The sequence below is a fragment of the Pseudoalteromonas phenolica genome, from assembly GCF_044788725.1.
Classification (GTDB): Bacteria; Pseudomonadota; Gammaproteobacteria; order Enterobacterales; family Alteromonadaceae; genus Pseudoalteromonas; species Pseudoalteromonas phenolica_C.
The window spans coordinates 3517244-3747929 of record NZ_CP173161.1 but is presented as its reverse complement, the minus strand read 5'-3'; the positions used below and the strand labels follow the sequence as shown (position 1 = coordinate 3747929).

205 protein-coding genes, 5 tRNA genes, 6 rRNA genes and 1 riboswitch (2 of these 217 cut by a window edge) are annotated in these 230686 nt (G+C 42.7%); of the genes, 147 read left to right on the top strand and 69 right to left on the bottom strand.

The features are described 5' to 3' along the window. The 5 genes from ACH784_RS17010 to ACH784_RS16990 all read left to right on the top strand — a co-directional run. Positions 1 to 827, top strand: partial view of an efflux RND transporter periplasmic adaptor subunit gene (locus ACH784_RS17010; protein ID WP_404392200.1) — the 3' portion only. The gene continues 334 nt to the left of window position 1, outside the view; only the last 827 of its 1161 coding nucleotides appear in the window; its start codon lies beyond the left edge, outside the window; its stop codon occupies positions 825 to 827. Between the two features lie 10 nt (positions 828 to 837). Further along, on the top strand, positions 838 to 3987 hold the full coding sequence (locus ACH784_RS17005) for an efflux RND transporter permease subunit (protein ID WP_404392198.1): 3150 nt from the start codon (positions 838 to 840) through the stop codon (positions 3985 to 3987). Between the two features lie 169 nt (positions 3988 to 4156). After that, entirely contained in the window at positions 4157 to 4693 is a 537-nt protein-coding gene (locus tag ACH784_RS17000; RefSeq protein ID WP_404392196.1) for a hypothetical protein, read from the top strand. Positions 4694 to 4756: 63 nt separating this feature from the next. Beyond that, positions 4757 to 6820: a S9 family peptidase gene (locus ACH784_RS16995; RefSeq protein ID WP_404392194.1), complete on the top strand. Its 2064-nt coding sequence runs from the start codon at positions 4757 to 4759 to the stop codon at positions 6818 to 6820. Between the two features lie 69 nt (positions 6821 to 6889). Then, positions 6890 to 7315 (top strand): hypothetical protein, encoded by a 426-nt coding sequence (locus ACH784_RS16990; RefSeq protein WP_404392192.1) that lies wholly within the window; start codon positions 6890 to 6892, stop codon positions 7313 to 7315. Here ACH784_RS16990 and ACH784_RS16985 read toward each other — a convergent pair. Continuing rightward, the gene (locus tag ACH784_RS16985; RefSeq protein ID WP_404392190.1) at positions 7283 to 7756 is read right to left on the bottom strand and encodes a Dps family protein; all 474 of its coding nucleotides are present in this window, start codon (positions 7754 to 7756) and stop codon (positions 7283 to 7285) included. The two genes, ACH784_RS16990 and ACH784_RS16985, sit on opposite strands and share 33 nt — an antisense overlap. A 297-nt stretch (positions 7757 to 8053) precedes the next feature. On the opposite strand from ACH784_RS16985, the gene ACH784_RS16980 reads away from it, so the two are divergent. Beyond that, positions 8054 to 8263 (top strand): hypothetical protein, encoded by a 210-nt coding sequence (locus tag ACH784_RS16980; RefSeq protein WP_404392188.1) that lies wholly within the window; start codon positions 8054 to 8056, stop codon positions 8261 to 8263. 9 nt (positions 8264 to 8272) lie between these two features. On the opposite strand, the gene ACH784_RS16975 is transcribed toward ACH784_RS16980, so the two are convergent. Both ACH784_RS16975 and ACH784_RS16970 read right to left on the bottom strand, forming a co-directional pair. Further along, a complete protein-coding gene (locus ACH784_RS16975; RefSeq protein ID WP_404392186.1) occupies positions 8273 to 8878 on the bottom strand; it encodes an alpha/beta fold hydrolase in 606 nt (201 codons plus the stop codon). A 117-nt stretch (positions 8879 to 8995) separates the two neighbouring features. Next, on the bottom strand, positions 8996 to 9532 hold the full coding sequence (locus ACH784_RS16970) for a YaeQ family protein (RefSeq protein ID WP_404392184.1): 537 nt from the start codon (positions 9530 to 9532) through the stop codon (positions 8996 to 8998). A 152-nt stretch (positions 9533 to 9684) separates the two neighbouring features. On the opposite strand from ACH784_RS16970, the gene ylqF reads away from it, so the two are divergent. The 5 genes from ylqF (at position 9685) to ACH784_RS16945 (ending at position 16432) form a co-directional block, all read left to right on the top strand. Further along, on the top strand, positions 9685 to 10629 hold the full coding sequence (ylqF, locus tag ACH784_RS16965) for a ribosome biogenesis GTPase YlqF (protein WP_058031349.1): 945 nt from the start codon (positions 9685 to 9687) through the stop codon (positions 10627 to 10629). 715 nt (positions 10630 to 11344) lie between these two features. Next, positions 11345 to 12646 carry a GntP family permease gene (locus ACH784_RS16960; protein WP_404392182.1) on the top strand — a complete coding sequence of 434 codons (1302 nt, stop codon included), beginning with the start codon at positions 11345 to 11347 and terminating at the stop codon, positions 12644 to 12646. 88 nt (positions 12647 to 12734) lie between these two features. After that, positions 12735 to 13523 (top strand): TIGR00266 family protein, encoded by a 789-nt coding sequence (locus ACH784_RS16955; protein WP_404392180.1) that lies wholly within the window; start codon positions 12735 to 12737, stop codon positions 13521 to 13523. Between the two features lie 193 nt (positions 13524 to 13716). Further along, entirely contained in the window at positions 13717 to 15804 is a 2088-nt protein-coding gene (fusA, locus tag ACH784_RS16950) for an elongation factor G (protein ID WP_404392178.1), read from the top strand. A 235-nt stretch (positions 15805 to 16039) separates the two neighbouring features. Then, positions 16040 to 16432, top strand: a complete 393-nt coding sequence (locus ACH784_RS16945; RefSeq protein WP_404392176.1) for a hypothetical protein — start codon at positions 16040 to 16042, stop codon at positions 16430 to 16432. Positions 16433 to 16518: 86 nt separating this feature from the next. Here ACH784_RS16945 and ACH784_RS16940 read toward each other — a convergent pair whose 3' ends face one another. The 12 genes from ACH784_RS16940 to ACH784_RS16885 all read right to left on the bottom strand — a co-directional run bounded on the left by ACH784_RS16940 (position 16519) and on the right by ACH784_RS16885 (position 28979). After that, a complete protein-coding gene (locus tag ACH784_RS16940; protein WP_404392174.1) occupies positions 16519 to 19254 on the bottom strand; it encodes an ExeM/NucH family extracellular endonuclease in 2736 nt (911 codons plus the stop codon). Positions 19255 to 19395: 141 nt separating this feature from the next. After that, positions 19396 to 20406: a porphobilinogen synthase gene (hemB, locus tag ACH784_RS16935; protein WP_404392172.1), complete on the bottom strand. Its 1011-nt coding sequence runs from the start codon at positions 20404 to 20406 to the stop codon at positions 19396 to 19398. Positions 20407 to 20415: 9 nt separating this feature from the next. Then, on the bottom strand, positions 20416 to 22251 hold the full coding sequence (locus ACH784_RS16930; RefSeq protein ID WP_404392170.1) for a diguanylate cyclase: 1836 nt from the start codon (positions 22249 to 22251) through the stop codon (positions 20416 to 20418). Between the two features lies 1 nt (position 22252). Continuing rightward, positions 22253 to 23041: a TatD family hydrolase gene (locus ACH784_RS16925; protein ID WP_404392168.1), complete on the bottom strand. Its 789-nt coding sequence runs from the start codon at positions 23039 to 23041 to the stop codon at positions 22253 to 22255. Next, positions 23041 to 23511, bottom strand: coding sequence for a hypothetical protein (locus tag ACH784_RS16920; protein WP_404392166.1), 471 nt, complete (start codon positions 23509 to 23511; stop codon positions 23041 to 23043). Before ACH784_RS16920 ends, ACH784_RS16925 begins: the two co-directional genes overlap by 1 nt. Beyond that, positions 23508 to 24254 (bottom strand): twin-arginine translocase subunit TatC, encoded by a 747-nt coding sequence (gene tatC, locus ACH784_RS16915; protein ID WP_404392164.1) that lies wholly within the window; start codon positions 24252 to 24254, stop codon positions 23508 to 23510. Before tatC ends, ACH784_RS16920 begins: the two co-directional genes overlap by 4 nt. A 12-nt stretch (positions 24255 to 24266) precedes the next feature. Beyond that, the gene (tatB, locus tag ACH784_RS16910; RefSeq protein WP_404392162.1) at positions 24267 to 24599 is read right to left on the bottom strand and encodes a Sec-independent protein translocase protein TatB; all 333 of its coding nucleotides are present in this window, start codon (positions 24597 to 24599) and stop codon (positions 24267 to 24269) included. A 5-nt stretch (positions 24600 to 24604) separates the two neighbouring features. Continuing rightward, on the bottom strand, positions 24605 to 24835 hold the full coding sequence (gene tatA / locus ACH784_RS16905; RefSeq protein WP_404392160.1) for a Sec-independent protein translocase subunit TatA: 231 nt from the start codon (positions 24833 to 24835) through the stop codon (positions 24605 to 24607). A 57-nt stretch (positions 24836 to 24892) separates the two neighbouring features. Continuing rightward, the gene (gene ubiB / locus ACH784_RS16900; protein ID WP_404392158.1) at positions 24893 to 26497 is read right to left on the bottom strand and encodes a ubiquinone biosynthesis regulatory protein kinase UbiB; all 1605 of its coding nucleotides are present in this window, start codon (positions 26495 to 26497) and stop codon (positions 24893 to 24895) included. A 10-nt stretch (positions 26498 to 26507) separates the two neighbouring features. Beyond that, the gene (locus ACH784_RS16895; RefSeq protein ID WP_404392156.1) at positions 26508 to 27110 is read right to left on the bottom strand and encodes an SCP2 domain-containing protein; all 603 of its coding nucleotides are present in this window, start codon (positions 27108 to 27110) and stop codon (positions 26508 to 26510) included. Between the two features lie 8 nt (positions 27111 to 27118). Beyond that, a complete protein-coding gene (gene ubiE, locus ACH784_RS16890) occupies positions 27119 to 27874 on the bottom strand; it encodes a bifunctional demethylmenaquinone methyltransferase/2-methoxy-6-polyprenyl-1,4-benzoquinol methylase UbiE (protein WP_404392154.1) in 756 nt (251 codons plus the stop codon). A gap of 121 nt (positions 27875 to 27995) precedes the next feature. Further along, positions 27996 to 28979, bottom strand: coding sequence for a GGDEF domain-containing protein (locus ACH784_RS16885; protein ID WP_404395303.1), 984 nt, complete (start codon positions 28977 to 28979; stop codon positions 27996 to 27998). 289 nt (positions 28980 to 29268) lie between these two features. On the opposite strand from ACH784_RS16885, the gene ACH784_RS16880 reads away from it, so the two are divergent. After that, positions 29269 to 31071 carry a DUF885 domain-containing protein gene (locus ACH784_RS16880; RefSeq protein ID WP_404392152.1) on the top strand — a complete coding sequence of 601 codons (1803 nt, stop codon included), beginning with the start codon at positions 29269 to 29271 and terminating at the stop codon, positions 31069 to 31071. A 69-nt stretch (positions 31072 to 31140) separates the two neighbouring features. On the opposite strand, the gene speE is transcribed toward ACH784_RS16880, so the two are convergent. After that, positions 31141 to 32001: a polyamine aminopropyltransferase gene (gene speE, locus ACH784_RS16875; RefSeq protein WP_404392150.1), complete on the bottom strand. Its 861-nt coding sequence runs from the start codon at positions 31999 to 32001 to the stop codon at positions 31141 to 31143. A 300-nt stretch (positions 32002 to 32301) separates the two neighbouring features. Here speE and speA point away from each other — a divergent pair, with 300 nt between their 5' ends. From speA to ACH784_RS16850, 5 genes are all read left to right on the top strand, one after another. Then, positions 32302 to 34182: a biosynthetic arginine decarboxylase gene (gene speA / locus ACH784_RS16870; RefSeq protein ID WP_404392148.1), complete on the top strand. Its 1881-nt coding sequence runs from the start codon at positions 32302 to 32304 to the stop codon at positions 34180 to 34182. 112 nt (positions 34183 to 34294) lie between these two features. Beyond that, positions 34295 to 35161: an acyltransferase gene (locus tag ACH784_RS16865; RefSeq protein ID WP_404392146.1), complete on the top strand. Its 867-nt coding sequence runs from the start codon at positions 34295 to 34297 to the stop codon at positions 35159 to 35161. Between the two features lie 15 nt (positions 35162 to 35176). After that, positions 35177 to 36091, top strand: coding sequence for an acyltransferase (locus tag ACH784_RS16860; RefSeq protein WP_404392144.1), 915 nt, complete (start codon positions 35177 to 35179; stop codon positions 36089 to 36091). Next, on the top strand, positions 36088 to 37263 hold the full coding sequence (locus ACH784_RS16855; protein WP_404392142.1) for a mechanosensitive ion channel family protein: 1176 nt from the start codon (positions 36088 to 36090) through the stop codon (positions 37261 to 37263). The genes ACH784_RS16860 and ACH784_RS16855 overlap by 4 nt, the downstream gene beginning before the upstream one ends. 268 nt (positions 37264 to 37531) lie before the next feature. After that, the gene (locus tag ACH784_RS16850) at positions 37532 to 38314 is read left to right on the top strand and encodes a substrate-binding periplasmic protein (protein ID WP_404392140.1); all 783 of its coding nucleotides are present in this window, start codon (positions 37532 to 37534) and stop codon (positions 38312 to 38314) included. 9 nt (positions 38315 to 38323) lie between these two features. Here the strand turns inward: ACH784_RS16850 and ACH784_RS16845 are convergent, their stop codons facing one another. The 6 genes from ACH784_RS16845 to ACH784_RS16820 form a co-directional block, all read right to left on the bottom strand. Next, the gene (locus ACH784_RS16845; protein WP_404392138.1) at positions 38324 to 38689 is read right to left on the bottom strand and encodes a nuclear transport factor 2 family protein; all 366 of its coding nucleotides are present in this window, start codon (positions 38687 to 38689) and stop codon (positions 38324 to 38326) included. Positions 38690 to 38721: 32 nt separating this feature from the next. After that, on the bottom strand, positions 38722 to 38886 hold the full coding sequence (locus ACH784_RS16840; protein ID WP_404392136.1) for a hypothetical protein: 165 nt from the start codon (positions 38884 to 38886) through the stop codon (positions 38722 to 38724). A 42-nt stretch (positions 38887 to 38928) separates the two neighbouring features. Further along, positions 38929 to 39249 carry a helix-turn-helix transcriptional regulator gene (locus ACH784_RS16835; RefSeq protein WP_404392134.1) on the bottom strand — a complete coding sequence of 107 codons (321 nt, stop codon included), beginning with the start codon at positions 39247 to 39249 and terminating at the stop codon, positions 38929 to 38931. 9 nt (positions 39250 to 39258) lie between these two features. Further along, positions 39259 to 39690, bottom strand: coding sequence for a hypothetical protein (locus tag ACH784_RS16830; protein ID WP_404392132.1), 432 nt, complete (start codon positions 39688 to 39690; stop codon positions 39259 to 39261). Positions 39691 to 39919: 229 nt separating this feature from the next. Then, a complete protein-coding gene (locus ACH784_RS16825; RefSeq protein ID WP_404392130.1) occupies positions 39920 to 40264 on the bottom strand; it encodes a rhodanese-like domain-containing protein in 345 nt (114 codons plus the stop codon). A 4-nt stretch (positions 40265 to 40268) separates the two neighbouring features. Continuing rightward, positions 40269 to 40457: a DUF2892 domain-containing protein gene (locus ACH784_RS16820; RefSeq protein WP_138477730.1), complete on the bottom strand. Its 189-nt coding sequence runs from the start codon at positions 40455 to 40457 to the stop codon at positions 40269 to 40271. 136 nt (positions 40458 to 40593) lie between these two features. Here ACH784_RS16820 and ACH784_RS16815 point away from each other — a divergent pair, with 136 nt between their 5' ends. The 3 genes from ACH784_RS16815 to ACH784_RS16805 are packed head-to-tail and all read left to right on the top strand — an operon-like array spanning position 40594 to position 45228. Next, positions 40594 to 40896 carry an ArsR/SmtB family transcription factor gene (locus ACH784_RS16815; protein ID WP_404392128.1) on the top strand — a complete coding sequence of 101 codons (303 nt, stop codon included), beginning with the start codon at positions 40594 to 40596 and terminating at the stop codon, positions 40894 to 40896. Then, positions 40896 to 44186, top strand: coding sequence for an efflux RND transporter permease subunit (locus ACH784_RS16810; RefSeq protein WP_404392126.1), 3291 nt, complete (start codon positions 40896 to 40898; stop codon positions 44184 to 44186). The genes ACH784_RS16815 and ACH784_RS16810 overlap by 1 nt, the downstream gene beginning before the upstream one ends. Then, a complete protein-coding gene (locus ACH784_RS16805; RefSeq protein ID WP_404392124.1) occupies positions 44170 to 45228 on the top strand; it encodes an efflux RND transporter periplasmic adaptor subunit in 1059 nt (352 codons plus the stop codon). Before ACH784_RS16810 ends, ACH784_RS16805 begins: the two co-directional genes overlap by 17 nt. Positions 45229 to 45292: 64 nt before the next feature. Here the strand turns inward: ACH784_RS16805 and ACH784_RS16800 are convergent, their stop codons facing one another. Further along, a complete protein-coding gene (locus tag ACH784_RS16800) occupies positions 45293 to 45970 on the bottom strand; it encodes a nitroreductase family protein (protein ID WP_404392122.1) in 678 nt (225 codons plus the stop codon). A 143-nt stretch (positions 45971 to 46113) separates the two neighbouring features. On the opposite strand from ACH784_RS16800, the gene ACH784_RS16795 reads away from it, so the two are divergent. The 3 genes from ACH784_RS16795 (at position 46114) to ACH784_RS16785 (ending at position 51617) form a co-directional block, all read left to right on the top strand. Continuing rightward, positions 46114 to 46995 carry an ABC transporter ATP-binding protein gene (locus ACH784_RS16795; protein ID WP_404392120.1) on the top strand — a complete coding sequence of 294 codons (882 nt, stop codon included), beginning with the start codon at positions 46114 to 46116 and terminating at the stop codon, positions 46993 to 46995. An 11-nt stretch (positions 46996 to 47006) separates the two neighbouring features. Then, positions 47007 to 50576: an ABC transporter permease/M1 family aminopeptidase gene (locus ACH784_RS16790; RefSeq protein ID WP_404392118.1), complete on the top strand. Its 3570-nt coding sequence runs from the start codon at positions 47007 to 47009 to the stop codon at positions 50574 to 50576. 381 nt (positions 50577 to 50957) lie between these two features. Then, positions 50958 to 51617, top strand: coding sequence for a fumarylacetoacetate hydrolase family protein (locus ACH784_RS16785; protein ID WP_404392116.1), 660 nt, complete (start codon positions 50958 to 50960; stop codon positions 51615 to 51617). 49 nt (positions 51618 to 51666) lie between these two features. Here the strand turns inward: ACH784_RS16785 and ACH784_RS16780 are convergent, their stop codons facing one another. Continuing rightward, positions 51667 to 52332 (bottom strand): TorF family putative porin, encoded by a 666-nt coding sequence (locus tag ACH784_RS16780; protein WP_404392114.1) that lies wholly within the window; start codon positions 52330 to 52332, stop codon positions 51667 to 51669. A 226-nt stretch (positions 52333 to 52558) separates the two neighbouring features. Then, entirely contained in the window at positions 52559 to 53725 is a 1167-nt protein-coding gene (locus ACH784_RS16775) for a hypothetical protein (protein WP_404392112.1), read from the bottom strand. 242 nt (positions 53726 to 53967) lie between these two features. Here ACH784_RS16775 and ACH784_RS16770 point away from each other — a divergent pair, with 242 nt between their 5' ends. Both ACH784_RS16770 and ACH784_RS16765 read left to right on the top strand, forming a co-directional pair. Continuing rightward, the gene (locus tag ACH784_RS16770; RefSeq protein WP_404392110.1) at positions 53968 to 55926 is read left to right on the top strand and encodes an AsmA family protein; all 1959 of its coding nucleotides are present in this window, start codon (positions 53968 to 53970) and stop codon (positions 55924 to 55926) included. Between the two features lie 723 nt (positions 55927 to 56649). Then, entirely contained in the window at positions 56650 to 57147 is a 498-nt protein-coding gene (locus tag ACH784_RS16765; protein ID WP_404392108.1) for a hypothetical protein, read from the top strand. An 8-nt stretch (positions 57148 to 57155) separates the two neighbouring features. On the opposite strand, the gene ACH784_RS16760 is transcribed toward ACH784_RS16765, so the two are convergent. Continuing rightward, positions 57156 to 59678 (bottom strand): protein kinase, encoded by a 2523-nt coding sequence (locus tag ACH784_RS16760; protein ID WP_404392106.1) that lies wholly within the window; start codon positions 59676 to 59678, stop codon positions 57156 to 57158. A 448-nt stretch (positions 59679 to 60126) separates the two neighbouring features. On the opposite strand from ACH784_RS16760, the gene rplN reads away from it, so the two are divergent. The 17 genes from rplN (at position 60127) to rplQ (ending at position 68601) form a co-directional block, all read left to right on the top strand. Then, positions 60127 to 60495 carry a 50S ribosomal protein L14 gene (gene rplN / locus ACH784_RS16755; RefSeq protein ID WP_058031680.1) on the top strand — a complete coding sequence of 123 codons (369 nt, stop codon included), beginning with the start codon at positions 60127 to 60129 and terminating at the stop codon, positions 60493 to 60495. 10 nt (positions 60496 to 60505) lie between these two features. Beyond that, positions 60506 to 60820, top strand: a complete 315-nt coding sequence (gene rplX / locus ACH784_RS16750) for a 50S ribosomal protein L24 (protein ID WP_404392104.1) — start codon at positions 60506 to 60508, stop codon at positions 60818 to 60820. A gap of 16 nt (positions 60821 to 60836) precedes the next feature. Continuing rightward, the gene (gene rplE, locus ACH784_RS16745) at positions 60837 to 61376 is read left to right on the top strand and encodes a 50S ribosomal protein L5 (protein WP_010386945.1); all 540 of its coding nucleotides are present in this window, start codon (positions 60837 to 60839) and stop codon (positions 61374 to 61376) included. 10 nt (positions 61377 to 61386) lie between these two features. Beyond that, a complete protein-coding gene (rpsN, locus tag ACH784_RS16740) occupies positions 61387 to 61692 on the top strand; it encodes a 30S ribosomal protein S14 (protein WP_058031299.1) in 306 nt (101 codons plus the stop codon). A gap of 20 nt (positions 61693 to 61712) precedes the next feature. Continuing rightward, the gene (rpsH, locus tag ACH784_RS16735; RefSeq protein WP_058031298.1) at positions 61713 to 62105 is read left to right on the top strand and encodes a 30S ribosomal protein S8; all 393 of its coding nucleotides are present in this window, start codon (positions 61713 to 61715) and stop codon (positions 62103 to 62105) included. A 13-nt stretch (positions 62106 to 62118) separates the two neighbouring features. Next, on the top strand, positions 62119 to 62649 hold the full coding sequence (gene rplF / locus ACH784_RS16730) for a 50S ribosomal protein L6 (RefSeq protein WP_404392101.1): 531 nt from the start codon (positions 62119 to 62121) through the stop codon (positions 62647 to 62649). A 9-nt stretch (positions 62650 to 62658) separates the two neighbouring features. Beyond that, positions 62659 to 63009 carry a 50S ribosomal protein L18 gene (rplR, locus tag ACH784_RS16725; protein WP_404392099.1) on the top strand — a complete coding sequence of 117 codons (351 nt, stop codon included), beginning with the start codon at positions 62659 to 62661 and terminating at the stop codon, positions 63007 to 63009. A 9-nt stretch (positions 63010 to 63018) separates the two neighbouring features. Continuing rightward, entirely contained in the window at positions 63019 to 63525 is a 507-nt protein-coding gene (rpsE, locus tag ACH784_RS16720; protein ID WP_404392097.1) for a 30S ribosomal protein S5, read from the top strand. Between the two features lie 6 nt (positions 63526 to 63531). Continuing rightward, on the top strand, positions 63532 to 63711 hold the full coding sequence (gene rpmD, locus ACH784_RS16715) for a 50S ribosomal protein L30 (protein ID WP_058031294.1): 180 nt from the start codon (positions 63532 to 63534) through the stop codon (positions 63709 to 63711). A gap of 4 nt (positions 63712 to 63715) precedes the next feature. Then, positions 63716 to 64150, top strand: a complete 435-nt coding sequence (gene rplO / locus ACH784_RS16710; RefSeq protein WP_404392094.1) for a 50S ribosomal protein L15 — start codon at positions 63716 to 63718, stop codon at positions 64148 to 64150. Positions 64151 to 64161: 11 nt separating this feature from the next. Next, the gene (gene secY / locus ACH784_RS16705; protein ID WP_404392092.1) at positions 64162 to 65490 is read left to right on the top strand and encodes a preprotein translocase subunit SecY; all 1329 of its coding nucleotides are present in this window, start codon (positions 64162 to 64164) and stop codon (positions 65488 to 65490) included. A gap of 22 nt (positions 65491 to 65512) precedes the next feature. Then, a complete protein-coding gene (gene rpmJ, locus ACH784_RS16700) occupies positions 65513 to 65626 on the top strand; it encodes a 50S ribosomal protein L36 (protein ID WP_002959476.1) in 114 nt (37 codons plus the stop codon). A 128-nt stretch (positions 65627 to 65754) separates the two neighbouring features. Then, positions 65755 to 66111: a 30S ribosomal protein S13 gene (rpsM, locus tag ACH784_RS16695; protein WP_058031679.1), complete on the top strand. Its 357-nt coding sequence runs from the start codon at positions 65755 to 65757 to the stop codon at positions 66109 to 66111. A 13-nt stretch (positions 66112 to 66124) separates the two neighbouring features. Next, a complete protein-coding gene (gene rpsK / locus ACH784_RS16690; protein WP_010562279.1) occupies positions 66125 to 66511 on the top strand; it encodes a 30S ribosomal protein S11 in 387 nt (128 codons plus the stop codon). 21 nt (positions 66512 to 66532) lie between these two features. After that, positions 66533 to 67153: a 30S ribosomal protein S4 gene (gene rpsD / locus ACH784_RS16685; RefSeq protein ID WP_404392089.1), complete on the top strand. Its 621-nt coding sequence runs from the start codon at positions 66533 to 66535 to the stop codon at positions 67151 to 67153. 24 nt (positions 67154 to 67177) lie between these two features. After that, positions 67178 to 68164: a DNA-directed RNA polymerase subunit alpha gene (locus ACH784_RS16680; RefSeq protein WP_404392087.1), complete on the top strand. Its 987-nt coding sequence runs from the start codon at positions 67178 to 67180 to the stop codon at positions 68162 to 68164. A 38-nt stretch (positions 68165 to 68202) separates the two neighbouring features. Then, positions 68203 to 68601 (top strand): 50S ribosomal protein L17, encoded by a 399-nt coding sequence (gene rplQ, locus ACH784_RS16675; protein WP_058031289.1) that lies wholly within the window; start codon positions 68203 to 68205, stop codon positions 68599 to 68601. A gap of 668 nt (positions 68602 to 69269) precedes the next feature. Here the strand turns inward: rplQ and plsB are convergent. Continuing rightward, on the bottom strand, positions 69270 to 71696 hold the full coding sequence (gene plsB / locus ACH784_RS16670; RefSeq protein WP_404392085.1) for a glycerol-3-phosphate 1-O-acyltransferase PlsB: 2427 nt from the start codon (positions 71694 to 71696) through the stop codon (positions 69270 to 69272). Between the two features lie 383 nt (positions 71697 to 72079). Here plsB and rpsJ point away from each other — a divergent pair, with 383 nt between their 5' ends. The 12 genes from rpsJ to ACH784_RS16610 all read left to right on the top strand — a co-directional run bounded on the left by rpsJ (position 72080) and on the right by ACH784_RS16610 (position 77344). Next, positions 72080 to 72391, top strand: coding sequence for a 30S ribosomal protein S10 (gene rpsJ, locus ACH784_RS16665; protein ID WP_005495349.1), 312 nt, complete (start codon positions 72080 to 72082; stop codon positions 72389 to 72391). Positions 72392 to 72418: 27 nt separating this feature from the next. After that, entirely contained in the window at positions 72419 to 73054 is a 636-nt protein-coding gene (gene rplC / locus ACH784_RS16660) for a 50S ribosomal protein L3 (RefSeq protein WP_404392083.1), read from the top strand. 17 nt (positions 73055 to 73071) lie between these two features. After that, a complete protein-coding gene (rplD, locus tag ACH784_RS16655; RefSeq protein WP_058031286.1) occupies positions 73072 to 73674 on the top strand; it encodes a 50S ribosomal protein L4 in 603 nt (200 codons plus the stop codon). Further along, a complete protein-coding gene (gene rplW, locus ACH784_RS16650; RefSeq protein ID WP_058031285.1) occupies positions 73671 to 73973 on the top strand; it encodes a 50S ribosomal protein L23 in 303 nt (100 codons plus the stop codon). Before rplD ends, rplW begins: the two co-directional genes overlap by 4 nt. A 17-nt stretch (positions 73974 to 73990) precedes the next feature. After that, positions 73991 to 74815 (top strand): 50S ribosomal protein L2, encoded by an 825-nt coding sequence (gene rplB / locus ACH784_RS16645; RefSeq protein ID WP_404392080.1) that lies wholly within the window; start codon positions 73991 to 73993, stop codon positions 74813 to 74815. Positions 74816 to 74831: 16 nt separating this feature from the next. Beyond that, on the top strand, positions 74832 to 75110 hold the full coding sequence (rpsS, locus tag ACH784_RS16640) for a 30S ribosomal protein S19 (RefSeq protein WP_010367084.1): 279 nt from the start codon (positions 74832 to 74834) through the stop codon (positions 75108 to 75110). A gap of 12 nt (positions 75111 to 75122) precedes the next feature. Next, positions 75123 to 75455: a 50S ribosomal protein L22 gene (rplV, locus tag ACH784_RS16635; RefSeq protein ID WP_010376375.1), complete on the top strand. Its 333-nt coding sequence runs from the start codon at positions 75123 to 75125 to the stop codon at positions 75453 to 75455. A gap of 12 nt (positions 75456 to 75467) precedes the next feature. Next, positions 75468 to 76169, top strand: a complete 702-nt coding sequence (gene rpsC, locus ACH784_RS16630) for a 30S ribosomal protein S3 (RefSeq protein ID WP_058031282.1) — start codon at positions 75468 to 75470, stop codon at positions 76167 to 76169. Between the two features lie 13 nt (positions 76170 to 76182). Then, complete coding sequence (rplP, locus tag ACH784_RS16625) at positions 76183 to 76596, top strand: 50S ribosomal protein L16 (RefSeq protein ID WP_058031281.1); 414 nt, start codon at positions 76183 to 76185, stop codon at positions 76594 to 76596. After that, positions 76596 to 76787 (top strand): 50S ribosomal protein L29, encoded by a 192-nt coding sequence (gene rpmC / locus ACH784_RS16620; protein WP_058031280.1) that lies wholly within the window; start codon positions 76596 to 76598, stop codon positions 76785 to 76787. The genes rplP and rpmC overlap by 1 nt, the downstream gene beginning before the upstream one ends. Continuing rightward, a complete protein-coding gene (gene rpsQ / locus ACH784_RS16615) occupies positions 76787 to 77044 on the top strand; it encodes a 30S ribosomal protein S17 (RefSeq protein ID WP_404392075.1) in 258 nt (85 codons plus the stop codon). Before rpmC ends, rpsQ begins: the two co-directional genes overlap by 1 nt. Before the next feature lie 165 nt (positions 77045 to 77209). Continuing rightward, entirely contained in the window at positions 77210 to 77344 is a 135-nt protein-coding gene (locus ACH784_RS16610; protein WP_404395302.1) for an uS17 family ribosomal protein, read from the top strand. Positions 77345 to 77431: 87 nt separating this feature from the next. Here ACH784_RS16610 and ACH784_RS16605 read toward each other — a convergent pair whose 3' ends face one another. Then, positions 77432 to 78082: a DUF2959 domain-containing protein gene (locus tag ACH784_RS16605; protein ID WP_404392073.1), complete on the bottom strand. Its 651-nt coding sequence runs from the start codon at positions 78080 to 78082 to the stop codon at positions 77432 to 77434. Between the two features lie 86 nt (positions 78083 to 78168). On the opposite strand from ACH784_RS16605, the gene ACH784_RS16600 reads away from it, so the two are divergent. The 3 genes from ACH784_RS16600 to dtd all read left to right on the top strand — a co-directional run bounded on the left by ACH784_RS16600 (position 78169) and on the right by dtd (position 80572). Beyond that, complete coding sequence (locus ACH784_RS16600) at positions 78169 to 79074, top strand: virulence factor BrkB family protein (RefSeq protein WP_404395301.1); 906 nt, start codon at positions 78169 to 78171, stop codon at positions 79072 to 79074. Positions 79075 to 79094: 20 nt separating this feature from the next. Further along, positions 79095 to 80033, top strand: coding sequence for an alpha/beta fold hydrolase (locus tag ACH784_RS16595; RefSeq protein ID WP_404392071.1), 939 nt, complete (start codon positions 79095 to 79097; stop codon positions 80031 to 80033). Between the two features lie 101 nt (positions 80034 to 80134). Then, on the top strand, positions 80135 to 80572 hold the full coding sequence (dtd, locus tag ACH784_RS16590; RefSeq protein ID WP_404392069.1) for a D-aminoacyl-tRNA deacylase: 438 nt from the start codon (positions 80135 to 80137) through the stop codon (positions 80570 to 80572). On the opposite strand, the gene ACH784_RS16585 is transcribed toward dtd, so the two are convergent. Continuing rightward, entirely contained in the window at positions 80569 to 81258 is a 690-nt protein-coding gene (locus tag ACH784_RS16585) for a spermidine synthase (protein WP_404392067.1), read from the bottom strand. The genes dtd and ACH784_RS16585 overlap by 4 nt on opposite strands. Positions 81259 to 81454: 196 nt before the next feature. On the opposite strand from ACH784_RS16585, the gene ACH784_RS16580 reads away from it, so the two are divergent. Beyond that, on the top strand, positions 81455 to 82348 hold the full coding sequence (locus ACH784_RS16580) for a YiiD C-terminal domain-containing protein (protein WP_404392065.1): 894 nt from the start codon (positions 81455 to 81457) through the stop codon (positions 82346 to 82348). 62 nt (positions 82349 to 82410) lie between these two features. Here the strand turns inward: ACH784_RS16580 and ACH784_RS16575 are convergent, their stop codons facing one another. The 7 genes from ACH784_RS16575 to ACH784_RS16545 form a co-directional block, all read right to left on the bottom strand. Beyond that, entirely contained in the window at positions 82411 to 83436 is a 1026-nt protein-coding gene (locus ACH784_RS16575) for a phospholipase A (protein WP_404392063.1), read from the bottom strand. Between the two features lie 180 nt (positions 83437 to 83616). Then, the gene (locus tag ACH784_RS16570; protein ID WP_404392061.1) at positions 83617 to 84729 is read right to left on the bottom strand and encodes a succinylglutamate desuccinylase/aspartoacylase family protein; all 1113 of its coding nucleotides are present in this window, start codon (positions 84727 to 84729) and stop codon (positions 83617 to 83619) included. Positions 84730 to 84737: 8 nt separating this feature from the next. Further along, the gene (locus ACH784_RS16565; protein WP_404392059.1) at positions 84738 to 85943 is read right to left on the bottom strand and encodes a PLP-dependent decarboxylase; all 1206 of its coding nucleotides are present in this window, start codon (positions 85941 to 85943) and stop codon (positions 84738 to 84740) included. Then, a complete protein-coding gene (locus tag ACH784_RS16560; protein WP_138477796.1) occupies positions 85943 to 86683 on the bottom strand; it encodes a 2,3,4,5-tetrahydropyridine-2,6-dicarboxylate N-succinyltransferase in 741 nt (246 codons plus the stop codon). The genes ACH784_RS16565 and ACH784_RS16560 overlap by 1 nt, the downstream gene beginning before the upstream one ends. A gap of 11 nt (positions 86684 to 86694) precedes the next feature. After that, entirely contained in the window at positions 86695 to 87579 is an 885-nt protein-coding gene (dapA, locus tag ACH784_RS16555) for a 4-hydroxy-tetrahydrodipicolinate synthase (protein WP_404392057.1), read from the bottom strand. A 115-nt stretch (positions 87580 to 87694) separates the two neighbouring features. Further along, positions 87695 to 87887, bottom strand: a riboswitch (Lysine riboswitch). 197 nt (positions 87888 to 88084) lie between these two features. Then, positions 88085 to 88705 carry a hypothetical protein gene (locus ACH784_RS16550; protein WP_404392055.1) on the bottom strand — a complete coding sequence of 207 codons (621 nt, stop codon included), beginning with the start codon at positions 88703 to 88705 and terminating at the stop codon, positions 88085 to 88087. A gap of 127 nt (positions 88706 to 88832) precedes the next feature. After that, positions 88833 to 89717 carry a TraB/GumN family protein gene (locus ACH784_RS16545; RefSeq protein ID WP_404392053.1) on the bottom strand — a complete coding sequence of 295 codons (885 nt, stop codon included), beginning with the start codon at positions 89715 to 89717 and terminating at the stop codon, positions 88833 to 88835. Between the two features lie 514 nt (positions 89718 to 90231). Between ACH784_RS16545 and ilvG the strand changes: the two genes are divergently transcribed. From ilvG to can, 8 genes are all read left to right on the top strand, one after another. Continuing rightward, on the top strand, positions 90232 to 91878 hold the full coding sequence (gene ilvG / locus ACH784_RS16540) for an acetolactate synthase 2 catalytic subunit (protein ID WP_404392051.1): 1647 nt from the start codon (positions 90232 to 90234) through the stop codon (positions 91876 to 91878). Next, positions 91878 to 92123, top strand: coding sequence for an acetolactate synthase 2 small subunit (gene ilvM / locus ACH784_RS16535; protein ID WP_058031265.1), 246 nt, complete (start codon positions 91878 to 91880; stop codon positions 92121 to 92123). Before ilvG ends, ilvM begins: the two co-directional genes overlap by 1 nt. Before the next feature lie 52 nt (positions 92124 to 92175). Beyond that, the gene (locus tag ACH784_RS16530) at positions 92176 to 93096 is read left to right on the top strand and encodes a branched-chain amino acid transaminase (protein ID WP_404392049.1); all 921 of its coding nucleotides are present in this window, start codon (positions 92176 to 92178) and stop codon (positions 93094 to 93096) included. Positions 93097 to 93216: 120 nt separating this feature from the next. Further along, a complete protein-coding gene (ilvD, locus tag ACH784_RS16525; protein ID WP_404392047.1) occupies positions 93217 to 95073 on the top strand; it encodes a dihydroxy-acid dehydratase in 1857 nt (618 codons plus the stop codon). Between the two features lie 2 nt (positions 95074 to 95075). Further along, positions 95076 to 96617, top strand: a complete 1542-nt coding sequence (ilvA, locus tag ACH784_RS16520; protein ID WP_404392045.1) for a threonine ammonia-lyase, biosynthetic — start codon at positions 95076 to 95078, stop codon at positions 96615 to 96617. 77 nt (positions 96618 to 96694) lie between these two features. Further along, positions 96695 to 97777, top strand: coding sequence for an ABC transporter substrate-binding protein (locus tag ACH784_RS16515; RefSeq protein ID WP_404392043.1), 1083 nt, complete (start codon positions 96695 to 96697; stop codon positions 97775 to 97777). 25 nt (positions 97778 to 97802) lie between these two features. Continuing rightward, positions 97803 to 98990: a methyltransferase gene (locus ACH784_RS16510; RefSeq protein WP_404392041.1), complete on the top strand. Its 1188-nt coding sequence runs from the start codon at positions 97803 to 97805 to the stop codon at positions 98988 to 98990. Between the two features lie 9 nt (positions 98991 to 98999). After that, entirely contained in the window at positions 99000 to 99656 is a 657-nt protein-coding gene (can, locus tag ACH784_RS16505; protein WP_404392039.1) for a carbonate dehydratase, read from the top strand. Between the two features lie 54 nt (positions 99657 to 99710). On the opposite strand, the gene ACH784_RS16500 is transcribed toward can, so the two are convergent. Then, the gene (locus ACH784_RS16500; RefSeq protein WP_138477818.1) at positions 99711 to 99983 is read right to left on the bottom strand and encodes an accessory factor UbiK family protein; all 273 of its coding nucleotides are present in this window, start codon (positions 99981 to 99983) and stop codon (positions 99711 to 99713) included. Positions 99984 to 100134: 151 nt separating this feature from the next. On the opposite strand from ACH784_RS16500, the gene rep reads away from it, so the two are divergent. After that, positions 100135 to 102150 (top strand): DNA helicase Rep, encoded by a 2016-nt coding sequence (gene rep / locus ACH784_RS16495; protein ID WP_404392036.1) that lies wholly within the window; start codon positions 100135 to 100137, stop codon positions 102148 to 102150. Here rep and ACH784_RS16490 read toward each other — a convergent pair. The 3 genes from ACH784_RS16490 to elbB form a co-directional block, all read right to left on the bottom strand. Next, on the bottom strand, positions 102139 to 104706 hold the full coding sequence (locus ACH784_RS16490; protein ID WP_404392034.1) for a diguanylate cyclase domain-containing protein: 2568 nt from the start codon (positions 104704 to 104706) through the stop codon (positions 102139 to 102141). The two genes, rep and ACH784_RS16490, sit on opposite strands and share 12 nt — an antisense overlap. A 155-nt stretch (positions 104707 to 104861) precedes the next feature. After that, positions 104862 to 105254 (bottom strand): c-type cytochrome, encoded by a 393-nt coding sequence (locus ACH784_RS16485; RefSeq protein ID WP_404392032.1) that lies wholly within the window; start codon positions 105252 to 105254, stop codon positions 104862 to 104864. 166 nt (positions 105255 to 105420) lie between these two features. Next, on the bottom strand, positions 105421 to 106071 hold the full coding sequence (elbB, locus tag ACH784_RS16480; protein WP_404392030.1) for an isoprenoid biosynthesis glyoxalase ElbB: 651 nt from the start codon (positions 106069 to 106071) through the stop codon (positions 105421 to 105423). 418 nt (positions 106072 to 106489) lie between these two features. Between elbB and polA the strand changes: the two genes are divergently transcribed. The 3 genes from polA to ACH784_RS16465 all read left to right on the top strand — a co-directional run bounded on the left by polA (position 106490) and on the right by ACH784_RS16465 (position 110828). Next, complete coding sequence (gene polA / locus ACH784_RS16475; protein ID WP_404392028.1) at positions 106490 to 109237, top strand: DNA polymerase I; 2748 nt, start codon at positions 106490 to 106492, stop codon at positions 109235 to 109237. A gap of 476 nt (positions 109238 to 109713) precedes the next feature. Further along, positions 109714 to 110283, top strand: coding sequence for a YceI family protein (locus ACH784_RS16470; RefSeq protein WP_404392026.1), 570 nt, complete (start codon positions 109714 to 109716; stop codon positions 110281 to 110283). A 26-nt stretch (positions 110284 to 110309) separates the two neighbouring features. After that, positions 110310 to 110828: a DUF1285 domain-containing protein gene (locus ACH784_RS16465; RefSeq protein WP_404392024.1), complete on the top strand. Its 519-nt coding sequence runs from the start codon at positions 110310 to 110312 to the stop codon at positions 110826 to 110828. 5 nt (positions 110829 to 110833) lie between these two features. On the opposite strand, the gene yihA is transcribed toward ACH784_RS16465, so the two are convergent. After that, on the bottom strand, positions 110834 to 111496 hold the full coding sequence (gene yihA, locus ACH784_RS16460; protein ID WP_404392022.1) for a ribosome biogenesis GTP-binding protein YihA/YsxC: 663 nt from the start codon (positions 111494 to 111496) through the stop codon (positions 110834 to 110836). Between the two features lie 307 nt (positions 111497 to 111803). On the opposite strand from yihA, the gene ACH784_RS16455 reads away from it, so the two are divergent. The 6 genes from ACH784_RS16455 (at position 111804) to ACH784_RS16430 (ending at position 116285) form a co-directional block, all read left to right on the top strand. After that, complete coding sequence (locus ACH784_RS16455; RefSeq protein ID WP_404392020.1) at positions 111804 to 112436, top strand: c-type cytochrome; 633 nt, start codon at positions 111804 to 111806, stop codon at positions 112434 to 112436. A gap of 654 nt (positions 112437 to 113090) precedes the next feature. Further along, complete coding sequence (locus tag ACH784_RS16450) at positions 113091 to 113732, top strand: class I SAM-dependent methyltransferase (protein ID WP_404392018.1); 642 nt, start codon at positions 113091 to 113093, stop codon at positions 113730 to 113732. A gap of 15 nt (positions 113733 to 113747) precedes the next feature. Beyond that, entirely contained in the window at positions 113748 to 114341 is a 594-nt protein-coding gene (yihI, locus tag ACH784_RS16445) for a Der GTPase-activating protein YihI (protein ID WP_404392016.1), read from the top strand. Beyond that, positions 114341 to 114856 carry a DUF2489 domain-containing protein gene (locus tag ACH784_RS16440; RefSeq protein WP_404392014.1) on the top strand — a complete coding sequence of 172 codons (516 nt, stop codon included), beginning with the start codon at positions 114341 to 114343 and terminating at the stop codon, positions 114854 to 114856. Before yihI ends, ACH784_RS16440 begins: the two co-directional genes overlap by 1 nt. A 110-nt stretch (positions 114857 to 114966) precedes the next feature. Beyond that, complete coding sequence (locus ACH784_RS16435; RefSeq protein ID WP_404392012.1) at positions 114967 to 115614, top strand: hypothetical protein; 648 nt, start codon at positions 114967 to 114969, stop codon at positions 115612 to 115614. Beyond that, positions 115611 to 116285: a hypothetical protein gene (locus ACH784_RS16430; protein WP_404392010.1), complete on the top strand. Its 675-nt coding sequence runs from the start codon at positions 115611 to 115613 to the stop codon at positions 116283 to 116285. Before ACH784_RS16435 ends, ACH784_RS16430 begins: the two co-directional genes overlap by 4 nt. Positions 116286 to 116733: 448 nt before the next feature. On the opposite strand, the gene ACH784_RS16425 is transcribed toward ACH784_RS16430, so the two are convergent. From ACH784_RS16425 to hslR, 3 genes are all read right to left on the bottom strand, one after another. After that, positions 116734 to 118272, bottom strand: coding sequence for a phosphoenolpyruvate carboxykinase (locus tag ACH784_RS16425; protein ID WP_058031243.1), 1539 nt, complete (start codon positions 118270 to 118272; stop codon positions 116734 to 116736). Positions 118273 to 118533: 261 nt separating this feature from the next. Further along, on the bottom strand, positions 118534 to 119379 hold the full coding sequence (gene hslO, locus ACH784_RS16420) for an Hsp33 family molecular chaperone HslO (protein ID WP_404392008.1): 846 nt from the start codon (positions 119377 to 119379) through the stop codon (positions 118534 to 118536). A gap of 10 nt (positions 119380 to 119389) precedes the next feature. Beyond that, a complete protein-coding gene (gene hslR, locus ACH784_RS16415) occupies positions 119390 to 119854 on the bottom strand; it encodes a ribosome-associated heat shock protein Hsp15 (RefSeq protein WP_404392006.1) in 465 nt (154 codons plus the stop codon). A gap of 158 nt (positions 119855 to 120012) precedes the next feature. On the opposite strand from hslR, the gene gspC reads away from it, so the two are divergent. From gspC to ACH784_RS16350, 13 genes are all read left to right on the top strand, one after another. Then, positions 120013 to 120906 carry a type II secretion system protein GspC gene (gene gspC / locus ACH784_RS16410; RefSeq protein ID WP_404392004.1) on the top strand — a complete coding sequence of 298 codons (894 nt, stop codon included), beginning with the start codon at positions 120013 to 120015 and terminating at the stop codon, positions 120904 to 120906. 24 nt (positions 120907 to 120930) lie between these two features. Further along, positions 120931 to 122994 (top strand): type II secretion system secretin GspD, encoded by a 2064-nt coding sequence (gene gspD / locus ACH784_RS16405; RefSeq protein WP_404392002.1) that lies wholly within the window; start codon positions 120931 to 120933, stop codon positions 122992 to 122994. 115 nt (positions 122995 to 123109) lie between these two features. Next, positions 123110 to 124537, top strand: coding sequence for a type II secretion system ATPase GspE (gene gspE / locus ACH784_RS16400; RefSeq protein WP_404395300.1), 1428 nt, complete (start codon positions 123110 to 123112; stop codon positions 124535 to 124537). Between the two features lie 2 nt (positions 124538 to 124539). Further along, the gene (gene gspF, locus ACH784_RS16395; protein WP_404392000.1) at positions 124540 to 125766 is read left to right on the top strand and encodes a type II secretion system inner membrane protein GspF; all 1227 of its coding nucleotides are present in this window, start codon (positions 124540 to 124542) and stop codon (positions 125764 to 125766) included. Positions 125767 to 125819: 53 nt separating this feature from the next. Then, entirely contained in the window at positions 125820 to 126248 is a 429-nt protein-coding gene (gene gspG, locus ACH784_RS16390) for a type II secretion system major pseudopilin GspG (protein ID WP_404391998.1), read from the top strand. Between the two features lie 5 nt (positions 126249 to 126253). Next, positions 126254 to 126850, top strand: a complete 597-nt coding sequence (locus ACH784_RS16385) for a prepilin-type N-terminal cleavage/methylation domain-containing protein (protein ID WP_404391996.1) — start codon at positions 126254 to 126256, stop codon at positions 126848 to 126850. Next, positions 126847 to 127221 carry a type II secretion system minor pseudopilin GspI gene (gspI, locus tag ACH784_RS16380; RefSeq protein ID WP_404391994.1) on the top strand — a complete coding sequence of 125 codons (375 nt, stop codon included), beginning with the start codon at positions 126847 to 126849 and terminating at the stop codon, positions 127219 to 127221. The genes ACH784_RS16385 and gspI overlap by 4 nt, the downstream gene beginning before the upstream one ends. After that, positions 127221 to 127907 (top strand): type II secretion system minor pseudopilin GspJ, encoded by a 687-nt coding sequence (gene gspJ / locus ACH784_RS16375; RefSeq protein ID WP_404391992.1) that lies wholly within the window; start codon positions 127221 to 127223, stop codon positions 127905 to 127907. Before gspI ends, gspJ begins: the two co-directional genes overlap by 1 nt. Then, the gene (gene gspK, locus ACH784_RS16370; protein WP_404391990.1) at positions 127904 to 128905 is read left to right on the top strand and encodes a type II secretion system minor pseudopilin GspK; all 1002 of its coding nucleotides are present in this window, start codon (positions 127904 to 127906) and stop codon (positions 128903 to 128905) included. The genes gspJ and gspK overlap by 4 nt, the downstream gene beginning before the upstream one ends. Beyond that, positions 128902 to 130107 (top strand): type II secretion system protein GspL, encoded by a 1206-nt coding sequence (gene gspL, locus ACH784_RS16365; RefSeq protein ID WP_404391988.1) that lies wholly within the window; start codon positions 128902 to 128904, stop codon positions 130105 to 130107. Before gspK ends, gspL begins: the two co-directional genes overlap by 4 nt. Continuing rightward, entirely contained in the window at positions 130104 to 130577 is a 474-nt protein-coding gene (gspM, locus tag ACH784_RS16360) for a type II secretion system protein GspM (protein WP_404391986.1), read from the top strand. Before gspL ends, gspM begins: the two co-directional genes overlap by 4 nt. Positions 130578 to 130585: 8 nt before the next feature. After that, complete coding sequence (locus tag ACH784_RS16355) at positions 130586 to 131344, top strand: type II secretion system protein N (protein ID WP_404391983.1); 759 nt, start codon at positions 130586 to 130588, stop codon at positions 131342 to 131344. 8 nt (positions 131345 to 131352) lie between these two features. Then, the gene (locus ACH784_RS16350) at positions 131353 to 131931 is read left to right on the top strand and encodes a UPF0149 family protein (RefSeq protein WP_404391981.1); all 579 of its coding nucleotides are present in this window, start codon (positions 131353 to 131355) and stop codon (positions 131929 to 131931) included. Between the two features lie 33 nt (positions 131932 to 131964). On the opposite strand, the gene ACH784_RS16345 is transcribed toward ACH784_RS16350, so the two are convergent. After that, positions 131965 to 132174 carry a hypothetical protein gene (locus ACH784_RS16345; RefSeq protein ID WP_404391979.1) on the bottom strand — a complete coding sequence of 70 codons (210 nt, stop codon included), beginning with the start codon at positions 132172 to 132174 and terminating at the stop codon, positions 131965 to 131967. After that, positions 132174 to 132533: a hypothetical protein gene (locus tag ACH784_RS16340; protein WP_404391977.1), complete on the bottom strand. Its 360-nt coding sequence runs from the start codon at positions 132531 to 132533 to the stop codon at positions 132174 to 132176. Before ACH784_RS16340 ends, ACH784_RS16345 begins: the two co-directional genes overlap by 1 nt. Before the next feature lie 236 nt (positions 132534 to 132769). On the opposite strand from ACH784_RS16340, the gene ccoG reads away from it, so the two are divergent. The 5 genes from ccoG (at position 132770) to ACH784_RS16315 (ending at position 137052) form a co-directional block, all read left to right on the top strand. Next, positions 132770 to 134194, top strand: coding sequence for a cytochrome c oxidase accessory protein CcoG (gene ccoG / locus ACH784_RS16335; protein WP_404391975.1), 1425 nt, complete (start codon positions 132770 to 132772; stop codon positions 134192 to 134194). A 70-nt stretch (positions 134195 to 134264) separates the two neighbouring features. Continuing rightward, positions 134265 to 135239, top strand: coding sequence for a serine/threonine protein kinase (locus tag ACH784_RS16330; protein ID WP_404391973.1), 975 nt, complete (start codon positions 134265 to 134267; stop codon positions 135237 to 135239). Between the two features lie 18 nt (positions 135240 to 135257). Continuing rightward, positions 135258 to 135887, top strand: a complete 630-nt coding sequence (locus ACH784_RS16325) for a thiol:disulfide interchange protein DsbA/DsbL (RefSeq protein WP_404391971.1) — start codon at positions 135258 to 135260, stop codon at positions 135885 to 135887. A gap of 13 nt (positions 135888 to 135900) precedes the next feature. Then, complete coding sequence (locus tag ACH784_RS16320) at positions 135901 to 136530, top strand: thiol:disulfide interchange protein DsbA/DsbL (protein WP_404391969.1); 630 nt, start codon at positions 135901 to 135903, stop codon at positions 136528 to 136530. Positions 136531 to 136587: 57 nt separating this feature from the next. After that, on the top strand, positions 136588 to 137052 hold the full coding sequence (locus ACH784_RS16315) for a DUF523 domain-containing protein (protein ID WP_404391967.1): 465 nt from the start codon (positions 136588 to 136590) through the stop codon (positions 137050 to 137052). 3 nt (positions 137053 to 137055) lie between these two features. On the opposite strand, the gene trmA is transcribed toward ACH784_RS16315, so the two are convergent. Continuing rightward, positions 137056 to 138153, bottom strand: coding sequence for a tRNA (uridine(54)-C5)-methyltransferase TrmA (gene trmA, locus ACH784_RS16310; protein WP_404391965.1), 1098 nt, complete (start codon positions 138151 to 138153; stop codon positions 137056 to 137058). Between the two features lie 180 nt (positions 138154 to 138333). Between trmA and ACH784_RS16305 the strand changes: the two genes are divergently transcribed. Further along, positions 138334 to 139434: a DUF5610 domain-containing protein gene (locus ACH784_RS16305; protein WP_404391963.1), complete on the top strand. Its 1101-nt coding sequence runs from the start codon at positions 138334 to 138336 to the stop codon at positions 139432 to 139434. Positions 139435 to 139495: 61 nt separating this feature from the next. Continuing rightward, positions 139496 to 140257, top strand: coding sequence for a glutamate racemase (gene murI, locus ACH784_RS16300; RefSeq protein ID WP_404391961.1), 762 nt, complete (start codon positions 139496 to 139498; stop codon positions 140255 to 140257). Here murI and ACH784_RS16295 read toward each other — a convergent pair. Beyond that, positions 140254 to 140727 carry an RNA recognition motif domain-containing protein gene (locus ACH784_RS16295; protein WP_404391959.1) on the bottom strand — a complete coding sequence of 158 codons (474 nt, stop codon included), beginning with the start codon at positions 140725 to 140727 and terminating at the stop codon, positions 140254 to 140256. The two genes, murI and ACH784_RS16295, sit on opposite strands and share 4 nt — an antisense overlap. A gap of 595 nt (positions 140728 to 141322) precedes the next feature. On the opposite strand from ACH784_RS16295, the gene ACH784_RS16290 reads away from it, so the two are divergent. From ACH784_RS16290 to ACH784_RS16205, 18 genes are all read left to right on the top strand, one after another. After that, positions 141323 to 142855, top strand: a 16S ribosomal RNA gene (locus tag ACH784_RS16290). 75 nt (positions 142856 to 142930) lie between these two features. Beyond that, positions 142931 to 143007: transfer RNA gene (locus ACH784_RS16285), tRNA-Ile, on the top strand. Positions 143008 to 143050: 43 nt separating this feature from the next. Continuing rightward, positions 143051 to 143126, top strand: a tRNA-Ala gene (locus tag ACH784_RS16280). Positions 143127 to 143386: 260 nt separating this feature from the next. Beyond that, positions 143387 to 146270: ribosomal RNA gene (locus ACH784_RS16275) — 23S ribosomal RNA — on the top strand. Positions 146271 to 146362: 92 nt separating this feature from the next. Further along, positions 146363 to 146476 (top strand): 5S ribosomal RNA (gene rrf, locus ACH784_RS16270). The 16S, 23S and 5S rRNA genes sit together here with 2 tRNA genes alongside, the layout of an rRNA operon. 265 nt (positions 146477 to 146741) lie before the next feature. Continuing rightward, positions 146742 to 147440, top strand: coding sequence for a DNA-3-methyladenine glycosylase I (locus ACH784_RS16265; RefSeq protein ID WP_404391957.1), 699 nt, complete (start codon positions 146742 to 146744; stop codon positions 147438 to 147440). Beyond that, positions 147440 to 148861: a YdiU family protein gene (locus ACH784_RS16260; RefSeq protein ID WP_404391955.1), complete on the top strand. Its 1422-nt coding sequence runs from the start codon at positions 147440 to 147442 to the stop codon at positions 148859 to 148861. The genes ACH784_RS16265 and ACH784_RS16260 overlap by 1 nt, the downstream gene beginning before the upstream one ends. Then, complete coding sequence (locus ACH784_RS16255; RefSeq protein ID WP_404391953.1) at positions 148861 to 150651, top strand: ABC transporter ATP-binding protein; 1791 nt, start codon at positions 148861 to 148863, stop codon at positions 150649 to 150651. Before ACH784_RS16260 ends, ACH784_RS16255 begins: the two co-directional genes overlap by 1 nt. A 125-nt stretch (positions 150652 to 150776) precedes the next feature. Then, a complete protein-coding gene (locus ACH784_RS16250) occupies positions 150777 to 151844 on the top strand; it encodes an OmpA family protein (protein ID WP_404391951.1) in 1068 nt (355 codons plus the stop codon). 228 nt (positions 151845 to 152072) lie between these two features. Continuing rightward, positions 152073 to 154670, top strand: coding sequence for a bifunctional aconitate hydratase 2/2-methylisocitrate dehydratase (gene acnB, locus ACH784_RS16245; protein ID WP_404391949.1), 2598 nt, complete (start codon positions 152073 to 152075; stop codon positions 154668 to 154670). Between the two features lie 195 nt (positions 154671 to 154865). After that, complete coding sequence (locus ACH784_RS16240) at positions 154866 to 155804, top strand: autotransporter outer membrane beta-barrel domain-containing protein (protein WP_404391947.1); 939 nt, start codon at positions 154866 to 154868, stop codon at positions 155802 to 155804. Between the two features lie 2 nt (positions 155805 to 155806). Next, positions 155807 to 156796, top strand: coding sequence for a hypothetical protein (locus ACH784_RS16235; protein ID WP_404391945.1), 990 nt, complete (start codon positions 155807 to 155809; stop codon positions 156794 to 156796). A 220-nt stretch (positions 156797 to 157016) separates the two neighbouring features. Beyond that, positions 157017 to 161483: a PKD domain-containing protein gene (locus tag ACH784_RS16230; protein ID WP_404391943.1), complete on the top strand. Its 4467-nt coding sequence runs from the start codon at positions 157017 to 157019 to the stop codon at positions 161481 to 161483. A 113-nt stretch (positions 161484 to 161596) separates the two neighbouring features. Further along, a complete protein-coding gene (locus ACH784_RS16225; RefSeq protein ID WP_404391941.1) occupies positions 161597 to 162400 on the top strand; it encodes a VOC family protein in 804 nt (267 codons plus the stop codon). Between the two features lie 56 nt (positions 162401 to 162456). After that, positions 162457 to 163122, top strand: coding sequence for an SDR family oxidoreductase (locus ACH784_RS16220; RefSeq protein WP_404391939.1), 666 nt, complete (start codon positions 162457 to 162459; stop codon positions 163120 to 163122). A 113-nt stretch (positions 163123 to 163235) separates the two neighbouring features. Next, positions 163236 to 163601: a hypothetical protein gene (locus ACH784_RS16215; RefSeq protein WP_404391937.1), complete on the top strand. Its 366-nt coding sequence runs from the start codon at positions 163236 to 163238 to the stop codon at positions 163599 to 163601. Next, positions 163601 to 165943 carry a fatty acid cis/trans isomerase gene (locus ACH784_RS16210; protein WP_404391935.1) on the top strand — a complete coding sequence of 781 codons (2343 nt, stop codon included), beginning with the start codon at positions 163601 to 163603 and terminating at the stop codon, positions 165941 to 165943. Before ACH784_RS16215 ends, ACH784_RS16210 begins: the two co-directional genes overlap by 1 nt. A gap of 52 nt (positions 165944 to 165995) precedes the next feature. Further along, positions 165996 to 166616 carry a dUTP diphosphatase gene (locus ACH784_RS16205; protein WP_390449520.1) on the top strand — a complete coding sequence of 207 codons (621 nt, stop codon included), beginning with the start codon at positions 165996 to 165998 and terminating at the stop codon, positions 166614 to 166616. 8 nt (positions 166617 to 166624) lie between these two features. Here the strand turns inward: ACH784_RS16205 and yrfG are convergent, their stop codons facing one another. Continuing rightward, on the bottom strand, positions 166625 to 167281 hold the full coding sequence (gene yrfG / locus ACH784_RS16200) for a GMP/IMP nucleotidase (RefSeq protein WP_404391933.1): 657 nt from the start codon (positions 167279 to 167281) through the stop codon (positions 166625 to 166627). A 61-nt stretch (positions 167282 to 167342) separates the two neighbouring features. On the opposite strand from yrfG, the gene nudE reads away from it, so the two are divergent. From nudE to ACH784_RS16160, 8 genes are all read left to right on the top strand, one after another. Next, the gene (gene nudE, locus ACH784_RS16195) at positions 167343 to 167906 is read left to right on the top strand and encodes an ADP compounds hydrolase NudE (protein ID WP_404391931.1); all 564 of its coding nucleotides are present in this window, start codon (positions 167343 to 167345) and stop codon (positions 167904 to 167906) included. A gap of 3 nt (positions 167907 to 167909) precedes the next feature. After that, positions 167910 to 168710, top strand: a complete 801-nt coding sequence (cysQ, locus tag ACH784_RS16190; protein ID WP_404391929.1) for a 3'(2'),5'-bisphosphate nucleotidase CysQ — start codon at positions 167910 to 167912, stop codon at positions 168708 to 168710. Between the two features lie 57 nt (positions 168711 to 168767). Beyond that, positions 168768 to 168905 carry a hypothetical protein gene (locus tag ACH784_RS16185; protein WP_404391927.1) on the top strand — a complete coding sequence of 46 codons (138 nt, stop codon included), beginning with the start codon at positions 168768 to 168770 and terminating at the stop codon, positions 168903 to 168905. 193 nt (positions 168906 to 169098) lie between these two features. Next, a tRNA-Met gene (locus ACH784_RS16180) sits at positions 169099 to 169175 on the top strand. Positions 169176 to 169233: 58 nt separating this feature from the next. Further along, positions 169234 to 169310: transfer RNA gene (locus ACH784_RS16175), tRNA-Met, on the top strand. Between the two features lie 57 nt (positions 169311 to 169367). Then, a tRNA-Met gene (locus tag ACH784_RS16170) sits at positions 169368 to 169444 on the top strand. Between the two features lie 567 nt (positions 169445 to 170011). Continuing rightward, positions 170012 to 170644 carry a 2OG-Fe dioxygenase family protein gene (locus tag ACH784_RS16165; RefSeq protein WP_404391925.1) on the top strand — a complete coding sequence of 211 codons (633 nt, stop codon included), beginning with the start codon at positions 170012 to 170014 and terminating at the stop codon, positions 170642 to 170644. Positions 170645 to 170653: 9 nt separating this feature from the next. Beyond that, the gene (locus tag ACH784_RS16160) at positions 170654 to 171892 is read left to right on the top strand and encodes a cysteine desulfurase-like protein (protein ID WP_404391923.1); all 1239 of its coding nucleotides are present in this window, start codon (positions 170654 to 170656) and stop codon (positions 171890 to 171892) included. A 25-nt stretch (positions 171893 to 171917) separates the two neighbouring features. Here ACH784_RS16160 and ACH784_RS16155 read toward each other — a convergent pair whose 3' ends face one another. The 5 genes from ACH784_RS16155 to glnA all read right to left on the bottom strand — a co-directional run bounded on the left by ACH784_RS16155 (position 171918) and on the right by glnA (position 177071). Beyond that, positions 171918 to 172376 carry a cyclic nucleotide-binding domain-containing protein gene (locus ACH784_RS16155; protein WP_404391921.1) on the bottom strand — a complete coding sequence of 153 codons (459 nt, stop codon included), beginning with the start codon at positions 172374 to 172376 and terminating at the stop codon, positions 171918 to 171920. Between the two features lie 20 nt (positions 172377 to 172396). Further along, positions 172397 to 173797, bottom strand: a complete 1401-nt coding sequence (ntrC, locus tag ACH784_RS16150) for a nitrogen regulation protein NR(I) (RefSeq protein ID WP_404391919.1) — start codon at positions 173795 to 173797, stop codon at positions 172397 to 172399. Next, positions 173794 to 174876, bottom strand: a complete 1083-nt coding sequence (glnL, locus tag ACH784_RS16145; protein WP_404391917.1) for a nitrogen regulation protein NR(II) — start codon at positions 174874 to 174876, stop codon at positions 173794 to 173796. The genes ntrC and glnL overlap by 4 nt, the downstream gene beginning before the upstream one ends. Before the next feature lie 75 nt (positions 174877 to 174951). Next, entirely contained in the window at positions 174952 to 175458 is a 507-nt protein-coding gene (locus tag ACH784_RS16140) for a DUF4124 domain-containing protein (RefSeq protein ID WP_404391915.1), read from the bottom strand. 206 nt (positions 175459 to 175664) lie between these two features. Beyond that, positions 175665 to 177071, bottom strand: coding sequence for a glutamate--ammonia ligase (glnA, locus tag ACH784_RS16135; RefSeq protein ID WP_404391913.1), 1407 nt, complete (start codon positions 177069 to 177071; stop codon positions 175665 to 175667). 569 nt (positions 177072 to 177640) lie between these two features. Here glnA and typA point away from each other — a divergent pair. Beyond that, positions 177641 to 179464, top strand: a complete 1824-nt coding sequence (gene typA, locus ACH784_RS16130) for a translational GTPase TypA (protein WP_404391911.1) — start codon at positions 177641 to 177643, stop codon at positions 179462 to 179464. 129 nt (positions 179465 to 179593) lie between these two features. After that, the gene (locus tag ACH784_RS16125) at positions 179594 to 180925 is read left to right on the top strand and encodes an IS4 family transposase (RefSeq protein WP_404389461.1); all 1332 of its coding nucleotides are present in this window, start codon (positions 179594 to 179596) and stop codon (positions 180923 to 180925) included. A gap of 91 nt (positions 180926 to 181016) precedes the next feature. Here the strand turns inward: ACH784_RS16125 and ACH784_RS16120 are convergent, their stop codons facing one another. From ACH784_RS16120 to ACH784_RS16100, 5 genes are all read right to left on the bottom strand, one after another. Further along, positions 181017 to 181865 (bottom strand): CZB domain-containing protein, encoded by an 849-nt coding sequence (locus ACH784_RS16120; protein ID WP_404391909.1) that lies wholly within the window; start codon positions 181863 to 181865, stop codon positions 181017 to 181019. Positions 181866 to 181908: 43 nt separating this feature from the next. Next, a complete protein-coding gene (locus ACH784_RS16115; protein ID WP_404391907.1) occupies positions 181909 to 183009 on the bottom strand; it encodes an ABC transporter substrate-binding protein in 1101 nt (366 codons plus the stop codon). Next, positions 182996 to 185062, bottom strand: coding sequence for a GNAT family N-acetyltransferase (locus ACH784_RS16110; protein WP_404391905.1), 2067 nt, complete (start codon positions 185060 to 185062; stop codon positions 182996 to 182998). The genes ACH784_RS16115 and ACH784_RS16110 overlap by 14 nt, the downstream gene beginning before the upstream one ends. Further along, entirely contained in the window at positions 185040 to 187205 is a 2166-nt protein-coding gene (gene uvrD, locus ACH784_RS16105; protein ID WP_404391903.1) for a DNA helicase II, read from the bottom strand. Before uvrD ends, ACH784_RS16110 begins: the two co-directional genes overlap by 23 nt. Positions 187206 to 187354: 149 nt before the next feature. Then, the gene (locus ACH784_RS16100; protein ID WP_404391901.1) at positions 187355 to 188299 is read right to left on the bottom strand and encodes a chemotaxis protein CheV; all 945 of its coding nucleotides are present in this window, start codon (positions 188297 to 188299) and stop codon (positions 187355 to 187357) included. Positions 188300 to 188473: 174 nt separating this feature from the next. Here ACH784_RS16100 and ACH784_RS16095 point away from each other — a divergent pair, with 174 nt between their 5' ends. After that, positions 188474 to 189538 carry a potassium channel family protein gene (locus ACH784_RS16095; RefSeq protein WP_404391899.1) on the top strand — a complete coding sequence of 355 codons (1065 nt, stop codon included), beginning with the start codon at positions 188474 to 188476 and terminating at the stop codon, positions 189536 to 189538. Between the two features lie 17 nt (positions 189539 to 189555). On the opposite strand, the gene ACH784_RS16090 is transcribed toward ACH784_RS16095, so the two are convergent. Beyond that, positions 189556 to 190023, bottom strand: a complete 468-nt coding sequence (locus ACH784_RS16090; RefSeq protein ID WP_404391897.1) for an EVE domain-containing protein — start codon at positions 190021 to 190023, stop codon at positions 189556 to 189558. 125 nt (positions 190024 to 190148) lie between these two features. Between ACH784_RS16090 and tesB the strand changes: the two genes are divergently transcribed. The 6 genes from tesB (at position 190149) to ACH784_RS16060 (ending at position 198948) form a co-directional block, all read left to right on the top strand. Beyond that, on the top strand, positions 190149 to 191012 hold the full coding sequence (gene tesB / locus ACH784_RS16085; protein WP_404391895.1) for an acyl-CoA thioesterase II: 864 nt from the start codon (positions 190149 to 190151) through the stop codon (positions 191010 to 191012). A gap of 512 nt (positions 191013 to 191524) precedes the next feature. Beyond that, positions 191525 to 193057, top strand: a 16S ribosomal RNA gene (locus ACH784_RS16080). 256 nt (positions 193058 to 193313) lie between these two features. Next, a 23S ribosomal RNA gene (locus tag ACH784_RS16075) occupies positions 193314 to 196197 on the top strand. Positions 196198 to 196290: 93 nt separating this feature from the next. Next, positions 196291 to 196404 (top strand): 5S ribosomal RNA (gene rrf, locus ACH784_RS16070). 405 nt (positions 196405 to 196809) lie between these two features. Next, positions 196810 to 197418: a trimeric intracellular cation channel family protein gene (locus ACH784_RS16065; protein ID WP_404391893.1), complete on the top strand. Its 609-nt coding sequence runs from the start codon at positions 196810 to 196812 to the stop codon at positions 197416 to 197418. Between the two features lie 18 nt (positions 197419 to 197436). After that, positions 197437 to 198948 carry a YifB family Mg chelatase-like AAA ATPase gene (locus tag ACH784_RS16060; RefSeq protein ID WP_404391891.1) on the top strand — a complete coding sequence of 504 codons (1512 nt, stop codon included), beginning with the start codon at positions 197437 to 197439 and terminating at the stop codon, positions 198946 to 198948. Here ACH784_RS16060 and ACH784_RS16055 read toward each other — a convergent pair. Both ACH784_RS16055 and ACH784_RS16050 read right to left on the bottom strand, forming a co-directional pair. Next, positions 198945 to 199649, bottom strand: coding sequence for a response regulator transcription factor (locus ACH784_RS16055; protein WP_404391889.1), 705 nt, complete (start codon positions 199647 to 199649; stop codon positions 198945 to 198947). The genes ACH784_RS16060 and ACH784_RS16055 overlap by 4 nt on opposite strands. Positions 199650 to 199828: 179 nt before the next feature. After that, positions 199829 to 202279 (bottom strand): alpha/beta hydrolase family protein, encoded by a 2451-nt coding sequence (locus tag ACH784_RS16050; RefSeq protein WP_404391887.1) that lies wholly within the window; start codon positions 202277 to 202279, stop codon positions 199829 to 199831. 109 nt (positions 202280 to 202388) lie between these two features. Here ACH784_RS16050 and ACH784_RS16045 point away from each other — a divergent pair, with 109 nt between their 5' ends. Then, positions 202389 to 203465 carry a hemolysin family protein gene (locus ACH784_RS16045; RefSeq protein ID WP_404391885.1) on the top strand — a complete coding sequence of 359 codons (1077 nt, stop codon included), beginning with the start codon at positions 202389 to 202391 and terminating at the stop codon, positions 203463 to 203465. On the opposite strand, the gene ACH784_RS16040 is transcribed toward ACH784_RS16045, so the two are convergent. Further along, complete coding sequence (locus ACH784_RS16040) at positions 203455 to 204663, bottom strand: EAL domain-containing protein (RefSeq protein WP_404391883.1); 1209 nt, start codon at positions 204661 to 204663, stop codon at positions 203455 to 203457. The genes ACH784_RS16045 and ACH784_RS16040 overlap by 11 nt on opposite strands. Before the next feature lie 140 nt (positions 204664 to 204803). Here ACH784_RS16040 and ACH784_RS16035 point away from each other — a divergent pair, with 140 nt between their 5' ends. After that, positions 204804 to 205817 carry a metalloprotease gene (locus ACH784_RS16035; protein ID WP_404391881.1) on the top strand — a complete coding sequence of 338 codons (1014 nt, stop codon included), beginning with the start codon at positions 204804 to 204806 and terminating at the stop codon, positions 205815 to 205817. 64 nt (positions 205818 to 205881) lie between these two features. Here ACH784_RS16035 and ACH784_RS16030 read toward each other — a convergent pair whose 3' ends face one another. Continuing rightward, positions 205882 to 207192, bottom strand: a complete 1311-nt coding sequence (locus ACH784_RS16030) for a short-chain fatty acid transporter (protein ID WP_404391879.1) — start codon at positions 207190 to 207192, stop codon at positions 205882 to 205884. A 298-nt stretch (positions 207193 to 207490) separates the two neighbouring features. On the opposite strand from ACH784_RS16030, the gene ACH784_RS16025 reads away from it, so the two are divergent. Beyond that, on the top strand, positions 207491 to 207730 hold the full coding sequence (locus tag ACH784_RS16025; protein ID WP_404391877.1) for a hypothetical protein: 240 nt from the start codon (positions 207491 to 207493) through the stop codon (positions 207728 to 207730). On the opposite strand, the gene ACH784_RS16020 is transcribed toward ACH784_RS16025, so the two are convergent. After that, the gene (locus tag ACH784_RS16020; protein WP_404391875.1) at positions 207713 to 208624 is read right to left on the bottom strand and encodes an AEC family transporter; all 912 of its coding nucleotides are present in this window, start codon (positions 208622 to 208624) and stop codon (positions 207713 to 207715) included. The two genes, ACH784_RS16025 and ACH784_RS16020, sit on opposite strands and share 18 nt — an antisense overlap. Positions 208625 to 208753: 129 nt before the next feature. Between ACH784_RS16020 and ACH784_RS16015 the strand changes: the two genes are divergently transcribed. Beyond that, positions 208754 to 209125 carry a YacL family protein gene (locus ACH784_RS16015; RefSeq protein ID WP_404391873.1) on the top strand — a complete coding sequence of 124 codons (372 nt, stop codon included), beginning with the start codon at positions 208754 to 208756 and terminating at the stop codon, positions 209123 to 209125. Positions 209126 to 209144: 19 nt separating this feature from the next. On the opposite strand, the gene ACH784_RS16010 is transcribed toward ACH784_RS16015, so the two are convergent. Further along, positions 209145 to 209861, bottom strand: a complete 717-nt coding sequence (locus ACH784_RS16010) for a 2OG-Fe(II) oxygenase (protein WP_404391871.1) — start codon at positions 209859 to 209861, stop codon at positions 209145 to 209147. Positions 209862 to 209890: 29 nt separating this feature from the next. On the opposite strand from ACH784_RS16010, the gene ACH784_RS16005 reads away from it, so the two are divergent. After that, a complete protein-coding gene (locus ACH784_RS16005) occupies positions 209891 to 210280 on the top strand; it encodes an acyl-CoA thioesterase (protein WP_404391869.1) in 390 nt (129 codons plus the stop codon). Here ACH784_RS16005 and ACH784_RS16000 read toward each other — a convergent pair. Together ACH784_RS16000 and uvrA are read right to left on the bottom strand one after the other, a co-directional pair. Further along, on the bottom strand, positions 210261 to 211415 hold the full coding sequence (locus ACH784_RS16000; protein ID WP_404391867.1) for a hypothetical protein: 1155 nt from the start codon (positions 211413 to 211415) through the stop codon (positions 210261 to 210263). The genes ACH784_RS16005 and ACH784_RS16000 overlap by 20 nt on opposite strands. A 140-nt stretch (positions 211416 to 211555) precedes the next feature. After that, positions 211556 to 214378, bottom strand: a complete 2823-nt coding sequence (gene uvrA / locus ACH784_RS15995; protein ID WP_404391863.1) for an excinuclease ABC subunit UvrA — start codon at positions 214376 to 214378, stop codon at positions 211556 to 211558. A gap of 113 nt (positions 214379 to 214491) precedes the next feature. Between uvrA and ACH784_RS15990 the strand changes: the two genes are divergently transcribed. From ACH784_RS15990 to ACH784_RS15975, 4 genes are all read left to right on the top strand, one after another. Further along, positions 214492 to 215286 (top strand): substrate-binding periplasmic protein, encoded by a 795-nt coding sequence (locus ACH784_RS15990; protein ID WP_404391861.1) that lies wholly within the window; start codon positions 214492 to 214494, stop codon positions 215284 to 215286. Positions 215287 to 215354: 68 nt separating this feature from the next. Next, positions 215355 to 216722 carry an MFS transporter gene (locus ACH784_RS15985; protein WP_404391859.1) on the top strand — a complete coding sequence of 456 codons (1368 nt, stop codon included), beginning with the start codon at positions 215355 to 215357 and terminating at the stop codon, positions 216720 to 216722. A gap of 17 nt (positions 216723 to 216739) precedes the next feature. Further along, on the top strand, positions 216740 to 217402 hold the full coding sequence (ssb, locus tag ACH784_RS15980) for a single-stranded DNA-binding protein (protein WP_404391857.1): 663 nt from the start codon (positions 216740 to 216742) through the stop codon (positions 217400 to 217402). Positions 217403 to 217602: 200 nt separating this feature from the next. Further along, positions 217603 to 219252 carry an EAL domain-containing protein gene (locus ACH784_RS15975; RefSeq protein WP_404391855.1) on the top strand — a complete coding sequence of 550 codons (1650 nt, stop codon included), beginning with the start codon at positions 217603 to 217605 and terminating at the stop codon, positions 219250 to 219252. Here ACH784_RS15975 and ACH784_RS15970 read toward each other — a convergent pair. Beyond that, on the bottom strand, positions 219238 to 220152 hold the full coding sequence (locus ACH784_RS15970; RefSeq protein ID WP_404391853.1) for a 1-aminocyclopropane-1-carboxylate deaminase/D-cysteine desulfhydrase: 915 nt from the start codon (positions 220150 to 220152) through the stop codon (positions 219238 to 219240). The genes ACH784_RS15975 and ACH784_RS15970 overlap by 15 nt on opposite strands. 213 nt (positions 220153 to 220365) lie before the next feature. Here ACH784_RS15970 and ACH784_RS15965 point away from each other — a divergent pair, with 213 nt between their 5' ends. The 7 genes from ACH784_RS15965 to ACH784_RS15935 all read left to right on the top strand — a co-directional run. Continuing rightward, a complete protein-coding gene (locus ACH784_RS15965; RefSeq protein WP_404391851.1) occupies positions 220366 to 222432 on the top strand; it encodes an SUMF1/EgtB/PvdO family nonheme iron enzyme in 2067 nt (688 codons plus the stop codon). Between the two features lie 66 nt (positions 222433 to 222498). After that, positions 222499 to 223542, top strand: coding sequence for a rod shape-determining protein (locus ACH784_RS15960; RefSeq protein ID WP_058028534.1), 1044 nt, complete (start codon positions 222499 to 222501; stop codon positions 223540 to 223542). Further along, positions 223542 to 224381, top strand: coding sequence for a rod shape-determining protein MreC (gene mreC / locus ACH784_RS15955; RefSeq protein ID WP_404391848.1), 840 nt, complete (start codon positions 223542 to 223544; stop codon positions 224379 to 224381). The genes ACH784_RS15960 and mreC overlap by 1 nt, the downstream gene beginning before the upstream one ends. Next, positions 224374 to 224853: a rod shape-determining protein MreD gene (gene mreD / locus ACH784_RS15950; protein ID WP_058028536.1), complete on the top strand. Its 480-nt coding sequence runs from the start codon at positions 224374 to 224376 to the stop codon at positions 224851 to 224853. Before mreC ends, mreD begins: the two co-directional genes overlap by 8 nt. Beyond that, entirely contained in the window at positions 224850 to 225428 is a 579-nt protein-coding gene (locus ACH784_RS15945) for a Maf family protein (RefSeq protein ID WP_404395299.1), read from the top strand. The genes mreD and ACH784_RS15945 overlap by 4 nt, the downstream gene beginning before the upstream one ends. Further along, positions 225421 to 226893, top strand: coding sequence for a ribonuclease G (rng, locus tag ACH784_RS15940; RefSeq protein WP_404391846.1), 1473 nt, complete (start codon positions 225421 to 225423; stop codon positions 226891 to 226893). The genes ACH784_RS15945 and rng overlap by 8 nt, the downstream gene beginning before the upstream one ends. A 15-nt stretch (positions 226894 to 226908) precedes the next feature. Then, positions 226909 to 230686, top strand: the 5' portion of a protein-coding gene (locus ACH784_RS15935; protein ID WP_404391844.1) for a YhdP family protein. Its footprint extends 176 nt past the window's final position; only the first 3778 of its 3954 coding nucleotides appear in the window; it begins with the start codon at positions 226909 to 226911; its stop codon lies off the right edge, out of view.

Genomic DNA, 230686 nt, shown 5'->3' with positions numbered 1-230686 from the left:
TACAAGCTGAAGCTGAAGTTACTCGTGCTCAAGCTAAGCTGATAGAAGAACAAGCGCTTGCTGACGTTGCAGCAGATGAAGCGAAGCGTTTTCCAAATAAAAAGCATACCGACTTATTCCTTCGTAAACCTCAGTTACTTAGCGCACAAGCGGCTGTAAAATCAGCTAAAGCGGCGCTTAAGCGTGCACAGCGTGATTTAGACAACTGTGATGTTATTGCGCCTTACGATGCTTTGATTGTGTCTCGTGATGTAGGTTTAGGCCAATTTGTTAGTATGGGCACTAGTATCGCGCAACTGAATAATATCGAGCATGCCGAGATCATCATTCCTATTGCTGGGTTCGATAGTGCTTTCTTACCAGAGCGAATTGAAGGCTTAGATGCGACGGTTATTCACACTGGCCTAAATGGTTACACCCGCTCTGCGAAAATTCACCGTGATTTAGGCGTTGTTGATAAAGCAACGCGTATGGTTAACCTAGTGGTCAGAATTGCTGATCCATATGGTATGAAAACGCAGCAGCCGCAAGTGAAATTTGGCTCATATGTACAAGTTAACTTCTCGGGCAAAACATTAAATAGTATCTATCGCTTGCCGCAAGATTTGGTAAACAACAACACGGTATGGTTACTAAATAGCGAAGGTCAACTTGAGTCTCGCAAGGTGCAAGTGATCCGTGAAGAAGGTCAGTACTTCTATGTAAGTACGGGCTTAAAAGATAACGAGAAACTAGTGACAACTTTACCTGAATACCCGCAAACGGGTATGTCGGTAAAGGTAGCTGGCTCTGATTCGTCTAAAGCTGAAACAACTGAAAAGCTTTAAGGAGTAACGAATGAGTCAAGCAGAATTAGAAAAGCAAACAGGCATGATCGCCTGGTTTGCGAAAAACTCGGTGGCTGCCAACTTGTTGATGGTATTTATCATCATCATTGGTTTTTATACCTATAACACCATTCAAAGGCAGATGTTTCCAAATGTAGAGATTAACTACATCACGGTTTCTGCGAACTACCCAGGTGCCTCTCCGCAAGAAATTGAAGAAAGTATTCTGATGAAGATTGAAGAGGCGTTGAAAGATGTCACTGAGATCAAAGAAGGGGTATATCGTGCCAACCGAAACGGCGGTAGTGCGACATTAGAAATTGACCCAGACGTTGAACTGACCGATGTGTTAGATAAGGTTAAGCTGCGCGTTGATGGTATTGCGACTTTCCCTGCTGCGATGGAACCGGTCACCATTAATCAGATTGAATTCCAGCAACAAGTCATAGAAATGACCTTGTCTGCGGATTTACCTTTGACTGAATTGAAGCCGATGGCAAAGCGCATTGAAGATGAGCTATTACAGCTAAACAATGTGTCTTTGGTTGATGTCAGTGTACCGCTAGATGAAATCGCTATTGAGATTAAACCAGATATGCTGCGCCAGTACGGTTTAACCATTAATGATGTGGCTAATACGATTCGCAATTACTCTGCTAATTTCTCGGCAGGTCAGTTGCGCACTGATTCTGGCATCATTTCGGTGCGTATTGAAAACCAGTCTTACAACGGCGATGAATTCCGCCAACTACCAGTAAAAGTGGGTGCGCATGGTGGTAAAGTGCTGCTACGTGATATTGCAGAGATCAAAGACGAATTCACCGAGGGCGAACGTTATTTCAAACTCAATGGTAAGAATGCAGTATTCATTTCTGTAAAGGCAACCAAAGAGCAAAACATGGTGCCAGTTGCAGAGTCTGTGAAGAAATTCATTGAATTAAAAAATAAAGATCTACCGGTAGGCGTTGAGCTTAAGTCGTTAGTAGACATGACCTATTATCTTAATGGTCGTTTAACTATGATGAAGAGTAACTTGCTGCAAGGTATGTTCTTAGTGGCGCTAATGCTGTTCTTGTTCTTGCGCTTCAAATTGGCAATGTGGGTAACAATCGGTATTCCGGTGTGTTTCTTAGGTGCTGTGATGATGATGCCTGTGCTGGGTATTACCATCAACGTTACTTCGCTATTCGCATTTATCATGGTGTTGGGTATCGTGGTTGATGACGCCATTGTAATTGGTGAAAGTGCTTACACCGAAGTGGAGAAGAAAGGCCCAGGTGTTCACAACGTGATTATCGGTGCAAAGCGTGTTGCTACGCCAGCAACCTTTGGTGTATTGACTACTATGGCCGTATTTGCGCCTCTTATGTTCTCGTCGGGTCCTGAAAGTGCCAACTTTGTGTCAATTGCAGGTGTGGTTCTATTGTGTCTATTCTTCAGCTTAATTGAATCAAAATTGATTTTGCCTGCGCACATTGCGGCAATTAAATTTGAGCCTTTAAAAGAAAATAGCTGGCGTCATAAGTTTAATACTAAGTTTTTTGGTTTTGTAAACGGGCCTTACCGTAATTTCGTTAAGCTGTGTGTTGAATGGCGCTGGACAGTGTTATTCGCCTTCATTGGTATGTTTATTGTTAGTATCGCTCTAATGAATAGTGGCATGTTACGTACGTTATTCTTGCCTAAGATCCCACATGACTTCCCGAGCATTAATATCACCATGAACGACAATGTGTCGGATGAGCAAACCATCGAAGCCCTGAAGAAAATTGAATCAGTAGTGCTAAATGTTGATAAGCAAATTCAGCAAGAGCTAGGTGTTCCGATGCTACGAGATGTGATGGTGTTTAACCAAGGTCGTAACGAAGGTCGCTTGTTAGCACCATTGGTAGACGAGGAAGATCGTCCATTCAATACCTTTGAATTAACCCGCCGTTGGCGAGAACAATTACCTGAAATTGCAGGTATGAAGTCAATTCAAATTAACGATGAAGTGATTAATATGGGCCAAAATGGTGACTTTGGTTACTTATTATTTGGTTCTGACATCGATACATTGAATGCGGCAGGGCGTCAGTTGATCAGCATGCTACAAACTGAAAAAGGGGTTTTCGATGTAAGTTCTACCATTGACCCTGCAAGTAAAGAAATTCAGCTAGCCCTAAAACCCGTTGCCTATGAGTTAGGCTTAACTTTACGTGATATCGGCTCTCAAGTGGGTGCAAGTTTCTATGGTGGTGAAGCGCAGCGTGTGATCCGTAATGGTGAAGAGGTACGTGTTATGGTGCGCTACCCGAAACTGACTCGTGAAGCGTATTCGTCATTAAAGCATACCGTGATCAAAACACCGCAAGGCCGTGAAGTGATGCTAGGTGATGTGGTTGAACTCTCTGAAAAGCCGGGTATTAGCTATATTCGCCGTGAAGATGGTTATCGCACCGTGTATGTATACGGTAATATCGATGAAGAAGTCGTTGAGCCAAATGCTGTTACAAAGCGCATTGATGATGAGATTTTGCCTCAGTTAATTAAGGCGTACCCAACTGTGAAAACTAAGCTTGGTGGCTCTATTGAGGAGCAACAAGCTCAAGCGAATGAACAGGTTGTGTTCTTTATCATTGGTATGCTGTTGGTGTACATCTTGTTAGCGATCCCACTAAAGAGCTACTCTCAGCCATTAATTGTAATGTCTGTTATTCCGTTCAGTCTTGTTGGTGCGCTATGGGGACATTTAGCATTCGGTTTAGATCTAAGTATGATGTCGGCATACGGGATCATTGCGGCGGCGGGTGTTGTAATCAATGACTCATTAGTAATGACAGACTTTGTGAACCAAGCACGTAAAGAAGGTCACTCTTTAAGAGAGTCAGTCATTGAAGCTGGATGTGCGCGTTTCCGTGCTATTACATTAACGTCAATTACAACCTTTGTGGGTGTATTGCCAATCATGTTTGAAACCAGCTTGCAGGCAATGTTTGTTATCCCAATGGCGGTTTCGCTTGGTTTTGCTGTGTTGTTCGCAACGCTGATCACGCTATTACTTGTACCTTGTTTGTATATCATTTTGACTGATATACAGAAGGCGTTTTCTTACATTGGTGAGATATTTAAGCGTACGGGTCGCTATTTCAAATCGATAGTTCGTCCGCAACGCGCTTAAGCATTATATTTAATTCGAGATGTTAGAAGGCCAGCAATTGCTGGCCTTCTTTTTATAGAAAAAAGCACTAGTTAAAAACTTATTTCTGATATAAAAGTTGAGTTATTGTTGTTGCTGGTTATACTTAAAGGCTATTTTGCTCTTTGAGACAGCTATGCTTAGGCGCCCAATGATACTTGATGATTGGCAACAGATATCGGTATTGAAACAGCATCGTCATTTATATGTTGGCGATACTGTGCTTGCGCATTTTTTTACAGCCGAAGGAGAGGTTGATGAATGGCAGTTGTCATTAAATATTGCTTACAACACTTTGCAGGCTCCACAATATTGGACTAGAGAGCTGGCCAGTTTAATAAACCTTCACCAACCATTAGTAAAAGTAGGTAAAAAGACGCTATTAGGTTGGCAAGTTGGCTATGGTGAGTTACCCGTTTTTAGTCATCCATACAGTGGCATTATCGGTTTCGAATTAAGCTATCAATGTATGGCTCAACCTAAAGAGTCAACAAGCACAGAAAAAGCCCCTGACATTTATCCGCATCAACCACAAAACTATCAACCAGGCACGAAAGTTTGGCATCAAGGCACAGGGCGTTGTTACAAATGTAAGCCTTGGCCATTTAATGAATATTGCAAAGACTTGAGTGGCGATTTTGAGCCTGGAGTGGGGGCGCTTTGGGAAATGGCTTGGGAAGTGTGCTAACTGCTTTTCTCGCACATTGACTATGTTACACTGCCTGCAATTAACTTATTTAAGGAAAGGCAAGTGAGTCAATCAGTTTCAGCCCCAATTGCAAAAAAAATCCCCCATATTTTAGAAACGCATGCCGAGCAACGTGTCGATAATTATTACTGGATGCGTGACGATAACCGCCAAGATCCCGAAATACTCGCGCATTTAGAGGCTGAGAACGATTACCTTAAAGCCGTTATGGCGCCCCACGAAGCTTTAAAAAACCAACTGTTCGAAGAAATGAAAGGGCGTATTGTAAAAGACGACACTTCAGTGCCAGTGAAAGATGGCAAATATTGGTATATGAGTGAAGTGGCTGGCGAGAACGAATATGCATTTCACTATCGAGCAGACAATGCCGAGATGCAAAACAAGCAGTTGTTGCTGGATGTCAATGAACTTGCTGCGCCATACGAGTATTATGATATTGGCGATATGGCGGTGAGCCAAAACGATGAGCTGATGGCTTATAGTGAAGATACCGATGGCCGACGTATTTATAAAGTTAAGTTTATCAACCTAGCAAACGGTGAATATCTGTCTGATGAATTAGAAAACACCGAAGGGCAGGTAGTGTGGGCTAATGACAACCGTACGGTTTTTTATGTCAAAAAAGACCTACAAACCCTACTTGGTTTTCAAGTATTCAGACATGTACTAGGTACGCCTCAATCAGATGACGTACTTGTTTACGAAGAGCAAGACCGTCAGTTTTACATGGGTATAGGTAAAAGCCGTGACGATAGCCAGATCTATATCTACCTAGCCGCAACCGAAACATCAGAACAATGGTCGCTAGATGCAGATAACCCTGAGCAAGCGTTTGAGTTATTGTGCCCGCGTTTAGAAGGTCATGAATTTGGTATTGATAAGTTTGCAAACCAGTACTTTATTGTCTCAAACCACCAAGCGAAAAACTTTAAACTCTGCACAGCGAAGCTAGAAGAGATCGCTGATATTGCAAATTGGCAGACACAGATTGAGCACCGAGATGATGTGCTTATTGAAGGTCTAGAGCTATTCAATAGCCATTATATAGTGACTGAGCGTTGTTTAGGGCAAACGCGTTTTGTTGTTTATGACTATCAAGGCGGCAGCCATACGCTTGCATTTAATGACGCGTGTTATAGCGCTCATATTGGCCATAATCCTGAGCCAGAATCGACAGCCGTGCGTATTCATTACTCAAGTCTGACTACGCCGAGTAGCGTGTATGAGTGTGATTTAGCCACAGGTGAAAAAAAGTGCTTAAAACAGCAGCAAGTACTCGGTGATTTTTCGGCGAGTGACTATGCATCAGAGCGTCTACACATTGCGGTGCGTGATGGCGTAGAAGTGCCTGTTTCTTTGGTGTACAAAAAGTCATTATTCAAAAAAGATGGCTCTAATCCTATGCTGCAGTATGGCTATGGCGCTTATGGCATCACCATAGATCCAAACTTCTCAAGTAATACCTTGAGTCTGCTAGACAGAGGTTTTGTTTATGTTATTGCGCATATTCGTGGCTCTGAAATGTTAGGTCGTGAATGGTACGAGCAAGGCAAGAAAGCCTATAAACAAAATTCCTTTAATGACTTTGAAGATGTGACTCGCAGTCTGGTTAAGCAAGGTTATGCCAATGCGAACAAAGTCTTCGCTTCTGGTGGCAGTGCGGGTGGCCTACTAATGGGCGCAGTGGTAAACCAAGCACCAGAACTTTATTTGGGAGTGGGTTGCCATGTACCATTTTTAGACGTTCTGACAACCATGCTTGATGAGTCAATTCCGCTTACTACGAATGAATATGACGAGTGGGGTAACCCTAATAACGAAGCTGATTATCAAACCATCAAGGCGTATTCACCGTACGATAATTTGCAGCCGCAAGCTTACCCACATATTTTGGTCACGACTGGCCTGCATGATTCTCAAGTGCAATATTGGGAGCCGATGAAGTGGGTCGCTAAGCTGCGTGAAACGAAAACGACAGATTCTTTACTGTTGTTTAGAACTGATATGGGGGCGGGTCATGGCGGCGCAAGCGGTCGTTTCAAGCGCTTGGAAGAAATAGCCCTAGAACAGGCATTTTTTATCAGCTTGCTTGAACAGTCAGCATAATCTGCCGCTATACTAACTAGTGATCATTGAGCTGAATCATTCTCAGCTCATTATTTATATGAGGTAGAAATGAAATTCAAAGCACACGGCTTGTGGCGGGTTCATATTGAACACTCAACAATTTATATTGCGTTGAAAGGCGGCTTTAACCGTGAAGGTGTGATTGACTTTCAAAATGATATGATAAAACGCGTTATGTCAGAGCTGACGCCGTGTGACAGTGCTGTACTGAATTTATCTGAATTTGAAATGAGCACATCAGATAGTTTGGAGGCAACTAAAGAGTATTTCGAAGGAGTGAAACAGCGAGGCTATAAATGGGTCGACTATATTGGTGTGAATCCAATCGCTGAGCATTTGCTGAGGCAGTTGTGGCAAGGGGCAAAAACAGAAATTTGCTTTTACCCAAATGAGAAGGCTTATATTAGTGCTAAGCCTGAACACATAAAGCCTTTAACTGAATTATCCCAGATAAGCTTTGAGCATCCACACTAGTTTCTCTTGCTCTTTAATATAGTCGCTCATTAGAGCGGCTGTACCTTCATCTTCTGCATCACTTGCCACACCTAAAATCTCGCGTTGCTGTTTTAATAATAGCGTGAAGCCATTCAGTAGTGTTGTCACCGCCTCATTACCATCAGTGATATTTTTTGCTTCTTGAATTTCAGCACGCTCTAAGTAATCGCTAAATGCATGTAAGGGCTGACCACCTATGGTTAGAATGCGTTCTGCTAGCTCATCTACTTTCAGTAGTAACTGATCATAAATTTCTTCAAATTTTAGGTGTAACTCGAAGAAGTTCTTGCCCTTGATGTTCCAATGAAACCCACGCGCATTCATGTATTGAATTTGGTAGTTGCTCAGTAAGTTATTTAGTTGTGCTGCTAAATCTTCGCTTGCTTGCTTTGATAAGCCGATATCAGTGAATTGTGTCATGTTATTTACTCCTGTTGTTTGCATGAGTGTAAGTATGGGGTATGAACCTTGATTGGTCTAACGGGATAAAACAATAACTGTAATTCAAAAAAGCGATTGAAAGCGGGTTTTTGATCTGCGGAATAAAGCTTGCCAATTTTAATAGAGCTGTTTGCTTTTTAACCTGAAAATTGATCTATCACAAAGAGGTGATAGGGGGTATAAACACCAGAAATAGAACTTGATTTGGGTCAATATTTACACAAGGGTGAGGCGCATAATGAGTTTGTAAACAGACAATAATCAATAGGTGTCATCATGGAACTTAAAACACAAACTCAGCATAAAACAGAAATCACCGTTGTTGTAATCGCGCTATTGGCATTTGTAGTGGGTCTAGTTGGTCATTTAGCAGGTGCGAGCTTCGCAAACTCAGATGCGTTTGGTTATATCGCAGCGCCCATTCCGCTTATCACGGGTTTAATCGCTTTTGTTGCTTACAAAATTGCAGAAAAAGGCAGTCAATAATCAGTTGCTTTAGCAGGGCTCACACAGCAGAGATAAGATATATTCAGTGACCTTGCGAGAGTAAATCATACTGGTATGGCTAACATGAAACACCTTGTGTTCTGCCATACCTTGTAGTTTTGTCTCTTCTAATAATACTGTGCCATCAGAGCTACTGCCTTTTTGTAAAATAGGCATCAGTCCCAAAGGTAAATCACCGGCAATGCTGTAAAGCCGCGCTTTATAGGGCCAATCTTGGTTGTCTGAGACCAAAAACTCCACACTGTTTTTTAAAAAAACATCGAGCCCTTTTTCATGCATTTGCTTGGCAAACATACTGCCTTTATGCGGGGTGCCCAAGGTAATGACTTTTTCAACTTGTTCACTGGTTTGTGAGTGATTGTCTAAGTAGGCTCGGGCTATCAATCCGCCCATAGAATGGCATACCATCGCAGCTTTATCGTGACCGATAAACTCATCTATTTTAGAGAATATGTCTGATTTATTGGGGCTAAGGGTATTGTAGGAAAGGTTTAAGATCTCAAACGGGTGTTGTTTGAGTTTATTGCACAATGGCTGCATCACAAAGCCAGACATATAGAGTCCGTGCAAAACGATGATTTTTTTTATAGCCATTGTGCCTCCTAATTAAGCCGTCCTTGTTTCGTCAAGTTTACTTTAACAAGTGAAACTGAGCAGATGCTTAATCGATCGATGAAAACTCATAACGCTACTAATCGTAGTTAGTGGCGACTATTTCCAAATGGTCGGAATAATGTGCACACTTTGTTCTTCGTCACTGACCCAAATTTCACCATCTTGCACAGTCACGGTTAAGTTCATGCCACGTTTTACCATGGTAGCAAGTTGTGATGTTGCGTCATACGGTAAACTGATAACCGATAGATTATCGTGACTGTACAACTTAGGTTGATTCTTTTGCCACCAAATCTCTTGGTTGTTTTCGCCATAACAATATAGCACCACATCTTTAGCTCGATTACAGGCTTTCTTAACACGCTTTTCATCAGGTAGACCGAGCTCTATCCAAAGCTCAATCTCTTCATTATAGTTTTTTAACCAAACTTCAGGCTCATCATCAGCACATAGACCTTTGGTAAACTCCAAACGTTCTTGGTAATGAAGCGCAAATGCCAAAATGCGGATCATCAAGCGCTGTTCATTTTCAGATGGGTGTTGCGCTACCGTTAGAGAAAGTGTTTCGTATACGTGTTTATCCATATCGCTCAAAGCGAGTTGCGCTTTGATGATGGTCGATTTTAAAGCCATTGTCTTCGTTCATACTAGTAAGAATGGCAGCAGTATACATGAGCATGTACGTTTAAATACGATTTTATCAACGAGGTTGTTTAGTGTTTTTGCTGATTTTTGCGTAAAATAGCGCAATCAATTTTTGCCGAACAGAATTTAGGAGCGCAAGTATGGCCATTCAGTGGTTTCCTGGGCATATGAACAAGGCTCGCAATGAGATTAAAGAGATCATGCCGCAAATGGATGTGATTATCGAAGTTTTAGATGCGAGGATCCCGTATAGCAGTGAAAACCCAATGGTGTCTGCGCTTCGCGGTGATAAACCAGTCATAAAAATTATGAACAAAGCAGACTTGGCTGATCCTGAGCTTACCAAGCAGTGGATGGACTATTTTGAACAAGAAAGTGGTGTAAAAGCCATTGCATTTGGTCATGATAAAGGTGCTGAAGTTGCCAAAGTCAATGAGCTTTGCAAGAAGCTAGCCCCACATAAAGTGGGTGCAGATAAACAGCTAAAAGCCATGATCATGGGTATCCCTAATGTAGGCAAGTCGACTTTAATTAACCACCTTGCTGGTCGTATCGTGGCGAAAACTGGTAATGAACCTGCGGTTACTAAATCTCAGCAGCGTATTCGTCTAGAAGATGGCATCATGCTATATGACACGCCAGGCATGCTATGGCCGAAAGTTGAAAATGAAAATTCGGGTTATCGTCTAGCGGCGACTGGTGCAGTAAAAGACACGGCGATGAACTACGAAGAAGTTGCCAGCTTTACCGCTGAATACTTGCTAACTGCTTACCCTGAGTTATTAAAGTCACGTTATAAAATTGATGAATTACCGGAGCAAGATTGGGAGTTTGTCGAAATGGCGGGCCGTAAGCGTGGTTGTATTCGCGGTGGCAACCAAGTTGATACCCATAAGATGTCTGAAATCTTAATCAATGAATTGCGAGATGCCATTATTGGTCGCATCACCATGGAAACACCTGCGATGCGTGATGAAGAAGAAATTATGGTTGCTGAGCTGCGCGCTGCGGCTGAAGCGAAAAAAGCGGCGAAGGAAGAAGAGAAAAAACTACGCCGTGCAAGAGCGCGTAAAAACCGCCGCTAAATTTCTCACGTATATTCCAGACATAAAAAAAGCCCGTTTAGGGCTTTTTGTGTTTCATATCTACCGTCACCGATATGAGCAATGTAGCAAGTAAAATGTGTTTGGAAAAAAGTGAAGATATCGCGAGGGGCGTTGCGATATCTCACTCCCTACCATGGCTTTAACGTGGCAACACGTGTTTCAGGGTCGAGAAACAAATTAGAGTAAAGTAACAAAGTAAGCCGTCAATCTCGCTTTGTTGAGATTGATTATCAGTTAGATTAATGAATGTGTCAACAGTGTTTTTGAAAATAATTCTCATTTATTTTTAGGTGGCTAAATTCGGGAATTGCAGACATAAAAAAAGCCCTATCAAGGGCTTTTTGGCTTTTCATATCTACCGTCACCGATATGAGCAATGTAGCAAGTAAAATGGGTTTGGCCGCTAACACTGGATAACAAGGGGCGCGTTAAAGAGTGTTATTGGCCAATGCTGTTAACGTGTGTGCATCACGAATTCTGGGTCGAGAAACAAGATTCAGTAGCGTGCCTCCGTCTTGTTGAGATTGATTATCAGTTAGATCTTTGTAAGTGTCAATATTTATTTGAAAATAATTCTCATTTAGTTTGTGTTGGTTGTGAGTACGCTTCACTTACTGTGTTGTGTACTTTTTCGTCTAAATCTCCTAACTTGTAGTTATCTGTAAAACAAAAATAAAAATGAACAGGTGACACTATGTTGAGTTCAATGGGGCTAGCACTTGCGCTGATCGCATTAATCGTACTGACACTGAGAGGTGTTAATTTATTTATATCTGCACCCTTGTGTGCTGTGGTTGTGGCGCTCTCGAGTGGTGTGCCTTTATTTCAAGTGAGCGAGCAAGCCAGTTTTGTATCTGGTTACATGAGTGGCTTTGCAGGCTTTGTACAAGCTTGGTTTTTGATGTTCTTGCTGGGCTCTTTGTTTGGCAAACTGATGGAAGATAGTGGTGCGGCAGACTCGGTTGCGCGTTATATCGTTAATAAGCTAGGTATGAAGTATGCGGTGTTGGCCGTTGTACTAGCCTGTGCTTTGCTTACTTATGGTGGTGTGAGTGTTTTCATTGTGGCATTTTCGGTGTATCCCATGGCACTCAGTCTATTTAAAGATGCGAACTTACCGCGTCGTTTTATTCCTGCGGCATTGACGTTTGGCTCTGTGACTTTCACCATGACATCAGCAGGCTCTCCCGAAATTCAAAACTGGATCCCAATTAAATACTTAGGCACTTCACCTTATGCTGCATGGCAAGAGAGTTTGGTTATTGCCATATTCATGGCGGGACTAGGATATGTTTTACTGCAGTATATGATTAAACGTGCCATAGCAAACGGCGAGCAGTTTGAAGGGCGAGATAACGACCCTGAAGCAACACGCAATAAATTGCCAAGCCCAATCACAGGCGTGATCCCTTTGTTAGTCGTGCTGGCGCTGTCTTTTACCTTACATGAATCACTACAGCAAAATGCCTTAATTGTGGCTTTGCTCGGTGGGGTGATCAGTTTGTTCATTATCAACTTTAAATACTTTATTAATATTGAAGCGGCGGTGAATCAAGCAACAACAGGTGCTTTGGTTGCAATTGGCAATACTGCCGCTGTTGTTGGTTTTGGCGCAGTGGCCAAGCTGACTCCAGCATTTCAAGATGCCGTGGTTATGATGACGCAGATCCCCGGTCATGAATTAATAGGTGCTGCGATTGCGGTAAGTGTGATTGCTGGCTTAACGGGCTCTGCATCTGGTGGGCAGGCCATTGCTTTACCTTTGGTGGCGCCACATTATATGGATTTAGGGGTAGAGGCTGACGAATTACACCGAGTGGTGGCAATAAGCTCAGGAGCTATAGATACCTTGCCACATAATGGCTATGTGGTGACAACCATACGTGCGATTTGTGGAGAAAAACACCAAGACGCTTACTGGCCTTTAGCTATGCTTACTGTGGTTGTGCCGTTAATTGGCTTGGCACTGATCTTAGGGTTATTTATTGTTTTTTAACTTTGCTTACAATTTAAGGCTGTTAAAAGCGGTCTCTTTAGGCGCAAGATAACAGTCACAATCAAGTTCAATCTAGAAGGATTACACAATGCGATGTCATGAAATTGATTATGAAATAATCGGTGAGTCAATGCAGATGGTCGAAGTCGAATTAGACCCAAATGAGACCGTGATTGCCGAAGCCGGCGCGATGAATTATATGGAAAGCGGCATTGAGTTTGAAGCCAAAATGGGTGACGGCTCTGAGCCTGAACAGGGCTTTATGAGTAAGCTGTTCAGTGCGGGCAAGCGAATGGTTACTGGCGAGTCTTTATTTATGACGCATTTTACAAATCGCGGTCATGGTAAAAAGCGCGTTGCATTTGCTGCGCCTTTTCCTGGGTCGATAATTCCTCTTAATATGGCAAACCTAGGCGGGTCGATTTATTTGCAAAAAGATTCGTTCTTATGCGCGGCGCTAGGCACCAAAGTCGACATCGCATTTCAGCGTAAACTAGGAGCAGGCTTTTTTGGTGGTGAAGGTTTCATACTGGAGCATCTTACTGGTGATGGTATGGCATTTGCGCATGCGGGTGGTACGGTCATCGAAAAGCGTTTGAATAATGAAACTTTAAAATTGGATACCGGTTGTGTGGTCGGATTCAGCGAAGGCATTGAATTTGATATTGAGCGTGTTAGCGGCTTAAAAAGTATGTTCTTTGGCGGTGAAGGACTATTTTTAGCAACTTTATCGGGTACAGGTACCGTGTGGATCCAGAGTTTACCTTTCTCTAGACTCGCCGACCGAGTGATGCAACATGCACCAAGTCAGGGTGGAAGTCGTCAAGGTGAAGGGTCAATTTTAGGCTCAATTGGCGATATCATAGACGGAGATTGATGGCCGAAACCCCTATAAATTAAACGCCTCAACGCCTCATTCGCATAGTTTCTCTCGAGTGAGGCAAAAAACCTTTCAAAAAAATCACTTTTTAGCGAATTGTCTGCATTTTAAACGATAACTAGGATGATGTTCTATAAAAGAGGTGGTATACTCCCGCCGAATAATTTTCTACTTTAAATAGAGTAAAACAATGGCAGATTTATCGAAATACAGAAACATTGGTATTTTCGCGCACGTTGATGCGGGTAAAACTACCACCACTGAGCGTATCCTAAAGCTTACTGGTAAAATTCACAAAACTGGTGAGGTTCACGACGGTGAGTCAACTACTGACTTCATGGAACAGGAAGCTGAGCGTGGTATTACAATCCAGTCAGCAGCTGTAACTTGTGAGTGGAAAGGCCACCGTTTAAACGTTATCGATACTCCTGGACACGTTGACTTCACAGTTGAAGTATACCGTTCACTTAAAGTACTTGATGGCGGTATCGGTGTATTCTGTGGTTCTGGTGGTGTTGAGCCTCAGTCAGAAACTAACTGGCGTTATGCGAACGAGTCAGAAGTAGCACGTGTTATCTTCGTAAACAAACTAGACCGTATGGGTGCAGACTTCTACCGCGTAGTTGGTCAGGTTGAGAAAGTACTTGGTGCTAACCCACTAGTTATGACTCTTCCTATCGGTATCGAAGACCAGTTCACTGGTGTTGTAGATGTACTAGAGAAAAAAGCATACGTTTGGGATGAGACTGGTCTTCCTGAAAACTATGAAGTAACTGACGTTCCAGCTGACATGGTAGACAAAGTTGAAGAATACCATGAGATGCTAGTTGAGTCTGCTGTTGAGCAAGACGACGACCTAATGGAAGCGTACATGGAAGGTGAAGTACCTTCACTAGAGCAAATCAAAGCTTGTATCCGTAAAGGTACACGTGACCTTGCTTTCTTCCCTACATACTGTGGTTCTGCATTCAAGAACAAAGGTATGCAGCTAGTACTAGACGCAGTTGTTGACTACCTACCGTCTCCAACTGAAGTTGATCCACAGCCTCTAACTGATCCTGAAACTGGTGAGCCTACTGGTGAAGTAGCAACTGTTTCTGCAGATGAGCCACTTAAAGCGCTTGCGTTCAAGATCATGGACGACCGTTTCGGTGCACTTACGTTCATCCGTATCTACGCTGGTCGTATGAAGAAAGGTGACACTATCCTTAACTCAGCAACTGGTAAAACAGAGCGTATCGGCCGTATGGTTGAGATGCAAGCTGACGAGCGTAACGAACTTACTGAAGCACAAGCGGGTGACATCATCGCTGTTGTTGGTATGAAGAACGTTCAAACAGGTCACACGCTATGTGATCCTAAGCACGAGTGTACACTTGAAGCGATGATCTTCCCTGATCCAGTAATCTCAATCGCTGTTGCACCTAAAGATAAAGGTGGTAACGAGAAGATGGGTATCGCTATCGGTAAGATGGTTGCAGAAGATCCGTCATTCCAGGTTGAGACTGACGAAGATTCAGGCGAAACTATCCTTAAAGGTATGGGTGAATTACACCTAGACATCAAGGTAGACATCCTTAAGCGTACTTACGGCGTTGAGCTAGTTGTTGGTCAGCCTCAGGTTGCTTACCGTGAAACTATCACTCAAGAAATTGAAGATAGCTACACGCACAAGAAGCAATCAGGTGGTTCTGGTCAGTTCGGTAAGATCGATTACCGCATCAAGCCAGGCGAAGTTGGTTCAGGCTTCAAGTTCTCTTCATCAGTTGTTGGTGGTAACGTTCCTAAGGAATTCTGGCCTGCAGTTGAGAAAGGCTTTGCATCAATGATGCAAGAAGGTGTTCTAGCTGGCTTCCCAGTATTAGACGTTGAAGTTGAGCTATTCGACGGTGGTTTCCACGCAGTTGACTCATCAGCAATCGCATTCGAAATCGCAGCTAAAGGCGCTTTCCGTCAGTCTATCCCTAAAGCGGGTGCACAACTTCTTGAGCCAATCATGAAAGTTGACGTATTCACGCCAGATGACAACGTAGGTGACGTAATCGGTGACCTTAACCGTCGTCGTGGTATGATCAAAGACCAAGAAGCTGGCGCAATGGGCGTTCGTATCAAGGGTGAAGTACCTCTATCTGAAATGTTCGGATACATTGGTCACCTACGTACTATCACGTCTGGTCGTGGTCAGTTCTCAATGGAATTCTCTCACTATGCACCATGTCCGCAAAACGTTGCTGACACTGTAATCGCAGCTGAGAAAGAGAAAAAAGCAGCTAAGTAATTAGCCTCTTTTATCTGATTTTAAAAACCGCTTGTTTTACAAGCGGTTTTTTTATGCCCGCAATATCTCATTCTATTTTCGTATAAAACATGGTTGAAAAAAGCAGTGTGACTACGTATTATGCCGCTTCTCAGGATTTTGTGTCTTTTATAGGACCTGCTTTGTGATGCCATCTTCTCTTAATTAAGTGATCTATTTTGAGGATTGGTATGATACGTATAATGGAGTCGTTGTTGTGCACACCGTGGATTTAAGCTCAAATAAATTACTGCTTGCTGTAAGTTCTCTTTTAGGTTTTATTTTTCTTTCTTTATCGCGCTTAGATGTTGCTATTTTGCATCACTTAAAATGGTTTGGCGGATTATTGATTATCTTTAGTGTACTCATGGTATTTCTTGTTCAAGCAAACAAGTTGTTCGTACATATTGATAAAGCAGGTGTGAGCTATGGATTAGGTTTCACAGTGAAGTACATTCATCAAGAAACGATTCAGTCGATTCAGAAAAGCACAGGCTTATTTGGTGGTGTTTTACATGTTAAAACTCAAGATGGCAAAGTGCATCATTTTTACGCTTGGCAGATGAGTGATGCTGACTTTTCTAAAGCAGAGCGTTTGCTATCGCTATAATACCAACTTTCAAAATAAATGAATAAATTGGTATAAATAAAAAATGCGCTCTAAGGCGCATTTTTTATTTTTGTTGTAAGTTAATTTTACTTACGACGACGGCGAAGTAGCGTTAATGGTGCTGCTAATAAGCTTAACCATGCTAGGCTACCGCTATCTTCATCATCACTGTCATCCACATTTTGCACTTCAATTTGTACTTCAACAGTGTCAGACAGGTTGCCTGCTGTATCTTCAGCTTGAACCATAAAACGAATACGGTTTTCATATTCATAGTCGAAGTTACCTGCAACTGTGATTAAACCAAGTTCGTTAATAGCTACTAAATCAGTACCAGATACGATGAAACGTTTAACAGGTGACACATCTGAATCAGCATCTGTAAATGCAAGTTTGCCAATCGCATAACCGATCTGAGAATTTTCACGCACTTGGAAAATTTGACCAGCTTCAACCATAGGGCGAGGGTCTACTGGTGGCTTGCCTGCAACTGTTTTGATTTCAACAACAACTGGGTCGTGATCTGAAGAGCGGTATGCATGATCAGCATAGTAGTTAGCTACTTGTGTTTCAGACTTGTACTCAGTGTTGTAATCGAAAATAGCTGGCTCATCCGCATTGATATGCCAATCTGTCGCATCTGTTACTTTTTCTAATAAGCTTGCAGATGCAACTGCGTGGTCAAGGCTACCTAAACGGCCTGAGAAAGTATAAGAGTAACCGAAGTTATCACCATCAACGTGGTTCATAACGTTAGCAAAGCCTTTGTCAGCAAACGCTTTGATTGGATCTTCCATCGCATACGCATTCATATCACCAACAAGGATAATATCAGCATCTTGGTTGCCAGTAGGATATGACATTAACCAATCAGCATACTTGTTTGCACCTTCTGTACGAATTGCGTTCCAACAGCCTTGGCCGTCGCCTAAATCAGCATTATCACCTTCTGCACTCTTACAGCCGCCTTTTGACTTTAAGTGAGCAACAGCAACGGTAAATTCTTCGTTGTTATCTAGTTTACGGAAGCTTTGTGCGATAGGTGGACGGTTGCTGTAATCGAATGGTGCAGCCGTTGTGAAGCTTGCTGTACCTGCTTCTTCAACAATATCCTTACGGTAGATGATTGCTGTTGTAATATCGTCAGTACCGATTTTATCTGTATTGAAGTTTACAAATGCATACTCGTGATCAGATTCTGCATTGATGGCTTCTACTAGGTCATCGATCGCGCTGAATTCACCAAAACCATCATTCTCGATTTCCATTAAACCGATCACATCAGCATCTAGTGCTGTAATTGCTGAAACAAGTTTAGCTTGTTGGCGAACAAGTTCTTCTTCGTTATCCGCACCGCGAGGTGTAGGGAAACCACCGCCTTGACCGTCACCATTGAAGTAGTTCAATACGTTGAAGCTTGCTACACGAAGATCACCTTCACCTTCAAGTGCTGGTGCTTCAGTACGTTCATTGGTGTTAACAAATTCAGGCGTCATAGTTGGGTGAATGCGATATTTGCTAAAGCTGTAACCAACTACACCTGTGATGTTATTTACTGTATCGCCAAGACGTAGGCTGTTGTATGCGCTCAGGCCACCTTGAGGATATTTTGGATCAAGGTTCTGTTGAGTCGAGCCATCATCGATAAGGATTTCTTTAAGTAAGTTTTGTGCTTCTAATGCATTGGCATCTGCACCTGGACGAGCAACTTGTGTGCCTTGATAAAGACGCTCAGTACCTAGTGCAACTTCACCGTAACGACCTAGGCCATATGTGTTGTTTACGTAAAGCTGTTGGTCGATGCTAACTAGCATACCTTCGAAAGCTTCTAAATCATCAATCGCAGCAACTGGTAATGTTAACTGAGCTGCTTTAATGTCTGCTGTACCACAGCTAGCGGCGCGAGTAACATTGCCAATCTGTGTTGCACTGTAATATTCTTGTACAGACCCTTCTAAGCGAACGATGTCACCTACATTTACGTCTAGGTCTTTGTAATAAACAAATACACCTTCAGAGGTCATAGCATCTGTGTCCATGTCTTTTTCTAAAGACTGAACAAAGAAGCCTTTTAATTGGTCGTCAGCTTGTAGGTCTGCAGTTACAACGGCTTCGATGATAACAACTTGATCTTTTAATGGGCTCTCAGCGCCATTGCCTTGAATTGCATTGATAGTCGTGTAAGCATCATTACATACAAGTGGATCTGTGCCTGTATCACCGCCGTTGTCACCACCATTGTCACCGCCATCTGTAGCGCCATGGCTGCCTAAGCCAGAGAAATCATTTTGCTCGAACTGTTCCCACTCTTCACTTGGGTTAAATGCAGAAGTTGCATCAGTACGACCAGAAGTAATGCTTGTTTTACGGCGTAGAGTTTTGTTGGCTGTAGTTACACCGCCTTCATCCCATGCTGAACCTGGATCAACACCTAGTTGACCAAAGCTATCAACAATTGCACCGTCTTTAGTTAAAACTAATGCATCATCACCGTTGAAATATGTGATTGTTGATTCAATATCCGCATTGGCTTTTAACTCATCAACAGAGCCTGCATTAACAATAACGTAAGTCGCATTTGCTGCAAGTGTGCCAGTTAAATCTAAAGTTTTGGTAGGCGCAGCTAAGTCACCATTACCATTTGAGTATAGAGAGATAGTGTAACCGTCAAGAGACAATTCAGCACCCGAGGCATTGTATAACTCTACTGCTTTATTGTTAGAGCTGCCTTCGACGTATTCAGAAATAATAAGTTGTGCTTGCACTGGTGCAGTTGCCGCCGCAACTAACAGAGCAAGAGGTTTTAAGCTTGTTTTAATCATTTTGTTCCCGTGTAATTTTTGATTATTCGCTAAATAGGGACATTAGCGTACCCGGGGTATGTTACAGAAAAATGAAAAAATGTTAATCAGAAATGATGAAAAAGAGTGAGAACTCTAGCTCACTCTTTGAACTATAAGAGATTATTTCTCATTCAACCAAATTGCAGCTTGTTTTGCAAAGTAAGTTAAGATGCCATCAGCGCCGGCACGTTTAAATGCCAGTAGTGATTCCATGATGCATGGCTTTTCTGCAAGCCAGCCGTTATCAATCGCTGCTTTATGCATGGCGTACTCACCACTTACTTGATAAGCGAATGTTGGTACGCCAAATTCATCTTTCACGCGACGAACCACATCAAGGTATGGCATGCCAGGTTTTACCATCACCATATCAGCGCCTTCTTGTAAATCTAATGCCACTTCACGAATAGCTTCATCAGAGTTCGCAGGGTCCATTTGGTAATTCTTTTTATCCGCGCCTTTTAAGTTACCAGCAGAACCGACTGCGTCACGGAACGGGCCATAGTAGCTTGAGGCGTACTTAGCTGAATAAGCCATGATACGAGTATGAATGTGACCATCAGCTTCAAGTGCTTCACGAATTGCACCGATACGGCCATCCATCATGTCTGACGGTGCGACAACATCTGCACCTGCTTCAGCGTGTGATAGCGCCTGCTTGACTAAGATTTCAGTCGTGATGTCATTCATCACATAGCCTGTTTCATCAATGATGCCGTCTTGGCCATGTGTGGTGAAAGGGTCAAGTGCCACGTCTGTAATAACGCCAAGCGTTGGACAAGCTGTTTTTAATGCGCGAACCGTTCTTTGCGCTAATCCTTCTGGATTATAAGCTTCTTCAGCGTGAAGTGATTTCTTATCTGCAGGGGTCACAGGGAAAATAGCAACAGCAGGTACGCCTAATGCGACTAACTCTTTAGCTTCTTCAACTAACAAGTCAATTGAGAGCCTTTCGATGCCAGGCATTGATTCAATGGCTTCACGGCGGTTTTTGCCTTCAAGCACAAACACCGGATAAATCAGGTCATTTACGGTAAGCTGGTTTTCACTCATAAGGCGACGAGAAAAATCATCACGGCGCATGCGACGCATACGGGTATAAGGAAATAAATCTAATCCTGATTGAGCCATTTTGTTCTCCTAAGGCTGGTAGATTCTTACTTGGTTACGGCCTTGTTGCTTAGCTTCATAAAGTGCTTTGTCAGCAAGGTCGGTATAAGTATGAGGTGATTTTGGATCAATGGCGACGGCACTATAAACACCGGCACTTAAGGTTAAGTTAACGATAGCCTTGTCGAGCTTTAACTGAAAAGCATCGACGGTCGAGCGGATCTGCTCGGCGATTTTTTGTGCGCCTTCGAGCTCTGTATTGGGTAGTAACATCACGAACTCTTCCCCACCGTAGCGGAATACTTCATCTGAGGGGCGTTGCAAATGAGATTTTATAATGTCAGCAACAGCACAAATGGCTTTGTCTCCACTTAAGTGCCCATGCGTATCATTGATGTTTTTGAAATGATCAATATCTAACATTATGACACTTAAAGTGCTCTGCTCGCGTCTTGAACGGCGCACTTCCATTTGTAATCGTTTATCGAAATAACGACGATTTTTGATTTTTGTCAGTGGATCTTCAATATTCATTTGCTCAAGTTCGCGGTTTTTATCTTCGAGCTCGCGAAGCGTAACTTGTAGTTCGAATGTACGTTCATCAACAAGCGCTTCTAGATCCGCCTGAGTTTGCTCTTGTAGTTTTAACTTTTCGTTCAGCAGAGCATCTTGAGCTTGGCTTTGAGCAAGCTTTGCTTGTTGCGCTTCTACTTCAAGGTCGCGTTCACGAATAAATTGTCTCACCAATGTAAAGCTTAAAATAAGGCTGACAATGAAATAGCAAAAGTAGCTAACTGGCGTGCTTAATTGTGAGCCTGAGATAAAGCCCAGTTCATAACTTATTTGATGCCCTAAAGCTAAGAGAATAAAAGTAAACATCACAATAAAGCCGGGCGTTTTTCTTTTAAAAAGTAACCACTGCGCTATGAATAACAATAATAAGGATGTGATGATAAGAAAGCTCAGTGTATAGCTGGTCGCGACTGATAGATTTAAAGGCAGAAGGCTAAGTGTTAATAATAAAAAAACAAAGCAAGCTAAGATGACAGTTTTAGGCAATGCAAAAAGCTTTAAAGCTGGTTTAACCGTGATATAAGGCTGTAGTAGCGGAAGTAATACAGTACTCGACAAGAATATCAGTAACGGTTGTGCATACTGCTGCAGCCATTGCCAGTTGCCATATAAATAGCGATAACTGAATCCATAAAGATGAATGTTTAAGAGCCAAATTACAGAAATAAACGCGGTCGCAAATAAAAAGTAGCGTTTTTTAGTGAATGAAAATAAAGCCAGGTGCATCAGTGCCAAGGCAATAATAAAGCCAGCAAAAATGCCATAAATTAAGTTGAATTTACTTTTATATTTAATGTATTCAATTGGATGCCATAAACTGAGTGGTGCATTGAGTGCGCCGTGATGCTCGATGTTTAAATAAATAACTGCATGCTGTTGTGCAAGCAACTTTATTGGCACCAATTGAGCCTCGTGTTTGATTGGTCTTTTAACTAAAGGCAGGGCATCTCCCAGCGCTAAAGTGATTATTGATGCATCTTGAGTTGCGATATACGCAGTGACCTTATCCAGCAAAATGTTATCAATACTCAGTAGTAAATCTATGTCACTCACTGATTGATTGGTCAGTGGTATTTTAATCCAAAGTGGTTTGTCTGATTTACCTAAATTAAGCGCATCTTGATGGCTTTTGTTCCAAGTGATTGGTTTTTCGAGTAACTGTTTTAAATTATTACTGTCGTCTAGAGTATAAGAGTATGGCAGTGGATTGTGCTGGGTAAAATTGCTATCGATATCAAAAGCAACCGCCAAAAAAGAGCAAAAGCTGAGTAAAACAGACAGTAAAGTTCTCACTTTATTTACTCCTTTCGGGAGTAAATAATCGATTAAAATTATCGCTTGTAATTTTAGCTACATGCTCAACACTTTGCCCTCTAAGCTCCGCAGCAACCCTGGCAACTTCGTGTAAAAATGCGGGCTCGTTGCGGCGAGACTTTGGCTTAGGTTTTAAGCTTCGAGGAAGTAAATAAGGGGCATCGGTCTCTAATAACAGGCGATCATCAGGAATTAAAGGCAATAGCTTTTGCAGTTGCTCGCCACGACGTTCATCACATAGCCAGCCTGTGATACCGATACTCAACCCGTATTCGAGATAATACTCAAGCGCTTCACGTTCACCAGTGAAACAATGCAGTACGCCTCTCACAGACACTTTTTCTAACAAGCTTCGCATACTTTCAAAAGCTTCTCTTTCGTGCAAATAAACAGGCATATTCAATTCGCCGGCAAGAGAAAGGTGTTGCTCTAGCACTGTTTTTTGCACATCGCGAGGAGAGAAATCACGATTAAAATCGAGTCCGCACTCGCCAATCGCGACAACTTCAGGATGCACTGTTAATGCTCTAATTTGATCCGCAAAATCAATGGGGGCATCTTTGGCATCGTGGGGATGGATACCTGCCGTACATACATACGAAAACTCTTCAGCAAAACAGAGGCTGTCGTGACTTGATTGCAAACAGCAGCCTATAAGTAGCATGTTGTCTATGCCGGCATGTTTTGCTCGGGAGAGTATGCTTTCCCTATCTTTATCGAACTGGCTACTGCTCAGGTTAACACCAGCGTCAATTAAAAAATGATTCATTATTTGAGGCGTTTTACTCTGTAGGATTTATTTGAGTTTTCTGTTTTCATTAAAAAAGATCCTAAAGACGCGCGTTTAACTATAACCTTGTGTCCAATTTTAGCTCTAAATGAATCCGTGTCTGTTAATTTCCAAATTTGGCCATTTCCTAAAGTAATGGTTCTACTGCCAATTTTTGGCAGTTTAAGCGCTACAATACTAGAGCTTATCTCATCAATTTCTTTCTTTACCTGATTTTCTAGGCCAAATGCATCGTTAGCTTGCTTAGGTTGTACTTCTCTAGTTTGCTGATTTGAAATTGGGCTCTTTTCTAATTCTTTCTTTTTTGTCTTAACGACTTTGTCGTAACACATTAAGCGCTTTAGATCGTTCTCAACTAAGCTACATGCTTCTAAAGCTTGTACATTGATTTGTGACGCGTAGCCTGAGGCCGAAAGTAGTAAAAGCGTTGTCATTAGTATTTTTTTCATAGCTCTTCTTCCTGTTGTTCAGTTGTTTTTTTTGTATAAAAAGCCGCTAAGATGAGACCAAGCTCAAATAACAATAGCATAGGTAGTGCGAGTAAAGTTTGTGATAGAACATCTGGTGGTGTTAAAAACATCGCAATAACAAAAGCACCAACCACTATATATGGGCGCTTTTCTCTTAAACTTTGTGTTGTGGTTGCGCCGCTCCAACAAAGCAGCATGATGGCCACGGGGATTTCAAAGGCCACACCAAAGGCAAAGAATAACTTCAAAATGAAACTTAAATAACTGCTGATGTCTGGTGAAAGCGTCATCATCTCAGGCCCCACACTGGTGAAGAAGCCAAGAATAATTGGCATCACGATGAAGTAGCAAAATGCAATGCCTGAGTAAAATAAGATGATGCTAGAGAAAAGAATAGGGATCAGCATACGTTTTTCGTGCTGATAAAGACCAGGTGCAATAAAGCTCCATACCTGATGCAAAATAAATGGAATGGCCGCAAACAGCGACACAAACAATGTCAGTTTAAAGGGGGCAAAAAACGGTGCCGTTACATCTGTGGCGATCATGGTGCTATTTTCTGGCAAGCTGCTTACCAAGGGGGCCGCTACGAATGCATAAATATCGTTGGCAAAGTAAACTAAGGCAATGAAAATCAACAAAATACTGAGTAACGCTTTCATTAAGCGATTACGCAACTCAATTAAATGGCCAATAAACCCGCTTTGAAGCGATTCGGACATAGTGGGTGCTCGTTATTTCTGATTATCGTTTTTCTGCTCAACGGGAGAGTGTTGAGCGGGTTGTTTATAGCTGTGTTGAACAGACTCAGCAGCTTTTTTAAGTTCTTCTACTGACTCTTTGAGCGCAGGCGCTAAGTCTTCCATATTTTGTTGCTCAGCTTTTTTTAGATTGCTGTGTAACTCATGAATACGAAGCTCTTCATTCACTTCTGCTTTTACAGAATTTGCGACAGATTTTATGGTTTTAATCCAGCGACTAACAGTGCGAATTGCCACAGGTAGACGTTCAGGACCCAACACAACGAGGCCGACGATTAGGACGACCACTAATTCCCACATACCCATAAGGGTTAAACCTTATCTTTTTGCTTTTCTTCAGCTGTCTGGGATTGCTGTTGACTATTGTCTTTTAATTGCTCTGGCTTGCTGGTTTGGTCTTCATCAGAGACTGCTTTTTTAAAGCCTTTCACTGCATTACCTAAATCGCCACCGATGCCGCGTAGTTTTTTAGTACCAAACAAAAGCACTATGATTGCTAAAATAATCAATAGTTGCCAAATACTAATTCCACCTACACCCATAATGACTCCAAATAAAAGAATAAATAAAAATTGATTATACGCCCAGTGGGCAAAATATCACCCTGTTTTACGCCATGCCGCAAGAAATGCAAGCGTTGATGCAATCAGGCTGATAGTGCTCAAGGTTGTTTGCTCTGCTAAAAAGCTCAAGCCAGACACAATAAGTAAGCTCGACGCCAACATACCAAGCAAGATTGGCTTTTGAGAGTTGACCTGAGGCTGTACGATATGATGCTGCTTTTTTTGTTTCAGATTTTGATAGATTAAATCTGGCAGTTCAGGCATTTTTTCTGCCCAAAACGGTAAGTTAGCATACATTTGTTTCAAAACAGAGACAGGGCCTACTTGTTCTTTGACCCAATTCTCCAAGAAAGGTTTCGCCGTTTGCCACAGATCGAGTTGTGGGTAGAGTTGTCTGCCTAAGCCCTCAACATACAGTAAAGTCTTCTGCAGCAATACCAGTTGAGGCTGTACTTCCATATTAAAGCGGCGTGCGGTATTGAATAAGTTAACCAACACATGGCCAAATGAAATTTCAGCAAGGGGCTTGTTGAAAATAGGTTCGCACACCGTCCGAATAGCAAATTCAAATTCTTCAACACAGGTATCGGCAGGCACCCAGCCCGAATCAACGTGAAGCTGTGCGACTTGGCGATAGTCGCGGTTAAAGAAGGCAATAAAGTTTTCGGCAAGGTAGCGCTTGTCTTCTTTATTCAGGGTACCGACAATACCGCAATCGATACCAATATACTTCGGATTTTCAGGGTGTTCACGTGAGACAAAAATGTTGCCTGGGTGCATATCGGCATGAAAGAAGCTGTCTCTGAATACTTGGGTAAAAAAGACTTCAACACCACGCTCAGCGAGCAACTTTAAATTGGTATTTTGTGCTTCAAGGGCATCAATATCAGATACGGGAATACCGTAAATGCGCTCCATCACCAACACATTCTTGCGCGAGTAATCGCTGAATACCTCAGGAATATAGAGCGCGTCAGAATCTATAAAGTTGCGTCTTAGTTGCAAGGCATTAGCCCCTTCACGCTGCAGGTCGAGTTCATCTAATAAAGTTTTACGATACTCTTTTACTACTTCGACGGGGCGAAGACGGCGCGATTCACCAATAAACTTGACGATTACTTTCGCAACTTGAGCCATTAAAGACAAATCGGCATGAATTTGTTTTTCGATATCGGGGCGAATGACCTTAATCACCACATCCTGAGTGCCTGACTCTAGCTCTAGGGTTGCTGTGTGTACTTGGGCAATAGACGCAGACGCCAATGGGGTTTGCTCAAAATTGGCAAAAAGCTCATCAATACTATTAATTTCTAGCGCTTGTTCAATCAGCTTTTGTGCCTTATGGCCTTCAAACGGCTCTACCTTGTCTTGTAGAAGAGCAAGCTCTCGGGCGATATCATCAGGCAGTAAGTCACGGCGTGTAGACAGCATTTGCCCAAACTTGATCCAAACCGGGCCAAGAGATTGCAGGGCTAGGCGAAGGCGATACCCCAGAGGCTTATCTTTGTGCTTATTTTGCAGCCAAAATAAGCTATTTCTGGCGGCTTTTGCAAACCAAGGGAATTTGTCTTTTGGAATGAGATCGTCAAGCCCGTATTGTAAAAGGGTTCGAGTAATTTGATACAAACGCGATGCAGACAAAGTGGCTCCCTTAGCGATTTAAAAGTTGTTCAATTCGTTGTTCGAGTTGCGCAGCATGCTGTTTTATGGCGCGTGTATGCTGTTTAAACTGTTGTAATTCTAGAGGGTGGATTGCAACTTTCAGCTCATCTTGCATAAGTTGCGTAAAAGTATCCGCAAAGATTGTGGCGTTGTGACTTAGACATGCTTTAGTTTGTTGACCTTTTTCAAAGATGAGTTGCGCTGGGGCATCACCAATATAAGCAGAGAGATGTTCAGCCCAATCAATGTCTAACTTGGCAAAAGCACCGCTATAGGCCTGTGCTAAATGTAAGTCACCTTCTAAATCAAGTTTGTCCTGACGAATAAGTTGCGTCATGACACTCGGGTCTTTGAGCTCAGGTAGGGTCTCTAAATGTGCGCTGATCTTACACTCAGCTTGCTCTTGATAGTTGTTGAACAGCATAAACTGTCTGCCAGTGAAAGTGAGCGCATAAGTTGTATGCCAGTCCCGAATTTCAACAGCCAAGGTTTGATGCTTAACCTGATCAAGCGCTAGCTTTAAGTTAGGCTCTTTGTCTAAAAGCAGATTAAGCGCATTTTCAATGGCTGCGCAGGCAAGCGTCGTCAGCATAGTCGATCCTAGTACTTAAAGCCTCGGTGCAATGCGACGATGCCACCTGTCATATTTTGATAGGTTGCTTGTTCGAAGCCCGCGTTTTCCATCATGCTTTTAAGTGTTTCTTGATCTGGGTGCATGCGGATTGATTCAGCAAGGTAGCGGTAAGATTCGCTGTCATTGGCAACCAGTTTGCCCATGTTTGGCAAAATATTGAAAGAATAGAAATCATATAGCTTTGAAAGTGCTTCGTTATCTGTTTTAGAAAATTCTAATACCAGTAAACGACCACCCGGCTTAAGAATGCGGTACATAGAGCGAAGCGCGGCGTCTTTATCTGTGACGTTACGTAAACCAAATGCAATGGTGATCACATCAACACTGTTATCAGGGAATGGCAGCGCCTCGGCATTCATTTGCACATATTCAATGTTGCTCACTAGGCCTAAATCACGCAGTTTGTCACGGCCCACTTTAAGCATAGAGTCGTTAATGTCACCTAAGATAACTTGACCTGTGTCACCCACTAATTGACTGAACTTAGCTGTTAAGTCACCAGTACCGCCGGCAAGGTCTAAAACGCGATGACCTTTACGTACACCTGCACAAGCAATAGCTTGGCGTTTCCAAAGGCGGTGAATACCAAACGACATAAGATCGTTCATGATGTCATATTTGGCCGCAACGGAATGGAATACATCGGCAACCATAGAGGCTTTTGCTTCGCGGTCAACGGTTTTGTAACCAAAGTCAGTGGTATTGTGTTGCGACTCTTTCATCTTTGCTTCTCTAATTGTTTGGCATTGAATTTTCAAGCCATAGTGTACTTGATTGCGGCTAAGAGGTGCAATTTATAACAGATGAATTTGCGTTTGTTTGCGAAAATTTAGGCTTTGTTTGTTACAGCGCAATAAAGGCGGATTGCTGAAGAGAATGTGCCTTATGTGCTGCATGTGTTGCTTTGCGCGCTAGGGCATTGAAATTCTCTTCGTCATTGCGTTTAGCAATGCCGAAAGATAAATCAACTTTTGGTAGGTTTTTATCGCTTTTTGAGCTGACAAACTTAAGTTTTTCTACACCGACGCGGATCTTTTCAGCGATGATATTCGCGGTTTCTGGTTCAATGTCTGACATTAACACCACAAACTCATCTTTCGCAGTGCGTCCGGGTAAGCCACTTTCAAACACATACTTTTGGATCTTTTTCGCCACACGATTTAGCACGACTTCACTAACTAGATCACCAAAGTCTTCAGAAAACTCATGTAGGTTATTGATCTGAATTGAAATAGCGCACAGAGGTTTATCTTGTGCAATCCACAGTTGCGCTTGTTGATTTAAGTAATGACGCTTATACAAACCCGTTTGTACATCAATCAGTTGTTCTTTACGCAGCTTAGTAAGTTGCTGTCTTGCCTCACGATGCATTAAGCGGGTCTTCTGAAGTGTTTCTTTGAACTTCTTATGTTGTTGCAGAATAACATCTGTGTGTTTGGCCAACTGAGTCAGTGCATGTTTGGTTTTTGCGATATTGTGTTCATCTAAACTGTTGACACAAATGCTCACTTGCTCTGCAAAATTGGTAATACTACGCTGAGATTGTTGTGCTGAATTAGCAAGATTTGTTACCACACCATCAACGTTTTTCAGCATGTTTGCTTCCATGTCATGGTTGCGGTTTAAATGCTCGAAGTAAAGTTGTTCTACGAAAATACTGTCGATGTTATGACCTTGCCTGATAGCGTAGTCTAATGTTTGATTGAGCTCGTTATGCGACTTGCTGATATAGGTGTACGCAACTTGATAATTAAGTGGTGTCGGGGGCAATTGATGCTGCTCTAAGAACACACAGACCTTAGTCATTTTTTCTTGAGCTATTACCATTGGATCATGAAACATGATGTTACTACCGCATACCAAATCAAACTAAATACCCACCACCTCCAGTTGATAACTTTGTGATCCATCACAACTGCCTCAGACTACTTTTTTTCTGGTTTTTTGCAAAGAAAAAAATGCATCAAAGCCGCAAATATAAAGAGAAGAAGGGCTTTTTGAATGAAATACGAGCAAAAAGTATTAGTTTATTGAGTTCAGTAGAGGAGGAAATTTTTAGAACCGAGTTTTTATTGAGCTGGTCGCAATTTATTGCATCGACACTTTTATACTCGATATGGTAGAAATAAATCAGTTACAGGATTATAAAAAAGTGAAAAATGTTCGACCAACTCGCCTGTTAAGTGCCTGTGTCCTTTCGGTCACTTTAGCGCTGTCTGGCTGTCAGCTTACTAGTCAGTCTCAAGATGCTCAGTTCACACAATTAACGCAGAAAATCGAAGCATATCGTGGTGATATTAGTCCTTATTCTCGCAAAAACTTAAATGCAGAGTATTTATTGCCCAACCTATCAGCGGCCGAATTGGCAGAGCAAAATAGGCAACGAGTAAACTTTTTAGTGCAATTAGACAGCATAGATGTGTCGCGATTAAGTAGTGAAAACCAGATAAACCACACTATTATTCGTGCTCAAGTACAGAACAAGGTAGATGAATACCAATTCAATGCGCATTACATGCCGCTGACTTCAGAATATGGCTTTCACTCAAGCTTATCATTTATGGTTCGCGGTCATGACTTTAGTAAAAAAGCAGGCTTTGAGTTGTATCTTAAGCGCCTTTCGCAAGTACCGAGGTTTTTTGAGCAAAATATTGCTTGGATGAAGGAAGGTATGAAAGTCGGCTTAACTCAGCCGCAGGCCGTACTGGTTGGCTATGAAGAGTCGATAGCTGCTTATATTCCAAAAAGTATTGAAGAATCTGAGTTTTTTGCACCATTTAAAACAAACACTGCGAAATTAAATAACACTGAATGGCAGGCTTTGCAGGCGCAAGCAAAACAAGTGTTGTCAGGGTCGGTTATTCCTGCGTTCCAAGACTATTTTACATTCTTCACAACAGAATATCGTCCTGCAGCGCGCGAACAAATCGGTATTAGTAGCACACCGAATGGTAAGGCTTTTTATGCGAATCGCGCAAAGCATTACACCACCACGGATATGTCTCCTGAAGAAATTCACCAATTAGGATTACAAGAAGTGGCGCGCATTCGTGCAGAGATGGAGCAAATCATCGAGCAAGTGGGTTTTGAAGGCAGCTTCGCTGAATTTGTTCATTTCTTGCGTACCGATCCACAATTTTATGCCACTACACCAGAGCAGCTGTTAAAAGAAGCCTCTTTTATTGCTAAAAAAATGGATGCGCAGCTACCAAAACTGTTCCATACATTACCACGTCGTCCATATGGTGTAGCACCTGTGCCAGCGAGCATTGCGCCTAAATACACAACGGGTCGTTATTCTGGCGCGCGAAGCGACGATGAGGCTGGCTTTTATTGGGTAAATACTTACGCGCTTGATAAACGTCCATTATATGTTTTAGAAGCGTTAACACTGCATGAAGCCGTGCCGGGACATCACTTACAAATAGCCTTAAATGCTGAGTTGGATTATTTACCTAGTTATCGTCGTAATGCGTATATCTCTGCATTTGGTGAAGGTTGGGGTTTATATTCTGAATATTTAGGGCTAGAAGCGGGCTTCTATCAAGACCCGTACAGCAACTTTGGTCGTTTAACCTACGAAATGTGGCGTGCAGCTCGTTTAGTGGTTGATACCGGTATGCATATGTTTGGATGGAGCCGAGACAGAGCAATGAAGTTTATGCAAGATAATACGGCTTTATCGTTACATAACGTAAAAACAGAAACTGATCGCTACATTTCATGGCCTGGACAAGCACTTTCTTACAAAATAGGTGAATTAACTATTAAGCGTTTACGCCAAGAAGCTGAAACTAAGTTGGGTGATAAATTTGATATTCGAGAGTTCCATCATCAGATTTTACGCCGTGGTTCAGTGCCGTTGTTTTTATTAGAGAAACAAATAGAGATTTACATAACAGAAACGTTACAGAAATAGTTAAAACATATTTCTAGGTATAAAAAAGCCCGATTCAAATCGGGCTTTTTATTGCTGCAATGCAGGCTATTACTTTTCGAAAGCGCGCTTCATAAAGTTTGGTGTTGCTAATGTACCTTTGTGAATACCAACGTTGTAGTATTCGGTATCAAATTGTGCGTTTTGCGCATCTTCTTCACGGAAACCGTCGAAGTTCTCACCTTTACGAGCCATAGTTGCAGACCATAAACCGCTTGGGTAGATTGGTTGCGGGAAAGGCAGTGTTTGTAAATCAGCAAAGCCGACGTCTTTCATTGCATCACGCATTTCTAAAAGTAGTGGCATGTGCATCAGCGGTGATTCACTTTGCTGGATCATGATACCGCCAGGACGAAGTGCATTCAGACAGCTCGTGTAAAACGCGTGATTGAACAAGCCTTCACCTGGACCAACAGGGTCTGTGCCATCAACAATGATCACATCAATTGATTCTGGTGCCGCTTCGCGCATGTACTTGATACCATCATCAAACATCACAGTTGCACGAGGATCGTTGTTTGATTCACATAATTCAGGGAAGTACTTAAGTGACATTTGAGTCACAACTTCGTCGATGTCGATTTGCGTTACTGTTTCAACACCAGGATGTTTTAACACTTCACGCAACGTACCACAGTCACCACCACCAATGATCACCACATTTTTAGGTGCCGGGTGCGAGAAGAGCGCAGGGTGGCTCATCATTTCGTGATAAAAGAAGTTTTCACGAGTACTCACCATAGTACAACCATCGATGATCATCAGGTTGCCAAAGTCAGTTGTTTCAAACATCTCTACTTTTTGAAATGGAGACTGAATCTCATCAAGCTTTTTGTTAATGCGTAAAGAAAACGCACTGCCATCGCGATCACTGATCTCGGTAAACCAACGGTTAGCTTCTAAATTCGACATAAGAATTAAATCACACTGTAAATTGTTAACGGCGCATTTTGCCAGCGCCAGAGTTTATGCTCAATCTTTATTTAAAGATGTTGGGGCAAATTTTTGCACTTCAATCTTGCAGCCAGTTTATTCATTGAAATAAATAAACATTGAAAGGTTTACATACCTTATGCGAGGCTTTGCTTCTCATTAAATAAAGGCTATTAGGTATAGCTTAGCTGTAACTGAGCAAAATGAGTAAAAATACAGTCGCAAATGCGCAAACTGCATATTAAAATGGATGTTTTGCTAGTTTGTTAAGAGGTCGAGATGACTTGGGGTTTAGATACTGCGCGAGCAACATATAACGTAGCGCATTGGAGCGATGGCTACTTTGATATTAACGAGCAAGGTGAGCTGGTTGCATTTCCTGATAAATGCCAAAGCAAGGCACCGATCTCTTTCACAAAATTAACTGAAGAATTTAAAGCACAAGGTTTAACTTTACCTGTGCTTGTTCGTTTTACTGACATTCTGCAAGACAGAGTCGATACCATGACCAACGCATTTGCAAAAGCGTGCGAGCATAAAGGTTATCAGGGCGACTACACGTGTGTTTATCCAATTAAAGTAAATCAGCAGCGCTCAGTCGTAAGTAAGCTGCTTGCTCATCCAAGTGGAAAAGTGGGCTTAGAGGCAGGTTCAAAACCTGAGCTTATGGCTATTTTAGGACTAGCAAAACAACCGATTAAAATTGTTTGTAACGGCTATAAAGACAGTGAGTTCTTGCGTTTGGCATGTATTGGTCAAGCGTTGGGTCATCACGTTAATATCGTAGTCGAAAAGCTCTCAGAGTTAACCACTTTACTGAAAGAAATTGATGACTTAGGCATTGAACCTGCGATTGGTATTCGCATTCGCCTTAACTCGGTTGGTAAGGGCAAATGGCAAAATACCGGTGGTGAGAAAGGCAAATTCGGTCTTACTGCAGGTCAAGTGCTTGAAGCAGTTGAGATGCTCAAAGCCGCGGGCAAGTTGCATTTAATGCAGTTAGTGCACTTTCATATCGGCTCACAAATCGCCAATATCCGTGACATTCAACGTGCGTTGATTGAATGTGCTCGTCACTTTGCTGAGCTCTCTAAAATAGGCGTGCCACTTTGCACTGTTGATGTGGGTGGTGGTTTAGGTGTCGATTACGAAGGCTCGGGTTCACGCAGTGCCTGTTCGATGAACTACACCGTTGATGAATATGCGAAAAACGTGGTGTCGGCGTTTGCGGATGTGTGTGAGCAGCATGGCTTAACACAGCCTGCAATTATCACTGAATCAGGCCGTGCACTCACAGCGCATCATGCAGTATTGATCACTGATGTCATTGACGTTGAAAAAGCCCCGAATCAGGTCGAAGTGAGTCAACCTGATACCGACGCGCACACTATTCTACAAGAGCTATATGGTGTCTATCAGCAAGTGTCACCGCGTATGGCACTTGAAAGCTATCACGATGCGATGCATCTATTCAGCGAAGCCCATGGTCAATATGTGCACGGCTTAGTGAGTATGTTGCAGTGGGCACAAATCGAGCAGCTCTACTTTACTATTTTGCATAAAGTGCGCAGTGCACTAGACAGCAAATCACGTGCTCATCGCGAAGTGCTAGATGACTTAAATGAAAAGCTGGCAGATAAGTTATTTGTTAACTTCTCTTTATTCCAATCGCTGCCAGATGTGTGGGGTATTCAGCAGCTATTCCCTGTGATGCCAATTGAAAACTTGCATACGCCGCTGACTCAACGCGCAATCATTCAAGATATTACCTGTGATTCAGACGGTCAGATCAGAGAATATGTTGAAGGGACCGGCATCGAAGCGAGTTTGCCAATCCCGCAATACAATACCGGTGACCAATATCATATTGCGATGTTTATGGTCGGCGCATATCAAGAGATCTTAGGTGATTTGCATAACTTATTTGGTGATACCGACTCTGTGCATGTTGAGATGACAGAAAACGGTTACCAGTTAACCAATGCAATTAAGGGTGATAGTGTGAATGATGTACTGAAATTTGTGCACTATGAGCCAAATAAATTATCAGAAAACTTCCAGCAACGGGTGTCTGATTTAGCGATCTCTGAGTCGCAAAAACAGCAATATTTAGCTGAACTGCAAGCGGGTCTAGAAGGCTACACTTACTTCGAAGACTAGTGTGAGTTTTAGCCTCCACTTTTGTGTTTGCGTAAAAAACGGTATTATTCACACGCTATATGGCGATATAAGGTGTATCGCCATACTCGTGTTGTGGTAAAGGAAGTCATTCATGTCGTTTTTTCGCAGTATCTTTAGTTTATTATTCTATTGTTTGAACACCTTGTTTTGGTGCGTCCCAATTTTTGTTTTTGGGGTGATCAAACTGATCCCAATAAAACCACTACAGACCTTATTTGGCGCGTTAGCCAAAGGCTGTGCCAGCAATTGGGTTGCTTGTAATAGCCTGATCCAAAACCTTTTCACACCGTACAAAATAGAGCTAACAGGGCTTGATAACCTCAAGCGTAAAGACTGGTATCTGGTGATTGCTAACCACCAAAGTTGGGTAGATATTTTGGTGCTGCAACGAGTACTGCATAACCGAATTCCATTCTTAAATTTCTTTTTAAAGAAAGAGTTATTGTATGTGCCATTTTTAGGTATCGCTTGGTGGGCGCTAGATTTTCCATTTATGACGCGCAGCAGTAAAAGTCAGTTAAAGAAAAATCCTAAACTCAAAGGCAAAGACATCGAGACTACGCGCAAAGCCTGTGAAAAGTTTAAAACCATGCCAGTGAGCATAGTGAATTTTGTCGAAGGCACGCGTTTTACACCTGAAAAGCATACGCGTCAGAAAAGCCCATTTAAGAACTTACTCAAACCCAAAGCTGGTGGTATCGCCTTTGTTATGCAGGCAATGGGTGAGCAAATCAATCAAATCGTAAATGCCACTATTCATTACCCTGATGGCATACCGACCTTCATGGATTTTGCCTCAGGCAAAGTAAAGCGAGTGCAAGTGCATGTAGAAACACAAGCCGTTGATGACAAGCTGATAGGTGACTACAGCAGCGATAACCAGTTCAGAGTGCAGTTTCAAGCTGAGCTAAATACACTTTGGCAACAAAAAGACGCTCAACTTGAAAAGCTGAAATAAGATTAGGAGATGAGTGTGCTAACAAGTGTCATACAATTAATCAGAGGAGCAGTTGCGACAGCTGTTTTAGTACTCAATACTGCATTGTGGGGCACACTGATCTTTTTGCTTGGGTTAGTGAAGTTGCTGGTACCCTTGGCACTAGTATCTCATGCGCTTCATGGTTTTTATAAATGCTGGTGTCGTGGCAATTACTTTGCGCTCAAGCTTAGCGGTGTGCAGTTTTCGACAGATATCGCACCACAGGTGAATGAGCAGGGCTGGTACTTGCTGGTTGCAAACCATATTAGCTGGTTAGATATTATTGTACTTACGGCAATCGATGCCTTGCCCGCTCCTAAATTTTTCTTAAAAGACGAATTAAAATATGTGCCGTTAATTGGCTCCGGCGCTTGGGCCTTGGGTATGCCGTTTATGAAGCGAGCCAGCAAAGCGCAAATTGCGAAAAACCCTAAATTAAAGGGAATGGATGTAGCGCGTACACAAAAAAGCTGTAAGAACTTTAAACATCATCCTACGACTGTGATTAATTTTGCTGAAGGCACCCGTTTTACCCCAAGAAAGCACAGTAAACAAAATTCGCCGTTTAAGCATCTCTTGAAGCCAAAAGCGGGCGGTACAGCCTTTGCGCTTCAAGTATTGGCTGAGCAGTTAGATGGTATGATCAGCACCACCCTTTTTTACCATTCTGACAGCCAGAAAATTTTTCAAAGTTTTATGTTAGGCAAATTAGCTGCAATTGATGTTAAGCTAGACTTTGTGCCATTAGCGCAGGTACCACAGGGTGATTATCAACAAGATAAAACTTACCGTGTGACCTTTCAGCAATATCTCAATGCTCAATGGCAGCATAAAGATACATTGATAGATATATTATCAGCCGAGCAAACTAGTAGTAGCGCGACCGAGAAGGAAGCTTCGCAACTATGACAGACATACATTTGACGCAACTGATAGAACCTTGGTTTGAAAACTCTATGGCGTCGACATTGTTAACTAATTCAGTTGCCAATGTTATCGGCCTGTGCGCATTATGTTTTTTATATTTAGTGACTCGGCGCCTTGTTCTGCCAAGCTTACAAAATATTATTACTCGATTTTCTCCAAGTCGAATTGGGCTATTAAGTCCACAGCTCAATAAGCTTTCAGGGCGACTCTCTTCTCTTATTTGTTGCGTATTATTTTTAGGCTTCTTTGAGCGGGTATTTGTTGCACCTGAATGGTCGTTTGCCATAGGCAAGGTAATGGGGCAAATTCTGTTAGTCATTGTTTCAGGATTGTTGTTTAGCGCCTTCATTAATTTAGGCCATGGTATTTATCAGCAGTTGAAGTTTGCCAAAGAAGTACCGATCCAGGGCTTAGTGCAGGTTGCTAAATTAATTACCTTTATCGTTTGTGCCATTTTATCAATCAGCCTGTTAATTGATAAATCGCCGACCTATATTCTGTCGGGTTTTGGTGCCATTGCAGCCGTGACGTTATTAGTCTTTAAAGACACTATCTTAGGCTTAGTAGCAAGTATTCAAATTGCAGCAAACCGCCTTGTGAGTATTGGCGATTGGATACAGGTTGATGCCTTTGGTGCAGACGGCGAAGTACTTGATTTAGGATTAAATACCGTACGAGTGCGCAATTGGGATAACACCATAACCACGATCCCTACCTATCAACTTATTTCTGATTCATTTAAAAACTGGCGTGCCATGCAGCAATCGTCGGGTAGGCGTATTAAACGACCTATATTTATTGATATGCATAGCCTACAAACTTGGTCTGCCGAAGAGATTGCAAATAAAGCGGCAGAGTTTGGCTTTGAGATAGACACTACGCAGCCTTTGAGTAACGTGTCTGTATTTCGAAAATATGCCGAGCATTATTTAAGGTCACACCCTAAAATCAGTAAAGAGTGTGTGTTGATGGTACGCTCTTTACCGCCCAGTGAAAAAGGCTTGGGGTTAGAGGTCTATTGCTTTAGTAGCAACACGCAATGGGTGCCATATGAGCAATTACAAGCCGAAATCATAGAGTATCTCGTTGCCAAGTTATCAGAGTTCGAGTTACGTCCTTTCCAGGCGGTAACGGGTCAGCTAAAACTTGACTAGTGCCAATCCTTGCCAATACTTAATAATATCTGAGCGTCAGTTGGTAATTATATAACCGCTGAGTTTATGCCTAATCTGGGGCTCAAGGTAATATAATTTTTTTTGCATATTTAGTCGTAAAAAATTGTCATAAAAGTGCATAAATTGAGCCTTGCATATGTTACAGTGCGCGTATTGCGCTACGCTGACAGTGTAGTTGTTTTGTTGCATTTGATACGGAGTTAGAAATCACGCAAGACAATAAGGAGGTGAATAGAGGTAATTTGATTTGACGAAATATACAGCTATCACATTTTTTCTTTTATTGTTTGCTCGAGTTTCTTGGGCCGATCAAACTGTGCATGTGGCCATTGACCACGCCCCACCGTTTAGTCAAATAGATCAGCAAGGTGAGAGCCAAGGCTTGATCATAGACATTCTTTCCGAATTACTTAAAGAGTCTCATCAAGACTACAAAATCAAACCCGTTCCCTGTCCGTTTTCTCGTTGTGTACGCATGCTTTCTCAGGGGCAAGTTGATGTCATGGGGGGGTTAATTAAGACCAATCGCCGTGAACAAACCATGGCTTTTGTGCAACCGCCTTATATGGTGCTGTCGTCTTCTTTTGTTTTTTATGCAAATAAAAACAGTGATATAGAAGTGAATAACTTTGACGAGTTACATGGCAAACGCATTGCTGTGATGCGAGGTGGCGCATATTTTAAAGAATTTGATGAAGATAAAACCCTGAACAGAGTACAAGTAAACTCTGAACATGTGGCATTTGATTTACTGTTAAAAGGGCGAGTTGATTTGGTGTTATCGGTTGAAGACACCGCAGAAGTGGCGATGAAAACACTTAATCAGCCATTCGAGCAGCTAAAGAAAGTAAATTATCGCCATACTAATAACATTTATGGTCATATGGCGTTTAGTCAACGCTTTGCAAAGACGAAATTAGCCGTGCAGTTACAAAGAGCCATGATTAAATTGGCTAAGTCTGGGCAACTTAATCAGTTGGTTGCCCCTTATCAATTACCTGCTATTCCGTCAGCTTTAATTATAGAGTAATTATCCTGATCAGCGTCCCATAAACGTAACGCGTTTAATAAGGCCGTCGATCACTTCATAAGCGGCAATAATTGTCACACTATTGTCGATTACATTTGCATCTTCACTGGCTGATTCAGCCAGCTCGTGGTCCACCAAAATATTGCCCTCTACCATGCGTTTTAGTGAACTGGCATTGAGATATTTGAGAGAGGCGAACTTCTGACCATATCGCTCAATCAGCTTATCTTTACCCTGATATTGTAAGCCGCCAGGGAAAGCATGAATTTCAACATCATCGTGATATGTCGCAGCAAAAGCGTCGATATCACGGTTGTTATAAGCGTCGAGCTGTTTATCAACAGTGGCAATGGTGGTTAGTTCAATTTCAGTCATGAGGTCCTCAGATTTAAGGTGTCAGGTTTAGGCTAAATGTCTTTTCTCGTTTTCAGTGTGCCAGTTATGGCAAACAATAAAGCGGCACATACAATAATGATGTCAGCATAAAAAGGTGGCGTCTGGATGCTTAGCAAAGTCCCAATCATCGTCAATAACAAGCTGCTTGTGTAATAGCTCATGATGATTCTGTCCATGATCTACTCCTTTGTTTAGTGATGGTTACTGTACAGGTCTATTTAAGAAATTAATAAATACAGAATACCCGCGCCCACAAGCCCACCAAATAGTGCTGCAGCACCTAACATCATTAAATGTAGTTTCATATTCACTGTGGTTTGGCTGTCATTGGTTTCTTCAACATCATCGAGGTTGATTAGTGATGACTGCTTTACTTCGAATACCGCACACAAGCTCATCATGGTTTCGCGGCTGGCAACCCCTTCCTTTTCAACCCGTTGAATGGTGCGAAGGCTGAGGCCACATGCATCTGCTAATGACTGCTGGGTCCAATTTTTGTCATTTCTTAACTGTTTTATGGTTTTTTGGTTTAGTTGCATGGCAGTCTCCTAAAGCGAACCGCCGAACCAGCGACCAATGAAGTAACCTACCGCAGCGAAAGCTGCACCAAAAACAAGGCCGTAACAAAAGAAGGTGGCAAATGCCTTGATCATAAGCTTTGGGTTTTGTGCAAACGGTTTTAATGCTTTTCTGCCAACTTTCTTTTTGCCTTTTAATATCAAGCATTCGGTTTCAGAAGTGAGCATATTGATAACGTCAAAGACAACAGTCCACTCAGCGCCTTCATACTCAAAAGTATGCTTACTTTTAAAGCCTAAGTTACGCTTCTCAGAAACCAGTTCATCGTTAATATAGACATATTCTTTGCCGTTTAAGAAATTGGCTTTACAAGCGATTTGGTTATCGCCATCTTGAAAATACAGTTCAAAAGGTAGTTTCTTCGGTAGTGCTTTTTCTTCGTTGTTGATGCTACGAGTCATGGTGCATATTCCCTTAGTTGTTTTGATTAAGTTGGGATAAGCATATTCGGTACGTCAGTATAAAGCGCCGACAGTAATATGTCAGTGCCTTTTTTGTCATAAGACAGTGCGAGTCATTAATTCTAACTTGTTAATTTATATAAGAATAAAAATATTTTTAAGGAGAGGTATGACAGTGTGATGGCAGGGTGAAAGGGCGCTTTGCACAGGGAGTACAAAGCACAAAAGGTTAGAAAGTATTGCAAATATCGTCGGCTTTACAGGTGATCACCGTTACATTTTGATAGCCAATGCGAGTTAGTTGCTCTGCGGCAAATACCGCACGGCCGCCTGCAGCGCAATGTACGTATATGGGCTTGGCGGCATCTTTCACGATTTCAGGTAATTTAAATTCTAGTAAACCCCGTGGCACATTGATTGCGCCAGTAGCTGCTTTTTGCGCGTGCTCTTGAGGCTCGCGTACATCAACAAGTACACCTTCATTATCTTGAATTTCTTGCTTTGCTTGCTCTGCGCTAATGCAGCGCTGATTAGGGCGAACTGTTTTTAATACATCTTGAACAGGAGTCAACATTGAACTATTCCTTAATACCGAGTCGTTTTAAAAAAGTGATCATCGGACACCAAAGCGTGAAAGATGATTGAATTAAATTTATAGCAATAAATACCGTAAACCACACAAAGTTTTCGTGTACGAAGTAGGTTAACAGTAAAGAAATTAACACCATAGTGCCTGCGATTAAGCGCAGTAATGGATGCATAGTCATAGCTCACCTCAAAAATTCAGAACAGAAGATATCAGTCATAATTAGTTTATTAGAAAGTTCTAAATTAGCAAGTTCTAATATTAGACTTTTCTAATGTATGGTTTATACTTGTTGAAAATCGACCGTGGGGACATGTATGCAAATTGAAGATATGGCGCATAACGCAGAGCAAGCTGAGCAGTTATTAAAAATGATGGCGAATAAAAATCGCCTGATGATCTTATGCAGCTTGTTGCAAGGTGAGATGAGCGTGACGCAGCTAAATGAGTCGATACCGTTAACTCAATCGGCACTCTCTCAGCATTTAGCCGCCTTACGAAAAGCCGAATGTGTTGCTACGCGTCGAGATGCGCAAACGATTTACTATCGTCTTACCGATCCTAAGGTTGAGGCGATTTTACAGCAGCTTTATCAACTCTTTTGCCAATCGGGTGAATAATGATGGGATTAGAAAAAGCCATTTCGGCTAGCTTACAGGGTCGTATCCCCATAGTGATCTTGTTATTATCGCTGGTTATGGGGGTAATGGCCCTGCAGTTTACGCCGCGTGAAGAAGAGCCACAAATTGTCGTGCCAATGCTCGATATTCATGTGCAGGCGCCAAACATAGGTGCACCAGAAGTGGTGCGTTTAGTTACTGAGCCACTCGAAAAGTTATTGCTACAAATCCCTGGTGTTGAGCACGTTTACTCTACTACACAAACAGGTCAAGCGGTTGTGACGCTGCGCTTTCATGTTGGTGAAGACAGAGAAAACGCCATTCTCAATACCTACAGCAAGCTTTATGCACACCAAGAGCAAATGGCTCCGGTGATCAGTAATTGGCAGATCAAACCCATAGAAGTGGATGATGTGCCTATTTTAATGTTGGGCTTGTACTCGCAAGATCCCCGTTTATATGGCGACTATGAACTCACGCGCTTTGCTCAAGAGCTATCCAATCACCTGCAACAAATTCCCAATACCAGTGCCATTGAGGTGCTCGCAGGTCGCACCCGTCAAGTTCAAGTCGACTTAGACATCAGTGCGCTGTCTGCACACCAAACCACGCCTTTAGATGTATTACGCGCACTGCAAGTGTCAAATCAATTGCAGCAAGTCGGTCATTTGGTGACGGGCAAACAGCAAATTCAACTTCAAGCGGGCGATGTGCTTCGCGATGTAATACAAGTGGCGAGCCTGCCAGTGAATGTCGTGAACGGTCAGCAAGTATTATTAAAAGACGTTGCAACAGTCACCGATGGCCCAAGCGAGTCAAATCAATATCAGTGGTTGGCCATTGATGATGTGCAGCAAGATTTGCCTCTTGTTACTATTAGTGTTGCCAAGCAAAAAGGCAGTAATGCTGTGGCGGTAGCCGAGCAAACACTGGCAAAAATGGCACAGCTTAAAACTGAGTTATTGCCTGATGAAGTGGATTTCAAAGTACTGCGTAACTATGGCGAAACGGCCAATGAGAAAGTAAATAACCTGACTGCGAGTTTGGCCTTTGCGGTCTTTACTGTGGTGGTCTTTGTCGGAGTCTTTCTAGGCTGGCGCCCAGCTATTGTGGTCGGCTTAGCTGTGCCTATTTGTTATGGCATTACACTGGCGCTAGATTTTGCCTTTGGTTATACCATTAACCGCGTCACCTTATTCGCACTGATCTTGTCTTTAGGTTTATTGGTTGATGATCCAATCACGGGTGTTGATAACATCAGCCGTTTCTTAAAACATGGTAAGAAATCAGACTCGTCAAGCAAGCGCATTCTTGGTGCGATGAGTGAGATTAAAGTGGCGTTGTTGATGTCGACGTTAACCATCGCAGTGGCGTTTGTGCCGATGGCATTTATCACTGGCATGATGGGCCCTTACATGGCACCGATGGCCTTTAATGTGCCAGTGAGTGTGGTGGTTTCGACTGTAGTGGCCTTCTTTGTCTCGCCTTGGCTTGCCAAAAAACTGCTTAAAGGGCATGAAATCGAAGAGCCAGAAATCGGTGAGGGAAAGAGTCTTTATAGCAAGTTAGTGATGCCGCTATTAGACTCGAACAAGAAAGCAAAGTGGTTGCTGTGGTCGGTATTGGTGCTGTTTATGCTGAGCGCTAGTTTACCGGTATTTAGGGCGGTGCCACTTAAGCTACTGCCGTTTGATAACAAGAATGAAGTGCAAATATTGGTTGAACTACCAGAGGGGAGTTCGCTGGAGCAAACCAGCTTGGTGGCACGACAAGTACAACAAGCCGCGTGGCAGCTTAACGAAATCACCGCGGTTGCCGCTTATGTCGGTCAACCTTCGAGTATGGACTTTAATGGCATGGTGCGCGGTTATTACCGACGTCATGCTCCGCATCTTGCTGACTTGCGCGTATTACTTATCGATAAAACTGAGCGCGACCACCAATCTCATGGGGTGGTATTGCGTTTACGTCAGGCGCTGGCTGCCTTCAATCAAAATGGTATCAAGGTCAAAGTGGTTGAAGTGCCACCGGGTCCGCCAGTGTTAAACACCTTAGTGGCCGAAGTCACCGCCGACCCATTTGTTGAAACACCAGTACATTATGAGGCGGCAAATGTGCTGGCTAAACGTTTAGCAAAAGAGCCTCATGTGGTTGAGGTCGACACCTCTATTGCTGAGCTCGCCCCTTTAGCGCGTTTTGTGACAAACAAAGAAAAAGCGGCGTTATCCGGCATTAGCACCCAAGATATCAGCCAAACCCTACAGATAGCGAGCCAAGGTATGCCAGCGGGAGTGCTATATACCCCGCATGAAGCCATGCCAGTGCCGGTGCAACTGCAAGTGCCGTATGAAGTGCGCAATCAATGGCAGTCTTTGGCGGCCGTTCAGTTAACGGGTCAACAGGCATTAAGTAAAGTCGCCAATGATTATGGCCTGGATAGTGCGGCACGACCTTTGGTTGCGCTGTCTGAACTTGGTCAGTGGCAACAACATCATATTGAGCAACCTATTATGCGCAAAGACCTACAAACCGTGGTGTATGTCATGGCGGAGTTAAATGGTCGCACGCCTGCTGAAATCATCGCTGATGTGGTTGCAGATGAAAATCGTACTGAAGAAGACTACCAACCTTGGCAAACACGTACTTTCTTAAATTCAGGCGGCACACAAGGTTGGCAAATGCCTGCAGGCACGAGTTATAGCTTTGGCGGCGAAGGTGAGTGGCGCATTACCGTTGATGTGTTTAGAGATATGGGTATTGCCTTTGCTTTTGCCCTCACGGCGATATTTATCATATTGCGTATGCAAACGGGATCGAACCGCTTGGCGCTGATTATTATGTCGGCCATTCCGTTAACCATGATTGGCATTATGCCGGGCTTTTGGGCGCTAAATCAGTTTGGCGAACGCGTGATTGCGGGCGCTCCTGAACCTATTTTATTCACCGCCACGGCCATGATAGGCATGATAGCGCTGGCAGGCATCGTCATTCGTAATTCACTTATTTTAGTTGAGTTTATCAATCAGGCTCGAGCAGAAGGCATGGCATTAAAGGCGGCCTTGGTGCGTGCAGGTGAGGTGCGTATGCGACCTGTGTTACTCACTGCAGGCACGACTTTATTGGGTAATGCGGTGATCATCCTCGACCCCGTATTTAGCGGGCTGGCTTTGGCCATTATGTTTGGCATTATCGCTTCAACAATTTTCTCGTTGTTAGTGGTGCCAGTGGTGTATTTCTTAGTTTTCAAATCAACCGAGCAACAGGGGCAGCAAGATGCAACAAGTAACTAAAATTGCAGGGATCAGTGCGGCGATGGGCGTGTTAGCGATTGCGATTGCGGCCATGGCTGGGGTGTTTAACGAAAAAATGCCCGCGGGCACAAAAGCCCTTGCGGAAGAATATAATGGTCAAACTCATACCGTGAGTTTGCAAGCAGTGAAAAGTGCTGAAGTCGTCAGCGGCAGCGTCGATGCCAAGTTTAATACGCGCGTGTCGAGCCGTGTGCTGGCGCAGTTAAAAACCTTACACGTACGTGCGGGCGATACCGTATCGGCGGGGCAGTTAATCGCAACCCTTGAAGATGCTGATTTAAAAGCACAAGTACAGCAAGTTAAAGCTCAGCAAAGCGCCAATGACGCTCAGCTTGCACAAGCTAAGAAGCAATTAGAGCGCGTGGTTGCGCTAAAAGCCCAAGGGCTTGTGGCACAAAATCAGGTTGATGAATGGCAAACCAAAGTGAATGAACTAGAAGCGCAGTCTGCGGCTTTGGTTCAGCAGCTTGAAGGCACACAAGTTGCCTTGGGATACACCAAAATTCATGCGCCAATCGATGGTAAAGTGGTAGAGCGCTTACAAGAGCCCGGTGCCATGCTGAGCCCGGGTATGGCGATTGTGTCTTTGTATAACCCAACTAAATTACAAATTCATACACCAGTGCGCGAACAGCAAGCGGCTTTCTTAAAAGTGGGTGATAAATTAAAAGTGTTTGTGCCTGCCGTTGGTTTAACCGAATATGCGTTGATTAGCGAAGTTGTACCAGTCGCCGATAAACAAGCGCGCCGTTTTGCCATCAAGCTCGATATCGGTTTTGCTAAAGAAGTAAAACCGGGTATGTATGCGCAAGTTTTTCTACCGGGCGAAGAGCAAGTCACCATTGTGATCCCGCGTAAACTCGTGAAACGCTATGGACAATTGACCATGGTTGAAGTGGTTGAGCAAGGACAATTGCAAAAGCGCTATGTACGCTTAGGTGAAGCAGTCAATAGCAATGAAGTACAAGTACTGGCTGGGCTAGAAGCGGGTGAAAAAATCGCAATAAAGCCTGCGATTTAATCGACTAAACGTTTGAAAAAAAGGCCACAAACTCTTATGTGGCCTTTTTCTTAGAACGCATTTTTTATAAAAACGTCGCAATCTCTTCCATTGGTTTTTTCACCAGAGCATGCTCTGGCACAGTCGCGTCTTCACTCGGGTAACCTGCAATCAATAACATATAAGGGCGTTCATTATCGCGGTCACGGCCACAAATATCGGTTAAGAAGCTCATCGGTTTTGGCGTGTGTGTCAGCGTCGCTAAGCCCGCATTATGTAGTGCTTGAATTAAGAACCCGGTTGCTAACCCTACAGACTCATGCACATAGTAGTTGGTGTTCTTATCTTCAGTGTGAATACCGCCTTTCTTCTGACTGAACACGGCAATTAACCAAGGCGCGTGCTCAAGATACGGTTTTTGTGCGTCTGTGCCTAACGGCCTTAGGGCATCGAGCCATTCTTCACCTGCTCGACCTTCATAAAAAGAGCGCTCTAGGTCTTCTGCAGCTTGGCGAATTTGCTTTTTTACATCGGCTGAATGAATCGCAACAAAATGCCAAGGTTGGTGATTGGCACCACTTGGTGCCGTGCCTGCGGTTTTAATACAGGCTTCGATGATCTCTTTGGGTACAGGGCGGTCGCTAAAACTGCGGATAGAGTGACGGCGTTTACAGTTATCTAAAAAGCTTTCTGCACGGCTCAGCATCTCGTCTTGTGGGTATTCAATAAAGTCGGTTAACGGTCGGTGTGCGTGGTCTTGCATGTTTCATCCCCTTGATATTCTTAATTGTCATTAGTGTTTCAGTGTTTACAAATTATTGCAATTGTTAGCAGAGTTTTAATTGTCCCTATATTGTAAAGCTGCTATAACAGCGTTGCTTATTTGTTCAATTAAAGGGAATGTAAATGCTTAAAATAACTGGGCTTTCAAAAACATATGACAATGGCGTCCACGCATTACGCGGGGTGAATTTAGATATTCCAAAGGGCATGTTTGGATTACTGGGGCCGAATGGCGCAGGTAAGTCTTCACTTATGCGTACAATTGCAACATTACAATCCGCTGACTCGGGTAGTGTTGAGTTTGATGGGATTAACGTACTCGAACAGCCAAAAGCACTGCGTGAACGTTTAGGGTATTTACCGCAAGACTTTGGTGTGTATCCACGCGTCAGTGCCTATGATTTGCTTGATCATATGGCGGTTTTGAAAGGCTTAAATAATAAAGCAGAACGTAAAGAAGCGGTTGAAGGCTTATTGGCTCAAACCAATTTATATGATCACCGTAAAAATGCTGTCAGTGGTTTTTCTGGTGGTATGCGTCAGCGCTTTGGTATTGCGCAAGCGCTACTTGGCGACCCTGACTTACTGATTGTCGATGAACCAACTGCGGGTCTTGACCCTGAAGAGCGTAACCGCTTCCACAACTTATTAGTGGGCTTAGGTGAAAGTAAGGTCATTATCTTATCGACGCACATAGTAGAAGATGTGTCTGAGCTGTGCCCGAATATGGCGGTATTGGCAAGTGGTCAAATTTTACTTGAAGGCAACCCGATTGATTTAACTGAGCAGCTACAAGGTAAGATCTGGCGTAAGTCGGTAAGCCTTGCTGAAGCAAAAGAGCTTGAATCTGTTTTACCCGTTATTTCTAAGCGCTTATTTGCCGGAAACACTTTGCTTAATGTATTTGCCGATGAAGCACCAGAAGGTTTTAATGCAGTACCAGCTGATTTAGAAGATGTGTATTTCTCGACATTGCATCAACACCGCACTAGCCAAGCTGCATAAGGAGTAGGCGAATGCTATTTAAAATGATGCAATTTGAGCTGCGCTATTTTATGCGCCAGCCCTCTTTTTATGTCACGTCTTTGATTATATTTTTGCTTACCTTTTTTGCTTCGGTATCAGATTCGGTGCAAATCGGTGGAAGCAGTAATGTCAACGTGAATTCGCCATTTGCGATTTTGCAAATCGTTGCCAATATGGCGATTTTTTCTATCTTTTTGGTTGTGAATTTTGTCGGCAGCGCCGCTATTAGAGATGACCAAAGTAAGTTAAATGAACTCGTACTAAGCAAGCCGCTTAGTTTATTGCAATATCGTTTAGGTCGATTCCTAGGTGCTTATCTTGTCACTATGTTGGTGTTCTCAACGTGTTTATTGGGTATTTGGGTTGGCTCAGGCCTAGGTAGTTTAATGGGCTGGCTAGATTCTGAAATGCTGGGGCCGAATAAACTCGAGTACTATTTATCTCCGCTGTTTTATATTGCCGTGCCTTCACTTTTCTTCGTATCTAGTTTGTTTACATTGGTCGCACAAAAGTTCAGAAGTATGGTGGCCATGTACTTAGTCGCTGTTGCGCTTGTGGTTGGCTATATTGTTGCTAACAGCATTTTCTCTGATATTGAATACCGTGCCATCGCAGCTTATTTAGATATGTTTGGTTTATCTGCTATTTCAGTACAAGCAGAGTATTGGACCATCGCAGATAGAAACACCATGACCATAGGTTTATATGATGAACTACTATATAACCGTTTGATCTGGTTAGGTGTAGCTGTATTGAGTCTAGCGACCTTGGCGCTCAATAATTCACACTTTTTACCACAAAAGCAAAAGGTGAAAAGTAAAGCCAAAGGTGAAGGTCAACAAGCTGCTGCACTGGCTCATCGTATTGATTATAAGCCTAGCGTGGGCAGCGCTTGGTCCCATTTCTTAATGCGTACCGTTTTTGAAGTGAAGCAAGTAGTACGCAGCTACTCGTTCCTCGTTTTACTTATTTTATCTGTGTCTATGCTAGTACCGGGTTTAGTTGGTTCATTTGGCATGTATGGAACAGATACTTGGCCTGTGACATTTAGAATGGTAGAGCAAATTCAAGGCAGCTTTGGTCTGTTGATGATCATTGTCTTGGTTTACTACTGTGCTGAACTTGTATGGCATGACCGCGATGCAAAAGTGAGTGAGATCGTTGACTCTTATCCGGTGGCGAACTGGGTGTTTTGGGGCTCTAAATATATCGCGCTTGTCTCGGTGTTGGTGTTGCTGTGCGTATTTGGTTCTGTACTGACTATTCTGTACCAGCTGATATCAGGTATGGCGACCATTGAGCTGTCGCAATACGTTATTCGTCTAGGTTACTTATTTGTTCTTGGTTTTGCCCTGCAAGGTACCTTGGCTTTCTTATTACAAGTTGTCAGCCCGAGTAAATATGTTGGTATGGGGCTATTTTTGCTGTATTACATAGGCTCACTTGTGATGGCGAGCTTTGGTTTTGAGCATAATATGTGGCGATTTGGTGAGACCCCAAGTGCGCCTTACTCAGACATCAACGGCTATGGCCACTTCTTAACTGCAATCCATTGGTACAACTTATATTGGTTAGGTTTAAGTGTGATCTTCGCCGCATTGAGTTTTGCGCTTTGGCCGCGTGGTGCAGGACAAACACTAAAGGCGCGATTTGCTCAATTGAACTATCAGTTAGGTAATGCAGGTAAGGTTGCAATCGCTGCTGGTGCGCTATTATTTGTGGGCAGTGGTAGCTATATCTATTACAACACGCAAGTGCTTAACTCATTTGTTACGCAAGATGTGCGCGAAGATCTTTCTGAGCAGTATGAACGTGAGTTTGTGCAATTCAAAGATGCGGCTGTACCAACGACACTAGATGTAAAGCTCGATGCGGAGATTTTCCCGAAGACGCGCCGTATTGAAGCGACAGTGACGTTAGAAGTTGAAAACAAGAGTAAGCAAATTATTGAACGCTTTTTGGTGAATAAGCCTTCGCACACACTTGAGTGGTCGGTAGAAATGCCAGGCGCAACACTGGGTGAATTTGATGAAAACTATTATCACGCATGGATGAATTTATCTGAGCCTATGTTGCCCGGTGAACGTCGCACTTTAACTATGTCTGTAGTGCGTCAAACGCTTGGGTTTGTTGATAGAGGTAGCGATACCAGATTGGTGCAGAACGGGACTTTCATTGATAATACCGATCTGTTCCCGACCTTTGGTTACGATCTAGGTAAGCAAATTTTTGATAAAAACGAGCGCCGAAAACGCGGTCTTGAGCCTGTAAAGCGTGGTAATAAAATTGAAGAAACGCAGTACCATAACCAGCCTTTGTTTGCTGAAAACTTTGTCACCTTCGCAGCTCGCGTTACGACCGATGAGTCGCAAGTGGCTATGGTGCCGGGTTATCTGCAGTCTAAAGAAACCAAAGATGGCCGTACAACTTATGTGTACGAGATGGATGCGCCTATGCTGCACTTCTACACCATGCTGTCGATGGAGTTAGAAGTAAAGCGTGAAGAGTACAAAGGTATCGCACTTGAGGTTTATTATCATAAAGATCATGCGTGGAACGTAGATACCATGCTTGAGTCGACCAAAGACTCAATCGACTACTTCTCAAGAGAGTTTGGCCCATATCAGCATAAGCAAATGCGTATTATTGAGTTCCCTCGTTACCGCTCGTTCGCTCAGAGCTTTGCTAATACGGTGCCTTACTCTGAAGAAATAGGTTTCATAATTGACACCCGCAATCCAGATAATATCAATGTGCCTTATTATGTGACCGCTCATGAGCTGGCGCATCAATGGTGGGCGCATCAGGTGATCGGTGCAAACGTTGAAGGGTCAAATATTCTATCTGAAATGCTGTCTCAATACGCGGCCATTATGGTGATGAAAGAAAAGTACGGTGAGCATAACCTGCGTAAGTTCTTAAAGTATGAGCTAGATAAATATTTACGTGGTCGTACTCGTGAAACACACGAAGAGTTGACGCTTGCCAGAACCGTCGGTCAGTTGCATATTCATTACAATAAAGGTTCAATCGTGATGCTTGCATTACATGACTTGTTGGGTGAAGCGCGTCTGAATAAAGCACTTCGCAACTTTATTGATGACTATCGTTTCAGAAGTGATGTTTTCCCGACCACACTCGATTTCATTGCTTACTTAAAGTCAGATGCAACGACACAAGAGCAAGCCTTCATCGAAGACCAATTTAACTCGATTACTTTATACGAGTTAAAACTGGCTGACGTTGAAATTGAAGAGGCAACATCAGAGGGTGAGCTTCATACTATTACGCTTACCGTAAAAGCGGCGAAGAAGCATGCTGATGGAGAAGGTAATGAAGAAGATGTGCCACTTGAGCAAATGATAGATATTGCTCTGTTCAAAGCTGATCCTGATGACATCAATGAAGGTGAGAATGTGATGTATCTGCAAAAGCACAGCATTACAACGGGTGATAATGTGATCAAACTGAAAGTAAAAGACTTACCTAAGTTTGCGGGTATCGACCCATTTGTAAAACTGATTGATAAAGAAAGTGGCGATAATATTAAGTCGCTGTAATTTGTGTGAGCTAATTTATTTAACCTGAGCTTTGGTTAAGAGATTTGCTAACATATTGATATTAAAGTAATAAGTGATTTTTCAAGTCTGCAGCCGGAGACTTTTAGCGATAACAAGGCAAATTTACGTGTCAATAGCTCGCCTATTGCAAGTAAATTCAACGCTGTTAACGTTGAAAGTAGCCGCTGGAGATAGATTTATTATCCAGAACTCAGGTTATTTATAGCTTAGCTCAATCATTAAAGGCCTCTCTCAAAGAGGCCTTTTGTTTTTTGTGATATAAATTTGGTGAATGCTTAAGGTTCAATAAATAAAGGTTGGAAATAATTATGTTATGTTAACCTTTACGCGAAAATAACAGGTATCAAATAAGGAGCGCGTATGTATCAACATCAATGGCACACTGGCGAAGCAATTAACTTACCGACGGGCAAAATTGTCTGTATTGGTCGCAACTATGCGGCACATGCCCAAGAGTTGAATAACCCCATTCCGAGTCGACCTATTCTATTTATTAAACCCAGTACCTGTTTACAGCCTTGCAAAGAAATTAAGCTTGCTAAACGCTTAGGTGAACATCACTACGAAGCAGAACTCGCCCTGTTAATTGGTGAGGCGATTTCATACGGCGATCAAGATGTTCTAACAAAAATTGCCGGAGTCGGGCTTGCCCTCGATTTAACCTTGCGTGATGTGCAGAGCGAGCTTAAAAGCAAAGGTCATCCTTGGGAGCGCGCCAAAGCTTACGATGGCAGTTGTCCCGTCACACCATTTTACCCATTAGAATCGCCAACAGAATTGACCAGTGCTGAATATAAGTATTGGCAGAATGGGGTATTAAAGCAGCATGGCCAAACTGAACTCATGCTATTTAACATAGAGCGCTTACTCACAGAGATCAGCGAAAGCTTCACCTTGATGCCGGGCGACATTGTATTGACAGGGACACCAGCAGGAGTAGGGGTGTTGAATCATGGTGATAAGCTGCAATTACAGTATCAAGACCAAGCAGTTTTCAGTGCTTCAGTTTGCATTGACTGATAACTATTTTGTGAGAGAGATTAATCTCTCTCACAGTGCTACTAGTAACTTACAAAGAAAAATCCATCGCATAGCTGACATATGCTTTCATATCGTCATCGGCGTCTAAGTCAGTTTTGATCACGCCGAAAGTAAAGCCATCTTTGCTTAGGCTAAAACCATAATCCATATAGTTATCTTCTGAGTACCACTCGGTCACTGTGTCACCGCTTGAGCGACCTAAATGTAAACCAAGTTCAGTGTCATTGAATACGCTAAATGCAGCGTTAAGCTCAATATACAGCATGTCTTCTTCTGCAGTTGAGCCGCTTTGCGCATTACTTAAATAGCTGATTTTCGCACTTAATACGTCATAGCTGACTTCGCCATAAAGTTCACCAAAGTCGATGCTGCCTTCGGCATCTGGGTAAGCGTAATAGACATAGCCCACATCGTAGCCAATATCACCTGCAGAGCCACTGAAGCCCGCATAAAAATCCATCTCGTAGCTTTCTTTGCCACCAAAGTCGATATTTGATACCCAAGTGCCAGCGTAAAAACCAGAATCATTGCCATAATCAATGCCACCCGATACGGCTGCACCATCAGCGGTTTGCGTAATACCACGCCAGAAGTAGTTTGAGCTTGCTGCAATATTTGCGGTGACTTCGGCATAACTTGCAGTTGAAGTTGCTAGTAATAGTGAGCTAAGTAAGAGAGAGGTTGTCTTTTTCATCTTCATTCCTATGTGCGCTAAATTTTCCTAATCTTAAAAGCAATGCGTGCACCACTTTTCAGGCTGCATAGTAATGTAGTTTACCCTTTGATTATTAATGTTTTTTTATAACGAGTAGTTTTTGGTTAGAATTTTTATGCACAATGTTAGTGCGATAAATAAACGGTTTGCACGATATTTGAACATATCGTGCAAATTTAGATAAATATTTCTATAAGAAGGTTAATTAACCAAAGATAGCGCGCATGAGGCCGATGGTCTCGTCTACGCTGCGGCCTTTTTCAACCTCTGCGATGATTGAGTCACGCTTATCGCGAATATGATCAGGAATGCTTTCATCAGCAAGGGCGCGATCAACCAATACCTCTGCTGACTCTTTACCGCGACGTACGGTTTTAGTGCCACCGCTGCGGCTACTACGTACCGGCTTATTTAATAACTTAATATAGTTAGAGTTATCAGCTGTGTCTTTGTCAGCATAATAGAAGAAGCAAGGTAACAGTGCTTTGATGCTGGTGAGTTGCTCTTCTAATTCACCGTTTTCAGTCGTCATTGCAAACCAAGGCATAGTGCGGATGCACATCACAACATCTGACCAATAGCGTTCGAAGTCACGGTTGTTTAAACGGCTAATACCCAATGCTTGGCAAAGCGCATCTAATCGGTTGTTGCTAATAGGTGTGAACACATCCGGGCGACGCATCGCTAATAGGCGCGTAGCAGGCGCAAGGGTTGGTTTTTCATCTGTGCCTGCAAATGCACTTAAGTAACCAATCATAAATGCTTGATAGTCTTGCTCGCTTACGTCACCTTCAGAAGGAATGTTAGCAAGGGCGTCATCAAACGCCCCTGGTAAATCTGCTAATAGCTGGTGGAACCCTTTCGCACTCTTAGTTGAAGCAAACCATTCAACATCGAAGTTATATACGCTGGTATCTAAACTTGCAGCATGTTTACCGGTGAACGCTAAGCGGTCTTCGGCGATCATCTCTTTTAATGGTGTGCTACGCATTGGTGCTAAGTAGCTGGTTAGCTTTAACTGTTCTTCAAGAGCTAATACGTCTTTATGTTGCTCGATAAAGCCACAGATCACAGGCCAAGGTGCAATACGTAGCGTTTTAAGCTGTAAAAAGCTGATAGCAGAAATTAACAAATCTTGTAGTTTCTTAACCGTTGGAAGCTGGTGGTCGTCGAGTAAGTCGAAGTTGATGCGGTTTTTTGCTACATCTAATAACTCATAGCACCAACCCAAGAAGTCTTCTGGGTGGTTTTCTACTTTGACTGCCATCAGATTCAAACTTATCTCGGTAGATTGCTTAAGAATGTTTTGGTAAATCTGACTTTCTTGTTCACCCAATGCCATTTTTGACGGGGAAATGAGCAGCTTTTTCATAGGGGTTAGTGTCTCCACGGGTTAAGTTATTAGGGGTTAATTAGCTAACCAAATAAGTGTAGCAGAACTTGCGCTACACAAATGAGGGCGTGGATCATACCTAAGTGTGACGTGGATGCAATGATAGAAATGCGTTTTAATTTTAACGGCAGAAATCTGTGGCTTAAATGAGCGAAGAGGCAGATTTTTTTCGTCTCAGCCGTTATGATTAGTAACATCAATTGCAAATGTAAGGAAAAGCAATGAATCGCTTTGTGAAAGTCATTGGTGGTGTGGTTGTTGTGGCCGTTGGTGCTGTGGTTGCGGCGCCATTTTTGATCCCAACCGACACCATTATTCAGCAGGTTTCAGAACAAGTCGAAAATACCACAGGTCGTAAACTTACCATTGCCGGTGAAAGCCAGCTAACGGTGTTTCCGAGCCTAAGTATTGAGCTGAACGACGTTGCTTTTGCCAATATGGCCTCGGGCAGTGCTGAAAATATGGTAAGTATGGAGCAGCTTGCCGTGCATATTCCTTGGTTGTCGTTATTAAGTGGCGAAGCTAAGTTAGAGCGCTTTGTGATCCGCAATCCAAACATCTTGCTAGAAACAGACAAACAAGGCAAAGCGAACTGGCAGATCATGCCAACAACTGCCGCTGCGCCAACAGCTCAAACGAATGAAGCCGCCGCTGGCACAGTAAAATTACCTAAAGGGTTCGATGTCAGCTTAGGTGAAGTGGCGATTTACGGGGGTCAACTGACTTATCTTGATGGCGTGACTGGCGCAAAACAGCAGGTGAGCGACTTTGAATTAATCGTAGCGTTGCCTTCTTTATTCAAGCCGCTTGATGTGAAAGGGGGGTTAACCTACCAACAACAGCGTTTTGAGTTAAATACCCAAGTCGACACACCAGCAAAAGCCATTGAAGGGCAAACCTTTAATGTCACACAAACTTTGGCGTCGGCGTTATTAGATCTTGAATTTAACGGTGCCATTGCTCAGCAAGGCAAAGACATTAAAGGTAGCTTGAAACTGGCAGGTGATTCAGTAAAAGCCATTACCCAGTGGCAGGGTATTGACCTCAAAGCCAAAGACAACGCCTTTAACCAGTTTAGTGTTAGCGGTGATATGCACCTAGCTGGAGAGACTTTTAAACTGAGTGCTTTCGAAGCCAAACTCGATGCACTGGCAATTAAAGGGCAAAGCCAAATTGATTTAGGCGCGCGTTTAAATGTCATGGCCGACATTGATCTGGGTATGTTAGACCTCAACCCATACCTACCTGAGAGCCCAGAAAAACCAACCGAACCTGCACAGCCTGCAGAACCAGGTGAGCCACAGCCAATTGTATGGGACGACACTCCGATTGATTTATCGGGTCTTAATGCTTTAGACGCCGACATTAAAGTGCGCTCAACGGGCCTCATTGCCAAAGAGATCAAACTGGGTGAAAACCAATTCTCAGTTAATCTTAAAGACGGCAAAGCGCGCCTAGGCTTAGATAAATTCAACGCTTACGAAGGTAAAGGGCAGGGTAAAGTGGTGGTGAATGCCAAGCGTACGCCTTATCAGATCAATACCGACTTTAGTTTAACCGACATTAACGCCGAACCATTACTGACTGACGCGGTCGGCTTTGACAAGGTATTAGGTAAAGGCAGCATCAGCTGGGCGCTGAACACTCAAGGTCAAAGTCAGAAGCAGTTTGTGTCGGCTTTAGCGGGTAATCTGGCGTTTAGCTTTGTAGATGGTGGCGTAAAAGGGGCCAATATCGCAGAGATGATGCGTAAAGGCAGTGAAATGCTCAAAGGTGACTTCTCATCATTAAAAGAAGGCCTGAACGCCGATTTCGATCCAAATCAGAAAACCGACTTCTCGGCACTGACAGGCACCTTTACCTTTAAAAATGGTGTCGGCACCAATACCGATCTAAACCTTGCCAGCCCACTGTTACGTATTACGGGCAGCGGTGAAGTCGATTTACCTAAGACCTATGTAAATTATCGCTTAGTGACGGGTTTGGTTGATACCATTGAAGGCCAAGCGAGTAGTGATGACAGCACCGGCTTTAAAGTACCGCTGCGTATTAAAGGCCCATTCCACAAGGTTGATTACAAACTCGACTTTGGCAGTGCGGCAAAAGACAAAGCCAAAGAAGAAGCCAAAGACAAAGTAAAAGATAAGTTGAAAGACAAATTAAAAGGCTTCTTCGGTTAAAACCTAAGCGTTTCTAAACAAGCAAAAGCCAGTGCCGCAATGCACTGGCTTTTTTGTTTAGCGCAACACTGTTTTTTAAATTGTCGCCATAAGTGACTTAAAAACGATAGATTGAGTACTCCATTGCAGCAGTTAATGTTGCTCATTTCACCTTGCGCAAAAATAACCTTGCTTCGCAACGTGTATTTTGCACCCTCGGTAGCAGCGAATTTTTTTCGCGACTTGTTTTGGTATAGGTGAGATGTGCAGGGGTCAATAAACCCGACATAAAGGCGGTGCTACCGAATGTGCCTTTTAAATTGTCGTCATAAATGACGTAAAAACGATAGGTTGAGTACCCCATTGCAGCCGTTAATATTGCTCATTTCACCTTGCGCAAAAATAACCTTGCTTCGCAACGTGTATTTTGCACTCTTGGTAGCAGCGAATTTACTTCGCGTCTTGTTTTGGTATAGGTGAGATGTGCAGGGGTCAATAAACCCGACATAAAGTCGGTGCTACCGAATGTGTCTTTTAAATTGTCGTGATAAATGACGTAAAAACGATAGATTGAGTACTCCATTGCAGCAGTTAATGTTGCTCATTCCACCTTGCGCAAAAATAACCTTGCTTCGCAACGTGTATTTTGCACGATAAGCCCGTGTAATAGGGTGTAATCTCAAGTAGTTGTTTTCAATAATTGTCTGTGCTCTTATGGGTTTAGTACTTCTAAAGGACATTACTATGACGCAACAATTGACGTATACCGTTAAACCAAGCCGTGACTGCACGCCTTGGGTTATTTTAGACACAGACGGTAACCCTGCCGATAATGTATCGGTCGATCTGGCTCAATTCCCTGAAGGTGAGCCGGTTAACCTTGTGTATGTGCTAACTCAGTCAAGCATAGACAAAGGTTTCCGCTTTGCTGGCAACGGCACCTTGTTCACCGATGCCCGTGATAACTTTAACTATCAGCTTAGCAGCGAAGTATTCAACGGTGGCACTTCTTTGGTCGTGACGGTAATGAATATTGAGCCTGATGCCAGCATTCCAGCTGATGTGATCAAAGAGTTATTAAAGTCTAAGAACAAAGACAAGGTGTTCTCTAAAGTTGAACTTGAAGCCAATACCAATTACGAGATTGACTTTAGATTACTTGCGGAGAAAGAGGGGAAAAAAGGCAAGCTTTATATTTCTCAAGATCCAAGAGTGACAATAAACGGTGCGCCACCACCATAGAGAAAAACTTAATTATTTACTTCATAGGTGCATAATGTATTCATACTTTTAGCACCTATTACCTCTAACAATTGCTTTTCATGCTTACATAGAGGTCTGAACCAAGGCAAAGCAAAAAAAGCCTCACTCCACCCATCTTGTATACCTTTTTCTATAGCCAGCAAAGCAGATTGTGACTCCCCTAATTTCGTTAACACCAATGCTTTTACGAACTGTAAATCGTACACATTTGAGTTTTCAGCTTCTATTTTATTAATTTGCCTCAACGCTTCTACAGTTTTTCCTGTATGAGCTAGCGCTTGTATTCGAACCATTAATTCGTCTAAGTTCTTTGTGTTTACGGTTTGATCTTGTAGCTGCTCGTAAAAATAATTAGCTTTATTCTTTTGGCCTAAATATGAATAACTGTCAGCTAAGTTAAGAGTAAAATTTAGATTAGTAGGGCTAAGCTGGTAGGCTCTTTTAGCATTGATATTGGAAAGTTCGAATTCCCTGATTAAGGAATAGGCAATAGCCAAGTTTGATAACATTGCGGCATCATTAGGGGTACTTTCCAGTAATGTAATGTATCCTGCAGCGGCTTTATTTGCTTCTCCACTAACTAAAGATAAATCCGCGTAGGTCTTTAAAGCCCAGAAATCATTTGGTGCTAGTTTAATTGCTTGGTTGAGATATTTTGTGGCTTCAACATAGTTACCGTTAAGCAAATAAAGAGTAGCTGTATTGCGTGTGATTTGAAGTGAGGGCTTAAGTTTGAACGCATTGAGAATATTGTCTAACGCTTGTGTGTAAGCTCCTTTATCGAGATAAAGACTTGCTCTGACACTATAAAGTTCATATTCGTCTATGTTAGTTTCAGCTAGCTCCAAAAAAAATGATTCTGCTTTTTGCCAATCTTTAATTGTCTGATACGCCTGAATACGATCAATGATATAGTTATGACTATTTTTATAGCGCTCAGGAGCTTGCTCTAAAGCATCTAAGAAATCCCAAATGACATTATTGTTTTGTTGAATACGGTACTCTTCAACCGCCACCTTTCTATAAAACCGATACAAGGGCACAAAACTCGGCTCTTGGCGGATCAGCGATTTCACTTCAGCCAGTGTCACCGTAATGTCTTGCGAGCCACTTTGAAATGCCTCAACCTGCGCTACATATTTCTCGTAAAACACATCGCTATAAGTTTGACTGGTAAAGCGCTTGTCGAATAGCGCCTCAATATTCACCAAACTATTGTGATAGGCTTCAGAAAAGCTTTCGGTATCGACACTATAACGGGTGGTATCGAGCAAAGTGGCTGTGTGTGCATCAATGGCGTTGAGTGTGACTTCACACAATGAATTACGGCAGTTAAATACTGGTTCAAGCAGCACGTCGGCGCCAAGGGCTTTGCCGATGTCAGTTTGCGATGCTTGTTCACCCATGAGCTTCAAAGTGCTAGTTACTTCTGAGTTCGATACCTGCAAGCTTGATGTGTCTTGCAAAATAAAGTTACTGATGGCGTCTTCAAGTCCTAATGTGGCGATGCGCTGTTGGGTATCGGTTAATTCAGTTTGTCCGTCGAAAGTAATGGGCAGGGCGGCAATATAACTCTTTGGTTGGTTAGTTTGCCAAAACCAATAACCCGCGCCGACAAGGCAAACAGCAAACAAACACGACATGGCGATGCCATATTTTTGCCAGAAGTTTGGTTTTGCGTTATTTGTAGACTCTGAAGGTGTGGGTTCTTGTAGGTCTACTGCATCAATATCTTGTGTGTCATCGCATTGTGCATAACCAATATTTTGCTGTAATTGCTTTAATTGGCTGATGACTTGGTGAAAGCTATTTGGGCGCGCTGCTTTGTCGAATGCCAATAGCGCATTGATTAGGGCACCAAGCTGCGCAGGCATGTCGAGTAATTTGATTGCATCACTTTGACAAGGAACATGCTTGATTTGCTCAGCAATGGCATCGGGCGCGGCGTCTTTGGCTTGGGCTAAATAAGGGTGCTCATTTGCAAACAGCTGATAGGCCAGTAATCCAAACGCGAATAAGTCTGCACGCTGATCTAACGGCTGCTTATTCAACTGCTCTGGTGACATTGCCGTTAAGCTACCAAAACTTGAATGGTGACTGCGTTGCTCTTCACCAAGTTGGGCAATGCCAAAGTCAGCGATTTTTGCCACACCTTGGGCGTTGATTAAAATGTTATCGGCTTTTAAATCAAGATGCAGAATGTCGTTTTTATGCGCTTCTGATAAGCCTTGGGCTATATCTATTAATAACTGTAACTTTTGCTCAGACTCGAGATGACGGATTTTCAAAAAATGTTTAAGCGTAGCGCCTTGCACATATTCCATTTCGATGGCGAGCTGGGTGTCACTCTCGTGCACTTTATATACTTGCACAATATTTGGGTGATTAACCCGCGCCAGTATTTTGGCTTCGTTCAAAGCCTGCTGTTTATCGACTTTATTTACGTCGAGCACTTTTACCGCCACATGGCGTTCTAATTTTGCATCAACAGCCAGAAAAACACGGCTCATGCCGCCTTCTCCTAAAGGGGTGATTTGTTGATAAAATTGCTCGAGTTGAATCACGATAAAATGCTTTATTATTAGTTATAGAGTTAGTGTATCGGTTCGAGTTTGAGAATTCGAACTATTTACGATAGAAAAACATGAAATAGATTAAATAAGCGACGATTTTATTTTATCACCGCTATTTTTGCTTGTTTGTTATTTAATCAGTTGAAGTTGTTTTAGTTTTTACGCTTGAAAAACTAACTGCTTGTCTCCATATCAGAAATGCAATCTAGAAAACTTGGTGGAATAGCACAATTAATTAAAAATTGAACTATCCATCCCTCATGTTTATTGCTACAATTGCCCGCCCTTGAAAGACGAACTCCACGTTTTTTGAGTGATTTATAACCTAACTGCTTCATATTCATACGAATTTGAGGCGAAGTTTAACTACACCGGAGCATCTAAAATGATCCAAATGCAAACTCAGCTGGACGTTGCTGATAACAGCGGCGCTCGCAAAGTGCAGTGTATTAAAGTCCTTGGTGGTTCGCACCGTCGCTACGCGGCAGTTGGTGACATCATTAAAGTTTCTGTTAAAGAAGCAATTCCTCGCGGTAAAGTGAAGAAAGGTGATGTTAAAAACGCAGTAGTTGTGCGTACTAAAAAAGGCGTTCGTCGTCCAGACGGCTCTTTAATCCGTTTCGATAGCAATGCGGCTGTTATCTTAAATGATAACCTACAGCCAATTGGTACTCGTATCTTCGGCCCTGTGACTCGTGAACTACGTAACGACAAGTTCATGAAGATCGTTTCACTAGCACCAGAAGTACTATAAGGAGTCGATCATGGCAGCAAAAATCCGTCGTGATGACGAAGTAATCGTACTAGCCGGTAAAGACAAAGGTAAGCGCGGTAAAGTGCTTTCAGTTGTTACTGAAACTGGTCGTGTTTTCGTTGAAGGTGTAAACCTTATCAAGAAGCACCAAAAACCAGTTCCTCAGCTTCAACAAGCTGGCGGTATCATTGAAAAAGAAGCATCAATCGACGCTTCTAACGTAGCGATCTTCAATGCCGAAACTGGCAAGGCTGATCGTGTAGGTTTTAGATTTGAAGACGGCAAAAAAGTTCGTTTCTTTAAGTCTAACGGAAAAACTATTTAATTAGTTGGAGTAGACGATGGCGAAACTGCATGAAGTTTACAAAGACAAAGTAGTAAAAGAACTTTTTGAAAAGTTCGGTTACAGCTCTGTCATGCAAGTCCCTCAGATCGAAAAGATCACACTTAACATGGGTGTGGGCGAAGCCCTAGCTGACAAGAAGATTCTAGAGAATGCTGTTGCAGACCTAGAAGCTATCTCTGGTCAGAAGCCTTTAGTGACTAAAGCTCGTAAATCAGTTGCTGGCTTTAAGATCCGTGAAGGTTACCCAATTGGCTGTAAAGTAACCCTACGCGGCGAGCGTATGTGGGATTTCCTAGAGCGTTTAGTCTCTATCGCGATGCCACGTATTCGTGACTTCCGCGGTGTTAGCGCAAAGTCTTTTGACGGTCGCGGTAACTACTCTATGGGCGTACGTGAGCAAATCATCTTCCCAGAAATTGATTATGATAAAGTAGACCGCGTTCGCGGTATGGATATCACGATCACTACTTCTGCGAAAACAGATGATGAAGGCCGTGCGTTATTAGAAGCGTTCAACTTCCCATTCAAAAAGTAAGGGTAGGGTTATGGCAAAGAATTCAATGAAAGCGCGCGAAGCAAAGCGCACTAAATTAGTTGCACAGTACGCTGAAAAGCGCGCTGCACTAAAAGCTATCATCAGCGATGTTAACGCATCTGAAGATGATCGTTGGGACGCGGTATTAAAGCTTCAGTCTTTACCGCGTGATTCAAGCCCTGCACGTCAACGTAATCGTTGTAACATCACGGGCCGCCCACATGGTTTCCTTCGCAAATTCGGCATGAGCCGTATCAAAGTTCGCGAAGCTGCTATGCGCGGTGAAATTCCTGGCCTTAAAAAGGCTTCTTGGTAATAGAATCACGGGAGTAAGACATGAGCTTGCAAGATCCTATTGCGGATTTATTCACACGTATCCGTAACGGTCAGTCTGCGAAGAAGGTATCAGTTTCAATGCCAACTTCAAAGCTGAAAGTAGCAGTTGCTAAAGTACTAAAAGAAGAAGGTTATATCACTGACTTCGCAGTAGCTGGCGACGCAAAACCAGAATTGACTATCGAACTTAAGTACTTCGAAGGCAAAGCTGTAATCGAAAATATCCAGCGTGTTAGCCGCCCTGGTTTACGTATCTATAAGAAACGTGACGACTTACCAAAGGTAATGGGTGGTTTAGGTATCGCTATCGTATCAACTTCTAAAGGCTTAATGACTGACCGTGCTGCACGTAGTGCTGGTATTGGCGGTGAGATCATTGGCTTTGTAGCTTAATCGGAGGGGAACTATGTCTCGTATAGCGAAGGCTCCTATTGCAGTTCCTGCCGGTGTTGAAGTTACACTAGCTGGCCAGGAAATCAAAGTTAAAGGCAAAAACGGCGAACTAACTCGTGTTATTAACGACGCTGTTGAAGTTGCTTTAAACGACAACGTTATCACTACAGCTCCACGTGAAGTTGCTAACGCTTGGGCTCAAGCGGGTACTGCACGTGCATTGATCAACAACATGATCATTGGTGCTAACGAAGGTTTCGAGAAGAAGCTTCAATTAGTTGGTGTTGGTTACCGTGCTGCAGTTAAGGGTAAAGTATTAGACTTAACTCTTGGCTTCTCACACCCAGTGAACTTCGAGATCCCTGAGGGCATCACAATCGAAGCTCCTAGCCAAACTGAACTAGTAGTTAAAGGCGCTGACAAACAATTAGTTGGTCAAACTGCTGCTAACATCCGTTCATACCGTGAGCCAGAGCCTTATAAAGGTAAAGGTGTACGTTATGCAGATGAGCACGTGCGTCGTAAAGAAGCTAAGAAGAAGTAAGGTAAGACGATGGATAAGAAAACAGCTCGTCTACGTCGTGCTAAGCGCACTCGTAGAAATTTTATTGAACAAGGCACAACGCGTCTTGTTATCCACCGCACGCCACGTCACATCTACGCTCAGCTAGTAAACGCTGAAGGTACTGTGCTGGCTGCTGCTTCTACTGTTGAGAAAGCAATTGCTGAAGCCCTATCAGGCACTAGCAACATCGCTGCAGCACAAGCTGTAGGTAAAGCAATTGCTGAGCGCGCTGCAGACAAAGGCATTGAGAAACTTGCTTTTGACCGTAGTGGCTTTAAATATCACGGCCGTGTGAAGGCGCTTGCTGATGCAGCGCGTGAAGCTGGCTTGCAATTCTAGGAGTAGACAATGGCTAACGTAGAAGCAAAAGCACAACAGCCAGAATTAGCTGAAAAGCTAATCGCGGTAAACCGTGTGTCTAAAGTAGTTAAAGGTGGTCGTATCTTTAGCTTCACTGCACTAACTGTAGTTGGTGATGGCGCAGGTAAAGTAGGTTTTGGTTACGGTAAAGCTCGTGAAGTTCCAGCTGCTATTCAAAAAGCAATGGAAAAAGCACGTCGTAACATGATCACTGTTGAACTAAACGGTAACACGCTACAGCACCCAATCAAGGGTCGCCACGCGGGTTCTAAAGTGTACATGCAACCAGCTTCTGAAGGTACAGGTATCATCGCCGGTGGTGCGATGCGTGCAGTACTAGAAGTAACTGGCGTACATAACGTACTTTCAAAAGCGTACGGTTCAACAAACCCAATCAACATCGTTCGCGCTACAGTAGCTGCTCTTGAGAACATGAACTCTCCAGAGAAGATCGCTGCTAAGCGTGGTCTAACTGTTGACCAAATTCAGGGGTAATTAACCATGGCAAATACTGTAAAAGTAACTCAAGTAAAGAGCTCTATCGGTCGTTTACCGAAGCATAAAGCAACTTTACGTGGCCTTGGTTTACGTCGTATCAACCACACTGTTGAATTAGAAGATACAGCATGTGTACGTGGTATGATCAACCAAGTTTCTTACATGGTTAAGGTAGAGGGCTAATTCGATGCGTTTGAATACTCTTTCTCCTGCTGCAGGTTCAAAAACTGCTGGTAAACGTGTTGGTCGTGGTATCGGTTCTGGTCTAGGTAAAACTGGCGGCCGTGGTCACAAAGGTCAAAAGTCACGTTCTGGCGGTAAAGTTCGCGTTGGTTTCGAAGGCGGTCAAATGCCTATGCAACGTCGTCTACCGAAGTTCGGTTTCACTTCACGTAAATCTCTAGTATCTACTGAAGTAAACCTATACGAAATCGCTAAAGTTGAAGGCGATGTGGTAGATCTGAACGCGTTACAAGCAGCTGGTCTAGTTAAAAAGAACATCCAGTTCGTTAAAGTAGTTAAATCTGGCGAAGTTTCACGCGCTGTTACTGTTAAAGGCATGAAAGTGTCTAAAGGTGCACGCGAAGCTATTGAAGCTGCCGGAGGCAAGGTAGAAGACTAAGGAAGTACACAATGGCTAAACCAGGTCAAGATATGCAAAGTGCACAAAGTGGCTTAGCGGAATTAAAGCGCCGTTTACTATTTGTATTAGGTGCAATCATTATTTACCGTTTAGGTTCTTTCGTGCCGATCCCTGGGATTGACGCCGCTGTACTTGCCGAATTCTTCGAGCAACAAAAGGGCACCATTGTTGAGATGTTCAACATGTTCAGTGGTGGTGCGCTTGAGCGTGCTTCGGTATTAGCACTGGGTATTATGCCTTATATCTCAGCTTCAATTATTATGCAGCTATTAACGCACATACATCCTGCGATGATAGAGCTTAAGAAAGAAGGTGAACAAGGTCGTAAGAAAATCAGTCAATATACTCGATATGGTACGCTCGTGCTTGCTACATTCCAGTCTATTGGTATTGCTACTGGCTTACCAAGCATGATGGACGGGTTAGTTGTTAACCCAGGTTTCGGTTTCTATTTCACCGCTGTGGTGAGCTTAGTGACTGGTACTATGTTCCTTATGTGGCTGGGCGAACAAATTACAGAACGTGGTATTGGTAACGGTATCTCTGTTCTAATTTTTGTTGGTATTGTAGCTAACCTGCCGTCTGCTATTGGCTCGACAGCCGAAATGGCGCGCCAAGGCGATTTGCATGTTTTAGCACTGCTATTGATTGCGGTAATCGTATTCGCGGTAACTTATCTTGTTGTATTCTTTGAGCGTGGTCAGCGTCGTATCGTCGTTAACTATGCAAAACGTCAGCAAGGTCGTCAGGTATTTGCAGCTCAAAGCACGCACTTACCATTAAAAGTTAACATGGCGGGTGTTATTCCACCAATCTTTGCTAGCAGTATCATTTTGTTCCCTGGTACAATTGCAAGCTGGTTCGGCCAAGGTGAAGGTCCGGTCGCTGATGTGCTACAAGCTGTCTCTGCAGTGTTGACTCCTGGTCAGCCTCTGTATGCGATGGTATTAGCTGCAGCTATCATCTTCTTCTGCTTCTTCTACACTGCGTTGGTATTTAACCCGCGTGAGACAGCAGATAACCTTAAAAAGTCTGGCGCTTTTATTCCAGGCATTCGTCCGGGTGAACAGACATCAAAATACATTGATAAAGTGATGACACGCTTAACCTTAGCGGGTGCGTTGTATATAACCTTTATCTGTCTAGTGCCCGAGTTTATGACCATGGCATGGCAAACGCCATTCTACTTCGGCGGTACATCAATTTTGATTATCGTGGTTGTGATCATGGACTTTATGGCACAAGTACAGACTCATATGATGTCTCATCAGTATGATTCTGTGCTGAAAAAAGCAAACCTTAAGGGCTACGGTCGTTAAGGCTAGTTTACGGAGTTGAGTAATGAAAGTACGTGCTTCCGTTAAGAAAATTTGCCGTAACTGTAAAGTAATCAAGCGTGCAGGTGTTGTACGTGTGATTTGCAGTGAGCCAAAGCACAAGCAAAGGCAAGGCTAATAAAAAGTCATGCAGGCTAAGTAATCCTACTTAGCCTGTTTCATTGGTAAAACTTGAATGTCGGTTGGGTATCCTATACGGGCTTTCCAGCAAGATGATGATCAAGTTTATTTATAGGAGATATGTTAGTGGCCCGTATCGCAGGCATTAACGTTCCTGACCATAAGCATGCTGTTATCGGTTTAACAAGCATCTATGGTGTAGGTAAAACTCGCGCTAAGGCGATCTTAGCAGCGACTGGTATCGCCGAAACTACTAAAATCGGTGATCTTTCTGACGAAACACTTGACGTACTTCGTGAAGAAGTAGGTAAGTACACTGTTGAAGGTGACCTTCGTCGTGAAGTTACACTAAACATCAAGCGCCTTATGGACCTTGGTTGTTTCCGTGGCTTACGTCATCGTCGTTCGCTACCACTACGTGGTCAGCGTACTAAGACTAACGCGCGTACTCGTAAGGGTCCACGCAAGCCTATCAAGAAATAAGGTGGGGTAAGTTATGGCTAAAGCACCAATTCGTCGTAAAAAGGTCAAAAAGCAAGTTGCTGATGGTATGGCACACGTTCATGCATCATTCAACAACACTATTGTGACCATCACTGACCGTCAAGGTAATGCTCTTTCTTGGGCGACTGCAGGTGGTTCTGGTTTCCGTGGTTCTCGTAAGTCTACTCCGTTCGCTGCACAGGTTGCTGCTGAGCGCGCAGGTACTGCTGCACAAGAGTACGGCCTTAAGAACCTAGAAGTATTCATCAAGGGCCCAGGTCCAGGTCGTGAATCTTCAGTTCGTGCATTAAATGCACTAGGTTACCGTATCACAAACATCACTGACGTGACGCCAATCCCTCATAATGGTTGTCGTCCACCGAAGAAACGTCGCGTATAACAATAGGTTAGGAGAAAGAACATGGCAAGATATTTGGGCCCTAAGCTCAAGCTAAGTCGTCGTGAAGGTACTGACCTGTTCCTTAAGAGCGGCGTTAGAGCAATCGACTCTAAGTGTAAGCTTGAAACAGCACCTGGTCAGCACGGTGCTCGTAAAGGTCGTCTATCTGATTACGGTCTACAATTACGTGAAAAGCAAAAAGTTCGTCGTATTTACGGTGTACTAGAAAAGCAATTCCGTAACTACTATAAAGAAGCTGCTCGCCTTAAAGGTAACACAGGTGAAAACCTATTACAGCTTCTAGAGCAACGTCTAGACAATGTTGTATATCGCATGGGTTTTGCAAGCACACGTGCTGAAGCACGTCAGCTAGTAAGCCACAAAGCGATTATGGTTAATGGTCGTGTTGTTAATATCCCTTCTTTCGTAATTACTCCAGAAGATGTTGTAGTAATTCGCGAGAAGTCTAAAAAGCAAGCGCGTATCATCGCTGCTCTAGAGTTGGCTGAGCAACGTGAAAAGCCAACTTGGATTGAAGTTGACGGTAAGAAAATGGAAGGTAGCTTCAAGCGCCTACCAGAGCGTTCTGATCTGTCTGCGGACATTAACGAACAACTAATCGTCGAACTTTACTCGAAGTAAAGTTAAGAGTTAAGAGAGGATAAAATGCAGGGTTCTGTAACCGAATTCCTAAAGCCAAGGTTAGTCGATATCGACGCTATCAACCCATCACGTTCTAAAGTTGTTTTAGAACCACTTGAGCGTGGTTTTGGTCACACTTTGGGTAATGCTTTACGTCGTATTCTTCTGTCATCTATGCCAGGTTGTGCAGTGACTGAAGTTGAAATTGACGGTGTATTACACGAGTACAGCGCGAAAGAAGGCGTTCAAGAAGACATCATTGAAATTTTGTTAAACCTTAAAGGCTTAGCAGTATCTCTAGAAGGTAAAGATGAAGTTTTCCTTACCCTGACTAAATCTGGTGTAGGCCCTGTGACTGCGGCAGATATTCAGCACGATGGCGATGTAACAATTGCTAATCCTGAGCACGTGATTTGTCACCTAACGGCAGACAATAGCGAGATCAGCATGCGTATTCGTGTTGAGCGTGGTCGTGGTTATGTACCGGCGTCAAGTCGTTTATCCTCTGATGACGATGAGCGTCCAATTGGTCGTTTGCTGCTTGATGCATCATTCAGCCCAGTTGAGCGTATTGCGTACTCGGTTGAGTCAGCACGTGTTGAACAGCGTACAGATTTAGATAAACTAATCATCGATATGGAAACGAACGGCACACTAGATCCTGAAGAAGCGATCCGTCGTGCGTCGACTATCCTAGCTGAACAGCTTGAAGCATTCGTAGATTTACGTGATGTTTCTGAGCCAGAAGCGAAAGAAGAGAAGCCGGAGTTTGATCCGATTCTACTTCGTCCTGTTGATGACTTAGAGCTAACTGTACGTTCAGCGAACTGTCTGAAAGCCGAGCAAATTCAATATATCGGTGATCTGGTACAGCGTACTGAGGTTGAGCTTCTTAAGACGCCTAACCTTGGTAAGAAGTCTCTAACAGAGATCAAAGACGTGCTAGCTTCACGTGGTCTTTCTCTAGGCATGCGCTTAGAAAACTGGCCACCTGCAAGTTTAGCTGATTAATCAGATTACTATATTAGTTTAGTTAGAAGGATAGGGTCATGCGCCATCGTAAGAGTGGTCGTCAATTAAACCGTAACAGCAGCCATCGCAAAGCGATGTTCAGCAACATGGCTGGTTCTTTGGTGAAGCACGAAATCATCAAAACTACTTTGCCTAAAGCGAAAGAGTTGCGCCGTGTAATTGAACCTTTAATCACACTGGCTAAGACTGACAGCGTAGCAAACCGTCGTTTAGCGTTTGCTCGCACGCGTGATAAAGAAGTTGTTGGTAAGTTATTCAGCGAACTAGGTCCTCGTTTCTCAGAGCGTCCTGGTGGCTACACTCGTATTCTTAAGTGTGGTTTCCGTGCTGGTGATAACGCACCAATGGCTTACATTGAGCTTCTAGACCGCCCAGTTGCGGAAGAAACTCAAGAAGACGCACAGTCTGCAGAGTAAGTCTTTATAAGACATGAAAAGGCCGAGCAATAGCTCGGCCTTTTTGTTTTAGAAGTACACCTATTCCAATCTCGGTTTCAGTCGAAGCACCGAAATCCTCCCTAAGCTAACATCTTCACTTTTAATACCTTCAGATTTCTACTAATTGAATCTGATCTATTTACAATTTGCCTGCTGATACTAATAACAATCCTCTTCATTAAGAGGCCTAGTTTGATGCGAAGAGCGCTCGTTATTAAAGGCGAAAATTTAGCAATTAATACCAATCCTCTTAATTAAGTGTTCTATTTTGAGGCAAGGAAAGCTTGTCGATAACGAGGCGAAAATTTTGCTATTTAGTTATTCTAAATGAGAAATTTTTAACGCGGTTAGCGGCAGCTTTAATCCCTCAAAATGATTAAGTATTATTGAGGATTGGTATAAATTGTTCTGAGCAGCAAGTGATTAACGCAGATAGCGTCAGTTTTTGTCTCTCCCAATGATGGAGTATTAATGAGGACTGCTATAAACCGCTAGTTTGACTAAATTACTTATTCGGCCAGAAAGTGTTACTTCTTAAAGCATATAGATGCTCAGAATGGGATGAAAGGTAGGTTATATTCTATTAAATTGGTCGAGATATGAGTGAAAGAAAAGCCGCATTTAAATGCGGCTTTAGAGTCTTTGTATCAACCACTGTGTTCATGTATGGATTGCCAAATACTCGCTGGCAACAATTCAGTAAGTTGCGATTGTAAATCAGCTATGGCTTCTTGGGAATGGATAGTGTTCTGCTCACAAATACTGATATAGTTTTGCTCCTTTAACCCAGATATCAGATTGGTAAGCACCTTCTTATCAAAGAACTCTGGGCTTTTTATGCCATGCAAAGTACCTAAGCGTTTGGCTAACACTTCGCAATCTGATTCAAGCTGCTGGCGCTTAATCGCATCTGAATTGATGATCTGCGTCGTCGTGATTGCATAACGTTCAAGGGTTAGATGCATTACGTTTCCAAGCATTTCTAATTGAGCTTGTGCTTGCTTGTCGGCAGTGATCTTGATGATGCCATTATCTGTGCTGATCAGCTTCTGTTGTTCAAAGCTGTTTATGATATTCGCAATATAGTCCTCAGACAGTGTTGTTAAAAACCATTCTTTAGCAAACAGTGGATACAATGAATTCACGGTCTTATTTGCAGACTTAATAGAGACTTCTGTTTTTTGATAAATTAGCTGTGCAAGTATGCTCGGTACAGCAAAAAGATGAATAATGTTATTTCTATAGTAATTAAACAGTGTGCGCTCTTTCTCTTTAATAGAGATGATTTCGCCCATCTCATCAGTTAATACATCAAACTTATTCAACTTTAACGCATGCTCGAGTAGTGATTGCGCATCGTCTGATGGAAGTGTCACTTGATCGTTATATTTTGCTTGCTGCTGTAGTGCTAAATAAAAATCAAGCTGCTTTAGTAACTTTGGTTTACTTAAAGCAAATTGATCGCGACTCAGTAAAATTGTGGCGAGTAAGTTAACTGCATTCAGTGCAGCGGCGCTGTTTATATTGGTCATAATATCTTGCGCCACATTTGCAACTTGGGTATTAAGCCATTGCGGCTTCGCACTATCATCGCCAATATGCGCACGCCAATCTGGTTGGTGCTCATTTAGATATTGTTGAAGAGCAATTGGCTCACCGAAGTTAAGATAACCGCGACCATAGTTTTTGAGATTTTTTATGGCTTTAAAAACTGCGAAGATAGATTCATTCTTTTTGTCATTACCCGCGAGCTCTTTCAGATACGTATTGATCTCCATCACATGCTCATAGCCGATATAAACGGGCACAATAGAGATTGGTCGCTCAATACCACGTAACATAGCTTGCATGGTCATCGCTAACATACCTGTTTTAGGTGGTAATAGACGGCCAGTTCTACTGCGGCCACCTTCAGTATAAAACTTAACTGAATAACCTTTCATAAAGAGTTGGCTTAGGTACTCTTTGAAAATGGCAGAGTAAAGTTTATTTCCGGCAAATGAGCGGCGAATAAAGAAAGCACCAGAGCGGCGGAAGATCCCCCCAGCAGGGAAGAAATTCAAATTTACACCAGCTGCGATATGTGGAGGGACTAACCCTTGGTGATAGATAACATAAGTCAGTAACAGGTAGTCCATATGGCTGCGGTGGCAAGGCACATATATAATTTCGTGGCCCTTATTTGTTAACTCATGGACACGCTCTGCGTATTTCACTTCAATGCCATTATAAAGCTTGTTCCACAACCAAGTTAATATACGGTCACCGACTCGGATCATGGCATCAGAGTAGTTGGCTGCAATTTCCTCAAGCAATTCTTTTGCTTCTAACTTGGCTTCTTGATGGCTTAATCCTTTCGCTTTTGCTTCGTCTGCAATCGCCTTCTTAATGCTTGGCGATGCAAGCAAGCCAGAGAAGAGTGCTTCTCTTGATGGTAACTTGGGTCCTGTAGCTGCTAGCTTTTGGCGTTTGAAGTGTACGCGTGCCACGCGAAGTAATTTGTGTGGAAGTTCGTCAACGTCCGCTTTATCCGTCATCAACTGATTGAGTTCAATGGGCTGGCTAAAGCGAACAAGGTTATCTCTACCCGAAAACAGCAAAACAAAAAACTTTCTTAACCAGCTCGGAGTCATTGAATGAGAAAATAGTGTGCCGATACCTGGTTTTTCTTTTCCTGGGTTTCTGCCCCAGAGAATGGTAACAGGTACAACTTGAGCACGTTGTTCCGGAGAGAGGCTGAATGCATCGAAGATTTGCTTGCCAATTTCCAGTGCGTCACTGGGTTTTGCTTTATCACCAAACAGCGGGGTTGGGTTAGCAAGTGGGATAAAACGGTCGATCTGTTTTCCTGAGAGTGTTTGTTGCTCTCTTGGGTCTGGCAAACCAAGCTGCTTACATACTGCTGCCAATGCAGCTAAATCTGCTTTTGAATTTAGACGCGTTACGTAAAACGTAGGCACAGATGGATCGAGTTCAAATTGTGCGACAGGGGATTCCGGCAGCAGTTTTGTCCTAACCAAAATACGGTTTACGGCAGCTGCAATTACGTTCGCGCTGCGAGTCAAAATATTCATATCATAACCAGCTAAAAAATTTGCTATAGAATACCAAGGAAATACTGGACTGACCATTTACAAAAAAGCATCAATCTCAGAAGCTTCTATTAAGTGTAGATGTTTTCAAAAAGAACTCGACTAATTCGCTGCAACGCTGGATAAGAGATTTATTAAGATAAACTGTTGCATTTATCACCAGTCTCTATATAATACGCAAACTTTCTACTCATTATGAGTTTGAAAGTTAGCTATAGGACTTGGATTTCAAGTCATTAAACAGGAACTCCGATTTGGAGTTCAATGGTAGAAATAGAAGAACACCCGACCTCTTATTATTTTAAGATGGTTTCGGAGGTTTTTTTATGCTCTTTTTAAATGCTCTTTTTATTTGAGGTTTAAGAATGTCAAATCAACGCATTCGTATTCGCCTAAAAGCTTTTGACCACCGTTTGATTGACCAATCAACGGCGGAAATCGTGGAAACTGCGAAACGCACTGGTGCTCAAGTACGTGGTCCAATCCCACTACCTACGCGCTTTGAACGTTTTACTGTATTGATCTCTCCGCACGTAAATAAAGATGCGCGTGATCAGTATGAAATCCGCACCCACAAACGTCTGATCGACATCGTAGAACCAACAGACAAGACTGTAGACGCTCTAATGCGCCTAGACCTTGCTGCTGGTGTTGATGTTCAAATCAGCCTGGGTTAATCGGAAGATTAGAGAGGTTTTAGGAAAATGGCATTAGGTCTAGTCGGTCGTAAAGTGGGTATGACACGTATCTTCACTGAAGATGGTGTATCTATCCCTGTGACAGTTATCGAAGCGACGCCTAACCGTGTAACGCAGATCAAATCTGACGCTACAGACGGTTATAACGCGCTTCAAGTTACTGCAGGCGAGAAAAAAGCAAGCCGTGTAAACAAACCAGAAGCGGGTCACTTCGCTAAAGCTGGTGTTGAAGCGGGTCGTGGCCTGTGGGAATTCCGCCTAAATGGTGGTGAAGGCGATTTTGAAGTAGGTGCTGAGCTTACTGTTGAATTATTCAACGAAGTAAACAAAGTAGACGTAACTGGTACTTCAAAAGGTAAAGGTTTCCAAGGTGGTGTTAAGCGCTGGAACTTCAGCATGCAAGACGCTACACACGGTAACTCTTTGTCTCACCGTGCTCCTGGTTCAATCGGTCAAAACCAATCACCTGGTAAGGTGTTTAAAGGTAAGAAAATGGCCGGTCATATGGGTGCTGAGCGTACTACGACTCAGAATCTTGAACTAGTTCGTGTTGACGCTGAGCGTAACCTGCTTTTAGTTAAAGGTGCAGTACCTGGCGCTATCGGCGGTGACGTTATCGTTAAACCAGCTGTTAAAGCATAAGTCCTGGAGATTTAGTGATGGAATTAGCAATTAAAGGCGCTGGCGCGCTTGAAGTTTCCGAAGCTACTTTTGGACGTGAGTTTAACGAAGCATTAGTACACCAAGTAGTTGTTGCATACGCAGCAGGTGCTCGTCAAGGTACTCGTGCTCAGAAGACACGTTCTGAAGTGCGTGGTGGTGGTAAGAAACCATTCAGCCAAAAAGGTACTGGCCGTGCACGTGCTGGTACAATCCGCAGCCCAATCTGGCGCAGCGGTGGTGTGAGCTTTGCAGCTAAGCCGCAAGATCACAGCCAAAAAGTTAACCGTAAGATGTATCGCGGTGCGATCAAAAGCATCTTATCTGAGCTTGTACGCCAAGAGCGTTTAGTAGTTGTTGAAAACTTCGGTTTAGAAGCACCTAAGACTAAAGAGCTTGTTGGTAAGCTTAAAGAGCTTGAGCTTAAAGACGTGTTAATCGTGACTGAAGAAGTAGATGAGAATCTATTCCTTTCTGCACGTAACCTATACAAGGTTGATACACGTGACGTAGCTGGCATTGACCCAGTAAGCCTAATCGCTTTCGATAAGGTATTAATTACTGCAGGTGCTGTTAAGCAACTTGAGGAGGCGCTAGCATGATCCGTGAAGAACGTCTTTTAAAAGTAATCCTTGCTCCACACATCTCTGAAAAGAGCACTATTGCTGCTGAAGAAAACAACACAATCGTTTTCAAAGTAGCAACAGACGCAACTAAAGCTGAAGTTAAAGCAGCTGTTGAGAAGCTTTTTGAAGTAGAAGTAACTGGTGTTCGCACACTTAACGTTAAGGGTAAAACAAAGCGTACTGGCATGCGTTTCGGTCGTCGTTCAGACTGGAAAAAAGCCTACGTTACTCTTAAAGAAGGTAGCGAGCTAGACTTTGTCGGCGGCGCCGAGTAATAAGGGGAGTTAGAATTATGGCACTTCAAAAGTGTAAACCAACTTCTGCGGGTCGTCGTCACGTCGTTAAAGTGGTTAACCCTGATCTACACAAGGGTAAGCCATACGCTCCGCTACTAGAGAAAAACTCTAAGTCAGGTGGTCGTAACAACAACGGTCGTATCACGGTTCGTCACATCGGTGGTGGTCACAAGCAACACTACCGTGTAATCGATTTTAAACGTACTAAAGACGGTATTCCGGCTAAAGTTGAGCGTTTAGAATATGATCCAAACCGTAGCGCAAACATCGCTCTTGTATTATATGCAGACGGTGAGCGTCGTTACATCATCGCACCTAAAGGCTTACAAGCTGGTGATACTATTCAGTCTGGTGTTGATGCACCAATCAAGACTGGTAACACATTACCAATGCGCAACATGCCTGTAGGTTCTACTGTTCACAACGTTGAGCTTAAGCCTGGTAAAGGCGCTCAAATCGCTCGTTCAGCGGGTGCATACGTTCAGATCCTTGCTCGTGAAGGTCAGTACGTAACACTTCGTCTACGTTCAGGCGAGATGCGTAAAGTTGAAGCGGATTGTCGCGCAACTTTAGGTGAAGTAGGTAACGCAGAACACATGCTACGTTCACTAGGTAAAGCTGGTGCAAATCGTTGGCGTGGTATCCGTCCTACAGTTCGTGGTGTTGCCATGAACCCAGTAGACCACCCACACGGTGGTGGTGAAGGTCGTACCTCTGGTGGTCGTCATCCTGTATCTCCATGGGGTGTACCTACTAAAGGTAAGAAGACACGTAAAAACAAGCGTACTGATAAATTAATCGTACGTCGTCGTACTAAGTAATAGTTGAGGAATTGCCATGCCACGTTCTCTCAAGAAGGGTCCATTTATTGACCTACACTTGCTGAAGAAGGTAGAGAAGGCGTTGGAAAGCGGTGACAAGAAGCCTATCAAGACTTGGAGCCGTCGTTCAATGATCATCCCTAACATGATCGGATTGACCATCGCTGTCCATAATGGTCGTCAGCACGTACCTGTATTCGTTACAGACGAAATGATCGGTCACAAACTAGGTGAATTTGCACCTACACGTACTTACCGCGGTCACGCTGCGGATAAGAAAGCTAAAAAGCGTTAATCGGAGGGTATGATGGAAGCATTAGCTAAACACAAATTCGCCTCTGGTTCGGCGCAAAAGGCACGTCTAGTGGCTGATCAAATCCGTGGACTTCCGGTTGATCGCGCGCTAGAAATCCTAGCGTACAGCCCAAAGAAAGCGGCTGTATTGGTTAAAAAAGTACTTGAGTCTGCTATCGCTAACGCGGAGCACAACGAAGGTGCTGACATTGATGAGCTTAAAGTGGCTAAAGTATTTGTAGACGAAGGTCCTACAATGAAACGTATTATGCCACGTGCTAAAGGACGCGCAGACCGCATCCTTAAGCGTACAAGCCACATCACTGTTGTGGTTTCGGATAGCTAGGAGATATAAGTAATGGGACAAAAAGTTCATCCTACTGGTATTCGCCTAGGTATCTCAAAGCCTTGGGTATCTACTTGGTACGCGAATACTAAAGATTTCTCTGAACAGCTTTTTGGCGATCACAAAGTACGTCAATACCTTACTAAGGAATTGAAGTCTGCTTCTGTGTCTAAAATCGTTATCGAGCGTCCAGCTAAATCAATCCGTGTAACAATTCACACAGCTCGTCCTGGTGTTGTTATCGGTAAAAAAGGTGAAGATGTTGAAAAGCTTCGCCAAGCTGTAACTAAGCTTGCTGGTGTACCTGCACAAATCAACATTGCAGAAGTACGTAAGCCAGAGCTAGATGCACAGTTAGTTGCTGACGGTATCTCTTCTCAGTTAGAGCGTCGTGTTATGTTCCGTCGTGCTATGAAGCGCGCAGTACAAAACGCAATGCGTCTAGGTGCTAAGGGTATCAAAGTTGAAGTTAGCGGTCGTCTAGGCGGTGCTGAAATCGCACGTTCTGAGTGGTATCGTGAAGGTCGTGTACCTCTACATACTCTTCGTGCTGATATCGACTACGCAACTTCTGAAGCTTTAACCACTTACGGTATCATCGGTGTTAAAGTTTGGATCTTCAAAGGCGAAGTTATCGGTGGTCTTCCACTGAAACAAGAGCAAGAGAAGCCAGCTAAACGTGCTCCGAAGAAAGCCAAAAAAAGTGCTAAGTAAGAGGTAGCGATTAATGTTACAGCCAAAACGTACAAAATTCCGTAAGGTTCATAAAGGCCGCAACCGTGGTCTTGCGAACAACGGTAACAAAGTTAGCTTCGGTTCATTCGGCTTGAAAGCAACTGGTCGTGGTCGTATGACTGCTCGTCAAATCGAAGCAGCTCGTCGTGCTATGACTCGTCACATCAAGCGTCAAGGTAAAATCTGGATCCGTGTATTCCCAGACAAGCCAATTACAAACAAGCCGCTTGAAGTTCGTATGGGTAAAGGTAAAGGTTCTGTTGAATACTGGGTTGCTGAAATTCAGCCTGGTAAAGTGCTTTACGAAATGGAAGGTGTTTCTGAAGAGCTTGCTCGTGAAGCATTTAACCTTGCTTCTCGTAAACTACCATTCAAGACAACTTTCGTAACTCGGACGGTAATGTAATGAAAGCTAGCGAATTAAAAGACAAAAGCGTAGAAGAGCTAAATGCTGAACTTCTAGAGCTACTTCGTGAGCAGTTTAACCTGCGCATGCAAGCGAGCACTGGTCAGCTAGCTCAAACTCACGAACTGAGAAAAGTACGTCGCAACATTGCGCGTGTTAAAACGGTTATTAACCAGAAGGCAGGTGCATAATGAGCGATAAGATCCGTACTCTTCAAGGTCGTGTAGTAAGCGATAAAATGGACAAATCAATTGTTGTTGCTATCGAGCGTCAGGTTAAGCACCCGATCTACGGTAAATTCATCAAGCGTACTACTAAATTGTCAGTACACGATGAGAGCAACACTGCTAAAGCAGGTGACGTAGTTACTATTCGTGAGTGCGCGCCAATTTCTAAGAATAAATCTTGGACTTTAGTAGACGTAATCGAGCGTCCTAAGCAAGCTTAATTTTAGTCTTAGACTAAGTTTATAATTGCTTAAAAGCCCCGGCATCTGCTGGGGCTTTTGTCGTTTGGAGGATAAGTAAACGAGAGTTTGCGTGTGTTCCTAAAAAGGCTAAAGCTCATTTAAGTCAAATGACAAATTCATCAAGCGTACTACCGGTAACCGGGTATTAAACTGTCAGTACACGATGAGAGCAACACTGCTAAAGCAGGTGACGTAGTTACTATTCGTGAGTGCGCGCCAATTTCTAAGAACAAATCTTGGACTTTAGTAGACGTAATCGAGCGTCCTAAGCAAGCTTAATTTTAGTCTTAGACTAAGTTTATAATTGCTTAAAAGCCCCGGCATCTGCTGGGGCTTTTGTCGTTTGGGGTATGAAAATAAGAGGGGCTAACCAGCTTTGTTGACGTTCATTTGCTCAATAAAGGCATTTGAATCGGCAATCGAACGGTTCATATCATTGATTAGGTTTTGAATATCGACTTTCAATGAGTCAAATTCACCTCTGATTGCAGCGACAGCTTGCGCATTTAAGTTATGTTTCAAGTACAGCACATTGTCTTTCAGTGAATTTAAAACAGGTTGCATTTTTGCTTCACTGCGGCGCATTGATTTAAGTAGTTTAGAGAACTGTCTTTGTGTTTGTTTTAACTTTTGTTCACTGTCACGTTTTAAGTTTGCATTTGAATACTGGCTTAGTTCATCTTGCCATTCCTCAAAGAGGGCTTCTGCCACGTCTTCAACCTTGTCGATGTTGTTAGATACATCACTTGCAGCTGACAAGCTGGCTTCATAATCATCATTCAACTGCTCATAAGTGGCTTGCAGTTCGCCACCATCAAAATTGACTAGTGTGGTTAATCTTTCTAGTGCTGATTGAAATTCTTGCTGTGAGTTTTGTTGTGACTCTTTGGTCGCTTCGACTCTATCTACAAGGATTTCTCGTTTGTGTACACCAACTTTCTCCATTGCAGAATAGTAAACTGTTTGGCAAGCGCTTAGGCCAAGGCATAACGTTGCTGCTAGAGCTAAATGTTTCATAATCAACCTATTTTATTAACTATCTTGATGTAAATTATGGGGTGGATTGCTATGATGTGCAAAACGTTTCCTGTTTATTTTATCTTATGCAACTGCACTATCAGCAAATACAATCTAAAGCGAAAGACTTTCTAGCAGATCAGCCTAGTTGGTGGCAGCACTATTTTAAGCGCTGTGTAGAAGATCAAATTACCATCAACGCAGGTTACTTGGCCTATGTAACCTTACTGTCTTTGGTGCCTTTAATTGCTGTCGGTGTAGCAATATTTTCAGCTTTTCCTGGGTTTGAAGATACCCGAGTAGCCATAGAAAACTTCATTTTCACTAACTTTGTCCCGACTTCTACAGATTCTATTAAGTCTCATATCAGCGCCTTTACGGGTAATGCCAACCAGATGACTGCTGTGGGCATTAGTTTTTTAGCGGCTGTCGCGCTTCTATTGATAAGAAATGTTGATACTGCACTAAATCGAATTTGGCGAGTAAAACAAAAGCGGCCATTTATGATCTCTTTTGCGATTTATTGGATGGTATTAACACTGGGACCAGTTTTACTTGGGGCAAGCATTGGTGTGACATCCTATATTGTTTCTTTGGTATCGTTTGCAGATCAGGGAATTCCGGGATTCAGCGGCTTTCTATTAAAGCTTTTACCTTACGCAATCTCCATGGCCGGCTTCATTATGCTCTATACTTTAGTTCCAAATACGAGAGTTGCTTTTCAAGCTGCGATCCCTGGGGCGCTGTTTGCGGCATTGTTATTTGAGCTGACTAAGAAAGGCTTTGCTATGTACATTAGTCACTTTCCTTCTTATGAAGTGATATATGGCGCATTGGCGACGGTACCGATTCTGTTTGTTTGGGTGTATCTATCTTGGATAGTTGTATTGCTTGGTGCTGAATTTACTGTGTGTCTAAGCGATCGATTTGAACAAACGTCAAAGCAAAAACAACAGGCTGGTGAACAAGCTAAGCAGGAGCAGCCGGAATAGGCGATAACCTTGGAGGTCTTATGTCTCTCGGTTACGAATTTAAGTCGGCGCGACATAGCTTTCACCTTGCGGTAGGGCAAGGTGCACAAATTCATGTAGAAGAATATGGGTGTGAGCAAGGGGTGCCTGTGGTCGTGTGCCATGGTGGCCCGGGGGCGGGTCTTGTGCCTGCGATGAGCTGCCTGTTTAATCCACGTAAATACCGCATTATTTTATTTAGTCAGCGGGGCTGTGGCCTTTCCTCCCCAGATTCATTACAACACAATAGTCCAGCTCATTTGGTGGATGACATACATGTGTTGTTAAATCATCTAGGCATTGAAAAAAGCGTGATTGCAGGGGGATCTTGGGGCGCGGCATTAGCGTTGCTATTCTATCAATCTCACCCAGAAAGGGTGTCAGGGTTGATACTTTGGGCAAGCTTCCTCGCTGAAACCACCGATCTCGCTTGGCTGTATGGACCACATGGTGCAGGCGCGCAATTCTATCCTGAGTTGTATTCAGACTTCAGCCATGGCCTCAAGAGTGAAGCTGAGATATTACAGCATTATTATCAGTCTTTGACTGGCATTGACGAGCTGGAGCAACACAAAGCAGCACAGTTATGGATGGCCTGGGAGTCGAAGTTAGCTTTAGGTGCAAGAGCCAGGCTGGCCAACATTGAGCAAGCGCATTGCGCTGTGCAGCAAGCAAGAATTATGTGTCATTTTTTTCAGCCCGACAAATATCAACAGCTTAATAACATTTCTCAATTTAAAGCGTCTCTTTGCCATCTACCATGCTGGCTTATTCATAGTAGAGATGATCTATTATGTCGCTACGCACCCGTGCAACGCTTTGCTCAAAAGCATAAAGCGCAATTTTATGTGTTGGAGAATGCCGGGCACGCGCAGCGAGAAAGCGAATATTTTGATGCGATTATTCGCGCTTCTGATTTAATGTTGTGTCGGTTGCACTAGGGCGCCTAATACTCAGCTGTAAAAAGCGCTGTCACTGCCATTTAAGACAGCGCTTAAGTTCGGTATATTTAGTGCATTGAAAATAAAGTTTGAAGAGTATTATGCAGGGATTAATTCAAAGAGTTACTCACGCAAAAGTAGAAGTATCGGGTGAGTGCGTTGGTGCGATAGGCAAAGGCATTTTATTGCTATTGGGCGTTGAAAAGCTTGATGATGAGTCTACAGCAGACAAGCTACTACACAAGGTGAGTAATTACCGTATATTCACTGATGATGCTGGCAAAATGAATCTCAGCCTAAAAGACATTGAGGGTGAGCTTTTAGTGGTATCTCAGTTTACTTTGGCCGCGGATACTAAAAAGGGCATGCGTCCTAGCTTTTCGAGCGCGGGCACGCCAGCGCAAGCCGAGGCGTTATACGACTATTTTGTGGCACAGGCAAAAGCAGCAGGTATTAAAGTTCAAACAGGGCAATTTGCCGCAGATATGCAAGTGAGCTTGTGTAACGACGGGCCGGTAACCTTTAACCTGTCGGTTTAGCGGCTTACTGCGATAATGTGGTTCAAGTAGTCAGGTATGGCAACTTCTTTGGGCTTTTTGCCGAAATTGGTGATCAGTCGATGTTGAAGTTGCTCTAACTGTGAGGGATGACTGGAGAGAAAGTTAATAAACAGCCAGCCCCCTTGATTTAAGCGATTGCGAATATTTTGATAAAACTTATGGTCGAACAAAAAATTCGGCGCATCTTCTTGGCTAAATAAATCTAGAATAATCCAATCATATAACGCACTTTTTTGCACAAATCGCTCGGCGTCATCACAGATCAACGCACTGAGCGCATCACCGTCGAAATACTTCTTATAACAGCGAATAACTTCAGGGTCTTTTTCAATTGAGGTGACATGCACGTCTGGATATTGAGATTCTAAGTAGTTACGGATAGCACCAGCACCCAGTCCTAACTCTAATACGGTTTTAGGCGCTGCTAATGGCTGCCATAGCGCTGCAAGCTGCTGTAAATGTGGAAGTAACAAACGTGAGGCATCGTCTCTATCAATCACAGATTGTAAAGTGTCGTTGATTAAGAGCCATCGATACTGTTTTTCTTGGCGCACTTGAATACTGATCTGGCCATGTTTCTGCCAATAAATTAAATGTCCAAAATCGTGGCAGTGAAAAACAAAGTCGGTGCTCAAAGTGTCAGAGCTTGTAAAAAATTTTTCCATAATTACATCATCATAGCTGAGCTTTTCTGTAATGCCAGTGTGTCCACCAAGTTTTACATTGATTGTTGTTGAAGCAGCGCGAAACTATGTTTTATTTTGCGGTTTTCTAGTATGGTGAGTTTATAAAAACGACACCAAGTTGCCGTTGCTTTGTAAGTAAATCGACGGCCAGAGATGCATTTCAACAGGAGTAACTATGTTTCAGGTAAGTGCGCCACAAAGTAGCGAAGACTGGCAAGCCTATTATCAATTACGTTGGCAAGTTTTACGCGCCCCGTGGGATCAGCCTCGCGGCTCAGAGCAAGACGATTTAGAGCAAGAAGCGGAGCATCGTTATATTAAGAATAACGACGGAGATGTATTAGCGGTTGCACGTTTGCACTTTAATAATCAGCAGCAAGCACAAGTGCGTTATATGGCGGTAGATGAAAAGCACCGTGGTCAACACTTAGGTAGCCGCTTACTGCATGACCTTGAAAAGGTAGCTTGGCAGCAAAATGCTGATGAACTGGTATTATATGCCCGTGAACGAGCGCTGTCTTTTTATGAAAAGCATGGTTATACCGTATTAGAAAAAGCTCACTTAGCATACGGTGACGTACAGCACTGGAAAATGGTCAAGCAAAAGCCTTGTGAGCCAGGTTGGTTCCGCCACCCTGACTGGACGCAGGTACTGCAAAACACATGGCGTGAGTCTATTCCAATCAGTGATGCGATGGGCATTAAAGTTGAAAGCTACACAGACTGGCAGTTTTCAACTAAAGCAGACTTAAAAGCGAACTTAAATTTACATAACTCAATGTTTGCCGGCTCGGTATACAGCATGGCAACTTTGACAGGGTGGGGCGCGACCTATTTGGCGCTTAAAGAGCTCAACCTTGAAGGTAACATTGTATTAGCTGATGCTGAAATTAAATACCTAAAGCCACTCACAACGGCACCAAGTGCGACCGTGACTATCGCAGATTGTTCGGGCAAATTGCTTGAGTTAGAAACTGAAGGTAAAGCGAAATACTATGTACCAGTGAATGTGTATGATGGTGATAAGCTAGTTGCCAAGTTTGAAGGCTGCTTTGTTGTGCTTCGCTAAAATTAAGCGCTAGATTTAAAAAGCCAAGCTACTCGCTTGGCTTTTTAATTATTAGGTAGAAGTTATAAAATATCGGTTAAAAGAATACCCACACCAAAACGCTGTATATCGGCATTGTAATCAATCATGCTCTCGCCATAGCCATTAAAGTATTGCGCATATCCTCTGAGCCTACCCCAAAGCGGGAATGACCAATCTAGCTGTAAAGCACCGCGATTATCGCTGTTAAGGTTATTTCTCATCATGAAACCAAATTCATGATCGCCCTGACGATACACGCCACTAAACTCAAAGTAGCCCATATACTTGTATATATCTGGGTTGTCGTCGCCTTTTGCCTCTAAAGCATCTGGTTTGTCGTCTTCAGGCAATCGATACCAAGGTTTAAAACTAAAAACAAAGCCACGGTTTTCCCAAATAAAGTTGGCATACAGTCTGTTCCAAGAGCGTGAGTTTGGTTGGCTGCGGCCATTTGATTGGTGCGATAAGCCGACTACCACAGCCATTTCATCACCCCACAGCACATTTTCATCGTCTAAAAAGTTAATCCAAAATACTTCTGGTTCATAATTGGTTTCACGAAAGGGCGAAGATATATCCTTATTATAAAACTGCCAATAGGATTGTAGGGTGAAAGCGGTATAAATCGCCTGATCTGGGTCTGAAAAGCCGGTGTAAATAGGTACCTTTAATGATAGTTGGTATTTGACTTCGAAGTTATCAAGAGGCTCACCTTGTTCGTCACTAATTGCTTTTATGCCATCAAATGGGCGGTTATTTGGCTGACTAATATAAGACACGGGCAAAATGTAATTACGGTGATGGGGCGTTAGAACGTTACGGTTCTTTTGCGTCACACGTTCGCGGGCCATACGCTGATCGAGTAGGCTGAATTTTTCAGCAGCCTCTAACTTAGAGCACTTTTCTTTAATATCTGCGACTAGAGTGTTGTCGTCAGCATTAATCAGTTCATTGATAACACATTGTTTGACGAGATCGATTTCATCTTCTTCCACTGGCGTTTCTGCGGAAAAAGCCGTCAATGGAAAAGTAAATAAAATACTCAAAGATGTGAGTAGATAGCGCATGATTGCCTCTTTGTATGCTCCTTTAACAAAATGAGTATACATGAGATGCATGAAGTTAGCGTGAATAAACGAATTGGGTTGTAAATGAAAAACAGGAAAAAGGCTGGCGGCAAAAGCCGCCATACCTTAGTAAGCGACACTCAATAAAAGGTGCTTACTCTCACGCAATAAAATTAGGCCTTACAGCTTGAAATAGTTTGTGAAGAACTTATAGAGTTCTGTGCCTTGGTTCACACTGGCCGAAGCAAAATGCAAAATGGTAATGGCATCTGTGTCTAAAGTGATTTCATGCAATGGCTTTTCTGATAAGTATTGTTCCATGCGTAAAATCTTCGCAATGGTGTCACCGGCTTTAATATGACTGCCCAATACTGCGTTGTACTCGACCATGCCACCCATAGGCGCGTAAAACGCCAAATAGTCATCAAGCATACAGGCGTAACGAGTAATAGGCTTAGGGGTAAACTCAGCACCGATAAACACTTGCTTGTGATTTAGATAACTTAAAATACTTTCGGCATCGAGCTTGGCTTCGGTTAAGTCGATTTTTTCTTGTGAGCCAAGTTCAACGGTGAAAGCTTCAACCCACACAGGAATGTTGCGGCCCTGCTCTTTGTAGGCTTCGCTTAATTGCCACCAAGGACAGAAAGTCGCTTCGTCCATCGCGCCATCAAATTCATTGGGGATCAACAGCACGTGTTCAATGTCAAAGTAGCTGGCACTGGCTTTCGCATATTCAGGACAGTATAAATGCTTTGCCGAGATCGGGCCGGTGTGAAGATCTAACACAATGTCAGCTTCATGCGCTAAACGCTGCAAGGTCACAGCGATCCGTTTGCCGGTATTCACGCGATAAGCGGGTTGATCTAGAAACGCTTGGGTCTGATCAACAAGCAGAGTGCGGAATTTACTTTTGATCTCCTCTTCTGGTGCATCTAAATGTTCGCTCACAAATGACTCGATCAACTTGCTGTGATCGTGATACATACGGTTCCAGTTGGTGCCGGTGATCGGATCAAAACGACCTAAAGTAAATTCGCCCGACTTTTGATTACAACCGATCGGATTCGCATAAGGCACTAAAGTGATGTCTGAAGCCAGTGTTTGTGTTTTTAGCTGCTCAAGTAATTGGTAAATAACCGCATTACCTTGTACTTCTGCGCCATGCATATTGGCTTGAATATATACTTTGGGGCCGCTGCCATTGCCTTGTAAACGATACACAGGAATGGTTAAAGGTAAGCCATTGGCAATTTCGCCAACTTGAATATGTTCTTGGGTAATTGTATTCATGGGAGCACCTACACTAAATAACTTGCGGCGTTTTGACTCTCACGCACGCAGACAACTTGGCCTTGCTCAATCACGTATTCAGCAGGCAATTCATGACATAAAAAGAACGGCATACTTTCGGTATACCCATAAGCACCGCATTGACTGAATACCACCCAGTCGTGCTCGTTAATATCTTCAGGTAGTGAGTGCTTACCCAAACTGTCGAGTGCGGTACACAGTGGACCATGTACTAGGAAGTCTTGTGACGGTGCACTAGATTGGCGTAATAATTCACCCGGAAAAGCTTGGTTTGTCACAGCAGGGCGTAATACGTGATTAATACCACCTGCGACAATCAGTTGGTGCTCACCATAATTCAGCTTTTGCTCAACCACAGGGTTTACATAATGGCCGATTTCACCTACCGCATAACGGCCTAGCTCCATCCACAGTTCTTCAACCCCAGCCGCAGCTTTAATGCTTGCCAGTGCATCGACTAATTTAGGCCAAGCGAGGCGATCAGCATCGGGTGTGTAAGGAATACCTAAACCGCCACCTAAATCTAAAATTTGGCATGTAAATCCGAGTTGCTCAGCTAAATTGGTCAGTGGCGCGACCATTTGCGACCACAGCTCTGCCAGTTTTTCGGTGCTGAGCATATTGCCCCATTGGAAAATATGCAGGCCAACGAAATTAAGCGCAGGGAAATCTTGAATGTTCAGCTGTTGCCACTCTTCAAGCCCTAAACCAAATGGCGTTAAGCTGTCACCACCAAGTGGGTTCTTTTCGCCATCGGGCCAGCGCAATTGCACACGCAGTAGAATGCGCAACTGCACCTGATGTTCTGTCGCAGCTTGGTTTAACCAAGCTACTTGATTCAAACTTTCTGCCACAAAGGTGCGTACACCTTGTGACAAAAAGTGTTGGATCTGCTTTTTAGATTTAGCAGGTCCGGTGTTGAGCACACGGTTAGCAGCAACGCCTTGACGCAATACTTGGTCAAGTTCGCCACTGCTTGCTACGTCAAAGTCAAAGCCCGCTTTATCTAAGGTTTGGATCACCTTAGAAAGAGGGTTGGCTTTAACGGCATACCATAACTTCACCACAGATTGCTCTGTCAGTGGTTTTAAATGCGCGTATAACGCATCTAGGTCATAGACAAAAAACGGTGTGTCGTTCTGCTCACTGATCGCAGTGATATGCTGACGTAGCGGTGTGCTCAAAAAGCTCATTAGCGTAATACCTCTTCAAGGATTAAAGACGCATCGCTTTGCTCATCGCGGTATTTAACAATTAAAGCACATGACATGCTTAAGCCTTGCTCGCGGCCCCATGCACTTGAAGATGGACGAGAACCCGGAATAACAATCGCATTCTCAGGAATTGGCTCGCCTTTTTCTAATACGCGCTCGTTCACACAGTCATAAACAGGAATGGTTGCAGATAAACGGACACCTGGTGCAAGTACAGCCCCTTTCTTAACAACTACACCTTCAACGATCACACAGCCAGCACCGATGAATGCATCGTCTTCGATAACCACTGGGCTTGCGCCAACAGGCTCTAATACACCGCCTAGTTGCACAGCTGCACTTAGGTGCACGTTTTTACCTACTTGTGCACATGAGCCAACTAGCGCATGGCTGTCTACCATAGTGCCTTCATCGATGAATGCACCGATGTTTACATACGCTGGTGGCATAATAATTGTGCCAGATGCCACATAGGCGCCGCGACGTACACTTGAGCCACCCGGTACCATACGTACGTTTTGTTCTGCATTGAAACCTTGTGGTGCTAAGTTGTCTTTATCAACAAAACCACCTGGGAACTCAACGTTCGTGCCGTTTCTAAATGCTTCTAAAATGCCTTGTTTTACTTCTACGTTGGCGTGCCAGTTGCCTTGCTCGTCTTGAGTTGCCGCACGTACGCTACCGTTTTCTAAATTGTTTAATAGTTCTAACCAGCTCATGATTTACTGCCTTAATTCCAAGATAAAATTGTGTCGTTTGCACGCTCAATCGCTGCATTACATTGCAGTTCTAGGTGCGTAAGAGGAGGACGAAGATTCGGTGTTGCCAGTTTTCCCTGTTGGTGCATGAGCACTTTCACTGGAATAGGATTAGCGACACTAAACAAGCTATTTACGGCTTGCGTCCAAGTGGTGAATAAGTTCGGATAAGTACCTGCTAAAGAGCGGCGCACGAATTCAGCGGTTTGCGCTGGCCAGGCATTGGCTGCAACAGAGACTAGGCCTTTTGCGCCCGCTTGAGCAAAGTAGGGGATCAATCCATCGTCGCCACTATAGATGGCTAGCTCAGGCGCGGCTTCACGGAATTGCTCAAATTTACTGATGTCGCCGCTGGCTTCTTTTAACGCCCATAAGTTGTTGTGATGTGATAGGTTTTTTAGCACTTGTGGTGACACTTCGACGGCACTGCGACCCGGTACGTTGTAAAGCATACAAGGTAAGTCAGTGGCGTTAAGTAATGCATCAAACCACTGAGTCTGACCAATTACACCCGGCTTAGCATAAAGCGGTGAACCAAGTAGGTAAGCGTGAATCGGGTGCTGATTGCAAAACTCAACCCAGGCTAATTGTTCTTGTAAGTTGATACCACCGACCGCGACCATAAGAGGTACGTTAGGTGCCAAGTTACAAACAAATTCAACAATCGCTTGTTGTTCAGACAGAGTAAGCGCTAAGCCTTCACCTGTGCTGCCAAGTAGCAAGATGCCATTGCCAGCTTGTTCTTGCTGACGAACGAGTACTGTGAGTGTGTCAAAGTCAACTTGGTCTTGCGCGTCAAAAGGCGTAACCAAAGCCGTCCATAACGGATAGTTGGATAAATCGTATTGTGATTTCATCTCTACCGAACTTATAGCATGTCCGGAGTAAGGAGGGTGCCCATACTTCGAACAGTTAAAATTCGAAGAGCAATGGACTTAAAAAAGATAAGGCAAACTGGCCTTATTTATTTCTAAGACCAGAAGCTCTCCACCAAAATTCTTGCGTCTTACGCAATTGGTGACAGTCGCTGGGATTCAGCCCAGTCGCCCGAAATAAACGTCTAGCAAATACGTTTACTTCTCGGCGTTAATTCCCCTCGCTACGGCATCAACGGAGTTTGCTCTCCTCAACCGCGCTACCTGAATAACGCTCCTCTTCCAGCCCTGGCAGCCGAGACGATGCTCCACTGCGCTCAAATAGGGTGAGGCGGCATTGAAACATTTTAGCCGTCTAGGTGTCAAGCAAAGGGGGATTAAAAAATCATCTCTTTAAAACCTGAGGTTATAAACAAGGGTGTAAAAGAGATCAAAAAGCCCGGTGCAAGACCGGGCAAAGGGAGTTAGATAATTTAAGTTTAGTAACTTAGTGGCGCACTTTGATATTGCCTACACCTACTTCAACTTCTAAGTTATATTGGCCAGAGCCGAAGTATTCTGTTTGTGAGCTGACCATTTTTTTATGAGACTGAGCTTTGCCTACAAAACCAGATAAACTTGTTTTACCCACACCAGATTCAAGATTAACTTGTTTGAAGTCATCAATGGCGGTGTCGATGCGTACCTTGCCAACACCTACTTCGACATCCGCAGTATTTTCAATTGCTTGAATTTCAATTTTACCGACACCGACTTCAACATCTAGGCTCATACTCTTAGGGACTTTGACTTCCCAAGTTTGCTCTAAATTATCATCATCAATAGACAGTGATAACTCTTGGCGTTGACGTGTTGATTGCAGCTTTACTGCACTTAAATCGACTTTATCAGTAAACCAGCCATCATGGTTTTTCGGCTCTAAACGAATTGTGACCTGAACTTGGTCACCATCGTAACTGGTCATCTCTAGGCTGCCGACTGGAAAATCAATTTCTAACTCAGTGCTATTTTCAATATTAAAAGATTGTTCAATGGTTCTAGAGCCTTCGGCCCAAACTGGCGCAGAAATAACAGCAGTGGTTAAAGCAGCTAATAATAATTTTTTCATCGTCGTCACCCTGATTGATGTTGTTTAATAAGTTAGACGACAGCTAGGTTGAAAAAGGTTTAAAAGAATTTTAAAAATTTTAATGGCAACAGCGATAATATCACCGTTGCCATTATAAGGCTTTGATTTATAGACGGGTAATATTGAAGCCTTGTGCTTTTAACTGAGTGATTAAACCATGTTTTTCAGGTAGGTGAAGGGCACCCACAGCAATAAATAACGACTCTTTTGTTAATCTTGGTGTCAATTGTTTAACCCAATTATTATTACGCTGAGTGAGCATTACCTCTTCGCTGAACTTGCCATAGTCAGAGTCATCAAAGCTGAGTTGGTAATACTTGTTTAAGATGTCCATATCGCCATTTTTCCAGGCATTAACCAAATCTAGAAAGTAGTGTTCAACATCTTTTAATTGCTCAAAGGTGGTGCTTATCATCAAATCACCTTTAACGCCTAGCGTGCTGAGCATTTCAAGTTGTTGCTCTAGGGTTTCTAACTCGCCGATAGGTTTATTGTGCTTTTTAGCATGGGCAATCACTTGTTTGTCGATCCCATAATCTTCTTGGTAGCCCAGATTTTGATACTCAATCTGCATCATAGTGACCATCACAGCCCACGGCGCTAGGTTGTCAAATAACGCGATATTGATCTGTTTTGCTGCAAAATACTGCTTTAGTGCTTCGTAATGCTCGACGCTAATTTCGTCTTTTAAAGTTCGACCATGTGGTAAAGTCATAAAAGGCATTGAGCGACGTTGCACTTCGAATGCATTGAGCGCCTCAATGTTCACTTCAACGATGACTTCATCAGTTTGCTCAATTGCTTGGGTGATTTTCTTTGGTAGGCCATCCATACTTTTATCACCCACATGAACCGTGCCAAATAAATAAGACGTCACCCCAGCTTTTTCGACCTTGAACAGGGCCGGAGAAAGTGCAACTGACTGGTTTGAGAAGACTAGTAAGAGGATTAAAAACAGCGCGAAAAAAGCGCGATTTACGGTGCTGAACATATTATTCCCTTTTAGAAAAGTTTCCCCAACATAATAACAAGTTTCCATGAAAAATGGCGCAGTGGTGATTTTTTGAATAAACAAAAAATGTGTTGTTAATTTTTATATGTACCGGATAAGCGGGAGTTATTTTTAATTGCTTGGATATTTATTTCGTATTTTCAAGATAATTAGATTTTAAATGTTTTGTTTGAGGGTTTTAATCTGTAAATAACATAGGGTTTGCTGTTGACTTAATAGGCTACTCGCGGTACTAATAGAAAAAGAACGCAACGAGGTGAATATTGTATACCGTTGCGGTAATTAATTCAGGTGATTTTTAAATGCTCAAAACAGCACATTCTCTACTAGTCGTGATTATCAACGTGGTGATTATTATTACCGCGGGGGCTGGTTAGTGCTGAAAGAAAAGTATTAAGCAAAAAGCCCCCCGCACTGAAAAGTTCGGGGGGCTTTTTCGTTTTAGGGTCGAATTTAAGTTAAACAGCAGTCAGATTGGGAATGAGGAACGAAGATGACAGGCGCAGAGTTACTAATAGATTTACTGGCCAAACATGGCGTTAAAGAGGTATTTGGTTACCCAGGTGGGGCGATCATGCCAATCTACGATGCGTTGTATGGCGCGCCTGTTAAGCATTACCTGACTCGTCATGAGCAAGGTGCGGGATTTGCGGCAGTAGGGTATGCCCGCACTACTGGCAAGCTAGGGGTATGTTTTGCTACGTCGGGACCTGGTGCCACTAACTTAATCACCTCACTTGCTGATGCCATGATGGACTCAGTGCCTGTTTTGGCCATCACAGGGCAAGTACCTACGGCGGCTATCGGCTCTGACGCATTCCAAGAAGTAGACGTGTTAGGTATGTCGCTTTCATGCACTAAGCACAGTTACATGGTTGAACGCGCTGAAGATTTAGCTGAAGTATTGCAAGAAGCCATGCATTTAGCGTTATCAGGTCGTCCGGGCCCTGTGTTGGTTGATATTCCAAAAGACATTCAGCTAGCACAAGTACCATTTCACCCTTGGCTTGCGCTTGAAGAAGAAGCGCCCGAGCTCGATATGAACGAAGTTGTCAAAGCTGAGCAACTGCTAGCACAAGCGAAAAAGCCGGTGGCTTATGTGGGTGGTGGCGTGCACAACGCGAACGCGCAAGCTGAGCTGATGCAATTTTTAAATAAAACGCACATGCCGGCTGTTTCAACACTAAAAGCGCTGGGCAGTGTTTTACCTGACTATGAATATGATTTAGGTATGTTAGGCATGCATGGTGGTCAAGCTGCCAACATAGCAGTACAAGAATGTGATGTTTTAGTGTGTATCGGTGCACGTTTTGATGACCGCGTAACAGGTAACTTGGCTAAGTTTGCATCGAAGGCGAAAGTAATTCATCTTGATATCGACCCCGCAGAAGTTGGTAAACGAAAACCTGCAGCAGCGTCGATGATTGGCGACTTAAAAGCTACCATTCCTCATCTAGCGTGCTTTGTGACAGATGCACAGTGGTTAGCACACACTTCGTCAATGAAAAAAGAACATGCTTGGCGTTATGACTACCCGGGCGAAAAAGTCTTTGCCCCTTATCTATTAAATGAACTCAGCAAGCGTATGCCAAATACTGGCGTGGTGTGTTGTGATGTGGGCCAGCACCAAATGTGGGTGGCGCAGCATATGAAATTCACCAGCCCACACAACCATTTAAGTAGTGGCGGTGCGGGTACCATGGGCTTTGGTTTACCTGCGGCAATCGGTGCACAAATCGCACGTCCTGATGACATGGTGATCACTGTCTCCGGTGATGGGTCGATCATGATGAACATCCAAGAATTGGCGACCATCCGCAGAAATAATCTTCCTGTAAAGATCTTAATATTAGATAACCAAAGACTCGGTATGGTAAGGCAGTGGCAACAGCTGTTTTTTGAAGGGCGTTATAGTGAAACAAACTTATCAGATAACCCTGATTTTGTGCAGCTTGCTGCTGTTTTTGGTATTCCGGGACAAACCATTACTCATGCAAGCGAAGTAGATGCGGCGGTGGATGCGCTGGTGGCATCTGAAGGGCCTTATATTTTACACGCTTGTATCGATGATAAAGAAAACGTATGGCCGCTGGTTCCACCGGGTGCCGCAAATGATGAAATGATGACGGAGAATGCATAATGAAACACCAACTTAATATTGCTGTAAAACAACAAAGTGTCGCAATTGAACGTTTCTTACGTGTGGTCCGTCACCGTGGATTCCAGTTATTAGACCTAGCCCTAGAAGGACAAGATGAATTGTTTCAAGTCAAAATGACCGTGGACAGTGACAAACCCATCTATCTATTAACCTCGCAACTGAGTAAGCTGGTTGAGGTAAAACAGGTTGAGCTGCAACCGATGCAGCAACAGGCTATTGGATAATCGTTCTATATTAAGGGCGAAAGAAAAGAATAATTAATACAAGGTAATAAACATGAGTAATAAATCTGACCTGATCTGGTTCAATGGTGAAATGGTTCCGTCTGAGCAAGCGACGACACACGTATTAAGCCATGCGCTTCACTATGGTAGTTCAGTGTTTGAGGGTGTGCGTGCCTATGACACACCAAAAGGTCCGGCGATTTTCCGTTTACAAGATCACACTAAACGCTTATTCGACTCTGCAAAAATCTATCGTATGCAGATCCCTTACACGGCTGAAGAAATCAATGAAGCCTGTAAAGCAGCGGTACGTGAGAATGGCTTAAAGAATGCCTACTTACGTCCATTCGCATTCTTAGGCAATGTGGGTTTGGGTGTAAATCCTAAATCACACAAAGCCGATGTTGCCGTTGCAGCGATGGAGTGGGGCACTTACTTAGGTGATGGCGCATTAGAAGCGGGTGTTGATGCCTGTATTTCTTCTTGGAATCGTTTAGCACCAAATACCATGCCGACCGCGGCTAAAGCTGGTGGTAACTATTTATCTTCGCAACTGATCTCAGGTGAAGCAAAGCGTAATGGCTATGTTGAAGGTATTGCGTTAGATGTGAACGGTTACCTCAGTGAAGGCGCAGGTGAAAACTTATTCATCATCAAAAATGGCGTGTTATTCACACCCCCTACCACAGCGGCAATTTTACCGGGTTTGACTCGTGACACTATGATGCACCTTGCCCGCAAAGCTGGTTTAGAAGTGCGCGAAGAGCCGATTGCACGTGAAGCACTTTATCTTGCAGATGAATTCTTCATGACAGGGACTGCTGCAGAAGTGACACCGGTTCGCAGTGTAGACCAGATTGAAATTGGCACAGGTAAACGTGGCGAGATCACTGAGCTATTACAAAACGCTTACTTTGATTTAGTAAAAGGTCAAAGTGAAGACGAAAATGGTTGGTTAACTTATATCGACTAAGACGCTGTTAAGCGTTTGAGGTGTGGCTGCGGCCTTAATTGCAGCCATCGTATTGAATTTTGGGAATGAGGAAAGTCGGCAAACAACCAGAAGCTGCCGCATATTATTGAGGGCTAAACCATGGCTAAACTACGTAGTAAGACCACCACTGAAGGTAGACAACGCGCAGGTGCTCGCGCACTTTGGCGTGCAACAGGGATGACAGACAGTGATTTCGAAAAACCGATCATTGCTGTTGTGAACTCTTATACGCAGTTTGTACCGGGCCATGTGCACCTCAATCAGCTCAGCGATTTAATGGCGGATGCCATTCGTGAAGCGGGCGGTGTGCCTCGAGAATTCAACACCATTGCCATCGACGACGGTATCGCCATGGGTCACGGTGGTATGCTTTACTCACTCCCTTCTCGCGACCTAATTGCTGACTCAGTTGAGTATATGGTGAATGCGCACTGTGCCGATGCCATGGTGTGTATCTCTAACTGTGACAAGATCACCCCGGGGATGTTACTGGCGGCACTGCGTTTAAACATTCCGGTGATCTTTGTTTCTGGCGGCCCGATGGAAGCAGGTAAAACCCGTCTAGCCGACATTGATATCAAACTCGACTTAGTAGACGCCATGGTAAAAGGCGCTGATCCGTCGGTGAGCGATGAAGACTCAGAAAAAGTCGAGCGTTCGGCTTGTCCTACATGTGGTTCGTGTTCAGGCATGTTTACCGCAAATTCAATGAACTGTTTGATGGAAGCGCTAGGTTTAGCGTTGCCTGGCAATGGCACGACCTTGGCAACCCATAAAGATCGTCATCAACTTTATATGGGTGCAGCAAAACGCATTGTGGCCTTGTGTGACGAGTATTATCGCAATGACAATGACGCAGTATTACCACGCAATATTGCGAATCAAGCGGCGTTTACCAATGCCATGACTTTAGATATTGCTATGGGTGGCTCATCAAATACGGTACTGCACTTACTTGCCGCAGCGCAAGAAGGTGAAGTTGATTTTGATATGAGTGATATCGACCGTCTATCTCGCACTACCCCTTTCTTATGCAAAGTTGCGCCTGCGACTCAGCAATATCATATTGAAGATGTGCACCGTGCTGGTGGCATCATGGGTATCCTGAATGAGCTCGCTAAAGCTGAAAAGTTAGACCTATCAGTAGGCCATGTAGCGGGTGGCACATTAGGCGATGTGTTACAGCGCTGGGATGCAACTGATAGCAATAATGAACGTGCGCAAACCTTTTATCGGGCAGGTCCTGCGGGTATTCGTACTACTCAGGCAATGAGCCAAGAGTATCGTTGGGACACCCTTGATATTGACCGCGAAAATGGCTGTGTACGCAGTGTTGAGCACGCCTTCCGTCAAGATGGCGGGTTAGCAGTGCTTTCAGGTAATCTGACCCCAGATGGTTGTATTGTAAAAAGTGCCGGTGTAGTTGACGAAATGCTTGATTTCACGGGTCCTGCCGTAGTGTTTGAATCACAAGACGACGCAGTTGATGGCATCTTAAACGGCAAAGTGAAAAAAGGTGATGTGGTTATCATCCGCTACGAAGGGCCGAAAGGTGGTCCGGGTATGCAAGAGATGCTTTATCCGACCAGTTATTTAAAGTCGATGGGCCTAGATAAAGATTGTGCACTCCTAACAGATGGCCGTTTCTCGGGTGGTACTTCTGGTTTATCTATCGGTCACGCTTCGCCAGAAGCGGCCAGTGGTGGTGCGCTCGCGCTGGTTGAGAATGGTGACCGCATTCACATCGATATCCCAAATCGCGGCATCCATCTATTAATTGACGATGCTGAAATGGCTGCACGCCGTGAAAAGCAAGATGCACGCGGCAAAGACGCTTATAAGCCATTAGATAGACAACGCGTAGTGTCGCCAGCATTAAAAGCCTATGCTTTATTAGCAACCAGTGCCGATAAAGGTGCGGTGCGTGATTTAGCGAAACTCGAGGAGTTAAGTTAGTCATGGTGGCACAAGAACTCGATTACTTTCGGGCCATCATCCAAGCGGATATGGCTCCGCTTGCGAAAGTCACAGAGGTCAGCGAGCTGACCTCGCTTAGCAAGCAACTTAACCAGCAGGTGTTTTTAAAACGCGAAGATCAACAACCTGTTTATTCATTTAAATTACGCGGTGCTTATAACAAGTTGCGTCAGTTACCTAAAGGCACAAAAGTGATCACCGCGTCTGCGGGTAATCACGCCCAAGGTGTGGCGCTGAGCGCGGCGCATTTAGGTCATCAAGCGACCATAGTGATGCCCGTTACAACGCCTGATATCAAGGTAAACTCAGTACGTAATCTTGGTGGTGAAGTGGTTTTACATGGCCATAATTTTGATGCCGCACAAGCTCATGCCTATGCGCTGACTGAACAGCAAGGCGCGGTATTTGTGCCGCCGTTTGACGATCCAGATGTGATCATCGGACAAGGCACTGTTGCTCGTGAATTAATGCAACAATTACACAACCTCGATGCGGTATTTATACCTGTTGGCGGCGGTGGTTTGCTTGCGGGAATGGCGGTGTATATCAAGTCATTACGACCAGACATTAAAGTCATCGGCGTTGAGTCAGCAGAAAGCGCTTGTTTAGATGCGGCGCTGAAAGCCGGTGAGCCAGTTGAACTTGAGCAAGTTGGCAGCTTTGCAGACGGTGTTGCGGTAAAGATCATAGGCAAAGAAACCTTTCGTTTAGCGCAAAAGTTCTGTGATGAAGTAGTGACTGTGAGCTCAGACGAAATCTGTGCTGCGGTGCAAGATATCTTTGTCGCCACACGTGCTATCGCCGAGCCGTCAGGTGCGTTGGCCACTGCGGGCTTAACCAAGTGGAGCAAACAATGTGGTCAAACAGGGCTTAAACTCGCTGCAGTTTTGTCGGGTGCTAACCTAAACTTCGATCGCTTACGTTATATTGCTGAGCGCACCGCGTTGGGTGCAAAAAGTGAGGCACTTTTTGGTGTCACGATTAAAGAAGAAAAAGGCAGCTTCAAGCGTTTTTGTCATGCTTTAGGTGGCAGAGCTATCACTGAGTTTAATTACCGTTATGCTGGTGAAGGAGACGCACAAATCTTCGTAGGCGTTGGCTTGCGTGGTGGGCAGCCAGAGTTAGATGAGGTTAAGTCAGTACTGCAAACCAATGGTTATGGCTTTGAAGACCTTTCAGATAACGAACTAGCAAAATTGCATATTCGTTATATGGTGGGGGGCAAACCGCCAGTACCATTGAATGAGCACCTTTTCCGATTTGAGTTCCCTGAATATCCAGGAGCATTGGCTCGTTTCTTAGAGACCCTTGGCAGTGAATGGAATATCACCTTATTTCATTATCGCAATCATGGTGCGGCAGAGGGCAATGTGCTTGCTGCGTTTGATATTGCACCAGAGCAGCAAAGTTTATTTAACCTGCATCTCGCTAAGTTAGGGTATAAGTATTGGGACGAGACTGATAACCCGTGTTTCGCTCAGTATTTACAGAACCAAGAGCTTGAACAGCAGCAGGCGAGTTAATAGTTAATTGCTTGCAAATCACCCTTGTTTTTCTATAGTTTAGTCATCCTCATTAATTAGAAGAACAAGGGACTTTCATGCTCAAACGGTTTAGCTTATTCAGCTTACTGTTACTTTTTCTCCCCTCAGCCATTGCATTAGAGTCAGTGGTGCTGCAACTTAAATGGACGCACCAATTTCAGTTTGCGGGCTATTATATGGCGTTAGAAAAAGGCTTTTATGAGCGTGCAGGCTTAAATGTCTCTATTATCCCCGCAGATATTGAAGATCCTGACACACATTTTAAAGTCCTCTCAGGGCAAGCACATTTTGGTGTGACTCACTCAGGTATTTTGGCCGACCGTTTACAAGGCAAACCACTAGTGGCAATCGCTGCGATTTTGCAATCGTCTCCTTATTGTTGGATGGTACAAGCGGATAGCGATATTTATAACCCCGTCGACTTTAAAGGAAAGCGAGTTAGCCATTTAGGAGTCGCAGAGTTGATGTTGATGTTAGAGCAAGCGGGTGTAAGTAAAGATGATGTGTCGCTATACGCTGGTTTTGAACCCATTGCTGATTTTAAGGCTGGCAAGTTTGATGCGCTGCAAGTGTATACCTCAAATGAGCCATTTGAAATGCAGCAACAGGGGATTGAGATAAGACAAATTTGCCCAAAACAATATGGGCTCAATTTATACGCTGACATCTTGTTTACCAGTGAGAATGTATTACTACACCGTCCAGAGCTTGTTGAAAAATTTAAACAAGCAAGCCTGCAAGGGTGGCGCTATGCCATGTTGCATCTACAAGAAAGTATTGAAGTAACGCATCGAAAATATGCCACACATAAGAGCGTTGAACAAATTGCCTATGAAGCTGAAAAGCTGCGCCCTTATATTGCTCCGCCTGGGGTGACCATTGGTAATATGTCAGACTTACACTGGCGCTGGATTGGGCAGATATATGGTTTAGATATGGCACAATATGATGCCGTGAGAGATCGATTTATATACAAGCTAAAATTGCCAGAAAATATTTTGCCATGGTCGTGGATGTTGATAGCTGCATGTGCCCTTACCCTGTTTAGTATTCCGTTATATCTGCATCTTATTTTTAATAAAAAGCGCCGTTACAAGCTGAATGAGTCAGCACAAGAAAATGAAAACGAGGTAGAATAGCGGTTTTTCGGGTCGGGGAAGTGTAGTGCCGTTATCGTCTTTATTTACTCAGCTAGATCATTGCTTGCAGCAGACTCGTGCCTATTGGCAGCGTGTGGCTTTTGATTACAGCGAATTTCCTTGGCACGATGAGCAATTAACGCAATTTCTAAATGAACTCAGTGATGAGCAAGTGCGAGAATTAGACGCTGATCAAACTCGCCTGTATGAAGTGTTTGCTGATTTTATTCCCGCCGTTGCTGAGTTATCTAAACTCACTTACTTACCTTATGTCGAGCAGCAAAGAGCCGATTTGCCTTTTTGGCTTAGTAACGGCATTAAAGGTCGTAAATTACTGCAGCTACAAGATTTCGTTTCACACCTCGATAATGGTGAGCAGCCAGTTTTAGAATGGTGTGCAGGGAAAGGGCATTTGGGCCGTATCTTGGCGCATCAAGGGGCACAGCATGTACAAAGTGTCGAATTACAAGCTAACTTGTGTGAACAAGGGCAGCATAGCGCAAAACAGCAGGGGTTAAACATGCATTTTCGCTGTGCGGATGTGTTACAAGACAATACCGATGACTGCTTTAGCCAGCAACAACATGCTGTGGCTCTCCATGCTTGTGGGCGTTTGCATCAGGTTTTTATGCAGCAGGCCATCAAAGCAGAGTGTGACAAAATCAGTCTATCGCCTTGTTGTTATCACTTGTTTACCGAGCCAGCTCATGAGGCCATGAGTACAGAGGGTAAACAAAGTGCATTGCAATTGAGCCACAGTGATATGAAATTAGCGCTGCAAGAAACCGTCACGGCTCCGAGTCGGGTTACAAGGGTACGACAAACAGAAGTCACTTGGCGCTTGGGTTTTGATGCATTACGCCGAGAGGTAACAGGCGTAGAACCTTATGTCAGTGTGCCTTCAATTAATAAACAAATATTTTCTGGTGAGTTTGCTGACTTCTGTCAATGGGCGGCGGAGCAAAAGCAAGTAACCTTACCTGAGTCATGTGACTATCAGCATTATCTGCGCTTAGGTGAACAAAGAAAGAAAATTACCGACCGTATTGAATTAGTCAGGCATGTATTCAGACGAGCCATTGAATTATGGCTGGTCTTAGATAGAGCATTGTATTTACAGCAAGCGGGTTACGATGTGCAACTTACTGAGTTTTGTGAAAAGTCTTTAACGCCGCGCAACATTCTCATTCAGGCAAATAAAATAACAAATTAAGGCCAAATTATGTGTGAACTCGACCATTTACTTAAAAACAATCAAGCTTGGGCAGAGCGCACACAAGCTAAAAACCCCGAATTTTTTAGCAAGCTAGCTGCGCAACAAAAGCCTGAATATCTATGGATTGGTTGTTCTGATTCACGGGTACCCGCGAACGAAATTGTTGATTTAATGCCGGGTGAGTTGTTTGTGCATCGCAACGTCGCGAATGTGGTGGTTCATACCGATCATAACTGCTTATCAGTGATGCAATACGCTGTTGAAGTATTAAAGGTGAAGCACATTATGGTCGTTGGTCATTACGGTTGTGGTGGTGTACAGGCTGTATTAGATGAAGCCCGTTTTGGTTTGATTGATAACTGGCTAAGGCACGTTGCCGATGTAAAAGAAAAGCATCAAGGGCTCTTGTCTAGTATTGAGGAGCAACAACGCTGTGCGGCCTTGTGTGAGTTGAATGTTATTGAGCAAGTGCGCAATGTATGTTTAACCAATGTGGTGCAAGACGCTTGGCAGAGAAAGCAGGAGCTTACAGTACATGGTTGGGTGTATGGTTTAGAAGATGGCTTGTTGAAAGCGCTCAACTCACAAACTTGCCATGGCAGTGAAGTGGACCAAATGCATCGCCAGGCGGTAGAACATATCGCTAAGCGTTATCTCAAGTAAGTATATGAAAGTAAAAAGGAGCGACTAGGCTCCTTTCTCAATTATAGGATTGGCTTATTCCGCCTTATCCGCTGGATCTTGCTCAGCAAGTTTAGCCTCAAGTTGGGCAACTTTTTCTTCTAATTGCATCAGCTTTTCACGGGTTCTGATCAGCACTTGTGATTGAATATCAAACTCTTCACGGCTGACAAAATCCATCTCAGTTAACTTGTTCTGGATAGCTTGCTTGGTTTTCGACTCGAAAGTCTCTGCTAGAGTTTTTACACCCTGTGGCATGTTGCTAGAAATCTGCTTGGCGATCTCTTCAATTTTAGCTGGGTTGATCATGATTGATTACCTGATATGGAGGCGATTAATTAAACTTACGCCATAGTAGCAAATTCGGTTTAGTTTCGGCACCTTTCTAGATCAAATGAGTTCTAGAGACTCACTAGCCTTTACGATAGAATTATCGCCCCAGAATTTCGGACCTGCCAAAATGAAACTCAATCCTAAACAAGATGAAGCGGTTAAATATATCAGTGGTCCTTGCCTCGTTTTAGCGGGTGCAGGCTCAGGTAAAACACGCGTAATTACTAACAAAATTGCTTATCTTGTGCAACATTGCGAATACCAAGCAAAAAACATTGCAGCGGTAACTTTTACTAATAAAGCTGCAAAAGAAATGCGTGAACGAGTAAGCCAAACCCTTGGCAAGCAAGAGGCAAAAGGTTTATGGGTTTCTACGTTTCACACGTTAGGTTTAGAGATCATCAAAAAAGAGCTTAAAACACTGGGATTTAAACCGGGCTTTTCACTTTTTGACGATCAAGACACCCACCAACTTTTGGCAGAGTTGACCGAAAAAGAATTAGATAGAGATAAAGACCTTCTGAATTTGCTGAAGATGCAAATTGGCAGTTGGAAGAACGAACTTATTTTGCCTGAGCGCGCTATTCGCGAAGCCCGTGAACCGCAGAAAGCTTTGTTCGCACAACTATATGCCCGTTATGCGGTGCAATTACGTGCATATAACGCGTTAGATTTTGATGATTTAATCATGATCCCAACTTTACTGTTGGCGCAAAATCCAGATGTAAGAGACCGCTGGCAAGCGCGTTTTCGTTATTTGCTGGTGGATGAATATCAAGATACCAATACCAGCCAGTATCAGTTGGTGAAATTACTGGTGGGTGAGCGTGCGCGCTTTACCGTGGTAGGTGATGACGACCAATCGATTTATTCTTGGCGAGGAGCAAAGCCGCAAAACCTAGTTTTACTGTCAAAAGACTTCCCTGGTTTGCGCCTGATTAAATTGGAACAAAATTACCGAAGCGCGGGACGAATTCTAAAAGCCGCGAATATTTTGATCGCCAATAACCCCCATGAATTCGATAAGCAGTTATTCAGTGAGCTAGGGTATGGCGACCCAATTCGAGTGATCGCCACCAAAGATGAAGAACACGAAGCAGAGCGCGTGGTAGCCGAAATCATCTCTCATAAGTTTATGAAACGCACTAGCTACAAAGATTATGCCATTTTATATCGCGGTAACCACCAAGCGAGGGTGTTTGAAAAAGCCCTGATGAGTAACCGCATTCCTTACAAAATCAGTGGTGGCATGTCGTTCTTTGCACGTAGCGAAATCAAAGACATCATGGCGTATTTACGCTTGTTAGTGAATCAGGACGACGACAACGCATTTTTACGTATTGTGAATACGCCAAGACGTGAAATCGGCCCAGTTACGCTTGAAAAGCTAGGTAGCTTAGCTAACGAAAAACACATCAGTTTATTCGAAGCATGTTTTGAACCTGAATTGGCTAGCCGATTAGCGGGGCGTGGCTTTAATGCATTGATGGGCTTTGCCCGTTGGGTGGTTGAGCTGTCAGACAGAGCAACGCGCGGTGATACACTTGAAGCGGTGAAAGACATGGTACGTGAAATTAATTATGAAGCGTATTTATATGAATCATCACCTAGCGCAAAAGCAGCAGAAATGCGTATGAAAAACGTCTCAGAGCTATATCGTTGGATCACCGATATGTTAACCGGAGATGCTGATAACCCACCGATGACCTTACCCGAAGTGGTCAGTAAGCTGACACTTCGCGATATGTTAGAACGCAACGAAGAAGAAGACGACAGCGATGCCGTGCAGTTATTAACGCTGCATGCCTCTAAAGGTTTGGAATATCCGCATGTCTTTATGGTAGGTATGGAAGAAGGCTTTTTACCGCATCAAACCAGTATTGATGAAGATAACGTAGAAGAAGAGCGTCGCCTTGCTTACGTGGGGATCACCCGCGCGCAGCAAACTTTAACCATGACGTATGCGAAAAACCGCCGTCAGTTTGGCGAAGTTTCAACACCGGAGTTGAGTCGTTTTGTGCAGGAGCTGCCACAAGATGATTTACAAATAGAAGGTCAAAAGAAAACCGTACAATCGCAACAAGAACGCATGCAATCAGGTCAAGCACGCGTTGCTAATTTACGTGCCATGTTAAAGCGATAAAGGTTCAGTTGGCAGCTCTAATAAAGCATTGCCACGAGTATCTTTATCGTAGTTAACTTGCTTACCAAAGAATAATTGCAAGCCGTGATTTTCCAGTAAGGTCCTGAAATTTAGAATGGCAGGGCCTTTGGCAATCACTTTGCATTGACGCATCTTAGTCACTGCCAACACGCCTTGTAGTTGCACTTCGTAACAGGGTTGTTGTAAAACGCGTTTACTAAAAGTTGAACTCAATAATAAATATTGAAAGTCAATTTTGCTGAGTAGCGTTAAATCGCAACGATCTTTACCAAAATCATTAAGACCTACAGAAAACTCCATATGAGTAAGCGTTTCTAGGTTTTGAAGTTGCGTGCTAGATGCAAATCTGAGCTCTTCTTCACTGAACAATAAGCAAACATTATGGCTATGCTGCTTTAGTAAATGGCATAAGTGCGAGAAGTTATCGCTTTCTAGGACGACTGCAGCACAGCTAAACAGCAGCTCCTGGTGATGTGTTTCACTCAAAATAAGTGTTTTCTTTAAAAGAGAAAACTCAAGGTCAAGTAATTCGCTTTTCTCAGCGGTAAACTTTTTCAACACATCAAAACTGGTGCTGCCTAAAATAGGGTGATTGCCAAATATCTCTAACAGCTCTAGCTGCACTTGATTACTTGAGAAGTCGATGACATCAGTTGATCTAAAGTGCGTTGTTAAACTGCTTAAGTTATGTTGTTCAGTTTCTACTTTGTTCGACGATGTGCCAGCTGTTAACAGTGGATGATAAAACTCATAGCGACCTTTGCCTGCATTTTTAGCGTAATACATGGCTGCATCGGCATCGCGAATAATTTCGTCGATATGCTGATAACGTTTATTTGAATAGGTAATACCTATACTGGCGCCGCTGTAAACGGTTTGCCCTTTCATTACGAAAGGCTGCTGCATCACTTTAATAATGCGTTTAGCGACGTCTTCAGCTTGCTGTTTATCACTGAGGTGATCTAATAGAATTACAAATTCATCACCGGCAAGACGCGCTAATAAATCATGATCTCGAATACACTCAGAGAAAGCTTTGCTCACCCAAATTAAGAACTGATCACCGGCTTGATGACCTAATTCGTCATTAATATCTTTAAATTTGTCTAAATCTATAAAGAGTACTGAGAAATTATAATCAGGATGCCTTTGGTATTTATTCAGTGTCTTTTCTAGCTGGGTTAAGAACAAGCTGCGGTTCGGTAAGCCAGTTAACGGGTCGTGATGTGCGTCATGATAGAGCTGCTTTTCAATTTTCTTGCGCTCTTCAATTTGCATTTGCAGGTGTAAATTACTTTGCTGTAACGCCTTGGTTTTATCAGCGACACGCTGTTCTAATTGTTGGTGGCTTTGTTTCAGTGCCTGATTCGCAAGATGTGTTTGTAAAACTGACGCTATTTGGTTTGAAATAAACGAAATCAGTTCAAGATCTTCGTGCGTAAATTCATACTTGTCGTCGTATGCTTGGCAGGCAATTAAACCAATAACGCCATTGGCGGTTTTGAGCGGGGCGCCCATCCAACTGCTGGCCGGTTTGATAACATCAGATTCTTTACGGATAACAATTTGTTGTTTTATTAGTTTTTCAGCGCGCTCTCGGTTAATCAGTTGACTGCGCTCTGTACTAATCACGAGTTCGCTGTAGCCATTGGCAAATGGACGCGGTAAATACTGACCGACTTCATCAACACAATACGGGAAGCTTAGCCAGCTAGATTCTTTATCATAGAGTGCAATGTATAAGTTATCGGCAAATGTGATCGAGCGAATAATACGATGTACTTGTTTGTATACATCATCAATATCAGTAAATTGCGTAGCAAGTTCTGATATCTTGAAAAGAATTTGTTGCCGTTCTAGTGCGCGTTTTCTACTTTCGATTTCTTTATTTAAAGCCTCATTACTTTGCATCACAGCACGGGTGCGTATTTTTACTTCTGACTCAAGTAGTTCACGTTTTTTTACGCGCTCGATCGCTGTGCCTAGATAAAGTGAAATAAATTCAAGTAATTCGACTTGTTGCTCAGTATATGAAAGAGTCTTGTCATAGCTCTGAGTAACCATTACACCAATAATATGTTTGTTTTGGCGGATCGGCACCCCTAGCCAATGTTCGGCAGGAGAGCCGAGTAGCTTGAACTGTCCTTCCTGACTTAAGCGGCTCATTTCTTGTTTATCAATATGAACGGTTTTGCCTTGTCTAAAGGTAAAACCGGTTACCCCATCAGAAAAATGATGTGACTCTTGAATTGGTACAGCAATGCCGTCTTTTTCATCAACAAAGTAAGAGAGCTCTAAAGTCTGGGTGTATTGATTTTGCAGCACAACATAAAAGCTGTTACTGGGTAGGTATTGTTTAAGAATATCGTGAATAGCCGGGTATAGCAGAGTTAGCTCAGCAACCGTGTTTGCTAGCTCAGACAATTGTATGAGAGCATGCTGTAGTTGGTTTCGCTGTTTGTATTTCTGTAAGAGCTTGTTTAGCTTCTTATTCTTATACTGAAGGCGATTGGCTAAAAATGCGGGATCTTCCAATGATTTTACCCAATTATTATTAATCTTGCTTATTTATTAGACGTATAATTCCACTTTTACAAGTGTCGGTCAAGCTTAAAGTCTTAGGGAGAAAAGGGAGAGATGAGAAAAATTAAATTACAATGAGGGGCTAAAAAGCCCCTCATTAAAAAGTATTACTTTTTAGTCATGAAATCGATTGCTGCTGCAATCTCATCATCAGAACAGTCCATACAAGTACCGCGAGGTGGCATTGAATTAAAACCGTTAATTGCATGGTCTAGTAAAACATCACGGCCTTTAGTAAGACGTGCAGCCCAATCATCAGCTGTTTTTGGCGCACCTAATGCACCAGTACCATGACAACCAAAACATGATGCTTGATATACCTGCTCACCTGTACGAGGACCTGTTGGTGCAGCAGCCGCTGCTGGTTCAGCACCCGCTAAATAAACTGAACCTACTGGGGCTAAGCGTTTTTTAATCGCTTCTTCAGTTAAAGCGTTATCAAAAGGTTGTGCGTAAACAGTTGTTGATAGCAATAATAAAGCTGCTGAAAGTTTTTTCATTTGTCTTGCTCACTTCGTTGGTGATGTGCTCAATCACGATAGATGACGGAATAATCACGCGATTATAACGCCACCTATTGATTTATAAAACGTTAACTTGGCAAATTAGACTAAAAATTGATTATTTTTTGCGTTAACGCAATTTTGCTGGCTTGAGCAAAGTGGATTAAGCCAGCTCTATCAGTTTGTTCATGGCTTTTTGAATGCCAGCTGACGCCTCTGAAATAGACTGGGCAAGCATATAAGCAGGCGTACTAATTACCTTTTGTGCTTCATCAACAACAATGTCATCAACATGACAGTTAACATGCTCAGCACCAAGCGCAGACATAGCAGCCGCGGTATCTGCATCATTACCTATGGTTGCCTTAATACCTTTATTATGGATATGACCAACCAGTGCAGGTGCAATGCAGACATAAGCAATAGGTTTCTTTTGCTGATTAAATGCTTCACAAGTTGTTTTTAATGCAGCAAGAATAGTTGACTTACCACCTTTAAACGCGAAGTCACTTAAGTTTTTTGCCACGCCAAAGCCTCCAGGGATCGCGAGTGCATCAAAGTCATTTGCATTAAGCGTATCAAGGTCCTGTATTTCACCACGTGCAATACGTGCAGCTTCAACAAGTACGTTGCGTGTTTGGTTCATTTCTTCGCCATTTAGATGATTAACCACATGGTGTTGATCAATATTAGGTGCAAAGCATTGGTAACTTGCTCCTGCCATTTCTAAATGCAACATAGTTAGAACAGACTCATGGATCTCAGCGCCATCGAATACACCACAACCACTCAAAATTATCGCGACTTTCTTCATGGTTTTTCCTTCTTAAAAGTTGATAAACCTATTTATATTGAAAGTAGTGTATGTTCAGATCAAAAAATTATAAAGGATCTTGTTTGATCTCTGATCAAATCTTGGTAGTATGTCCGCCCGCTTTGGAAGAGTGGTAAAAATAACAGCAGCACAAAGTGCTAATAAAATAGCTTTTCCACATTTCGCTTTATTTTTCTGTTTAAGCGCTAAATGTCAAAACTCTTTGAAATCAATGGTTTCAAGGTGCATTTTTTGATCCTAAAATTTGTTGTTTGAATATTTGCATCTTTATCTACAAAGTTATCCACAGATTATTCTGGATTGAATAGGCTTTATCTGGACATAATTACTCGAGTTATCTGTTTGCTTATGGCATCCTTACTGAGTTTTTAAAAGTTCATTTAGGATCCACTAAAATATGTCTCAGATCCCCGAAAATCCTTTGATCTTGGTCGATGGTTCTTCTTATTTATTCCGTGCTTATCATGCTCCACCGCACTTAACTAATTCAAAAGGTGAAGCGACGGGTGCCATCTATGGTGTGATCAATATGTTGAAGAGCCTGGTCAGGCAATTTAACCCGAGCCATATGGTTGTGGTATTTGACGCCAAGGGTCCGACATTTAGAAATGAAATGTACAGCGAATATAAAGCGCACCGTCCGCCAATGCCTGATGATCTGCGTACGCAAATTGAGCCGATCCATGAGATCATCAAAGCCATGGGTTTACCTCTAGTTAGTATCACAGGCGTTGAAGCCGATGATGTGATTGGAACCTTTGCACGCATTGCGTCTGAGCAGCAACGTCATGTGCTGATCAGCACGGGTGATAAAGACATGGCTCAGCTAGTGAATGAGCATGTCACCTTAATTAATACCATGACTGATACCGTTCTCGATCCACAGGGTGTGGTTGATAAATTTGGTATTGGTCCTGAGCTTATTATTGATTATCTTGCCCTGATGGGTGATAAGGTCGATAACATTCCAGGCGTGCCTGGTGTGGGTGAAAAAACTGCACTGGCTATGCTGCAAGGTATTGGTTCTATTAAGTCACTCTATGAAAGATTGGATGACATTGCAGGTCTTGGTTTCCGTGGTTCTAAAACCATGGCTAAAAAGCTAGAAGAACATAAAGCGCAGCTAGAGCTGTCTTATGAATTAGCGACCATTAAACTAGACGTTGAAGTTGAACAAAACCTAGAGACTTTCGCGATTGCTGACATGAATAAAGATCGTTTGATCGAACTTTATGGACAATGTGAATTTAAGCGTTGGCTCAGTGAATTACTTGACGGTAAAGAAGCGCCTAAAACTGCAGCTGAGCAAGCACAGCCTGAAGCGAAAAAAATCGAAGCACATTACGAAACCATTTTAACTGAAGCACAGTTAACTACATGGGCCGAAAAGCTTAAAAGTGCTGAGCTTATGGCATTTGATACAGAAACGACGAGCTTAGACTACATGCAAGCCGACTTAGTCGGTATGAGCTTTGCGGTAACAGAAGGCGAAGCCGCTTACTTACCGATTGCACATGATTACATGGGCGCGCCGGAGCAACTTTCGAAAGAGTTAGTATTCAAAGTGCTAGGCCCAATTTTAGCTGACGACAGTGTGAAAAAAGTGGGCCAGAACCTTAAATACGATAAGAGTGTATTAGCCCGAGCCGGCTTAGAACTCAATGGTATCGCTTTTGATACTATGCTCGAGTCTTATGTATTTAATAGCGTGGGCACACGTCATGATATGGACTCGTTGGCACTAAAATATTTAGGTCATAAAAATATTAGCTTTGAAGAAATTGCCGGTAAAGGTAAAGCGCAACTGACCTTTAATCAAATTGAGCTAGAGAAAGCTGCACCTTACGCCGCAGAAGACGCAGACATCACATTGCGTTTGCATAATCAGCTCTGGCCTATGCTGAAAGCGCAATCAGAGCTGCTCCCTGTATTTAACGAGATTGAGCTACCGTTACTATCTGTGTTATCAGACATCGAACGTACCGGTGTGAAAATCGATAGCCAAATGTTAGCAGAGCAAAGTGTTGAAATCGCTGCGCGCCTGACTGAGCTTGAAAAAGAAGCGTACGAGATTGCAGGGGAAGAATTTAACTTAAGTTCGACTAAGCAATTACAAGCGATCCTATTTGACAAGCTTGGCTTACCGATATTGAAGAAAACCCCTAAAGGTGCCCCTTCAACGGCTGAAGAAGTACTGCAAGAATTAGCGCATGATTATCCGTTGCCAAAACTCATTATCGAGCATCGCGGTTTAGCTAAGCTTAAATCTACTTATACTGAGAAGCTGCCTAAGCTTGTGAACCCTGAAACGGGTCGTGTACATACCTCTTATCATCAGGCTGTGACCGCAACAGGTCGATTAAGCTCAAGCGATCCTAACTTACAGAATATTCCAATTCGTAACGAAGCTGGTCGTCGTATTCGTCAGGCATTTATTGCCGATGAAGGGCACGTGATCTTGGCGGCGGACTACAGCCAGATTGAATTGCGTATTATGGCGCACTTGTCACAAGATGCAGGTTTATTGAAAGCATTTGCTGAAGGTAAAGACGTTCACAGTGCAACGGCTTCAGAAGTATTCGGTGTAGCGCTTGAAGAGGTCACCTCGGATATGCGTCGTAAAGCAAAAGCGGTTAACTTTGGTTTGATCTACGGCATGAGTGCGTTTGGTTTGGCGCGTCAACTAGACATTCCGCGCAATGAAGCACAACATTATATGGATAAGTATTTTGAGCGCTTCCCGGGTGTACTTGAATATATGGAACGTACGCGCGAAGAAGCGGCTGAAAAAGGCTATGTCGAAACGCTATTTGGTCGTCGCTTGCATTTGCCAGATATCAAGGCAAGAAATGGCGCACGTCGCAAAGCGGCTGAACGTGCAGCGATCAACGCACCAATGCAAGGTACTGCGGCTGATATTATTAAAAAAGCCATGCTGAAAGTGGCGGAATGGCTAGCTACACAAACGACTAATGACATCAAACTACTTATGCAAGTACACGATGAATTAGTATTTGAAATTGCGAAAGATAAAGTTGAATCGTTTAGTGAACGCATTTGTTCTTTAATGAGCGAAGCGGCCAGTTTAGATGTGCCATTGTTAGTTGAAGCTGATTACGGCGACAACTGGGAACAAGCACACTAATTAGCTTGCTAGAACTTTAAAAAGAGGCTTTTAGCCTCTTTTTTTATGTCTGCAGAAAATAGAGCAATTAAGTTAGTACTCAGATATAGCGGGGCTTACAAGTGCTGTAAAGTAAAAAAAGCGTAAACTTAGACAACAGAATGTTTAAAAAATATCAAATTGGCCTAAGTTTTGCTTTTTGGCATTTATTTTTTTGTATCCATTTGTTACAGTGCGCGCGTCCTCATCCTGTAGGACATCCTGTTGATGATGTATCTCTCGCAAGAAGATACAGAGTATTGATAGCTTCTCCCCAGAATTGCTATAGCGGCCCTCCTAGTTTTCGAGGGCCGTTTTTTTCTTCACTACTTTAATTCTTTTTAATTCCTTCATAATTCCTCGACAGTTACACTGTACCTTTCTGACCTTATTTGCGAAATCGGTTTTCAAATTCATACCGTAATAGTTTTAATACATAATTTTAGATAGGACTCGTCATGCTTAAACCTTTACTTCTTTCTCTGTCTTTATTATCGACTCAAGCATTTGCCGCATGGCAGCTAGATAATGATGCAAGCCAATTGAGCTTTACATCTATTAAGAAAAACAGCATTGCTGAAAACCATCATTTTGAAAAACTTGCAGCGCAGATAGATGACAATCAATTAAGTATGGTCATTGAGTTGGCGAGTGTTGAGTCGCTGATCCCTATTCGTAATGAGCGCATGCAAAAGATGTTGTTTAATGTTGCACAATTTCCAAAAGCTGTGATTGAAGCCGATTTAGCGCCGTATTTAGGCAGCTTAAAATTAGGTCATCAAGTACTAAAATCAGTACCTGTGACACTTAATCTGCATGGTCAAAAGCAACAGCTCATGTTAGACCTTGTGGTTGTGCAAACGGCAAGGCAATTAATTGTTAGCCCGTCTAAAGCCGTTTTAGTGAATGCCGCTGATTATAAACTTGAACATGGTATCGAAGCGCTGCGCAAAATTGCAGGGCTAGACAGCATTGCGAAATCTGTACCTGTGACCTTTAATTTGGTATTTAACCAGCAAGATTTTTAGTTATCACGAGCACCGGTTAGATAGAAATGCAAAGCCTGAATGAATTACAAGCGGCGTTACTGACGCCGCACGCGCCAACCGAAAAATGGCCACAACAAACTTGCAGTAGCGGTGATATTCGCATTGATAAAGAAGGGCGTTGGTACTACCAAGACTCCGAAATTAAAAGGCAGGCACTTTGTCGGTTATTTGCCAGTGTATTGCAGTGTCAGGACGGTGTTTATACCGTTACAACGCCTGCAGAACAATGTGAGGTCGATGTTGAAGATGTGCCATTTATCATTATTGGTTGGCGAGTAATAAGTTCAGAGCAAGGTAATGTGATTGTGTGCCAAGATAACCTTGAACGAGAATGGCCAATATTGGGTGAGTTTGAAATCGAAACTCGCTTATATCAAGGACAAGAGGTGCCTTATTTAAAGCTGAACTATGGCCTGGCGGCAAGAGTAAACAGGGCGGTTTATTATCAGTGGGCAGAAAACGCTGAGCAAGATGAAAAAGGTCTCTATCTTAACTCAGCGGGACAGACATATTATCTGACTTAACGTACTTATTCAGAGTCTGGCTGTGCAGGCTCTGACTCTGTTTCAACGTCATCTTCAGGCTTATAAGGGCCTAAATACCAGTCATCAAGTTTCCAAGCTAGCTCTTTTAAGCCAATGCCTTTCAATGAAGAGAAGGCACATACGGTAATGTCTGCGTCGAGTTCAGCTAATTTCTTTTTAACCTGAAGCACTTCGGCTTTACGCTTACCTTGCTTTAATTTATCCGCTTTAGTTAGTAGTGCTAATACTGGGATTTCTGAATCGACCGCCCAGTTAATTAAATCCATATCTAAATCTTTAAGTGGATGGCGAATATCCATGAGTACAACGATGCCTTTAAGACTCTTGCGCTTTTGTAAGTATTCACCCAGCGCGCGTTGCCACTTTTTCTTCATCTCAAGAGGGACTTTTGCAAAGCCATAACCTGGTAAATCGATTAAACGTTTATCTTCTTCTAATTCGAAGGTATTAATAAGTTGCGTACGACCTGGTGTCTTACTGGTTCTTGCTAGCTTTTGATCGGTCAGTGCATTTAATGCACTTGATTTACCCGCGTTCGAACGGCCAGCAAATGCGACCTCAATACCAGAATCAATTGGTAGACGGCTGATATCTGGTGCACTGGTAATAAATGTGGCTGCTTGGTATTTCATGCGTGACTTGATCACGGGCTCTCCTGACAGATTGAAGATATTAATTAGACTATTTTATACCAGTTAGTAATTTGGCAAAAGCAAGCATTTACACTTCATATAGTGACTAAAGTGGCTTTTTATTGATTTTTAAAATTAATCTAGGTCAAAACCCTATAATTTATAAGTCTAATATGAGTAGAAAACGTGCCAGAAAAAATTAAATCGTGTAGAATAGCCAACTAGCAAAGTAAAAATAGCATTGATTTTTCCCTAGCAACCCTGAAAATAGGTGTTTCAATCGCTAGGTATTAATTACAGGGTCGGAAACAGAGAATTTACCATGAAAAAAATAGCATTAACTTTAACAATGTTGCTTGGTAGCTTGTCAGCGAGCAACGCACTAGCATTTGATGGCAATGCCGAAGCAGGCAAAGCGAAGGCTGCTACTTGTGCCGCGTGTCATGGTCCAGATGGCAACGCACCTGTAAACATTTATCCAAAAATTGCAGGTCAGCACGCTGATTACATCTATAAGCAATTAAAAGAGTTTAAGCTAGGTATGACGTCTGGTGGTAAAGAAGGTCGTATGGATCCTGTAATGAGTGGTATGGCTATGCCGCTTTCAGATCAGGACATGAAAGACCTAGCTGCATACTTCTCTACGCTTTCTATGAGCGCGGGTACTACACCTGAAGATGTTGTTGTAGCGGGTAAGAAGCTATATATGTCTGGTGATGCTGAGCGTGGTATTCCTTCATGTGCAGCGTGTCACGGTCCACGTGGTAACGGTACATCACTGGCTAAGTTCCCGAAAATCTCTTTCCAACATCCTGAATATATCAAGTCACAACTTGTTAAATTCCGTGATGGCACACGTAATAATGACATGAATGGCATGATGCGTGATATCGCGAAGAAATTAACTGATAAAGATATTGAAGTACTTTCTAAGTACTTAGGTGGCTTACACTAATCGCTAAGCTACTAAAGTAGTATGGTTTAGTTATCTTTCTGATAATAAACTATATCTCAGTCAAAAAGGCAGCCTTGGCTGCCTTTTTTGATCCTCAAATCCTTGCTAGACAATCTCCATTCGGTTTGTAAGACATTTGCCATAGTGGTATGTGAGTTATTACTTAAATTTATCTTATTTATATACGTAAGTTGTTGTTTTTATTTTGATCTTATAAATGGAAATAAGATCTTTTCAAAAAAAAGGTTATTAACCAGTTGTAACAAAATCATTAAGGAGTAGATTACTACGTGTTGCCAAGACAACAAAACAAAATGGAAACACCGCAACTGGAAGCGTAGGCAGCAATAGTTAGTACTAACTTGGTACTCTATGGATGAACAAGAAAGCGTTAGGAAGACCGAAAATAATAAATAGTCTCATGGAAGTATAAAATAAAAACAATATGGACTATGTACGGAAGCAATAATAAAAATACGGATAGTAAATAAAAATAATAATAAGGCTTAAAAAAGTCGAAGGGAGAAGTGTCCAAGTTTGTGACGCTCAGATTAGATAGGCGGTAGAGAGTAATCTCTGCCGCCTTTTTATTTGTGCCGCGATGCTTTGCTGGTACAATAGCCGACCAATTTCAAAGTCGGTATCTTATTTATCATGTCAGTATGTGGTTTATGTGGCTCAGATGAGTTACAGCCTTATCACCAAGATAAACGTCGCCGTTATTTACAATGTACGCAGTGTGCACTTGTGATTGTTGATGAGCGAGACCGTTTATCTCCTGAAGATGAAAAAGCCATCTACGATACTCACGAAAATAGCTTACATGATGAAGGTTATCGTCGCTTTTTATCACGAGCATTTGAACCCACAGTAGAAAGGGTACCTTCACACAGCAAGGGCTTAGACTTTGGTTGTGGGCCAGGGCCTTTATTGGCAGAAATGTTCAAAGAAGTAGGCTTTGAAATGGCTTGTTTTGATTTGTTTTATGCAAATGAGCCAGAAGTGCTGACTAAAACGTATGACTTTGTGACGTGTACCGAAGTGATTGAGCATCTATCTCAGCCAGGCGAGGTGTTAGCAAAATTGTTATCACTACTCGATGCTGGCGGTCCTTTGGTATTGATGACTAAACTGATTATTGATCAAAATCGGTTTGCTCAATGGCACTATAAAAATGATTTAACCCATATCGTATTCTTTAGCCGTGAAACATTTAATTATGTTGCGGCGCACTTTGACTGTCAGGTTGAATTTATCGGCAATGACGTCATTGTATTAACTAAGTCGAAACAGTAACGACAGAGAAGATTTATGACTAGAAAGAAGAAATCACGTAAGGTAGCTCAAACGGGCACCCCGCGTTTAAGTAAAGAAAAGCTATTAGAGCTACGCGCTCTAAAAGACCAGCGCAAGAAAAAGTCTAAGGGCGCCAAAGCTGGGTCGCGTAATGCACCAGAGGCACTGAAAGAAGATAACAAGGCGGTTGCAAACTCAGGAAATAAAGATAAGCGTTTAGGTAGTAAAAAGCCTATCAGTTTGAAACCTGAAGCGGCTAAGCCAGAATCTGAAGCGCCGAAGATGATGCGCCACTTAAAACCTCAGGTTGAGTTAAAAGAAGTGAAGCCATCTCTCACTCCTGAGCAAGAATTAGAGCAGCTAGAGAATGATCCACGCCTCATGAAGTTATTAGAGCAGCATGAACGTGGTGAATTGATCACAGGTAAAGATGCGAAGTTCTTTAATCGCTCAGTCGCACGTCACCAAGAGCTGTGTGAGCTATTAGGTATTGATGATGAGTTTGAAGAAGACGATATCATTGAAGATGATCCGTTAGAAGCCTTCATGTCAGACGATCTGGCAAGTGAATGGTTTGATGATGACGATGAAGAGGATGATTACAAGTAATGGCAACAGAGTGGATCATTGCACTGGTTATTGGTGCACTTATTATTGCCGGTTTGTCTTTTTATGCAGGAAAGCTAATCTGGCAAGTAAAAGCGCAAAATGCGTTAATTGAAAAGAAGCGAGCAGAGTATATTGCTGAGCAAACGAAAAAGCGTCAGGAGCGTAATGCTAAGCTTGCAGACAGCATTAATCTTATTGCTAAAGCAATGAAAGAAAAGCAGTGCGAGTATTCTGAAGGGTGTTTGCGTATTTGGGTGTTAATCTCTCAGTATGGCTTTGAGAAAGAAGTTAACCTAGAAGAAACTTACTCGGGCATTCATCAAATGTATGAAGTGGTAAAAGATATGCCGACGCACGATGCACGTAAGAAGTACTCTAAGAAAGAAATCTTCAAAATGGACACTGAGCGTTGGCGTGCTGAAGAACGTCTTGAGAAAGACATTCTTAAAGACTGTGAGCAGCTAGTCAGCGAGTTCCAAGCTTTACCTGGCAGTGAGAATGTAGTGTTTCAGTAATCACTATTAAAAAGAAAAAACGCGACCAAGGTCGCGTTTTTTGTGCTTGTTCAATTAATGACATAAAGCAGCGATAACGTTAAAATCAAAGAAAAAATAAAAGCATAAATATGGATCATTTAACTCGCGTTTATCATTTTCGTTATCTTCGACAGTTGCTTGAAGTAAAGCGCTTTTTAAAAGTTAACCCCAGTCTTTTACCAGCTGTAATCTACTTAGTTTCAAGTGGGGCTGGTCTGTACTATCTGACGTGTTTGTTGTCTCACTTTGGCTTTGATGGGCTAAAACATATTGGGCTCGGTGACTTTCTTACGATTATTTTTTCAAGCTTTTGGTTACTCGGAGCATTCGTTGCCTTTCTGGTGCTATTCGCCTTCTTTATCCCTATAGATCGTGCTTCTTCAAGTATTCAATTTTTATCTATTGGCAAATTTATGAGTGCCATGAATCGGCCATTCTTGAAAGTCCCTGCTTTATATGGTTTTAGCTCTTCAGTAATCGCGATTTTTTTTAGTGCAAATATTTTGGCAGAGAGTCAAGCAAGCACCATTAAACACACAAAGTCTGATTTAGTCGAAGTCAGTTTTAACTATCCTGTGAATTGGCTAGGTAACACGATAACAAAATTAAATGCAGTAAAAGTGGTGGCCAGTACAAGTCGGTATGTGTTTATTTACCATCCAGATACAAAAAAATCGGTAGTGGTACCTCTGGGAAATATCGCTACTATTTTTAATGTGAAGCAGGGGGAAGAATGAATCGGATCACAACTGATGAAGCGTACTTCGCTTGGTTTAAATCTTCATTAGAAAAAAATAAAGCTTTTTTCTATGAGCACCCCAGTGTGTTGTTGTCCACAACTTATCTGGCGCTCAGTTTCTCAGGTTTAATTTATCTCTATGTACTTGGGCGTGGCGTTGGCGTGGATATTATTAAATATCTAGAGCTCGTGGACTTTATTATGGCTTTTCTAGCGACTCCAGCCATCTTGTACTCAAGTGTAGTGGCATTGATCACCTCGCTCGTTACGGCATTGCTCATCAACCGTCATAATAAAAAACAAGTTAAGTCAAAAGTTCAGACTGAGGGCTGGAGAAGTTGGTTAGAGACGTACCGAATGTGCTACAGGGTAAACCCTCTTTACTTAATCTTATGTACTATTTTAATTCTACCAAGCATTTATTCAATCGTAGTTGCTGATTTGGATGCAGAGCAAATTCTTTTGGGAAAAGGAAAAACATATCAGGTTGACTTGGTAAATCCAGTATCAATTCATGAGCAACCCAAGTTTCGTTTTGACCATTTAAAGTTAGTCACAGAAACCGAGCGGTTTAGCTTCTTTTATTCTGAAGAGTTAAAGCAAGTTTTGCTGATTACTCGCGATAATATGGCCAGTGTGCAGCTTGCTAGTCAGGGTTATGATAACTAGTCATAGCTTCTTATCGTTGTCTCTTTGTAGAGGTACATTGAATTGGGTTTGTTGTCAGTATGGAGTCTATCTAAAGTAGATGGTGTCAGTTGTGTCGAGGGCTAAAAAAGGAAATACAAACCCGACATAAAGTCGGTGCTACCGAGGGTATCGAGCCTTTTTCTGGGGGAGGCTTACCAAACGTTTAAGCTAACTGTTAGAGCGACGTAATCAATGCCCACTGAGCTATATCTATGAAGCTAATATGTTTATCTTGGTTGATATGGGGAGAGGCCATATTCGTCAACGACTGCTCATTAGACATTTCTTCAGCAGGGCGTTTTTCTTAACAGTATGCTCAGCCGTTAATTTTAAACTTACCCAAATTAAGTCGGTCAATATGCTGTATTTCTGGCACAAAAAAACGCCCAACGAGGGGCGCTTTTGATAAAGGAATTGGTTTTGCTAATTAGCCACGAGGACCAGCTTGCTTAATCGCTTCTGATACGTCGTACTTCTCAAAGTTAGCTTGGAAGTCAGTTGCTAATTTAGCTGCGTACTCAGCGTACTTCTCTTTATCTTCCCAAGTATTGATTGGGTTAAGAAGTTCAGTTGCAACACCTGGTACTGCTACTGGTACGTCTAGGTTTAGTGACTCGATGTGTTGAGTTTCAACATCAGCAAGGTTACCAGATACGATTGCATCAACAACAGCACGTGTTGTAGGGATGTCAAAACGCTTACCGATACCGTAAGGACCACCAGTCCAACCTGTGTTAACTAGGTATACTTTCGCGCCAAACTCACGTACACGCTTCATTAGAAGCTCTGCGTAAACGCCAGCTGGACGTGGGAAGAATGGTGCGCCGAAACAAGTTGAGAACGTTGACTCGATGTCAGACGTTGAACCGATTTCAGTTGAACCTACTTTCGCAGTGTAACCACTTAGGAAGTGGTAAGCCGCAGCTTCTTCAGAAAGTACAGATACTGGAGGTAGTACACCACTTACGTCACATGTTAAGAATACAACTGCTTTAGGCTCACCAGCACGGTTTTCAACTTTACGCTTTTCAACGTGCTCTAGTGGATAAGCTGCACGCGTGTTTTGCGTTAGGCTTGTGTCGTTAAAGTCTGGTACACGATTTTCATCTAGTACTACGTTTTCTAGAATTGTACCGAACTTGATAGCGTTCCAGATAACTGGCTCGTTCTTTTGCGAAAGGTCGATACATTTAGCGTAACAACCGCCTTCGATGTTAAATACGCTGCCTGGTGCCCAACCGTGCTCGTCATCACCGATAAGGAAACGAGTTGGATCTGCTGATAAAGTAGTTTTACCAGTACCAGAAAGACCGAAGAATAAGGCTGTATCGCCTGCTTCACCAACGTTTGCACTACAGTGCATTGGTAAAACACCTTTTGCTGGAAGAAGGAAGTTCTGAACAGAGAACATCGACTTCTTCATTTCACCGGCGTAATGCATACCTGCCAGTAGTACTTTGCGCTGTGCAAAGTTGATGATAACTGTACCATCGCTGTTTGTGCCATCACGCTCTGGGTCACATACAAATGAAGGTACATTTAAGATCTGCCACTGAGGTAAATCTGATGCATTGTATGATTTAGGTTCAATAAACATGTTCTTAGCGAAGATGTGGTGCCACGCTGTTTCAGTTGTTACTACAACTGGAAGGTAGTGTTCAGGATCTGCGCCTACTTCAAGGTGAGAGACGAAGTGGTCATTTTCCTGTACGTGTGCTTCTACACGTGCCCATAGCGCATCAAACTTTTCAGCATCGAAAGGACGGTTAACATTGCCCCATTGGATTTCAGTTTCGGTGCTTGGCTCTTTAACGATAAAACGATCACTTGGTGAACGACCTGTACGACGGCCAGTTTTAGCTACGAAAGCTCCATTTGCGGCTAAAGTCCCTTCGCCACGGCTAATTGCGTGTTCGACAAGTTCAGCTGCAGTTAAATCGACAAAACGAGTAGCGCTTGATGTCATGTTATTACCTAAATGTGAGAATTGAACGGGATAGCTCTGAGTTCTTAATACTCTTAAGCTGAAATTATAGTAACAGATGAAATTGAGATATTCGAGCCTTTGGACAGGTTAAAAAGGCATAAATTTGGTAAAAAACTTGAATAATTTCAATGATACCGGTGTCATAAAAATAGACGTTTAAATGACACCGGTATCATTTTTTAGACATAAAAAAGCCGTCGTTTTGACGGCTTTTTCGAATGTGATGAGTCAATACTACTTTTAGTTAAAAATAGCCTTGATATCTTGCTCATCAAATCGATAATTTTTCAGGCAGTAGTGACAGCTAATGTTTACCTCGCCATCTTCGGCAACTTGAGCAAGTAACTCGTCTTGGCCAACATTTACTAATGCGTTGATGGTTTTGTCACGGCTACAACCACATACAAAGTTAATTTCTTGTGGTTCGAATAACTGTGGGTTGTCTTCGTGATATAGACGCGTTAGAACTGTTTGCGCATCTAGATCTAACAACTCTTCATCTTTAATGGTGTTGCTAAGCGCTTCTAGATGGGTGAAGTCTTGCTCTGACTTCTCTTTATTTACAGGTAATACCTGTAAAAATAGACCCGAAGCTTTCACTGAGTCACCCGTTGTTCTCGTTGCGAACCATAGGCGTGTTTTTAATTGCTCAGATTGCTTAAAGTAGTCTTCTAAGCATGCAGCTAAACTATCTGAAGTTAAAGGTACGATGCCTTGGTAACGTTCTCCCTTAATTGGAGTGATAGTAATTACCATATAGCCTGTGCCCATCAGATCTTGCACACTGTTACCGGTTATTTCGCCTTGTAAGCGGGCTATACCACGCATGTTTTGTTCGTGGTCACCATTGATAACAGCGTATTTAACCGGGCCGTCTCCTTGCAGTTGAACGGCAATGTCACCTTCAAACTTGAGTGTCGCGGTTAACAGGCTTGTCGCTACAAGTAACTCACCCAATAATTGCTTTACAGGTTCAGGGTAGTTGTGTTCACCGATAATGTCGCTAAACGTTTGTTCAATTTGAACCAGCTCGCCGCGCACGTCTAACTGGTCGAAAATATAACGGTGTAATAAATCTGATTGCATTTATAAAATCCTAGCTTGATTTTAACTTTAACAATTCGCGTCGTTGTTTTTTGTCCGGCTTAGTATCCGGACGCGGCGCAAAAAAGCTGTTGTTCTTTCTAGCGATGGCATTTTGCTCTCGCTTTTCTATGCTATGTTCAGCTTCTTCATATAATAGCTGTGCAAGCGGGGCGGCCTGACGTTTGTCATAAACCTTTAAAATCGTCACTTCCTTTTCCTCATAACCTTGAGCAAGGTTAACGGTTGCACCAACTTCAACCGTTTTACTGGGTTTACAGCGCTGGCCGTTATAGTGTACTTTACCACCTTGGATCATTTCTCGAGCAACGCTGCGAGTTTTATAAAATCGCGCGGCCCAGAGCCATTTATCTAAGCGTACTGCTTCTGTTTGGCTATTTTGTTCGAGAGATTGTTTTTTCACAACGAGAATACCATCAAGGATTGAGGGATTTGTGAGGTGAAATTTAACATACATTAGAGCCCAACAAAAGCGGGCGCTGTTCACCCTTCCTTCTATATATTGTGGTTAACCTCTTGTAAGACAAGTGTCACAAAGTTTCACATTTGCACGCTTGTTGAATTAATTTCGTCGCGGTACACTTGGCCGCTCAACAGAATAAGAAAAAGTCTCATATGGAATTACAATTACAACAGTTATCGAGCATATTTCAGAAGTTGCCTCATGCCAAACTCAGTCGTTTGGTGGTAGTACTGACTGTTGTTTATATTGCTTATTTATGTGCACAACTCGTTTGGCTATTTTGGCCACAACCGCAAAGTGCCAACCTTCCTCAATTAACCACTTCAATAAGCAGTAAAACTAATACAGTTAATACCCAAAGCATTATTCAACAAAACCTGTTTGGTGAGGCTAATGCAAAACCAGTTGCACCACCAAAACCTGTTTCGAGAGTATCTGATGCACCAAAAACAGCATTGAATGTGAAACTAACCGGTATTGTGGCGGTCAGTTTAAATGATACGGCTGGCTTAGCGATTATTGAGTCACAAGGTCGCCAAGAAACATATGAAGTAAAAGATGCAATTACGGGTACACGTGCTAAGTTAGCGCAAGTGTTACCTGATCGTGTTTTACTCGATGTTAATGGTCGCTTCGAAACTTTGATGCTTGATGGTCTTGAGTACACCAAGCAGGTGGCCATGCCTGTTGCAGGCCCAAGAGAGACGCGTGAGCCAACTAGAAAGCCGAGTATTGATAGGGCTGAACTTGCGCAGCGTCGCCAGGAGCTTTTAAAAGAGCCTGGGAAGATTCTTGAGTACATCAGAATCAAGCAAGACAGGAGAAATGGCGAGATCATTGGTTATCGTCTGAGCCCTGGTAAAGACCCCGAACTTTTCAAGAAAATGGGTTTGAAGAATAATGATTTAGCTATTGCAATCAATGGCTATCAATTAACGGATATGAGACAGGCGATGACCGCAATGCAAGAGCTTAGAGAAGCCACTGATGCCACTATTAGCATTGAGCGTGACGGTCGTGTAATCGACGTACAATTCAGCCTGTAAGCACAATTTTTGGAGTTAATAAGAATGAGAAATAAGCTAGACCTCAGAAAAATCAAAAAAGGGTTAGCTAAGTATGCGGCTCTGATGTTTGCAGCTGGGTTATCGTTATCTGTTTCGGCTGTTGAATACGCGGCAAACTTTAAAGGTACTGATATTAATGAATTTATTAATATCGTCGGGAAGAACTTAAACAAAACCATCATTATTGATCCTAACGTGCGCGGCAATATTAATGTGCGCAGTTACGAGTTGATGGATGAAGAGCTTTACTATCAGTTCTTTTTAAACGTACTCGAAGTATATGGCTATGCCGTCATTGAAATGGACAGCGGCATCTTAAAAATCTTACGTAGTTCTGATGGTAAGAAAAGTAATGTTCCTTTAGTTAACGATAATAATGCGACTGAAGGCGATACACTGGTTACCCGTGTTATCAGAGTTAAAAATGTATCGGTACAAGAATTAGGTCCACTTATTCGTCAATTCAGTGACCAAAAAGATGGCGGTCATGTGACTAACTTTAGCTCTGCTAACGTAATGATGCTGACTGGTCATGCTGCTTCAGTAAACCGTTTAGTCGACATTATTAAATCTGTAGACCAAGCCGGTGACACATTAGTTGAAATTATCGAGCTTCAACACGCAACGGCAGACGATGTAGTTAAAGTTGTTGAAAGTATTTATAAGAGCTCAGGTAAAGACAGCATTCCTGCTTTCTTAATTCCAAAAGTTGTTGCTGATAACCGTACAAATAGTGTGATTGTCAGTGGTGAAGGTCAAGCTCGCTCTCGAGCGGTTGATCTTGTAAAGCGTTTAGATGGTGAGCTAAAAAGCCAAGGTAACACCCAAGTATTCTACCTGGATTATGCGAAGGCTGAAGATCTTGTAAAAGTATTACAAGGTGTCAGTAAAACTCTGCAAGAAGAAGCGCAGGGCGGTAATACTAAATCGCGTAGCAGAAGCAATAATGAAACGAGTATCGAAGCGCACCCTGATTCAAACTCTCTTGTTATCACTGCACAACCTGACACTATGCGCTCGTTGGCATCAGTGATTAAAAAACTAGATATCCGTCGTGCGCAGGTCCTAGTTGAAGCAATCGTTGTTGAAGTACTTGAAGGTGATGGTATCAACCTAGGCTTACAGTGGATTTCAGAACAAGGTGGTATGTTGCAATTTAACAATGGTAGCAATGTTCCTGTAGGTTCGTTGGCCGTTGCTGCAGAGCAAGCGCGTGATAAAACCATTGAAAAAACAGTCACAGGTAGTGAATCAGGTAACACCACACCTTATACCGAAACTAAAGAGGGTGACTTAGGTCCATTAGCTGCTTTATTGGGTGGTGTAAATGGTCTAGCTATGGGCATCATCAAGAATGACTGGGGCGCAATCATTCAGGCTATTTCGACAGATACCAAATCAAATATTCTAGCGACGCCGTCAGTAACTACAATGGATAACGAAGAAGCGTCGATGATTGTGGGTCAAGAAGTGCCAATCATTACCGGCTCTACCACAAGTGGTAACAACTCTAACCCATTCCAGACGGTTGATCGCCAAGAAGTGGGTATTAAGTTAAAAGTTACGCCACAGATTAATGATGGTACAGCAGTTCAGTTAACTATTGAGCAAGAAGTATCGAGTGTTAGTGGCGCAACTGCGGTGGATATCGCGGTCAACAAGCGTGCAATTAATACCACGGTTATTGCTGACGATGGTGGCATGGTTATCCTAGGTGGTCTAATTGATGAAGACGTGCAAGAAAGTGTGTCTAAAGTGCCACTGTTAGGTGATATTCCGATTCTTGGTCACTTATTTAAGTCAACAAGCACAACTAAGCGTAAGCGTAACCTTTTAGTATTCATTCGTCCGACGATCCTTCGTGACAGCCGTAGTATGAATGAGTTAAGCCATTCAAAGTATAACTTCATTCGTGGCGAGCAAAATAAGCAGCGTGATGATGGTATCGATTTAATGCCATTTGAAGAGACGCCAGTATTACCTGAGTGGAATGATGCGATGACGTTGCCACCAACGTACGAACAATATCTAAAAGAGCAAACTAAGAAAGAGCGCCAAGATGATTGATTTAAACAATCAACTAGAAAGTGAGCACTCTGAGTTGCTCACTGACGCGCCAGGAGAAGAGGTAGCACGAGAGCTATCTCTTAAACTGCCTTTTTCTTTTGCGCGTCGTGTAAATATGCTGCTAGCCGAAAAAGAAGACGGTCTTAAAGTTTTTTATACAGGCAATTTAAATGTTGCGCATTTGCTTGAAATTCGCCGAGTAGCAGGGGCAGAGTTTAAGCTTGAACAGTTAGAAGCTGAAAAGTTTGAGTTTATGCTCGAAGAAGCGTATCAGCGTGATAGCTCTGAAACCCAGCAAATGATGGAAGACATTGGCAACGAAGTTGATCTATTTTCGTTAGCTGAAGAGTTACCGCAAACGGAAGACCTATTAGCGGCTGACGACGATGCGCCGATCATCAAGTTAATCAATGCCATGCTGAGTGAAGCAATCAAAGACGGTGCTTCAGATATCCACATTGAAACCTTTGAACAAGATCTAGTGATTCGCTTTAGGGTGGATGGCGTTTTAAAAGAAGTTTTAAAGCCAAATCGAAAACTCGCGTCGCTACTAGTATCACGTATTAAGGTAATGGCTAAGCTCGATATCGCTGAAAAGCGTATTCCGCAAGATGGCCGTATTTCATTGCGTATTGCGGGCCGTGCTGTTGATGTGCGTGTATCGACTATGCCATCAAGTTTTGGTGAGCGTGTGGTACTGCGTCTACTCGACAAAAATAATGCGCGTCTAAACCTAGAAGACTTGGGGATGACAGAGCGAAACCGTGAATTATTCAGCGAATTAATTGCCAAACCGCACGGTATTATTTTGGTGACCGGCCCAACAGGTTCAGGTAAGAGTACCACTTTGTATGCTGGTATGAGCCAAATTAATTCCAAAGACCGCAATATTCTGACGGTCGAAGACCCAATTGAATATGAAATCCCAGGCATAGGTCAAACTCAGGTTAACCCGAAAGTTGATATGACGTTTGCGCGAGGCCTAAGAGCGATTCTTCGTCAAGACCCTGATGTGGTAATGGTTGGTGAGATCCGAGATTTAGAAACGGGTCAAATTGCGGTTCAGGCATCACTAACGGGTCACTTAGTAATGTCGACCCTGCACACCAATACGGCTTCGGGTGCTATTACGCGTATGGAAGATATGGGCGTAGAGCCATTCTTACTATCTTCATCTCTATTAGGTGTGTTATCTCAACGACTAGTCCGTACCTTGTGTAATGATTGTAAAGAGCCACACCAAGCCGATGAGCGTGAATGTGAATTACTTGGTGTAGGCAAAGGCAGCAATACCATTATTTATCGTCCTGTTGGCTGTGAATCATGTAATTATAATGGCTATAAAGGCCGTACCGGTATTCACGAGTTATTGGTTGTTGATGAAACAGTACGTGAGCTTATCCACAATGGTAAGGGTGAGCAGGCGGTAGAAAAGTATATTCGTACTTTCAGTCCTAGTATTCGTCAAGACGGGTGTTCTCGTGTTCTGAAAGGACAAACTTCTTTAGAAGAAGTGTTACGTGTAACCCGTGAGGAAGGCTGATCATGGCAGCGTTTGAGTATCGAGCGCTCGATGGTAAGGGCAAAGAAAAGAAAGGCATCTTAGAAGGCGATACTGCGAAACAGATCCGCCAACAACTTCGAGAAAAAGGCATGATGCCTTTGGAAGTTGCACCGGCTGCTGAAAAAGAAAAGCAACAATCCAGTGGTGGGTTTAAACTGTTCACGGGTTATAAGCCTTCTGTTTCTGATATCGCTTTAATCACTCGTCAATTGGCAACGCTTATCCAGTCTTCATTACCCGTCGAAGCGGCTGTGATGGCAGTGGCTGAGCAGTGTGAGAAGCCTCGACTGAAGCGTATGTTGATGTCGGTGCGTTCAAAAGTTGTTGAGGGTTACACACTGGCTGATGGTATGTCAGAGTTTCCTCATGTATTTGATAACTTATATCGTGCCATGGTGGCAGCAGGTGAAAAGTCAGGTCATTTAGATGAAGTACTAAATCGTTTGGCAGATTACACTGAGCAGCGCCAACATATGCGCAGCCAAATCACCCAGGCTATGGTTTACCCGAGTATTCTCGTGGTTTTTGCCATTGGTATTGTGGCGGTATTACTTGGTACTGTGGTACCGGAGATCTTGAAAACTTTCGAAAAGTCGAAACAAGCACTGCCTTGGACAACCGAGTGGGTAATGGCTGCAAGTAACTTTGTGCAAGCCTATTGGATGCCAAGTTTCATTGGCATTGTGGCCATAACAATCGGTATCAAACAGGCGCTGCTGAAACCAAAAATTCGTTTTTGGTATGACACGCAATTATTACGTTTACCAGGTTTAGGCAAAATTAGCCGCAGTATCAACACAGCACGTTTTGCGCGTACTCTCAGCATTTTGTCTTCAAGTGCAGTACCGTTACTTGAAGGAATGAAGATTTCAGGACAGGTACTGGAAAACGAGAAGATTAAATCTGCGGTGTCAGAAGCTGCGGTTAGAGTCAGTGAAGGTGCAAGCTTAAGAGCGTCACTTCAGCAAACCAAGCTATTTCCACCTATGATGTTGCATATGATTGCCAGTGGTGAAAAGTCGGGTGAGCTTGAGCAAATGCTAGAGCGAGCAGCCAATAACCAAGATAGAGAATTTGAAACCATGGTTAGCGTATCATTAAAGCTTTTAGAGCCAGCGATGATTGCAACTATGGCCATTATTGTGTTGTTTATTGTCATGGCAATTTTGCAACCAATTATGGAAATGAACAAAGCCATCGGCTTATAGTCAAATAAAGAGTTTAAAAATAACAGCTATTAGCAGCTAATGAGGTATTCATTGTGAAAAAGCAATCAGGTTTCTCCCTACTAGAAGTAATGGTGGTACTGGTTATCATCGGTATGATCTTATCAATCGTTGCCCCAAACATTATGGGTCAACAAGAAGAAGCAGCATTAGACAAAGCTCGCTTAGACATTCAGCAGCTTGAAGATGCAATGAACATGTACAAGCTTAAAAATAAAAAGTATCCAACTACAGAGCAAGGTCTAGAAGCGCTTGTAAATAAGACGACGATTGACCCTGTACCACGTCGCTTCCCTGAAGGTGGTTTTATTTCAAAGCTACCAGAAGATCCATGGGGTAACCCATATCAGCTAGTGAGCCCAGGTGAAATGGGTAAAATCGATATTTTCTCAATGGGTCCTGACGGCGAAGTGGGCACAGATGATGATATCGGCAATTGGGTTGATGAAGACGAAGTGCGTTAATATTTATGCGTTTAGGTTTCAGGCAAAACATCAATAAGGCCAAGGGCTTCAGTTTACTTGAAGTCCTTGTCGTACTTGTGATTATCGCCATGTCAGTGAAAATGGTGAGTTATACCTTTGATGATGCTGAAGCCGAAGAGTTAGAAAAACAAGCGCTCAGAGTGTACAGAGTAATTAATCTTGCCTCTGAGTTTGCTGTCTTGAATCAAATTGAGCTTGGTTTTCACCTTGATAAAAACGTCTTAGAGTTTTTAGTATTTGATGGTGAAAAGTGGACGGTATTCGATGCAGAAGCGTTATATGAACCTATTACCTTCGGCAAAGAATACAAAGTTAATTTGAATATCGAAGATTTATCTTGGTCGCAAGATAACTTGCTTGAGCAAGCAAACTGGCGAGAGCTCATGGGCACCAGTGATGATGAAAGTTTGCTAGAGCTGAAAAAGTTAAAAGTACCGCAAGTGCTTATTTTGTCTTCTGGCGAAGTGAGTGCATTCCAGTTAAGTGTTGAATTGGCTGATAGCGCTTCTGAAGAAGCCAGCTATTTCATCGAAGGTGAGTTTATTGCCCCTGTGAATTTGAGGGTGGAGCCAGCATCATGATTAAGAAGTCAGCAGGTTTTACCTTATTAGAGGTTATGGTCGCACTGGGCATTTGTGCCATGGCAGGTATTGCAGCCATGCAAGTTACCGGTGAGCATGTTTCTCACATCGCATCAATTGAAGAACAAACTTATGCTTCTTGGGTGGCGGAGAATCGTTTGGTGATGATCCGCGCTCAGGGTGATAAATGGAATGGTAAAAATAACAATAAAGGTGAAGAAGAGCTTGCCGGTCTCACATGGTATTGGCAAGAGAAAGTCACCAAAACCAATGACCCTAGCTTTGTTAAAGTACAGGTTGAGGTATTTAGCGATGCTGAATATAAAAACTCTCTGTACGATCTAACGACCTTTATTTTGAAGGGCAAGTAATGACGCGTTTTATTTGCCCAGCTAGAAATCGCCAACAAGGTTTTACACTACTCGAAGTCATGATTGCTTTAGGCATTTTAGGTTTCGTCGTATTGGCAACACATCAGATTTTAAATTCTACTATTCAAGCTAAACAGGGCTCTGAAGAGGTGATCACAGAGCTTGATGCATTCAACACTACTTTTCGTTTGATGGACCAAGATTTCAACCAAATGACTAAGCGTGAAACGCGCAACGAAGCGGGTGATTTCACGCCAAGTTATATTCTTCATGGTCGCTACAACCTCGATAGCCAATATGATGGCATTGCGTTTGTTCGTGATGGGTGGACAAACCCAATTAGCTTGTTGCCTCGCTCTGAATTGCAAGCAGTTGGCTACCGTGTGGTTGACGATAAACTTGAGCGCCTTTATCGAGTGTACGTTGATCAACTAGATGGTACTGAACCTCGAAGCCAGGTTCTGCTTGAAAATATTGAAGATTTGAAGTTTGAATTTTTGGACGACAAACAAAAATGGCAAGAAAACTGGGATATAAAAGCGCTGCCCTTGGCTGTTTCTGTGACTATAAAAATTCAGGATATGGAGCCAATTACCCGCTTCTTTTTAACACCCGGCGATGGCAAAGTAGCAAGCAGCACGCCAAACACGAATAATAATTCGAGTGGTGGGAGTACACGCCCATGAACCAGTTAAAGAATACTCGAGCACAACAACAAGGTGCTGCATTAATAATCGTGTTGTTTATCGTTGCCCTTGCCGCAGTAATTGCGGCTGAAATGGCAACAAATTTGATGATCCAAGTTCAGCGAGCGCAAAATATTCAAACTCATCAACAAGCAAAATGGTATAGCTATGGTGCTGAAGAGTTGGTGAAAAAAGTACTTATCGAAAGTAAAAAGAAAGATCCAGATAAAGTGCACTTAGGGCAACCTTGGGCGTTAGAAGAGACGCCTTTTCCAGTTGACCACGGAACGTTAAGTGGAAAAGTAACAGACTTACAAGCCTGTTTAAACTTAAATGCTTTACGTAAACCAAAAGCGCAAAATGCCAGCACCAATGATACTAACCCGGCACATAAAGCATTTTTAGAATTACTGAAAAATATTGAAGACTTACCTGCAGAAGAAAGTGAAGAAGCACTCGCTGACGGGGTCTATGATTGGCTAGACTCAGACAGCATAACGTTTCGCTCTGGGGCAGAAGAAGACGAATACATGTCGCAGCGTACGCCTTATCTAACTGCAAATAATTATTTCGCATCTGTGTCTGAGTTGCGTGTGATCCGAGGTTTTAATCCATTGGTGATGGAAAAACTACTGCCTTATGTCTGTGTCATTCCAGGCAGTGAAGAACTCAAGATTAATGTAAACACCATTCAGCCTGAGCAAGCTTTACTAATCAGCGCGCTAATAGAAGGCTTGAGTGAATCTGATGCGCAAAGCATTATCTCGTCTCGCCCAGAGCAGGGTTATGACAAAGTTGAAGACTTTTTATCTGAAGCCACTGCTCAAGGGGCTCAAAATATTAATCAAGTAACCGATCTATTTACCGTAAATAGTGACTATTTCAAGTTGCGCGCAAAAGCCATGTTTGATGAACGGCTTTTCACAATGACCTCAATTATTCAAATAAAACAAGGTCAAGCGAGCATACTGGCGCGAAAATTTGGAGGCGTACAGTGACAGAAAAATTATTGATCCGTATTGATCAATCCGCCAAGCAAGCAATCCACTGGCTGATTTATTCAGCTGAACAGCAGATTATTGCCAGTGGTGAATACAAAAAGCTATCAGACTTAGCTCAATTAACTGAAAAAGCCCAAGGTAGAGAAACGACAGTATTACTTTCTGCCGCTGTGGTGCAATTAAAAACCATTGAACTACCAACTAAGTGGAATCGAAAACTAGAACAAGCATTGCCATTTATGTTGGAAGAGCAGTTAGCCTGTGATGTGGATAATGTGTTTATTGCTATAGGTGAGCCAGGTAGCAAAGATGATAAACCGACCATCAATATCGCGCTATGTGATCGCGATATGTTGGCCGAATTAGTTGCCCTTTTTGACGAGCACCAAATCCAAGTAAAGCACATTTTACCAGATGCATTATTACTACCTGAGCAAGCTGATGATGAGTTAGCAGTGATTGAGCTTGATGGTCAGTGGTTGTGTCGTTTAGGTCAATGGCATGGTTGCGTTATTGAACCTAGCTGGGGGGCTGACTACTTACATGCTTTGGCGCCAAAGCAAATTACACATTTTAGCCCTGCAGATGCACTGCCTGAAGTAGCGCCTAAAATAGCGAAAGAGGCAGAGTATGAGCTGCCATTGGCATTGTTAGCAAAGAATTTAGGGAACACGCCTTTTAACTTACGTCAGGGTCTTTTTGCACCGAAGAAGAGTACACCACAATGGTGGAAAGATTGGCGTTCAGGACTTATTGCGGCATCGGTTGCTTTGGTAGGCTTTGTGACTGTTCAGGGGTTACAAATTGTGCAATTACAAAACCAAGCTGACCAGTTTAAAGCAGAGGCAATTGATACATATAAACAAGCATTCCCGAACAGAAAAGTACGTGAGGCACTGCTTAGAAAGCAAATTGAAACCGAGCTGAGAGCGATTTCTGCGACAAAACAGGGAGGCTTCTTAGATCTAACTGATAAGTTTGTTTCTGTTTATAGTCAAGTGAAGGACTTCCAGCCAGAAACTCTACGTTACGACCACAAGCGTAATGAATTACGTATTCGCGTTAAAGCCAAAGATTTCCAAGTGTTTGGTCAAGTGAAGACCATTTTGGAGCAAAAAGGTTTAACAGTGCAGCAAGGGTCATTAAATAATGATGGTGATGCTGTAATTGGTGAAATTAGATTGCGAGGTGAAGCATGAAACAACAAGCAATCAAATATTGGGGATCTTTAAAAGAACAAGAACAGCGACTGCTAATTGTCGCGGGAGCCGTGTTTGTTATTTTTGTTTTGATAATGGGTATTTTAAAGCCATTGAATAAAGCTGTGGCGGATGCTCAGCAAAAAGTGCAGCGTGAGCAAAACTTCAAAGTATTCATTGAGCAAAGTGTCGGCAAGTTAAAAGCCGCGGGAAGTTCAGCGCGAACATCGTCGGGTAACTTATCACAACTCGTGAATCGCAGTCGCGGCCGTTACAGTATCAACATCAGCCAAATGCAACCGAGTGATAACAGCTTGCGTGTTAATATTGAAAACGTCGAGTTTAATAAGCTTATTGCTTGGTTAGATGAGCTCGTAAATCAACACGGCGTAACCGTTGCTAATTTAGATATTTCGCAAGGTGATGAAGCTGGATATGTGCGTGTAAGTCGATTGGTGATAGAGCAGTAGGCAGTAGTATGAAGCAAAAAATTTATTTAGTTCTGTTATTTATTTTCTCGTTTTTAGCCTTTGCACTGTACCAACTACCGGCATCTGTTGCGGCTCAAATTGCACAAGGCTATTTGCCTAAAAATGTCGCCTTTGGCAGTTTCTCGGGCTCAATTTGGCAAGGGCAAGTGAGCGAAGTTCGTGTTAATAAAGTGCAGGTTTTAAATGTGCGTTGGCAGTTAACACCAATGGCATTAGTAACCGGTAGCTTGGCTGGTAATGTGAAATGGGGCAATCCTCGCGCGAGTGAAGAAATGTCTGGTAAAAGTAACTTCAAGCTGTCGCTTTTAAACAAAGAAGCAAGCTTACAAGATGCGGTGCTGCGCTTTGAAGTTGAGCAGTTAATGGGTCAGCTTGACCTACCGCTTCCAGTTAATGCAACGGGCCGCGTGATTTTTAATATTGATGAGTTTCAAAGTGGTAAGCCATACTGTCAGCAAATTAAGGGTGATGTATTTAGCCCGAATATTCGTGTTGAAGGGTTAACCGGATGGTTCTCGATTGGAGAACTAGGGGCAGATTTAAATTGTAAATCAGGTGACTTAGCGGCGGTTGTACAGCCAGATAATTTATTAGGGTTGCAAGCTGATGTGCATTTAGCAGATAACTTCCAGTTTAAGGTAGCAGGTAATGTAAAGCCCGACGCCTCTTTACCTAAAGAAGTGCATGATGCGGTTAAGTTTTTAGGTCGACCTGATGCACAGGGTCGTTACCCGGTTAATTTGTAAGGCTTGTGATGTTGGAGTTTTCATTTACTGAGCAACATAAAGCGTTGCTCGAAGGTTATTTATCTAGCTCGGAACAGGCGCTGCCTTATGCTGTTTGTGAAGGTTATCTTTTTGCCATTATTTGCAGTCCAGCAGGTATCGAAGTCGAGCAATGGCTAACGGCTGTCAGTGGAGGCGATGAACAAATCGCTGAGGAGCATGTATTTGCGCTGATGGCGTTGCACCATGATATCAGCGAGCGGGTGTTTTCAGGTCAATTCCAAATACCTTACCCATCATCGGCTTTTGCGAAACTACAACAATGGAGCCAAGGTTTTTTGGCTGGCATTGAGCATTTTTATGCTGAGCTGGTAAATAGTGACGTTTTAAATAATGAAATGAAGCAAGCACTGATCAGCAGTACCGAGCAGCTAGGCTTTTTCTCTTTGGAGCAGTCTCAAATAGCTCAGTTTTGTGATGTGAATGGGTTTGAAATACAGACGTTCTATCAGCAGCAATATGAATTAGCGAATGAGTTTGCTTTGGCTTATGTGCAACTAGTCGAAAATGCCGCTGTTGAGAGTGGGTTATATGATGAAGAGGCTTAAAACTTGATAGCCTATTGTTGGGTAAGCGCTTGCTTACCCAAGTTCTAACTCAATTCGCGTACAGCCTTTCGCACAACTTACCAAACCTTTATTTTTATCTTGCCCATTTAAGTCTAATTGCAATGGCTTGCTACACTGCTCACATAACAAGGTTTGTCCTTTGCTAAGCTTTTTTAAAATATTCTTGTGCTGGTTAAATGCTGCAGCGCGTTGTTTGTTGAATGCGTTTATGTCTAACTTCATTACAAAGACTTTCCTTCAAAGATAGATTCTCCTGCTATTTTACAAATCACGTTGAGCTTGTTGCCATAAAAGTACAGGTTTAAGTCATTTTCTTTGCAGTATCTAAGATGAAACGCCTTCAATTTATCATCGGTACCTAACGCATCATTTAAATACTCAAGTTCAGTTTCATCTAACTCTAATTTTTGCGTAATTTGTGTTCTGGCGATTTTTGCTGCCGTACTTCTCGCTACTTTACTTTGCTCACTCAGTAAGTTGACGCCTTCGCCTAATAAAGCTTCTCTTGGACCTTTTATGGCAGGATGGTCTATGGTGAAAAGCGCTAAAATGATGACAACGAGCAATAAAAACTTTTTCATTGGATACCGTAATATTGATCTAAACAGGAAGAAACAACTGAGAGTGTAATAAAATGGAGCTTTCAAAAGCAAGTGATTAAGTTGTAACCACAACGAGAGCTGTGCCTAAGTGAGGAAATTTCAATAATTTCTGAACCAATTGTACCCAGCTCGGCTTTGCTTGCATATAATATCCTTACAGATAAAAAGGTCACTGTAGCAAGTACCTGTCGATCACAGCCGCTAAAGGAGCCGAGATGGACAAACAAATAAAAGTAAAAAATATTCCGACAGATGTAAAAATACAAAAGCCGGAACTACAGCCCGATAGGTTTAATCCTCGCAGTCGTATTTATGTGCGTGCCGTAAAAGGATTACACCAACAGCTTCGCAAGCGCCTAGGTTTCATTGGGATGTTGGCATTTATGCTGATGCCTTGGATTAATTTTGAAGGGCACCAAGCGGTTTATTTCGATTTATTCGAACAAAAATTTAATATTTTTGGTTTAACCCTTATGCCGCAAGATTTAACAGTCTTGGCATTTTTCTTGATGATAGCTGCTTTTGCTTTGTTTGTTGTAACGACTTTTTATGGGCGAGTATGGTGTGGCTATACTTGTCCTCAAACTGTTTGGACTTTTATCTTTTTATGGTTTGAAGAAAAGTTTGAAGGCAGTGCTAATCAGCGTAAAAAGCTCGATAGCCGAAAAATGGACTTTGATAAATTCTGGCGTAAATCGGCGAAACACGGTAGTTGGATTTTGTTTTCATTATGGACCGCCATTAGTTTCGTTGGCTTTTTTACCCCTATTCGCGAATTAGTACCAGATTTACTTACTTGGAATGCGGGTAGCTATGCGGTCATCAGCATTGTTGTTTTTGCGGCATGTACCTACGGTAATGCAGGATGGATGAGAGAGATCATGTGTTTGCATATGTGCCCATACTCTCGTTTCCAGTCAGCCATGTTTGATAAAGATACCTTCACGGTTAGCTATGATGCCAAGCGAGGTGAATCAAGAGGTCCGCGCTCTCGTAAACAAGACCCTAAAGAAATGGGCTTGGGTGATTGTATTGATTGCAACTTATGTGTCCAGGTATGTCCTACAGGTATCGACATTCGCAACGGCTTACAATACGAGTGTATTAACTGTGGTGCATGTATAGATGCGTGTGATGGTGTAATGGATAAAATGAATTACCCTAGAGGACTTATCTCATACACCACAGAGCGCAACCTTGAAACGCCAGATAATAAAACTAAGGCGTTCCGTGGCAAGCTAGCGGGTTACTTGTTAATTATGACGGTATTAACCGCTGCCTTGGTGGTAAATATTGCAATGCGTAAGCCTATGGAACTAGACATTATTCGCGATAGAAACCAGCTTTATCGTGTCAATTACGATGGCTTAGTTGAAAATACTTATACACTTAAAGTGATCAATAAAACTCAGCAAGTCCAGCAATATGATATTGCGATTGAGGGGCTTAAAAACTTTAATGTATTGGGTAAGTTATTTATCGAAGTGCAAGCGGGTGAGTCAATGAATGTGCCGTTGTCCGTTATCATAGACCCTTATGATCTGAAAAAGCCTGTGACTGAATTTCATTTTAAAGTACAGGTAAAAGATGATCCGAGTATTTCTTTATCACAGCCTACTAACTTCTTTAAAGGCAAATAATTAGATACACTAATTAAACCAAGTTAAAAGCGGGTGCACCCCGCTTTTTTTATGTCAAATGAGGACGTACATGAGCGAGTTTAGTTTTGCGAATTTAAATCCAGATCGAATTTTGGATGCGATTGAAAGTATGGGTATCTACCCAGAAACAGGCTTGCTACCTTTGAACAGTTACGAAAATCGTGTTTATCAGTTTAAAGCCGAAGATGGTAAGCGGTATGTGACTAAGTTTTATCGTCCAGAGCGATGGAGTGAGGCGCAAATTTTAGAGGAGCACGCGTTTGCAAGTGAGCTTGCAAGGGAGGAGGTGCCTATCGTCGCGCCTTTGCAAATAGCCGAGCAAAGTTTATTTGAGCATCAAGGTTATAGGTTCGCGCTCTTTCCGAGTGTGGGTGGACGTCAGTTTGAAATCGATAACTTAGACCAGCTTGAAATGTTGGGTCGTTATATTGGGCGGTTACATCTAATTGGTAAAAGCAAACCGTTTCTGCATCGCCCCAGTATAGATACTAAAAGCTATTTATTTGATGCCTCACATGCGATCCGTGAAAGCCAACTGGTGCCTCAGCATTTAGAAACGGCGTTTTACACCATTTTAGAACAGGTTATTACACAAACAGAGAAAATGTATCGTGTTGATAACCCTATTCGTTTGCATGGTGATGCACATGCTGGCAATATTCTTTGCACGGGTGATTCGTTAACCTTAGTTGATTTAGACGATTGCCGACAAGGCCCTGCCATCCAAGATTTATGGATGATGCTCAATGGTGATAAGAATGAACAGTTAATTCAGCTTGATACACTATTGATGGGGTATGAAGAATTCAACTCTTTTGATGCAAAAGAGCTGCAACTGATAGAGCCGCTCCGCGCTATGCGAATGGTACACTATATGGGGTGGCTGGCTGCTAGATGGGAAGATCCAGCATTTACACGGAACTTTTCTTGGTTTGCAACAGACAAATACTGGGAGCAACAAATTTTAGCATTGAAAGAGCAACTTGCAGCGTTACAAGAACCTGCATTACAACTGTTTCCATAAAAAAATTGAGAAATAACTATGTTAAAAGCGTTAAAACTATCCATTTTATTACTTTGTATGCCGTTATTGGTTATGGCCGCAGAGTTCGATTTTAAAGAAGGTGTGCACTACCAAACTTTAACCACTCAAAAAAGTGAGCAAGCAAAAGTTACAGAGTTTTTCTCTTTCTATTGCCCACATTGTTTCCGTTTTGAACCGGTTGCTAAAGCATTAGAGCAAAGCCTGCCGGAAGGTGCTGTATTTGAAAAGAGCCATGTGAACTTTTTAGGAGGCCTGCCAGCTCAAGTACAAAGTAATTTGAGTTATGCCTATATTGTTGCCAAGCAAATGGGTAAGGGTGATGAAATTGCAGCAAAAATCTTCGATAGCATTCATGTAAAGAAAGCCCCATTAAATGATATTAAAGATGTGAAGAAATTACTTGATATCAATGGTATTAACGAAAAGCAATTTGATGCTGCGCTAGCAAGCATGCCTGTGATCGCGGCCGAAAAGTTGATGCAAGACGAGCAAAACCGTTTTTCAAAAGCGGGTGCTTTATCTGGCGTTCCTACTTTTATCGTCAGTGATAAATACAAAGTAAATACCAACAGTTTAAAAAGCCAAGAGCAATTCAACGCATTGGTTAAACATTTATTAGCAAAATAATACGGAGAATAAGATGTTAAAGCTAATTAAAGCCGCTGCGCTGGCACTGATGCTGCCTGTAGTTGCAAATGCAGCCCAGTTCGAAGAAGGTGTTCACTACGAGGTAGTAGCTGAGCGCGGTACGAAAAAACCAGAAGTGACAGAGTACTTCTCATTTTTCTGTCCAGCATGTAATGCGTTTGAACCTTTACTTGATAAAGTGAAGCCTCAGCTAAATGAAGGCGTTAAATTCAAGAAAAGTCATGTCGACTTCGTTGGTTCAAGAGATCCAAAAGTTCAGCAAGTAATGGCACAATCTTTGGCGCTTGCTGAAGTATTACCACAAAAAGATAAAATCATTGCAGCAATTTTCACCCATATCCATGCTAAGCGTAATAAGATTAATGAGCTTGCAGATATGAAAGATATTTTTGTTGCACAAGGCGTTGATGGCAAAAAATTCGATAAAATGTATAAGAGCTTTGCTGTTCGTACTAATACGTCAAAAATGGCGCGCATGCAGCAGAAGTGGTCTGAGAAGCGTGCACTTACCGGTGTACCAACATTCATCGTAAATGGTAAGTACAAATTGCGCTTACGCGAGTCTAAAACGACGACTCCTGAGCAGATCAGCGCATTAATTAATTATTTAGCTGCTAAATAATTAATCATAAATTGGAATAGAGCCTCGCACTTGCGAGGCTTTTTTATTGGAAATGACATGCATAAAGTTTTGGTTTCAAGTTGCTTACTCGGACAACCTGTTCGTTATGATGGGCAATCAAAAGGGCTAACAAGTGATATTCTGACTCAGTGGCTGCAAGAAAAGCGGGTTGTTGCGTTTTGTCCTGAAGTCGCGGGTGGTTTGCCAACCCCAAGACCGCCCGCAGAGATCAATGCCGAAAAGGTGATAACCTCAACTGGAGAGGATGTCACTGATGAATTCCAGCTGGGTGCTGTAAAAGCGCTCGCATTATGTAAAGCGCAACAAATCAAGTTTGCTTTATTAAAAGAGTCTAGTCCTTCATGTGGTCGTAATACTATTTACGATGGGTCGCATAAAGGAGTTAAAGTGCCAGGAATGGGCTTAACAGCTGAACAGCTTGTAAAAGCAGGAGTTCAGGTTTTTAGTGAAGAACAATTACCAGAGCTAGTCAGTGCTCTGGCAATTGCTGACAATAATTAAAAATTATTTACGCTGTAAAAATACACCAGACTCCACATGATGTGTATATGGGAACTGGTCGAAAATCGCGATGCGAGATACTGAGTGAGTTTCGCATAACATCTCTAAATCACGTTCTAGTGTGTCTGGGTTACATGAGATATAAATGATGTTGTCGTAGTTAGACACTAAACGGCAAGTGAGTTCATCCATACCAGCACGAGGTGGATCAACCAAAATGGTTTGGCAGTTGTAGTCTTGAAGGTTAATGCCATTTAATCTTGAGAATTGACGCTCACCTTTCATTGCCTGCGTAAACTCTTCACTCGACATACGAATGATATCTAAGTTTTCAACCTTATTCGCCGCGATATTAATTTGCGCCGAGTTTACCGAAGATTTAGAGATTTCAGTCGCTAGCACTTTATTAAAGCTGCCAGCTAAGGCAATCGAGAAATTACCATTACCACAATAAAGCTCAAGTAAATCATTCTCCAGAGGTGCACAAAGGTCTTGTGCCCATTCAAGCATCTTTTCATTTACTTTCGCATTTGGTTGCGTAAAACTATTTTCAACCTGCTGGTACTGATAAGTCTGGCCATTTACAGTTAGTTGTTCAGTGACAAAATCATCGCCTAACACAATCTTTTGTTTGCGAGCGCGACCAATAAAGTCAATTTTGTAAGTTTGCTGAAGCTCTGAACGTAGAGCATTAATTGCCGTTAACCATTCATCATCAAGCTGTTTGTGATAAAGCAGACTTACCAGGATCTCACCACTTAGCGTCGATAAATAATCGATTTGGAAAAGCTTGCGACGCAGTACTTCGTTATGGCGCAATTTCTCCATCATAACTTGCATTATTTCACTAATAAGCGGCGCGGCAGGGTCAAATTTTTCCACACGAATTTTTTGTTTGCTCTCTTGATCAAACATAATGTGGTAGAGATCGTCACCATCATGCCATACTCTAAATTCAGCACGTTGACGGTATTGCGTTTTTGCTGACTCAAAGACTTCAAGCTCTGGTGCATTAAAGCGAGCAAATTGAGCACTAATACGCGTTTGCTTCTCAGCAAGTTGCTGTTCATAAGTGGCGGTATCAATAGTGATGACTGGCATAGTTAAACTGACCTTACAAATTCGAGAGCGGCTATTGTAGGGGGCATAGGTGATTTGTCCAGTTTCTCGCTAAATTTTGTTGTTTTTTTATACTAAACACTTAAGAGTTGCTTATCTTTGCCGATAAACAGTAAATAACCGAGCATTTACTTGGTTGCCACTATTTCTGGGAGACAGATCATGAAAATCGGACAACTTAACCAGTTTCTAAATCCTGCAATGGCCAATAAGGCGAACAGTAAAGCTGCTTTCAAGCCGACCATGCATTTAAACCCAGACAGTTATCACGGTGATAAGAGTAAAATAGCGGCTAAGTTATTAGATGATAAATTGGCTGAGGCTTTAGGTATTGAAAAGCCGGAAAAAGAAAAAAAGCCTGTATTTGATTTTGAAGCTATTACTAAAAATGTACTCGACTTTGTCAAGGGAGCTGTAAATAAAGCTAAAGCAGATGGCAAAGACGATGACACACTTAAAGATATGTTAAATGCCGCTCGAAAGGGTGTCCAAATGGGCATTGATGAAGCTACTTCAGAATTAAAAGAAAGTGCTCTGTTCAATGATGACATTGAACAAGGTATAGAAAAATCTCGAGAAGGTATCTTTAACGGGCTCGATGATTTTGAAGAGGAACTCTTCAACCCTAAAGCAACATATATGCAGGTCAGCGCGGCTCAATATGCGAGTTTGTCTAACCAAGCCGAGTATAGTTTTACTACCGCTGAGGGAGATGAAGTAAGTATCTCATTTAGCGATGCGCGTTCAAGTTCTCAAGCAGCAAGTTTTGTTCAGGATGGCGAAAGCTTCGGCCTAGCGATAGGAAAACAGTCAAGTGAAGAAGTAAGTTTTTCTATTAGCGTAAATGGTGAGCTCAACAAAGAAGAGCAAAAAGCCATTAACGAAATGATGAAAGACATTCGTAATGTCAGTGATGCGTTTTTCTCAGGTGAATATGACGATGCGTTCGAAAAAGCATCGGCATTAAATATTGAGAGCGATCAAATTACCAACTTCACCATGGATTTACGTCAAACTAAAACCACTGCTGCTATAGCTCAGTATCAACAAGCCAATCCAATAAAAGAGCTAGAGCAAGCATTCCAGCCTTTAGATAAACGATTGGAGAACATTCATTCGGAAGGAAAGGCCTTGGGAATTGAGAAGCAATTACCAGACATCATGGCGTGGATGAACGATAGCCAAGAAAGAATGGCCCAGCTTTTGGACTATGCACAAAGCTTCTTTAATCAGCTTGATAATAAGCCTGAGAAATCAGCTTAAGATACTTGGCAAGAGGTATCAGCTCGGGCAAACTTGCACTCTTATATAGAGGAGTTTAAGTTTGCCGCATATTTTAGTTTTTGATTCAGGTATTGGTGGGACAAGCATTTTATCCCATATCCAAAATTCTCTTCCTGCAGCAAACTACACTTATGTAATGGACAACGCATTGTTGCCTTACGGGCTACAAAGTGAAGAGACTATCCAGAATCGATTAACTCGCCTTATAAATAAGGTAACAGCCAAATTCTTTGGTGAAGTTGATTTAATTGTTATTGCATGTAATACCGCTTCAACTTATGCGCTAGCACATATTCGCCAGTTTACTCAGATACCTATTGTGGGTGTTGTGCCTGCTATTAAGCCTGCAGCACAAATGAGTCGCTCAAAGCGCATAGCGTTATTAGCAACACCTGCTACTTCTAAGAATAAATATACGCAATCTCTAGTGAGTGAATTTGCGAGTGATTGCCAAGTGTATTTTCATCACTCGACTGAATTAGTCAAATTAGCAGAGCGCAAGTTTTGGCTTGGTGAAAGTGTTATAGAACAAGTGCATCAAGAGCTCTCAGTAATTGGAGTCAACAATCTCACTGATGTATTGGTGTTGGGGTGCACACATTTTCCAATTTTAGCTGAAGAAATAGCGAGTTTTTATGGTAGTAAGCTTATGCTAATCGATTCTGGCGCTGCAATAGCAAAGCGGGTTTCGTTTTTAGTGTCTAATAAAATCATAAATGAAGAATCAAAAAAGCCGTTACAGTTCTTTGCAACGGCTATGTGTGATTTCTCAAAGCTTGAAGTAAAAATATTAGAGCTTTAGTTGGCTACAGCTTCTGCTTCTACCTCAGGTTTTTGCTTCGCAGCGCGAACTTTTAGGGTTCTTTGCTGAAACTCTTTTTCATTTAACGCTGCGATAGCTTTGTCTGCATCAGACTCTGCCATTTCTACAAAACCAAAGCCACGGCGCTTACCGGTATTTTTATCTTTTAATAAGCGAACGTTAAAAACTCGGCCTTGTTCAGAGAATAATTCTCTCACTACACTTTCATTAGCTTTATAAGGTAAGTTGCCTACATAAAGTGTTTTTGTTTTTACTTCAGAAGTATCTGCTTGGTGACTATCATTACTACGAGACAAAAGAGTAGCAACTAAACCACCAATAAGTGTGCCAATAGAAAAAGCAGCACCAAGATTTAGAGAAGAGTCTGCAAGAAGAGAGTTAGCAGCAAAATAGCCGATTATCGCAATTGCTAAAACAATAAAAAGAGACTTTTGTTGAGTTGGATTCATAAGGATCTACCAATATACAATGGGTATACAATAATTTAACAAACGAGGTGCTATCTTAACGCCTTAAAATGTATAAGCAATATTAAAAAAGCAAAATCACTATATAAAAGCTTTAAGTTGGTACTTTTTTTGCCCAAAAAGATATTTTTTGATGGTTTTTTGTTCGTTTGAACGCTTTCTTTAAAATTAATTGCAAAAAGGGGTTGCGCGCTTTTAATTTCTCCCTATAATGCGCACCCACTGACACGGGGCGAGACGCTGAAAAGCAAATCAAAACGATGTCGAGTCAAATAAAACTTAACTTTAAAAACTTTTTAAAAATTAAGTGTTGACATAAAAAGTGAAGTCGTTATTATGGCGCTCCACTTCGCAGCAAGGCTGCGGTAACTCATCGAGTTACAATGTTCTTTAAAAATATGAAGCAATCATCTGTGTGGGCACTCGTACAGGTTGAGTTCTAACAGCTCTTGATTCAGGAGCAAAAAAATTAGAGTCTCAAATGTAACTGAGTGACTTCATAGTCAATTCGATTCGAAAGAATCAAAATCAGAATTCATTGAGCATGGTTTGAAGTTTACTTCAAACAAAAAACTTTTAATTGAAGAGTTTGATCATGGCTCAGATTGAACGCTGGCGGCAGGCCTAACACATGCAAGTCGAGCGGTAACATTTCTAGCTTGCTAGAAGATGACGAGCGGCGGACGGGTGAGTAATGCTTGGGAATATGCCTTAGGGTGGGGGACAACAGTTGGAAACGACTGCTAATACCGCATAACGTCTACGGACCAAAGGGGGCTTCGGCTCTCGCCCTTAGATTAGCCCAAGTGGGATTAGCTAGTTGGTGAGGTAATGGCTCACCAAGGCGACGATCCCTAGCTGGTTTGAGAGGATGATCAGCCACACTGGAACTGAGACACGGTCCAGACTCCTACGGGAGGCAGCAGTGGGGAATATTGCACAATGGGCGCAAGCCTGATGCAGCCATGCCGCGTGTGTGAAGAAGGCCTTAGGGTTGTAAAGCACTTTCAGTAAGGAGGAAAGGTTAGTAGTTAATACCTGCTAGCTGTGACGTTACTTACAGAAGAAGCACCGGCTAACTCCGTGCCAGCAGCCGCGGTAATACGGAGGGTGCGAGCGTTAATCGGAATTACTGGGCGTAAAGCGTACGCAGGCGGTTTGTTAAGCGAGATGTGAAAGCCCCGGGCTCAACCTGGGAACTGCATTTCGAACTGGCAAACTAGAGTATGATAGAGGGTGGTAGAATTTCAGGTGTAGCGGTGAAATGCGTAGAGATCTGAAGGAATACCGATGGCGAAGGCAGCCACCTGGGTCAATACTGACGCTCATGTACGAAAGCGTGGGGAGCAAACGGGATTAGATACCCCGGTAGTCCACGCCGTAAACGATGTCTACTAGGAGCTGGGGTCTTCGGACAACTTTTCCAAAGCTAACGCATTAAGTAGACCGCCTGGGGAGTACGGCCGCAAGGTTAAAACTCAAATGAATTGACGGGGGCCCGCACAAGCGGTGGAGCATGTGGTTTAATTCGATGCAACGCGAAGAACCTTACCTACACTTGACATACAGAGAACTTACCAGAGATGGTTTGGTGCCTTCGGGAACTCTGATACAGGTGCTGCATGGCTGTCGTCAGCTCGTGTTGTGAGATGTTGGGTTAAGTCCCGCAACGAGCGCAACCCCTATCCTTAGTTGCCAGCGATTCGGTCGGGAACTCTAAGGAGACTGCCGGTGATAAACCGGAGGAAGGTGGGGACGACGTCAAGTCATCATGGCCCTTACGTGTAGGGCTACACACGTGCTACAATGGCGTATACAGAGTGCTGCGAACTTGCGAGAGTAAGCGAATCACTTAAAGTACGTCGTAGTCCGGATTGGAGTCTGCAACTCGACTCCATGAAGTCGGAATCGCTAGTAATCGCGGATCAGAATGCCGCGGTGAATACGTTCCCGGGCCTTGTACACACCGCCCGTCACACCATGGGAGTGGGTTGCTCCAGAAGTAGGTAGCTTAACCTTAGGGAGGGCGCTTACCACGGAGTGATTCATGACTGGGGTGAAGTCGTAACAAGGTAGCCCTAGGGGAACCTGGGGCTGGATCACCTCCTTAACGATTTAGAACAGATTTGTTCGTAGTGTCCACACAGATGATTGTTGAATAGAATTAGAGAACAAAACATTGTTTGGGTCTGTAGCTCAGCTGGTTAGAGCGCACGCCTGATAAGCGTGAGGTCGGTAGTTCAAGTCTACTCAGACCCACCACTTTGCTTAAAGTCGGTCATAAACAATGTATTCCTAGTAATGTGGGGCTATAGCTCAGCTGGGAGAGCGCCTGCCTTGCACGCAGGAGGTCAGCAGTTCGATCCTGCTTAGCTCCACCACTTTACTACTTACTCCTCATAGATAAATGCTTTGACTACAGAGTCTTTAACTCTGAGAAGTAATTCTCTTGCTCTTTAAAAATTTGGAAAAGCTGATAATTAATTCTTTTAGAAGAAATTCTAAAAAGAGTTTTCAAAAGTAAAACAATGCCGATAAACATTCATTTGTTTATTAGCGTCTACTTTAGTATTCAATATTAACTTCTGGCGAAGTTAAAACTGTCTTTAGCAGTACAACTTAAAACTATTTTGGGTTGTATGGTTAAGTGACTAAGCGTACATGGTGGATGCCTTGGCAGTTGGAGGCGATGAAGGACGTACTAACTTGCGATAAGCCTAGTCAAGCCAGTAAGAGGCGCTTGAGACTAGGATTTCCGAATGGGGAAACCCACCTGCTTGCAGGTATCGTTAACTGAATACATAGGTTAACGAGGCAAACGCGGAGAACTGAAACATCTAAGTACCCGTAGGAAAAGAAATCAACCGAGATTCCGAAAGTAGCGGCGAGCGAAATCGGACTAGCCCTTAAGCTTTAGTGTAGTTAGTGGAACATTCTGGAAAGTTTGACGATACAGGGTGACAGTCCCGTACACAAAAACTTATCTAAAGTGAAATCGAGTAGGTCGGAGCACGTGAAACTTTGACTGAATATAGGTGGACCATCATCTAAGGCTAAATACTCCCAACTGACCGATAGTGAACCAGTACCGTGAGGGAAAGGCGAAAAGAACCCCTGTGAGGGGAGTGAAATAGAACCTGAAACCGTGTACGTACAAGCAGTAGGAGCCCTTCGAGGGTGACTGCGTACCTTTTGTATAATGGGTCAGCGACTTATATTTTGTAGCGAGGTTAACCGTTTAGGGTAGCCGTAGCGAAAGCGAGTCTTAACTGGGCGTTGAGTTGCAAGGTATAGACCCGAAACCCGGTGATCTAGCCATGGGCAGGTTGAAGGTTGAGTAACATCAACTGGAGGACCGAACCCACTAACGTTGAAAAGTTAGGGGATGACCTGTGGCTTGGAGTGAAAGGCTAATCAAACCGGGAGATAGCTGGTTCTCCCCGAAATCTATTTAGGTAGAGCCTCGGACGAATACTTACGGGGGTAGAGCACTGTTAAGGCTAGGGGGTCATCCCGACTTACCAACCCTTTGCAAACTCCGAATACCGTAAAGTAATATCCGGGAGACACACGGTGGGTGCTAACGTCCATCGTGGAGAGGGAAACAACCCAGACCGTCAGCTAAGGTCCCAAAGTGTATGTTAAGTGGGAAACGATGTGGGAAGGCTAAAACAGCTAGGAGGTTGGCTTAGAAGCAGCCATCCTTTAAAGAAAGCGTAATAGCTCACTAGTCGAGTCGGCCTGCGCGGAAGATGTAACGGGGCTAAACATACCACCGAAGCTACGGCTGCATACATTAGTATGCGGGGTAGGGGAGCGTTCTGTAAGCGGCTGAAGCTCAATTGTAAAGTTGGGTGGACGTATCAGAAGTGCGAATGCTGACATGAGTAACGATAATGCGGGTGAAAAACCCGCACGCCGGAAGACCAAGGGTTCCTATCCCATGTTAATCAGGGTAGGGTAAGTCGACCCCTAAGGCGAGGCTGAAGAGCGTAGTCGATGGGAAACGGGTTAATATTCCCGTACTTGGAATAATTGCGATGGGGGGACGGAGCAGGCTAATCAAGCATGGCGTTGGTTGTCCATGTGAAAGGCTGTAGGCTGGTGACTTAGGAAAATCCGGGTCGCTAAGGCTGAGAGTCGAGACGAGCCACTACGGTGGTGAAGTTGATGATGCCCTACTTCCAGGAAAAGCCTCTAAGCTTCAGATTATTTCGAATCGTACCCCAAACCGACACAGGTGGTCAGGTAGAGAATACTAAGGCGCTTGAGAGAACTCGGGTGAAGGAACTAGGCAAAATTGTACCGTAACTTCGGGAGAAGGTACGCTGTTGTTGGTGATGAGACTTGCTCTTTAAGCTGACGACAGCCGCAGTGACCAGGTGGCTGGGACTGTTTATTAAAAACACAGCACTGTGCAAAATCGTAAGATGACGTATACGGTGTGACACCTGCCCGGTGCCGGAAGGTTAATTGATGGGGTTAGTCTTCGGACGAAGCTCTTGATCGAAGCCCCGGTAAACGGCGGCCGTAACTATAACGGTCCTAAGGTAGCGAAATTCCTTGTCGGGTAAGTTCCGACCTGCACGAATGGTGTAACCATGGCCACGCTGTCTCCACCCGAGACTCAGTGAAATTGAAATCGCAGTGAAGATGCTGTGTACCCGCGGCTAGACGGAAAGACCCCGTGAACCTTTACTACAGCTTGGCACTGAACATTGAGCCTACATGTGTAGGATAGGTGGGAGGCTTTGAAGTGGCGACGCCAGTTGTCATGGAGCCATCCTTGAAATACCACCCTTGTATGTTTGATGTTCTAACATAGGCCCCTAATCGGGGTTGTGGACAGTGCCTGGTGGGTAGTTTGACTGGGGCGGTCTCCTCCCAAAGAGTAACGGAGGAGCACGAAGGTTGGCTAAGTACGGTCGGACATCGTACGGTTAGTGTAATGGTAGAAGCCAGCTTAACTGCGAGACAGACACGTCGAGCAGGTACGAAAGTAGGTCATAGTGATCCGGTGGTTCTGAATGGAAGGGCCATCGCTCAACGGATAAAAGGTACTCCGGGGATAACAGGCTGATACCGCCCAAGAGTTCATATCGACGGCGGTGTTTGGCACCTCGATGTCGGCTCATCACATCCTGGGGCTGAAGTCGGTCCCAAGGGTATGGCTGTTCGCCATTTAAAGTGGTACGCGAGCTGGGTTTAGAACGTCGTGAGACAGTTCGGTCCCTATCTGCCGTGGGCGTTTGAGAATTGAGAGGGGCTGCTCCTAGTACGAGAGGACCGGAGTGGACGAACCGCTGGTGTTCGGGTTGTGATGCCAATTGCATTGCCCGGTAGCTACGTTCGGAATCGATAACCGCTGAAAGCATCTAAGCGGGAAGCGAGCCTCGAGATGAGTTCTCACTTTAACTTTAAGTTAACTGAAGGGCCGTTGGAGACTACAACGTTGATAGGCTGGGTGTGGAAGTGTAGTGATACATTAAGCTAACCAGTACTAATTACCCGTGAGGCTTAACCATACAACGCCAAAGTGGTTTTAGCTCAGAAGCTAATATGAACTAGAGTAGAAGTTTTATAATTATCAGATTTTTTCCAGATTTTAACAAATTTGCTTGGTGACCATAGCGTTTTGGAACCACCTGATCCCATGCCGAACTCAGAAGTGAAACGAAACAGCGTCGATGATAGTGTGGGTCTCCCATGTGAAAGTAGAACATTGCCAAGCACCTATTTAGAGAAAGCCCGATTCGAAAGAGTCGGGCTTTTTTGCTTTAAGTCCCTCTTCAATTGCTAAAATAGCTCACTTCACCGTGGTTCGTCCTGACTACTTCAACTCTAGTTAAACTGACTAATTTCACCTTGCGCAAAGCAAATGTACTCGCCTTGCTCGCTGTCATTAACTTTGCACTATTTTACTTAATTCCTTTATGATTAAACACATTAGAGATCTTCAGCGTATTAAGCGTTTTAAATAATTGACAGGTATTGGTTTGGAATCCTTCAAAGAGATTTATCAAAGAGCATGTGAAAGAAAATTAGGTGAGCAAAATTTGAGGTTGTTGATATCTGCACCCCTCACACGGCAACAGCTGTTGTCACATTCAGATTCGCTTTGGCTCGAAGCATTTACAAAGAAAGTATTCCAAAGTGGTTTCTATTGGTCAGTGATCAATGCAAAGTGGTCTGGTTTTAAAGAGGTGTTTTGGCAGTTTGATATTGATGCGTTATTGATGATGTCACCTGAGCAACTAGAAGAAAAGTCACAGGATGAGCGTATCATCCGTAACTTCAAGAAAGTACAAACGATTCCGCATAATTGCTACATGATCTATGAAATTGCACAAAAGCACGGTTCATTTGTAAAGTTTATCGCTGAGTGGCCTGAAGATAATATTATTGGCCTTTGGGCTGAATTAAAGAAACAGGGGGCGCGATTAGGTGGTAACACAGGGCCCTACGCATTACGTGCGATGGGTAAAGATACATTTATTTTGTCACGAGATGTAGAGTCTTATCTTAGAGCACACAAAATCATTGATGGTGGTTTGCAAACAAAGAAATCTCTTACTGCAACTCAGTCTTTTTTTAATAAGCTAGTAGAAGAAAGTGGGTGGTCTTTAACTGCGCTAAGCCAGCTTATTGCTTATAGTGTTGGTGATAACTACGTTAATGTAGATGGGGGTGAATAATGCAGAATGATTATACGGCAATTACAGAAGGCTTTGCTGTTGATTACCCGATGACTCAACCAAGTTCAATCAAACTCGTTTTATTTAACAAAGAGCTGTTTGAAAGATTAGAGTTAAATTGGACAGAAGAAGAAATGCTTTCTTATCTCTCTGGCTCAAGAAGCATTGAGGGCATTCCAGCATCTGCATTAGCCTATTCAGGTCATCAGTTTGGTCATTTCAATCCAACACTTGGTGATGGTAGAGCGCATTACCTAGGAACTACCCAGAGTAATAGCTCCTTTGACTTACAGTTAAAAGGCTCTGGGGCAACACCATTTTCTCGAGGCGGTGATGGCCTTTGTGCGCTTGGCCCGGCAGTTCGGGAGTTTGTGATGAGCCAAGCTATTCAGTCACTTGGGGTTAAAACAACAGAGTGTTTGTCTGTAGTTACAACAGGTAACGACGTATACAGGCAGGGCTATGTGCCTGGTGCGGTAGTTTGCCGTGTGGCATCTAGCCATATTCGAGTTGGATCTTTTCAGTATTTAGCCTTACAGCAAGATAAAGCGGGTATGGAACGCTTATTAGAGCTTGCGATTAAGCGGCATTATCCACAGATACAATCTGAAGGCGATGATAGAGTTTGTGATTTTTTAAAGCATGTATGTAATAACCAAATCTCATTGATTATTGATTGGTTAAGAGTAGGCTTTATTCATGGTGTTATGAATACCGATAATTGTTTGGTGTCTGGCGAGACCATCGACTTTGGACCGTGCGCTATGCTTGAGGCTTTCGATTTCAATGCTGTATTCAGCTCTATAGACAAACAAGGTCGCTACGCATTTGGCCAGCAACCAAATATCGCGCACTGGAATTGCGCACGTTTAGCTGAATCACTGATGTTAATTATGGCCTGTGATGAAGAGCAAGCACTCGCTAAATTGACTGATGTACTGAGTGATTTCTCTAAGTCTTTCAACGCAGCCTATCATACTATGTGGGCGCAGAAGCTAGGGTTACCAGAGTGGCAAGATTCAGACAGCGAGCTGCTCTCGGAATTGTTGGTGTTAATGAAGAGTCACCAACTAGATTACACCAATACTTTTGCTGCTTTAACATCATTTGCAATAAACAAAGAAGGACTGTTTGCACTCCCTGCAGAATTGAACGAATGGTTAGTAAAATGGAGGAAAAGGATCTCAGAGTTTGACGCTGCCGAGGTGGCTACTTTGATGTCAAAGGTAAACCCAGCCATTGTTCCTCGTAATGAATTAGTTGAAAAAGTCATAGGGGAATTTTATGAAAAAGGACACAGCCCTTTACTTGAAAAGTGGCTACCCATGTTAAAGAACCCATATGATTATCAAGAATATGACCAAGTATTTACTGCGCGTCATTCGAAACCTGAAACCTATCAAACTTTCTGTGGTACATAATGCAAATACGTTCTGGCGAGCCGCTAACTTGGCAAACAATTAAACAGAGTGTGCTTGCACACCGTAAGTCACTTACTTATGCCCATATCATTGCACTATTGGCCGCGCTGGTCAGTGTGCCTATCCCCTTAATGATGCCTTTATTAGTCGACGAAGTTCTACTCGAAAAGCCTGGGGCAGCCATTGAATTTATGAATACGCTTCTACCAGATTCTGCACACAATGCAGTTGGCTATATTCTCTTTGTGTTATTGAGTGTTGTGCTGATGCGCTTATCTGCGTTGGTGTTGGGTGTTCTGCAATCTCGACAATTTACGATTATTGGAAAAGACATCAGTTTTCAAGTTCGTAGCTTGTTGTTAAATCATTTACCACTCGTGCAACTCAAGGAATATGAAACTCAAGGTGGTGGTGCGATCAGTTCGCGCTGCATTACAGATGTCGAAACACTCGATAACTTTATCAGTCAAACCATGTCACGGTTTCTAATTAGTTTGTTAACTATCATAGGCACTGCGGTGATTTTGCTTTGGATAGACTTAACATTAGGGGCCATTATTCTACTGTTGAACCCTGCAGTTATTTATTTTTCTAGACAGTTTGGTAAACGCGTTAAAGATCTAAAGAAAAAAGAAAATGGCGCATTTGAGGCCTTTCAATCTTCACTGGTAGAAACTTTAGATGCGATTGCGCAGTTAAAAGCAATTCGTCGTGAAGGAAAATACTTCGAGCAAGTAAAGGCAACAGCAAAAGATCTAAAGCATTATTCTGTTCAATCTCAATGGAAGACTGATGCCGTCAGCCGTCTTAGTTTTACTATTTTCCTGCTCGGTTTTGAAGTATTTAGAGCCATTGCGATGATCATGGTGGTGTTTGCCGACCTAACTGTTGGGCAAATTTTCGCGGTGTTTGGCTACCTTTGGTTTATGATGGGGCCAGTGCAAGAGCTATTGGGTATGCAATATGCCTACTATGGTGCATCCGCTGCATTACAGCGTTTGAACCAAGTATTTGCCTTTGAAACGGAGGAACCTGCATCTACTCCAAGTATTCAAGCATTTAAAAACCCGCAAGTAGATATTCGTTTTGAACAGGTTAACTTTGGTTATCACAGTGAGCAGCCGGTACTAAAAAACGTTTCTATGCATATTCCTGCGGGTAAGAAAGTGGCGGTTGTGGCTGTTTCTGGCGGCGGTAAATCAACGTTAGTGCAGTTGTTACTTGGTTTATATGAGAAGCAATCTGGCAGCATTCTTATTGATGATAACCACATTGAGCAGGTTGGCTACCCGCAAGTGAGAGAGCATGTTGCGACCGTACTACAACAACCCGTTATGCTGAATGCCTCAGTAAGAGAAAACCTCTCAATGGGCGGCCAGTTTACCGATGATCAATTATGGCATGCTTTGGCCATTGCAGAGCTCACAGACGCCATAGAAAAATTAGATCAGCAGTTAGATGCTTTAATTGGTCGAAATGGGGTGCGTTTGTCAGGGGGTCAAAAACAACGTTTAGCAATCGCTAGAATGGTATTGGCTGATCCGAAAGTGGTTATTCTAGATGAAGCAACATCAGCATTAGATATAGAAACCGAAGCTAAAATTCATCGCAACCTAACTCAGTTTTTAAAAAATCGAACAACTCTGATTATTGCACATCGACTGAGTGCAATTTCTCAAGCTGATTTGATCTATGTATTAGATGATGGTGAAGTATCTGCGTTTGGTGAGCATAACGCTTTGATAAAAAAGAAAGGTTTGTATCAGACCTTGTTTTCTCACCAATTGTAATGTGAATGTTAAATGAACACTTTAATATTAAAGTATTAAGTAAAGATTAAGCTTTGCTCTTCTACTATAATCACACACAAGCGATGAACGGAGTCGCTTACCATTATGATAAACGGGGAATGACAATGAAATTAAGAATGCTAAGCCTTGCAGTAGCTATTCTAGCTACATCAGCAGTAAATGCAAAAGAGCAAAAGGAAGGCGTATACCTTGGTGTATTTGGTGATTATTACAAAGCTAAGTGGCAAGAAATTCGTGATGCCGCAGGCGTAAATGTTGATGACTCTACATCATGGGGTGCAGAACTAGGTTATCGTTTTAATGACTATTGGAGTGCGCGTTTAGAGTACGCAGATATGGACTTTGATCTATCAGGTGCACAGAACGGTTCTCTAAGTGGTGATCGCATCGGTGTTGATGGTCTTTATCACTTTAATGGTGGTCCTTTCTACGCGCTATTTGGTCTTAAATCGATTGATGCATATACATCAAACACTTTCGCTAATGTAGGTGCAGGTTATCGTCATCATTTAACAGATAACTTATTTGTAAATGCTGAAACAGCACTTTACCAAGGCCTAGATCGCGGTTATACAGATGTAGGTGTGAAACTAGGTATTAACTATGCGTTCGGTGCTTCTCCTTCGCAACCAGTTAAAGCAGCGCCTGCGCCAGCCCCAATTGCTAAGCCTGAGCCTAAGCCAGAACCTGTAGTTCAAGCGCCAAAAGATGCCGACAAAGATGGTATCATTGATGCGGAAGATCGCTGTGCTAATACGCCAATGACAGACGCAGTGGACGCAAGTGGCTGTACGCTTTATAAAGATGAAGAAGTGACGGTTAGCTTATTGGTTCGTTTCCCGAACAACAACTCAGCTGTTTCTCAGCAATACTTAGATGATATTGATGCTGTAGTGAAATTCTTAAATGAATTCCCTGAGACAACGGTACGTTTAGAAGGACACACATCTGCAGTCGGTAAAGCAGAATACAATAAGTGGCTTTCTCAAAAACGTGCAGATTCAGTTGCTAAGCAATTAATCTCAGAAGGTATTGATGCAAGTCGAGTAAGTGCAATTGGCTACGGTGAAGAGCGTTTAAAAAATACAGCCAACACTGAACAAGCACATGCACAAAATAGACGTGTTGAAGCAAAACTTATTTCTGTTAAACGTGTAAAAGTTAAGCGTTAATCGCAGTTCATATTTTAGAAAGCCAGCTTTTGCTGGCTTTTTTCGTTTTGGCATATATTTATCTTAAATCACCAGACGGCATTTTATTCACCAAGTTAATATCGACTATAGTGTGAGTTTCAATATGAAAGATTTTCAAGTCAAAATAAAGCCCCTATACTGGTTATGAAATATACCAAAAAGCTGTTCAAGCTCTTTTGGTATTCAAGACAACAGAGGGGATATATTGTGCTTCAAGATTATCGATCACATGTTGAAGAACGTGCATTGCAAGGAATTGTTCCTAAGCCACTCGATGCGCAACAAACTGCAGATCTAATAGAATTAATAAAAAATCCACCTGCAGGTGAAGAAGAATTTATTTTAGATTTATTTGTTAACAGAGTACCGCCAGGTGTTGATGAAGCAGCTTATGTGAAAGCTGGATTTCTGGCTGCTTTAGCAAAGGGAGATGCTAGTTCTGCACTGATATCAAAGCAGTATGCGGCCGAATTACTCGGCACCATGCTGGGTGGCTATAACATTGCACCTATGATTGAGCTACTAGAAAACAGCGAACTAGCGCCAATTGCAGCGAAGGGGCTGTCTCATACCTTGCTCATGTTTGATGCTTTTTATGACGTTGAAGAAAAAGCGAAAGCTGGAAATAAATATGCTCAGCAAGTAATTGAATCGTGGGCGCACGCAGAATGGTTCATTTCAAAACCAGAAGTGGCAGAAAAAATGTCAGTGACGGTTTTTAAAGTCCCAGGTGAAACAAATACTGATGATTTATCTCCTGCGCCGGACGCCTGGTCTCGTCCTGATATTCCTTTACATGCATTGGCAATGCTCAAGTTGGAGCGTGAGGGTATTAAGCCTAATAAAGCCGGTGAAATTGGTCCTATTTCTCAATTAGAAGAACTTAAAGCAAAAGGTTTACCATTAGCGTATGTCGGTGATGTAGTGGGTACTGGTTCATCCCGTAAATCTGCAACCAATTCAGTCTTATGGTTTATGGGAGAAGATATTCCTTATGTCCCAAATAAGCGAGTTGGAGGTGTTTGTTTAGGAGGCAAAATTGCCCCTATTTTCTTTAATACCATGGAAGATTCAGGGGCATTACCAATAGAGCTGCCTGTTGAGTCATTAAATATGGGGGACCAAATAGATATTTACCCTTATGAAGGCGTTGTTAAACGGCATGGTACAAACGAAGTAATTTCAACTTTTAAGTTAAAATCTGATGTGATTTTAGATGAGGTCAGAGCGGGTGGACGTATTCCGCTTATCATTGGTAGGGGTCTAACAGACAAAGCAAGAGCTTCACTAGGTCTAGAGCAAGAGTGTATCTTTAAAAAGCCTGCGCCGACTAAAGATTCAGGTAAGGGTTATTCTCTGGCACAAAAAATGGTGGGTAAAGCATGTGGTGTTGATGGCGTTCGCCCAGGACAATATTGTGAACCGACTATGACAACGGTTGGGTCGCAAGACACGACTGGCCCGATGACAAGGGATGAATTGAAAGATCTCGCTTGCCTAGGATTTTCGGCTGACTTAACCATGCAATCGTTCTGTCATACCTCAGCGTATCCAAAACCAGTTGATGTAAATACCCATCATACGCTGCCAGATTTTATGATGAACAGAGGAGGTGTCTCACTGCGTCCGGGAGATGGTGTCATTCATTCGTGGTTAAACCGTATGCTATTGCCCGATACTGTGGGCACAGGCGGTGACTCACATACCCGTTTCCCTTTAGGTATATCATTTCCTGCAGGCTCAGGTGCTGTGGCGTTTGCAGCTGCAACAGGGGTTATGCCGCTTGATATGCCTGAATCTGTATTAGTGCGTTTTAAAGGTGAGATGCAAGCTGGGATCACACTGCGAGATTTAGTACATGCTATTCCATACTATGCTATCAAAGCGGGTCTATTAACCGTAGAGAAAAAAGGCAAAGTGAATGAGTTTTCTGGGCGAATTCTAGAAATAGAAGGAGTTGAACACTTAACCGTTGAGCAAGCATTTGAGCTGTCAGATGCATCAGCAGAGCGCTCGGCTGCAGGTTGTACAGTTAAGCTATCTCAATCATCAATAGAAGAATACCTAAACTCTAATATTGTCATGTTGAAATGGATGATCTCTGAAGGGTATGGGGATGTTCGTACTATTGAGCGTCGTATTAACAAGATGCAAGCATGGTTAGAAGATCCGAAACTGATGGAAGCAGATGCAAATGCCGATTATGCACACGTACTTGAAATTGATCTTAATGATATTAAAGAGCCAATACTTTGCGCGCCAAATGATCCTGACGACGCACGATTACTATCTCAAGTGCAAGGCGAGGAAATAAACGAAGTGTTTATTGGCTCTTGCATGACGAACATTGGTCATTTCCGTGCGGCAGGTAAGTTACTTGATAATTTTAAAGGGCAATTACCGACGCGAATGTGGATTGCTCCGCCAACTAAAATGGATCGCGACCAACTAACTGATGAAGGGTATTACGGTATCTTTGGTCGAGTAGGTGCGCGAATAGAAACACCAGGATGCTCATTATGCATGGGGAATCAGGCACGTGTGGCTGATAAATCAACAGTCGTGTCTACTTCAACACGTAATTTCCCGAACCGATTAGGCACAGGTGCGAATGTTTTCTTAGCATCTGCGGAGCTTGCAGCGGTTGCCGCTATTCTAGGTCGATTACCAAATGTTGAAGAGTATCAAGAATATGCAACAAAGATTAATGCTACGGCAACAGATACTTACCGTTATCTCAATTTCCATAAAATGCCACAGTACACGCATAAAGCAGACAAGGTGATTGTTCAACAAATTGTATAGGTTTATTTTTTAAATTAGATACTTAAGCAAAAAAGCCCACTTTACGGGTTTTTTGCTTTATTAAGCGTAAGTTAATAATCCACCTTGACTCCATGGTGCTGTGTATTAAAATTATCCAGTAATTGTAATAAGTTGTAATCAAGGATTGAGATAAACTTAACCTTGGATTACTCACTCTTCGTTCAAGGTCATATTATGAAAAAGGCTTTTCTCCTTTCTAGCGCGCTAGTTTCAGCCAGTGCAGTTGCTGCACCAAACCCATCATTCAGTGAAATTCGATTAGGTTTCGAACGCATCGATTATAGTGAAAAACTTGATAATGTTGCTGGTATAACTGATTTGGAGCAATCAGCTTCAGTGACCAACCCCGCGATTCGTCAGCTTTCATATACTGGGATAGATGATGATTGGGGTTTCTACATAGGTAGTGCAGCAACAATTGCCACGTCAATTGATACTGAGGTTTGGAATGCCAAAGAGTTCGGTGACGTTCAGCAGAATGACTTTAAAATAAAAGCGAATGAAATAGCACTGTCAATGGCTTACAACTTGACTAGAGCAACTCAAATCACATTCGGTGCACGTATTCATACATCTAGCTTTACGCGCTCTAGCTTTAAGCTTGGCTCTGCAGCGAAAAGTTTTGATGAAGCGTTAAAAGCTTTAGGTGAAGGGGATGAATTACCAAGATTTGATTTGCCAGGGCAAAGAAAAGAATCGACGGATGTATTAGCTGATAATCCAAGTTACCTCGCACCAGTGATTTCAATTACAGAAGATCAGATGGGAATCTTAGGCGCGGTCGGGATCCGCTATGACAGTCGATTAGCTGACGCTTTTAATGATGTAAGCTGGTACGCCGAAACAGAAGTGAGTACACCATTTTATTCAAGAACCCAAAATACCAGTATTGAATCTGTCACTTTGACTGACAGTTTTAATGGTTGGGGAGTAATGGCAAGAGCGGGTGTTCGTTATCAACTTAAAGAACATATTGCGCTGATGGTTGGTGTTGATGCGCAATACAAAGAGCGTGACAAAATCTCTGAAGAAATAGATGGGCGTCGTCGTACGGTTCCTAACATCAAATTTGAAAATGTATCCTTTTCAGCAGGCTTGCAGTGGAGCTACTAAGAATGAAAAAAACAGCAGTTGTTTTAGCTATCGCAGCTCTGACTTTATCAGGCTGTAAAACATTAGATGCAGTACCTGGAGGTTTGGGTAATTTAGTCGGTACTAAAGAAGTCGATCAAGCTCAAGTACAGGCCGTATACAATAAAGCTCAAGAAGCCTATTTATCAGCCCAGTCTTCAATGCAAATCGTGGCGACTGAATCTTTAAGCGATTTTGATCCTGAAAGAATTAAAGACGCCAATAAAGTGTGGAGCGATCTGCAAGAAGAATTTGCTGAATTACAAGGCAAACCAGAGCGCGCGATTGAGAAGGCTTCCTTATTTTCATCAAATACTGTAGCAGATGAAATAATGGAACAATCTCAGCAAATAACCACTTTGGTGTCAGCAGCTCAAGCTTCAAAAAATGCCATCGTTGCTGTTCTTGAGCCTGTTAGAGCTCACTTTGCTGTGTTAGATAAAATTGATGCGAAAAAGAACTTTGAAAAGCAATATGCGCAATTAGTTTCTCGTCATGAAGAGTTAAAAGAAATGCTGATTGAGGGTGAGCAATCTAAAGTTGAAGGCTATTTACCTGATTTAAATAATCGTTTGCATAAACTTGAGCAGGATGCAGTCGAAAAGTTTTATCTAGGCGAAGTGCTTGCTGATTTAAAAGTTTTGGCTAACTCGGATAAATCAGATGTATTGCCATCTGTTTTTGTTGATGCAAAGAATGCGGCTGAATTAGCTCAAGCATTTGCAAGAAACAATGTTCGTCAGTACCAAGATATTGAAGCGAAGACACTATTAGCTCAGCTTCAAGTTAAGCGAATTAATAGCTTATTCAGTGAGCATATTAGCCGAAAGGAAGCACTGAAAGATGACACCGTTGAGGTACAGCTTTTAGGTTTAGAAAAGCAAATTTATCAACTAACTCAAAAAGCAGGGTTGGGTGATTTACGTCACTTAAGCTTCACTGAACAGTTAGCAGAATTAAATAAAGCTAATTAAGATTGCAATTATTAAGTGCGCTATATGCGCACTTTTTGTTTCAAAAATACATCCTTTTATAACTTTCTGTAATTACTCTCCCGTTTTAAGAATATTTAAAGAATCTTCTTTATTTGAGACTACTTTAGTTCAAAAAACATCCTACTCTTATTGTGCAGTAAATTTAAATAAAGTGCTTTAAACAATCATCGCACTTATATAAAACAGCACAGGACAAGCCATGAAAACAGGAATCAGAAATAACTGGCGAACATTCATTACGCCTATCGTTTTTAGTTTAGCATTATCAGCATGTGGTGGAGGTGGTTCAGATGGCACAGACCCAACACCTACTCCCACACCAGAAAATAAAGCGCCAACGGTTAGCATTGCAGAGTTACAAGAAGCAAAAGAGCAAGAGGCATTCACCTTATCTGCAACAGCAGCAGACAGTGATGGCGCGATTTCAAAATACCAGTGGTCAACAGATTCTGCGTTAGACTTCACTTTATCTGGTGCTGATACCAACGAATTAACAGTCACCAGCCCCGATATTTCAGAAGACACGACCGTAACATTCAAGCTGGTGGTCACTGACAATGGCTCTGTGGCAAAGACAGCAGAAGCAACACAAACGGTAGTTATTAAGCGCAGGGTTTCATCGGTCACGATAACAGGTATCGTCACTGACAAACCTATTGCGAATGCAAATATCACTCTCTCGGCGGGCGATTCATCAGTTCAAGTTCAAGCGGGGACAGATGGTGGGTACTCTGGTGAGTTGGTTGTTGATGAGTCCGAAGTTAAGAATCTTGTGCAAATTAAAGCTCAAGGTATTGGCGAGCAGAGTAATGTTGAATTCTGGTCATTGCTTAATTCAGTTGAAACGGTGATAAGTCAAGCGGGTGATGATGGCGTTTTACAAAAAGAAGAAAACTTCTCGGTAAATGTTACCAACGTCACAACGGCTGAATATGCAATTATTAGGCGTGAAGGCGAAATCCCTAAAGATGACGACGGATTAAAATCAGCGCTTCTTAATGTTGATGCTGATGAAAAGTTACAACTTGCAACCTTAATCAAGGTCGTGGTGGATAATCCTGATTTTTCATTGCCTGAAGGAGTTGAAAATACCTTACAGTTAGTATCTTCAACTGAAACGGCTCAGGCATTTGAAGCGCAAGTAAATGAAAAAGATCCGACAATAATTGAAAAGACTAAGAATGAGATAAAAGAAGATACAGATCTAGTGACTGGGCCTACAGGTACTCTAGTGGGAGCATATATCTTACAGTCCCCTCGGTATTACAATAATCTCGCTTATCACATCACTTTAAATGCTGACAATACTGGCATCATCAATGGTATTAATGAGCAAACCATAGCTAATTGGGAGCTCGATGGTAATAAACTGTCACTTACACTCGCCGCACCACTTAAAAAATCGGTTATAGAAAATACTTTAGATGATCAATCGAAACAGCGCGTCGAAACCTATGTGACCAGCTTGAGTATGTTGGTGCTTGGTGAAAACGAAGTATTTAGAACAGTTGAAGTAACTGAAAGTATTTATCAAGTAATAGATAGTGTTGAGCAAGACCCTGAAACTGTAACTTATATCAGCAATCTAACTAGTAAGTTACAAACAGCACAACCCACAGCAGAAATATTAACAGCAGGTGGAGGTGTTTGGTACTTAGATTTAGACGACAGAGATTATACCATCAATGACGATCCTGAAGAGCAAGTATCTAAGCTGATTTTCAATGCCGATGGCACAATCACGACGGAGTTCTCAGATGAGGAAGTGACCTGGCGAATTGAAGGTCGCGCCATAGTTGTCGACTATAAAGACTTTACCGATGACACCAAGCAAACGCTTGAATCTGAAGGTTCAGTTTCAATTTGGTTGACCAAAGTGCTAGGTGCAGGGTATCAAATCGTAACGCTAGATACGGCCGATGATGAATGGCCTAATACCGAATATGGGTTATTAATTAAACCTTCAAGTGTGACAGTGAATAAAACTACAATGTCGGGTCGCTGGCATGGTTTCTATGGCTTGAACCAAAGTTACTACATGGACCTATATCCAGATGGATCAATTTACTTTGGTTTAGAGCGCAGTGATTATGTGTGGGATATTGATGGTAATACCATGGTGCGCAAGGTCTACATGAAAAATGGTAGTCGTGTTGAAAGCTGCGAAGAGGAGCGTGATGACTGTACGTTAGTCGGAGTGACTAATCATGAGCTTCTGGCAATGGTAAATGGCCGCTATTATGTAAAACGCACATTCATATGGATGAATGAACAAGGCATGATGGAAGTCAGCGAATCTGCACTGTTTATCTTTGAATATGACAGTGACTTAAGTATCACTGCATTTGATCAGACATTACCAAATTATGGTGATACCTATGTATGGGTACAAGATGCCATGGGTAACTTGATGATGGTGATGATGAATCGTGATAGTGAGGAATTCGATGGTGTCATCACCTTTGGAGAGCGAAGTTATAACTTTAACTTCGAAGGGGGCAATATTGTTTATTTGGTTGATGGTGCTAAGTATACCTTAGAGATAATAGACAGCTCTCAAGAATACATTCAGGCATGTTTATACCCTTCTTCGGGGCTGACATTTGACATAGCAGGTGAAGGCTCTGTTGGATTCCATCAAGTTGGATTCGCTTCTTCAGGTTTAGAAGGGGTTTGGGAACTAGCGAATGAAAGTGTCATTTTCATGTTCCTACCAGACAACAGATACTTTGCCATTCAATGGGCAGAAGAAAATGGTTTCATAGGTTTTGAAAGAGGTGCTTATACAACTGACGGTACCAGCATTACATTTGAAACTGAGCAAAACCATGATGGCGAAGCCTTGGTGTGTGATGCGCCAGCGGGGCAGGGCTGCTCAGGCGTTTCTTTCGAATACAGCGTTTCTGATTCTGAGTTTGTTTTGGGTGGTACCGGTGAGGGAGCAATTTCTTTCAGTAAAGTGAACTTTGCCTCAGAAGGTGTCGAGGGCACATGGGGGTTATTGGATGATGCAGCTTTACTTATGTTGTTACCTGAAAGTCGCTATTTTGCTATCCAATGGGCTGAAGAAAATGGTGATATAGGCTTTGAACGTGGCAGCTATCAAACAACAGATGCGCAAATAACATTTGATACGTTGCAAAATAACGACGGAGGAGCGTTAATATGCGATGCATCTGTCGATGCCACGTGTTCGAGTGTCACTTTTAATTATACTCTACCATCGGGCTGCACCGATGATTCCATGGTGAAGATCTGGAAGCAGATGCCACTAATGGGCAATTCAATTATTAATAACTCGGATCTTTATCTAGGTGAAACACTAGGCCTAAGCTTGAACCGTTGGGGCAATGGCACAGTTAAAACTAATATGGGCGAGCATGAAGTCTATTGGTATGTTGCACCTGAAGGTTTGATTGAAGTGAACTTCCAAAATCCAGAAGTCATTTATAGTAACTCTACTGGATCTAGTACAGTTGAACACAAGCGTTACGGCTACAATATTAAGTTAGATACAGTTGATCCTATGAAAGTGTCTGTGACTGACAAAGTAGATGTTTATACAGATGGCAACATGACTGGCTCTAACAATCATGATTTTATGGCCAATCTCTACTATGAAAGAGATTTCATAGATTTATCAAACGTTGACTTTGTGGGTAAATGGGTTGCTTTCGACAGAGCCGATGGAAATCAAATAAGCCGAGTTGAGTTTATGGCTGATGGAACAGGTAATGTGACATCCACGTTTGATGAGCCAGATGAAGATGGGTCATTTACTTGGTCTGTCACTGATCGGGCATTGCATCTCAAATTTGGAGACAGTGAAATCGATAAGATCCATTTGTCAAAAGACTTAACGGTAGGTTATCAGTTTATCGATGACTATATTGACACTGCGAATTTATTTGATAGCCAGATTATCTCAGGGTTGTTAATTAAAGATATGAGTCCTCAGCTAGCGAAAGAAGATTATGTTGGTCGATGGGTTTACTTTGATGGTTCAGAACAAGTCAGCGGCCAAAATGGCACTGAAATCTACCCTGAAGATGAGGATGATTCTTATCTGACATTTGTATTTGGTACAGGAAAAAGCTCTTATCAAGGCCGTTATGAGGATGGCCAAGTTGTCCGAGCGCGTTATGTAAACCCTAATACGCAAGAAAGAACACGGTTCTGTGAACCGTCATCAACTTGTGTGCTCGAAGCTGAAATGCGCTATCAAATGGTGGCTGAGCATGAAGGTCGTTACTTCTGGGCAAGAGAGTTCAGTAGTTTTGATGCTGACGGAAAAGAATATCCTAATTCTGGCGTCATATTCGTTGGTGAGCGTAACGAATCAACGGATATTGAAAAACTAGAAACCTATCACTTATGGTTCACTATGTATCAAGCTGAAGGTAGCAGCTCTGTGGCATGGTCTATGACTTATTCAACAAATGAGAGTGATGAAACTACGGGCGACTTAACTGTCGGGGACGGTAGTCCAATGCCGTTTACTTTCATGGATGGTAAACTTGAATTAGTTATGGACGGGAACGACACTATAATTGAGCTTGTGCCAGGCAGTAACAACAAAGATGGCTTGACCTTGTGTAAGTATCTAAAAGGGAATACTTGTACTGTACAAGATCACGTGCCTCTATTCTTTAGTCCACCGAACTAATCGCTATATTTAAGTTTTGAAAGGCCCGTTGAGGGCCTTTTTTGTTACAACTACTTGCTAATTAAGCACTACTCAACTAATAAGTTAGTGCAAACAACAAGAAGGAATTAACTATGGCCAAAGTCACTTCATCACCCATTTCAGCTTTTTGCTGGGCAGAATTATGTTCATCGGATTGGGCTGGCGGAAAACAATTCTATACACAACTCTTTGACTGGCAGTTTGACGATCAACCCATTGGTGAAGATTGTTATTACACTATGCTAAAGAAGCAAACTGATGATATCGCAGCCATGTATCAAATGATGCCTGAGCAAAAAGAGGCAAATATTCCCAGTCATTGGTTAGGCTATATTGCAGTCGAAAATGTTGATGCCATCGCCGATAAAGCAAAGCAGCTAGGTGCAACGGTCATTCATGGCCCATGTGATGTGATGAGTGCGGGTCGAATGGTGATGATAAGCGATCCAGGCGGTGCATTTGTGGCATTTTGGCAAGCCAATGAGCATATCGGTACACAACGCATATTAGAGAAGAATACGCCTTATTGGCATGAGTTGGCTTGTCGAGGCAGTGAAAAAATCGGTCAGTTTTATAGTGAGCTGTTAGGTTGGCAGATCCAAGTCGAAAAAATGGAACACATGGATTACACCTTGTTTTGTAATGAACAGGGGCCTGTTGCAGGCATGCTCGAAATGACCGAAGAGTGGGAGGGCATTCCACCACATTGGATGATCTATTTTGCTGTGGCTGATTGTGATGCGATGTCTGAAAAAGCGACGTCTCTAGGTGGGCAAGTTTGTGTGCCGCCCACCGATATTCCAAACATTGGGCGTTTTGCCGTTATCACAGATCCGCAAGGCGCAGTATTCTCAATTATGCAGTCTTGTAATGGCGATATTGATTTGAATGCTTGATATTAAAGGAATTTGCCCCAAGTTCAGTAAGCATTAGAAAATGCTAGGAGAATACAATGACAAAACATGTGGTGATTACTGGGGCAAATCGCGGTATCGGCCTTGAGTTCGCTAAGCAGTATTTAGCGCAAGGTTTTGAAGTAACTGCAGTTGTTCGTAAGCCATCAACTGAGCTAGAAGAATTATCGGTTAACATCATCGAAGGTATTGATGTGAGCCAAGGTGATGATGTTGCTCGATTAGCATCAGCGCTGAGCGGTAAGTCTATTGATGTGCTTATCAACAACGCAGGTATTTTTCAAAATGAAAGCCTCGCCAATATGGACTTTGATGCCATTAATGCGCAGCTTCAGATCAATGCGGTGGCGCCTGTGCGAGTCACACATGCTTTGCAAGCTAACTTAAACAGTGGCAGTAAAGTGGCGATGATCACAAGTCGAATGGGCTCAATCGCTGATAATGGCTCAGGTGCTTATATTGGCTATCGTATGTCAAAAGCGGCACTCAATGCAGCAGGTGTCAGTTTAGCGCATGAACTCAAGCCTAAAGGTGTAGCCGTTGCCTTATTACACCCGGGTTTTGTGCAAACTCAGATGGTTAATTTCGCCGGAGATATCTCACCTCAAGTTGCTGCAGAGCGATTAATACAACGTATTGAAGAGCTGAACTTAGATAATACAGGCAGCTTCTGGCACTCAAACGGTGACATTTTACCTTGGTAAAATAGAGCATATAAAAAAGATGAACAGATGGCAGGCAATGCTTTCTGTTCGTCGCGTGTTCAGGTTAGGTTTGCTAAACTTGTGGCAATGATCACTTATCCTGAACAATTATCATGGAATTAGAACAAAACACACCACTCACACTGCCGCTTTTTTTACTTGATGAGCATATTGAGCAGCGCGACCTAGAAGCCTCTGATTTAACGTTGAGTGTAATCTTAGACGAAACATTACTTGCCAACCTGTGCCAAAACCCAGCAGAAGATCAAAGCATCAGTATTAATTTAGAAACCTACCAGCTATTTGCCGATAACTCTGATTTTAAACCTGTGATCAGCGAAGCACATCAAGCTCAGTTACTACTTAACCGAGGTCCTGTATTAAGTGCCGTGGTAAGTAGTGGTGAGCAAGTTTTTATTTCTCCTCCAGTAGAAATGATGCCGACATTTGATCTAGGCGACGAAGAAGAGGAGGCGTAATGCCTTTTAAAAAAGGATTTGTTTTTACTTGCCTACTTTTTCTAAGTGGTTGTGTTGCACTGGCAGCCAATCACTACGAGACTTTGTTTGGGCCAGCACAAACACAACAACGTGAAGTCGTTGCAAATACCCCTCATGCGACGCAATATCTCAATGACGTAAAGCCGATTATTGAGCAGCGCTGTGTGGTGTGTCACGGTTGTTACGATGCACCCTGCCAGCTAAAGCTCTCTTCTCCTGAAGGCATAGACCGCGGCTTGAGTAAGGAGCCCGTGTATGATGGTACTCGTTTATTGGCGCAAACACCGTCACGTTTATTGATAGATGCCACATCTACACAACAATGGCGCGATAAAGGCTTTACTGCGGTGCTTAACGAACATCAGCAAAGTGCTGATGCAAACTTAGCAGCCTCTGTGATGTATCGTTCATTGTTATTAAAACAAAATACTGAATTGCCCGCACAGCAAGTGCTAGGTGATGAATTTGATTTTAGCCTAGACAGAACGGCCACTTGCCCGAGCATCGAAGAGTTCGACAATTATGCGCAAAACCAGCCTCATGCGGGTATGCCTTATGGTTTACCAGCGTTAGAGCAAAGTGAATTTGCTGTACTACACGATTGGTTAAAAAGCGGTGCTAAAATGGCCCAGATTGCGCCGCCGACCTTAACTGAGCTTGCACAAATCGAAATCTGGGAAGCTTTTCTAAATCAAGATAATTTTAAGGCGCGTTTGTCAGCGCGTTATATTTATGAGCATTGGTATTTAGCGAATATTTACTTTGATGAAGCCAATAAATCAGACTCACCGAGCTTTTTTAAATTAGTGCGCTCAAAAACGCCGCCGGGGCAGGCGATTGAAATTATCGCGACGCGCCGACCTTTTGATGATCCAAACGTTGAGCGCGTATATTACCGTTTTCAACATCAGCGTAGCACTGTCTTGTCGAAAACCCATATGCCGCTGGCAATTAACGAGCAAAAGTTGGCGCGTTTAAAAACACAGTTTATTGAAGCGGATTATCAGGTTTCGAGCCTGCCAGGCTATGCACCTGAGGTCGCTTCGAATCCGTTTAAGAGCTTTGCGCAGCTACCCGTTAAGTCTAAATATCAGTTTATGCTAGACGAAGCGCATTTGATCATCAGTGGTTTTATCAAAGGACCTGTTTGCCGTGGTCAAATTGCATTGAATGTCATCAACGACCACTTTTGGGTTGCCTTTGTCGATCCTGAAAAAAATAGCTCCCCAAAAATGGCCGAGTTCTTAATTCAAAATGACGATGAACTTGCGCTTCCAGCTGCTGAGCAAAGCAATGCCTTACCCCTTTCAAGTTGGGCTAAATATGCAAAACGCCAGCATGAGTACTTAAATGCCAAAACGAAATTAGCGAATCAGGTGTTTGCCGATGGCAGCAATTTAACCACAGACTTAATTTGGCAGGGTGAAGGGCATAACCGTAATGCAGCACTCACGGTATTTCGCCACTTCGACAGTGCCACTGTGGTAAAGGGCTTTGTTGGCCAATCACCAAAAACCATGTGGCTATTAGACTATGCCTTGTTTGAGCGCATTCATTACTTGCTGGTGGCCGGCTTTGACGTGTATGGCAATGTAGGGCATCAGCTTATTACCCGTTTATATATGGACTTTTTACGCCTTGAGGGCGAGCAAAACTTCATTAATTTACTGCCGCAAGCTGAAAGACAAAAAGTCAAAAATCACTGGTACCGTAAGTCGCATTTAAGCTTAAGTGAGTTTATAAATCGTAAGACCATTTTAGCTGCCCCGACGGGGATACAATTTACCACCGGTGAGCCTAAGTTAGAGCTATACACTAAGTTTAAACAGCATTTGCAGCCTATCTTAAGTGAGCGCTATGCCTATAACTTAGTACCTAAGCCATTGGCAAAACTCAACGCGTTGCCGAGCAAAGCAATTAATTTACTGCCTCAAGTGTCATTTGTTTTGGTTAAACACGGCGAGCAGCATAAAGCGTATACGCTTATTCACCATAACGCGCACTACAATATCTCAAGTTTATTGAATGAAGAGGGCCAGCGAGCTTACGATGAAGATACCGTGACCTTAGTGCCGGGTTTCATTGGCGATTACCCCGAGGCTATTTGGTATTTGCCGAATTCGGATCACGTACAAAGCTTTGTTGAAAATATGCATAGCATGCAAAGTGAAGCCGACTACAGGGCTCTAAAGCAGAAATTTGCAATACGTCGAAGTCATCCGCAATTTTGGCAATATAGTGACCTGTTGCATGAGGTGGCTAAGCAGTACAAGGGTATCGAATATGGTGTGTTCGATTACAATCGACTTGAGAACAGATAACTCTGTTGGGTATTATAGCCATTAATTAAAAAACGAAATTAGGAAGCGCACCATGTCTGCGAACACAACAAAGCTAGTCGTTATGCTAGAAATGCAAAACGCCATGAACACTAAGGTTCATGAGCAATGGTTTAACCAAGGGTTTGAATGGTATCGCGCTATTTGGGTTGAGTGTGCTGAAATGCTAGACCATTACGGTTGGAAGTGGTGGAAAAAGCAAACACCAGATACTGAGCAAGTGATTTTAGAGCTAGTGGATATTTTCCACTTCGGCCTATCGCTACGTATTGATGGCGTGAAAAGCTACGAGCAGTTAGCAACAGAACTGGAAAAAGAATTAAGTGAGCCGCAACTTGCTGAAGACTTTAAACAAACACTTGAACAACTTGCAGCGAGCGCTGTGGCTGATAAGTCTTTCAACGCGCAAGCGTTTGCTGGCTGTATGCAGCAAATTGGTATGAGCATTGATGATTTATATCGTGGTTATGTGGGCAAGAATACCCTGAATTTCTTCCGTCAAGATCATGGTTATAAAGATGGTTCTTACATTAAGGTATGGAATGGTCAAGAAGACAACGAGCATTTAGTTGAAGTTGTGAAGAGTCTAGACACAGAGCATGCGGATTTTGCTAAGCAAGTTTATGCAGGGCTAGAAGCGCGTTACCCTGCATAATAATTGTTCTAAGCTATCGGCAATAAAGTGCGATAGTCCGTAATTGATAAATAGCCAGTGATGTCTTTCACTGGCTGTTTGCTATCTGGGTTAGCAACCGCCAATAAGTGCTCAATGCCAAATTGTTTAGCTGAAGCTAATACGCTTAAACTGTCATCGACAAACAGAGTTCTGCTTTTATCAAAACCCAAATCAGCTTGAACTTGCTGCCATAAACTTTGGCTTTCTTTACTCACGCCATACTCATGGGTTGAAATCAGCTTGTCGAGGTATTGATCAAACTGCGTACGCTCGACTTTTAAGCTTAAGCTATCGGGGTGTGCATTGGTCAGTAAAATGAGTTCTTTTCCTGCAGCTTTTAACGCCTTTAAAAACTCGGGTACGTCGTCACGTATAGTGATCAGATGCTGTATCTCACGCTTCAGTTCCATGATGGGCAGATCGAGTTCTTTTTGCCAATAATCTAAGCAGTACCATTGAATTCTTCCTTCTACAGCTTGGTAGCGTTTTTCTATATCAGCAAAAGCTTCTGTGACACTGATATTGTGTTTTCTTGCGAGCTGTTCGGGGATCACATTTAACCAAAAATGGTTATCAAAATGCAGATCGAGCAGAGTGCCGTCCATATCTAATAAAACGGTATCGATTTTTGACCAATTTAACATAGGCATTTGTCGTTAAAGGCTTTATGATTAAGTTAACTGCCATATTAGCAAATAAACGCCTATGTCACAGAAAAAGCATCCAAACCCACCTGAAATTATCCACTGCGATGTAGTGGCCAAAAGTAAACTCTTTACCGTTGAAGCATTAGATTTGACCTTTTCAAATGGTGAGCAGCGTCAATATGAACGAATTCGAGGCGGTGGCCGAGGTGCTGTGATGGTGGTGCCAATCACCTCAGACAACGAGCTTTTATTAGTCAGAGAATATTGTGCGGGCACACATAACTATCAACTCGGCTTTCCTAAAGGCTTAATTGACCCAGGTGAAACTGCAAAGCAAGCTGGCAACCGCGAGCTAAAAGAAGAAGTTGGCATGGGCGCAGAGCAGTTTGATGAGCTAAAAACGCTGTCACTGGCACCAAGTTATTTTAATGCGCGCATGCACATTTTGGTTGCGCAAAATCTTTACCCAGAAAGTTTAGAAGGTGATGAGCCTGAACCGCTGGTGGTTGTAAAATGGCCATTAGATGAATGGCAATCCTTGCTTGAGCAAGAAGACTTCACTGAAGCGCGCAGTGTGGCAGCGCTTATGTTGTTACAAACCTTCCTAGCAGCAAAGGAGTAACATATGCAGTCATTATTAGAGCCTTGTATTGAGCTTGCCCAAAAAGCAGGCCAAGCCATTATGGATATCTATAAACAAGATGACATTGGTCAGCAAGAAAAGTCAGATCATACACCGGTCACCAAAGCTGATTTGGCCTCAAATGATGTATTGATGGCGGGCTTAAAAGCTATGGCACCCGATATTCCGATTATGTCTGAAGAAACGCCTATTCCAGCCCTTGAAAAACGCCGCGAGTGGCAGCGTTATTGGTTGTTAGATCCTATGGATGGTACAGGCGAGTTTATTCTGCAAAGTGGTGACTTTGCGGTAAATATTGCATTAATAGAAAACAACAAGCCTGTTTTGGGGGTCATTTTCTGGCCTGCTAAAAATACCACATACTTTGCTTATGCAGGTTTAGGTGCATTCAAACGTGTGGGTGAAGAACAACAGAAAATTAGCGTTGCCTCGCCTGATAACTTAACTTTGGCGGTGAGTCGCAGACAAAAACTCGAAGCAGTAAGCCAGTATTTGAATAGCCAATTTGATACCGTTGCGCTTGGTTCATGTTCACTCAAAGCGTGTATCATCGCTGAAGGCAAAGCCGATTGTTTTTTACGAATTGGCCCAACAGGCGAGTGGGATACGGGCGCTTCACAGGTAATTGTCGAAGAGGCCGGTGGCTGTATCACTGATTCTGAGTTTAACCCTTTAACTTATAATCAGCGCGAAACCACAGAAAACCCAGATTTTATTGTAATGGGCCACCCTGATTGGCAGTTCCAGAAATTGATCACGCCACATCAAAGAGCTATAGATTAACTTGTATGTTTTTTATCTCATTGTTATCTTGGGCATGTTTCAAACAAGGAGAAGATGATGAAACTAAAACTTAATAGTAAAAAACTTAAGCAATTAAACAAAGAGAGCAAAAACTTAGATAAAGCCCAAACAAAGCAAATTGCAGGTGGTTGGGTAACTTGGGAGTGTTTATCAGGCCTTTGGGACTGTCGTTAATTGTTCAAAAGCTAGCATTCATTGCTAGCTTTTTCGGTACTTAAGTAGACTTTTGTTCTATTTTTATCCATTTGAACGCAGTTTTGCGTTTTATGCCTTGCAATAAAAATTTAATCCATTATTATAGCGACCTCTTGAAAGGGAGACCTTTCAAAATTCATTAAAATAACACTGTGTATTTTAATGTTACAGGCGCGGGATGGAGCAGCCTGGTAGCTCGTCGGGCTCATAACCCGAAGGTCGTCGGTTCAAATCCGGCTCCCGCAACCAATTCTTTTAGAGAGAATCAAAACCTCTAAGGCTCGTTTGCTTATGCAAACCATTCGGACGCGGGATGGAGCAGCCTGGTAGCTCGTCGGGCTCATAACCCGAAGGTCGTCGGTTCAAATCCGGCTCCCGCAACCAATTCTTCTAGAGTGAATTCAAAACTCTAGGGCTCGTTTGCTTATGCAAACCATCTGACGCGGGATGGAGCAGCCTGGTAGCTCGTCGGGCTCATAACCCGAAGGTCGTCGGTTCAAATCCGGCTCCCGCAACCAACTTTCTTATCTGTTAAAATTTCCTTATTAAACACCTTTATAAATTTTTCTTCCTAAGAAATTTTTAGCTTTCGTCGGGCTCGCTCTTATTATCCACAAAGGTTATTGGTTGAAATTCGGCTCCCGCAACCCACTCCCTTATCTTTTAAAAAATCATAATTAAACATTCTTCATCAAATTTAATTTGACGTTCCAACGTGATTAATACTTAATTTCGCTTATCGCTTATCGCTTATCGCTTATCGCTTATCGCTTATCGCTTATCGCTTATCGCTTATCGCTTATCGCTTATCGCTTATCGCTTATCGCTTATCGCTTATCGCTTATCGCTTATCGCTTATCGCTTATCGCTTATCGCTTATCGCTTAAACTGAACTATTTTTACTCTGGACCGACCAGTTTGGTTGCAAATTTTTTGCCTTTTTAAAATTAGAAAATTTAGCCGTATAAATTACTAAAATGCATTATCAATGTAATTATTGATGTTTGCGTGTGTAATTTAAATCAATTAACTGCTCGAAATAGATTAAGATCTGCGCCAATTCTATAATCATAAACGAGAGCAACATGACAGCAGTAAACAACCAGAACTTGCTTCAATTACGTTTTATTCAACAGCCTCACATCGATGGTGTAAAACCATTCTTTGATAACCTACCTGATAACCCATATGCTGACGGTGCATTCCGTAAGCGTCGTTACTCAGTACTAAAATTTGTTGATAATGAAGTAAGCCTTCAGCCAACTAAAGCGTTTGTTCAAGACGACTCAATCAATAACTTTCAAGGTAACATTGAGCGCGTTTATGAAAATTTAGAAACCGATTTAATCAACAGCGATGCATTCAAGCATTTACTGACTGAATTTAGAGCGATGACGGGCATTGAAGAGAGCCGCGACATCGAAGTTCATCAGTTCAGAATGTTAGCGATTGAAAGCGACACACCACCGGCACCAGAAGGTGTTCACCAAGATGGTTTTGATCATGTATGTGTATGTGGCGTCTCTCATGAAAATATCGCAGGCGGTGAGCTGCTGGTATACGAGCACAAAGAAGCAGAGCCTTGCTTCAAGATGGAAATCAAAGACGGTTTGTTTGCACTTGTGAATGACCGCGAAGTTTGGCACAACGCCACACCGATGAATAAACTAAATGCCGATGAAATCGGTTATTTAGATTGTTTCGTATTTACTGCGTAAGAGGCTAGGATGGAACTACAAAAATTGCGTCGTCAGTTCCCTGCACTTATGCAGCAGGTGAATGGTCAATCTCCTATATTCTTAGATGGTCCGGGTGGATCGCAAGTGCCTCAGTCTGTGCTGAGTGCGATGTCGGCTTATTTGGGTTACTACAACTCAAATTTAGGTGGGGCATTCTTCTCAAGCGATAAAACTGTCAGCTTAATGGACAATGCACGCCAAGCAGTTGCTGATTTATTAAATGCGCCTAGCAAAGAGCAAATCGTGTTCGGCGCGAACATGACGAGCTTAACTTTTAGCTTTAGCCGTGCGCTATCACGTGATTGGCAAGCAGGGGATGAAGTGATTGTGACCAATGCTGATCACTTCTCTAATGTGTCTTCATGGCGTCAGGCTGCTGAAGATAAAGGGGCACTTGTACACGCTGTAAAAATCAATGAAGCGGATTGCACACTAGATTTAGCACACTACAAGTCATTGTTAAATGACAAGACTAAGCTAGTTGCAGTGACATACGCGTCGAATACGACGGGTTCTATTAACGATATTAAACAGATCGTTGAACTTGCGCACCAAGTTGGTGCGTTGGTGTATGTGGATGCGGTTCACTACGCGCCTCATGAGCTTATTGATGTTCAGGCACTTAACTGTGACTTCTTAGCTTGTTCGGCTTACAAGTTCTTTGGCCCGCACGTCGGGATTGTATATGGTAAGCGTGAACATTTAGAAGGTTTTACACCATACAAAGTTGAACCTGCAAAAGATGTGATCCCAGGTCGATGGGAAACTGGCACGCAGAGCTTTGAAGGCTTAGCGGGTGTGATTGCTGCGATTGACTATATTGCCAGCTTAAGTGACCTACCAGAAAGCACGCCGCGTCGTGAGCGTTTAGCGCAAGCATTTACTAACACCAAAGAGCATGAAATGGCATTAAGTGCGTATTTCTTAAAGCGCCTTGCTGATTTTCCTCAGATCCGTTTATTCGGTATTGAAGATACGTCTCGCCTTGCTGAACGTACGCCAACTTTTGCCTTAACATTTGAAGGCTTAGCACCACGCGAAGTGTCTGAGTTCTTAGGCAAGCAACACATGTGCGTGTGGGATGGTAACTTCTATGCGCAAGGCTTGTGTGAGCAGCTTGGTGTAATGGATAAAGGGGGTGTTGTTCGTATTGGTTGTATGCACTACAACACTATTGACGAGCTAGAAAAATTATTCAGTGCATTTGAAGTGTTACTAGCAAACTAATTTGTTTTATGTAGGCGTTATACGCCTACATACTTTCTTCGATGTAGTTATTTAGTTTGGCTATTCGAAGACCCATTCCTTCAATAATTTTATCTTTAATTTTCTCTCTGATCACACTTGGTAGGCGAGTTAATGCTTCTGGTGTAATGGTCAGTAAAATACTATCACTGACAGCTTTGGCATTGGTACTGTGTTCTCGTTTGCAAATGAATGCCCCTTCGCCAATAAATTCTCCCGGACCCACGCGACCTAGTTCACTTAACCCTTCTTTTTTAAAAATGACTAACTCACCGCTTAAAATAATGAATAAGCGATTGTCTTTGTCAAAGCGTTTAAACGCGTGTTTGTCTTTTTGTACAAGGTATAAATGACTGAAAGACTCGAGTAACACTTGTCTTTCGGCCAAAGTGAAGTCGCTAAAAAAAGGCAGGCGATTGATTATTTCTAACTGCTTAATCAGCGGAACATGTTCTAGTAACTTCATACATCAAATTCAGGATAGTTCTAACTATCCTGAATATTGCGCTCTTTTAGTTTGCGGGTCAATGTATTGCGTCCCCAACCTATGCGAAGTGCAGCATCTTGCTTATGACCGTGACAGGCATTTAAAGCAGTTTTGATCAGACGGGTTTCAAGTTGCGCTTGAACTGCCGGCCAAATATTCTCTTTGCCGTTTTTAAGCTCTTGGTTAAGCCAAACTTGAAAGGCATTGAGCCAATCGCCTTGCGCTTCAGGCTGTACTTGCGTGTGTTGTAGCTCGTCGGGTAAGTCGATATCACCAACCAGTTCACCTGGTGCCATGACAGTTAACCAGCGGCAGGTGTTTTCTAATTGGCGCACATTACCTGGCCAGTGATACAACTGCATGGTCTTGATCGCTTCAGCAGAAAGCGTTTTACTTTCGACCTGCAATTCTTTCGCGCTCTTTGCTAAAAAGTGAACGGCCAAACGTTCGATATCTTCAGGCCGCTCTCGTAAGGCAGGTATCTTCAAACGCACTACATTGAGGCGGTGGAATAAGTCTTCACGAAATTTACCTTTTTGCACTAAGGTTTCGAGATCTTGGTGAGTCGCCGCAATAATTCGTACATCGACTTTAATGCTTTGATGTCCCCCGACTCGGTAAAACTCACCATCAGCAAGTACACGCAATAAACGAGTTTGCACGTCGAGTGGCATATCACCAATTTCATCTAAAAATAACGTACCACCATCGGCTTGTTCAAAGCGGCCGCGACGTATGCTATCAGCACCGGTGAAGGCGCCTTTTTCATGTCCAAACAACTCAGATTCTACTAAATCTTTTGGTATAGCCGCCATGTTGAGTGCAATAAAGGTATTGGCTTTACGCGGGCTGTGGTTATGTAGAGCGCCTGCAACAAGCTCTTTACCAGTACCAGATTCGCCATTGATCAGAACACTCATACTTGAAGCCGATAGTTTTCCGATAGCGCGAAATACTTCCTGCATTGCAGGGGCTTCGCCTATGATATCAGGGCTGTTTTGTGGTGTACTCGGTTGCGCTTTGGTTTTACGATTTTGTTGCTGAGTTTCGTAAGCACGTTCAACCAATTTGGTTGCTTCATTCAGATCAAAGGGCTTAGCAAGATACTCAAATGCGCCTTTTTGAAACGCATTGACTGCCGAATCTAAGTCTGAGTGTGCTGTCATAATGATCACAGGTAGATTAGGATATTGGCTATTAATTTGTTCTAGTAGCGCCATGCCATCAATACCTGGCATGCGCACATCAGATACAAGCACTGCTGGTTGGTTATATTCAAGTGCGGTCAGTACATCTTGGCCATTTGTAAAGCTTTCTGTGGCAAATCCTGCACGAGACAAAGCTTTATCTAAAACGAATCTAATAGATGCATCGTCGTCAACTAACCAGACTGATTTCATTCGTGATTCCCCGATGGTTGTGATGTAAATGGCAAATATATATTGAACTCGGTATGACCCGGCCAGCTGTCACATTCAATACTGCCACCATGTTGTTCTATCAGTGTTTGTGCAATGGAGAGCCCGAGACCTGAGCCACCTTCTTTATTGGTTACCATAGGGTAAAATAAGGTGTCTCTTAATTGTTCGTCTATACCTGGCCCATTGTCGCTGATTTGAATAAGCAATGCTTTTTTAACGACATGATCCCCTTGACGAACACGATGTCTGAATCGGGTTTTTAAGGTTATCTCTCCACCTTGTTTGAGCGCTTGCTGTGCGTTACGCACGATGTTTAAGATTACTTGCTGGATCTTAGCTTGGTCAATAACCACATCAGGTATACTCGGATCGTAATCTTTCTTTAAGCTGATGTGTTGACCCTGTTCAAAGCTACATAGTTTGATCACAGACTCTAACAGTTGGTGGATATTGCACGATGTTTTATTAGGGAGCTGGTTAGGGCCTAATAATTTATCTACCAATTCAGTCAGTCTATCAGCTTGCTCTATGATCAGCTGTGCACATTGCTCACGCTCTTGCTGGCAAGTCTCATATTGCAATAATTGCGCCGCTCCACGAATTCCGCCCAATGGATTTTTTATTTCATGGGCAAGACCGCGAATAAGTGTACGTGCAGCATGATATTGGTGCATCTGCTTAGAGGCTTGATCAAATTTTACTTCATCATCTATTTTTCGACACTCAAGCAAAATATAAGCTTGGTGTTGATGTACGATTTTTCGACTATAAATGTTTAGTGTGGCTGAGCGATTGTCGATGAACACCACGTCTACTCTGTGTTGCTGGCAATCAACGCCTTCATCTAGCACGTATTGAGAGAGCTTTTCTAAGTCGATACTGTGATGATTAAAAATACTCAGCAGGGGTTGATTGAGCAGCCGCTTTAGGCCTAGGCCAAACAGTTCACTACATGAATTGTTGGCAAATTGAATGGTGTAAGCATCATCAATGACTAAGATGCAAGTTGATAGATTTTGCCAAACATTTTCGGCAAAAGATGTTAGAGAATGTGCCATTGTGGATCAGCTTTCATTGTTATGCACCAATTTGGTGCGTTTTATCATACGCCTACATTTAGAAAGTCTCAATATTTACTGGCTCACGCTGGCTTTATGAAGATAAAAAGTGTGTTCTTGGCTAGTTGCAATACTCTTTCCTTGTGGGTTGAACACGGCCATTTTTATTCTATGCTCACCACGAACAAGCGACTTAAGTACGAATGAGGTTGAGGATTGTCGAGACCCCACGGCTGTACCGTTGTGAAATAACTGAACCGTAAAACCTTTGTGAAAACTAGGTATAACTTGCCCTGTTACATACACAGTGCCTGTATTTTCTCTAATGGTTTGTTCGTGACTAGGAGAAGTGATTTTCGCTTGATAGGAGATTGATTTCTGGTTTAAGTTGGGTTGCAAAATATCCGTGTTAGTACTGGGCATGACCAAGGGCTTGTTTAATTTTACTTGTTGAGCCCCTTTTTTAGGTGTATCTGAATAGACCCAATTACCATTTTTGTCTTTCCAACGATAAATTTTTGCTTCACTTGGCAATGTGATAAATGCCATTAATAAACATAAACCTGATATCGCCCAATTCATTTTTCAACCCTAGCTAGAAACACACATTGCAATAAGTACTTTAGTTGTTTATGTCGCTCTTTACCATAAAAAAGCCCGCTTTCGCGGGCTTGAGAACACATATGATTTAGGTGCGTGTCAGTTACACGCTTGAGTGCATTTTAAACTCGTCACATGTAGTGTGAGTTGTCATGCACTAAATACTACGGAGAATAATTACTGGGTAATTAAACGCTGTAGTACATTTCGAACTCAACTGGGTGAGTCGTCATGTTCAGTTTTTCCACTTCTTGTGACTTAAGTTTGATGTATGCATCAATTAAGTCATCAGTGAATACGCCACCTTGTGTTAAGAACTCACGGTCAGCATCAAGTGCTGAAAGCGCTTCTTCTAGTGAGGCTGCAACTGTTGGGATTTCAGCCGCTTCTTCTGCAGGTAGGTCATATAAATCTTTGTCCATTGCATCGCCAGGGTGGATCTTGTTCTTGATACCGTCAAGACCAGCCATAAGCATTGCTGAGAACGCTAGGTAAGGGTTTGCTGTTGGATCTGGGAAGCGTACTTCGATACGACGTGCTTTCTCAGAAGGAACAACTGGAATACGAATTGAAGCAGAACGGTTACGTGCAGAGTATGCAAGCATTACTGGTGCTTCGAAGCCTGGTACTAAACGCTTGTAAGAGTTAGTAGACGCGTTAGCGAATGCGTTGATTGCTTTAGCGTGCTTGATGATACCACCGATGTAGTATAGTGCTTCTTCAGAAAGACCGCCGTACTTATCACCAGCGAAGATGTTTTGGCCATCTTTACCTAGTGATTGGTGACAGTGCATGCCTGAACCATTATCGCCTACGATTGGCTTAGGCATGAAAGTTGCCGTTTTACCATATAGGTGTGCCATGTTATGGATAACGTATTTCATTTCTTGAATTTCGTCTGCTTTCAATACCATTGTATTGAAGCGAGTTGCGATTTCGTTTTGACCCGCTGTAGCTACTTCGTGGTGGTGTGCTTCAACAACTTGGCCTAGCTCTTCTAGAACTAAACATGTTGCAGAACGCCAGTCTTGTGAAGAGTCAACCGGTGCTACTGGGAAGTAACCGCCTTTTACGCCTGGACGGTGACCCGTGTTACCGCCTTCGTAATCTTTGTCAGAGTTCCATGAAGCTTCTTGAGCATCAATTTTGTACATAGAACCAGACATGTCAGTTTTGTACTTAACATCGTCAAATAGGAAGAACTCTGGCTCTGGACCGAATAAAACAGTGTCTGCGATACCAGTTGAACGCATGTACTCTTCTGCGCGCTTAGCAACAGAACGTGGGTCACGCTCGTAACCTTGAAGTGTTGATGGCTCAACAACATCACAACGAACGATTAGTGTTGTTTCTTCTGCAAATGGGTCTAACTTTGCTGAATCAGCATCTGGCATTAACACCATGTCTGATTCGTTGATGCCTTTCCAACCAGCGATTGAAGAACCATCAAACATTTTACCATCTTCAAAGAAATCTTCGTCAGCTTGGTGATGAGGGATAGAAACGTGTTGCTCTTTACCCTTAGTGTCAGTGAAACGTAGGTCAACAAACTTAACGTCGTTTTCCTTGATAAATTGTAAAACTGTATGAGACATGTGTGTCCTCCAAAACTCGTTGGGTTATATATTTTTTGCTATAACTTTCGTTATGACTGCGCAGCAATAAGCGGGTATTGTGCCAGTTTTCTATCTTCATGAATTTAAATAAATTTTATAATCTAGAGTATTGTTTGCACCTTTGTGGTGCACCAATATGATCCGCAAATGCACGGCAATGGTGCAGGGGTAGTATAGTCGATGCCTGTTTTTTGCCCAGTTTTTAAATTTTTATATTCGCGAAATTTCAGTTATTTGTAGCAAAGTGTTTTAGCTGAATGATGAAGTGTCATGTAAATCACATGAATAAGTGATAATTTTTGAGCTTAACATATGAAATCTTTCGGATTAAATGGCGAGCTAGCTTTGAACTTCTATACTGAATTGAGCCTTTATTCGTCGATTAGACACGTCAGTTGAAAAAATAATGCTGCATAAACTTTCATCTATGACGTTATTAGGGGATAATACGCCCCTTTTAAATTCTAGCGGCCTTTTTGGGGGCTGTGCTACACGATTTGGTGTATAGGATTAACCCACTCTTTCGAGTAATTATCTGAGTTATAAACATGAGCATTGAAAAATTACGTAATATCGCGATTATCGCGCACGTTGACCACGGTAAAACGACCCTAGTAGACAAGCTGCTAGAGCAATCGGGCACGTTAGAAACACGTGGCGGTAATGAAGAACGCGTGATGGATTCCAACGACATCGAAAAAGAGCGTGGTATTACCATCTTAGCTAAAAACACCGCGATTGAGTGGAACGATTACCACATCAACATCGTAGACACTCCGGGACACGCTGACTTCGGTGGTGAAGTAGAACGTGTTCTTTCAATGGTTGACTCAGTATTACTACTTGTTGACGCGCAAGAAGGTCCAATGCCGCAAACGCGTTTCGTAACGCAAAAAGCATTCGCACTAGGTCTTAAACCAATCGTTGTTATCAACAAAATCGACAAGCCAGGCGCACGCCCTGATTGGGTAATGGACCAAGTATTCGATCTATTCGATAACCTAGGTGCAACTGACGAGCAGCTTGATTTCCAAGTTATCTACGCTTCAGCAATTAACGGTTGGGCAACGCTTGATCTAGACGAGCCTTCAGACAACATGCAACCAATGTTTGAAGCGATCGTTGAGCAAGTAGAAAAGCCAGATGCAGATCCTGCAGGCGCATTCCAAATGCAGATTTCACAGCTAGACTACAACTCATACATCGGTGTAATCGGTGTAGGTCGTATTAAGCGTGGTACAGTTAAAGTAAACCAGCAAGTAACAATTGTTGGCGCTGATGGCAAAACTCGTAACGGTAAAGTTGGCCAAGTACTTACTTACTTAGGTCTTGACCGTCACGAAGCGCAAGAAGCGCAAGCGGGCGACATCATTGCAATTACAGGCCTAGGTGAACTTAAGATCTCTGATACTGTTTGTGATGTAAACGCAGTTGAAGCACTTCCAGCGCTTTCTGTTGATGAACCGACAGTAACAATGACGTTCTCTGTAAATACGTCTCCGTTCTCTGGTCAAGAAGGTAAATTCGTTACTTCACGTAATATCCTTGAGCGTCTTCAAGCTGAACTTGTTCACAACGTAGCATTACGTGTTGAAGAGACTGATAACCCAGATAGCTTCCGTGTTTCAGGTCGTGGTGAACTTCACTTAGGTATCTTAATTGAAAACATGCGTCGTGAAGGTTACGAGCTTGCAGTATCTCGTCCAGAAGTAATCCTTCGTGAAGTTGACGGTCAATTAGAAGAACCGTATGAAACAGTTACAGTTGACGTTGAAGAAGAGCACCAAGGTTCTATCATGGAGCAGCTTGGTCTTCGTAAAGCAGAAATGACTGACATGGCGCCAGATGGCAAAGGCCGTATTCGTATGGACTTCATGATGCCTTCACGTGGTCTAATCGGTTTCCAAACTGACTTCATGACACTAACATCTGGTTCTGGTCTTATGTACCACACGTTTGATCATTACGGCCCACACAAAGGCGGTAACATTGGTCAACGTAAGAACGGTGTACTTATCGCAAATGCTGCTGGTAAAGCACTGACTAACGCACTATTCAACCTACAAGACCGTGGTAAGCTATTCATCGGTCACGGTGTTGAAGTTTACGAAGGTATGATCATTGGTATTCACGCGCGTGATAATGACCTAACAGTAAACGCACTTAAAGGTAAGCAATTAACTAACGTACGTGCATCAGGTACTGACGAAGCGCAAAACCTTGTACCACCAATCGTTATGACACTTGAGCAAGCACTTGAGTTCATCGATGATGACGAGCTAGTAGAAGTAACACCTGAAAGCATCCGTATCCGTAAGAAGCTACTTACTGAAAGCGAGCGTAAGCGCGCGAGCCGTGAAGCTAAGAAGTAATCTTTTACGAGATGTAAAAAAACCGCTCAATTGAGCCAATGCTGATCAGTTAAGAAACAAATAGATCAGTTGACCGATCTTTTAAAGGGTTCAGAATCCGATATTAGGAAACTAATATCGGATTTTTTTATGCCTCTTTCTAATCACTGTGACGACCTAACTTCGTTTTTAGATGATGTACACACCCTGGATAAACTAAAGAATGTCCTTGATGCCGATATACTTGAACAGGCGTTCGAATATGCTGGAGTTGCAACCGTGCGTCGAAGAAGGTTGCCGTTAGAAGCTATAATGTGGTCAGTCATTGGTATGAGCCTATTTCGTAACGAAACAGTATGGGATATCGCAAGCCGATTAGATATTACGCTGCCGGGGAAAAATAAACTGGTTGCGCCCAGCGCTTTGGTTCAAGGCCGTCAACGTTTAGGGGTTGATGCAGTGTGTCACTCGTTTCGATTGTTGGCCCAAAGAGCATTTTACAAGCATGCCTTTGAGCAGTGGTGTGGACTGAATTTGTTAGCTGTTGATGGAGTGAGCTTTAGAACTCAAGATAACGAAGAAAATCGTATTGCGTTTGGTAGTGACAGTAATCAATTTGGTGAAGGCAGTTATCCTCAAATCAGGATGTGTAGTTTGATGGAGGTATCAAGCCATCTATTACTGGATAGTAGCTTTGATGCACGCCATGTAGGGGAAATGACACTTGCCAAAAGACTTTTATCGTCTGTCCCAGATGACTCTTTAACGCTATTTGACCGTGGCTATTACTCTTTAGGCCTTTTATATCAGTGGCAAAGACAAGGTAAAAATACACATTGGATGTTACCAGCTCGCAAGGATTTACAATACCAAGTTGAACGTCATATCAGCGATGAAGATAAAATAATCTCTTTACATACTAGCCCTCAAGCTAAAAGTAAATTTAAAGATTTACCAGAGCAAATAACCGCCCGACTCACTACGTATAAAGTTGATGGGAAAAGCTACCGTGTACTGAGTTCATTAATCGATCCCATGCGTTATCCATATGATGAATTAACAGAAGTCTATACTCAGCGTTGGGAAATAGAGTTGGGCTTTAGAGAAATGAAACAAGGGTTGCATCAGTCTAAACATGCATTACGAAGTAAAAAGCCAGATATGGTACGTCAAGAGTTATGGGGACTACTGTTAGCTTACAACTTAATCCGCATTGCAATGATTGATGCAACGAAAGCGGAAGAAATCCTGATACCCAGACAACTTAGTTTTAGTTTATGTATGCGCCATATCATCGCATTTTTTATGCTCACTCCTATCCACAGTGCGAGTAAGTTGCCAGTACATTATGAAGAGCTGCTGACAACACTAAGATTGTTTGTATTACCAGACCGGCTTCCTGATAGGAGATACCCAAGAGAGGTTAGAAAGAAACCAAGGAAATATCCGTATAAAAGAAAATGCCAGTCAATTCTTAACTGACTGGCATTACTCAATTGAGCGGTTTTTTTGTCGCTATCAAAAGCGAAAAAACATATAGGTATTTTTAATTAACCTGAGCTCAGATTAATAATTAAAACAAGCCGTAGCTTTCAGTCTCTTCAGGCTCATAGTTTTGTAAATGTTCAGGCCTAAAAATCGCACTCGGATCGATTAATACACTGTGCGTATCATCACGCTTAATTAAACCTTTCATCATTTGCTTAGTCTGAGGATCAATATCAAAACCGATATTGGTGATCTCATGTAGTGGCTTGATCTCACTTTCATCACAGTGAATGTTGTCTTGCACTTGATCAACCAACAAGCCAATGTGTGGTTTTTGACCATCTAAGGTTGTGAAAACAATAATGGGTTTATGATCGAGTGTAATTTGATCTCTGGCAGACTCAAACAATCGGATCAGCTTTTGATAAGTTGTGGTTCTTTCTTTTTCTAGTGTTCTAATAGCTTTTTCTTTTTCGCCCTTAGCGCACATGTCGAGTAAGGTGCTAGATAAACTGTGCAATTTATCATGGGGCTCTTCAAAGCGTGCTAGCAGTGCTTTTAAATCTTCATTATCAGTTTTGAAACTATAAAACCACTTACCAAACTCACACTGCCTTGGATCTCGAGCTTTAGTAAATGCAACACCCTCATGAATGCTATGTTCTAATGCTGCTAACCAAGCTTTATGATCTTGCTCTCTATCATGTAATAGCTTTACGAGTGCTTGGTTTACTTCTGAAGACGACTGGTTATTTAAGATTAAACCAAGATCAAAAATAGGTGTTGGAGTACCCATATAATCTTTCACACCTAAGAAGCTAGGGTTACCATTTGGCAGTGAGGTTAGGTTTCCTTCATAGCGCTCGGTTAGCAATATGTCTAAGATCTTTAAAGAAATTGTTTTTTGCCCAACACGAAAATTAATTAAATCCATGTCTGCCTCATTATGCTTATAAGTATGCCTAATGATAGATCAATTATGAGTGATATGAACGGAAAATTGGTAATTTCTTTTGCTTTGGTTTGATCTTAAATAAATGCCGCAATTCAGGATCTTGAGTGATCACATTGTTGAGTGATTTTAATACGCAAGTATTGTTGTAAGGGAGAGGGCACATTTTTGCGGCACGGCTAAACACCAATGCATTTAAGTAGCCCTCAAAAATAGCATGTGTAAGAGGTTGAGATTGAGACGTTACTGCGGCTCTAAATTGCTCACAAATTTTTCCCTCACAGAATTTGGGACTAGGAACAACCTCAGTGATCATGAGTTGACTGGGATTTGTTAGCTTACTTAAAAGATCTTCACTAGAGACGAAAGACACACTGGTGAATGCGAATTGTTTGTCTGCTTTTTGGGAAAGACGAATAAATTGTGCCAGAGGTTCATAAGTACCGACCATGGCCACCGCGGTTGCTTCACTTTTGCTAATAAGCTTGAGGGCTTTTTCAACCTCGTTGGTATTTCTTCTGAATCGGCCAATAGCCTGTGGCTTTAAACCTTTCATTTTTAATGCAGCAGTGAGACTTTTTTGCAATGTGATACCAAATTCATCAGCTTGAATGAGCAAGGCAATTTTTGAATGGCCTAATTCATCAACCAGGTAACTAATTTGCTCTTTTGCCTCATCAAGATAGCTGGCTCTTAGGTTAAATACTTTGAACTGCGGGTTTTCTCTCAAAAATGCTGCGCCGGTGTAAGGCATGAGTAAAGGCGTTTGTGCATGTTCTAGCATGGATTTTATTGCAGACGTTGTGGGCGTCCCCATATAGCCAAATAAAGCATGTACTTTTTTATCATAGATAAAATAACGAGTGTTGTTGACTGTGTGGTTTGGCTCATAGCCATCATCTCTCACATCTAGCTCGATAAGCGCGCCGTGGATCCCACCCTGTTTATTAAGCTGTTCAAAATAAATTTTAGAACCTAGCGCAAGTTGTTTGCCTATTTCACTGGCGGGCCCAGTTAAAGCTACCGACATGCCTAGTTTTATATCGAGTTGTGACCCCGAAGCCATAAGCTGACATGCCCAAAAAAGGCAAGAGGTAAGCAAAATTGAAGGCTTAAGTTTGGGCATAAATTTCTGCAACTAGATTAAACAAACATTGGTTTAGTTGTTTTTTTGAGTCAATGCATAATTCTTTCTGAATTACGTCTTTTTTATTACCTTGTAATACTAGCCTAATTAGTAGCCGATGGGAAATAGCCGAAAGGTTGTATAGCACTTGTGGGTTTTGTGTCGTAATTTGCCAAATCAATGCCAAGCCTTGCTCAATATGCGCTGGTTGGTCGAGTAATATTTTCAACTGCTGCTTATGCTCAGTCGAAATGTGAGGGTTGCCAGATATTGGTTTTAGTAGCTGGCTGACAAGCGTGTCATCTAACATTTGATAGTGCGTGAGCAGTTGATAAATCAATTGCTGAGAAAAACGCGCTTTTAACTGGCTTTGTTCATGAGATAAGTCTTTATTATTTTTTAATACAATCGCAGAATACTCGCCGCTGGCTTTGTCTTGTTTAAAGCCCAATTTCACAATGTGATAATCGTTGTCTTGCCAGAACTTTAATAACTGCGCGGTGCAGCCAAAGCTACTGCCAAAGTAGTCGACCTCATCTTGGAGTTGCTGCTCGGTATAATTTAATAACAGCTTTCCCAGTTTTTGGCTTTGAAAATCTGGTGCGATAGCAATTCTGACAACTCTTGCGGCCTTATGACTCAAAAATGTATCTTGCTGTAGTAAGTGATAAAGCTGTTGCGGTAGTAAGTGCCCTTTGGGTCGCCTGTTTTGTTGCGCAATCATTGCGACGCTATCTTTATTTAAAGCGCCTTCAATGCTGACAAGACAAATACCAAGCAAGTGATCTTGTTGTTTGATTGCGAATAGCTTGTTCTCAGGTTGGTCAAGCAACTGTCTTAAGTCGTTCACGCTAGTTTGATAATGCGCGAGCACCAATAATGAAAATGCTTGTCTAAGCAAGTGTTCATCGTGAAGTAAATCTTCAGGTGTAAGATGAGTAAACTCGAACTGTTCAAGTTGCTTTGGTGCTTTAAACTCCGCATCGAGTGCGAATAGTTTGTTTATGCTGCTTTCTAACGGATCACCCTGCTCATACCTGATCGGTGCATTAAGGGTTAATTGCTGATAAGTCGGGTAGTGTTGTGCTAAAAAACGTTTGAATCTTAGCGTATAACCTCGACCATTGCCTTCATAGCCCACTAAAGTCGATGCAAATACACAGCGCTTAAACTTATCTGCTATTTTTATGAGGATTGGCACAGGTAAAGCTGCAGCCTCGTCAACAAGAATTATGGCGTCGCTAATATTTTCTTGAAGTAGCTGATCTGGAGGGCAAAAGCGCAAGTTAGCAAGTGTTTTTTCATGGCCTGTATACTCAACCCCAAGTGCTTTTGCCAAATGTGTAAAACTGCTTTTTACCGCTTGATATTGTCGAGCACACACCACAAATGATTGCTCGGGCATTTTACTCGCTAATAAACCTAAAGCTGATGATTTACCGCGGCCTCTATCGGCAGTAAGCAAAGTATGCTGCTGCGATTTGGTGAGCAATGTAATGAGCGTTTCAATAACCTTATCTTGCTCACCTAATCTATGGTTAAGCTCTGAAGCAGATTTTAAATCTGGCAAAGACAGTCTTGCATCGTTCGTTTCAGAAATTATAGAGATAGGTAGCTGAGTAAATAAGCGCTGCCAACGTATTAAAAATGGACTTGTTGTTAGCGATTGCTGATGATTTTGCCAAGTTGTGATCCCTTGATCACACCAAGAATTTAATTGCGCAAGTTCAGGTAAGACGAGCGCAAGTATTCCGCCTGCCTTTATTGTGCCACTCAGTGCTGCCAGTTTATTGGGAATAATCCCTGAGTAGCCATCGTATATTGCGACCTCGAACTCTTGACCGAGAATTTGATGAAGATGCTCAGGCCATTGCGCTTGATTAAAAGCGGGTTCTTTTGACAGCGTTAAAAAAGAAGTTGTTTTGCTGGTGAGTTTATTCAACTCGGTGGCAGCCCACATTTGTGAGCCGCAAAACAACACTAACTGACGGTGCTGATTAAAAGTAAGGCGCTCAAATAGCGCCTCTAAATTATATTTTTTCAAGTCTTGCATAAGCGGTGACAAGCCATTTCGTGCCCACATCGTCGAAGTTGACTTGAATACGCGATTGCGCGCCATTCCCTTCGTAGTTTAATACGGTGCCAGCACCAAACTTGGCATGTAAAACTCGTTGACCAAGGTTGTAGCCACTATCTTCAAAAGTTGCCAAAGTAATGGTGTTACTGAAGCGACCTGTGCTTGCAGGGCGTGAAACTTGTGTTTTAATGCGAATTTCTTCTACACAGTCTTCAGGGATTTCACGTAAGAAGCGCGAAGGACTATGATGCTTTTCTTGCCCATATAAACGACGGCTTTCGGCATGGCTAATATAGAGTTTATCCATTGCTCGGGTCATACCGACATAACATAAGCGGCGCTCTTCTTCTAAGCGACCCGACTCTTCATGGCTTTGCTGTGAAGGGAACATACCTTCTTCTACACCAACCATAAATACAAGTGGGAATTCTAGACCTTTTGCCGAGTGCAAGGTCATCATTTGCACCGCATCTTCGTGCTCATCTGCTTGGCCTTCACCCGCTTCGAGTGACGTGTAGGCTAAAAAGCCTTGTAGTGGTGAACTAAAGTCTTCGTCAATAGGCGGCTCGTATTGACCACAGGCACTGATCAATTCTTCTAAGTTTTCTACTCGAGCGCGGCCTTTTTCGCCTTTTTCGGCTTGGTACATTGCCATTAGGCCAGATACTTCAATGGTTTGCTTGGCTTGTTCACTTAATTCTAACTCATCGATTTTATCGCTGAGATGCTCGATAAGTTCAACAAATTTAGTGACGGCAGTTGCAGCTCTGCCTGCTAAATGCTTTTGCTCTAGAATCGCTTTTGCGGCGTACCATAATGGCATTGATTCATTTCGTGCACAGTCACGGATATGGCTCAAAGTTTTGTCACCAATACCACGAGCTGGGGTGTTGATTACACGTTCAAATGCTGCATCATCCTGACGGTTGCAGGTCAGGCGTAGGTAACATAAAGCATCTTTGATCTCTTGGCGCTCGAAGAAGCGCATACCGCCATAAATACGATACTTTAAGCCTTCTTGTAACATGGCTTCTTCAAGAATACGCGACTGGGCGTTGTTACGATAAAGGATGGCGCAGTCTTGTAGAGCATTGCCCCCATTCAGCCAAGTCTTGATTTTACCTACCACAAAACGAGCTTCATCTAACTCATTAAAGGCGGCGTAAATAGAAATTGGCTCGCCTTGGTTACCATCGGTCCAAAGGCTTTTACCCATTCGCTCTGCGTTGTTTTCAATCAGCGCGTTTGATGCTTTTAGAATGGTTGCCGTAGAACGATAGTTTTGTTCAAGGCGAATAGTCTCTGCATCAAAGTCATCTAAAAAGCGTTTGATGTTTTCGATTTTAGCGCCACGCCAGCCGTAAATACTTTGGTCATCATCGCCTACGATCATGATATTGCTGTCACCGCCTGCCAGAAGTTTTAACCAACGATATTGAATGTTGTTGGTATCTTGGAATTCGTCTACTAGCATATGACGGAAACGCTGTTGATAATGGCGCAGCAAGGTCGGCTGCTGTTGTAGCAACTCAAAGCAGCGTAATAAGATTTCAGCAAAGTCGACTAAACCCGCTCTGTCACAGGCTTCTTGATAAGCCGTATAAACGCGCAACATGAGTTGTTCGTTCACATCATAAGCTTGAATATCTTTAGGACGTTGACCTTCATCTTTACGGGCGCTGATATACCAGGCGATTTGTTTTGGCGGCCATTTCTTTTCATCAATATTCATGGCTTTCAACAGGCGGCGGATCATACGAACTTGGTCGTCAGTGTCTAAGATTTGAAACGCTTCTGGTAAGTTTGCTTCACGGTGATGAGCGCGAAGGATCCGGTGAGATAAACCGTGGAAAGTGCCGATCCACATGCCGCCGACAGGTGATTTAAGCGTTTCTTCTACACGGGTACGCATTTCTTTGGCGGCTTTATTGGTAAAGGTCACAGCAAAAATACTATAAGGTGAGGCATGCTCTACCTGCATTAACCATGCAATACGATGAACAAGTACTCGCGTTTTACCTGAGCCTGCGCCAGCCAGCACCAGCATATTCTGCAAAGGAGCAGCTACAGCTTCGCGTTGTTTATCGTTTAAGCCGTCAATTAAATCAGAAACGTCCATTAGGTTACCTTGCCAAATCAGAATGCAGCAAAGTATACCTAGGCTAGCGTCTATTTCCCAGCAAGACACACATTTTTACTGAGCGTAAAAATTTAATACTTTGAAATATAAAGAAAATAATAATAAATTAAACTGTATAAATAACCAGTTTACTGACCGATGTATTCTTTTAAGCGGTTTTGAACTTCTTCTACTAATAAGTCTGGTTGGAATTTTGATAAAAACGCATTACAACCTACTTTTTCAACCATGGCTTGGTTAAAACTACCACTCAAAGACGTATTCAAAATGACGTAAAGATCTTTAAGGCGAGGATCATTTCTAATTTCATAGGTTAATCGGTATCCATCCATAACAGGCATTTCGGCGTCGGTGATCACAGCAAGTATTTCTTGATTAACGTCTTTACCCTCATCGGCCCACTTCTTGAGAATGTCTAAAGCGGCTTTGCCATCGGTGGCCGGAATAATTTCAATTCCTAACTGTGCTAGCGTGTCTGATACTTGGCGACGTGCAGTTGGCGAGTCATCCGCATGTAGAATCTTCTTCCCTTGAAATTCAGGCAAGATTGATTCATCTAAAATATCTTCAGAAATTTGTATGTCATAACTGATTATTTCAGCGAGTACTTTCTCAACGTCGATAATTTCAACTAGGTGCTCTTGGCCATCACGCTTTAATTTAGTGAAGGCGGTCAGATAATGGTTTTTACCGACTGAACTTGGCGGAGGCATAATATCTGACCAAGTAGTATTAACGATTTGATCTACTTTACCGACTAAAAAAGCTTGAACAGTACGGTTGTATTCAGTGATAACGAGGTTGCAGTCTTCATCACGTTGACATTCTGGCAAATTGATTGCTCTACGAAGGTCGATCACTGGAATAGACTCTCCGCGAATGCTGGTTACACCACACACTTTCGGATGCGCGTTTGGCATGATGTTCAGGTGTGGCAACTTTACGACTTCTTTTACTTTGAAGACATTTAGAGCAAAAAGATGGCGGCTATGTAAATGAAATAACAACAACTCGAGACGGTTTTCACCAACAAGCTGAGTTCTTTGATCTACGGAAGCTAAAACACCTGCCATGTCGTTATCCTTTAAAAGAAGATAAATTCAGTATACCTAACACGAGGTAGAAATCTAATAAACCTAAAATACGGTCAGTTATAAGTCTATCCTAGATTTATTTAAAGTGGTATTTGCAAGCAAATAGATATCGCGTATTGTGAACAAAAATCATTAAGTTCAATTATTTTAGCTATGCCTTTGTACTTTAAAAAACTAGCCATGCTATTAAGAGCGCATATAGATAAAGCTAGTTGGCAGTTATTAATGGCTGTAACTGTGTTGCACATAGCTGCGACTTGGTTACTGCTTCTTGCTGCAAACGAAACCGAGCTATTAGGGCTCAACACCTATTTTTATTATTATGTTGTTACCACTTCAACGGTAGGATATGGCGATATGAGTGCCGTAACCCCTTTGGGTCGTTGGGTCGTCGCATTATTTCAAATTCCATTTGGCTTAGCGTTATTTGGTGTTTTGCTTGGCAAAGTCGGGCAGTTAGTTACATTTTGGGTAAAAAGAGCAATGACGGGAAACAAAAACTTAGCACACTTAACTGATCATATCGTTATTTTTGGCTGGCATGAGCAGAGAACAAAAAAGATTGTTGATTACATACTTGCCGATAATAAAAGAAAAGACCGACAAATCATTCTTGCCGTTAATGATCTCGAAGAGCACCCACTCGCCAACTATTCTGAAGTTGAATTTGCCCACCTGACGAGTTTTACAGATGAAAAAGAGCTCGAGCGTATTGCGATTTCTCAAGCTGATAAAATTATCATAGATGGCAAAGATGACGATCAGACCTTCACCACTGCATTAATGATAAGCCCGTTAATAAAACAAGCTGCACATATAAGTGCACATTTCATTGATGAGAGTAAAGTCAGCCTGCTACGCACCCATTGCAAAAATGTTGAGTGTTCGAGTACCAAATCAGCTGAGATCTTGGTGCGTGCCATGCAAGACCCTGGCTCGAGTCGAGTGCAAGAGGAATTACTTTCAACTTTACATGGTGACACTCAGTTTAGTGTGCAGTTACCTGAGAATATTGCAGCACTTCCTTTCTCAGCTTTCTTTCATTACTTCAAAGAAAAACACGATGCCATTATTTTGGGAGTTGCTCACGACCTGAATGCGTTTAATATGGATTTGAATCCACCTTTGCATTATCAAATCAAAGGTGGCGATATTCTTCACTATATTTCACCGGAACGCATTTTAGCTGCTGAAGTGAAGTGGTCTGAGATTAAATAGACAGCAATAGCGAGTAACTATTGTTGCTCGCTATTGTGATAATGTTTCAATAATAAAAACTCTTCCTTTGTAACAGGCATGATAGACAATCGGCCTGCTTTTTTAAGGGGTAAATCAATAATTCTAGGATCTGCCTTTATCTGCTTTAGAGAGATAGGCCTTAATTTTTTTCTAAACTGAACAGTGACACCAAACCATTTTGGGGAGTCTGGTTTAGACTTTTCATCAAAGTAGTCACTACTCGGGTCGAATTGATGGGGATCTGGGTGTGCTTCTTTTGTCACTTCAGCGATCCCGACAATTGCAGGCACTTTACAGCTGGAGTGATAAATAAAGATCTGATCACCTAGTTTGACATCATCTCTTAAAAAGTTTCGCGCCTGATAGTTTCTTACGCCTTCCCAAAAAGTACTTTGCTCTTGTGCATTCTTCAAATCATCAATAGAAAATGCATCAGGTTCTGTTTTAAATAACCAATAAGCCATAAAAATATTCAGATAGTGTTTTTTTAATATTGTTGATGAAATGACTAAGCTGAGCAAGGTAAATACACAATAAACAGCTACGTGTAGTATGATTAAAGCGTTATGTTGTTTCAGGGTAATGAGTTATGAGTCAGGTTTTACAGAATTTACTATCGCTTCTTTCATTAGAAGAAATTGAACAAGGGATCTATCGAGGGCAAAGCCAAGATCTCGGCTTTCCACAAGTTTTCGGTGGTCAGGTAATGGGGCAGGCTTTGTCTGCGGCCAAATATACCTTGCCAGCAGATCGCTATGTTAATTCTTTACACTCATACTTTTTACGCCCGGGCGATGCTAGCAAACCAATTGTTTATGATGTTGAAACGATCAGAGATGGAAGAAGCTTCAGTACACGCCGTGTTTGTGCAATCCAATATGGTAAACCCATCTTTTATATGACAGCTTCTTTTCAAGGGGATGAAGAGGGATTATCTCATCAAACAGAGATGCCTGATGTGCCAGCACCAGAAACCCTTAAGTCATCGCTTGAGTTTTACCAAGAGCACGCAGATCTAATTCCTGAGCAACTGAGAAATAAATTTACCTGCGAAATGCCTATCGAAATGCGTCCGGTAAATTTTCAGAACCCGTTTAAACCAAAAAGCACTGAAGCTAAAAGGCATGTTTGGTTTAGAGCTAATGGCACAATGCCTGATGACAGACGTATACATAACTACTTATTAGCATATGCGTCAGACTTTGAGTTTTTGCCAACGGCATTGCAGCCGCACGGGCTTTCTTTCTTACAACCGAATATGCAAGTTGCAACGATAGATCATGCTATGTGGTTCCACCGTCCATTTAGAATGGATGAATGGTTGCTATATAGTGTCGATAGTCCAAGTGCGAGTGGTGGCCGTGGTTTAGTAAGGGGGCAATTCTTTAATAGGAAAGGTGAATTAGTTGCTTCCACCATACAAGAAGGCGTGATGAGACTAAGATCTAACTAGATCTTAGGCTTTAAATGCAAATAAGCTGTATTAAATGTTAGCAAAAAGCGACTAAAAACAGGGTTTTGATTTCTTTTTGAGCGGTTGAACGCATTTATTAAAATTAATTGCAAAAAGGGGTTGCGCACTTTTAATTTCTCCCTATAATGCGCACCCACTGACACGGGGCGAGACGCTGAAAAGCAAATCAAAACGATGTCGAGTCAAATAAAACTTAACTTTAAAAACTTTTTAAAAATTAAGTGTTGACATAAAAAGTGAAGTCGTTATTATAGCGCTCCACTTCGCAGCAAGGCTGCGGTAACTCATCGAGTTACAATGTTCTTTAAAAATATGAAGCAATCATCTGTGTGGGCACTCGTACAGGTTGAGTTCTAACAGCTCTTGATTCAGGAGCAAAAAAATTAGAGTCTCAAATGTAACTGAGTGACTTCATAGTCAATTCGATTCGAAAGAATCAAAATCAGAATTCATTGAGCATGGTTTGAATTTTACTTCAAGCAAAAAACTTTTAATTGAAGAGTTTGATCATGGCTCAGATTGAACGCTGGCGGCAGGCCTAACACATGCAAGTCGAGCGGTAACATTTCTAGCTTGCTAGAAGATGACGAGCGGCGGACGGGTGAGTAATGCTTGGGAATATGCCTTAGGGTGGGGGACAACAGTTGGAAACGACTGCTAATACCGCATAACGTCTACGGACCAAAGGGGGCTTCGGCTCTCGCCCTTAGATTAGCCCAAGTGGGATTAGCTAGTTGGTGAGGTAATGGCTCACCAAGGCGACGATCCCTAGCTGGTTTGAGAGGATGATCAGCCACACTGGAACTGAGACACGGTCCAGACTCCTACGGGAGGCAGCAGTGGGGAATATTGCACAATGGGCGCAAGCCTGATGCAGCCATGCCGCGTGTGTGAAGAAGGCCTTAGGGTTGTAAAGCACTTTCAGTAAGGAGGAAAGGTTAGTAGTTAATACCTGCTAGCTGTGACGTTACTTACAGAAGAAGCACCGGCTAACTCCGTGCCAGCAGCCGCGGTAATACGGAGGGTGCGAGCGTTAATCGGAATTACTGGGCGTAAAGCGTACGCAGGCGGTTTGTTAAGCGAGATGTGAAAGCCCCGGGCTCAACCTGGGAACTGCATTTCGAACTGGCAAACTAGAGTATGATAGAGGGTGGTAGAATTTCAGGTGTAGCGGTGAAATGCGTAGAGATCTGAAGGAATACCGATGGCGAAGGCAGCCACCTGGGTCAATACTGACGCTCATGTACGAAAGCGTGGGGAGCAAACGGGATTAGATACCCCGGTAGTCCACGCCGTAAACGATGTCTACTAGGAGCTGGGGTCTTCGGACAACTTTTCCAAAGCTAACGCATTAAGTAGACCGCCTGGGGAGTACGGCCGCAAGGTTAAAACTCAAATGAATTGACGGGGGCCCGCACAAGCGGTGGAGCATGTGGTTTAATTCGATGCAACGCGAAGAACCTTACCTACACTTGACATACAGAGAACTTACCAGAGATGGTTTGGTGCCTTCGGGAACTCTGATACAGGTGCTGCATGGCTGTCGTCAGCTCGTGTTGTGAGATGTTGGGTTAAGTCCCGCAACGAGCGCAACCCCTATCCTTAGTTGCCAGCGATTCGGTCGGGAACTCTAAGGAGACTGCCGGTGATAAACCGGAGGAAGGTGGGGACGACGTCAAGTCATCATGGCCCTTACGTGTAGGGCTACACACGTGCTACAATGGCGTATACAGAGTGCTGCGAACTTGCGAGAGTAAGCGAATCACTTAAAGTACGTCGTAGTCCGGATTGGAGTCTGCAACTCGACTCCATGAAGTCGGAATCGCTAGTAATCGCGGATCAGAATGCCGCGGTGAATACGTTCCCGGGCCTTGTACACACCGCCCGTCACACCATGGGAGTGGGTTGCTCCAGAAGTAGGTAGCTTAACCTTAGGGAGGGCGCTTACCACGGAGTGATTCATGACTGGGGTGAAGTCGTAACAAGGTAGCCCTAGGGGAACCTGGGGCTGGATCACCTCCTTAACGATTTAGAACAGATTTGTTCGTAGTGTCCACACAGATGATTGTTAGTTAGCTCTATAGCTAATTAATATTGCTCTTTAAAAATTTGGAAAAGCTGATAATTAATTCTTTTAGAAGAAATTCTAAAAAGAGTTTTCAAAAGTAAAACAATGCCGATAAACATTAAGTTGTTTATTAGCGTCTACTTTAGTATTCAATATTAACTTCTGGCGAAGTTAAAACTGTCTTTGACGATACAAACCATTTTGGGTTGTATGGTTAAGTGACTAAGCGTACACGGTGGATGCCTTGGCAGTTGGAGGCGATGAAGGACGTACTAACTTGCGATAAGCCTAGTCAAGCCAGTAAGAGGCGCTTGAGACTAGGATTTCCGAATGGGGAAACCCACCTGCTTGCAGGTATCGTTAACTGAATACATAGGTTAACGAGGCGAACGCGGAGAACTGAAACATCTAAGTACCCGTAGGAAAAGAAATCAACCGAGATTCCGAAAGTAGCGGCGAGCGAAATCGGACTAGCCCTTAAGCTTTAGTGTAGTTAGTGGAACATTCTGGAAAGTTTGACGATACAGGGTGACAGTCCCGTACACAAAAACTTATCTAAAGTGAAATCGAGTAGGTCGGAGCACGTGAAACTTTGACTGAATATAGGTGGACCATCATCTAAGGCTAAATACTCCCAACTGACCGATAGTGAACCAGTACCGTGAGGGAAAGGCGAAAAGAACCCCTGTGAGGGGAGTGAAATAGAACCTGAAACCGTGTACGTACAAGCAGTAGGAGCCCTTCGAGGGTGACTGCGTACCTTTTGTATAATGGGTCAGCGACTTATATTTTGTAGCGAGGTTAACCGTTTAGGGTAGCCGTAGCGAAAGCGAGTCTTAACTGGGCGTTGAGTTGCAAGGTATAGACCCGAAACCCGGTGATCTAGCCATGGGCAGGTTGAAGGTTGAGTAACATCAACTGGAGGACCGAACCCACTAACGTTGAAAAGTTAGGGGATGACCTGTGGCTTGGAGTGAAAGGCTAATCAAACCGGGAGATAGCTGGTTCTCCCCGAAATCTATTTAGGTAGAGCCTCGGACGAATACTTACGGGGGTAGAGCACTGTTAAGGCTAGGGGGTCATCCCGACTTACCAACCCTTTGCAAACTCCGAATACCGTAAAGTAATATCCGGGAGACACACGGTGGGTGCTAACGTCCATCGTGGAGAGGGAAACAACCCAGACCGTCAGCTAAGGTCCCAAAGTGTATGTTAAGTGGGAAACGATGTGGGAAGGCTAAAACAGCTAGGAGGTTGGCTTAGAAGCAGCCATCCTTTAAAGAAAGCGTAATAGCTCACTAGTCGAGTCGGCCTGCGCGGAAGATGTAACGGGGCTAAACATACCACCGAAGCTACGGCTGCATACATTAGTATGCGGGGTAGGGGAGCGTTCTGTAAGTGGCTGAAGGTGTGCCGGGAGGCATGCTGGACATATCAGAAGTGCGAATGCTGACATGAGTAACGATAATGCGGGTGAAAAACCCGCACGCCGGAAGACCAAGGGTTCCTATCCCATGTTAATCAGGGTAGGGTAAGTCGACCCCTAAGGCGAGGCTGAAGAGCGTAGTCGATGGGAAACGGGTTAATATTCCCGTACTTGGAATAATTGCGATGGGGGGACGGAGCAGGCTAATCAAGCATGGCGTTGGTTGTCCATGTGAAAGGCTGTAGGCTGGTGACTTAGGAAAATCCGGGTCGCTAAGGCTGAGAGTCGAGACGAGCCACTACGGTGGTGAAGTTGATGATGCCCTACTTCCAGGAAAAGCCTCTAAGCTTCAGATTATTTCGAATCGTACCCCAAACCGACACAGGTGGTCAGGTAGAGAATACTAAGGCGCTTGAGAGAACTCGGGTGAAGGAACTAGGCAAAATTGTACCGTAACTTCGGGAGAAGGTACGCTGTTGTTGGTGATGAGACTTGCTCTCTAAGCTGACGATAGCCGCAGTGACCAGGTGGCTGGGACTGTTTATTAAAAACACAGCACTGTGCAAAATCGTAAGATGACGTATACGGTGTGACACCTGCCCGGTGCCGGAAGGTTAATTGATGGGGTTAGTCTTCGGACGAAGCTCTTGATCGAAGCCCCGGTAAACGGCGGCCGTAACTATAACGGTCCTAAGGTAGCGAAATTCCTTGTCGGGTAAGTTCCGACCTGCACGAATGGTGTAACCATGGCCACGCTGTCTCCACCCGAGACTCAGTGAAATTGAAATCGCAGTGAAGATGCTGTGTACCCGCGGCTAGACGGAAAGACCCCGTGAACCTTTACTACAGCTTGGCACTGAACATTGAGCCTACATGTGTAGGATAGGTGGGAGGCTTTGAAGTGGCGACGCCAGTTGTCATGGAGCCATCCTTGAAATACCACCCTTGTATGTTTGATGTTCTAACATAGGTCCCTAATCGGGATTGTGGACAGTGCCTGGTGGGTAGTTTGACTGGGGCGGTCTCCTCCCAAAGAGTAACGGAGGAGCACGAAGGTTGGCTAAGTACGGTCGGACATCGTACGGTTAGTGTAATGGTAGAAGCCAGCTTAACTGCGAGACAGACACGTCGAGCAGGTACGAAAGTAGGTCATAGTGATCCGGTGGTTCTGAATGGAAGGGCCATCGCTCAACGGATAAAAGGTACTCCGGGGATAACAGGCTGATACCGCCCAAGAGTTCATATCGACGGCGGTGTTTGGCACCTCGATGTCGGCTCATCACATCCTGGGGCTGAAGTCGGTCCCAAGGGTATGGCTGTTCGCCATTTAAAGTGGTACGCGAGCTGGGTTTAGAACGTCGTGAGACAGTTCGGTCCCTATCTGCCGTGGGCGTTTGAGAATTGAGAGGGGCTGCTCCTAGTACGAGAGGACCGGAGTGGACGAACCGCTGGTGTTCGGGTTGTGATGCCAATTGCATTGCCCGGTAGCTACGTTCGGAATCGATAACCGCTGAAAGCATCTAAGCGGGAAGCGAGCCTCGAGATGAGTTCTCACTTTAACTTTAAGTTAACTGAAGGGCCGTTGGAGACTACAACGTTGATAGGCTGGGTGTGGAAGTGTAGTGATACATTAAGCTAACCAGTACTAATTACCCGTGAGGCTTAACCATACAACGCCAAAGTGGTTTTAGCTCAGAAGCTAATATGAACTAAAGTAGACAGTTTTAGAATTATCAGATTTTTCCAGATTTTGACAAAATTTGCTTGGTGACCATAGCGTTTTGGAACCACCTGATCCCATGCCGAACTCAGAAGTGAAACGAAACAGCGTCGATGATAGTGTGGGTCTCCCATGTGAAAGTAGAACATCGCCAAGCACCTATTTAGAGAAAGCCCGATTCGAAAGAGTCGGGCTTTTTTGCTTTTATGGTGCTAAATCGTCCTGCACAGTGATGAGATTGTAAGCAGTGATAAAAAGACGAATTAGCGCAAGGTGAAGTGAGCAGCCTTCATAGTGGCCACTCTGTTCATTTTGAAGCCCGATTTCACGCTTGTTATTAAATACACTTTCTCAGCTACAGCTAAAATAGCTCACTTCACCTTGCGCGAAAAGAATGTAAGCGCTACGCGCTTGTCATAAACCTTTCGCACTATACTTGCGCAAAAGAACCGCACTCACTACGTTCGCTGTCGGTAACCTTTTGCACTAAACTTCAATATTTAAAAAATTAATTTATAATTCTTTTTTTATTAGCTTTTCATATCTATTTTCAGGAATTTTAATGAGCGATCTTATCCATTGGTTCGACTTACTCGGTGTAATGGTTTTTGCTATTTCTGGGACTCTCATAGCCCATAAAAAGCATTTAGATGGTTTTGGTGTTGTTGTGCTGGCAGCTGTAACAGGTATTGGTGGCGGAACGCTAAGAGATATTATTTTAGATGAGCCTGTTTTTTGGCTTCATGATCCTAGTTACTTCATTGCTATTTTTAGTGCTGTATTAATTAGTATTATTGTTTTGAACCAGCAGAAGCAAATCCCGAGTAAATTCTTACAAGTGGCAGATGCGTTTGGTTTGGCACTTTTTGCGGTGATGGGCACTCAAAAGGCGATGTCTATTGGCATGCCTGCAACTACCTCTGTGATTATGGGAGTACTTACAGGCTGTTTTGGCGGCGTGATCCGAGATGTATTAGCGGGTGACATTCCTCTGTTGTTAAAGGGGCAGCTCTATGCAATTACTTGTATATTAGGTGGGATAGTTTATACACAAATGATAGTACTCAATTTCGCTGTAGAAATATCTATGCTCTTCGCTATGCTCACAACATTAGTTGTACGTTTATTGGCAATGCGTTATAACTGGGAAATACACGTTTTCAAATATTAAATTTATAGGGACAAGGACATGTCTTTAGCTAAAATTATTACTCGTGCCCAAGTGGGTGTCAAAGCACCAAAGGTCACTGTGGAAGTTCATTTAAGCAATGGCCTTCCTGCATTTTTGATAGTTGGCCTTCCAGAAACTTCCGTAAAAGAATCTAAAGAGCGTGTTCGCTCTGCTCTTGTTAACTCAGGCTTTTTATTCCCTGAACAGCGCATCACGGTTAATTTAGCCCCTGCAGATTTGCCAAAAGATGGTGGTCGTTATGATTTGGCCATAGCGGTTGGGATACTCGTTGCGTCAGGGCAAGTTCAAAATACAAATATTAACCAATTTGAATTTTTTGGTGAGCTAGCTTTAAGTGGCGAGTTAGCACCAATAACTGCAATTTTGCCATCAGTTATGGCGGCAGCAGAAGATCGCCATCAAGCATATATTCCCAAAGCTAATGACCAATTAGCCAGCTTAGTTTCTCACGCAGAACGAAAAGCAGTAACAAGCTTACAAGAAGTCTGGTTAGATCTACAAGGGCAGCAAGCTCTACCATTGAATCTGGATTATGAAGAACAAGAGAGTGAGTCTTCAGAACATATGGATATGAGTGATGTTAAGGGTCAAGCCATTGCAAAGCGAGTCTTAGAAATTGCGGCAGCAGGTGGGCACAACTTGTTATTTTTAGGTCCACCGGGTACTGGAAAATCAATGCTCGCTCAGCGGTTCCCGAGCATTATGCCGCAAATGACTGCTGAACAAGCACTTGAAACTGCGGCGGTGTATTCTTTAATTGGCCAGTCTGTAACCCATAAGAATTGGTTAGAGCGTCCTTTTCGCTCTCCTCATCACACATGCTCTGCAGTTGCCTTGGTAGGGGGGTCGTCAAACCCTAAGCCCGGCGAAATATCTCTGGCCCATAATGGCATTCTGTTTCTGGATGAGCTTCCTGAGTTCGATAGAAAGGTTTTAGATTCATTGCGAACACCGATGGAAACGGGCAAAGTAACGATATCTCGTGCTGCCCGCCAAGTAGATTTCCCTGCTAACTTTCAGTTAGTTGCAGCATTAAACCCAAGTCCAACAGGGCACCATAGCGATAAACGTGCGACACCAGACCAAGTGTTGAAATACCTTTCAAAAGTTTCTGGCCCTTTTCTCGATAGGATAGATTTACAAGTAGAGTTACCTAGGCTGTCTACTGAAGAATTACAGTCTACGAAGCCTGAAGAGTCAAGCTATGAAATTCGTAAAAGAGTCGAGCAAGCTGTGCTGTTTGCTTATAAAAGGCAAGGTAAAAACAATTCATCGCTTTCAACAAAAGAGTTGCAGAAATACTGTGCCTTATCTGATGCCGATGCGCACTTCTTAGGGAGAGCAGCAGAAAAACTGTCGTTATCACCACGCTCTTATCATAAGGTTTTGAAAGTTGCTCGGACAATTGCAGATCTGAATCTGCAACATGAGATAGATTTGAAAAGTTTAAAAGAGGCTTTGAGTTACCGTGCTTTCGAGCGCTTACTTTCTCAGTTAACCGCTTATTAAGTTGAAAGCATGTAGCCCTTGCCACGAACAGTCACAATGCGCTTTTGCTCTTTTTCATCGCCAAGCTTTTTACGTAGCCGGCCAATCAGTACATCGACAGTTCTATCGCTTGGGCTCCAATCAGGTTGACCGATATCTTCAGAAATTTTCTCTCTAGATGTCGCTTTACCTGCATTGGCTATTAAGCAGATTAATACTTTGTGTTCAGCTTCGGTGAGTCGAGACTCTTCTGCTGCACCGTTAATGAGCGTGCGATTATCGGGGTGAAGTTTAAAGTCAGCGTATTCGATGAACTCTTCAGACTCATCGTCATCATTTGTAATGGTTAAGCGTTTGCACAAGGCGCGCATTCTTAACTCTAGCTCTAAAAGATCCACAGGTTTACAGACATAGTCATCGGCGCCCTGGGCTAGACCGGCGATTCTATCAGCTTGGGAATCGCGGCTAGATAGCATAATTACACCAATATCAGTTAGGGTGTTAAGTTCTTTGGCTAATGCAAGGCCATCTGTTGCAGGAAGTACAATGTCGACGATGGCGAGTACGAAGCGATCTTGAGCTTGTGTAGCTTGCTGAACTTTGGCTAATGCTGTCGCACCCGTATTATCAACTTCGATGCTAAATTCTGTTTCAGCAAAGTGGCTTATAATGCGTTTTGCTAAAAGTTCATCATCTTCTACTAATAATACTTTGATACTCATAGGGCAGCTATCTATTCAATAATTATGTATATATTAGCACTGTGAAAACATTGCTGAGAAGAGAATAATGAAAATTTGTAACAATTGCGCAAACATTTATGCAATTGGATCAGGGAGATGTGAACAAAATAGGCTCAGCCTAATGCAACAGCATTAGACTGAACCTAGAAAATGCATACTTATTTATAAATATACTGCCACCATTGTGGTTGGTCTTTTAGGTGCATATCAAAATAAGCCAGCATAGTATCCCACCAGTGGAAGCGACGGTCACGGGCAAATACTTGGTGATCTGTACCTTTATACTCAATTAACTCAACGTCTTTGCCAAGCAACTTAAGTGCCGTGTACATGTTGTGGCTTTCACCTGGAGGTACGTTGGTGTCAGCGTCACCATGGATAAGTAATAACGGTGAGTTTACTTTGTCAGCGTGGAAAACTGGGCTGTGATCAGAGTAAAGTTTTGGGTTATTCCATGGGAAGCTGTTTTTTGAAGCTTCGCCTGAGTATAGGTAGCCCCACCAACCTTGACCCCAATATGAAGTAATGTTTGAGATGCCTGCGTGCGAAATCGACGCACTGAATAAATCCGTTTTAGTCGCAAGTAGCATAGTCATAAAGCCGCCGTAAGATGCACCTAAGTTACCTACTTTGTCTTTATTTACATAAGGGTGTGCTGCTAAGAACTTTTTAGTTCCTTCGATAATATCATTTGCAGTGTAGTCACCCCATGCATTCACGTGCTTAGCAGAGAATTCTTGGCCAAAGCCTGTCGCGCCAGTTGGTTGTAGCACATATACAACATAACCTTGTGCAGCCCATAGGTTGAACGGATAACGACCCGTAAAGCCACGAGAAACAGGTGATGTACCGCCATAATAGTAAACTAGAGCAGGGTACTGCTTGCTTTCATCTAGGTTGTGAGGCGTGTATACACGACCCTTAATCTCAACGCCTTCTTTATTGGTGAAGTTAAACTCAGATAGGGTTGCGATTTCACTATTTTCATAAGCCAGTGCTTTTGAATCCCACAGTGTTTTAGCGCGATTTTTAGAAATATCTAAACGCTTTAATTGCTGAGGGTGAGATGCTTGGGTGCCAGTCACCAGTAAGTCAGGGTTGCGCTCGTTTGAAATGCTGAACTTACCGACCACATCAAAGCCTGTTTTTAGTTTAGTGAAGCTTGCTTTGCTCTCATCGTATAAATACAGTTGTTGCGTATCACGCTCGGTCACTTTAAGCACGACATCATCATTGCTTAATACTTGCATTGAGCCAATGGCAGGGTCGAATGATTTACTTAATGCTTGTGCATTTTTACCTTGACGGTCTAGCTTATAAAGCTGGCCATCATAGTTGTTAGCAAGCATATTCTCAGGAATTGCACGACCTAAACCATTTGCAAAGTCAGGGCCTGCAACCACATAAACGCCGTCATCGGCATATTTCGCTGAGCTAAATGTACGGTATTGACCAAGTACAGTCTGCTGATTGTCTTTTAGATTAACTTCTACAAGCTCTGTCAGCATGTGAGGTGGTTTAGCATAATCGCTAGGATTACGCGTCACCAAGATTGTGCCAGCTTCATTATCAAAATCGGCCAATGAGTGACTCAATTTACCTTCAGTGATTGGGTTAATAAAACCAGAGTTAATGTCTAACATGAAGATTTGGCTGTTATTACGTGCATAAGACCAGCGATCTTCTAGCCCTCTGAAGTGTTTAACTAATGTGTGCTTACTTTTATCTGATTTAGACCAAGCAAATACCAGCGTGTTGTTGTCAAAGTACTGGAAGCCATATGCGCCATCTAGTTGTTCAGCAACCACTTTCTCTTCTAAGTCTTTAAGGTTTAAAACCGTAACGGCTTTATTGCGAACAAACACAAGCTGTTTGCTATCTGCGCGCCATTTAATTTGACTTGCTGATAAACCGTCAAAGCGGTAAAGCACTTTACCCTCTTCATCGGTTAACGTTGTTTTGTTGATGGCTTTATTACCATGATTACTCTGGTAATGACGCTCAGTAACAACATAGTATTCGCCGTTTGGAGAAATCGATACAGAACTAATTGTCGGCGCATCAAAAAGTTGCTTCGCTGAAAGTGCACGGGTTGCTTTGGTTGTTAATGTAATCTCATCATGATCAGCTTTTGGCGTATATTCTAATGAGACTTTTTTCCAGTCATCAGCTTGTTCTACCACAATAACAACTTGGTGGTCGCCTGTAATCGCATTGATATCGAATTCTTTGCTACCTGATAAGGTTTCACCATTTAAAAATACATGGGCTTTTTCGATGCCATTAAGCTTTAACTTACCTTGCACAAAACGTTCAGTAGAGAAATTAAACTTAATTGCCTGAAGGCCAGCTACAGTTAGTGCGTCAACATTTGCAAGTGGTTGCCAAGAAACTTTTTTACCTAACACAGAAAGAGATTGTTCATTGCTTTGTAATTTAGGTAATAAATTATTAATGATGGCAGTTTGGTAAGGCGTATTATTTGGCTTGATTGTTGCTGTATCAGCAAGGGGTCCAATAAACTTTACTTTACTCGTGTCTAGCTCTGCAGCGACAAGTTGCGTTGACAGTGCCGAAAATAGTAAAGTGGCGACCGTTGTTAATTTCATTGATGCACCTATTGTAGGGAAAATAATTGCCCCAATATAGCACATCAAATTAAATCTTCAGCAGAGTTGCGATTAACTCGCCAGAGTCTGCGAAATTAAGGAGTTTAGGTTGTTTCTGTTATTCAGTTACATGTTTCTAGCCATTGCAATTTCATTCATTTGTTCTGTGATGGAGGCGGTGCTACTCAGTATTACACCAAGTCATGTAGCGATACTCAAAAAAGATAAACCATTACTGGCAAAACGCGTACAGCGTTTAAAAGACAATATTGATAAGCCTCTTGCGGCTATTTTAACTTTGAACACAGTTGCTCATACAGCTGGTGCAGCAGGTGTTGGTGCGCAGGCTGCTGCGGTATTTGGTGATGCTGCAGTGGGTATTGCGTCAGCAGTGATGACGTTATTGGTATTGGTGCTTTCAGAAATTATACCTAAAACTTTAGGGGCAACTTATTGGCGAGGATTAACACCAACGGTATCTGTGGTTTTGACTTGGTTGGTGCGCGTTTTAAAACCGTTTGTTTGGTTATCAGATCAACTTACTAAGCTGATTGGCTCTAAACAGGACGAAGCTCATTATATTCGCCAAGAAATTGAGGCTATGGCTGAAATGGGTAGCGAGGCAGGTGCACTGCAACAAGAAGAAAGTGAAACTATTCGTAGCTTATTGCAGTTTAGACATGCCAAGCTTGAAAACGTCATGACGCCAAGAACTGTGCTTTTTAAAGTGCACAAAGATATGACGGTGAACGAGTATTTATCTGAGCATGGCTCGGTATCTTTTTCCCGTATTTTGGTCTATTCAGAGAATACTGATGACATTGTTGGCTTCGTACATAAGAACGATATTATGTTGGCTTTTCATCGTTTAGGTGAAGACTACAAAATCGGTAAGTTAGTAAAGCCGATTTATACAGTGCCAGAAACATTGGGGGCACCAGTGTTGTTTCAAGCCCTGTTGGAAAAACGAATTCATATTGCACTTATCATCGATGAATATGGTGATGTACAAGGCATTGTGACATTAGAAGATATGATTGAATCTTTGATGGGCATGGATATCGTTGATGAGCGAGACCAATCAACCAACATGCAGCAAGCCGCAAAACAAAAGTGGCGAGAACGCGTTGATGCACACACGCATTTGATTGAGGCTGATGTAGAGGAAGATCAGCCTAAGAGTTAAAATTCGTCATCCTAAGCCAAGAATGGATCCAGCGTACTAATTCATTCTTGGCTTTTGGTCTACTTATCAAAAAGCCTTGCATTAATAAATCATGCTTATACCGCTCTAGGTATTGTAGTTCTTCAATTCTTTCTACCCCCTCAGCTACGACTTTAAAGCCCTCTTTAATCGCTAAATCAACCAAACTTTTAGTGATTACTTGTGAAAAGTAGTCAGAATCAATATGTGTAATGAGTGAACGGTCGAGTTTCATTTCAGTAAAGGGTAAAGACTTCAACTGGTTTAAGTTAGTAAAGCCAGTTCCAAAATCATCGAGAGAAATATCAAAGCCTCTCATTCTAAGTCGATTTAATGTTTCAAGTTGATTGGCACTGGTTAGGGGTTTTTGCTCGGTGATTTCAAGAATAATATCACTCGGTTCAAGGTGATTTAACTCTAATAATAGGGCGAGTTTGGCTGGACAATTCATATCATCTAATTGAATGGGTGATAAATTAAATGCCAACTTACAAGGGTGAGCAAGTTCACCTTTTATCGCTTCGAATTCAGCGGTCGCTTTTTCAAATAACTGAAATGTGACAAGGTTTATTAAATCCAAGTCTTCAGCTACACCAATAAATCTGGCGGGTAGCACGGTAAAGCCATGCTTCTCAGATACGATCCGAGCCAGTACTTCAAGACTTTCTATTTGTTGAGTTGCTCGATTGACCTTTGGTTGATAGAAAGGAGTTATTTCACTGTTACTTAATGCATGGAGTAACTCAGCTTCAGTGATAGGTCTGCCTTCTTCAGTTTGCGTACTGGTGAGCGTACAGAGCTTTTTGAGAAGTCTTTCTACTTCGACTAATTGAATGGGTTTTGCGATATTGCCAAGTAATCTTGCATGATTTTGTCTCGCTAAGTTCGAAGCAAGGTCGATGATCCGGCTATCCATTTCCGAAATAATGATCACGCCGCCGGCGTAATCTCTTTGTCCTAGCTGCCTGATCAATTCCATACCATCCATTTCTGGCATATTAAGATCCGTGAAAATAGCGTCATAGGCTTTGGGTTGCTGCTCTATCAATGACAGTGCTGCTTGTGCTGATTCACAACAGGTAACTTGTTCGACACCTAACTCAGCTAAAATGGCTTGCATAACTAATAAGATGGCTTGTGAATCATCAACAACCAAAATACGCTGTGTTTTAAAGCTCATAAAATCACTCCCTGAAATTGGTTAGGACAAATTTTAGTTTAGAACAGTCCGAGAAAAATGGGCAAATCGAGATCAAAAAATGATGGTTTGTCAGTGACTCTATTTGTTGTGATAATAGAGAAAAATTTTATTTTACCAATATGACTCGAATTGAACTTAATTTGGCTGGACAGCCAATTTCTCTCATTTTTACTCAGCAACAAATAATTCAGGTCTTTTCTCAGCAACAGGCACTCGTGTTAGAAACCGAGTCAGCGCATCAGCAAAGTTGTACTATTGCAGAACTTCCTGTGCTGTTTGACACATCACAATTGGCTCAAGGCTTGATTGGCGTAGCCATTGATAGTCAACCTATTCAGTGGCTAGAAGTTCCGCACCAACAGGTAGAAAAAAAGCGTGGATTATTAGGCTTAGCCGCACTTGGCTTTAAACTATTTAAAAGTGCGAAGGTGGTAAAGGCTGCGTTAGCAGGCGCATCGGTAGCTGGTTATGCTTGGTTATTTTCCATTGAGTTTGCCCTGATGCTGATCGCTTGTTTGGTTGTGCATGAATATGGCCATGTACGTGCGATGAAATATTTTGGCATTAAGACGAAAAGTATCTACTTAATTCCTTTCGTTGGTGGCTTAGCTGTCAGTGATGAAAAAATTACCACGCGTTGGCAAGATGTGGTTATTTCGTTGATGGGGCCTGCCTTTGGTTTGATCACTTCGGTGCTTGGGGTTGTATTGTATTACGCCACAGAAATGGAAATTTTTGCAGGAGTTGCAGTGTTGAGTGCTTTGCTTAATTTATTCAACTTACTGCCAATTTTACCGCTTGATGGTGGCCATGTATTGAAAAGCATCAGTTTCTCTATGCGCTCTTGGGTAGGGTTATTAGCCTGCTTGGGTGGTGTCTTACTGGGTTTATATATTAGTTGGACGTTCGGTTTGATGTTGCTGGTATTCTTTATTTTTATTGGTAGCCTTGAGATTGTATTTGAGTGGCGTGAGCGCCATATATCGCATTTATTGCCGTTAGACAGATATGGGCAAGTGGTGTCGGCTGTTATGTATGTGCTTGTTGCGGTTGGTCATATTGCAGTAATGATGCACTTCGCAGACTCTGAAAGCGTTATCCTAAGTCTACCTATGAAGATACTTTCAAATTAAGTGCGCATTAGTTTGTAGCCGTTCTGCTTAATCAGGTACGGCCACATGAAATGCACTTATCTATTTAAGCCCAAGTCAAAATAGCCGAAATAATTACCCCACTAACCAGTAATTGAATTAAACAGAACCCCATAATATCTTTGGCCTTTAGTCCAGCGATTGCTAATACTGGTAATGCCCAGAATGGCTGAATCAAGTTTGTCCAAGCATCTCCCCATGCGACCGCCATAGCAACTCGGTTAATTTCAGCACCCAATTCTAGTGCGGCAGGAATGACGATCGGAGCCTGTACGGCCCATTGTCCACCACCAGATGGTACAAATATATTAACTAAGCCTGCACTGATAAAACTCCAAAAAGGAAGTGTCTCAGCGCTACTGATAGCGACAAAAGAATTTGAGATTTGTTGTGCCAACCCAGAGTCTTTCATCACGGCCATGATGCCAGCATAAAACGGAAACTGAATAACGATACCAGAGCCGCCAGCAACGCCTTCTTGTAAACTTCTTAATAAATTAGCAGGAGTTTGGTGCAATAAAATTGCTAAGAATAAAAATAGGCCAATGACACTATTTAAATTGAGACCACCACCCAGAGATAGAAAATAATAGCCCATATAGCCACAACCCAACGTACCTATTGCTGTGCCTAAAAGTTTGCTGTTCTCTAATTTTTGAGCTGGGGTTTCAAGTGGTGTGTGATGATTGTTTTGCTCAGATAACTTCTCTTTTGCAATGACAATTTGCTGCTCTTTAGGTGGAAGTAGTAAAGTATTGAGGAGCGGTAATACCACAAACATGGTAGCCATTAATATGAGGTTAAAGTTTGCAAAAAGAGTATGTTGCGTCGTAATTACACCTATGCTCTCGGCTGCAAAGTGGCCTTCAGTTGCAATAGTAAGTGGCACCGAACCCGATAATCCTCCATGCCACACAATAAAACCTGAGTAAGCACTAGCGACTAATACACGATAATCGACTTGAATATGGCGAGCTAGGGCTTTCGCAAATAAAGCGCCAACCACAAGACCAAACCCCCAGTTGATCCAACTCGCTAACATAGAGACTAATGTCACCATTAAAATGGCTACCGTGCCTGAGCTTGCTCTTTGGGCTAATTTATCAAGTAATGACTTGCACACAGGCGTACTCGCCAGCATAAAACCGGTGACGAGCACCAGCAACATCTGCATGGCAAATGTTAGTAATGACCAAAACCCTTTGCCCCATGAGGTAATGGTTTGCTCCAGAGAAAAAGGTGTAAAAACAATACTTAAAGAAAGGACCAATAAGGTTAACAAAAGCACGATAACATAAGGGTCGGGTAGATAGCGGTCGACGAGTTTAGTGACAGGTCGAGAGAGTTTAAAAAGCATAGCTGGATCCTGTTATTATTTTTTTTGCTGTATACGGCAAGGATATTTTGCTCTAAGGCTTGTGTTTAGCATAACTAACTATCAAAGTAGTTGCCTAACCATTGTCGAGCAATAACATATATTTGCAAAACTAATTTGGCTAAATAAGTGTTATATCTAACTAAAAATTAGTGCTTTATACTATTTATATTTGTTTTTGATGGAACCGTTGAAATTAAGGTTATGATTTATAAGGTTTTTAATTTTGGCACAAATACTGTAGTGTAGATAACAGAAAACTTAAATAAGAGAGGTTACCATGGCAGAACAAGGTTCAGGCGGTAATGTGATCGCTGCAATTTGTAATATATTTTTTCCAGGTTTAGGCCAGTTAGTGCAGGGGCGTATTATTCCGGCACTTATTTTTGCAATCATTGTTTTTGGTGGTTATGCGTTATGGTTTTTAGTTATCCCTGCAATTATTGCTGCAGTGGTTCATTTATGGGCAATTATAGACGCAGCTAAATTTAGTAACTATCGTTCACGGTACGAGCGTTAGCAACCATATACTTAATGTGAATATGCTGAGCAGTGTTGAGAGTACAACACTGCTGGCAGCAACATCTTGTTTTACCTTTAGTTGTCTTGCCACCAAGTAAGCATTAACGCCCAGAGGGGAGGCAGCCATTAGAGTTAACACTGCAACTTGCTTTACGGGTAAATTAAATCCCCACTTGGCGAAGGCAAAAACAGCAGCAGGCAGCAACGCCAGCTTGATAACACTTACTATTAATGCGCCTTTCCAAGCCTCCCTAACCGAATATTGATTTAAGCTCGCACCTAACACAAATAATGCTCCTGCAATTGCAGGTTCACTGAGTAAATTGAGTCCATTAAGTAGTATATTAGGAATAGGTAATGTAATCGCATTTGCCACAATGCCTAAGCTAATACTGAGTACAACTGGATTCAGTAATAGAGGCTTTAATAACTCGACTATATCGCCCTTTACATTGCTGCTTAGTGCAAAGGTTAAAGCAAATAAAAGGGCGCTGTGAAAGGTAATAACCATAAATACGAGTGCGCCATACTGTTCACCAAGCGCCATTATAATAATGGGCAACCCCACTAATACTGTATTCGAATAGCAGCCCGATAAGGCTAGTACTGCAGACTCTGAAAGTGACATCTTGCCGAAAATCTTAATGCCAATACAAACGCACAAATAGACGGTAACCACAGGTATATAAAAGCTTAATAATAAGCTCGCAGAGAGCGTTTGCTGCAAGTCGGCTTTAAACATGCTGACAAACAGAAATACAGGTATGGCTAAATTGAAAATAAAGGTGCGCAGCCCTTCAAAATGGGTTGTTGATAAAAAACGTATTTTGGCGCAAATAAACCCAGCGGTGACGACGAAGATCAATGGGAAGAGAATATCAATTGGGTTCATAACAGCTCAAAGTGGTGTTGGAGCGTGAATTATCCTGCTAACGCTATGAAAGCTCAAGTCACTGGGCAGTTTATGCCATGCAAAGTATAATATTCTTTGTTTAGAAGCTTATTTATTTTGAGAGACAGTATGGAGTATCAATTTATTCGTGATCCTATTAGCGGTTTTAGGGTCAAGATCAGTGACGAACAAGCGTTAATAGGTCGTTGGTTTAACGAAGAGCTGGCTCACAACGAAGTTAAAGATTTACTTGCTCAATGTCGTAATATCAAGTCATTAAATACGCCGCTGATACGATTAGGGAAAGAAGTACGTTTTAAGTTATGTGAACAAGAGGCATTATTTGAAGCGCACAGTTTATTTCATAACAACGATGACTTAGCGCAATATCAAGATGACGCACTTGAGCTAGACGAGCATGGCCTAATGGCGGTGTGTGGTTTTGAAGATTTTGTTGAGCTGTTAGAAGATTGGAGCGAATTTATAGGAAGAAGCCGCTAGGGCTTCTTCCTATCAGCATTTACATGGTTGCCTGCTCAGGTTGCGCACCATAAATTTGTTCGGCTCGATTAAATAACACCCATGAAGTCAATATATACTTATCGTTAGAAACTGGAATACAGCCTCTGTGAGTATGCGTGAAGTAAGCCGGAGCTATCACCATAGAGCCTTTTTTAGGGGCGATTTTCTTATTTTGATAGTGGAATTCAGTCTCGCCGCCTTCTTCAACATCATTTAAGTAAAACATAAATAACAGTACGCGATGTAGTGCTTCATTATGACCAAGTTGTGGATACACTTCGCTGTGCCAGTAAGGGTATCCACCTTTACCTGCTTGGTATTTTTGTGCCTGAATATTGCCTAAGCGGAACAGCTGCTGAGTGAGCACATGAATTTGTGGCTTACCAACCTCTTCAAAGTTTTCAACCGTTAAGTCTACAGGCTGGCCTGTTTTCGGATGGTACACTTTTAAACCAAACGCGCCGATCATCATAAAAAAATGTTCTTCAACGTATTTAAACACATGTTGCGCGGTAACTTGCTGAATGTGCTGTAGTGTTTGTGCGTATTCAGGATGAGCATATAAATATAAATCTTGGCTGATTTTTTTACTAAGATCGACACCGCCAGAGGTGACCCCTTGCTTTAAATGTGGGCTTTGGTCAAACTGCTGAACAAATGTATCGCAAAAATCAGTTGAGAGTGCGTTGTCGTAAACGCGAATAAAATCTGTCATCTGAGTACCTATAGGATATTAGAATTATTATGTTGTCAGAAAAACTCATGCCGCGTTTTAGTGAAACCGACGTGCTTGGACACATCAACAATACCGCACTACCGGTTTGGTTTGAAGCGGCGCGCGTGCCTATTTTTAAGATTTTTACCCCAGACCTTGATCCAAAACAGTGGAAACTGATTGTTGCCAAAGTTGAAGTGACTTTTAAAGGTGAGCTGTTTTATGGCCAAGAAGTCGAAGTTAAAACTGCCATTGAGCGAATAGGGTCAAGCTCATTTGTGATTTTACAACAAGCTTGGCAGCACGGAGAGTGCTGCGCAGAAGGTAAAACGGTCATGGTGCGTTATAACTTCGCAAATAAATCTTCACAGCCGTTAAGTGAAGAAGAAAAGCAGCAGCTTACTGCTTTTCTTCTGTAGGTAGTGAGGGCGAAGATTTAAATTGGTGGCCAATGGCAACCGAAATACAAGGTTTAACTTCGTATTTATAGCTGCGTACTTCAGTTTCAAGCTGCGTGATTTCTAAAATCTCATAGTCATTGAGCTCTATCATTCGGCTTCCCGGCGTTACCTGACATCGAGAGTAGCTATCGGCTTCTAGCTCATAAATGAAGTAAGACAAAATAGCTTTCACACGGTTGTCATAGGCTTCAGCACGTTCAGATAGCGAAAAAGTACTGCTCTCACCTTGGTTGACGGTTAAAGAAATACCTAGACCTTCATCATCAGCAGCAGGTTGCTCAGTTTGTGGTTCGAGGTTCGCTAATTGCGCACTATCTGTTGCATGTTTGGTTTTATTTTCAGAAAGTTCTCTATCAATCTCTTTTGTGAGATTACTGCTGACAGTGGTGTTAGAAAAGCTTTCTATAACATTGGTAAACATGGTCGTCATACCTCCCATCATGCCCGATGTAAATGTAAACATAAGTACAAAAATAAAGAGCATGACGCACAAAGTCATGCGTACAAAACTAGTAATAATCGGAAAGCGATATTCAGGTGGGTGCCACATAGTATGCAAACCGAAAGGGCGCATCAGTAACAGCAGCATTACATAAAAAGGCTGCAGCAATGGAATTAAAAGCAAAATACTCAATGTGCTGATAAAGAACCAAGAGGGTAACGACAGCATCAAGCTAAGGTTATGCGTATAAGGGAAGTTATCTGCACTGACCCCAGTAATATCATTAATTGCGCCTGCAGCATAAGCCAGTGCATAGTTAGCAATAAAAGCATAGAAAATCAGTATTACTGCCTTGCCGGGTAAACTATCCCAAAACTTCATTAATTTGGGCCAAAGCTCGCTCAGTAAGGCAACAATAATGATGGTGACCATTAAAAATGTAGAAGGGGAAAATAAGTCATTTAAAAATTGTTCGTTCTCAGAAATACCAGATGTAGCTTCACTTTCTCCATTCAATAACAAAAAAAACAACACAATGGCCGTAAAATATAAGCGCTGAGCAAACGTCAGTGAGCGCCAAAAAGTTAGCCACTTGGTTTTAAAACTAAAGTAAAAACCAGAAAGGTGCTTGGGAGAAGGTAGTTTTTCCATGGATGTTTCCGTTTTTATTATTATCTAACTATTTTTAGCATATTGCTGAGTAATAAAAAGTAGCGCATTAAAAAAGCTTGCCCCATTATGAAGGCAAGCTTTTAAAAAATTAATTAATTTTTAAGCAATATTAAAAACAGTTATTTCAATAAGGGTTTTAAATATTTACCTGTATGTGATGCATCACACTCAGCTACGGCTTCAGGTGTGCCAGAGATAAGGATCTGACCACCGCCAGCGCCACCTTCAGGGCCTAAGTCGACAATCCAATCTGCAGTTTTTATCACATCTAGGTTATGCTCAATCACCACGATAGTATTACCATGGTCGCGCAAGCGATGCAGTACAGCTAGTAATTGTTGAATATCATGGAAGTGTAAACCTGTGGTTGGCTCATCCAAAATATACAGAGTTTTACCAGTATCGCGCTTCGATAATTCTCTAGCGAGTTTCACACGCTGCGCTTCACCACCAGAAAGCGTAGTAGCTGCTTGCCCTAAACGAATATAAGTCAGGCCAACATCCATTAAAGTTTGCAGCTTACGGCTGATCGCTGGAATTTTATCGAAAAATTCACGGGCATCTTCAACCGTCATTTCTAGTACTTCGTGGATGTTTTTACCTTTATAAAGTACTTCTAAGGTTTCACGGTTATAACGTTTACCTGAACACACATCACATGGTACGTATACGTCAGGTAAGAAGTGCATTTCTACTTTGATAACACCATCACCCTGACACGCTTCACAACGACCACCTTTTACGTTAAAGCTAAAACGACCCACTTTATAGCCACGAGAGCGCGCTTCTTGTGTGCCCGCAAACAATTCACGAATAGCCGTGAAGATACCTGTATAGGTTGCAGGGTTTGAACGAGGAGTACGACCTATTGGGCTTTGGTCAATGTCGATCACTTTATCGAAATGTTCAAGGCCCTGAATGTCTTTGTGTGGAGCAGGCTCAGCTGTGGTCGCTCCATTCAGTGCTGTGTGAGCCAGTTTAAATAGCGTGTCATTAATAAGGGTTGATTTACCAGAGCCCGACACACCTGTGATACAGGTCATTAAGCCAAATGGAATACGCAGGTCGACATTTTTTAAGTTATTACCTGTGGCGCCAAAGAGTTCTAGCCATTTATTTTCTGGCTGGTGGCGTTGCTCAGGGACGACAATGGCTTTTGCACCACTTAAATACTGACCTGTTAAAGACTCAGGTGAATTAAGAATATCGTCACGTGAACCTTGTGCAACAACATGACCGCCATGTACACCCGCACCAGGGCCGATATCGATAATATGATCTGCCGCGCGAATGGCATCTTCATCGTGCTCAACCACAATTACAGTATTACCTAGATCACGTAGATGAGTTAACGTGCTAAGCAAGCGGTCGTTGTCGCGTTGATGAAGGCCAATTGAAGGTTCATCAAGCACATACATAACGCCGACGAGGCCTGCACCAATTTGACTGGCAAGACGAATCCGCTGCGCTTCACCGCCTGAAAGGGTATCGGCACTGCGCTCCAGAGATAAATAATTTAAACCAACATTGATTAAGAAAGATAAACGGTCACGGATCTCTTTTAAGATTTTTTCAGCGATTTGTGCACGTTGACCTGTAAGTTCTAACCCATCGAAGAAAGTCATCGCATCGCCGATGCTCATAAGCGTTACATCTGGCAGCGTTGTTTTACCTATAAACACATGACGAGCTTCTTCACGTAAACGTGAGCCATTACAGCTAGGGCACGCTTGATTGGTTTGATATTTAGCAAGCTCTTCACGAACAGAGCTGGATTCAGTTTCACGATAACGGCGACTCATATTATTTAGCACGCCTTCGAATTCGTGATTGCGGGTGATCACATCTCCGCGATCATTGCGATAGTTAAAGGCAACTTTGGTTTTACCTGAGCCTTCCAGTACAACTTTTTGTGCGTCTTTTGATAACTTCTCAAAAGGTACTTCTAAATCAAAATCATAATGCTCAGCCACTGATTGTAGCATTTGGAAGTAATAGAAACTGCGTTTATCCCAGCCTTTAATTGCACCGCCACTTAAGCTAAGTTCAGGATTTTGTACAACGCGACTTGGGTCAAAATATTGTCTTACACCTAAGCCATCACAGCTCTGACAAGCGCCTGCTGGGTTGTTGAATGAGAATAAGCGTGGCTCAAGCTCAGTCATGGCATAGCCACAAGTCGGGCAGGCAAAGTTGGCTGAGAAAGTCAGCTCTGCTTGTTCTGCGTCGTCCATATTCGCAACAACGGCCACACCACCCGATAACTCTAAGGCGGTTTCGAATGATTCAGCCAAACGCTGTTGCAAGCCATCTTTTACTTTAAAGCGGTCAACAACCACTTCAATAGTATGTTTTTTATGTAATTCTAAAGTCGGTGGATCGCTTAAATCACACACTTCACCATCAACACGGGCGCGAATATAGCCTTGAGCACTCAATTGCTCGAATAGTTTGACGTGTTCACCCTTACGATTTTTTACCACAGGCGCTAACAGCATCAGCTTACTACCTTCTGGTTGCTCTAAAACAGTATCTACCATCTGGCTGATAGTCTGTGCTGCTAGGGGCAAATCATGAGTCGGACAGCGAGGCTCACCTACGCGGGCAAATAACAAGCGTAGGTAATCGTAAATCTCAGTAATAGTACCCACAGTAGAGCGAGGGTTGTGAGACGTTGATTTTTGTTCAATAGAAATTGCAGGTGACAGACCTTCAATATGATCTACATCGGGTTTTTCCATCAAAGATAAAAATTGGCGCGCATAAGCTGAAAGCGATTCAACATAACGACGTTGGCCTTCTGCATATAAAGTATCAAACGCGAGAGAGGATTTACCTGAGCCAGATAACCCTGTGATAACAATCAACTTATCACGTGGAATAGTCAGTGAAATATTCTTCAGGTTATGGGTGCGGGCGCCTCTTACTTCTATATTATCCATGATGCTCCAGTAACTGCTTGAGGGTGTAATCAAACTTCGCCACAGTATCGCACATTTTTGTGAAAATTATCGCTTCTTTGTAAAAGCATCTACACTGAATAGGTGGTAAAAATGTGGCTAATAAAATTTTGAAAAGAATATACGTATCCCTTCTCTTTTTGGTTTTCAGTCTTAATGTGCAGGCAAAAATGGGCTTGCAGGCTCAATCTGAGTGTGAGTTGGTTGTTCGATTTGAAAACTTTGCTCGTTACAGCAATCAAGCTGACACGTTAAGTTGGCACGGCCTAGATGTTGATTTTGCTAAAGCGCTTTTAGAAGAGGCGAATTGTCGCTATAAGTTTGTCAGTTTACCTTGGGGTCGCTCTATAAAAATGCTAGAAAGTGGTGAGATAGGCATGATGCTCAGTATGTCACCAACCAAGCAGCGCGAGCGCTTTGCTTATTTTATTGGCCCGCAGCGTAACGAAACGATTGTGTTTGTAACTCATAAATCACGGCCTTATTTGTTAAATAGTTACCAAGACCTTTTAACCCTTCCCGCACCGATAGCTATTCATCGTGATGCTGTTTATGGTGCAGATATTGATGCGCTTCTCAAAAATACCCCAAATGTAGAAGAGCGATTCACCGTTATTACCAACAATAAATTGCGTATTAGTATGCTGAAACATGGTCGTATTTCAGGCTTTTTCGCGGAAAAATACAATATGCTGTATCAAGCAGAAAACAATCCAGACTATATGCAAGTTGAAATTAATCCGTTTGTAATTAATCAAGAACCCGTCTACATAGCCCTTAGCAAGCAAAGTGTGTCTCCAAAAATTAAAGATAGACTTGAAGAAGCGTTAGAGAGACTCAAGCAAACAGGAAAAATCCAGAAGATATTAAAAAAATACAAATTAGATTAAGTTTTTTGCTACAGCTATTTTTTTGTTAAACTGTCGCGCGCATTTGCGAGTCAGTTATAACGAGAACTATGTCTAATCAATCATTAAACGCCTTAGAAAAACGTGCTGCTTTTTCGCTAGCCAGTGTATTCGCATTCAGAATGCTCGGTTTATTTATGCTGATGCCTGTGCTGGCCATTTATGGTCAGTCACTTGAGCATGTCTCGCCAATGTGGATTGGTTTGGCCATTGGTGTGTACGGTTTAACACAAGCTTTATTACAGATCCCGATGGGCTGGTTATCTGACAAGGTGGGCAGAAAGCCAGTCATTATTGGTGGCTTAATTGTGTTTGCTATCGGTTCTGTGATTGCCGCGGTCGCTGATTCGATTTATTGGGTAACGGTTGGTCGAGCTTTACAAGGCATGGGTGCCATTGCCAGTGCTTTATTAGCGCTTGCTGCAGATTTAAGTCGAGATGAACAGCGTCCAAAAGTCATGGCTGTGATTGGTATGTGTATCGGTCTAAGCTTTGCTGTTGCTATGTTACTTGGGCCAATGGTGGCGGCATCATTTGGTATTTCAGGGGTATTCTGGTTAACGGCTGGTTTGGCAATACTGGGTATCGTTATTGTGACGTTCATCGTGCCGAGTGCTTTAAATCGCGCGCCAAAAGGCGATACCGTAGCGTCTATTTCAGACATTAAGCGACTTGTAAAGCATCCTCAATTGTTGCGTCTTGATTTCGGCGTTATGTTACTTCATCTTACGCTCACAACTTTATTTGTGGTTTTACCTGGTCAGTTAATTATTGGCGGTTTAGCGGCTGAAAGTCATTGGCAGCTTTATATTCCTGTTTTATTAGCAGCATTTATTTTAATGGCGCCTTTGATGATCGTTGCTATTAAAAAACAAAAAGAAAAACAGGTCTTTTTACTTTCTATTTTCGTGCTAATTTTTAGTGCGTTAGGCTTAATTTTATTACCAACATCAATCATGAGCATTGCCTTGTGTATGTTGTTTTACTTTATTGCCTTTAACTTCCTTGAAGCGACAATGCCAGCCTTGGTATCGCGTATTGCACCGGCAAACCAGAAGGGCTCAGCGATGGGGGTATTCTCATCGGGACAATTCTTCGGGGCATTTTTAGGCGGTATTTTAGGGGGTTATCTAGCGCAAATAGGTGAAGCGAATACAGTGTTTGCGGCTGCAGCAGGAGTTGGGGTAATATGGCTATTTATTGCATGGCAAATGCAGATCCCTCCTAAGAGTAAAGTGATCAGTTTGATGGCTGATTTATCCGACCCACATAGAGCTGAGCAGTTAGCCGAGCAATTGGTGGCACTACCGGGAGTGATCGAAGCGACTATGGTGAACGACGAGAATCGTAGTTACCTAAAAGTAAATGATAAAGAATTTGATATAAACCAAGCAAAGCAAATACTTGGCTTGAATTAGTGTGAGGAGAGTGCGTCATGGCACGCGGTGTAAACAAAGTAATTTTGGTTGGTAACTTAGGCCAAGACCCAGAAGTTCGTTACATGCCAAATGGTAACGGTGTAGCAAATATTAGCATTGCTACTACAGATAGCTGGAAAGATAAAAACACAGGGCAAATGCAAGAGCGTACTGAATGGCACCGTGTTGTGTTGTTCGGTAAATTAGCTGAAGTTGCAGGTGAATACTTACGTAAAGGCTCACAAGTTTATATCGAAGGTCGTTTACAGACACGTAAATGGACAGATCAAAGCGGACAAGAAAAGTATACAACTGAAATCGTTGTAGACATGGGCGGTCAGATGCAAATGCTTGGTGGTCGTGGTGAGCAACAAGGTGGTGGCCAATATCAGGGTCAGCAGTCTGGTGGTTTCAACAATCAGCAGTCTCAGTATAACCAAGCGCCACAGCAGCAACAGGCACCACAACAGCAAGGTGGTTTCGCACCGCAACAGCAGCAGTCTCAGCAAGGCGGTTTCGCACCTCAGCAGCAGTCGGGCCAACAGCAGGGCGGTTTTGCACCGCAACAGCAGCAGTCTCAGCAAGGCGGGTTTGCACCTAAGCCACAATCAGCGCCACAAGGTGGAGCTTCAAATCCGATGGAACCACCAATCGATTTTGATGACGATATCCCGTTCTAATTTTTGAGCGACTAACTAATTAGCTCATATTAGTTAGAATTATGAATTTAATAAAACCCTGCACTCGCAGGGTTTTATTTTTCCAAAACAGTAAGTTCTGTGGTTTATCACTTAAACACGAGACTTTCAGTACCCTAAACTTGAGTTTTTAAGACTTGTGAACAACACTTATTCAATGTTAAACGAGGTGTTGTATGGTGATGAAGTCGTTTTTTAAGCACGTAACAGACACATTATCCAAGTGGTATTTGGCGGTAGCCTCGTTATTACTCGTGTGCTTTCTCAATGCATTGTTGGTGCACCTATTTCACCTTCAAATACATCAACGGGCTATGCAGTTTGCGCAAGCTGCAAGTATGCTCCCAAAAAAAGAACAAACAGATGATAGATTAAGTGTATTAGCACAGCAGTTTAATTTGCAGTTTATAACTCTTGGTCAAAAGCCCCCTTTACAAATCAGTAATTTTGATACATTTGAACTATCAGGCTCAACGCTATATGTGAGACACCCCAAGGTTTGGCAAGAGTATGCGAGTGCTCTGCTGTTATTTAATTTGCTGTTTATTGGATTTCTAGTTTTTGCCTATCGCTGGTGGCTTATCTACAAAGTCAGACCCAAGCCATTTCGTCGACAGTTGCAAAAAGTGGCACCTCGCGAACAAGAGAACCTTTTACCAACAATTCAGCATCCAAGGAGTGCTGATGAAAACTTGTTTAATATCTTTGCACTGATCAAATGGAGTTACCATTTGGGCGATGAGATTGACGCACAGCAACATTTTTCAATCCAGTTTCATAAGCATTTTAGTGCTTATTCTAAGTGCTCTGTAAAATACCTTAACTCAGGAGCCCTGGCTGTAACCTTGGAGCAAGTTGCTTGGGGAGAAGTCTCTACAATAAGTAAACAAATGCATGAGGTGGTTTATCAAGTGCTGTTTGCTATTCGCGGGGATCTGTCTCGCAAAGTGGTAAAATTGGGTGGATGTTATTATCAACCAAAATCAGATCAAACCAAGGTATATCAATTAGCCCGTTCTGCATTAAGTGTCGCTTCGAATAATATTTGGCAGCATATTCATCTGACACCTCTTAATAAAACCCATGAAATTTCGATGCAAAACTCTGAAGAAGATTTCATTAAGTACATTGAAAATGGTCAGTTTATTTTGTTCTTTCAACCTTTGTTTTGTTTTGCAACACAAGAAATTACGCAAAGCGAAGCGTTGCTTCGGGTTCGGCATGAAAAGTTAGGTCTTATTGCTGCGAAGCAGTTTGTGCCTCAGCTACATAGTAAAGAAAGTTTATGGATATTAGACACGCTTATTATCGAGCATACTTTTAAGGTTTTACATAAAGACAAAAGCCATTTATTAGCGAGTGTTAATGTACATACAATTAATTGGTGTGATCCCAAATTTACTAAGTGGTTGTGTGATGAGTTATTAAAAACCGAATTAGCGAAACGCGTGCTATTTGAAATGACCCTAGATGATTTTTGTCATCACAGATTGCAACTCGATAATATGGTGTCTCAATTAGAGCAGTTAGGAACAGGGTTAGTGCTTGATCAGGTATCTGAACCTTTTAGTGTTAAGGAATTAAGGCAAGTAAACTGTATTAAAGCGCTTAAATTAGCTTTTGATTTGGTTCACAATATAGATGAGTCCTTGGCGCAACAAAAGGTGGTGCGCCAGATTGTTAGGCAAGGTAAACAACTTGGGCTGCCAGTTTATGCGGTGGGCGTTGAAACGCAAACTGAACTTCAATGTCTTCAGCGTTTAGGTGTTAAAGGAGCGCAGGGGTATTATTTTTCAGAGCCACTACAACAGCTAGAATTAGCGGGATATTAAACCGCGATAACGCAATCCATCAAGCCCTTGTAAGCCGCCAGTGTGTATGGCCATGATAGTACTCCCTCTAGGAAAGTAATCTTGGCGAATGAGTTGCCAGATAGCAAATAGCATCTTGCCTGTGTAAATTGGCTCCAATGGTAATTGATAAGTTTGTCGCATCAGTTGGCAAAAAGTCCAAACGTCATCAGTGAACTTACCATAACCGCCATAATGGTGATTGGTGAGTAATTGCCAAGAAGCGCCCGAATGCGAATTGGTCAGTAATTGGCTTATATCATCATTTAAGTAATCAGCTTGTTTTAACACCGCAATTCCAATCACATTGGTATTGGTAGGGCTGCCCTTTGCAAGTCCTGCGATTGTTCCACCACTGCCTGTAGCGCATACAACATAATTTGATGGCGGTAAGCTTTGCGCTAATTCAATAACACCGCTAAGAGCTGCTTGATTGGTTCCACCTTCTGGAATGATAAAACTGTTAGGGAATTCACTTTGTAATGTTTGTAGATAATCGCCATCGTTTCGAAGGCGGTAAGTTTTTCTGTCAACAACATGCAGTGTCATACCGCAGGCGCGAGCCATCCTAATGGTCGGATTATTTTCATCGAGTATCGGCCCTCTAACGATCGCATGGCCTTTTAAGTTGAAAGTTTTGCATGCCATAGCGCTGGCATATAAATGATTTGAAAATGCACCACCAAAAGTGACGAATGAGTCACATCTCTTGCTTTGCATATGTATTAGGTTGTATTTGAGTTTGCGCCATTTGTTTCCTGAAATAACAGGATGCAACAAATCATCTCGTTTAATTGCGAGTTTGACTTGTTTTTGTTCAAGTAATGGATGTCGAATTTCTTGAATCGGAGATTCAGGCAATAAAAACTGATTATTATCCATACTAATGACTACTCAGATGAAAACCTCAGTCTAACAGCTGAGATCTGGAGATGAAAATATTTCTAGAAAGGTAGCATGGGGATGGATAATAGTTGTAAACTCACATATTAGTGTGTTCAAAGCTTGTGTTTTACTGTTTAAGTACATAGCATAAAGCCTTAATTATAAAAAATAACAAAGACCAAATAATCGCCGCTTTTGGGAATGGAAAATATGCGAATCGCTCCTTTATCTCTCTTGATATCTGCCACGTTACTGGCAGCTAATGTATTTGCACAAGATACCGCGACCGTTACAGCCATTGAAGCTGAATTGTCAGTCAAGCAAAATGAATTAGAAAATTACACTCAAATTTTAGATAAGCATCTCAGTGAAGAAACACGTTTAGTGTCACAACTAGACTTACTGAGAAATCGTTCAACCGAGCTAGATAAAGAAAAAAACCAAGCGCTCGATGCAATGAACGAACTATATCGCAGACTTATCGATGATCCTTCTTTAAATATTTCAGCTGCGCAAACGCGATATCAAGAAGCGGTTGAACTACATAAACAAAATAAAGAAGATATCACTATGCAATTGGCGGCGATTGCATCTCATCGACAAGATATTAAACAGATTCGCATTACCAAACACACTTTAGTAAATACCCTTGAAAGCCTAAAAGATCAGTTGAGTACCGCACGAGTTGAACGCTTAAGAAATGAGTTTAGCCGTGAAGGGACATTAGAAATTGAACACACCATTAACTGTAAACGAACTGAAACACTTGCAGCGTGTGAGCAACGTGGTCAGCAAATGGGTTTACAGAAGTCGACTCAGCGTTTTATTGACCAGTTATTTGCAAACTTAACTGAGCAGCGCTTGGTTGAGCCAAAGCGTAACCTTGCAGGCGCACAGGTCAAAGTAGTGAGTAGCCATGTCACAGCGAGTTCTTTCAGTGGACAAGGTAATTACAGTGTGAACTTAAGCGTAACCATGCGAGGCGATGTGAATGCAAGTCGCTTGTGTGGATTACTAAGTGTTGATAACCGCTTCTGCTCTGAGTATGGCACGCCATTATCGGGTGGTATCGGTTACCAGAATAGCTATCCGACAACGTTTTCTGATACCCAGTTTAATTACTCAGAAGGTAAGACTGTGGCGCAGCAGCGTACAGCGATGCCAGTTGTTGAGCGAGCACCAACACCTGTCGCATCAGCACCGGTTCAGAAACAAGCAGATAAACTGGTTGAGCTAACACTACGCTCAAATGTGTATGATGATGAAGTATTCATCAACGGTGTGAGCTATGGCTCAACTAAGCTAAATGTACAAATCCCGGTTGGCATGCACGAAATTGAAGTGCGTAAACTTGGGTATGAATCTTATAAAACACGTGTGAATATTCGCCGTGCACAAACGATTAATGCGCAGCTTGTAAAAAAGCCTAGAGCGGCAAAGGTAGCTCAACCTTTGTCGTCGAACTCTAAAGTTGAGACTACAAAGGCCGAGCAGCCTGCAGTAAGCCTAGTTTCTAACACACCTGCAGTATCACAAGCGGTGAGTCTAGTTAATCAATCTGTAAATAATCAAATCAGTATCATACCTGCTGGTTCATTCAAAATGGGTGACTTAACAGGTAATGGGTTAGCTAACGAAAGACCTGTTGTTGAAAAAGTGCTGAGTAATTCGTATGCAATGCAAAGCAAAGAAGTCACCGTTTCTGAGTTTCGTCGTTTTGTAGAAAGTACGGGGTTTAAAACAGCTGCTGAACAAGCGAAAGGGTGTGCATATTATCGCAATGGCGAGCCAGTTTGGGAGCTAGACTACAATTGGCAAAACCCAGGTTATCAGCAAAGTGAGAACTTTCCGGTAGTTTGTGTGTCGTACGAAGATGCAAAAGCTTACGCAAACTGGTTATCAGGTGAAGAAGGCAAGCAATATCGCTTACCGAATGAAGTTGAGTGGGAGTACGCTGCTCGAGCAGGTACGACTTCTGAGTACCCTTGGGGTAACGAAATCGGTAAGAATTTAGCAAACTGTGGCTGGTGTGGCAGTGAATGGTCAAACAAAAGCGCAGCGCCAGTAGGCGAATTTGCACCTAATAATTACGGTTTGTACGACACAGTTGGTAACGTGTGGGAGTGGACGCAAAAACGCGCCTCTCAAGATGATGTTACGGTACGTGGTGGTGCTTGGAATTTTGCACCAAGCCTAGCCCGAGTATCGACACGCTTAGCACTCGCTGCTGACTTTAGAGCAAATTATATTGGCTTTCGTTTAGTACGAGAGCGTTAAAAATTATTAGTGGCAGCGATAAGCTGCCACTGTGTTTAAAAGAATTCTTAAAGGTTATTCAACCTCATGTTTAAAAAATTACGCGGATTATTCTCTAACGACCTATCAATCGATTTAGGTACGGCAAACACCCTTATTTATGTAAAAGAAGAAGGTATTGTTCTTAATGAACCTTCTGTTGTGGCGATCCGTCAAGAGCGAGCTGGTGGTCCAAAAAGTGTGGCATCAGTAGGTACGGCTGCAAAGCAAATGCTTGGTCGTACGCCAGGTAATATCAAAGCGATACGCCCAATGAAGGATGGTGTTATTGCTGACTTCTACGTGACAGAAAAAATGCTTCAGCATTTTATTAAGCAAGTTCATAACAATAACTTCATGCGTCCGAGTCCTCGTGTTCTGATTTGTGTGCCTTGTGGTGCAACACAAGTTGAAAAACGAGCAATCCGAGAGTCAGCAATGGGTGCTGGTGCTCGTGAAGTTTACCTAATTGAAGAGCCTATGGCTGCAGCGATTGGTGCGGGCTTACCAGTATCTGAAGCAACGGGCTCTATGGTTGTTGATATTGGTGGTGGTACAACAGAAGTTGCGATTATCTCGTTAAATGGTGTGGTTTATTCTTCGTCAGTGCGTATCGGTGGTGATAAGTTTGATGAAGCGATCATTAACTATGTACGCCGCAACTTTGGTAGTTTAATTGGTGAAGCAACCGCAGAGACGATCAAACATGAAATTGGTTCAGCATTTAAGAGCGAAGAGCCGATTGAAATTGAAGTGCGTGGCCGTAACCTTGCTGAAGGTGTACCACGTTCATTTACCCTTAACTCACACGAAATATTAGAGGCGCTACAAGAGCCATTAATGGGTATCGTGAGTGCGGTAATGGTTGCGCTAGAGCAATCTCCACCAGAGCTTGCTTCTGATATCTCAGCGCACGGTATGGTGCTTACCGGTGGCGGTGCGCTACTAAAAGACTTAGACCGACTGCTAATGGAAGAAACGGGTATTCCAGTTGTTGTGGCAGATGATCCGCTGACGTGTGTTGCTCGTGGTGGCGGTAAAGCGCTTGAAATGATTGATATGCATGGTGGTGATGTATTTAGCTACGACTAATGAACTTATTATTTGGCCGTACGATATCACTACAATTTAGGCTGACCGTAGCGGTCATTTTGAGTATTTTATTAATACTCGGTGATCGCTATACAAGCGGTGGTACGGTTTTACGTACCAGTTTACATACCTTAGTAAGCCCATTATTGTATTTTGCTAACGTACCTTACGAGGTGCTTAGTTTAGGCGCGCGTAGTTTACAAACGCGTGATCAGTTGCTCGATGAAAATCAGGCGCTGAGAGAGAAACAGCTACTGCAAAGTGAGCAACTGCAACAACTACAATTTCTGAAAAAAGAAAACCAAGAACTAAGAGCACTGCTAAGTGCATCTGCTCGAGAAAAGAGTTCCCGCCTAATTGGTCAGGTATTATCAGTTCACTCCAATCGATATAGTCACCAGGTTGTAATTAACAAAGGTACGATTGATGGTTTGCAAGTAGGACAGGCTGTAATTGACGAGCTTGGCATTGTCGGCCAAGTTACGCATACAGGCACTACGACATCTCGGGTTTTATTAGTTACAGATACCACTCACGCAACACCAGTACGTATTTTAAGAAATGACGTACGCACGGTAGTTGAAGGCATGGGTAAACTAAATCAACTCACGTTGTCACATGTGCCCCACAGCCAAGATGTCAGAATTGGCGATGTGTTGGTCACGTCGGGTTTAGGGGGGACTTTTCCTGAAGGCTACCCTGTTGCTGTGGTCACCTCTATTGATCGTGATGAAAGTGTCCCTTTTGCGAAAGTGTATGCCGAGCCGATAGCGCAGTTAGATCGAGTTCGCTTGCTGGTGGTGCTAGGTAAACGTAATTTGGAAAGCCGTAATGATTAAGCGTCATTATTTATTAATTTGTTTTTCTCTGTTTTTAGCCTTAGTTATGGCCTTAATGCCTTTGCCTTTATCGACTGATATCTTTCGTCCTGATTGGGTGTTGTTAGTGCTTATGTACTGGTCATTGGCACTGCCGCATAGAGTGAATATAGGCTGGGCTTGGGTAACAGGGTTAATCATAGATTTAGCCACTGGGTCACCTCTTGGAGTTAACTCGCTTTGTTACTCAGTGTGTATTTATATTACCGTCAGTAACTTTCAGAAAATTCGTAACTTTTCAATTTGGCAACAAGCTGTTTTAGTCGGTTTGTTCTTAGCCTTATATCATTTGCTACAATTTTGGTTGAATCACTTCTTACTCGATATTTATTTCAACCCCGAGTACTTGTGGCCTGCTCTGACGGGTATGTTTTGTTGGCCATGGATTTTCTTACTACTGCGTAAATATCGAAGACAATTTAGGATCAGATAATGACCACGCTTTATCTCGCTTCAGCCTCAGCAAGACGTAAACAACTACTTGCTCAATTAGGCTATGAGTTCACACAATTTTCAGTTGATGCTGACGAATCTCAGCTAGAAAATGAAACCCCTCTAGAATTAGTTGAACGTTTAGCGCGTTTAAAGGCTCAAACAGGTGTAACTATGGGTTACGATGATAAACCTGTACTGGGTAGTGATACTGTAGTGGTGGTCGACAATCTAGCGCTAGGTAAACCAGTTGATGAGGTTGATTTTATTGCCATGATGAAGCGCTTATCCGGACGAACTCATCAAGTTTTAACCGCCATTGCCGTTGCAAATAAACATCAAGTATTAAGTCAGGTCGTGGCGACAGACGTGACGTTTAAAGCGCTCACCGATAAAGAAATTAGCGCGTATTGGCAATCGGGTGAGCCACAAGATAAAGCTGGTGGTTATGGTATTCAGGGTCTTGGCGGTCGTTTTGTTACCCAGATGTCGGGTAGCTATTTTGCCGTAGTCGGCTTACCTTTATATGAGACGGATGAATTAATAAAAGCATTTATAGCGGGGGCGCATGAGTAGTGAATTATTAATCAATGTGACACCCAGTGAGAGTCGTGTCGCATTAATCGAAAATGGCGTGCTGCAAGAAATACAAGTAGAGCGCGTAGGTAATCTGGGCATTGTTGGCAATATCTACTTGGGCAAAGTGAGCCGAGTGTTACCGGGTATGCAGGCAGCCTTTGTGGATATTGGTTTAGAGAAAGCCGCTTTTTTACATGCTTCTGATATTGTTAACAGTGCATCGATTGAAGAAGGTGTTGATGAGCAGCCAGTAAAGAAAGTACAAGATATTCGTGAATTGGTTAAGCAAGGCCAATATATCATGGTGCAAGTGGTAAAAGATCCACTTGGTACCAAAGGGGCACGTCTAACCACTGACATTACCATTCCTTCGCGTTATTTGGTGTTTATGCCAGATGCGACGCATGTGGGTGTAAGTCAGCGCATTGAAACAGAAGAAGAACGTAGTCGTCTTAAAAAGATCGTGTCGCAATATAACGACGAAAACGGCGGTTTTATCGTTAGAACAGCTGCTGAAGGCGCTACAGAAGCTGAGCTGCAACACGACGCTGAATTTCTGAAAAAGTTATGGCAAAAAATCATTGGCCGTCGTCGTAAAACCAGTAAAGCAGCCATTTTGCACGAAGATCTGACGTTGGCATTTAGAACATTGCGTGATTATGTTGGTGAAGACATGGAACGTATCCGTGTTGATTCAAAGCTCACTTATCAAGAGCTTAAGACCTTCACCGAAGAATTCGTACCACTGTTGTCTAACGCCTTAGAGTACTATCCGGGTGAGCGACCGATTTTTGACCTGTTTGATGTTGAAAGCGAAATTCAAAAAGCGCTGCATCGTAAAGTGGAATTAAAATCAGGCGGCTATTTGATCATCGATCAAACGGAGGCCATGACCACAGTTGATGTGAATACAGGGGCGTTCGTTGGTCATCGTAATTTAGAAGAAACCATTTTTAATACCAATGTTGAAGCGACTTCTGCCATTGCCCGTCAGCTAAGGCTGCGTAATTTAGGCGGTATTATTATCATCGACTTCATCGATATGGTGTCAGATGAGCACAAACGTCGCGTGCTGCATTCTTTAGAAACCGCACTTTCGAAAGATAGGGCTAAAGCTAATATCAATGGCCTATCTGCACTGGGCTTAGTCGAAATGACGCGCAAGCGAACACGTGAAAGTTTAGAGCATATCTTATGTGACGTGTGCCCATCTTGTTCAGGTCGAGGCTCATTAAAAACGGTTGAAACGGTGTGCTACGAGATCTTACGTGAGATTGTGCGAGTAAATCGCGCTTATGATGCCGATAAGTTTATGGTCTACGCTTCAGCAGCGGTTAGCGAGGCTTTGATCAATGATGAGTATCATAACTTGGCTGAGCTAGAGCTGTTTATTGGCAAGCAAGTTAGTATTCAAACTGAGAACTTATACAGCCAAGAGCAGTTTGATGTTGTTATGATGTAAGGCGGTTAGCAACCCATGCAAGTCAAAGCGGTCTGTTTTTTTTGTTTGCGAAAAGTGTGGCAACTCGTTGCTGTCACACTGGTTTTGCTTGCCGTTTTGGTCTCTGTTTTTCGTTATAGCCTACCTTATGCGAATGACTACAAGCATGATTTAGAAGCACTTATCAATGAGCAATTTAATGTCGACTTACGTATCGGCTCAATCACTGCGAGTTGGGAGGGCGTAGGTCCTGCTTTAGTGCTTGAAGACGTCACCTTTGACGATAACAATAATTCGCCAATTCGACTGCGTATCGATAACACCAGTTTGCAAATTAATGTCATTGAGTCATTGCGCTTTCTGCAGCTCAGATCTGATTACTTTGTTCTAGAAGGTTTTGCGGCTGATGTTGATTTAAATGCGTTAGATATTTCAACACAGCAAAGCAATGCAGAGTTTGAACAACAAGCCTTAATCGAAAGCTTATTCCTCGGTGAGTCAGGACATTTTGCCATAAGAAACAGCAGCCTAAATCTTACTTTAGGCAATGGTAAAGAGCATACCTTACTGCTCGAAGACGTGATATGGCAAAACAATGTGTTGGCCCATCGTGGCACTGGGGTTGTGGGCGTACCAGGCCTAACGGAAGGTCAATTAAGTGCCGATTTATTACTGACAGGTAAAACTTTAGCTGAATTGGCAGGCGAGATTTACTTTGAGGCTTCTCAAGTCGATTTGCAAGAATGGTTATCTCCTTATTTAGATGCCAATAAACAAGCACTGTATACCGATATCAATGGCCAAATGTGGCTGTCATTGGCGCATGGTAAAGTCAAAAATATTCAATTGAATATGCAGCCTAGCCATATTCATTGGCAGCAAAATACGCAAGCTCAACAACTAAGCTTAATGCAGGCTAAAGGCTTATTGTTACCAACTGAAAGCGGTTGGTCATTACAGGGCTCAGAGATCAATTTCACCCGAAATAACCATTCATTTGCTGATATTGCTTTTGAAATGTTGTTTGAGGATGCTCAATCAATATGGTTCAAAGGGGTTGAGCTACCATTGCTTACTGAGTTTTTGCAACTGACGAATTTACCTAATGTCGACTTATTGGCTGATCTATCTCCTCAAGGTAAGGTGCAGGGTAAGCTTGAATTCGTGTCAGACGTTGACCCAAAAGTGTGGCTTTTCTCGGAGCAAGTGCACTGGCAATATGCCAATGGTATTCCTGCAACTGAACCTTTACGTTTAGAAATATTGGCTGCGGGCGAACAAGCGACAATCGATATATATGCTCAAAAAGGGCAGTTACACACAGGTGAAATGTTTGCGAAGCCGATTGCTTATGAACAACTTTCTGGTCGTTTTGATATTTTTAAATCAAATGATCATTGGCGAGTAACGAGCGACTCGCTATGGTTAAATAACCAAGATCTCACTGCTGCGGCAGAAATGCAGTTGCGTCTACTTGAGCAACCCGAATTAGACCTGTACGTAGAAGTAAAAGGCGGAACAGGCAAAATCGCAAAGCATTACTTCCCGCAGACACTCATGGCTGAGTCCTTGATTAACTATCTAAACAGTGCCATCAAAGATGGGCGTCACCTTGGTTCGCAGGTTTTATTATCTGGCAAGTTAAGCGAGTTTCCTTATTTAGAGAATAGTGGTCGCTTTGAGGTGCTATCGGATTTAACTCAGGCCGAATTTGAGTTCGCGCCACAGTGGCCTGCGATCCAAAAAGCCGCTGCTAAGTTACACTTCGTCAATGAGCGTATGGATATTTATGTTGATGAAGGTCAGCTCATAAATCAATTTATTGATGGCAATGTGCAGGTCAGCCTCGCAAATTTAGAGCAGGCGAGCAATCTGACGGTCGATATAAACCAGACTACACAGGCACAAAAACTGGGTACTTTCTTTGCTGAAACACCATTGAGAGACCCCCTCACAAATGTCTTCGATGTGGTTCAAGCACAAGGTGAAATTAAAGGGCAGGTTAAACTAGACATTGATTTAAATACTCTAGCTGTGAATGCGACCGGAACAGTGAACTTAGATGATAACGCTGTCTTCCTAGCTCAACCTGGTATGCAGTTAAATAAAGTTAGCGGTACTTTAACTTTCAACGATGAAGTGATCGACTTAAATGAAGCAACTGCGACTTGGTTAGATATGCCATTGATATTATCGCTACAGGGGAAGTCGGTTGCACAAACTTACAAAGTAACGGTTGATACTCAGCTTCAGGCGAGTGCAGAAAAGCTCCTTCCTTATGGCCACGGTATTATGGATGGTTACTTGTTTGGTGAAACTGCACTAAATACTCAAGTAAAGCTTGATTTTGCGCCACAAGGATTTACTTATAACGCTAGTTTTAATGCTGATTTGCGTGGTTTAGAAAGTACGCTTCCTGCGCCTTACAATAAATCTCTTGAAAGTAGCTGGCCATTATCTGGGCAAGTACGTGGTGATGATATTTCGAATCTGATCACGGCAAGTATTCAGGATAAACTATTCTTTAATGCGATATTGGAGAATGAAACGGGTCGATTTAGTAATGCTCATATCATCGCAGCACAACAAGACAGGGGTTTAGCACAGCAAGATTTCCAAGTCTCAATAGACTTACCTGAAATTGCGCTTATACCTTGGATAGACTTTATCGATAGGTTAATTCAAATAAGTGCTAAACCGACAGAAACGCCGAGTATGCTGCCCAAGCTAAATGAGATCACCGCGCAGATTAATTATCTCTCGATCTCTGGGTTACCATTTAATGATTTTGAAATGCGCTTAGAACCTGATACTTCAGGCACTAAAGTGCGTTTAAATGCCAAGGAGTTACGGGCAACTGTAGCTATTCCTGAAGGTGGCTCTAGCCGACCTATTCAAATAGATAGTGATTACTTACGTTTAAATGTACCAGAAGCTGCCGATGATGCACCAACCGATCCAGAAACGGCAGAATCATTACAGTGGTTAACACGGATCCCTGCGATTGAAATGCTGTGTGCTGATTGTAAGGTTAAGACTTATCAACTCGATAAAGTGTCGCTTTCAATGTTTGGCGACGGTGAAAAATTTAATATTTCAGAGCTGGTTGTAGATAAGCAAGATCATGTATTTAGAGGTCAAGGTAGTTGGCAAGATGGCATGACGGAGATCAGCGGCATCATGAATAGTCGTGATATTGGTGAATTGCTTTCAGAGTTCGACTTAACCTCGTCAATTAAAGATTCAAAAGCCAATATGCACTATCAACTGAGTTGGCAAGGTGCGCCTTATAAAGTCCATGTGCCTAGCCTAGCGGGAGACATTCAATGGGAGTTGGGCGAAGGTCATTTATCAGAGATCAGTGACAAAGGTGCCCGAGTCTTTTCACTGCTTAGCCTCGACTCTTTGGTGCGCAAGCTAAAGCTTGATTTTCGTGACGTATTCTCTAAAGGTTTCTTCTACAACAGCATGGAAGGCAGCATGCAAATTGCAGAGGGTATAGCCTATACTAAAGACACCAGTATGGATGGTGTGCCAGCCGATTTGACCATTCAAGGCTTTGCTAATTTAGATACGCAAGAGATCAATTACGATTTAGCTGTCGCGCCTCAGGTGACGTCGAGTTTGCCAGTGATTGTGGGCTGGATGGTGAATCCGGTAACGGGTATTGCCGCCTTGGCACTCGACCAAGTATTGCACTCGGCAAGGGTTATTTCTGAAATTAAGTTTAAAGTGACAGGCACCATGCAAGAGCCTGTGGTGACAGAGATTGATAGAAAGAGTCGGGAAATCGAGATCCCTAAACCTGCACAAA

What these genes read in the sequence shown, in the direction of transcription:
- ACH784_RS17005 (WP_404392198.1), top strand. Translation starts at nt 838, where the DNA reads ATGAGTCAAGCAGAATTAGAAAAGCAAACAGGCATGATCGCCTGGTTT.
- ACH784_RS17000 (WP_404392196.1), top strand. Translation starts at nt 4,157, where the DNA reads ATGATACTTGATGATTGGCAACAGATATCGGTATTGAAACAGCATCGT.
- ACH784_RS16990 (WP_404392192.1), top strand. Translation starts at nt 6,890, where the DNA reads ATGAAATTCAAAGCACACGGCTTGTGGCGGGTTCATATTGAACACTCA.
- ACH784_RS16985 (WP_404392190.1), bottom strand. Translation starts at nt 7,756, where the DNA reads ATGACACAATTCACTGATATCGGCTTATCAAAGCAAGCAAGCGAAGAT.
- ACH784_RS16980 (WP_404392188.1), top strand. Translation starts at nt 8,054, where the DNA reads ATGGAACTTAAAACACAAACTCAGCATAAAACAGAAATCACCGTTGTT.
- ACH784_RS16975 (WP_404392186.1), bottom strand. Translation starts at nt 8,878, where the DNA reads ATGGCTATAAAAAAAATCATCGTTTTGCACGGACTCTATATGTCTGGC.
- ACH784_RS16970 (WP_404392184.1), bottom strand. Translation starts at nt 9,532, where the DNA reads ATGGCTTTAAAATCGACCATCATCAAAGCGCAACTCGCTTTGAGCGAT.
- ylqF (WP_058031349.1), top strand. Translation starts at nt 9,685, where the DNA reads ATGGCCATTCAGTGGTTTCCTGGGCATATGAACAAGGCTCGCAATGAG.
- ACH784_RS16960 (WP_404392182.1), top strand. Translation starts at nt 11,345, where the DNA reads ATGTTGAGTTCAATGGGGCTAGCACTTGCGCTGATCGCATTAATCGTA.
- ACH784_RS16955 (WP_404392180.1), top strand. Translation starts at nt 12,735, where the DNA reads ATGCGATGTCATGAAATTGATTATGAAATAATCGGTGAGTCAATGCAG.
- fusA (WP_404392178.1), top strand. Translation starts at nt 13,717, where the DNA reads ATGGCAGATTTATCGAAATACAGAAACATTGGTATTTTCGCGCACGTT.
- ACH784_RS16940 (WP_404392174.1), bottom strand. Translation starts at nt 19,254, where the DNA reads ATGATTAAAACAAGCTTAAAACCTCTTGCTCTGTTAGTTGCGGCGGCA.
- hemB (WP_404392172.1), bottom strand. Translation starts at nt 20,406, where the DNA reads ATGGCTCAATCAGGATTAGATTTATTTCCTTATACCCGTATGCGTCGC.
- ACH784_RS16925 (WP_404392168.1), bottom strand. Translation starts at nt 23,041, where the DNA reads ATGAATCATTTTTTAATTGACGCTGGTGTTAACCTGAGCAGTAGCCAG.
- ACH784_RS16920 (WP_404392166.1), bottom strand. Translation starts at nt 23,511, where the DNA reads ATGAAAAAAATACTAATGACAACGCTTTTACTACTTTCGGCCTCAGGC.
- tatC (WP_404392164.1), bottom strand. Translation starts at nt 24,254, where the DNA reads ATGTCCGAATCGCTTCAAAGCGGGTTTATTGGCCATTTAATTGAGTTG.
- tatB (WP_404392162.1), bottom strand. Translation starts at nt 24,599, where the DNA reads ATGGGTATGTGGGAATTAGTGGTCGTCCTAATCGTCGGCCTCGTTGTG.
- tatA (WP_404392160.1), bottom strand. Translation starts at nt 24,835, where the DNA reads ATGGGTGTAGGTGGAATTAGTATTTGGCAACTATTGATTATTTTAGCA.
- ACH784_RS16895 (WP_404392156.1), bottom strand. Translation starts at nt 27,110, where the DNA reads ATGCTGACGACGCTTGCCTGCGCAGCCATTGAAAATGCGCTTAATCTG.
- ubiE (WP_404392154.1), bottom strand. Translation starts at nt 27,874, where the DNA reads ATGAAAGAGTCGCAACACAATACCACTGACTTTGGTTACAAAACCGTT.
- ACH784_RS16885 (WP_404395303.1), bottom strand. Translation starts at nt 28,979, where the DNA reads ATGGTAATAGCTCAAGAAAAAATGACTAAGGTCTGTGTGTTCTTAGAG.
- ACH784_RS16880 (WP_404392152.1), top strand. Translation starts at nt 29,269, where the DNA reads ATGGTAGAAATAAATCAGTTACAGGATTATAAAAAAGTGAAAAATGTT.
- speE (WP_404392150.1), bottom strand. Translation starts at nt 32,001, where the DNA reads ATGTCGAATTTAGAAGCTAACCGTTGGTTTACCGAGATCAGTGATCGC.
- speA (WP_404392148.1), top strand. Translation starts at nt 32,302, where the DNA reads ATGACTTGGGGTTTAGATACTGCGCGAGCAACATATAACGTAGCGCAT.
- ACH784_RS16865 (WP_404392146.1), top strand. Translation starts at nt 34,295, where the DNA reads ATGTCGTTTTTTCGCAGTATCTTTAGTTTATTATTCTATTGTTTGAAC.
- ACH784_RS16855 (WP_404392142.1), top strand. Translation starts at nt 36,088, where the DNA reads ATGACAGACATACATTTGACGCAACTGATAGAACCTTGGTTTGAAAAC.
- ACH784_RS16845 (WP_404392138.1), bottom strand. Translation starts at nt 38,689, where the DNA reads ATGACTGAAATTGAACTAACCACCATTGCCACTGTTGATAAACAGCTC.
- ACH784_RS16840 (WP_404392136.1), bottom strand. Translation starts at nt 38,886, where the DNA reads ATGGACAGAATCATCATGAGCTATTACACAAGCAGCTTGTTATTGACG.
- ACH784_RS16835 (WP_404392134.1), bottom strand. Translation starts at nt 39,249, where the DNA reads ATGCAACTAAACCAAAAAACCATAAAACAGTTAAGAAATGACAAAAAT.
- ACH784_RS16830 (WP_404392132.1), bottom strand. Translation starts at nt 39,690, where the DNA reads ATGACTCGTAGCATCAACAACGAAGAAAAAGCACTACCGAAGAAACTA.
- ACH784_RS16825 (WP_404392130.1), bottom strand. Translation starts at nt 40,264, where the DNA reads ATGTTGACTCCTGTTCAAGATGTATTAAAAACAGTTCGCCCTAATCAG.
- ACH784_RS16820 (WP_138477730.1), bottom strand. Translation starts at nt 40,457, where the DNA reads ATGACTATGCATCCATTACTGCGCTTAATCGCAGGCACTATGGTGTTA.
- ACH784_RS16815 (WP_404392128.1), top strand. Translation starts at nt 40,594, where the DNA reads ATGCAAATTGAAGATATGGCGCATAACGCAGAGCAAGCTGAGCAGTTA.
- ACH784_RS16810 (WP_404392126.1), top strand. Translation starts at nt 40,896, where the DNA reads ATGATGGGATTAGAAAAAGCCATTTCGGCTAGCTTACAGGGTCGTATC.
- ACH784_RS16805 (WP_404392124.1), top strand. Translation starts at nt 44,170, where the DNA reads ATGCAACAAGTAACTAAAATTGCAGGGATCAGTGCGGCGATGGGCGTG.
- ACH784_RS16800 (WP_404392122.1), bottom strand. Translation starts at nt 45,970, where the DNA reads ATGCAAGACCACGCACACCGACCGTTAACCGACTTTATTGAATACCCA.
- ACH784_RS16795 (WP_404392120.1), top strand. Translation starts at nt 46,114, where the DNA reads ATGCTTAAAATAACTGGGCTTTCAAAAACATATGACAATGGCGTCCAC.
- ACH784_RS16790 (WP_404392118.1), top strand. Translation starts at nt 47,007, where the DNA reads ATGCTATTTAAAATGATGCAATTTGAGCTGCGCTATTTTATGCGCCAG.
- ACH784_RS16785 (WP_404392116.1), top strand. Translation starts at nt 50,958, where the DNA reads ATGTATCAACATCAATGGCACACTGGCGAAGCAATTAACTTACCGACG.
- ACH784_RS16780 (WP_404392114.1), bottom strand. Translation starts at nt 52,332, where the DNA reads ATGAAAAAGACAACCTCTCTCTTACTTAGCTCACTATTACTAGCAACT.
- ACH784_RS16775 (WP_404392112.1), bottom strand. Translation starts at nt 53,725, where the DNA reads ATGAAAAAGCTGCTCATTTCCCCGTCAAAAATGGCATTGGGTGAACAA.
- ACH784_RS16770 (WP_404392110.1), top strand. Translation starts at nt 53,968, where the DNA reads ATGAATCGCTTTGTGAAAGTCATTGGTGGTGTGGTTGTTGTGGCCGTT.
- ACH784_RS16765 (WP_404392108.1), top strand. Translation starts at nt 56,650, where the DNA reads ATGACGCAACAATTGACGTATACCGTTAAACCAAGCCGTGACTGCACG.
- ACH784_RS16760 (WP_404392106.1), bottom strand. Translation starts at nt 59,678, where the DNA reads ATGAGCCGTGTTTTTCTGGCTGTTGATGCAAAATTAGAACGCCATGTG.
- rplN (WP_058031680.1), top strand. Translation starts at nt 60,127, where the DNA reads ATGATCCAAATGCAAACTCAGCTGGACGTTGCTGATAACAGCGGCGCT.
- rplX (WP_404392104.1), top strand. Translation starts at nt 60,506, where the DNA reads ATGGCAGCAAAAATCCGTCGTGATGACGAAGTAATCGTACTAGCCGGT.
- rplE (WP_010386945.1), top strand. Translation starts at nt 60,837, where the DNA reads ATGGCGAAACTGCATGAAGTTTACAAAGACAAAGTAGTAAAAGAACTT.
- rpsN (WP_058031299.1), top strand. Translation starts at nt 61,387, where the DNA reads ATGGCAAAGAATTCAATGAAAGCGCGCGAAGCAAAGCGCACTAAATTA.
- rpsH (WP_058031298.1), top strand. Translation starts at nt 61,713, where the DNA reads ATGAGCTTGCAAGATCCTATTGCGGATTTATTCACACGTATCCGTAAC.
- rplF (WP_404392101.1), top strand. Translation starts at nt 62,119, where the DNA reads ATGTCTCGTATAGCGAAGGCTCCTATTGCAGTTCCTGCCGGTGTTGAA.
- rplR (WP_404392099.1), top strand. Translation starts at nt 62,659, where the DNA reads ATGGATAAGAAAACAGCTCGTCTACGTCGTGCTAAGCGCACTCGTAGA.
- rpsE (WP_404392097.1), top strand. Translation starts at nt 63,019, where the DNA reads ATGGCTAACGTAGAAGCAAAAGCACAACAGCCAGAATTAGCTGAAAAG.
- rpmD (WP_058031294.1), top strand. Translation starts at nt 63,532, where the DNA reads ATGGCAAATACTGTAAAAGTAACTCAAGTAAAGAGCTCTATCGGTCGT.
- rplO (WP_404392094.1), top strand. Translation starts at nt 63,716, where the DNA reads ATGCGTTTGAATACTCTTTCTCCTGCTGCAGGTTCAAAAACTGCTGGT.
- secY (WP_404392092.1), top strand. Translation starts at nt 64,162, where the DNA reads ATGGCTAAACCAGGTCAAGATATGCAAAGTGCACAAAGTGGCTTAGCG.
- rpmJ (WP_002959476.1), top strand. Translation starts at nt 65,513, where the DNA reads ATGAAAGTACGTGCTTCCGTTAAGAAAATTTGCCGTAACTGTAAAGTA.
- rpsK (WP_010562279.1), top strand. Translation starts at nt 66,125, where the DNA reads ATGGCTAAAGCACCAATTCGTCGTAAAAAGGTCAAAAAGCAAGTTGCT.
- rpsD (WP_404392089.1), top strand. Translation starts at nt 66,533, where the DNA reads ATGGCAAGATATTTGGGCCCTAAGCTCAAGCTAAGTCGTCGTGAAGGT.
- ACH784_RS16680 (WP_404392087.1), top strand. Translation starts at nt 67,178, where the DNA reads ATGCAGGGTTCTGTAACCGAATTCCTAAAGCCAAGGTTAGTCGATATC.
- rplQ (WP_058031289.1), top strand. Translation starts at nt 68,203, where the DNA reads ATGCGCCATCGTAAGAGTGGTCGTCAATTAAACCGTAACAGCAGCCAT.
- plsB (WP_404392085.1), bottom strand. Translation starts at nt 71,696, where the DNA reads ATGAATATTTTGACTCGCAGCGCGAACGTAATTGCAGCTGCCGTAAAC.
- rpsJ (WP_005495349.1), top strand. Translation starts at nt 72,080, where the DNA reads ATGTCAAATCAACGCATTCGTATTCGCCTAAAAGCTTTTGACCACCGT.
- rplC (WP_404392083.1), top strand. Translation starts at nt 72,419, where the DNA reads ATGGCATTAGGTCTAGTCGGTCGTAAAGTGGGTATGACACGTATCTTC.
- rplD (WP_058031286.1), top strand. Translation starts at nt 73,072, where the DNA reads ATGGAATTAGCAATTAAAGGCGCTGGCGCGCTTGAAGTTTCCGAAGCT.
- rplW (WP_058031285.1), top strand. Translation starts at nt 73,671, where the DNA reads ATGATCCGTGAAGAACGTCTTTTAAAAGTAATCCTTGCTCCACACATC.
- rplB (WP_404392080.1), top strand. Translation starts at nt 73,991, where the DNA reads ATGGCACTTCAAAAGTGTAAACCAACTTCTGCGGGTCGTCGTCACGTC.
- rpsS (WP_010367084.1), top strand. Translation starts at nt 74,832, where the DNA reads ATGCCACGTTCTCTCAAGAAGGGTCCATTTATTGACCTACACTTGCTG.
- rplV (WP_010376375.1), top strand. Translation starts at nt 75,123, where the DNA reads ATGGAAGCATTAGCTAAACACAAATTCGCCTCTGGTTCGGCGCAAAAG.
- rpsC (WP_058031282.1), top strand. Translation starts at nt 75,468, where the DNA reads ATGGGACAAAAAGTTCATCCTACTGGTATTCGCCTAGGTATCTCAAAG.
- rplP (WP_058031281.1), top strand. Translation starts at nt 76,183, where the DNA reads ATGTTACAGCCAAAACGTACAAAATTCCGTAAGGTTCATAAAGGCCGC.
- rpmC (WP_058031280.1), top strand. Translation starts at nt 76,596, where the DNA reads ATGAAAGCTAGCGAATTAAAAGACAAAAGCGTAGAAGAGCTAAATGCT.
- rpsQ (WP_404392075.1), top strand. Translation starts at nt 76,787, where the DNA reads ATGAGCGATAAGATCCGTACTCTTCAAGGTCGTGTAGTAAGCGATAAA.
- ACH784_RS16605 (WP_404392073.1), bottom strand. Translation starts at nt 78,082, where the DNA reads ATGAAACATTTAGCTCTAGCAGCAACGTTATGCCTTGGCCTAAGCGCT.
- ACH784_RS16600 (WP_404395301.1), top strand. Translation starts at nt 78,169, where the DNA reads ATGCAACTGCACTATCAGCAAATACAATCTAAAGCGAAAGACTTTCTA.
- ACH784_RS16595 (WP_404392071.1), top strand. Translation starts at nt 79,095, where the DNA reads ATGTCTCTCGGTTACGAATTTAAGTCGGCGCGACATAGCTTTCACCTT.
- dtd (WP_404392069.1), top strand. Translation starts at nt 80,135, where the DNA reads ATGCAGGGATTAATTCAAAGAGTTACTCACGCAAAAGTAGAAGTATCG.
- ACH784_RS16585 (WP_404392067.1), bottom strand. Translation starts at nt 81,258, where the DNA reads ATGGAAAAATTTTTTACAAGCTCTGACACTTTGAGCACCGACTTTGTT.
- ACH784_RS16580 (WP_404392065.1), top strand. Translation starts at nt 81,455, where the DNA reads ATGTTTCAGGTAAGTGCGCCACAAAGTAGCGAAGACTGGCAAGCCTAT.
- ACH784_RS16575 (WP_404392063.1), bottom strand. Translation starts at nt 83,436, where the DNA reads ATGCGCTATCTACTCACATCTTTGAGTATTTTATTTACTTTTCCATTG.
- ACH784_RS16570 (WP_404392061.1), bottom strand. Translation starts at nt 84,729, where the DNA reads ATGAATACAATTACCCAAGAACATATTCAAGTTGGCGAAATTGCCAAT.
- ACH784_RS16565 (WP_404392059.1), bottom strand. Translation starts at nt 85,943, where the DNA reads ATGAGCTTTTTGAGCACACCGCTACGTCAGCATATCACTGCGATCAGT.
- ACH784_RS16560 (WP_138477796.1), bottom strand. Translation starts at nt 86,683, where the DNA reads ATGAGCTGGTTAGAACTATTAAACAATTTAGAAAACGGTAGCGTACGT.
- dapA (WP_404392057.1), bottom strand. Translation starts at nt 87,579, where the DNA reads ATGAAATCACAATACGATTTATCCAACTATCCGTTATGGACGGCTTTG.
- ACH784_RS16550 (WP_404392055.1), bottom strand. Translation starts at nt 88,705, where the DNA reads ATGAAAAAATTATTATTAGCTGCTTTAACCACTGCTGTTATTTCTGCG.
- ACH784_RS16545 (WP_404392053.1), bottom strand. Translation starts at nt 89,717, where the DNA reads ATGTTCAGCACCGTAAATCGCGCTTTTTTCGCGCTGTTTTTAATCCTC.
- ilvG (WP_404392051.1), top strand. Translation starts at nt 90,232, where the DNA reads ATGACAGGCGCAGAGTTACTAATAGATTTACTGGCCAAACATGGCGTT.
- ilvM (WP_058031265.1), top strand. Translation starts at nt 91,878, where the DNA reads ATGAAACACCAACTTAATATTGCTGTAAAACAACAAAGTGTCGCAATT.
- ACH784_RS16530 (WP_404392049.1), top strand. Translation starts at nt 92,176, where the DNA reads ATGAGTAATAAATCTGACCTGATCTGGTTCAATGGTGAAATGGTTCCG.
- ilvD (WP_404392047.1), top strand. Translation starts at nt 93,217, where the DNA reads ATGGCTAAACTACGTAGTAAGACCACCACTGAAGGTAGACAACGCGCA.
- ilvA (WP_404392045.1), top strand. Translation starts at nt 95,076, where the DNA reads ATGGTGGCACAAGAACTCGATTACTTTCGGGCCATCATCCAAGCGGAT.
- ACH784_RS16515 (WP_404392043.1), top strand. Translation starts at nt 96,695, where the DNA reads ATGCTCAAACGGTTTAGCTTATTCAGCTTACTGTTACTTTTTCTCCCC.
- can (WP_404392039.1), top strand. Translation starts at nt 99,000, where the DNA reads ATGTGTGAACTCGACCATTTACTTAAAAACAATCAAGCTTGGGCAGAG.
- ACH784_RS16500 (WP_138477818.1), bottom strand. Translation starts at nt 99,983, where the DNA reads ATGATCAACCCAGCTAAAATTGAAGAGATCGCCAAGCAGATTTCTAGC.
- rep (WP_404392036.1), top strand. Translation starts at nt 100,135, where the DNA reads ATGAAACTCAATCCTAAACAAGATGAAGCGGTTAAATATATCAGTGGT.
- ACH784_RS16485 (WP_404392032.1), bottom strand. Translation starts at nt 105,254, where the DNA reads ATGAAAAAACTTTCAGCAGCTTTATTATTGCTATCAACAACTGTTTAC.
- elbB (WP_404392030.1), bottom strand. Translation starts at nt 106,071, where the DNA reads ATGAAGAAAGTCGCGATAATTTTGAGTGGTTGTGGTGTATTCGATGGC.
- polA (WP_404392028.1), top strand. Translation starts at nt 106,490, where the DNA reads ATGTCTCAGATCCCCGAAAATCCTTTGATCTTGGTCGATGGTTCTTCT.
- ACH784_RS16470 (WP_404392026.1), top strand. Translation starts at nt 109,714, where the DNA reads ATGCTTAAACCTTTACTTCTTTCTCTGTCTTTATTATCGACTCAAGCA.
- ACH784_RS16465 (WP_404392024.1), top strand. Translation starts at nt 110,310, where the DNA reads ATGCAAAGCCTGAATGAATTACAAGCGGCGTTACTGACGCCGCACGCG.
- ACH784_RS16455 (WP_404392020.1), top strand. Translation starts at nt 111,804, where the DNA reads ATGAAAAAAATAGCATTAACTTTAACAATGTTGCTTGGTAGCTTGTCA.
- ACH784_RS16450 (WP_404392018.1), top strand. Translation starts at nt 113,091, where the DNA reads ATGTCAGTATGTGGTTTATGTGGCTCAGATGAGTTACAGCCTTATCAC.
- yihI (WP_404392016.1), top strand. Translation starts at nt 113,748, where the DNA reads ATGACTAGAAAGAAGAAATCACGTAAGGTAGCTCAAACGGGCACCCCG.
- ACH784_RS16440 (WP_404392014.1), top strand. Translation starts at nt 114,341, where the DNA reads ATGGCAACAGAGTGGATCATTGCACTGGTTATTGGTGCACTTATTATT.
- ACH784_RS16435 (WP_404392012.1), top strand. Translation starts at nt 114,967, where the DNA reads ATGGATCATTTAACTCGCGTTTATCATTTTCGTTATCTTCGACAGTTG.
- ACH784_RS16430 (WP_404392010.1), top strand. Translation starts at nt 115,611, where the DNA reads ATGAATCGGATCACAACTGATGAAGCGTACTTCGCTTGGTTTAAATCT.
- ACH784_RS16425 (WP_058031243.1), bottom strand. Translation starts at nt 118,272, where the DNA reads ATGACATCAAGCGCTACTCGTTTTGTCGATTTAACTGCAGCTGAACTT.
- hslO (WP_404392008.1), bottom strand. Translation starts at nt 119,379, where the DNA reads ATGCAATCAGATTTATTACACCGTTATATTTTCGACCAGTTAGACGTG.
- hslR (WP_404392006.1), bottom strand. Translation starts at nt 119,854, where the DNA reads ATGTATGTTAAATTTCACCTCACAAATCCCTCAATCCTTGATGGTATT.
- gspC (WP_404392004.1), top strand. Translation starts at nt 120,013, where the DNA reads ATGGAATTACAATTACAACAGTTATCGAGCATATTTCAGAAGTTGCCT.
- gspD (WP_404392002.1), top strand. Translation starts at nt 120,931, where the DNA reads ATGAGAAATAAGCTAGACCTCAGAAAAATCAAAAAAGGGTTAGCTAAG.
- gspE (WP_404395300.1), top strand. Translation starts at nt 123,110, where the DNA reads ATGCTGCTAGCCGAAAAAGAAGACGGTCTTAAAGTTTTTTATACAGGC.
- gspF (WP_404392000.1), top strand. Translation starts at nt 124,540, where the DNA reads ATGGCAGCGTTTGAGTATCGAGCGCTCGATGGTAAGGGCAAAGAAAAG.
- ACH784_RS16385 (WP_404391996.1), top strand. Translation starts at nt 126,254, where the DNA reads ATGCGTTTAGGTTTCAGGCAAAACATCAATAAGGCCAAGGGCTTCAGT.
- gspI (WP_404391994.1), top strand. Translation starts at nt 126,847, where the DNA reads ATGATTAAGAAGTCAGCAGGTTTTACCTTATTAGAGGTTATGGTCGCA.
- gspJ (WP_404391992.1), top strand. Translation starts at nt 127,221, where the DNA reads ATGACGCGTTTTATTTGCCCAGCTAGAAATCGCCAACAAGGTTTTACA.
- gspK (WP_404391990.1), top strand. Translation starts at nt 127,904, where the DNA reads ATGAACCAGTTAAAGAATACTCGAGCACAACAACAAGGTGCTGCATTA.
- gspM (WP_404391986.1), top strand. Translation starts at nt 130,104, where the DNA reads ATGAAACAACAAGCAATCAAATATTGGGGATCTTTAAAAGAACAAGAA.
- ACH784_RS16355 (WP_404391983.1), top strand. Translation starts at nt 130,586, where the DNA reads ATGAAGCAAAAAATTTATTTAGTTCTGTTATTTATTTTCTCGTTTTTA.
- ACH784_RS16350 (WP_404391981.1), top strand. Translation starts at nt 131,353, where the DNA reads ATGTTGGAGTTTTCATTTACTGAGCAACATAAAGCGTTGCTCGAAGGT.
- ACH784_RS16345 (WP_404391979.1), bottom strand. Translation starts at nt 132,174, where the DNA reads ATGAAGTTAGACATAAACGCATTCAACAAACAACGCGCTGCAGCATTT.
- ACH784_RS16340 (WP_404391977.1), bottom strand. Translation starts at nt 132,533, where the DNA reads ATGAAAAAGTTTTTATTGCTCGTTGTCATCATTTTAGCGCTTTTCACC.
- ccoG (WP_404391975.1), top strand. Translation starts at nt 132,770, where the DNA reads ATGGACAAACAAATAAAAGTAAAAAATATTCCGACAGATGTAAAAATA.
- ACH784_RS16330 (WP_404391973.1), top strand. Translation starts at nt 134,265, where the DNA reads ATGAGCGAGTTTAGTTTTGCGAATTTAAATCCAGATCGAATTTTGGAT.
- ACH784_RS16325 (WP_404391971.1), top strand. Translation starts at nt 135,258, where the DNA reads ATGTTAAAAGCGTTAAAACTATCCATTTTATTACTTTGTATGCCGTTA.
- ACH784_RS16320 (WP_404391969.1), top strand. Translation starts at nt 135,901, where the DNA reads ATGTTAAAGCTAATTAAAGCCGCTGCGCTGGCACTGATGCTGCCTGTA.
- ACH784_RS16315 (WP_404391967.1), top strand. Translation starts at nt 136,588, where the DNA reads ATGCATAAAGTTTTGGTTTCAAGTTGCTTACTCGGACAACCTGTTCGT.
- trmA (WP_404391965.1), bottom strand. Translation starts at nt 138,153, where the DNA reads ATGCCAGTCATCACTATTGATACCGCCACTTATGAACAGCAACTTGCT.
- ACH784_RS16305 (WP_404391963.1), top strand. Translation starts at nt 138,334, where the DNA reads ATGAAAATCGGACAACTTAACCAGTTTCTAAATCCTGCAATGGCCAAT.
- ACH784_RS16295 (WP_404391959.1), bottom strand. Translation starts at nt 140,727, where the DNA reads ATGAATCCAACTCAACAAAAGTCTCTTTTTATTGTTTTAGCAATTGCG.
- ACH784_RS16260 (WP_404391955.1), top strand. Translation starts at nt 147,440, where the DNA reads ATGCAGAATGATTATACGGCAATTACAGAAGGCTTTGCTGTTGATTAC.
- ACH784_RS16255 (WP_404391953.1), top strand. Translation starts at nt 148,861, where the DNA reads ATGCAAATACGTTCTGGCGAGCCGCTAACTTGGCAAACAATTAAACAG.
- ACH784_RS16250 (WP_404391951.1), top strand. Translation starts at nt 150,777, where the DNA reads ATGAAATTAAGAATGCTAAGCCTTGCAGTAGCTATTCTAGCTACATCA.
- ACH784_RS16240 (WP_404391947.1), top strand. Translation starts at nt 154,866, where the DNA reads ATGAAAAAGGCTTTTCTCCTTTCTAGCGCGCTAGTTTCAGCCAGTGCA.
- ACH784_RS16235 (WP_404391945.1), top strand. Translation starts at nt 155,807, where the DNA reads ATGAAAAAAACAGCAGTTGTTTTAGCTATCGCAGCTCTGACTTTATCA.
- ACH784_RS16230 (WP_404391943.1), top strand. Translation starts at nt 157,017, where the DNA reads ATGAAAACAGGAATCAGAAATAACTGGCGAACATTCATTACGCCTATC.
- ACH784_RS16225 (WP_404391941.1), top strand. Translation starts at nt 161,597, where the DNA reads ATGGCCAAAGTCACTTCATCACCCATTTCAGCTTTTTGCTGGGCAGAA.
- ACH784_RS16220 (WP_404391939.1), top strand. Translation starts at nt 162,457, where the DNA reads ATGACAAAACATGTGGTGATTACTGGGGCAAATCGCGGTATCGGCCTT.
- ACH784_RS16215 (WP_404391937.1), top strand. Translation starts at nt 163,236, where the DNA reads ATGGAATTAGAACAAAACACACCACTCACACTGCCGCTTTTTTTACTT.
- ACH784_RS16210 (WP_404391935.1), top strand. Translation starts at nt 163,601, where the DNA reads ATGCCTTTTAAAAAAGGATTTGTTTTTACTTGCCTACTTTTTCTAAGT.
- ACH784_RS16205 (WP_390449520.1), top strand. Translation starts at nt 165,996, where the DNA reads ATGTCTGCGAACACAACAAAGCTAGTCGTTATGCTAGAAATGCAAAAC.
- yrfG (WP_404391933.1), bottom strand. Translation starts at nt 167,281, where the DNA reads ATGTTAAATTGGTCAAAAATCGATACCGTTTTATTAGATATGGACGGC.
- nudE (WP_404391931.1), top strand. Translation starts at nt 167,343, where the DNA reads ATGTCACAGAAAAAGCATCCAAACCCACCTGAAATTATCCACTGCGAT.
- cysQ (WP_404391929.1), top strand. Translation starts at nt 167,910, where the DNA reads ATGCAGTCATTATTAGAGCCTTGTATTGAGCTTGCCCAAAAAGCAGGC.
- ACH784_RS16185 (WP_404391927.1), top strand. Translation starts at nt 168,768, where the DNA reads ATGAAACTAAAACTTAATAGTAAAAAACTTAAGCAATTAAACAAAGAG.
- ACH784_RS16165 (WP_404391925.1), top strand. Translation starts at nt 170,012, where the DNA reads ATGACAGCAGTAAACAACCAGAACTTGCTTCAATTACGTTTTATTCAA.
- ACH784_RS16160 (WP_404391923.1), top strand. Translation starts at nt 170,654, where the DNA reads ATGGAACTACAAAAATTGCGTCGTCAGTTCCCTGCACTTATGCAGCAG.
- ACH784_RS16155 (WP_404391921.1), bottom strand. Translation starts at nt 172,376, where the DNA reads ATGAAGTTACTAGAACATGTTCCGCTGATTAAGCAGTTAGAAATAATC.
- ntrC (WP_404391919.1), bottom strand. Translation starts at nt 173,797, where the DNA reads ATGAAATCAGTCTGGTTAGTTGACGACGATGCATCTATTAGATTCGTT.
- glnL (WP_404391917.1), bottom strand. Translation starts at nt 174,876, where the DNA reads ATGGCACATTCTCTAACATCTTTTGCCGAAAATGTTTGGCAAAATCTA.
- ACH784_RS16140 (WP_404391915.1), bottom strand. Translation starts at nt 175,458, where the DNA reads ATGAATTGGGCGATATCAGGTTTATGTTTATTAATGGCATTTATCACA.
- glnA (WP_404391913.1), bottom strand. Translation starts at nt 177,071, where the DNA reads ATGTCTCATACAGTTTTACAATTTATCAAGGAAAACGACGTTAAGTTT.
- typA (WP_404391911.1), top strand. Translation starts at nt 177,641, where the DNA reads ATGAGCATTGAAAAATTACGTAATATCGCGATTATCGCGCACGTTGAC.
- ACH784_RS16125 (WP_404389461.1), top strand. Translation starts at nt 179,594, where the DNA reads ATGCCTCTTTCTAATCACTGTGACGACCTAACTTCGTTTTTAGATGAT.
- ACH784_RS16120 (WP_404391909.1), bottom strand. Translation starts at nt 181,865, where the DNA reads ATGGATTTAATTAATTTTCGTGTTGGGCAAAAAACAATTTCTTTAAAG.
- ACH784_RS16115 (WP_404391907.1), bottom strand. Translation starts at nt 183,009, where the DNA reads ATGCCCAAACTTAAGCCTTCAATTTTGCTTACCTCTTGCCTTTTTTGG.
- ACH784_RS16110 (WP_404391905.1), bottom strand. Translation starts at nt 185,062, where the DNA reads ATGCAAGACTTGAAAAAATATAATTTAGAGGCGCTATTTGAGCGCCTT.
- uvrD (WP_404391903.1), bottom strand. Translation starts at nt 187,205, where the DNA reads ATGGACGTTTCTGATTTAATTGACGGCTTAAACGATAAACAACGCGAA.
- ACH784_RS16100 (WP_404391901.1), bottom strand. Translation starts at nt 188,299, where the DNA reads ATGGCAGGTGTTTTAGCTTCCGTAGATCAAAGAACTCAGCTTGTTGGT.
- ACH784_RS16095 (WP_404391899.1), top strand. Translation starts at nt 188,474, where the DNA reads ATGCCTTTGTACTTTAAAAAACTAGCCATGCTATTAAGAGCGCATATA.
- ACH784_RS16090 (WP_404391897.1), bottom strand. Translation starts at nt 190,023, where the DNA reads ATGGCTTATTGGTTATTTAAAACAGAACCTGATGCATTTTCTATTGAT.
- tesB (WP_404391895.1), top strand. Translation starts at nt 190,149, where the DNA reads ATGAGTCAGGTTTTACAGAATTTACTATCGCTTCTTTCATTAGAAGAA.
- ACH784_RS16065 (WP_404391893.1), top strand. Translation starts at nt 196,810, where the DNA reads ATGAGCGATCTTATCCATTGGTTCGACTTACTCGGTGTAATGGTTTTT.
- ACH784_RS16060 (WP_404391891.1), top strand. Translation starts at nt 197,437, where the DNA reads ATGTCTTTAGCTAAAATTATTACTCGTGCCCAAGTGGGTGTCAAAGCA.
- ACH784_RS16055 (WP_404391889.1), bottom strand. Translation starts at nt 199,649, where the DNA reads ATGAGTATCAAAGTATTATTAGTAGAAGATGATGAACTTTTAGCAAAA.
- ACH784_RS16050 (WP_404391887.1), bottom strand. Translation starts at nt 202,279, where the DNA reads ATGAAATTAACAACGGTCGCCACTTTACTATTTTCGGCACTGTCAACG.
- ACH784_RS16040 (WP_404391883.1), bottom strand. Translation starts at nt 204,663, where the DNA reads ATGAGCTTTAAAACACAGCGTATTTTGGTTGTTGATGATTCACAAGCC.
- ACH784_RS16035 (WP_404391881.1), top strand. Translation starts at nt 204,804, where the DNA reads ATGACTCGAATTGAACTTAATTTGGCTGGACAGCCAATTTCTCTCATT.
- ACH784_RS16030 (WP_404391879.1), bottom strand. Translation starts at nt 207,192, where the DNA reads ATGCTTTTTAAACTCTCTCGACCTGTCACTAAACTCGTCGACCGCTAT.
- ACH784_RS16025 (WP_404391877.1), top strand. Translation starts at nt 207,491, where the DNA reads ATGGCAGAACAAGGTTCAGGCGGTAATGTGATCGCTGCAATTTGTAAT.
- ACH784_RS16020 (WP_404391875.1), bottom strand. Translation starts at nt 208,624, where the DNA reads ATGAACCCAATTGATATTCTCTTCCCATTGATCTTCGTCGTCACCGCT.
- ACH784_RS16015 (WP_404391873.1), top strand. Translation starts at nt 208,754, where the DNA reads ATGGAGTATCAATTTATTCGTGATCCTATTAGCGGTTTTAGGGTCAAG.
- ACH784_RS16010 (WP_404391871.1), bottom strand. Translation starts at nt 209,861, where the DNA reads ATGACAGATTTTATTCGCGTTTACGACAACGCACTCTCAACTGATTTT.
- ACH784_RS16005 (WP_404391869.1), top strand. Translation starts at nt 209,891, where the DNA reads ATGTTGTCAGAAAAACTCATGCCGCGTTTTAGTGAAACCGACGTGCTT.
- ACH784_RS16000 (WP_404391867.1), bottom strand. Translation starts at nt 211,415, where the DNA reads ATGGAAAAACTACCTTCTCCCAAGCACCTTTCTGGTTTTTACTTTAGT.
- uvrA (WP_404391863.1), bottom strand. Translation starts at nt 214,378, where the DNA reads ATGGATAATATAGAAGTAAGAGGCGCCCGCACCCATAACCTGAAGAAT.
- ACH784_RS15985 (WP_404391859.1), top strand. Translation starts at nt 215,355, where the DNA reads ATGTCTAATCAATCATTAAACGCCTTAGAAAAACGTGCTGCTTTTTCG.
- ssb (WP_404391857.1), top strand. Translation starts at nt 216,740, where the DNA reads ATGGCACGCGGTGTAAACAAAGTAATTTTGGTTGGTAACTTAGGCCAA.
- ACH784_RS15975 (WP_404391855.1), top strand. Translation starts at nt 217,603, where the DNA reads ATGAAGTCGTTTTTTAAGCACGTAACAGACACATTATCCAAGTGGTAT.
- ACH784_RS15970 (WP_404391853.1), bottom strand. Translation starts at nt 220,152, where the DNA reads ATGGATAATAATCAGTTTTTATTGCCTGAATCTCCGATTCAAGAAATT.
- ACH784_RS15965 (WP_404391851.1), top strand. Translation starts at nt 220,366, where the DNA reads ATGCGAATCGCTCCTTTATCTCTCTTGATATCTGCCACGTTACTGGCA.
- ACH784_RS15960 (WP_058028534.1), top strand. Translation starts at nt 222,499, where the DNA reads ATGTTTAAAAAATTACGCGGATTATTCTCTAACGACCTATCAATCGAT.
- mreC (WP_404391848.1), top strand. Translation starts at nt 223,542, where the DNA reads ATGAACTTATTATTTGGCCGTACGATATCACTACAATTTAGGCTGACC.
- mreD (WP_058028536.1), top strand. Translation starts at nt 224,374, where the DNA reads ATGATTAAGCGTCATTATTTATTAATTTGTTTTTCTCTGTTTTTAGCC.
- rng (WP_404391846.1), top strand. Translation starts at nt 225,421, where the DNA reads ATGAGTAGTGAATTATTAATCAATGTGACACCCAGTGAGAGTCGTGTC.